This is a genomic window from Nocardioides turkmenicus (genome assembly GCF_011045035.1).
Classification (GTDB): domain Bacteria; phylum Actinomycetota; class Actinomycetes; order Propionibacteriales; family Nocardioidaceae; genus Nocardioides; species Nocardioides turkmenicus.
The window spans coordinates 1-229,544 of sequence record NZ_JAALAA010000007.1; the positions used below are offsets into that span (position 1 = coordinate 1).

The window sequence follows — 229,544 nt, forward strand, 5'->3', positions numbered from 1 at the left end:
GTGGAGGGGCGTACGCAGCTGGGGGGTGGCCCAGAGGGAGCGCGGCTTCTTCTTGGGTGCCTCGCCTGCCGATCCCATCGCGGCGAAGACGGCCACGATCGCGGCTACGTCTTCGGGGGTGGCGTTCTGGTCGATGACCTTGAGCAGGGGCTTCTGCTCGGCCGTCAGTTCTTCCGGCGCGGTCACAGCGGGATGTTCCCATGCTTCTTGGCGGGCAGGGTCTCGCGCTTGGTGCGCAGGAGACGCAGCGCGCGAGTGACCTCGGCGCGGGTCTCGTGGGGCGGGATGACCGCGTCGACGTAGCCACGCTCGGCGGCGATGTAGGGGTTGGCGAGGGTGGTCTCGTACTCGTCGATCAGCTCGGCGCGCTTGGCCTCGACGTCGCCGCCGGCGGCCTCGACCTCGGCCAGGGTGCGGCGGTGGACGATGTTGGCCGCGCCCTGCGCGCCCATGACCGCGATCTGGGCGGTGGGCCAGGCGAGGTTGATGTCGGCGCCGAGGTGCTTGGAGCCCATGACGTCGTAGGCGCCGCCGTAGGCCTTGCGGGTGATGATGGTGACGAGCGGGACGGTGGCCTCGGCGTAGGCGTAGATTAGCTTCGCGCCGCGGCGGATGATGCCGTTGTGCTCCTGGTCGGTGCCGGGCAGGAAGCCGGGCACGTCGACGAAGGTGATGACGGGGACGTTGAAGGCGTCGCAGGTGCGTACGAAGCGGGCGGCCTTCTCGGAGGCGTCGATGTCGAGGGTGCCGGCGAACTGCATCGGCTGGTTGGCCACGATGCCGACCGGGCGGCCCTCGATGCGGGCGTAGCCGATGATGATGTTGGGCGCCCACAGCGGCTGGACCTCGAGGAACTCCTCGTCGTCGACGATGTGCGAGATGACCTCGTGCATGTCGTAGGGCTGGTTGCCGCCGTCGGGGATGAAGGTGTCGAGCTCGCGGTCGAGGTCGGAGATCTCCAGGTCCGCGACCTCGTCATAGGCCGGCGGCTCCTCCATGTTGTTGGAGGGAAGGTAGGAGAGCAGCGCCTTGACGTACTCGATCGCGTCGGCCTCGTCGGAGCCCATGTAGTGGGCCACGCCGGACTTGGAGTTGTGGGCGAGCGCGCCGCCGAGCTCCTCCATGGTGATGTCCTCGCCGGTGACGGTCTTGATGACGTCGGGGCCGGTGATGAACATGCCGGAGGTCTTGTCGACCATGATCGTGAAATCGGTGACGGCCGGCGAGTAGACGTGGCCACCGGCGCAGTTGCCCATGATCAGGCTGATCTGCGGGATCACGCCGGAGGCGTGGACGTTGCGCTTGAAGATCTCGCCGTACAGACCCAGGGAGACGACACCCTCCTGGATGCGGGCGCCGGCGCCCTCGTTGATGCCGATCAGCGGGGAGCCGGTCTTGATCGCGAGGTCCATGATCTTGGTGATCTTCTCGCCGTAGACCTCACCCAGCGACCCACCGAAGACGGTGAAGTCCTGCGAGAAGACGCAGACCTGGCGGCCGTCGATGGTGCCGTAGCCGGTCACCACGCCGTCACCGAAGGGGCGGTTCTTCTCCAGGCCGAACGCCGTGGACCGGTGGCGGGCCAGCTCGTCGACCTCCTGGAAGGAGCCCTCGTCGAGCAGCATCTCGATACGCTCGCGGGCGGTCTGGCGACCCTTCGCGTGCTGCTTCTCGACAGCCTTCGCGGAGCCGGCGTGGACGGCCTCGTCGAGACGACGCTCCAGCTCGGCCAGCTTTCCGGCGGTGGTGTGCAGGTCGATCTCGGGCTGCGGGGTGGCTTCGGCGCTCACGGTGCTCCTTTGGACTTCGTGCGGTGCGGGGGCCAATCTAATGCCCGTGCCACCTTTCGCGATGCGACGCCCGTCACTTGACCCTTCCCGGCTCGATGCGCTACCGGGCGGCTGGCGGGTGGAGATCCTCGACTCGACGCCGTCGACGAACGCGGAGCTGGCCAGGCGGGCACGCGCGGGCGAGGAGCCGGGCCTGGTGATCACCACCGAGCACCAGACCGCCGGCCGCGGCCGGCTCGACCGGGGCTGGACGACGCCGGCGCGCTCGGCACTGACCGTCTCCGCGCTGCTGCGCCCATCGGCGTCGATCCCGGTGGAGCGGTGGCCCTGGCTGCCGTTGATGACCGGCGTCGCCGTCGCGTCCACACTGCGGAAGAAGGGGTACGCAGCGGGGCTGAAGTGGCCCAACGACGTGCTCATCGAGGGCCGCAAGGTGTGCGGCATCCTGATCGAGCGGATCGAGGCTCCCGAGGGAGCCGCCGCGGTGATCGGGTTCGGGCTCAACACCTCCCTGACCCGCGAGGAGCTGCCGATCGAGACCGCCACGTCGCTGGAGCTGGAGAGCGGCGCGCCCGTCGATCGCACCGAGATGCTGGCTGCGTTGCTGGAGGAGCTGCGGGCTGCGTACGAGATCTGGGGGTCGGAACCCGACGAGCTCGCACGCCGCTACCGCGAGCTGTCGGTGACAGTCGGGGAGCGGGTGCGGGCGGAGCTGCCGGGCGGGGACGTCTGGGAGGGCGTGGCCACCGAGATCGACGACTTCGGCCGGCTGGTCATCGAGACCGGCGAGGGGACACGGGTGGTCGGTGCGGGCGACGTGATTCACGCGCGGCTGCGCCCGAGGTCTTGACGGGCGGGCATGAAGCGCCGAGTGGCATGATCTGTTCGTGGCGAAATCGAAGCAGCCCGTCAACCTGACCTCGGCGGAGGTGGCCGAGAAGGCCGGCGTGAGCCTGGACCAGGCGAAACGCCTGTGGCGTGCTCTCGGGTTCCCGGAGATCGGTGACGACGAGGCGTTCTTCGACGAGGCCGACGTGCAGGCGCTGGCCAAGGCCAACGAGATCTCGGGCAACGGCCTGGTCAGCTTCGACCTGGTCGTCAACCTGACCCGCGGCATCGGACAGTCGATGGCGCGGCTCTCCGACTACGAGGTCTCCGCGCTGCTGCACCACGTCGAGACCCAGAACGAGGACGAGCGGTCGCCGTCCGAGCTGCTGAAGGCGACCGTCTCGGTCTCGGAGCAGTTCGAGAGCGCGTTCGAGGAGATGATGACCTTCGCCTGGCGCCGCCACATGCGCGCTGCGCTCGCGCGGGCCGAGGCGTCGGTCGCGGGGCCCGAGGAGCAGCTGGGCACGGTCTGGCAGACCGTCGGGTTCGCCGACATCGTCTCGTTCACCGCGCTGTCGAACACGCTCACCGAGGAGAAGATCGGCGACCTCGTCGAGCTCTTCGAGTCCCGGTGCGCCGACGTGGTGGCGACCTGGGGTGGCCGGATCATCAAGTCCCTGGGCGACTCGGTCCTCTTCGTCAACGACGATCCGCTGCAGGCCTACGGCACGGCCGAGGGGATCATCAACGTGATCGGGCGCGACCCGCGGATGCCCGACGTACGCGTCGGGCTGGCCTCCGGCAACGTCGTCTCGCGTCTCGGCGACGTCTTCGGGCCACCCGTGAACATGGCTGCGAGGCTGACCGCCGTCGCCCGCCGCAACCGGATCATCATCGACGAGGCGACCGCCGGGGCGATGCCGGAGGACGAGTTCGAGACCCGGCGACTGGCCGCTCGACCGGTGCGAGGCTTCGGGATCGTGGAGCCTGTCGCGGTCCGTCGTGTCTGAATCGTGACCTACCAGGGTGCTGCTGACCTGCGATTTCGCGGATTTGTTCACATTCCGTTGTAGTTAACAGTCGATCAACGCAGGGCGTTGATTGCTTTACCTGGTCATGCCTTCGTGGGCATGGTTGAGAACGTCATTCGGGGACGCACGTTTGTCATGCCCATTTCGTTGCACGTTGGCCTGAAAATGTCAGTGGCAATATCGTGCAATCCTTTGCCAAGGGCTCTTTACCTCCCTAGTGTCGGTTCCATGATCGAGGTACAGGAGATCAAGCTCGACCCGGAAACCCGGCGAGCATGGCGGAACGATGAGGAGCTGACGCTCTCTCGCAAGGAGTTCGACCTGGTTCATGCCCTGATCAAGAGGGCTGGCGACGTCGTCTCCCGCGACGAGTTGATGAGGGACGTGTGGAACGCGACCTTCTACACCTCGTCGAAGACCATCGACGTCCACCTTGGCTGGGTGCGTCGCAAGCTGGGCGACGACCCCCGGAAGCCCCATCTGATCACCACCCTGCGCGGCAAGGGGCTGCGCTTCGAGAAGGCCTGACCTTCTCGCAACCTGCCGGGAGCCGGATTTCGCGGATATCGTGAGGGGGATCCGCGAAATCGGCTCCGGCCCGGCAGTTTCCTTATCCTGTCCGTCGTGACCCTCGCACCGACACTTGCGATCATCGGCGGTGGCCAGCTGGCCCGCATGATGGCTCAGCCCGCAATCGCGCTCGGCCTCCCGCTCCGGCTTCTCGCCGAGGGTGAGGGCGTCTCGGCCGCCCAGGTCATCCCCGACCAGCTGGTCGGGGACTACCGCGACCTGGACACGTTGAGGAAGGCCACCGAGGGCTGCGAGGTGGTCACCTTCGACCACGAGCACGTCCCGACCGAGCACCTGCACGCCCTCGAGGCCGCCGGCGTCGCCGTCCGGCCCGGGCCCGACGCGCTCGTGCACGCCCAGGACAAGGGCGTCATGCGCGCCCGGCTGACCGAGCTCGGCATCCCGTGCCCGCGCAACGCCATCGTGTCGTCGGTAGAGGAGGTCGAGGAGTTCGGCTTCCCGTGCGTCCTCAAGACCACCCGCGGCGGCTACGACGGCAAGGGCGTCTGGGTCGTACGCGGCGTCGCCGATGTCGCCGAGCCGCTTCGCGTCGCCGAGGAGGCGGGTGTCCAGATCCTCGCCGAGGAGCTCGTCGACTTCCGCCGGGAGCTCTCCGCGATCGTCGCCCGTTCGCCGAGCGGTCAGGCTGCTGCGTACCCGGTCGTGCACACCTACCAGGAGAACGGTGTCTGCAAGGAGGTCATCGCCCCGGCGCCCGACCTCTCGCCCGAGCTCGCCGTCGAGGGCGAGCAGATCGCGCTGCGCATCGCGGGCGAGCTCGGTGTCACCGGTGTCCTCGCGGTCGAGATGTTCGAGACCGTCGACGGCCGCCTGCTGGTCAACGAGCTCGCCATGCGTCCTCACAACACCGGCCACTGGACCCAGGACGGCGCCGTCACCTCGCAGTTCGAGAACCATCTGCGCGCGGTCATGGACCTGCCGCTCGGCTCGCCCGCACCCCGCGCGAAGTGGTCGGTGATGGTCAACATCCTCGGCTCCTCCCGGCCGGATGTCGGCCGGCTCTACGACGGCTACCCGCACGCCATGGCCCGCGACCCGCACCTCCGCGTCCACCTCTACGGCAAGGAGATGCGTCCGGGGCGCAAGGTCGGCCACGTCAACGTCTACGGCGACGACCTCGACGACTGCCTCGAGCGCGCCCGCCACGCCGCCGACTGGTTCCAGGGCGACCTCGGCAACGACTCCGACTGACCGCCGAAGCGTCAGCCGCGTCGGCCGACGCGTCGCCCGCGTCGGCCGACATGGCACTCCGCTGCCAACTCGGCCGACCTGGGTGACGTCTCGGCCGACGTACCTGACGCCTCGGCAGGGTCAGACGCCGAGGCGCTGGCGCTCGGTGGCGACGACCTCGCGGGCGATCTCGGCGTCGGAGGCTTCGGCGGCGAGAGCGGCGACGGCGTCGTCGGGGTGCGAGGTCTCGTACGCCTCGGGGCTGCTGGCCGCGGTGGCGCTGACCCGGGCGAAGTCGTCGAAGAGCTCGGCCTTGGCGGCGAGGATGTCGTGGACGCGCTGGTCGACGCCGACCTCGGAGAGCAGGCGGTGGACCTGGACCGACTGGAGCTGGCCCATGCGGCGAGCGCGGGCGATGGCCTGCCACTCGATGGTCGGCTTGAGCTGAGGCTCGCAGATGACCACGACCGACGCCGACTGGATGTTGAGGCCGACGCCACCGGCGACGATCTGGGTGACCAGCACCGCGCCGTGGCCGGCTGCGGAGAACTCGTCGACCATCTGCTGGCGCTCCTCGGCGGGCACCGACCCGGTCAGGGGACCGAACACCTCGCCGGGCAGCAGCGTGACCAGGTCGTCGAGGACCTTCCTGAAGTGGGAGAACACGATCACGCGGCGGCCGTTCTCCTCGGCCTCGCCGACGATCTCGATCAGCCGCTCGACCTTCGCCGACGACGTGCCCTGGAGCATGGCGGCCTGGCGCATGGCCATGAAGTTGCCGTCGCGGACGCACTCGGCGTACGCCCTCTCGTCAGCCGGGGACAGCGGCAGCCAGTCCTCGACCTCGACGAGGTCGGGCAGCTCGGTGAGCACGTCCTCCTGGTTGCGGCGCAGGTAGACCGGGGCGACCTGCTTGCGGAACCGGTGGGGGTTGAACTCGTCGGCGGAGAGCAGCAGGTCGGGGCGGAGATAGGAGACGAGGTTGCGGAACTCGTCGATGCGGTTCTCCATCGGGGTGCCGGTGAGCAGGATGGCGCGCTCCGAGGCGTCCAGCGCCCGGCGTACGCGCTCGGTCCGCTGGGTGCGCGGCGACTTGATCATGTGAGCCTCGTCGACCACGACGCAGGCGACCTCGACCTGGTCGAGGAAGGGCTGGATCGTGTTGAGCGTCTCGTAGGTCGTCACCGCGACGCCACCCTGCTCGACCCAGATCTTGGCGGCCTTCGAGCGCCGGTTCCCGTGGAGCCGATGGGGGATCAGGGTCGTCTTCGAGTCGGTCTCGCGCACCCAGTTGGTGACCACCGCGGCCGGGCAGACGACGAGCGTGTGCGAGGCGCCCATCGCGTGCAGGTGGGCGAGCACGGCCAGCGACTGGAGCGTCTTGCCGAGCCCCATCTCGTCGCCGATGATCACCTTCATCTGCACCAGCGCGAAGCGGACGCCGAAGTGCTGGTAGCCGCGGAGCGAGGCGGTGAGGTTGTTCGTACGCAGCTCCTGCGCGCGCACCGCCTCGATGATCTCGGCCGACAGGTCGCCATGGATCTTGTCCTCGTCCTCGGTGAGGAAGCCGAGCTCGGAGAGCATCGCGTAGTAGTCGGCCGGGCGCTTCTCGAAGTCGTCCCACGGATCGGCCGGCCGGTTGCCCGGACGGATCCGGCGGGCCATCTCGGCACGGTGGGCGATCGATCGCAGCGCGCTCTGGAAGTCGTCGAGGCTCGCCGCGTTGGCGAGGATCAGGTGGAACCTCGCGCCGCTGTCGAGGGACCGGATCAGCGGCCGCAGCGACTGGACGAGGGCGAGCTCCGCCCCCGCGTCCTTCGTACGCCGCCCCGCCTCCCACTCCGCCAGCCGGGCGAGCAGCCTGGTGGCCGCCGGAGTGCGGCGGTCGTGGTCGATGGCGAGCGGCATCTCGTCGTAGGTGCGCTGCCACAGCGCCTGCGCCGCCTCCTGCATCCGCATCGCCGTGGCCGGCCCGACCCCGGGAAGTTCCCGCAGGTCAGACCGGGGATGGATGACCTCGTGGACGGTGCGGATCCCGGCCTCGAGGAGGGGCTCGATGCGTACGAGATCAGCGAGCTCGTCGACCGGAAGCGACCTGACCGCGGTGTCGGTGTCGGCGCTCCTGACCGCGTTGCCGGCCTCGGTCGCGGCCCGGCGAGCGGGCTCCTCGGAGCGCCTGGCCTCGTTGAGCGCCTCGGCCTCGTTGCGTAGGACCAGGATGCCCTTGCGCGGCGCCAGCGCCGCCTCCGAGCCCAGGCCGGAGAGAGCCTCGAGGAGGCCGACGCTCGGCAGCAGCGCCTCCCGGATCCGCACCCGGCGACGGCTCGGGAGCCGCCCCAGCCGGTCGAGCCGGGCCGGCGCCTGGATCTCGCTCGCCCGCTGGTGCAGGTCGAGGATCCGCCGGCCCGCCAGCTCCGCCTCCTCGCGTCGGCTGCCACGCACGAACAGCCGACGGGCGCCGGCCGCCTTCTTCGCCTGCGCGACGTCCTCGGCCGCGACGGCCAGCGACTCGACGAGCTCCTGGGTGGTCTCCTCGACGGGCTCGAGCGCGTGACGCCGGGCGATCGCGGCCAGTCGTGGCCCGTCGCTCCGGTCGAGCGCGAGGCTGCGCCAGGCCACCTGGGCCGCGCGTTTTAGCTCGGCCGCGCTCGCCCGGAAGTGGTCGACCGCCTCGGTCGCCTCCTGCTCGATCACGGCCCGCGCGGCGGTCGCCGACGCCGCTTGCCGCGACCAGGACGAGACCTGCCGCACGCGCGAGGGCAGCGCCTTGCGCTCCGCCTTGGTCAGCCCGGTGAACCGCTCGACCGAGGCGGTGCTCGGCGGCGTACCGATGACGACGTCGGTGCTCGTAGCTGGATCCATCTGCCTTTGTGGGGGTCGTAGGGGACGGCGGGCGGCGTCGGAAGACCCTAGCGGGCAGCACCGACATGCAGATGACGGACAGAGGTCGGACCGGTGACGCGGGGCAGGTCGGCGGCCGCATAGCCTGTCTCCATGAGCGCTCGCGTAGGCATCGTGATGGGATCCGACTCCGACTGGCCGACGATGAAGGCCGCGGCCGACCTTCTCGACGAGTTCGGGATCGAGTGGGAGGCCGACGTGAAGTCGGCCCACCGGATGCCGCAGGAGATGATCGACTACGGCCGCGACGCCGCCGGCCGCGGGCTCTCCGTGATCATCGCCGGTGCCGGCGGTGCCGCCGCGCTGCCCGGCATGCTCGCCTCTGTGACCCCACTGCCCGTCATCGGCGTCCCGGTGCCGCTGAAGTACCTCGACGGCATGGACTCGCTGATGTCGATCGTCCAGATGCCCGGCGGCATCCCGGTGGCGACGGTCGCCATCGGCAACGCCAAGAACGCGGGCATCCTCGCCGCCCGCATCCTCGGCGTCGCCGACCCCGAGCTGCAGCAGAAGCTGGTGGCGTACGAGAAGTCCCTCGCCGAGCTCGCCCGCGAGAAGGGCGAGGTCGTACGCCGCGCCACCTCCTGAGCCTCAGGGCAGGAGCGACAGGCCCTTGACGAGCTTGTCGATGACCCGGCGCGGGCCGAAGAGGCTGACCGCGCAGTAGGAGAGGTCGGCGCCGCGGCTGTTCCCGACGGCGAACAGGTAGTCGTCGTAGACCCGGGTGTGCTGCGCCTGGGTGGGCATGTCGACGACGGCGACGCCAGGCTGGGCGACCGCCTGACGCCGCAGGTCGGTGAGCCGCTGGGCCGGGGCGCCGAGCACCGTGCAGCCGATCCATGGCAGGCCGGGGTGGGTGGAGCCGTCGGCATCGGCCGCGTCCGCGCCGAGGAGTCCGGACGTACGCTGCGTGGTCGCGCCTGCGACGCAGACGGCCGCGTTCACGGCGCGACCGGCGGGGAGGTCATGGTCGACGACGACCACCCACTTGAACGGCACCTCGCGGGTGCTCAGGGACTGGTCGATCTCGTCCGGAGCGAACCCGATCCTCGCTGTCTCGACACCTGTGCTCATCACTCTGACTCCTGTCATTCGCCAACTGAACTCGCGACAAGTCTTGGGAATATCAGGCTGATTCGCAATCAAGCCGGTCATTGTCAGGAAGACTCGGTAATCTGGCGTGCATGGATGAAGTCGACCGCCAGATTCTGGCCGCCTGGACGATGGATGCACGGCGGAGCCTTCGGGACATCGCCGCCGAGGTCGGCGTCTCGGCGACCACCGTGCACGATCGCGCCCGGGCGATGCAGCGCCGCGGGCTCATCCGCGGTGCGTACCTCGATCTCGACCTGCGCCAGATCGACCGCGGCGTGCAGGCGCTCGTCGCGGTCCGTATCCGGCCGCCCTCGCGGGCCAACATCGAGGCCTTCCGCGACTGGGTCGGCGCGCTCCCGGAGGCGGTCGGGGTCTTCGTCACCTCCGGCCGGATGGACTTCATCGTCCACGTCGCGGTCCCCGACAACGACGCGCTCTACGCGTTCGTGATCGACCGGCTCACCTCACGTGCCGAGATCGCCGACGTCGAGACGTCGGTGATCTACGAGCACATGCGGACGATGACGTTCGAGCCGTAGCGCTACTGCTGCGACGTCCGTGCGCCCGCCTTGGCGCGCTCGAACCAGATCTTGCTGGGGCAGGTGTCCATCACCATCGGTACGCCGGCCGCGGTGGTGCGCTCGAAGGCCGACTCGTCGACCACGCCCATCTGGAACCAGACGCCGCCGGCGCCGATCGCCACGGCCTCGTCGGCGAACTGACCGGCCGCCTCGGAGCGGCGGAAGACGTCGACGACGTCGATCTTGCCGACGGCCGCGGCGGCCTCGGCCAGGGTCGCGTAGACCTTCTCGCCGAGCACCTCCTTGCCCTCGGCGGCGGCACCGGGGTGGATCGGGACGATCCGCTTGCCGTGCTGCTGGAGCTCCTGGGCGATCGAGTAGGCGGTGCGGTAGGGGTCGCCGGAGAGGCCGACGACGGCCCAGGTCTCCGAGTCGTCGAGAAGCGTGTCGATGGTGTCCTGGTCGAGCCATGCGGCGGTCATGTGGAGGGGAACAACAACATCGCCTCGACGATTCCGTGACCCGCCGACGTACTGGCGAGTAGCAATCAGGCATAGACTCCGGAACATGAGTGCCGAGTACCCGTTGTTCGCCCTCTCCGAGGAGCACCAGGAGATCCGCAAGGCCATCCGCGAGATCTGCGACGCCAAGATCGCTCCGGCCGCGGCTGCGGTCGACGAGGAGGCTCGCTATCCGCAGGAGGCTCACGACGCGCTGATCGAGACCGAGTTCTTCGCGCCGCACGTGCCCGAGGCGTACGGGGGTGTGGGTGCTGACGCGCTCGCGACCGTCCTGGTCATCGAGGAGATCGCCCGCGCGGACGTCTCGGCCTCGCTCATCCCGGCCGTGAACAAGCTGGGCTCGCTGCCGGTGCAGATCGGTGGCTCGGAGGAGCTGAAGAAGAAGTACCTCGGCAAGCTCGCCGCCGGTGAGGGCAACTTCTCCTACTGCCTCTCCGAGCCCGACGCCGGCTCGGACGCCGCCAACCAGAAGACCCGTGCGGTCCGCGACGGCGACTTCTGGGTGCTCAACGGCGTCAAGCGGTGGATCACCAACGCGGGTGTCTCGGAGTACTACACGGTCCTGGCGATGACCGACCCCGAGAAGCGCTCCAAGGGCATCTCCGCCTTCGTCGTCGAGAAGTCCGACGAGGGTGTCTCCTTCGGTGCCCCGGAGAAGAAGCTGGGGATCAAGGGCTCCCCGACGCGCGAGGTCTACTTCGACAACGTGCGCATCCCCGCCGACCGGCTCATCGGCGAGGAGGGCAAGGGCTTCACCTACGCCATGCAGACCCTCGACCACACCCGCATCACGATCGCCGCCCAGGCCGTAGGTGTCGCGCAGGGTGCGCTGGACTACGCGTTGGGCTACATCAAGGAGCGCAAGCAGTTCGGCAAGCCGATCGCGGAGTTCCAGGGCCTGGAGTTCATGGTCGCCGACATGGGCATGAAGATCGAGGCCGCCCGTCAGCTCACCTATGCCGCTGCCGGCCGCTCCGAGCGCGGCGACAAGGACCTCACCTTCTTCGGCGCCGCCGCGAAGGCGTTCGCCAGCGATGTCGCGATGCAGGTGACCACCGACGCCGTGCAGCTGCTCGGTGGCTACGGCTTCACCCGCGACTACCCGGTCGAGCGGATGATGCGGGATGCCAAGATCACCCAGATCTACGAGGGCACCAACCAGGTCCAGCGGATCGTGATGGCCCGCCAGCTCCTCGCCGGCATCCAGTCGACCCTGTGACCGGCTTCCGGCTCCGCGAGTGGGAGACGTCCGATGCGGCGCTCCTGCTCGCGGCGTACGGGGGCGCCGGGATGGCGACCGAGCGGCCGGCGGGTGTCTCCACCGTCGAGGATGCGGGGCGGTTGATCCGCGAGTGGGCTGAGGAGGCGGCGGCCGGCAAGGCGCACACCTTCGCGGTCGTCGACGCCTCCGAGATCCTGGGACAGATGAGGGTCACCATGCAGTCGTCGGTCCACAGCATCGGCTGGATCTCCTACTGGACCCTCGAGAAGCACCGCGGGCGAGGCGTCGGCAGCACCGGCCTGAAGCTCCTGGCGCGGTACTGCTTCGACGAGCTCGGCCTCTTCCGCCTCGAGACCGGTCACCGCGTCGACAACCCCGGATCGTGCCGTGTCGCCACGTCCGCCGGGTTCCTCGTCGAGGGCCGCGAACGCCAGAAGCTGCTCTACGACGGGGTCCGCTACGACACCGAGACCCACGCCCGGCTCGCGACCGATCCCGATCCTGCCTGACGCTCGAGAAGACGTACGCCTCGGCCTAGTCCTGGACACGGCCGCGGAGCTGCTTGGTCTGGCTGCGCTGTCGCTTCGCGTCGAGGCGGCGCTCCTTGGAGCCGCGGGTGGGCTTGGTGGGGCGCCGGGTGGGCGGTGGTGGGGCCAGGAGCTCGCGGATGCGCAGGGCGAGACGCTCGCGCGCGGCGACGCGGTTGCGGTGCTGGGAGCGCTGCTCGTGGGAGACGACGAGGATCGGGCCGGGCGAGCGGGCGAGGACGCGGGCGCGCTGCGACTCGTCGAGCGCCTCGGAGGCCGACGGGTCCCAGGTCAGCTCTACCCGCGAGTCGGTGGTGTTGACCGATTGCCCACCAGGGCCGGGCGAGCGGGAGAACCGCTCGACCAGCTCGGAGTCGGGGATGACCAGGCCCTCGGGCAGGCCAGGGCCTGGCGGCACCCGCATGTCCTTCATCTGGCTCCTCTCGCTCGACCCCCCATTCTCCTCCGCGCCGTCGGCAGCGCCCACAGGCCCGGTCGAGTCGCGCACCACGAGCTCCGCCGGTACCCGCTGCCGCCGTGGCCGTGCGCCGGGCTCTTTCAGCGCCAGCGTGAGGGCCCGGGCGCCCATCTCGGCCATCGGCAGGCGCACGGTGGTGAGTCCGGGGGAGAGGTCCTGGGCGACGGCGACGTCGTCGAAGCCGCTGACCGAGACCTGGCCCGGCACCGAGACCCCCGAGCTGCGCAGCTGGGAGAGGCAGCCGATGGCCATGTCGTCGTTGAGGGCGATGACGGCGGTCGTACGCGGGTGGTCGGCGAGCATCCGGCGGATGCACTCGCGCCCGCCCTCGCGGGTGAACGGACCCTCCAGGACGGGTACGTCACCGGCATCGAGCCCCGCCGCCGCGAGCGCGTCGCGCACTCCCTCGAGGCGGTCGGCCACCGTGGTCAGCTCGAGCGAGCCGGAGACGACCACGATGCGCCGGTGGCCGAGGCCGAGGATGTGCTCGGCGACGGCGCGGCCGCCGGGGCGGTTGTCGGGCAGCACGCTGTCGACGCCGAGGTGGTGGCGGCCGACGACCGCGACGCGACCGCCCGCCTCGGCGTAGCGCTGCACCTCGAGCCGCATCGGTGCCTCGACCGAGGCGTCCACGAAGCCCGATCCCGCGATCAGGATGGCGCCGACGCGGTTGGCCACCAGGCTGCGTACCTGCTCGACCTCGGCCTCCGGGTCGCGGCCGGTGTGGCAGATCTGGACGGTGCGGCCGTGCTCGGCGGCGAGGCTGAGCACGCCGCTGGCGATCTCGGAGAAGTAGGGGTCGCCGATCTCGTGGACGACGAGCCCGATGGTGGCGGTGGAGCCGCTGGCGAGCGAGCGGGCATGGAGGTTGGCGACATAGCCGAGCTCACGTGCCGCCTGCCGGACCTTCTCGGCGACCGAGTCGCTGACGCCGGGTGTTCCGGAGAGTGCGCGGGAAGCGGTTGCGATCGAGACGCCGGAGGCGTTGGCGACGTCGATCAGGCGGGGGGAGCGGGCGGAACGGTCCATCGATGCCCCTTGTCGTCAGGAATGTGACCCTTGCCACACTAAGCGGGAGTCGGTAACGTCATCGTAAACGCTTACGTAAGCGCTTTCGTAGAGGAGACCCGCAGATGCGCTTCACGACGATCCCCACCGCGAGCAAGCGGTCCAGAGCAACCCTGGCCGCCACGGCGGCCCTGGCTCTCGCCTCCACCCTCGCCGCCTGTGGCGCTGCCGAGGAAGGAGGCGGCGACGACGAGATCGTGATCGGCATCTCGCTGCCCCTGACCGGCGACTTCAGCGAGCCCGGCAAGGGCATCCAGCGTGGCTACGAGGCCTGGGCCGAGTACGTCAACGCCAACGGCGGCCTGCTGGGCCGCGACGTACGCCTGGAGATGCTCGACGACCAGTCCAGCGCCGAGCGCGTCGCGGCCGACTACGAGAAGCTGATCAACCAGGAGCAGGTCGACCTGGTCGTCGGGCCGTTCTCGACCCGCCTGGTGATCCCGGCCGCCCAGGTAGCCCAGGACTACGGCTACCTCTTCGTCGAGCCCGCCGGCGCGGCGCCGGAGGTCTTCGAGGAGGGCTTCGAGAACCTCTTCTACGCCGCGCCAGCCGTCGCCGACGACCACTACAAGCTGCTCGCCGAGCACATCCTGTCGATGCCCGAGAGCGAGCGGCCCAAGACCGCGGCGTACGCGTCCATGGATGACCCGTTCGCCCAGGGCACCGCCTACGGGCTCAAGGACGCGCTGGAGGAGGGTGGTGTGAAGACGGTCGTGGACGAGGTCTACCCGCCCAACACCACCGACTTCAGCAGCATCGCGGCCAAGGTCGCCGACAGCAAGGCCGACATCGTCGTGGGCGGTAGCCAGTACCAGGACGGCGTCAACTTGATCGTCGCGCTGCAGCAGCTCAACTACCAGCCGAAGCTGGCCGCGTTCTCGACCGCGCCGACCGAGACCGAGTTCGCCGAGGCGATCGGCGACAAGACACAGGGCATCATCGCGCCGACCGGCTACACCACGAAGGCCGACTACCCCGAGAACCAGGAGTTCGTGAAGTTCTACGAGGAGAAGCACGGGGAGGCACCCGGAGAGGACGAGGCCAACGCCTGGACCACCGGTCAGGTGGTCGCGGCGGCGGTCGAGGCCGTCGAGTGCGCAGAGCCCGACCCGGAGTGCCAGTCCCAGCTGATCGACTGGCTGCGCGAGAACGAGGTCGACACCGTCGTCGGTCCGCTCAGCTGGGACGACAAGGGCCGCCCGCAGAGCGCCCACATGATCCAGCAGTGGGTCGACGGCGAGATCAAGATCGTCCTGCCGAAGGACCAGGCCGAGGCCGAGTTCATCTTCCCGAAGCCGGCGTGGTGAGCCGATGTCACTGTCACTCCTCCTGCAGAGCCTGATCCTGGGGCTGCTGCTCGGAGGCCTCTATGCCCTGCTCGCCGCCGGCCTGACGCTCTACTTCGGCGTCATGCGGGTCGTGATGATCGCGCACTCCGCGTTCCTCATCCTGGCTGCGTACCTGGCCTGGTTCTTCACCAAGCAGACCGGGCTGGACCCGCTGCTGTCGCTGTTCATCACCGTGCCGCTCTTCTTCGCGGCGGGCTACGTGATGCAGCGGGCGCTGCTCTCGCGGCTGCGGCCGGCGACGCTGACGATGATGTCGGTGCTGCTGACCTTCGCGATCGCGCTGGTCATCGAGGGCGGCCTCGGCTACCTCTTCTCCGGCACCCAGCGACGGATTCAGCTCGGCTACTCAGGCGCCAGCCTGGAGCTGTGGGGCGCCCGGATCGCGGTGGTGAAGCTGATCGCCTTCGGGCTGGCCGCGATCTCGCTCCTGGCGCTCTTCCTGCTGCTCAAGAAGACCCGCTTCGGGCAGGCGCTGCGGGCCACGATCCAGCACCGCGAGGCCGCTCAGCTGCTCGGCATCGACACCGACCGGATCGCCGGCTTCGGCTTCGGGCTCGGGCTGGCGACCGCGGCGGTCGGCGGCACCGCGCTCGCGCTCGACGCCACGATCTATCCCTCGCTGCACTGGCACTGGATCGGGCCGCTGATGGCGATCATCGTGATCGGAGGCCTCGGCAGCATCCCCGGCGCCGCGATCGCGGCGATGATCCTCGGGGTCACCCAGGCGCTGCTGCAGATACCGATGGGCACCACCTGGGCGCAGACGGTCTTCTACGTCGCCCTCTTCGCCACCCTCATGTTCCGCCCCCAGGGTTTCTTCGGAGGTCGCCTTGCTCAGCGCTTCTAGCCACGGCCGTACGCCTGCCGCGATCAGGCTCGTCGCGGCCGTCGTCCTGCTCGGCCTGGTCCTCGCCTTCCCAGCGCTCGCCCCGGACCCGTTCATCCTGTCGGTGGGTGTGGTGATCGCCAGCTATGCCGCGCTCGCGGTGGCGTGGAACTTCGTCGGCGGGCTGACCGGCTACATCTCGCTGGGCCACGCCGCCTACTCGGGACTGGGCGGCTACGGCACCGCGCTGCTGATCACCGAGGCCGGGGTGAACCCGTGGGTCTCGATGGTGGTCGCGGCGCTGCTCGTGGGCGCGGCTGCGGTGCCGATCGGGATCGCGTCGCTGCGGGTCCGCGGCGCCTCGTTCGTGATCGTCTCGATCGCGCTGGTGCTCATCCTGCTGCTGGTCGCGCAGAGCTGGGCCGGTGTCACCGGCGGGTCCAACGGCCTGCGGGTGCCGCGGCCGTTCGGCACCGACGTACTCCGGCCCGAGCAGCACGAGCGGTTCTTCTACCTGTTCGTGGCGCTGACGCTCGTCGCTCTCGTGCTGTGGTGGCTGATCGACCGCTCCCGGCTCGGCACCGGGCTCAAGGCCATCCGCGAGGACGAGGACAAGGCGCAGGCGCTGGGTGTGCCGACCTTCGCCTACAAGCTGGTCGTCTTCGTCGTCTCCGCGTTCTTCACCGCGATGGCGGGCGGGATGTACGCCCTCTGGTTCGGGTCGCTCGACCCGATCTTCCAGTTCTCGATCCTGACCGGCTCCTACCTGGTGCTGATGTCGCTGCTCGGCGGCGTACGCAGCCTGCTCGGCCCGGTCGTCGGCGCGGTGATCGTGGGGTATGCCGTCGAGTTCTTCAAGAACCAGTACGGCGACACCCAGCTGCACCTGGTCGCGCTCGGACTCCTGCTCGCCCTGGTCGTGCTCTTCATGCCCGACGGGGTCATCCCGTGGCTGACCTCCCAGCTCGACCGGTTCCGTCCCGGCGGCACCTCGATCCGCGAGGTCGATGCCGCTCAGCTGGCCGAGGAGCGCAAGGCGCTCGAGGAGGCGAAGCGATGACCTTCTTGGAGACCAACGGACTGACCAAGGCCTTCGGTGGCGTACGTGCCGTGGACGAGGCGACGGTCAGCTTCCAGGAGGGCAGGATCAACGCCCTGATCGGCCCGAACGGGTCGGGCAAGACCACCTTCTTCAACTGCGTCACCGGGATGATCCGGCCCGACTCGGGGACGGTGACCTACCGGGGTCGCGACGTGACCGGTCACGCACCGCACCGGATCGCCCGGGCCGGGCTCGGGCGCAGCTTCCAGCTGTGCCGGGTCTTCCCGCGGATGACGGTGCTCGACAACGTGCTCGCCGGGGTCCGCTCGACCGGGCTGGCGCACCGGCTGCGCGGGGCGCACAACCCCGATGACATCGCCCGGGCCCGGGAGCTGCTGGCGAGGGTCGGTATCGAGCACCTCGAGCGCAGCGAGGCCCGCGACATCTCCTACGGTCAGCAGAAGCTGCTCGAGCTCGCCGGCGTGCTGATGGCCGAGCCCGACACGATCATGCTCGACGAGCCCGCCGGCGGCGTGAACCCGGCGCTGATCGGCCGGATCGCCACGCTCGTACGCGAGCTCAACGCCGAGGGCCGCACCTTCGTCATCGTCGAGCACAACATGGAGCTGGTGATGAGCCTCTCCGACCATGTCGTGGTCTTCGACCGCGGCCGTCCGATCGCCTCCGGTGCGCCGGCGGACGTGCAGAACGACCCCCGAGTCCTGGAGGCCTACCTTGGTGTCTGAACCTCTTCTCGAGCTGCGCGACATCGAGGCCGGCTACGGCCGGGCGGCGCTGGTCCTGCGCGGCCTCACGGTCACCGTTCCCGCAGGTCAGATCGTCTGTCTGGTCGGTCCCAACGGGGCCGGCAAGTCCACCGTGCTCAAGGTGGCCAGCGGCATGCTGACGCCACGCTCGGGGACCATCACCCTCGAGGGCGTCGACGTCACCCGCAACGGTCCGCAGCAGATGCTCCGTGCCGGCATGGCCCACGTCCTCCAGGGCCACTCGGTCTTCAAGGAGATGACCGTCGCCGAGAACGTCGGGCTGGGCGCCTACACGGTGCGCGACCAGGCGGCGGTGGCCGAGCGGACCGACTTCGTCAAGAGTCTCTTCCCCGTCGTCGCGGAGCGGTGGAACACCCTCGCCGGCGCGCTCTCGGGCGGTCAGCAGAAGCAGGTCGAGTTCGCCCGCTCGCTGATGGTGAGCCCGAAGGTCGTGCTGCTCGACGAGCCCAGCATGGGCCTGGACCCGAAGACCACCGCGACGGTGTTCGAGCAGGTCGTACGCATGCGCGACGCCGGTCTGGCGGTCCTGCTCGTCGAGCAGAACGCCCGGCGGGCCCTCGAGTCGGCAGACCTCGGCTGCGTACTCGATCTGGGGAAAGTCCACATCGCGGGGAAGGCTGCCGACCTGCTCGCCGACCCGCGGATGGCGGAGCTCTATCTCGGGGGAGCCGCAACGACCTCAACAGGGGCCACCGACGGTCCCGACTAGGGGAAGGGAAAGCACCATGAGATGGAACAGGAGATCGACGCTGAACCGAATGGTGGGGCGAGGCGTACGCGCCGGTGTGATCGCCCTCGCCGTCGCCCTGGCCGCTCCGCTCGCCGGAGCCCAGGCGCACGCACCCGACGGCCACGGACTTGCCGTGGTCAAGCCCAGGGCGAGCCTGGCCGACTGGGATCCGCTGACCGACCAGAAGTGGGCCTTCGAGGACGGCCAGGTGATCCTGACCGAGCCGGGGACGCCGCAGCCGGGCCCCAGGCGCCCGTTCGAGTACGCCATCGTGACCCAGGGCCCCGCGCTCGGGTCGCTCACCTATCGCGCCGAGGTGCGCATCGACGAGGCCGTCACGGTCACCAACCGCGACGTGATCCTGGTCTGGAACTACCAATCACCGACGCGCTTCTACTACGCCCACCTCTCGACCGACAACACCATCTACCCCCACAACGGCATCTTCGTGGTCAACGACGCCGACCGGCTGCGGATCGACCACCAGTGGAACGGCACTGTCGGCGCCGCGCCGTCGATCACCGACGCGGAATGGCATGACGTACGCCTCGACTACAACGCCCGGACGGGCGCGATCGCGGTCTATGTCGACGGCGCGGACGAGCCGCGGATGACCGCCACCGACACCAGCTTCGCCGGAGGCCGGTTCGGCTTCGGTTCCTTCGACAACTTCGGGCGCATCCGCGACGTCACGGTCGCGGGCGTGCGCCATCGCTGAACCCTCGGTTTAGGAGAGAACAACCCATGGGATCCTCACGTCTATGGGGTGGTCTCGCGGCCGGCGCCATGATCGCCGCGCTGCTCACCCCCACGCTCTCTGCCAGCCCCTTCAACGCAGCGAACGCCGCCATCCCCGGCAGCGAGCCTGTCCCCGACCCCATCCCCGAGCAGCCCGTACGCAGCAGCCTCGGTCTCGTGCTCGAGGAGGTCACCCAGCTTCCGAAGACCGAGCCCTACCCCACCCCTACCGACCAGCGCCTCGTACGTCACAACCGCATCAACTTCATCGGCGAGGTCCCCGACGGCTCGGGTCGGATGTACGTCCCCGACCTCAACGGACCGATGTATCTGCTCGAGAACGGGCAGCAGCACGAGTACCTGGACCTCCGGGACCACTTCGTCGACTTCTGGTCCGGTGCCGGACTGGGCAGCGGCGCAGGCTTCATCACGTTCCACCCCGACTTCGAGGAGAACGGGCTCTTCTACACCACCCACACCGAGCGCTTCGGCGGTTTCGCCAAGACCCCGACGTTCCCGTCCCAGACCAACCCCGGTTCCGGGCGGACCGTCAGCGTCGTGACCGAGTGGCACGCCACCGACCCGGCCGCGGACGTCTTCGCGGGAACCAGCCGTGAGGTGATGCGGATCGACTTCGCCGGCCAGATCCACGCCATCCAACAGATCGACTTCAACCCGACCGCCCAGCCGGGCGACGAGGACTACGGGCTGCTCTACATCGCCTCCGGCGACGGCGGCAACGGTGTCCGCAGCGACGACCCGCAGGACCTCGCCAACCCCTTCGGCAAGATCCTGCGGATCGACCCCCTCGCCCGCGACGGGCGCAACGGGGCGTACGGGGTCCCGGACAGCAACCCGTTCGTCGACCGGGAGGGCGCGATCGGTGAGATCTTCGCGTACGGCATGCGTGACCCGCACCGGTTCACCTGGGACGTCGAGACGGGCCGGCTGCTGCTCGGTCACATCGGCCAGCACGCGATCGAGGGCGTCTACGACGTCGAGGCCGGGGACAACCTGGGCTGGAGCGAGATCGAGGGCCGGCTGCTCTACGACAACACCGACGAGTGTGCCCTCTACACGGTGCCCGACGACTACGACATGTCTCGCTTCACGCTCCCGGTGGCCTCCTTCGACCACGACCCGCCCGCCAACTACTCCTGTACGTCCGACAGTGGCCACGCGGTCAGCGGCGGCGTCGTCTACCGCGGCCGGTTCGACGACCTGAAGGGCAAGTACGTCTTCGGCGACCTGGTCAACGGCGAGGTCTACTGGACCGACGCCCGGCAGATGAAGCGGGGAAGCAGCAAGGAGGCGACCCTGCACCAGATGCAGCTCTTCGACACCTCGGGGAAGCGGCTCTCGATGCAGGACTTCGTCGACCACCCGCGCGTCGACCTGCGCTTCGGCACCGACTCCCGCCGCAACCTCTACCTGCTGGCCAAGGCCAACGGGAAGGTCTGGAAGGTCGTGGACACGGTGCACCGGCCCTGGCCGAGCGAGGTCCTGCCGTCGCTGCGCGAGGACCTGGTCAGCTATTACGACTTCGAGCACCCCTTCGCCCCGGGGTCGCGCGAGGAGGACCAGGGCTTCTCGCGGACGCTGCTGAACCAGGTCAACGGCGGCAACGCGATGCAGCTGTCCGACTCGGCCTACCCGACCAGCAACAACGCCCTGCAGACACAGCAGCTGAACCCGGAGGTCAACGGCAACGACGACTGGAAGGCGGGGTCGTGGAACCAGAACGGGGTCGCGTCGCTGGCGCCGTTCGCCGGGGCCGAGGAGATCACCGTGGCCGGCTGGTTCAAGGTCGACATGGACGGGCCTGCGCTCAACTCGGTGACCGCCGACCCGACCGACCGGTTCAACGCCATCGGGCTGGCCGGGGTGCTGTCGGGCAACTCCGACGGCCACGGCGTACGCGCCCTGCTCGAGCTCATCAACGTCAACGGCACCCTGCGCCTGGTCGCGCTCGGGCGCCGGCTCGACGAGGGTGCCTCGCAGACCTTCGCGGCCTCGGCGGACTGGCAGACCCTGCTGCCGCGTGGGCAGTGGGTGCACCTGGCGGCGACGTTCGACTACACCACGGGGACGATGGCGCTCTACCGCAACGGCAGGGCCGTCGAGGGGTTCTACACCTCGGCCGGTGACCCGTGGAAGGTCGACGGCACCGGCACCTCGGACACGTTGCCGCGCGGCTACAAGGTCGGTGGCTCGTTCCCGCAGGACACCGTCGAGCGGAACCCGTGCGACTGCCGGATGGACTCGCTGATGTTCCTCGACCGGGCGATCACCCCGGACGAGGCGCGGGCCCAGTACCAGCGGTTCGTCAACAGCCGCTGACCTCGGTGGGGTCCACGGCTCCGGTTCATCGGACCGGGCCGTGGACCTCGCTGCGCAGCCGGGCCATGGTGGCGTCGAGGTCGGCGGCGGTGCGGGCGGCGGCGCCGAGCTCGTCGCGCAGGGTGGTGGGGACGGTGCCGTCGTACTTGTAGTAGATCGAGTGCTCGACGCTGGCCCAGAAGTCCATCGCGATGGTGCGGATCTGCAGCTCGACCGGTACGTCGACGGCGCGGTCGGAGAGGTAGACCGGCACCTTGATGATCAGGTGGAGGCTGCGGTAGCCGTTGGCCTTCGGCTCGGCGATGTAGTCCTCGACCTCGACCACGTCGACGTCGGACTGGCTGCCCAGCATCTCCATGATCCAGTAGACGTCGGAGACGAACGGGCACACCACCCGGATCCCGGCGATGTCGCGGATCTGCTGCTCGAGCGCCTCGAGGGTGAGCGGGCAACCGATCTTGCGGGCCTTGGCGAGCAGGCTGTCGGGCGACTTCAGCCGGGTGCGTACGTGCTCGATCGGGCTGTGGTCGTGGGTGTGCTCGAACTCCTCGCGAAGGATCGCGATCTTGGTCGAGACCTCGTCCATCGCGAACTTGTAGCGCATCCGGAACCTGGCCAGCTCGCGTGCCATCTCGTCGCCGCTTGCCTCGACGAGATCGACCAACCCGTTGATCGGGTTGTCGTCGACTGTTGTCATCGTCCCCTCCTGACAGAGTCATCTTTGCAGGCGCCGACAACACGGCGACGTGGTGCCCACCAGGAGGCCGGGGCGAGCGGCCCTGGCTGACCAGGCCTTCCGTCCCTCTCCTGGACACCGGCGTGCGACGGGCCGGGTGGGCCCGATACAGTGACACCCCTCGGGGGATATATACCCCTCGGGGGATAAGAGGTCTGTTCGGGCTACCACGACAAGGAACTCCCCCACATGCGCATTCTGCTGCTCGTCTCCGCGTTCAACGGTCTGACCCAGCGGGTCTGGTGCGATCTGAAAGAGGGCGGCCACGACGTCGGCGTCCTGCTGGCGCCGGTCCACGACGACGCGTCCCTGGTGGCGGCCGTCGAGGAGATCGGACCCGAGCTGATCCTGTGCCCGTTCCTCAAGCACCGGGTGCCGGAGGCGGTCTGGGGCAGCTACCCGACGGTCGTGATCCACCCGGGGCCGATCGGCGACCGAGGCCCGTCCTCGCTCGACCACGCCACGCTCGACGGGCGCTCCCGCTGGGGTGTCACGGCGCTGTCCGCCGTCGAGGAGATGGACGCCGGCCCGGTCTGGGCGACCGAGACGTTCCCGATGCCCGAGGTCCCGATCGCGAAGAGCGCGCTCTACAACGGGCCGGTGGCCGATGCGGCGATGGCGTGTGTCGCGGAGGTCCTCCGCATGGTCGCCGCGGGGGAGGCCCCGAAGCCGGCCGAGGAGTGGCCCGCAGAGGTCGCGGGCACCGGCGAGCTGCCGCTGCTGCGTCGCACCGCCTTCGAGATCGACTGGTCCGCGCCGGCGACCGAGATCGCCCGCCGGATCGCGGCGGCCGACGGCGCGCCGGGTGCCCCGGCGACCGTCGACGGCAAGACGTACTGCCTCTTCGACGCGGCGACGACCTCCGACCAGCACGGCGCCGAGCCCGGCACCGTGGTCGGTGTCGACACCGACGCGGTCGCGATCGCCACCGGCGAGGGCACGCTGTGGGTCGGCTACGCCGCGACGCTCGAGAAGAAGCGTGGCCCCAAGCTCCCGGCGGCCTGGGTGCTCGACACCCGCCACGCGCCCTACCGGGCGATGCCCGAGGCGCTGGCCGAGACGACCTACGAGCGCGACGGCGACATCGGCTACCTCACCCTGCGCTCCTACAGCGGCGCGATGCACACCCAGCAGTGCCGACGGATGACCGACGCGGTCCGCAAGGCGCTCATCGAGGACACCCGGGTCCTGGTCGTACGCGGCACCGAGCACGCCTTCTCCAACGGCATCCACCTCGGCGTGATCGAGGCGGCCCCGGACCCGGCGGCCGAGGCCTGGGACAACATCCGGGCCATCGACGAACTCTGCGTGGCGATCGCCGAGGCCGAGCAGCTGACCATCGCCGCGTTCACCGCCAACGCGGGTGCCGGCGGTGTGATGGCCGGGCTCTGTGCCGACATCACGGTCGCGCGGGCCGGTGTCGTGTTGAACCCCTACTACGACATGGGCATCTTCGGCTCCGAGCTGCACACCTGGGGCCTGCCGAGCCGGGTCGGGCCTGAGAAGGCCGACGAGCTGCTCGGCGCGAAGCTGCCGATCTCGGCGGCCGAGGCGGCTCGGATCGAGATGGTCAGCGAGCTCGGCCCGCGCGACGCGGCGGAGTTCGACGGCTGGCTGCGCGACCTGGCGCAGGGCTACGCCGACCCCGAGGCGTATGTCCCGGCCCTGGCGGCGCGCGAGTCGCGCCGGGCCTGCGCGATGCCGATGTCCTACTACCAGAGCATCGAGCTGGCCGAGATGGCCCGCGACATCTTCGACGACCGCTACGGGTTCGCGGCGAAGCGGAAGGCGTTCGTCACCAAGGCTGCGCCGACCGAGACGCCGTCGAAGATCCGGTTCTGACGATTGACAGACTAGAACGTGTTCCACCAACCTGGGGCGTGTGATCTGACTCACACGCCATCAGGAGGAGCACGTGACCCAGGCGCCCCCGCCGCCCGAGATGACCTTCCAGAAGTCGGGCCGCGACCTCGCGGCGATCGGCGCCAGGCTGGAGCAGTGGCTGACCACCGCGCTGCCGCCTGACGCCGATCCCGAGGTCGCCATCCTCGGCGGCATCGATGCCAACGGGATGTCCAGCGAGACCGTGCTGCTCGACGTCACCTCGACGGTGGACGGCTGGAGGCAGACGAAGGCGTACGTCCTCCGGGTGGCGCCCCGCCCCGAGGACATCCCGGTCTTCGCGACCTATGACCTGCAGGCGCAGTACGACGCGATGCGTCTCGCCGGCTCGCTGTCCTCCGTGCCGGTGCCGGAGGTCGGTCTCGCCGAGATGAGCGGCTCGGTCCTGGGGACGCCGTTCTTCCTGATGGAGCGGGTCGAGGGTGTCGTGCCGCCCGACGTGATGCCCTACAACTTCGGTGACAGCTGGCTCTTCGACGGCTCTGCCGCGGATCAGGCGGCGCTGCAGAAGCGGTCGGTCGAGGTGCTCGCCGGGCTCCACGGGATCCCCGACGCCGCCTCGCGGTTCGGCTTCCTCGACCCTGCGCTGGCGGGCCATGGCGGGGAGACGCTGATCGCCCGCAACCTGGCCAAGACCCGAGCCTGGTACGCCTTCGCCTCCTCCGCCGAGGAGTGGAGCGGCCGCTCGCCGCTGGTCGAGCGCGGTCTGGCCTGGCTCGAGGCCAACCTCCCCGACGACGTCGGCGAGCCGGTCCTGTGCTGGGGCGACGCGCGGATCGGCAACATCATCTACCGCGACTTCGCGCCGGTCGCCGTCCTCGACTGGGAGATGGTCACCCTCGGGCCGCGCGAGATGGACGTGACCTGGATGATCTTCGCCCACCGGATCTTCGAGGACCTGGCGGCGATGCTGGGCCTGCCGGGGATGCCGGACTTCCTCACCGCCGCCGAGGTTCGCGACGCTTATGTTGCGGCGACCGGGGTCGAGCTCGGTGACCTGACCTGGCACGAGATCCACGCGGCGGTGATGTGGGGCGTGATCTATCTGCGGATCGCTGCCCGGCAGATCCACTTCGGCGAGATCGAGGCGCCCGAGGATCCGGAGTCGGCGCTCTACCACCGGGCGATGTTCGAGGCGATGCTGGACGAGGTCGGCGCGTGAGCGGGACTCCTGGGGCGCATGGGGAGTATGTCGGGATCGGTCCGCTCGACGAGTACCCGATCCACCAGCTCCCGCGGCCCGTCGCCTGGGCGGGGAGCAGCGACCGCAACTTCTACGACCGTTGCTACCTCAACGCCCACGACCGCACCGGCGACCTCTTCCTCGTCACCGGGATGGGGTTCTACCCCAACCTCGGCACCAAGGACGCGTACGTCCTGCTCCGCCGTGGCGACGAGCAGACCGCCGTGCACCTGGGCGACGGCGCCGACCCGCGGGGCGGTGACCGGATGGAACAGCGGGTCGGGGCGTACCGGATCGAGGTCGTCGAGCCGCTGCGGAGACTGCGGCTGGTGATGGAGGAGACGCACGGGATCGCGCTGGACCTGCGGTGGAACGGCTCGTTCGACGTGGTGCAGGAGCAGCCGCACGTGATGCGCCAGGGCGCTTCGACCGTGCTCGACGCGCAGCGGTTCGCGCAGGTCGGGACCTGGGAGGGGGTGATCGAGGTCGACGGCGAGACGATCGTCGTCGACCCCGACCGCTGGGTCGGCACCCGGGACCGGTCGTGGGGGATCCGCCCCTCGGGAGAAGGGGCGCCGCCGGGCAGGCCGGCCGACCCCGGCTTCGAGGGGATGTGGTGGCTCTACCTGCCGTTGCGGTTCGAGGAGTTCGCCGTCGTGCTGATCGTCCAGGAGACCCCGGACGGCTACCGCACCCTCAACGACTGCACACGGGTGTTCGCCGATGGTCGGGTCGAGCAGCTCGGTTGGCCGCACGTACGGATCCACTACCGGGAGGGGACGCGGATCCCGGAGGGCGCGACGATCACCTGCACGACGCCGGCAGGGGAGCGGCTCGTGCTCGAGGTCTCCTCGCTGCTGGGGGTGCCGATCCACGTCGGCGGCGGCTACGGCGGGGATTCCGACTGGTCGCACGGGGTCTGGAGGGGCGCGGGGTTCAGCGAACGGCTGACCTACGACATGAAGGCGCCGGAGGTCGCCGGGCGGGTGCCGTTCGGGGTGATCGACCACGTCGGGCGGGCGGTCGCCCGCGGCCCTGGGGCCGATGGCGTCGAGGGCTGGGGGCTGTTCGAGCACGGGATCCTCGGCCGCCACGACCCCTCCGGCTTCACCGACTGGCTCGACCGCGTCTGACGCGGTCTCAGGATCCGAACAAGGATTTATGACTAAAATCTAGTGACTTACTCTGGTTTGAACGGACCGACCAGAGGAGAGCCATGATCCGCCCCACCCCACCGCGCCTGACCGCCATCGCCGCCGTGCTCACGACCGTGCTCCTGGGAATGTCGGCGTGCGGCGGCGCCGATGCGACCGATGCCTCCAAGCTCGCCGCCGACGCGGCGCTCCCCGACCAGGTCCCGGAGGGGACCGTGCTGCGCCTCGGGCTCCCGCCGATCGAGGTCGCGCTGAAGGCGTCCGGCCTGATCGACGAGGTCGAGGGCTACGAGATCGAGTGGGCCAACATCTCCGGTGGCCCGAAGAGCATCGAGGCGTTCCGTGCCGACGCCCTGGACGCGAGCTACGTCGCCGACATCCCGCCGTTGTTCGCCACCTGGACCGACACGCCGGTCAAGATCGTCGCGGTCACCGAGAACCCGGACCCGCTCGACAACCCGATCTACGAGCTCGGCATCGCACCGAAGTCGAAGGTCGAGACGCTGCATGACCTGAAGGGCAAGAAGATCGCCTACTCGCCCGGCCAGGCGCAGGGTGCCCTCATCCTCAAGACGCTCGAGGCGGCCGGGCTCACCCAGGACGACGTCGAGCTCGTCGAGATCCAGAGCGTCGACGACACCTACTCGAACGCGCTGGCGTCCAACCAGGTCGACGTCGCTCCGCTGGGTGGGACCCAGCTGGCCTCCTACATCGCCAAGTACGGCCGCGACGGCGCCACCTCGATCCGGACCGGCATCCGTGACGACTCGACGCTGATCTACGGCCCGGAGGAGACCTTCGAGGACGCCGGCAAGGCGGCCGCGTTCAAGGACTTCCTCAGGCTGTGGGTCAAGTCCGAGAAGTGGGTCGACGAGCACCCTGACGAGTGGATCCAGGCCTACTACGTCGACCACGAGGGGCTGACCTTCGAGGACGGCAAGAAGGTCTTCGAGACCTCCGGCCAGACCATCATCCCGGAGGGCTGGGACGAGTTCATCAAGCGCCACCAGGAGACCGCCGACATCCTCTCGAAGGAGCAGGACCACCCTGAGCTGGACGTCACCGAGCTCTACGACCGCCGCTACGAGAAGGTCATCGCCGACGCCGTGAAGGAGGGGCAGTGATGGCCACCACCGCCGTCGAGGCGCCGGTCGTCGGCGTCGTCTCCGAGAAGGTCACCGACGAGCGGGTCGTACGCCGCCGGCTCGGCCCCGGGCCGCGGATCCCCGGCACGCTGTGGATCGGGCCGGTCCTGCTCCTGGTGCTGTGGATCGTCGCCTCCGCGACGGGGGTGCTGGACCCCCGGACCCTGTCCGAGCCGTGGGTGGTGGTCGAGACCGCTCAGCGACTGATCGCCGACGGCCGGCTTCCCGAGGCGCTCGCCACCTCGGCCTACCGGGCCGCGCTCGGGCTGGTCATCGGGGTCGGCGTCGGGCTGGTGCTGGCCCTGGTCTCCGGGCTCAGCCGGGTCGGTGAGGCGCTGATCGACGGGCCGGTGCAGGTCAAGCGGGCCATCCCGAGCCTGGCGCTGATGCCGCTGCTGATCCTGTGGCTGGGGATCGGGGAACCGATGAAGGTGATCACGATCGCCCTCGGCGTACTCATCCCGATCTACATCCACACCCACAACGGGCTGCGCGGGATCGACAGCCGCTACGCCGAGCTGGCCGAGACGGTCAGCCTGCGGCGCGGTGCGTTCGTCCGGCACGTGGTGCTGCCGGGCGCGACGCCGGGGTTCCTGCTCGGGCTGCGGTTCGCGGTGCTCAACGCGCTGCTGTCCCTGGTGGTCGTCGAGCAGGTCAACGCGACCAGCGGCATCGGCCACATGATCACCCTCGCGTCGAGCTACGGCCAGACCGAGATCATCGTCGTCGGCCTGGTCGTCTACGCCCTGCTGGGCCTGGTCGCCGACGGCATCGTCCGCTTCATCGAGAGGAAGGCACTGGCATGGCGACGCACGCTGGAGAGTCACTGAAGGAGACCGCCGTACGTGTCGAGGGGCTGCACCGCAGCTTCTCCGAGGCAGGCGGCGTGCTCAACGGGCTCGACCTCACCATCGAGGCCGGGGAGTTCGTGGCGCTGATCGGGCGCTCGGGATCGGGGAAGTCCACGCTGCTGCGGGCGCTGGCCGGCCTCGACCGCGCGGTCGCGGGGTCCGGGGTCGTCGAGGTGCCCGAGCGGGTCTCGGTGGTCTTCCAGGACTCCCGGCTGCTGCCGTGGCGGCGGGTGCTGGACAACGTGATCCTGGGGCTGGGTGGCTCGGATGCGCGGACGCGTGGTTTCGAGGCACTCTCCGAGGTCGGTCTCGAGGGCCGCGACCAGGCCTGGCCGCACCACCTCTCCGGCGGCGAGCAGCAGCGCGCCGCGCTGGCGCGATCGCTGGTGCGGGACCCGCAGCTGCTCCTCGCCGACGAGCCGTTCGGTGCCCTGGACGCGCTGACGCGGATCAAGATGCACAAGCTGCTCAAGAAGCTGTACGCCGCCCACAACCCCGCGATCCTGCTGGTCACCCACGACGTCGACGAGGCGATCGCGCTCGCCGACCGGGTGATCGTGCTCGTCGACGGTGTCGTCGGCTCCGACATCCGGATCGATCTGGGGTCGAAGCGGAGCCCGGGCGACCCGCGGTTCGCCTCGCTGCGGGCTCAGCTGCTGGCCGAGCTCGGCGTGGTCGACTCGGCCGACTCGGCCGACTCGGCCGACTCGGTCGAGGAGGAGGTGGCCTGATGGGGGCGCGACAGCTCCACCTCAACCTGTTCCTGCTCGACACCGGCCACCACGAGGCGTCGTGGCGGCTGCCGGGCTCGGACCCGCACGCCAACCTCTCGCTCGCCGCGCACCAGCACCTGGCGCGGGTGGCGGAGGAGGCCAAGTTCGACTCGCTGTTCCTGGCCGACTCGCCGGCCATGTTCGGCGAGCCGGGGCGGCGGCCGTCGGCGCGGATCGAGCCGACCGTGCTGCTGTCCGCGCTGGCGGTCTCCACCCAGCGCATCGGCCTGATCGCGACGGCCTCGACGTCGTACAACGAGCCCTTCAATCTCGCCCGGCGGCTGGCCTCCGTCGACCACATCTCTAGCGGGCGCGCGGGGTGGAACATCGTCACCACCGCAGGGGACGCGGCGGCGCGCAACTTCGGGCTGGAGGGGCAGCCGCTGCACAAGACCCGCTACGAGCGAGCCTCGGAGTTCCTCGAGGTGGCCACGAAGCTGTGGGACAGCTGGGCCGACGACGCGATCGTGGCCGACAAGGACGCCGGGGTGCACGCGGTCGGCGACCGGATCCGGCCGATCTCCCATGTCGGGACGCACTTCTCGGTGGAGGGACCGCTCAACCTGGCCCGGCCGCCGCAGGGTCACCCGCTGCTGGTCCAGGCGGGCTCCTCCGACGACGGCAAGGAGTTCGCCGCCCGATGGGCCGAGGCCATCTTCACCGCCCAGCCGACCTTCGCGGAGAGCCAGGCGTTCTACGCCGACATCAAGCGCCGGGTCGTCGCGGCCGGGCGCGATCCCGACCACGTGCTCGTCCTGCCCGGGATCGTCCCGATCCTGGGCGAGACCGAAGCCGAGGCACGTGAGCTGGAGGCCGAGCTCGACCGGCTGATCGCCCCGGAGTACGCCGTCGCCCAGCTGGCCCAGCTCCTGCAGGTGGATCCCGCGCGGCTCCGTCTCGATGAGCAGCTGCCGGCCGACATCGCGACCGAGGACGAGATCGAGGGTGCCAAGAGTCGCTACACGCTCATCGTCGACTGGGCTCGGCGGGACCGGCTCACCGTGCGCGAGCTGATCGGGAAGCTCGGTGGTGGTCGCGGCCACCGCACGTTCGCCGGGACACCTCTCCAGGTGGCCGACACGATCCAGCACTACTTCGAGAACGGGGCTGCTGACGGGTTCAACATCATGCCCGCCGTCCTGCCCTCGGGGCTCGAGGCCTTCGCCTCCGCGGTCGTCCCGATCCTGCAGGAGCGAGGGCTGTTCCGGACCGAGTACTCGGGCACCACCCTCCGCGACCACTACGGTCTCCCGCGCCCGGCCAACCGGCTCGATGCGGTCGCCGAGGAGGTCGTCGCCTGACCAGACCTCGCCGACTCGGCGACTGGTCTGTTCGGGGTCAACGCACGACGTCGGGCGTCATCAGATCCTCGTTCTCGTCGACCCAGTCGGCCACCCGATCCTCGCGGACCGCGCGCCACAGGTCGCGGTCGCGGGAGGGGTCGAGGCGTACGACGGACTGGTCGCCCACCATGCCGGTGCCGTCGGTGGGGACGGTGAGGTAGCTGATGTCGTCGGTGCGGAGGTTGCGGAGGGAGGCGGCGAGCCTGGCCATCTGGGTGGTCGACCAGTCGTCGTCGACGGAGGCGTGCTTCGAGAAGAGCTCGAGGAGGTCGAGGACCTGGTCGGGGTTCTTGCGCAGCTCCTGGTTGAGCGTCTGCTTGAGGAGCGTGCGGAGGAAGGCCTGCTGACGGGCGACGCGGTCGAGGTCGCCGTCCTGGAGGCCGTAGCGCTGGCGTACGTAGAGCAGTGCCTGCTCGCCGTCGAGGTGGTGGCGGCCGGCTTCCCAGCGGACGCCCCGGGCCGAGTCGTAGACGGTCTTCGGGATGTCGATGTCGACGCCGCCGACGGCGTCGGTGAGTGCCTTGAAGCCGTCCCAGTCGATGACGGCGAGGTGGTCGATGCGTACGTCCGTCATCTGCTCGACGGTCTCGACGGTGAGGTTGGGGCCGCCGAAGGAGTAGGCCCAGTTGACCTTGCCCTTGCCGTGCCCGGGGATGTCGACCCAGGCGTCGCGGGGGATCGAGATGACCGAGGCGGAGCGGCGGTCGCAGTCGAGATGTACGAGCAGCATCGTGTCCGAGCGGGCCTGACCCGGCTCCCAGCCGGGTGCTTCGGCGCCGGTGGTGGGTGCGTCGGAGCGGGTGTCGGTGCCGAGGACGAGGATGTTCACCGCGTCCGCGGCCGACCCGGAGGTGGGTTTGGCGGGGCGGTCGGTGAGCCCGGCGAACGTGTCGGGCAGGCGCTGGATGTTTCCCTCCACCTTCGCTCGGAGCCACAGCGCCCCGGTCAGGCCTGCCGCGCAGAGCAGGAGGACGCACACCAGCAGCCCGATCAGGGGCTTGCGGGCACGGCGCCATCCGCGCACGGGGGTCTCACCCGAGGGGTCCGACTGCGGCGGCACGGGCGGGTGATCGAGGAGAGCCACCCGAGTATGTGACCCGGAAGGTCGCGACGGCGGGGTCCAGATGCTCGCCATTCCTCAATTTCAGGCACCGCTCGGTAACGGCTGGTAACCAAAAATAGGGAGGCAATACGTCGTGCGAGGTGTCTGAGTAAAGTCACTTTGCTGTACGGCGCTGATCGTGTCGGAGTTCGGGGTCTCCGCGTGTTTCCAGCCGCCTGGCTGTGTCTTGGGAGGGCGCAGTCTCGAGGATGACCAGGGGAGAGCTGTGTCGAAGTCAAGAGTCGGTTCGGACGAGCGAGCCCGGTTGCACGAGGCTGCCTCCGTGCTGGCCGGGATCCGGGCGGCGACCACGCTGCTCCACTCGCCGACCCGGACCGGCGAGATCGACGAGGAGCGGCGCGCCGCGATGGCGGCGATGGTGCAGAGCGAGCTGGAGCGGCTCGAGCGGATGGTCCGCCGGCATCAGGAGGCCGCGACGACGGCAGCAATGGAGCCGCGTGTCTACGACATGCGTGCCGAGGTGATCGACCTCGACGCGGTGGTGGCCACCATGGTTCTCGCCCACCAGGCCAAGGGCACGGTCGTCGAGTGGCGCCCCAGCCGGATGCTGGCCCTGGGCGACTCCGACCAGGTGACCGAGGCCCTCAACGTGCTCCTCGACAACGCCGCCGACCACGGCAGCGGATCGGTCCGGATCGAGGTGCGTGCCGCCGGACCAGGAGACACCTCGGTCGAGATCGCGGTGACCGATGACGGGCCCGGCGTCGCGCCGGAGCTGCGCCGCCGGATCTTCGCCCGAGGCGTCAGCCGCCCGGGATCCACGGGTCAGGGCATCGGCCTCCACGCCGCGCGCGACCTGATGGAGCGTCAGGGCGGCTACCTCGAGCTCGAGACCGGAGAGCACACCACCTTCGTCCTCGGCATCCCGATGCTCGGCTGTGCCGACGAATGGGCCGACGACCACGACAGACCGAGCCGCGGAGGCCGCAGTGGTGTCGCCGCGTAAACGGGTGAAGGTGGTCATCGTCGAGGACCACACCCTGTTCGCGGAGTCGCTCGAGCTGGCGCTGACCTTCGAGGGCTACGACGCCCACCGCGTCGACCTGCCCCAGGATCCGCACAGCGAACCGTCCTCGGAGGCCAAGCTCACCTCGCTGATCATGCGCTCCCAGCCGCGCATCGTGCTCCTCGACCTCGACCTGGGGAAGCACGGCTCGGGCACACGCCTCATCGCCCCGCTCGCCCGGACGGGGACCGACGTCGTCGTGGTGACGGGTTCGACCGACCAGGCCCGGTGGGGCCACGCCCTGCACGTCGGAGCCCGGACGGTGCTGCCCAAGACGGTGCCGCTGGGCGAGATCCTGGGCACCGTACGCAGACTCAACTACGGCCACAGCGTGCTCGACGTCGACGAGCGTGAGCGCCTGATCCGGGCCTGGGTGGGGCAGGAGCAGGACATCATCGAGACGCGTCGTCGGCTCGCGCAGCTCTCCCGGCGGGAGTCGCAGGTGCTCGAGCACCTGATGGACGGCCTCACCGTCGGTGAGATCGCCAAGCTCCGCGTCGTCTCCGAGGCGACCGTGCGTACGCAGGTGAAGTCGATCCTCGCCAAGCTCGGCGTCTCCTCGCAGATCGCCGCGGTCAGCCTCGCCCACAAGGCCGAGTGGCGGGCCGCCTGATCCGCGTCCCTCAGAGGGCGACCAGGCCGTCGTCGTCGCTCGCGCCGCGCAGGCGGTAGCGCCTGCCGGTCGTCGGGCACAGCCAAGTATCGCCCTCGGCGACCAGCGGCGTGCCCGCGTGACCGACCCAGCCGACCCGCCGCGCCGGGACCCCGACGACGAGCGCATGGTCGGGTACGTCACGGGTGACCACGGCGCCCGCCGCGACCATCGCCCAGGCCCCGATCGTTACCGGCGCGACGCAGACGGCGCGGGCGCCGATGCTGGCGCCGGTGCGTACGGTGACGCCGACGGCGTCCCAGTCGTCGCCGTCCTTGAGAGTCCCGTCGGGGTTGACGGCGCGGGGCAGGTAGTCGTTGGTGAACACGACCGCGGGCCCGACGAACGCACCGTCCTCGAGCACCGCCGGCTCGTAGACCAGCGCATGGTTCTGGATCTTGCAGCGGTCTCCCACCACGACCCCGGGACCGACGTACGCTCCCCGGCCGATGATGCACTCGCTGCCGACCCTGGCGTGCTCGCGCACCTGGGCCAGGTGCCAGACGAGGGTCCCGGCGCCGATCACGGCACGGTCGTCGACGTCGGCGCTGGGCTCGATCCTGGGCTCGATCCTGGGCTCGATCCTGGGTTCGGTCCTGGGTTCCGTCGTGGGTTCGGTCATCGGTTCCGTCCTTGGTTCGATCAGGGGAGGACCGCAGGCGAGGACGCCTCCGGGATCAGCACGCGCGGGGTCGCGGTGGCCGAGGTGTCGAGGGCCCAGACGTCGCTGACCGGTTCGTCCTCACGGGCCAGGCCGTAGAGGACGGTGTCGTCGTCGAGCCACTCGATCTGGTCGTCGATGCTGTGCGTCTCGCCGGTGAGCACGGTGCGCTCGCCCGTGGCGAGATCGAGGACGGCGGGCGTCCAGCGGGTCCCGTCATCGACCGCCTCCTTGAAGGCGATCCGGGTGCCGTCGGGGGAGAGCGAGGGGCACTCGACGTGGTCGGCGACCGTGGTCAGGGAGCGTGCGGCGAGGTCGCCCCGGGCGAGGTAGGTCCGTCCGCCGGTGGCGACGGTGGCGTAGAAGGTGCGGTCGTCGTCGGCGAAGGTGACGCCCCAGATGTTGCGGTCGACGGGGGCGACCCGGCGGCCGTCGATGACGAGCCTGAACTTCTCCAGGTTCCCGTAGCTCGCCCCGCCGATCCGGCGGATGACCGTGCGCGTCGAGAACCCGCTGACCATGTAGGAGTCGCCGTTGACGAACACCGTCGAGGAGACCAGCTTCCCGTCGGGCGAGATCCGCGTGCGGCTCGGCAGGCCGGGCAGGTCGATCCCGTCGACCTCGCGCCAGGCCTTGCCCGGGGACGAGGTGGCCAGGTCGGTCGCCCGGTAGCGGCTGACCACGCCGCGCTCGGTGGCCAGGCACGACACCGAGCCGGCCCGCGCGTGGACCCGGTCGCAGCTCAGGTCGGTCAGCGCCCGGGCCCCACCGGGGTCGGACAGGGACACCGCGCCGACGTGGCCGTAGTCGGCGTCGCGCCCGGTGTGCCGGAAGAGGATCCGGGGCCCCTGCTCGACCCGCGTCATGGAGGTGGTCGTCGCGTCGGTCGCCTTCGACGTACGCCGGTCGTTCTCGGCGATCGCCGAGAGGGCGTACGCCGTCATGCCCGCCGTGACGAGCACGACGACGGCACCGAAGACGGCCGTGCGCTGCTTGGCCCAGGCCGTCCTCACCGTGCCGCCCTCCGTAGCACGGCGAGGCCGGCCGGGATCGCGGTGACCAGCACCGCGCAGACGGCGAGCATCGCGACCCGGGGGCCGACGGCGTACCAGAGCAGGCCGAAGCCGGTGGCCGCCACGAGCCGGGCGAGCGCGACCGCGGTCTGGGCGGTGGCGATGCCGCTGGCGCGTACGGTCTCGGGGACCAGTTGTCCGGCCACGGCGGCCAGGGTGCCGTCGGTCGCGGCGTAGAAGACGCCGAGGAGGAGCACCGCGGCGCACGTCGTCCAGAGCGCGCCGGAGCCGGTCGCGGCGCACAGGTAGGCCGCCGCGAGCGGCAGGTGGCCGAGCACGAGGACCCGGACCCGTCCGACGCGGTCCGCGAGCCGGCCCATCGGCACGGCGAGAGCGAGGTAGGCGAGGTTGGTGCCGACGTAGAGGACCGGGAACCACTGCGCTGCGAAGCCGCCGGTCTCCAGCAGCGCCAGGTAGACGAAGCCGTCGCCGACGGTGAGCAGGGCGAGTACGCCGGACACGCCGGTCAGGCGGAGGAGGCCCGGGGTGAGGGCGGCGCGCCACGGCACCTTCGGGCGTGCGGCGCGGCCGGAGACGACCCGGCGGACGGCCCCGGTGCGGAACGGGACGAAGAAGGCCATCGTGGCCACCCCGAGGACGGCGAAGCCGAGCGAGACGACCAGGACGGTGTCGTAGCCGTCGGCGATCCGCCACAGGATCACGAAGGCGAGCAGCGGCCCGAGGGTCGCCCCGATCGTGTCCAGCGCCCGGTGGACGCCGAAGCTGCGGCCGAGGTGCGCGGGGTCGCTGGAGGCGGCGATCATCGCGTCACGCGGGGCGGTGCGTACGCCCTTGCCGACCCGGTCCAGCGAGATCGCCGCCGAGATCGTGCCGAAGCCGCCGGCGAAGATCAGCCCGAGCCGCGCGACGGCGCTCATCGCGTAGCCCGCCAGCGCCACCGGCTGCGGCCGGTCGGTGCGGTCGGCGGCCCAGCCGGCCGCGATCCGCACCAGCGAGGAGACGCCCTGGTAGAGCCCGTCGATGAGCCCGTACGCCACCGGCGAGAGCCCCACCACCGCGGTCAGGTAGAGCGGCAGGATGGCCGCGACCGACTCCGAGGAGATGTCGGTGAGCAGGCTGACGATGCCGAGGGTGACGACCGTGCGGGAGACCCGCCCGCCGGAACGCCGCGGCTCGGCACCGGTGCTGGTGGCGGGTCGGTCGCTGAGAGAGAGGTACACCGGCGCTCAGGTCTTCGTGCGGAGGACGGAGTAGAGGCTGAAGTCGACCGTGCGGCTGCCGGTGCGGGTGACCGTGACGCTGACCGACTCCTCGCCGCGCTGCAGCGACATCGCCGGAGCGTTCTCGACCGAGGTGGTGCCGACCTCCTCGAACCCGTGCTGCGCGAGGCGGGTCCGGTAATGGCGGAGTACGTCACAGGGTCGCCGGCAGCTCGCGGTCAGCGCCACCTGGAGCGCGCCCTTGCTGGGCGAGACGCTGGAGACGTCGACGGTGGTGCGTGCCGGCGCCGCGAGGGCGGTCGGGTAGCCGGCCACCAGGGCACCCTTGCGGACCGCCTGCTTCGGCAGCGGGTCCGAGACCAGCGCCGCCGCCTTGGTGCGCGGCTTCTCGGTGAGCCCCGGAAGACCCGACTCGGACGGGGTCGAGGCCGCCTCGGGCAGCGCCTCGGTCGCGGGCTCGGGGTCCGACTTCCGGCCCGGCCCCGAGCCCGATCCCGACCCTGAGGCGGAAGACCCGGGCTCGGTGCTCGCGTCGGCCCTCGGCGAGCCCGACCGGGACGCCGAGGCGCCCGTCAGGCTCCCGCCGTCCTCGCCGGACGAGGAGTCCGCGAAGCGGCCGGGCACCCAGAAGATCGTGACGCCGACGAGCACGCCGAGCAGCACGAGGAGGGCGAGGCGCTTGAGGTTCACGGGACCAGTCGACGCGCAGCGGAGCCGGGTCGCGAGCGTTGGCACGGCCGCGTACTCAATTTCAGGCAGCCTGCCCGACCGGCGGCGGTCCGTCGAGGCGAGGCGTGCGACGTTGCGGTGGCCGGGAACCGTCCCGGCCGTAGCATCCCGGGGGACGGGCCACGTTGAACACCGCCGACTTTCTTCTCGAGCTAGCGCCCGAGGAATCGATCGCGCTCGCCGAAGCGGGTCGCGAGTACTCCTTCGCGGAACTGCGAGCCAGCGTGTCCGTGCTCATCGGACGCCTCTCCGTGCTCGGACTGACTCCGGGCACACCGGTCGGGATCATGGCGCCCAACGGGCTGTTCTGGGTCTCGGCCTACCTCGCGGCGCTCCGGATGGGCCTGGTCGTGGTGCCGCTGGCGGTCACGCTTCCGACCGAGGAGGTCGTGGCCCGGGTGCGGTGGGTCGGTGCGGACGCCCTGCTGGTCGGACGCGCCCAGGCGGAGGCGCTGCGGCTGAGCCTGCCCCGGACCCTGCCGGTCGTCGTGGAGCGGAAGGAGCGGCTGGTCCCCAAGCCGCGATCGGCGCCGATCGAGCTGCCCGATGCGGTCGACGTCGACCCCGACCAGGACGCGCTCTACATGTTCACGTCCGGCACAACCGGCGACCCGCGCGCGGTGCGGCTCACCCATCGCAACATCCAGGCCAACACGACCTCGATCCTCGGCTACCTCGACATCACCTCGACGGACCGGATGCTGGTCGTGCTGCCCTTCACGTACGTCTTCGGGCTCTCGCTGCTGCACACCCATCTGCGCGCCGGCGCCGCGATGGTCATCCAGCCGACGTTCGTCTTCCCGCAGGCCGTGGTGGACCGGATGGTGTCCGCGCGCTGCACGGGTTTCGCCGGCGTACCGTCGACGTTCGGGATGCTGCTGCGCAACAGCACCTTCGGCTCGGTCGCGATCCCGTCGTTGCGGACGATCCAGCAGGCCGGCGGCCGGCTGGCGCCCGCGCTGGTCGAGCAGATGGCGCAGGCCCAGCCACAGGCGCGGGTCTTCGTGATGTACGGCGCGACCGAGGCCACCGCCCGGCTCTCCTACCTCCCGCCCGAGGAGCTCGCCCGGCGGCCGGGGTCGATCGGCCGCGGCATCCCGGGTGTGGACCTGCGGGTGCTCGACCGAGACGGGGTGCACGTCGCACCCGGTGAGGTCGGCGAGATCTGGGCCGGTGGCGCGAACGTCTCGCCCGGCTACCTCGACGACCCGGAGGCCACGGCCCGCAAGATGCCCGGCGGGATGCTGCGTACCGGGGATCTGGCGAAGGTCGACGAGGACGGCTACATCTACGTGGTCGACCGGGTCGAGGACTTCATCAAGTCGCGGGAGCATCGGATTTCGAGCCAGGACGTCGAGTCCGCGGCACTCGCCATCCCCGATGTCGTCGCGGCAGCTGCGGTCGGGCTTCCAGACGACACGGCAGGCGAGCGGGTCGAGCTGGTCGTGGTCCGTCGGCGCGGCTCAGGGCTGCTCGTCGCCGACGTCATGGCGCACTGTCGCGACCATCTTTCAAGGCACATGGTGCCCGAGGTCGTCCGCATCGTCGATGCGCTGCCGCTCGACGCGAACGGAAAGGTGATCAAGCGGGAGGTACGCGCCATGTGCCTGAGGTTGGCGGAAGGACTGTCCGGCGCGGTGGAGCGCATCGGCGCCACCGATGTCGACGACGACAGTGTCGGTGGCGTCAAGGTGAGCTGAGATGGCGGAGCGGACGGTCCCCGCATCGGTGAGGTTTCTGGCCGGCATCTGGGCAGCGGTCCTGGTCATCGTGATCGCAATGGCCGGGACGTGGCTGGTGAGGAGTCCAGGGGTGAACGAACCGATCGAGGTCGTGTGGCCATCCGAGGCCGAGCTGCGAGCTGTGGGAAAGACCAAGGTGTTCTTCGGGCACCAGTCGGTGGGGACGAACATCCTCGACGGGGTCGGGAGGATGTACGCCGGCGCCTCGCTGCCCGCACCGGTCTTCGCGGATTTCTCCGCCGTCGGGGAGGCGGAGGGCGCGACGTTCATACATGCCCATCTGGGGGTCAACGGTGATCCGCGCAGCAAGTTCGCGGCGTTCGCAGACGTGATGGACGGCCCGGCCGCGAGAGACGTTGACGTGGCGTTGATGAAGCTCTGCTACGCCGACATCACGGCGGCTAGCGATGTGCGCGCCGTTTTCGACGCGTATGTGTCGACGATGGCCGAGGTCGAAGAGGCCCACCCGGACGTACGTTTCCTCTACACGACCGCGCCGCTCACCGCCGACCGCAACTGGGAGTCGAAGATCAAGGCGGCGCTCGGGCACGACGACGGCATGGGGCCGGCAGACAATGTCGCCAGGGAGCGCTACAACGCGTTGATCCGGGAGAAGTACGCCTCGACCGGCCGTCTCGTCGACATCGCCGCCGTCGAATCGGCGGGTACCGAGGAACGTAGCCAGGACGGCAACGTCTACTACGTCCTCAACGAGAACCTGACGTTCGACCGTGGTCATCTCAACGAGGCGGGCTCGGAGGCGGTCGCCGCGGAACTCCTCACGATGGTCGCAGCCAACAGTTCGGTCGCACGGGATCACGACGACGGACGGTGACAAGCCGATGAGTCTGCAGGGGGTCGGGGTCGACGTCGCCGACATCAGGCGCTTCGCACGGCTCCTGGCGATGCGTGGGTCGGGGTTCGCGGTGCGGTGGTTCACCGACGCCGAGATCGCCCAGTGCATGGCCGCGGCGACCCCCGCCACGGCTTTCGCGATGCGGTACGCAGCCAAGGAGGCCGTCTGGAAGGCGCTCGGTCCGGCGAATGGTCCGGGCCGCTGCCGTGGCGGGGGATCACCGTGCTCGAGGACGCTCCCGGATCTCTGTCGGTCAGCCTCGCGGGCCCGGCGGCCGAGCTCGCGGCTCTCGCCGGCGTCACCGCGGTGCGTGTCGCGACCGTGCCCGGGCCCCGGATGGCCATCGCCACCGCCGTCGCCGACGGAGCCCCGGATGCGAGGTGAGCATGCCCGGCGGTGGGGTGGATCGAGTGATCTCTTCGTCTCGGTTGTCTGTCGCGGACTGTTCCTTCGGGGTTGGGGTGGGCCGCCGACCCTTTCCTTGAGGGTGTTCTCGCCGGCCCCCGGAGTAAAGGACGGCCTTCGGCCGCCGGCTTCGCCGGCCGCTTCGCGGTCCTTGACACCGGGGTCCGGCGAGAAAAGATTTGGCTGGCTATCGGGGCGGCGGCCCGGGTGTGACGCAGCAGAAGAGGGTCGTTCGCTGACCGCGAAAGTAGGAGTTGACCTGGGAAAATAGGTTCTCCCGGAGGTGGTTCCGGAGTAGAATAAGGACCATCACAGCACACCCCTTGAAGGCGGGAGAGCGATGAGTCTCGGGAGCGGGATCGACCACTGGGGAACCAACCCCAGCGACTCGATCGACGCTGCCCTGACGGCCATCGAATCCTCCGTCCAAGACCTGCTCGCCACCGACCCCGCCTATTGGCGGACCGGGCAGAAGAAAGACCTCCTCGAACGGCTCGAGAAGCTGCAGGCCCAACAGGCCGCGTTGAAGCTCCGAGTGCTCGCGTTGGCCGGTGATATCGCCGAGGAGACCGGGGCCAAGGACGCCTCGGGGTGGCTGCGGACCGAGCTGCTGGTCGACAAGGCGGTGGCCCGTGCCCAGGTCAAGCTGGCTGCTGGGGTCGCGAAGTACGACCTCGTGGCCGCTGGCCTGGCCGACGGTGTGGTCTCCTTGGACAAGGCCCGGGTGATCACCACGGCCCTCGACAAGATCGACAACGATCCGGTCGCCAGCGCCGAGGACCTGGTGCTGGCTGAGAAGCTCCTGATCGACTACGCCACCCAGTTGACCGCCAACGAACTCCGCATCATCGGCAAGCAGATCCTGCGCGAGATCGACCCCGCCCGGTTCGAGGACGCCGAAGCCAAAGCACTCCTCGCTGAGGAAGAACGCGCCCAGCAGAAGACCGCGTTGCGCGTGTGGGACAACCATGACGGCACCATCGGGTTCGACGGGGTCCTCCCGACCTCTGTGGGGATGCGGTTCAAGCGGCTGGTCGAGGCCTACGCCCAACCCCGCAAACAACAGCTCGCCGACAAGGGAGCCCCGCTGCCGCCGTGGGAACGGCTGATGGGCCAAGGCTTCGCCCGGCTCGTGGAGACCATCGACCCTGCATCCCTGCCCCGTCACGGTGGGGATGCGACCACCATCAACGTCGTGATCAGCCTCGAGGAGCTCCGCAATGACCTCGGTGCCGCGACCCTGGGCTATGACGAGACCAACGGCACCACGATCTCCGCTGCGGAGGCGCGGCGGATGGCGTGCAACGCGACCATCATCCCCTGGGTCCTCGGTGGCGACAGCGAAGTCCTCGACGCCGGCCGAGCCAGCAGGCTCTTCCAACCCATCCAACGCAAAGCACTCCGGCTACAGGCCAAGTGCTGCCAGGCCGAAGGCTGCGACATGCCACCGGAGTGGTGCGACTCCCACCACCTCAACCCCTGGGCTGCCGGCGGCAAGACCAACCTCAAAGACGGGGCATTGTTGTGTCCCCATCATCACCGCCTGGCGCACCACCCGGCGTACGTCCATGAACGACTACCGGATGGCACCATCAGGTTCACCCGCCGCCCCTGACCGGCCACCTCTTTCGATTCACACTCGCCGCTTCCCCGCTGGCCGGGACACTTCCCCACTGCGGTGAAGGTTCCCCGCGCTCCGGATCGTGGGGAAGCTCCGCGTGCGTGGGGAAATCTTCCGGCGAGTGCGGAACTCCTGCCCTGCGGCCACGAGCGTCACGGACCCTGGTCACTGGCCCGGATCCCAAGCCCGTACCCAACCTGAATCTCGCTGCGCCAAACCCCGCCGCCGACCCGATAGCCAGCCAAATTTCTCGGCGGCCACCAGCCCAAAGCGGCTTCAGTCCCCCGTAGAACCCTTTCGACGCCCCCGCCGGATCTCCATGTCGAGCGCGTCGAGGTGCTGGGTCCAGAAGCGGCGGAACTGGTTGAGCCAGGCGTCGACCTCGACCAGGGGACCGGTGTCGAGGGAGTAGATGCGGCGGGTGCCGTCGGGGCGTACGTTGGCGAAGCCGTGCTCGCGCAGGACCTTGAGCTGCATGGAGACCGCGGGCTGGCGGATGCCGAACTCGGCGGAGATGGTCTCGACGACCTCGCCGGAGGTGAGGTCGCCGGCGGACAGGAGCTCGAGGATGCGGCGGCGTACGGGGTCGCCGAGGACGTCGAAGGCGTGCAAGCCGGCTACTCCGGCATCGCCGTGTAGGCGGCGACGCAGCGCTCGCCGGCGGCGCGGGCCTGGTCGGGGTCGGTGCCGAAGGCGATGTCGGCCTCGACCCAGGCGGCGGCGGAGCCCTGGGTGTGCTCGATCATCGCGGGCAGCGCCTCGGGGGACATCGGGTCCATCTTCTCGGCCTCGGGCGCGGAGAGGTGGAGGGCGAGGCCGAGCAGCATCTGCTCCCAGCCGATGCCGACGGCGCTGGGGCCGAACTCCTTCCACTGCTCCGGCGGGACGGGGGCGGAGTGCTCGAGGCGGAGCAGCGTACGGCCGCCGGCGGCGGTCAGGGTCGCGTCGACCCACGACTTCATGTCGCCGTAGTCCCAGGTGATCGAGAGCAGCTTCGGGCGGTCGCAGGCGAGGATCTCGCCGCCGGCGTTGCCCTCGAGCTGGTAGCGGCCGCCGACCTCGAAGTCGCCGGTGACCGGCATCAGCCAGCGCGGGATGCGCTCCTTGGTGGTCAGGGCGTCCCAGACCTCGTCGGGGTCGGCGTCGTAGCTGCGCTCCACGACGAGCACGCGCAGCTCCTCGCCGCCGCGGGTCGTGGTGGTCAGCGCGCGGTTGACGGCGCCGAGGTGGTCGGCAGGGATGAAGGGTGGTGTGCTCATGCCTGCGACGTTATATTAAGATCTCTTGATATTCAACGGCACCTCGTCGACGAGCACGGGAGCGGCGTGGAAGTAGGCGGTCGTACGCCGCTTCTGCTCGATGTCGCGGTAGACGCGCTCGACCTGCTCGACGGTGAGCCCGGTGGCCTCGGCGACCGCGGCGGTCGGGACGCCGTTGTTGAGGCCGTAGAGGCACAGGTCCATCCGCTGGTAGGGCAGCGAGAAGTAGAACTCCTCCTGCGACTGCTCCAGCGAGTAGGTGTCGGTGGTGGAGGGGCGCGCCTGGATCTCCTCGGGCACGCCGAGGTGGGCGGCCATCGCGTAGACCTGCGACTTGTAGAGGTGCGCGATCGGCTTCAGGTCGGCGGCGCCGTCGCCGAGCTTCACGAAGAAGCCCTGGTCGTACTCGAGCCGGTTCGGGGTGCCGGCGACGGCGTAGTTGAGCCGGTCGGCGTGGAAGTACTCCAGCGCCTTGCGGGCCCGCTGCTTGAAGTTCGTCGCCGCCACGATCTCCAGGTATGCCTCGGTCGTGAGGCGGTGGGTGCTCTGGGTGCCGTTCGGGTCCTCGACCACCACGGAGAAGAGCCGGAACGCGTCGGAGTCGACCACGCTGGGCAGTACGATCTTCGACTTCCACCCCGGGCCGTACGCAGGGACGACCCGCCGGATCGCGTCGTCTCGCCGCTGGTAGGCGCCGAGACCGACCAGGACTGGGGAGATGTCCTCGAGCACCGAGTCGATCCCGAGGGAGTCGGTCAGCTTCGTGCTGAAGCCGATCGTGTCCTCCGACGACTCCTGCTCGGGCATGTGCAGGGCGAAGACCCGGTCCCGGCCGAGCGCCTTGACCGCGAGCGCGGCGACCACGCTGGAGTCGATCCCGCCGGAGACCCCGACCACGATGCCCTTGCGCTTGTTGGCCACCAGATAGCGGCGGATCGTGTCGCCGATCCGGATCGCCTCCGCCTCCTCGTCGAAGCGGAGCGTCTCCAATCCGTACGACGCTGCCGCGGCAGGAGGGGTCGTGGTCATGATGGTCCTCGTCATGCTGGGGTCCTTCCGGTGATCTCGAGGCTGGTGCGTTCGAGGCTGGTGCGTTCGAGGCTGGTGCGTTCGAGGTTGGGGTCGAAGACGGTGAGTGGTTCCGGCGGCGCAGCCGTCCGGTCAGCCGAGCCGGTGAGCAGCTCGCTGTGCAGCAGCTGGGTGGACAGGACGGCCACCAGGCGCATGTTGTCGGTGTTGCCGAGGCCGCGGCCCTGGGTGCGCCGGGCCTTCTCCAGCAGCCGCTGGACGAGCTCCGGCCGGAAGACCCGGGCGGCCTCCAGAGCGGAGACCGAGGTGACGTCGAAGACCCAGTCCGGGGTGCCGCCGGCGAAGAACGCCGCCGCGTCCGGCGCCCGGTAGGGCTGCTTGGGACGGCGCAGGATCTCCTCGGGGACGAGGTCGGCGAAGGCCCGCTTGAGCAGGTGTTTCTCGTCCATGCCGTGGATCTTGTGGTCCGCGGGAACGGCGGCGGCCAGCTCGGCGATGTTCGGGTCCAGGAACGGGAACCGGCCCTCGATGGAGTTGCCCATGAGCATCCGGTCGCCCTGCGAGGCCAGGATGTAGCCGGGCAGCAGGGTCGTCATCTCCAGCCACTGGGCTCGCGACAGCGGGTCCCAGCCTGCTTCCTCCGCGGGCATCGCGGCGACGACCTCGTCCGCCGGGCTCCGGTCGCAGGCCTCACGTATCTCGGCGGTCAGCATCGAACGGAGCACGGCCGTCGTATCCCAGCGGGGCCGATGCGAGATCGCTGGGTCGCCGGCGACGATGTTGCGGCCGAAGAAGCTCTTGGCGAAGGCGGGGGCCTGGTGGGGGGAGCGTTTCATCCATGGGTAGAGCTGCTCCACGGCCGCTTCCGCGGCCGCCGGGTCATGGGTCCACAGCTCCCGGATCCGCCCCTCGCGGAAGATGTCGTAGCCCCCGAGCACCTCGTCGCTGCCCTCGCCGGTGACCACCACCTTGAACCCTGACTCGCGCACCAGCCGGGAGAGCAGGAACATCGGTGCCGGGCCGGTACGCAGCAGCGGGCTCTCGGCGTGGCGCACGACGTCCGGGAAGACATCCGCGATGTCACGCTCGCGTACCACGACGTCCTGGTGCACCGTGCCGAGCTGCTTGGCCATCAGCGTCTGATAGCTGCCCTCGTCGAACTCGTCGTCGGCGAAACGCAGTGAGAAGGTGTGCAGCGGCACATCCGTGAACCCTGCGATCGCACCTGCGGTGACCGCCGAGTCGATCCCGCCGGATAGGTACGCCGCAACCGGCACGTCGCTGCGCTCGAAACGTAGCCGGGTGGCCGTCACCAGCCGCTCTCGCAGCGCATCGGCGTTGGCGGTCAGGTCTGTGCGCGGCTCGCTTCCGCGGGCCGGAAAGGTCGGCGCCCAGTAGCGGGTGCAACCGGTCGCGACACCGTCCCGGAAGGTCAGGTAGCTGCCGGGAGGCACCTGCTGGATCCCGCGGAACACCGTCTGCGGCGCGACCGCGGACCACAGCGTCAGCACCTGGTCGATCCCGGCAGGGTCGAGCTCGCGCGGCACGTCCGGGTCGGTGAAGAGCGCTTTCACCTCCGAGGCGAACAACAACCGGCCGCCGGAGTGGGTGTAGTAGAGGGGGCGCACGCCGAACCGGTCGCGGGACAGCACCAGATCGCCGCTCCGCCGGTCCCAGACCGCCAGCGCCCACTGGCCGTTGAACCGGTCGAAGCAGCCCGGTCCCCACTCCTCCCAGGCGTGCACGATCACCTCGGTGTCGTTGCGGGTGCGGAAGCGGTGCCCACGCGCCCGGAGGTCGGCTGCGAGCTCGACATGGTTGAAGATCTCACCGTTGAAGGTGACCCACACCTGCTCGTCCTCGCCGCACATCGGCTGCACGCCGCCGACGGTGTCCACGATCGCCAGCCGGGTGTGACCCAGTGCGACCCGCTCGTCACGGTAGTACCCGCTCCCATCGGGCCCGCGGTGGGCCAGGGCAGCCAGCATCCGGCGTACGAGATCGGGGTCAGGCGCCTCGCTCGCGGAGTGGACCCCGCAGATTCCGCACATGGCACTCCTCGGTAGATGTCCGCGCGTCTGATCGCCAAGGCTTGTCGGCCGCGACGGGACAGGGGGCCGCCGTCCGGGCGTTTATCACCCAATGTCGGCATGTTTCAGGCGTGTGACCTCGAAGCCCGACGTCACCTGCCAGAACAGTGGGCGTGCAAGGACGTGGTCGGCCGAGCCGACGCTGCGTAGGTGATCAAGGAGAGAACAGACGATGGCAGACGTACAGAGAACGATCGAGGCGTTCATCCTCGACAGCCTCCTGCTGGGTGACGAGGAGCGGCTGCCGGCGCCGACGGACTCGCTGGTCGAGTCCGGAGTGATCGACTCCACCGGGATCCTGGAGCTCATCGAGTTCCTCGAGGTCGAGTTCCAGATCAGTGTCACCGAGGCCGAGACCGTGCCGGCGAACCTCGACGGTGTCGCCAACCTGGTGGCGTACGTGGCCCGGAAGACAGCGGCCGACTCTCTTGCCGGGTAGGTCCGCCTTGTTGGTCAGACCTGGTCACGGCGGCCGGGAAGGCGGCGACTTCGCCGTCGACCTGGCCAAGATGTACACGATCAATCTCGGCACCCGACGTCCGACGCTGCTCGCCAGGCTCCGGTTCTGGCTGACCGACTACGAGCTGCGCTGCGTGGCCTGCTACCGCTTCGGACGCTGGGCGGGCCGGGTTCGCGAGACTCGTCCGCTGCTGGGGGTGCTCCTGCTGGGCATCTTCTGGTTCTGGAACCGGCACAACATGCGGATCCACCACGCGGACATCGGCCGGCGCGCCGACATCGGACCGGGACTGCTGGTCATGCACCGCTCAGGGATCATCATCGGACCGGCGGTGATCGGCGGAAACTGCGTGCTCCACCACAACGTCACGATCGGCCAGCGGATCGCCGCGGGGGACCATGGAGTCCCCACCCTCGGCGACGACGTCTGGATCGGCCCCGGTGCAGTGATCTCGGGTGCGATCACGGTCGGCGACGGCTGCACGATCTCCGCCGGCACGGTACTTTCCAAGGACGTGCCGGCACGCAGCCTCGTCGGCGGCAATCCCGGCCGGGTCATCGCTCGCGACTACGACAACGCCAACATGATCAACTTCGTGCTGCCGAGGCGGGCTGGGGATCCGCCGTCACCGATATTGGGTGATGAGTGAGACCGGCCGGTCATGGACCGGCGACGGGCGGCGATGCTCCGGGGCATGGAGCGTTCCCCGACAGCAGCGAGCGTCGTCGTGCCCGCGCACAACGAATCGGCTGGCCTGCGTGGAAACCTGACCGCGCTGCTCGACGGTGTCCCGACAGGCACCTTCGACGTGGTGGTGGTCTGCAACGGCTGCACCGACGACACCGCCACGGTGGCGCGGTCGGTCCCCGGTGTCCGCGTCATCGAGACCGAGTCCGCCTCGAAAGCGCTCGCGGTCGAGCTGGGCAACGCGGCCACCTCGATCTTCCCTCGGATCCACCTGGATGCGGACGTACGCCTCCCCGGTCCCGACGCGCTCCGCCTGGTCCGTGCCGTGGCAGAAGCAGGGGTGCACGCCGCCGGGCCGTCGCGGGACGTTCCGGTGGACTCCTCGTCATGGCCGGTCCGGGCCTACTACCGGGTGTGGGAGAACCTCCCGAACGTACGCAGCGGCCTCTTCGGCCGTGGTGCGTTCTGCCTGTCCGAGGAAGGACAGCGACGGGTGGATGCACAGACGAGGCTGATGAACGACGATCTGATGGTCTCCGAGGCATTCGCCCCGGAGGAGCGCCGGATCGTCTCGCATACGTCGGTGGTGGTGCGGCCGCCGGGCACGGCCGCCGACCTGATCCGTCGACGGACCCGGGTCGCAACCGGCAACCATCAGGCCGACCAGCACGCGGCCCGCCACGCATCGACATCACTCTCGGATCTCATCAAGCTCGGGCTGCGTCAGCCTTCGGTCGGCCTCCGGGTCCCGGTCTTCCTGACGATCACCGTCATCGCACGTCGGCTCGCCCGCAGAGCTGTCCGTGCGGGTGACTACACGACCTGGCTGCGCGACGAGAGCTCGCGAGCCTGACTTCCAGAAGGAGCACGTCTTCATGATGCGTCCCGCATCCGGGAGCCGCAGGCTCTTGGCCGCCGTTCTCGGAGCCGTCCTGATCCTCACGGGCCTCACGGCCACCACCACGACGACCGCGTACGCTGCCGGCGACCCCTGTGGGCCCGGCGGCAACAAGATCGCCTGTGAGAACTCCAAACCGGGCTCGCCGCCGAGCGTTTGGGACATCGACGGTGCGGGGCACGACTCGATCCAGGGGTTCGCGACCGACATCAGCGTCGACGTCGGAGACCCGATCGATTTCAAGATCGACACCGACGCCAGGGCGTACACGATCACCATCTACCGCACCGGGTGGTACGGAGGTGACGGGGCTCGGCGGATCGCGTCGGTCACGCCGTCTGCGACGCTGCCGCAGATCCAGCCCAACTGCACACGTGAGTCGGCCACCGAGATGACCGACTGCGGCAACTGGGCGGTCTCGGCGACCTGGCAGGTGCCAGCCGACGCCGTCTCGGGCGTGTATGTCGCGCGACTGCACCGCGCCGACACCGACGAAGGCAGCCACATCACCTTCATCGTCCGCGACGACGCCAGTCACTCCGACGTCGTCTTCCAGACCTCGGACACCACCTGGCAGGCGTACAACCTGTACGGGGGATCCAGCTTCTACCACGGCGGCCAGAACGGGAGGGCCTACAAGCTCAGCTACAACCGGCCCTTCGTGACCAGGCACAGCCCGGCCCGAGACTTCTACTTCGCCAACGAGTACCCGCTGGTGAGGTTCCTGGAGCGCAACGGGTACGACGTGAGCTACATGTCCGGTGTCGACACCGATCGTCGCGGCGAGCTGATCAAGAACCACAAGACGTTCCTCTCCGTCGGCCACGACGAGTACTGGAGTGGCCGCCAGCGGGCCAACGTGGAGGCTGCCCGTGACGCCGGGGTGAACCTGCAGTTCCTCAGCGGCAACGAGGTCTACTGGCGTACTCGTTACGAGTCCTCTCAGGTGGGTGCCGCCGGGACGAATGCGTACCGGACCCTGGTGACCTACAAGGAGGCCTGGGGTGCAGAGGACCCGGCCGACGAGTCCACCTCCACCTGGCGTGACCCGCGCTACGCGCCGAAGAGCAAGGGCGGCGGGCTGCCGGAGAACGCTCTGACCGGCACGGTGTTCATGTCCAACTGGACCGACAAGCCGTTGACCGTCACCCGCGAACAGGGCCGGCAGCGACTGTGGCGGAACACCGGACTGGGGCAGATGACAGGAGCCACCACCGAGCTGGCGCCACATACGGTGGGTTATGAGTCCGACGAAGATCAGGACAACGGATTCCGCCCGCCCGGGCTGATCCGGGCCTCCGAGACGACCGCGTTCGTCGACGGGCAGTACATGACCGACTTCGGCCGCAACGTCGGCAGCGGCACGACGACCCACTCGATCACTCTCTACCGGGCCAAGAGCGGGGCGCTGGTCTTCGGCGCCGGCACCGTGCAGTGGACCTGGGGCCTTGATGCGACCCATGACAGCGCCTACGACGACGACGCGACCAGTCCGGCGATGCAACAGGCCCAGGTGAACCTGCTCGCCGACATGGGCGCTCAGCCGACCACGCTGATGGCCGGCCTGCAGCAGGTCGCGGCGTCGACCGACACCACAGGTCCTTCCGTCACGATCAGCTCGCCCGCGGCGGGATCGGCTCAGGCCAACGGCGCCAAGGTGACGCTGACCGGCACGGCCACCGACTCCGGTGGAGGGATCGTGGCCGGCGTGGAGTACTCCACCGACGGGGGCACCAGCTGGCACCCCGGCAAGGGCACCTCGGCATGGACGGTCGAGTACATCCAGCACGGGGTCGGCAACACACCCGTCCAGGTTCGTGCCGTCGACGACAGCGCCAACATCGGCGCAATCGCGACGCGTTCGTTCAACGTCTCCTGTGGCTGCAGCATCTTCGGACAGACCGCGATCCCGACGACTTGGACCGCGGTCACCAGCCCGGCGACGCCGTCCGCCGACGACCCCAGCGCCGCCGAGCTCGGCCTGCGGTTCACCCCGCTCACCGACGGGTACGCAGCGGGTGTCCGCTTCTACAAGGGCTCCGGGAACACCGGCACCCACACGGGCTCGCTGTGGAGCACGAGCGGCGAGCGGCTGGCCCAGGTCACCTTCAGCAACGAGACCACCGGCGGCTGGCAGCAGGCGCTGTTCAGCAGCCCGGTGCCGCTGAGCGCGGGCACGACCTACATCGTCTCCTACACCGCCCCCAACGGCCACTATGCGGTGCAGCCGTGGGCCTTCGCCGCGCAAGGGTTGGAGGCGTACCCGCTCGAGATCGCCGGTGGCCACGGGGCCGCCCCCGCGGGGGTCTACGCCAACCCCGGGACCTTCCCGGCCAACTCGCACCAGAACTCCAACTACTACGTCGACGTGGTCTTCACGACCACCGACGACTCACCGCTGTCCGCGATCAGCCCGTGGCCGTTGGCGGACTCGTCCTCGGTCCCGCGTTCGACGACGATCAGCGCTCGCTTCTCCAAGCCGGTGGTGGCCTCCTCGGTCCAGGTCGCGGTCAAGGACGCCGCGGGCGCGTCGGTTCCCGGAACCACCAGCTATGACGCCACCACCAGGACCGTCACGTTCACGCCGACCAACCCGCTCGCCGGCTTCGTGAAGCACACCGTGACGCTGTCGGCCACCGACACCCAGGGGACGCCCCTGACCGGAGGGAAGTCCTGGTCGTTCACGACCGCGAAACCGCCGGCGACACCCGGAGTGTGCCCGTGCTCGATCTACAACGACGAGGACGTGCCGACGATCCTGGAGGACTCCGAACGCGCCTCGCTCACCTTGGGCGTGCGGTTCCGGCCGACGGTCACCGGAACCGTGACCGGGGTCAAGTTCTACAAGGCCGTGAACAACACCGGGCCCCACACCGGCACACTGTGGTCGAGCAGCGGTCAGGCGCTTGCCCAGGGCACCTTCACGGGTGAGAGCACCACAGGCTGGCAGACGCTCACCTTCACCCAGCCGGTCGCGGTTCAGGCGGGTGTGGACTACATCGCCTCCTACCACACCAACGGGTCCTACTCGGCGACGCCGAACGCGTTCGCCGCCTCGGACCTCTCCAAGGGACCGATCTCCGTCAGCTCGACCGCAGGCGCGTATGCCTACGGCGAGGGATTCCCGGGCAACTCCTCGGCGTCGAGCTACATGGTGGACCTGGTCTTCGAGAAGGGCGCACCGACGCTGAAGGTGACCGCCCAGAGTCCGGCGCCGGGTGCCGTCTCGGTGTCTCGGGGGACCAACATCACCGTCGGCTTCTCGGCTGAGATCGCGGACGGCTACCAGATGGACGTCTCCAGCCCGGGCGGGCCGATCGCGGGGTCGTCGTCGCTGAACCAGGCGCGCAACGAGATCACCTTCGACCCCACCGGTCCGCTTCCGTCGGATACGGACATCACGGTCAGCCTGACCGGGGTGACCTCCGCCGAGGGTGCGGCGCTGGGCCCGCAGAGCTGGACGTTCCGCACACGCGCACAGTCGGCGACGAGCCAGACGCTCTTCGGTGATCAGGTGCCGCAGCAACAAGCGGTGAGCGATGCCTCCCCGGTCGAGGTCGGCACCGCCTTCACCTCCGCGCGAAACGGCCAGGTGACCGCCATCCGGTTCTACAAGGGGCCTGGCAACAACGGCACTCATGTCGGGTCGCTGTGGTCCGCGGACGGCACCCGTCTCGCCTCGGTCACGTTCGTCGGCGAGACCGCCTCGGGCTGGCAGGAGGCGACGCTCGACCAGCCCGTCGCGGTGACGGCAGGAGCGACGTATGTCGTCTCCTACCTCGCTCCGCAGGGCCACTACGCGGCCACCGGTGGATTCTTCAACACTGCCTGGACCTCGGGTGACCTGACCGCGCCGGCGACCAACAACGGGCGCTATCTCTACGGTGCCGCGGGCGGCTTCCCCACGTTCACCTGGGGCGCGACGAACTACTTCGTCGACGTGGTCTTCGAGCCGTACGTCCCGACGATGAGCGTCACCGCGCGGGACCCGAGCCCGGGTGCGACCGGGGTGGCGACCTCGGTGAACCCGTCGATCACGTTCTCGGCGGCGGTCGCGAACGGCTGGAACATGTCGGTCACGGCCAACGGGTCCGCCGTGGCCGGGTCGGCGGCACTGAGCGGGGACGGACGCACACTGCGCTTCACCCCGACCTCGGCGTTGCCGTCCGCGGCGACGGTCTCGGTGACCGTCTCGGGCGTCGTGTCGACGGAGGGGGCGAGTCTGCCGACGCAGACGTGGTCGTTCACCACGGCCCTCCCGGAGGAGGTCTCGCTGTTCACCGGTGTGACACCACAGAACCCTTCGACTTCCGAGATCCTGCCCATCGAGCTCGGCACCGCGTTCAAGTCCTCGGTACCCGGCTCGGTGACGGCGATCCGGTTCTACAAGGGGAGCGGCAACACCGGCACCCACACGGGATCGCTGTGGAACTCCGCAGGCACCCGGATCGCCAGGGTGACCTTCACCAACGAGACCGCGACCGGTTGGCAGACCGCCACGCTGCCGACCCCGGTCGCGATCACCCCAGGGGCGACGTACGTGGTGTCCTACTACGCCCCGAACGGCCGTCATGCATCCACGCCGGCAGCGCTCACGCAGGACTGGCGGGCTGGCCCGCTGACGGCTCCGGGCGGAGCCAACGGCCGGTATCGGTACGGGATCGGAGGGGGATTCCCGAACCGGTCCTGGAACTCCACGAACTACTTCGTGGACGTGCGGTTCCGCCCGGCGTCACCGTAGGCCGGACGAGCGGTCCCTAATTGGGGGGATAGGTGGGGCGAGGCTCTTCGGAGCCCCGCCCCACGCCGATTTCATGGTCGACATGACAGATGGGGAACCGCTCGGCGTCGCAGTGGTCGGGGCCGGTTACTGGGGGCCGAACCTGGTCCGCAACTTCCGGAACGCACGGGAATGGACGCTGGTCGCGGTGGTCGACCTGGACCTCGCGAGGGCCCGGGAGGTGATCGGGGGAAGCACCGACGTGCTGGCCACCAACGACCTCGACGAGGTGCTCGCGCGCGACGACGTGGACGCGGTCGCGATCGCCACCCCGGCTCGGACCCACCGAGGGCTCGTCGAGCAGGCGCTGCGGGCCGGGAAGCACGTGCTCGTCGAGAAGCCGCTGGCCGACGACGTGGAGTCGGGCCGGAGCATGGTCGAGGCCGCGCGGGCCAACGATCTGGTGCTGATGGCCGACCACACCTACTGCTACACGCCGGTCGTGCAGAAGATCCGCGAGCTGGTCGAGGACGGCTCCCTCGGCGAGATCCTGTTCGTCGACTCGGTGCGGATCAACCTCGGCCTGGTGCAGCCCGACGTCGACGTCTTCTGGGACCTCGCCCCGCACGACCTCTCCATCCTCGACTTCGTCCTGCCCGGCGGCCTGCGCCCGACGGGGGTCGCGGCGCACGGCTCCGACCCGCTGGGTGCCGGGAAGGCGTGCGTGGGCTATCTGACCCTGCCGCTGGAGGGCGGGGCGATGGCCCACGTCCACGTCAACTGGCTCAGCCCCACCAAGATCAGGCAGATGGTGATCGGCGGGAGCCGGCGTACGTTGGTCTGGGACGACCTCAACCCGCAGCAGCGGCTCAGCGTCTTCGACCGCGGCGTCGACCTGGTCCAGCAGAGCGTGGACATCGCGGACCGCGCCGCGGCGACGATCTCCTACCGGCTTGGCGACACCTGGGCGCCCGCACTGCCGGAGTACGAGGCCCTGTCCCGGATGGTCGGCGAGTTCGCCGGTGCGATCAGGGAGGGCCGTACGCCGCGGACCGACGGGGCCGCCGGGCTCCGTGTCCTCTCCGTCCTGGAGGCGGCCCAGACCAGCCTCCGAGCCCGCGGCGCCCTCGTCGAGGTGGCCGCCGAGACACCGACCCTGGAGCTGATCCGATGACTACCCTGCAAGGCGCGAACGTGCTGGTCACCGGGGGTGCGGGCACCATCGCCTCCACCATCGTCGACCAGCTCCTCGACGAAGGGGTCGCGCATGTCGACGTGCTCGACAGCCTGATCCGGGGCCGCAAGGCCAACCTCGACGACGCGCTCGCCTCGGGCCGGGTCACGCTGGTCGAGGGCGACATCCGCGACCGCTCTCTCGTCCACGATCTGACGCACGGCAAGGACCTGGTCTTCCACCAAGCCGCCATCCGGATCACGCTCTGCGCCGAGGAGCCGCGGCTGGCCAACGAGGTGCTGGTCGACGGCACCTTCAACGTCGCCGAGGCGGCGGTCTCCGCAGAAGTGGACAAGCTGGTCTACGCGTCCTCGGCCTCGGTCTTCGGGCTCGCCGAGGAGTTCCCGACGCCCGAGGGGCACCACCACAACAACAACGACACCCTCTACGGCGCCGCGAAGTCCTACAACGAGGGGCTGGTGCGGTCCTTCCGGGCGATGCACGGGCTCGACTACGTCGGGCTGCGCTACTTCAACGTCTACGGTCCGCGGATGGACGTGCACGGCGCCTACACCGAGGTGCTGGTGCGGTGGATGGAGCGGATCGCCGACGGCAGGCCGCCGCTGATCTTCGGCGACGGCCGGCAGACGATGGACTTCGTCTGCGTCCCCGACATCGCCCGCGCCAACATCCTGGCGGCGGCCTCCGACGTCACCGAGGGCGTCTACAACATCGCCTCCGGCACCGAGACCTCGCTGCTCGAGCTGGCCGAGGCGCTGCTGCGGGTCATGGGCGCCTCCGGCCTGGAGGTCGAGCACGGGCCCGAGCGGGCGGTCAACGGGGTCACCCGCCGGCTCGCCTCGATCTCCGCGGCCCGCGAGGACCTGGGCTGGTCGCCGACGATCGGGCTCGACGAGGGGCTGCGCCAGCTGGTCGAGTGGTGGCGGCCGCTGCGGTCCGAGATCGCTGCCGGCCGGGCGCTTCAGGCTGGTGTCTCGTGAGCCGTGTCAACGTGATGCAGCCGTGGCTGGGCGACGAGGAGGTCGAGGCGGTCACCGAGGTGCTCCGGTCCGGCTGGGTCGCCCAGGGGCCGCGCGTGGCCGAGTTCGAGCGCCGCTTCGCGGCCTCGCAGCAGGCCGCCCACGCCGTCGCCACCTCGAGCTGCACCACGGCGCTGCACCTGGCGCTGGTCGTCGCCGGGGTACGTCCCGGGGACGACGTCGTCGTCCCGTCCTTCTCCTTCATCGCGACCGCCAACGCGGCGGTCTACGTCGGTGCGCGGCCGGTCTTCGCGGATGTCTCGGTGGAGACCGGGAACCTCACCGCGGCGACCGTGCGCGAGGCCCTCACGCCGCGGACGACCGCGGTGATCGTGGTCGACCAGGGCGGCGTGCCGGTCGACCTGGACGCGATCCGCGAGGTCTGCGACCCGCTCGGCATCGTGGTGATCGAGGACGCGGCCTGCGGCGCCGGGTCGACCTACCGCGGCCGCCCCGTGGGCGCCGGCGCCGAGATCGCGGCCTGGTCGTTCCACCCGCGCAAGATCCTCACCACCGGCGAGGGTGGGATGCTCACCTTCGCCCGCGAGGACCGGGCCGTGCGGGCGCGGAAGCTGCGCGAGCACGCGATGAGCGTCTCGGCCGCCGACCGGCACGCCAGCCTGGTCTCGCCGCCGGAGTCCTACGACGAGGTCGGCTTCAACTTCCGGATGACCGACCTGCAGGCCGCGGTCGGCATCGTGCAGCTGTCGCGGCTGCCCGAGGTCGTCGCCCGCCGCCGTGAGCTCGCCGCGGTCTACGCGAAGGCGGTCGCCGACATCGACGGGCTGCGCGCGGTCGCGGACCCGGCCTGGGGGACCTGCAACTTCCAGTCGTTCTGGATCGAGATCGGCTCGGCGTACGGGACGGACCGCGAGGATCTGCTGACCGCCCTGGCCGAGGCCGGCATCTCCGCGCGGCGCGGGATCATGGCGGCGCACCGGCAGCCTGCGTACGAGGCCTCGGGGGTGAGCCTCCCGGTCACCGAGCACCTCACCGACAACACGCTCATCCTGCCGCTCTTCCACCAGATCTCGGACTCGGAGCAGGCGCGGGTCATCGACGTACTCAGACAGGGGGGAGCACGCCGATGACCACGCTCGTTCTCGTCGCGGCCAGCGGGCTGGCGGGCGAGGTCGCCGCTGCTGCCAGCGGCTACGACCAGATCGTCGCGGTCGACGACGACCGCGAACGGTGGGGGACCGTCGTCGGCGGGGCCAAGGTGATCGGCCCGGTGGAGCTGGTCTCCGACTGCGGTGCCGACCTGGTCGTCTGCGCCGGATCGGGCCGGGTGCGCCGCCGCCTCGTCGGACGGCTGCTCGACTACGGGGTGACCCCCGAGCGGTTCGCGACCGTCATTCACCCCGACGCCTCGGTCGCCGTCGGGTGCGAGGTCGGAGCGGGCAGCATCCTGCTCGCCGGTGTCCGGCTGACATCGCAGGTGTCGGTCGGCCGGCACGTCGTGGCCATGCCCAACGCCGTGCTCACCCACGACGACATCGTCGGGGACTTCGCCACCCTGTGCGCCGGCGTCGCCCTGGGTGGGGAGGTCGTCGTCGCCGAGGCCGCCTACCTCGGGATGAACTCCTCGGTGCGCCAGCGCCTCACCGTCGGGACCGAGGCCGTCCTCGGCATGGGAGCCGTGCTCCTCGAGAACCTTCCCGCAGGCGGGACGTGGGCCGGGGTGCCCGCGCGACCGGTCAGGGTTCCGGTCTGATGCGCCGGTTCCATCGTCCCCGACCGCTGCGGACGCGGCCGTCGGTCAGCGTCGTGATTCCTTGCTACAACTACGGACACTATCTGCCTCAGGCGGTCGCGGGTGCCCTCGCCCAGGAGGGTGTCGACGTCGATGTGCTGATCGTCGACGACGCGTCCCCCGACGGCAGCGCCGACGTCGCACGTTCGCTGGCTGCTGCCGATCCGCGTGTGGACGTACTCGTCCACGAGCGGAACGCCGGGCACATCCAGACCTACAACGACGGTCTCTCCCGGGTGCACGGGGACTATGTCACGCTGGTCTCCGCGGACGACGTGCTGATGCCCGACGCACTCACCCGGGCCGTCGCACTGATGGAGCATCATCCCAGCGTCGGTCTGGTCTACGGGTATGCCCGATCGTTCACCGACGACCTCCCGGTCGGGCCGACGCGGACACGAAGCTGGTCGGTCTGGTCAGGAAGGGACTGGCTCGGCACCGCGGCACGGCAGGGTCGCTGTTTCCTGGTCAGCCCCGAGGCGGTGATGCGCCGCGAGGCGCTCGAGCAGACCGATGGCTACGACCCTCGGCTGCCCCACTCGGGTGACTTCGACATGTGGCTGCGTACCTCGGTGAACTGGGACGTCGGCCGTGTCGACGGTCCGATCCAGGCGGCGTACCGGGTGCACGACGCCAACATGCACCTCACCGAGTACGCCGGCTGGCTCACCGATCTGCGCGAGCGTCGCCGCACGTTCGACATCCTCTTCGACGAGCGCGCACCGGACGTCGCCGACGTTCAGAGCCTGCGGCAGGATGCGATGAAGGCTCTGGCCAAGGAGGCGGTACGTCGTGGGCGGGAGGTCGCCCACGGTGACTCGGAGTCCGTGCTCGACTACCTCCGGTTCGCCGCCGAGACACACCTGGCCATCAGGCACACCCGGGCTTGGAGCCGCGCCTGGGCCGAGGCCGTGGAGGGGAGAACGTCCGAGCCGGCGCCGTGGGCCCGCGCGACCGCAAAGGTCCGCCACCATCTGCGATGGCGGTTCGAACGCAGGTACGGCACATGACGACGGCCACCAATGACGGCCCGGTGGCCGGGCGGGTGAGCCGCGGCCTCGGCTGGGGCCTCGGCGGCACGATCGCGATGCGGGTCGGCAGTGTGCTCTTCGGGATCCTCGTCGCCCGGTTGGTCGCGCCGGAGGAGTTCGGCGTGTACGCGGTGGCGCTGACGGTCTGGACGATCCTGAGCACCCTGGCCGACCTCGGGCTCGGCGCCGACCTGGTCCGCGCAGCCGACATGGAGCCGCGGGCGCCCACGGTGGCCAGCATCGGGCTCGGGGTGAGCGTCTCCCTCGGCGTGACGATGGTGCTCGCCGCCGAGCCGATCGCGCTCGCCTTCGGCAGCCCGGAGTCGGTCGACGTGATCCGGCTGATGGCGGTGAGCATCGCCGTCTTCGGCTTCACGATCGTTCCCTCCGCCCGACTGACCAGGGCCTATCGCCAAGGTGCGCTCTTCGGCATCAACGCGCTCGGCCTGCTGGCCTCGGTGGTGGTATCCCTCGGTCTGATCCTGGGCGGCGTCGGCGCTGAGGCTCTCGCCTGTGGCCAGATCGCCTGCCAGAGCGTGATCGCCGTGGGTCTGTTCGTCGTCACGCGGACCGTGCCACGCCTGGGGTACGACCCAGCTCTGGCTCGGGAATCGCTCGTCTTCTGTCTGCCGCTGGCCGCCGCGAACCTGCTCTCCTGGTTGCTGCTGAGCCTCGACAACCTCATCGTGTCCCGGACCCTCGGCCCCGAGCAGCTCGGTCTCTACGTGCTCGCGTTCAACATCTCCTCCTGGCCGATGAGCGCGCTCGGAGCAGCCATCAGGGTCGTGGCCCTTCCTGCCTTCTCCCAGGCCTCCTCACCGGAGGTCCGCAACCGCGGCCTGGTGCTCTGCATCGCACCCTTGGTCACCGTCTCCACCCTGATCTCGCTCGGCCTCGCCGCGGCAGCCATCCCCCTGGTGACCCTGATCTACGGAGACCGGTGGGAGCCTGCCGCCGCCGCACTCACGGGTCTCGCGGTGTTCGGTGGCAGCCGGGTCCTCCTCGACCTGGTGGCCACCTTTCTCGTCGCCGCGGGTGAGACCCGCGCTGTTCTCGCGGTGCAGGTCGCGTGGGTGCTGGCGATGGTGCCGGCGATGGTCCTCGGCGTAACGCGTTGGGGCCTGGCCGGCGCCGGCTGGACCCACGTCGCGGTGGTCGTGGCCGTGGTGGTCCCGCTCTACCTGCGCGCGCTCGGGAAGGTGGGCATCCCACCAGGTGAGCTCCTCCGCCCGGTCGTGGTTCCGCTCGTCGCCGCTGTTCCTGCGGCCATCGCCTGCATCTGGTTCAACGGCCTCGGGAGCAACCGGCTCCTGACGCTGGTCGGGGTCGCCGCCCTGGTCCTCGCCCTCTACGGACTGCCGCTGCTGCGCTGGTGGCGTGCCCGATTCACCCAGCTTCGCCGGCTCGAGCCGGTCTCCGTCCCGGAAGGAACTCCGTCATGACCGCGAACCCACGCCCGAGCGTGCCCTTCGTCGACCTGCGGCCGCAGAACGTGGCCATCAACGACGAGGCGGTCGGCGCGTTCGCCGAGATCTGCGAGAGCGGTGCCTTCGTGCTCGGGCCGCAGGTCCGGCGCTTCGAGGAGGAGTACGCCGCCTTCGCCGGTGTCGAGCACTGCATCGGTGTCGGCAACGGCACCGATGCGCTCGTGCTCGCCCTGCGCGGCGCAGGCATCGGGGCCGGGGACGAGGTGATCGTGCCCGCCAACACCTTCGTCGCCACGGCAGAGGCCGTCGCGATCGTCGGAGCCGACCTGGTGCTCGCCGACTGCGACGAGGACTTCCTGATCGACCCCGTCGACGTCGCCCGTCGGGTCACCGGCCGCACCCGAGCGGTCATCGGAGTGGATCTCTACGGACAGGTGGCACCGTTCGAGCAGCTCCGTGAGGCGGTCGGTGGGGACGTACTCCTCGTCGAGGATGCCGCCCAGTCACAGGGAGCCAGTCGGAACGGCCGACCGGCGGGATCCTTCGGGGTCGCCGCGGGCACGAGCTTCTACCCGGGCAAGAACCTCGGCGCGTACGGCGACGCGGGAGCCGTGACCACCGGGTCGGCGGAGATCGCCGATCGGGTCCGGGCTCTACGCAACCACGGCGGCGTCGCGAAGTACGAGCACCTCGACGTCGGCACCAACTCCCGCCTGGACTCGGTCCAGGCGGCCGTCCTCTCGCTGAAGCTCGAGCGCCTCAAGGGCTGGAACGCCGAGCGCGACGAGGCCGCGCAGCGGTACGCCACCCTGCTCGCGGACCTGCCTGGGGTCGTCCTGCCGCGAGTCCTGCCGGGCAACCAGCATGTCTGGCACCTCTACGTCGCCCGGGTCGCCGACCGGGACCGGGTGCTGCGCGAGCTCCTGGACGCCGGGGTCGGTGCCGGGATCCACTACCCGGCACCGGTGCATCTGTGGCCCGCCTTCTCCTGGCTGGGACACGGCGCCGGGTCGTTCCCGGTCGCGGAGGCGCTCGCACAGGAGATCATCTCGCTGCCGATGTTCCCGGGCATCACCGGAGAGCAGCAGGAGATCGTCGCGGACGCACTGAGCCAGGCGGTACGCCGGTGAACGGCATCGGCGGCATCGCCGGGAAGCTCCGGCGCGAAGGGCCGCGCGGCGTGGTCCGTCGCGTCGTACGGCGTGCCTACCAGCATCTCGACGCGCACGCCCTCGACTTCGGGCTGCTGCCGGAGGACATCGCCGATTCCACACGTCTGGAACTGGGGCGCGTTGCTCCGGTGCCGGGCGGACGTCCCCTCGTGGTCGGCTGGCTCACCACGCCGCCGGCGGCCGGCTCAGGTGGTCACACCACGATGTTCCGGATGGTGGAGGCGCTGGAACAGGCCGGCCACCGCTGTGTCGTGCTGCTCTACGACCGGCACCATGGCTCGGCGACCGCGCAGGCCGAGGTGATCCGTGACTCCTGGCCAGGGGTCCGGGCCGAGGTCCGTTCGGTCGACGACGGGTTCGACGGCCTCGACGCATGCGTGGCGACCGGGTGGGAGTCGGCGCACGTGCTCGCCGTTCGGCCGACGAAGCCGCTGCACCGGCTCTACTTCATCCAGGACTACGAGCCGCTGTTCTCGCCTCGCGGGTCGGAGTACGAGCTGGCCGCCGACACCTACCGGTTCGGGTTCACCAACATCGCGCTGGGTGAGATGGTGCGCGGCCGGCTGCGCGACGACCTGGGTGTCGCCTCGGAGCTGGTGCCGTTCTCGTGCGACACCACCGTCTACTCGGCGCACAACCACGGGCCTCGCTCCGGCGTCGTCTTCTACGCCAAGCCGGGCCTGGCGCGCCGCGGCTACCGCCTCGGCAGCCTCGCGCTCGTGGAGTTCCACCGACGTCACCCCGACCAGGCCATTCACGTCTACGGCTCCGCCGTGCCGGACCTGGGGATCCCGGTGGTCCACCACGGCCGGCTCACCCCCGAGGAGCTGAACGGGCTCTACAACCGGTGCATCGCCGGTCTGGCGATGTCGTTCACCAACATCTCGCTGGTCGCCGAGGAGATGCTCGCGGCGGGCTGTGTGCCCGTGGTCAACTCCTCGCCCGACGCCCGTGCGGACCTGGACAACCCACACGTCGCCTGGGCCTCGCCGACACCGGGTGGCATCGCCGACGCGCTGTCCGATGCCGTCGCTGCGGCCGACATCCCGGCCCGGGCTGCGGCTGCCGCCGGGAGCGTACGCACGGACAACTGGGAAAGCACCCGTGAGGGCGTACGCAGGATCATCGAGCACACCGCCTACGGCGCTCCCGTGGATTGGGTACGCATGGCCGATGGCGCCGGCGCCGCCACCAGCCCTTCCTAGGGTTCTGCTCATGTCCTCCCCACCAGGTTTCGCGGCAGTCTCCGCAGCCGCCGGACACCGCCCGCCGGCCCTGGCCGCGGCCGCCACGTCCGTCGAGCCCGCCGCGCTCTGCGACGGCGCGCCGGCCGGGCTGCAGACGGCCACGTGGGGGACGGACGGTCCACTGGTCGAAGGCCGGACGCTGGTCCTCTCGCAGGAGCTGAGACGACGGAACCTGGTGATCGAGCCCGAGGACGTGGCCCGGATGCTCGCTCGCAGAGACAAGAACGCGCTCGCGGAGATGCTGCCCACCTTTGGTGCCGTGCACCATGCGGGGAGCGCCCTTCTCGCCACGACCGATGCGCTCGGGTTTCGCCATCTCTACTACCGCGTCGGCGACGGCTGGGCGGCGGTCTCGACATCGGCGCGGGTGCTGGCCGGGCTGGCGCCGACGTCCCTGGACCACGACGGCCTCGCCGTGCAGAGCCTGCTCGGCTGGCAGCTGCGCGGGCGCAGCCTGTTCGAGTCGGTGACGAAGGTGCCCGCCGGGCGGTCGGTCGAGATCCGCGACGGCCTGCTTCGCCTGGACGCCTTCACCGACGACCTCGGCGATCAGCAGGACGGACACCGCGTCGGTATCGCCGACGCGGTCGCGTCGATGAGCAGCATGCTCCGTGGCTACCTGAGCTCCTACCTCGACGACCACCCAGACGCGATCCTCCAGCTCACGGGCGGGCAGGACTCACGACTCCTCCTCTCGGCAATCGAGCCGCGACGCCGCCGCGGACTCAGAGTGGTGACCCTCGGGCGGCCCGATTCTCCTGATGTGCGGATCGCCGCCGACTTGGCGCGGCGCTACGGGATGAGGCACGAGATCATCAGCGTCGACGGCCTCGACACGCTGCAGCCCGAGGAGGCGTACGCACGATGCGCGGCCGCTGCCGGCGCGATCGAGCTCGGAGCGGATCCGCTGGCCTGGGCGGCCCTCGACTTCGCCGAGGCTCGGGCGACGCCGGGGCCCCGGATCTCCGGCCTCGGCGGAGAGGTGGCCCGCGGGTTCTACTATCTGGGCCGCGACGGCGACGGCCCGGTGACCGAGGCCCGGGCACGACGTCTCGCCGATTGGCGGATGTTCGTCAACGAGGCCGTCGAGCTCTCGGCGCTCCGGCCGGAGTTCCGGGAGCACGCGCGCGAGGTCGCCCATGCGGACGTGCTGACCACACTCGCCGACGGCGGTCGCCCATGGTTCGAGGCGACCGACGAGCTCTACCTCGGCCAACGGATGCAGCATTGGGCGGGGGCGACCGAGTCTCCGGTGAGCGCCCGCCGACGGATCGTCAACCCGATGCTGGATGACCGCTGGATCGCCAACTCACGGGCGCTCGTGCCCGCGGACAAGGCAGGCTCCAGGTTCCTCGCCCGGCTCCAGGTCGAGCTGGATGTCGATCTGGCCCGGCTCCCGCTCGAGGGCCGGCCCTCGCCGGCGACCTATGTCACCCCCGGATGGCGCAGCACGTGGCGACGAGGCGCGACGACGGTGGCCAAGGCCGGCCGTAAGCTCGGTCAGCGGGTCCGGCACCGCAGCCGGCCACCGGTCGGCGGCGAGATCCTCGCCGATGCGGTGGTGCGGCACTGGCGTACGTATCCGGACGCGCTCCTCGCTCTCGCGGGTGGACAGGTCGTCGAGCCGAGCTGGATCGATGACGTCGTAGCGGGCAGGCACCAGCCCGGGCCCAGCACGGTCGCGTTCATGCTCAACCTCTCCCTCGCGACCGATGCCGTGCGAGGGTCGGGGCTCACCGCTGCGAGATGAGCTCCCGCTCGGCGGCACGGCCCCGCTCGAGTGGCAGTGCCCGGCGCGCTGCCCGTGCCCGCGAGAGGCGCTCGACCCAGATCACCGCGACCACGGTGAGCGACCCTCCCAGCAGGGCGAGCCCGCCAGCCGTACGTCCCCGGCTGCCGCTGATCTCCTGGACGACGACGTCCTCGGGTGCCATCTCGGTGGACATCCGCGACGTCTCGCGGACACCCAGCTCGTCCTGACGGCGTTCGAGGATGCGGTCGAGGTCCTGGGCGATCCGGGCCGCCTCCTCCTCGACCCGACTTGCGTCGGGGTCCACGACCTGCACGTCGATCACCGGATGGTTGTAGACGGGAAGCCACTGGTTCCCGACGTTGCGCATCCGGACCCGGACGCCCTGGTCGAGACCCTCGCCATAGAGGGTCGTCTCCGTGGTGCTCATGTTGAGCGGATGTCGGCCTTGGTTGTACTCCTCCACCAGCAGGCCCGCCATCGGGACCATCCCGTAGGGGTCCTCGCGAAGCGTGTTCGGATTGACGGACTCCTTCGGGGGCAACAGCACCACCTCGAACTGGGTGAAGTAGACCGGTGGCCGGTCGAGCAGCACCAGCGCTCCGCCCAGCGTCATCAGCGCGCAGACCGCGACGACGTACCACCTGCGCAGCAGCAGGACGACGAGTTCGAGGGCTGTCACAGCCAACACCATGAGCCTCGCCGCCTGCCGGTCACCACGATCGTCGGTGTCGTACCTCGTCTTGGGTATGAGCGCGAGGGTGCGGCTCCCACGCGGCTGGAGGCCATGACGATTGCCATGGCTGGGCACGAGGGGTGCCGCCGGCCACTGTCGAGCGAAGGCGATCAGACATGGAACTCAGCGCGGTGTGGGGGGCCCTGGCGCGTCGTTGGTATCTCGTGATCGTCTCGCTGGGCCTGACCGTCGTCGCCGTGGTGGTGATGATGGGACGGGTTGGGCCGTCCTACACCGCCCAGGGCACGCTGCTCCTCTTCCCGCCCGAAGGCACCACGCGAGCGGGGGAGAGGGTCGAGGGCAACCCCTACCTCTCTCTCGGTGGGCTCAACCCTGCCCGCGACATCCTCATCCGCGCGATGACCTCCAAGTCGGCTCGGGCCGACGTTGCGAAGAGCCATCCCGGAGTGGGGTACGAGATGTACGCCGACATGGCCGTGAGCGGACCGATCATCGTGGTCGACGTGACCGGTCCGAGCGACGAAGCCACGGTGGGCGCCCTGAACACGCTGTTCGAGACCGTCCCGAGCGTGCTCAGCGACCTGCAGACCGATCTCGGGATCAAGCGCCGCGAATACATCACGGTTCAGCAGCTCACCATCGACGAGGACGCGCAGAAGGTCACGAAGGACCAGCTCCGCGCCGGGATCGTCGCCGGTGCGGGAGTCATGGTGGGCGGCCTGCTCGGTATCGGTCTGCTGGACGGACTGCTGCTGGCGCGTCGCCGTGGTGGTGGACGTCAGCGCGACGATGAGCTTCGGGATTCCGCTGCCATCGGCGGGGAGCGCGCCGAGCGCAGCAACGTCGAGCCCCTGGAGGGGCATGGCCGGTCGCTGCCCGTCCGGAACGGGTTCACCCAGGTCATGCCGCACGACGAACAGTCGTCCCGTGCGCAGCGCGGTTGAACCGACCGCAGGGGTACGCCGGTCGATCGATGCCGCGACCATCCTGACGGTCTACATCGTCGTGCTGCTCGCCATCCGGTCGGTGCTCGTCGTGCCGGCGCTGGGCACCGCCGGCGCACCGGCGACGATCGTCGCGATCGGCGCGTTCCTGTGGTGGGTCTGGTACCACGTCCAACGGGTCTACCGGATCGACCTCGGGCTGCAGCCGCTACGCGTCGCGATCCTGGGTCTCCTCCTGGCCGTGATGGCCTCGTACGTGCTGGCGATGTCCGGCCCCATGCCGGGCAACGAGCTGACGCCGGCCGACAGCGGACTGCTCAGGATGATCGGTCTGGCCGGTCTGGCGATGGTCGCGGCGGAGGGGATCTCGTCGCTCGACCGACTGCACGCGGTGGCACGCCGGCTGGTGATCGGCATCGGGTTGGTGGCGGTGCTGGGCCTGGCTCAGTTCGTGACCCGGCAGCCCCTGGTGGACCGGATCAGCATCCCCGGGCTCTCCGCACGCGGCATCGAGATCGGTCTGTACGAACGCAGCGGCATGCCGCGGCTGAGCGGAACCTCGACTCACCCGATCGAGTACGGCGTCATCCTGTCGATGGTGCTGCCGCTGGTGATCGTGTACGCCCTGCACGCACCCACCCGCCGCTGGCTCTACCGGGCCGTCCTGGCGGTGGTCGCGATCGCGATCTTCATGGTGATCTCGCGCTCCGCCATCCTCTGCACAGCGGTAGCCATCATCGTGCTCGCTCTCCGGTGGAGCTGGAGGATGCGTCTGGTCGCGCTCGGGTGCCTGTCGGCGATCTCGGGCGTGGTCTACCTGATGGTGCCGGGGATGCTCGGTGTGCTGACCGGCCTGTTCGTCGGCGCCGGTGACGATGCCAGCGTGGCGTCACGGACGGACGCGTACGGCGTGGCCTTCCAGTTCATCGCGCGTGACCCGTGGCTCGGTCGCGGGCCCGGGACGTTCCTGCCGCAGTACTGGATCCTCGACAACCAGTACCTGGGCCACACCATCGAGACCGGGCTGATCGGGATGGCCGCCCTGCTGGCGGTCATCCTGGTCGCCGCATTCACGGCTCGCTCCGCCCGGATGGCCGCGACCACCGACTTCGACCGTGAGCTCGCCCAGGGCCTGCTCGCCGCGATCCTAGCGGGCGCAACCGCGATGGCCTTCTACGACCTGTTCGCCTTCCCGCAGTCGTCGGGTTGCTTCATCCTGATGGTCGGGCTCGCCGGAGCCCTGCACCGACTCGTCCGCGTACGACGGACGGAGCCGTCAGCCGGGGTTCACGACTCCGCCGTCCGACCACACGTTTCCACGCCAGACGTTGCCGGGCGCTGAGGTGTCGAAGGACGCGATCGGGAACCAATACCCGCAGTTCGGCCGCGCCGCAGTGCGCTGGAAGACGTTGTCGATGAACCGGATGCGGTTGGCGTCGCCGTAGGCCTTGCCCTCCGACGACCCGCCGTAGGCGCACGTGCCGCCGGTCGTCACCAGGAACACGTTGCGCTCGATGAGGTTGTCCTCCACCGTGGCGAAGTCCCCGTATCCGGTCAGGCCGGCGGAGCAGCCCGCGTCGGGTGGGACGTCGGGAGCGTCGCAGGCGATCGTGTTGTGGCTGATGACACCGCCGGACCCCATGCGGATCCCGGACTCATGGGCGATGCCGCTCAGGTCGGTGAACTGGCCGTGCACGTAGGAGTCACGGACGGTGCAGTCGCGCCAGCAGTTGATCGAGCGGTTGCCGCCGGTCACCTCCACACGCACGGCGGTGAAGCCGACGTTGCCGATCCCGGTTCCGCCGCGGTTGCCGATCCGGACCTCGCTGTCGACGATCGTGAATCCCAGCCCATTGGACGCCTCGTCGTTGTACACGGTCCCGTTGATCACCGAGTTGCGGATCGTGACGTCGGCCGCCCGTACGTTCAGTGTGCAGTTCACGATCTTGCCGTCGATCACGGTGCCGGCCGCGGTGATGTTGCACGGTCCCGTGTACGGAGTCAGCCGCACACCCGTGGGCACACCGGTGGTGGCGGGGTTCGGGAACCCGTCGGGTATCGAGGCCGGCGGCTGAGGGCCGGCGGTCGCTTCCGGCGACGCCGATCCCGGGGGTGGTGCGGTGGGAGTCGCGGGAGCCGGGTCGGAGGTCGGTGAGGTCGGCGCCGGGGTCTGGGGCGTGGCGGAGGAACCGACCGAGGTCGTCGAGGAGGGGGTGTGCGGGGGAGACGACGGGCGGGCGGAGCCGGTCCGGCGCACCACGATGTCGACGGCGTAGCTGTTGGCTCCGAAGGACCGGGTGGGGAAGGAGCCGGGCCGGTACGAGTAGACACCGGCGTTGGGCGCGGCGGTGATCGGTCCCCTGGAGACGGGCCGGGTGAAGAAGCTCTGGTCGGTGGAATAGCGACCCTTGGGTGCGGTGTAGGAGACGACGTAGTCGCGGCCGGGCTCGAGGACCACCTTGTCGTCGAGTTCGGCCACCTGGAGGCCGCGCCGGGGCTCATCGGTGAATCGCGCCGTCGCGAGCTCGCGTCCCCGCCCGGACCACAAGGTGCCCGTGTGCGGTCCGGTGTTCGCGGCGCTCTTGTAGAACTGGACCGCGACGGCTTCGACCGGCTCGGTCACCCGGAACCGCAGCCCCAGCTCGACCGGACGGCGATCCGAGTCCGTCACGATCGCGGGGACCGCATCGTCAGGAAGCAGGCTGACCGCCTCCGCCTGGCTCTGCGAGATCGGCCAGATCACCCAGACGGCGATGGCTGCGACCGTGATCAGGACGCTGCTGACGAGGAGAGCCGGTCGTCGGGCAGGGCCTCGGCGGCGTGCCGGTCCGGAGTTTCGACGTGCCGAGATTTGCATGTGTTGCACCATTCGGGTGTAGACAGCGCCGTTTGCGATATCCGACCCTGCACAGATTCCGGCGGTCCGGGCATCCTCCAAAGTCGGTATCTCGGCCGGAGGGCTGGGCGGACACGTGCCGAGACCTCGCGCCACGCCTACCTGATACGGGGGATCCGGGTTCTGTGCGCCGTTCGACGGGTGGCTGGCCCGTGACGATTACGGGGTGAAGCTCGAGCTCCGATCCCGACTGGTGGACTCTCCCGCCTCCCTGGGCGCCAAGCTGCGGCTGCGGCGCTGGGAGAGGTTCACGACGCTCTTCCCCGACATCGCCGACATGAAGGTGCTCGATGTCGGCGGCACGACCGAGTCCTGGCTGCGGGCGCCGGTACGACCGGCGCACGTCGTCGTGCTCAACCTGACCGAGCCCGGGGCGGGTGACCAGGGCTGGGTGACGCCGGTGACCGGAGATGCCTGTGACGCGCGCGGTGTGTTGGAGAGCGCGGGGGCGCCGGTGGCGTACGACCTGGTGTTCTCCAACTCCCTGCTCGAGCACGTGGGGGGCCATGCCCAGCGGTCCAGGCTGGCCGAGCAGATCCGTCAGGCGGCGCCGCGGCACTGGGTCCAGACGCCCTACCGGTACTTCCCGATCGAGCCGCACTGGCTCTTCCCCGGGATGCAGTTCCTGCCGATGGCCCTCAGGGCCCGGGTCGCCGAGCGCTGGCCGTTGGTCCACACTCTTCCCGCATCGCGGGAAGAGGCGATGGCCGATGTCCAGTGGACCGAGCTGGTCGGGATGACGGAGATGCGCTCGTACTTCCCCGACTCCGACATCCTCAAGGAGAAGGTCCTCGGCCTGACCAAGTCGATGGTCGCGGTGCGAGCGCGATGAGGACCTCGCTCCACTCGATGTTGCGCGAGCACACCCGCGCGCGGCCGGACGCCCCGGCTCTCTCCTACAAGGGCATCACGCAGAGCTACGCGGAAGTCTGGGCCTCGGCCTGTGCGGTCGCCGCCGGGCTCGGTGACCTCGGCCTGGCCCGCGGGGACCGCTGCGCGATCTTCTTGGAGAAGCGACCCGAGACGGTCGCCTCGATCTTCGGGGCCACGGCCGCAGGCGGGGTCTTCGTGCCGGTCAACCCGCTGCTCAAGGGTGGCCAGGTCGCCCACATCCTCGACGACTGCTCGGTCAAGGTGCTCATCACCTCGCGCGAGAGGCTGGTCCTGCTCCGCGAGGAGCTGAAGGGGTGCGAGTCGCTCGAGCACATCGTCCTGGTCGGCACCGAGGTGCCCGACGACCTCCCGATCGACATCGCGGTGCACGCCTGGGCCGACCTGTTCGCAAGCGGCGCCTGCGCGCCTGCGGATACGACGATCGATCAGGACCTCGCTGCGATCCTCTACACCTCGGGCAGCACCGGCAAGCCGAAAGGCGTGGTGCTGAGCCACCGCAACCTCGTGGTCGGCGCCGAGAGCGTCAGCAGCTATCTCGGCAACGGGCCCGAGGACGTCATCCTCTCGGTGCTCCCGCTCAGCTTCGATGCGGGCCTCAGCCAGCTCACCACGGCCTTCGCGGTCGGCGCGCACGTTGTGCTGATGAACTATCTGCTCCCGAGCGAGGTTCCGGCGCTGTGCGCGGAGCACGGCGTGACCGGATTGACCTGCGTACCACCCCTGTGGCTGCAGCTGGCCGGTGTGGAGTGGCCGCCGGAGGCCCGAGCCCGCCTGCGCTACTTCGCGAACACCGGCGGACGGATGCCGCGGGCGACGCTGCAACGGCTCCGCGAGCACTTCCCGACGGCGCAGCCCTTCCTGATGTACGGACTGACCGAGTCGTTCCGCTCCACCTATCTCGACCCCACCGAGGTCGACCGTCGGCCGGACTCCATCGGCAAGGCCATCCCCAACGCCGAGGTTCTCGTCGTGCGCCCCGACGGGACACCGTGCGAGCCCGGGGAGGAGGGAGAGCTCGTCCATCGCGGCGCCTTGGTGGCCCAGGGCTACTGGGGCGATCCCAGGCGAACCGCCGAGCGGTTCCGGCCGCTGCCGCGGGAGCAGGCGTCGTGGCGTACGCCGGAGCTGTGCGTGTGGTCCGGAGACCGGGTCGTAGCCGACGAGGAGGGCTTCCTCTACTTCGTCGGGCGCTTGGACGACATGATCAAGACTTCCGGCTACCGGGTCAGCCCGACCGAGATCGAGGAGGTCGTCTACGACACCGGTCTGGTCCGCGACGCGGTGGCGCTCGGTCTGCCTGACGACAGGCTCGGGCAGAGGATCGTGCTGCTGGTGACCCCTCCCGCCGGCGAGGCGGAGATCGAGGTCGACCGGCTGCTGACCGCGCTGCGCCGCGCGATGCCTCCCTACATGGTCCCCTCGACCATCGACGTACGTCCCGAGCTTCCGCGGTCCCCGAACGGAAAGTTCGATCGCGTCCTGATCAGGACCGTGCTGGCGTCGTGACCGTCAGCGCAGCCTCTTGACGAGCCCCGCCGCCTGGCGTTCCACTCGCCTGGCGATGCCCTGGCCGCTCAGGATCTGGCTGCGCACGGTGTCGCCGTCGTCGTCCGCGGTGACGCTGAACCTCGGCTGCAGCCAGGCCCCGGCCACCGCGTGGGCGCGGTCGCTGGTGTGCACGTGCTGGTAGCCGAGGCGGCGCAGATGACGCAGCGTGGTGCGGTCGTAGCGGCCGAGCGGCAGCGCCGCCTCCTCCACCACCTCACCGGCCGCCATGGTGATCTGCTCGCGGGCCTCGATGAGCTCGCGGCGTACGCCTGCGGCGTCGAGGCCGCGCCAGCTGACGTGGTCCATGCCGTGGGTGCCGATCCGCATGCCGGCCACCCGGAGGAGGCGGATGTCGAGGCGGTCGACGCTCCCCCGCTTGCCGAGGCGGCCGGCGAGGACGAAGAAGGTCGCGGTCAGGCCGCGGTTCAGCAGGCCGGGCAGCCCGAGGACGACGTCGGAGTGGTTGCCGTCGTCGAAGCTGATCCGCACCTCGGGCCGGCCGGCGACGGCGTCGAGGATGTCCTCGTAGGCGTCGCGGCTGATCCAGTAGCGGTCCTCACCCGGCTCCAGCTCGCGCTCGGGTTCACCGATGCCGTGGAAGCAGATGTTGGTCACGTGGGCGGGCATGTCGTCCACGCTAGGGAGCCGGAGGCCGCCTACGGCCACCCCGTGCGAAGGCCTACCTCATACGGGGGATCTGCGGTCGGGAGGCGGCTCCGGCGGGTGTCTATGCCGTCGAGACTCGTGACGTGCCGCAGCCGATCCGCACCATCGCCGTCGTGGTGGTGACCTATAACAGCGCTCACCTGCTCGCCGATCTCGTCGGCTCCCTGCCGGGTGGGCTCACCGGTCTCGGGTGGCGGCTGGTGATCGCCGACAACGCCTCGGCCGACGACACCGTGACCGTCGCCCGTCGCCTCGCCCCGCAGGCCACGGTCGTCGAGACCGGGCGCAACGGCGGCTACGCCGCCGGGATCAACGCCGGCGTCGCCGCCGCGTTCGCCGGGGACCGCGATCTCGATGCGGTGCTGGTGCTCAATCCGGACGTACGTCTCGAGCCGGGCTGCGCCGCGGCGCTGGCACGCGAGATCGGGCCCGGTGTCGGTGTCGCCGTTCCGCACCTGGTCGACGCCGAGGGCCGGCTGATCGAGTCGATGCGCGGTGCGCCGAACCTGGTCAGGGCCTTCGCCGACGCCGTCGTGGGCGCCAACCGCGCCGGACGCGTGCGTTGGGCCGGGGAGATCGTGGCGTCGCCGGCCGAGTACGAACGAGCCCAGGACACCGACTGGGCCGAGGGCTCCACGCAGCTGATCAGCGCCGCCTGCTGGCGCGCGTGCGGACCGTGGGACGAGTCCTACTTCCTCTACTCCGAGGAGACCGAGTTCCACCTGCGCGCCCGCGACCGGGGCTTCCGGGTGCGGTACGTCCCCGCCGCCCGCGCCGTGCACCTCGGCGGCGAGTCCACCACCTCGCCCGGGCTGTGGGCGCTGCTGGTCGCCAACCGGGTGCGGCTCTTCACGGCCCGTCGCGGGCGGGTCCAGGGGGCGGCGTACTGGCTGATGGTGCTGGCCCGCGAGTGCAGCCGGGCGCTGCTGGGGAAGCGGACCTCGCGACGAGCGGTCCGCACGCTGGTCAGCCGCCGGCGGATGAGCGCCCCGCGCGGACCCGAGTGGGTGGCGAGCGCATGAAGGCGGTGCTCGCTCCGATCACGGCCGAGGATCTCCCGGCCGTCTCGTCGTTCCTGCACGAGCAGCTGAACCCGCGGGTGCGGGAGCTGGAGTGGACCCAGGCGCTGCGGGTGCCGTGGGACGTGCCCCAGCCCAACCACGGCTTCTTCCTCACCTCGGAGAAGCAGGTCGTCGGGGCCTACCTCGCCTACTACTCCGAGCGGACGGTCGGCGACGAGACGCTTCAGATCTGCAACCTGGGCGCCTGGTGCGTGCTCGACAGCCACCGGCATCAGGGGCTGCGGCTGCTGACCACGCTGCTCAAGCAGCCCGGCTACGAGTTCACCGACTTCTCGCCCTCGGGCAACGTGGTCGCGCTCAACCGGAAGCTCAAGTTCACCGACCTCGACACCACGACCTCGCTGGTGCCGGCGGTGGCGCTGCCGGGGCGCGGGGTGCGGGTGAGCAGTCGTCCCGACGTGCTCGACTCGGTGCTGCAGGGCGAGGAGCGGGACCTCTACGCGGACCATCGCGCCGCCGCCGCGGCCCGGCACGTGGTGCTGAGCACCGGCTCCGAGCACTGCTACGTCGTGGCCCGCAAGGACACCCGCAAGGGCGTACGTGCCTTCGCTTCGGTCCTCTACGCCAGCAACCCCGGGCTGCTCCGCCGGCACGCGCCGCGGCTGGCCTGGCACCTGCTGAGGCAGCACGGTGCCGCAGCGACCCTGATCGAGCACCGGGTGGCGGACGGTGCGCCGGCCGGAGGCCACCGACTGTCGCGGTCGCGGCCGAAGATGCTGCGCAGCGACGCCCTCGACCCGGCCCGGGTCGACTACCTGTACAGCGAGCTGACATGTCTGGAGTGGTGATGACCGACGCCGATGGACCGGCTGTAGGGGGCGTACCGGTGCGGCTGCTGGCGGAGCGGGTCGGCTCGACGCCGTTCTTCGCCTACGACCGGGACGCGATCGACGCCCGGGTGGCGTCGCTCCGGGCCGCTCTTCCCGACGATGTGCACCTGAGCTATGCGGTCAAGGCCAACCCGATGCCTGCCGTGGTGCAGCACCTGGCCCGGAGGCTCGACGCGCTCGACGTCGCCTCGGGGGCCGAGATGCGGGTGGCGCTCGACACCGGGATCGATCCAGGGTCGGTGAGCTTCGCGGGGCCCGGGAAGTCGGTCGCCGAGCTTACGTCGGCGGTGGCGGCGGGCGTCCTCGTCGAGATCGAGTCGCCGCTGGAGGCCGACCGTCTGGTCGAGGCCGCCGAGCGGCTCGGGCTTCGGCCGCGGGTCGCGGTTCGGGTCAACCCGGACTTCGAGGTCAAGGGCTCCGGGATGCGGATGGGCGGCGGCGCCCAGCAGTTCGGCGTCGACGCCGAGACGGTGCCGCTGCTGCTCAAGACGCTGCACGACCGCGACGTCGAGGTGGCCGGCTTCCACGTCTTCTCCGGCTCCCAGAACCTGCACGCCTCGATCCTGGCGGAGGCGCAGGAGCGCACGGTCGACCTCGTGCTGCGGCTCTCCGGCGACCTGCCGGAGCCGATGGCCTACCTCAACATCGGCGGCGGCTTCGGGATCCCGTACTACACCCAGGATCGGCCCCTCGACCTCGACCTCGTCGGTTCCCGGCTCGAGGAGCTGCTGGCCACCCGCGTACGTCCCGCGCTGCCGTCCGCGCAGGTCGTGATCGAGCTCGGCCGCTATTTCGTCGGCGAGGCCGGGGTGTATGTGACCCGGGTCGTCGACCGCAAGATCTCCCGCGGCACGACCTTCCTCGTCGTCGACGGCGGCATGCACCACCAGCTCGCCGCCTCCGGCAACTTCGGCCAGGTGATCCGCCGCAACTACCCGATCTCGGTCGCGGCAGCCCATGAGGCCGCGGAGGAGACCGTCCAGGTCGTCGGCTGCCTGTGCACGCCCCTGGACCTGCTCGGCGACAAGGTGAGCCTGCCGCGGGCCGAGGTGGGCGACCTGGTCGTGGTCCACCAGGCCGGCGCGTACGGCCTCACCGCCAGCCCCACCGCCTTCCTGAGCCACCCGGCGCCGCTCGAAGTGCTCGTCTGACGTCCCGTGAACCCGAACCCAAGGAGTCCCCGCTCATGACCATCGACACCACCGACGCGACCCTCGACCGGGTCGGCGAGGCGATCACCGACGTGATCGGCCCCGACCACAGCGCCGGCACGCTGACCGCCGACACGCTGCTCTTCGGCTCCCTGCCCGAGCTCGACTCGCTCGCCCTGGTCGAGCTGATCACCGTCCTCGAGGACCGCTTCGGCTTCGAGATGGACGAAGACGACATCAACGCCGAGGTGTTCGAGTCCGTCGGGTCACTGGCCGAGTATGTGCGGGGGCAGCTCCGCTAACCGCTGGTCGAGCCGCCGGAGCCGCGAGGCGGAGGCGTGTCGAGACCAACACGGTCTATTCGAGCGCAGAGGGGACTGTGTTGGTCTCGACACGCTCGCTGGTGCTCGCGGCTCGACCAGCGAGGAGCTGAGCCGCCGCCTGGTCGATCTTGCCGTTGCCGAGGCGGGGGAGCTGGGCGACGGGAAGGAGTACGTCGGGCACCGAGTCCGGCCGCAGCACCGTCGCCAGGCGGCGGCGGAGATCGTCGATGACAGGACGACCCTCGACGAGGCTGACCAGGTCGCCCGCGGGAGTGGCGGCGGTGAACGTGACCACGCCGAAGGCCTGCTTCACCTCGGCATCGAGGGCGTCCAGGTCGACGAAGCTCGCGCTGCGCTTGACCCGGCGGCCCGCGCGACCCAGGCAGAAGAGCTCCTCGCCGCGCCGGGCGCCGAGGTCTCCGGTGAGCACCCGCTCCGCCCCGTCCCAGCGCGGAAACTGCCCGCTCGGGGAACCGAACAGATAGCCCCCAGGCAGATGGGGCGACCCGATGGCGAGCATGTCACCTGCCCCCACCAGCGATGTACGCCACGCCCCGACCTCCCCGCGCCCGATGCCGACCGCACCGTGGACCGTCGCCAGCTCGTCACCGGCGTCGAACCGGGCGGCGCTGGCGAACCCGATCGTCTCGCTGGTGCCGTACGTGTTGACGACGGTCGGGACCCCGAGGTCGAAGACGCGCCGGGCGTCGGCGGCGGAGAGCCGGTCGCCGCCGGAGCCCCACACCCGCAGGCTCCGCGGAGCGGCGTCGACCCGCTCGGCGGCCGCCAGGTCGATGAACCGCGGAGCCAGCCGCAGGTGGGTCGCCCCGACGCGGGAGCAGAACCCGAGCGGTCGGAGCCGGTCCCCAAGAGACGAGGACACCTGGACCGATGCTCCGGCGGCCAGGGCGACCAGCAGGTTGGTCATCGCCAGGTCGTAGGAGAGATGCGAGACCTCGGCCCACACCGAGGCGTCGTCCAGGGAGAGCGCGGACGCGCCGTGCGGGACGAACGCGTCGATCCCGGCCCAGGCCGACAGCACCCCCTTGGGGCCACCGCCGGTGGAGCCCGAGGACATCGCGACGTACCCGGCCCCCATGCCCTCCCGCGCCGACGCTGAGGACGCGACCGCCCGGATCCCCGACCTGTCGAGCACGACGTCGGGATGCAGCGCCTGGACGAGAGCCCGGCGGTGATCCTCGGCCGCCGACGGGTCCACGAAGCAGACCGAGAGGTCACCGACGATCGCGGCCACCAGCGCGACGACCGCGTCGGTGGAGAGCGGCAGCGACATCGCGACCAGCGGCCGGGGCACACCCGCCGCCGCGACGAGCGCGAGGCGCAGCTCCTCGGCCGCCTCGACCAGCGCGTCCGGGCCGACCGAGGTGCGTCGATCGGCGATCACGGACCCCGACAGAGGTCGGGTGCGTGCGGAGAGGATGCGCTCGGCCAGCGGGTTCACAGCAGGCGACGCTAGGAGCCGCCGGACGCCGCGGCACCCGCCTCACCGTTCACGATCCCCGGATTCGGGGATATGGCGGGTGTCCCCGGTGAGCGTGTCGCCGCGCTCCTCAACGCTGCTCGTATGGTCGACGCAGCCCAGCAGAGAAACGGCGTGGCAAGGACGCACGTGCTGATCATCGTTCAGAACCTTCCCGTGCCGCTGGACCGACGGGTCTGGCTGGAGTGCCAGGCTCTGGTCGCGCGGGGCTACGAGGTCAGCGTGATCTGCCCGAAGGGCCCCGGCGACCCGGGACGTCAGCAGATCGGCGGCGTACGCATCTACAAGTACCGGCCCGCACCGCAGGCCCGCGGTGTGCTCGGCTACCTGCTCGAGTTCGTCTACTGCTGGATCCGCACGGCCCTGCTGGCCACCAAGGTCTGGCGCGACCGCCCCTTCGCGATCATCCAGGCCTGCAACCCGCCCGACACCTACTGGCTCCTGGCCCGCATCTGGAAGCGTCGCGGTGTCCGGTTCGTCTTCGACCAGCACGACCTCAACCCCGAGCTCTTCCTCTCCCGGTTCGGCACCCCGACGTCCCCGTCCGGCCGCGCCCAGCTGGCCGGGCTGCGCTGGCTCGAGAAGCAGACGTACGCCACCGCCGACCGGGTCATCTCGACCAACGAGTCCTACCGGAAGGTCGCGATCACCCGCGGCGGGATGGATCCCGCCGCCGTGACCGTGGTCCGCAGCGGACCGGACACCTCCGTGATGCGCCCGGTACGTCCCCAGGACCCCGCGCCCCAGGGCCGCCGGCACACCCTGGCCTACCTCGGGATCATGGGTCCCCAGGACGGTGTCGACACCGTGCTGGAGGTGATGGACGAGCTCGTCCACCGGCGCGGCCGCACCGACGTCGACGCCGTGCTGATGGGCTTCGGCGACTGCCTGGAGGACCTCAAGCGTCGCTGCACCGAGCTGGGCCTCGACGACGTGGTCACCTTCACCGGCCGGGCCGGCTCCGCGCTGATCGCCCAGCACCTCAGCGCCGCCACCATCGGCCTGTGCCCCGACCTGAAGACGCCGCTCAACGACGTCTCGACGATGAACAAGACGATGGAGTACATGGCCTACGCGCTGCCGTCGGTCTCCTTCGACCTGGTCGAGACCCGGGTCTCCGCCGAGGACGCCGCGCTCTTCGTCCCGTCGGGGGACGTGGCCGCGTTCACCGACGCGGTCGAGTCGCTGCTGGACGACCCCGAGCTCCGGGTCGAGCTGGCGTTGCGGGCACGGGAACGCGCGGCGAAGGTGCTCGACTGGGGACCGCAGTCGGCGGCGTACGTGCAGGTCTACGACTCGATGTGTGCGATCGAGGAGACACGGGCGGCGATCGAGGGGTTCGAGTACGTCGACCTGGACGACCCGGACGCGCTGCGGCAGTTCGTACTCACCCGCGGACCTGCGGTGACGTAACCGATTTGGGGTATATGACCCGGACTTCGGGACCGCTGTCCGCGCGGATCCTCTTGGATGGCTCCTTGTGCTGAAAATAGGGGCCATCGGCTCCTAGCAAACTAGGAGTCAACCCCACGTGACCCCCACTGTACGGATGCTCGGGACCCGTGGTGTGCCCGCTGCCCACGGCGGCTTCGAGACCGCGGTGGAGAACATCGGACTCGACCTGGTCGACCGCGGCTGGCGGGTGGTCGTCTACTGCCAGGACGACGAGCCGCACGCGGACCTGCGCATCGACTCGTGGAAGGGCATCGAACGGGTCCACGTGCCGGCCCGTCACGACGGTCCGCGCGGGACGATCGAGTTCGACGTCGGCGCGGTGCGGCATGCCGCCCGGGAGGCCGCTCAGGACGGCAGCGTCTGCGTGACGTTCGGCTACAACACCGGCGCGCTCAACTCGGTGCTGCGCTCCCGCCGCATCCCCAACATCATCAACATGGACGGCATCGAGTGGAAGCGGGCCCGATGGTCGGGCCCCGAGAAGGCCTTCTTGTGGACCCAGGAGCGGGCCGCCTGCTGGCTGGGTGACCACCTCATCGCCGACCACCCCGAGATCGCCCGCCACCTGGCGACGCGGGTGCCGGCCGAGAAGATCACCACGATCGCCTACGGCGCCCCGAGCGTCGTCGACGCGCCCGAGTGGGCGGTGCTCGACCACGGGCTGGAGCCGGGCGCCTACCTCACCCTGATCGCCCGCCCGGTGCCGGAGAACAGCATCCTGGAGGTCGTCCGCGCCTTCTCCAGCCGCCGCTGGGGCCGGCGGCTCGTGGTCCTGGGCGACTACGACCCGGCCGACGACTACCAGCGCGCGGTCCTCGAGGCGGCGAGCGACGAGGTCGTCTTCCTCGGCGCGATCTACGACACCGACATCGTCTCGGCCCTGCGCTTCCACTCGGTGGCGTACGTCCACGGGCACCAGGTCGGCGGCACCAACCCCTCCCTGGTCGAGGCGCTGGGCTGCGGCAACGCCGTGATCGCCCACGACAACCGCTACAACCGCTGGGTCGCCGACGGCGCGGCGCTCTACTTCTCCGACGAGGCCGGGGTCGTCACCGCGCTGGAGCGGGTCCTGTCCGAGCCGGAGCTCACCGCGTCGCTGTCCGCGGCCGCCCGCGCCCGGCATGCCGCAGAGTTCACCTGGAGCCGGATCACCGACCAGTACGAGGCGCTCATCCGCGCCCACCTGCGCTGACGTTCTCTAGACGTCGGTGGTGACGTCCGCCGCCCGGGGCGCTGCCTCGCGGGCGGCGTAGGCACGGTAGGTGAGGACGCAGGCGACGGTGAGGACCGCGGCGGTGGCCGCGCAGGCGGTGAAGAGGGTGTGCCACTCGTCGTGGTCGGCCGCCGGACCGGCGACGACGGCGGCGACCGAGCTGCCGATGAAGAGAGACGCGGCGAAGCAGGCCACGACGGTGCCGCGCGCCTCGGGGACGATCGAGGTGGCCCAGGTCTGCAGCGAGGTGTGCAGGAAGGCCCAGGTGACGCCGAGCATGACGACGATGCCGATGATCGTGGGCACCGAGACGCGCAGGGTCGCGGTGGCGTACCCCAGTGTCAGCGCGCTGCCGCCGATCCCCATCAGAGCCCAGCGCGGCAGCCGCCGCGTCAGCGCCTTGAGGACCTGGGAGGAGAGCAGGACCGCGACCCCGTACGCAGCAGCCGCGAGCCCCGCCCGCGCGGCGTCGACGCCCTGCGCCTGCAGCGCCGGGGCGAGAAGGGTGAGGACGCCGAGGACCAGGCCGCCCTCGACGAAGACGAGCACCCCGACCACCAGCACCCAGCGGTTGCTCAGCGCGGCCCGGAACGCGGCCCCGATCCCGCCGTTGGCTGCTCGCGGCGGCTCGGCGAGCGTCCTCAGGCCCCAGGCGCTGACCAAGGCCACGACTGCCGGGACCGCGAACACGACCCGCCACCCGGCGAGCTGCCCGGTGATCCCGGCCGCGGCCGCCGCCAGGGCGGTCCCGACCGCCATCGCCGCCATCAGGTCGGAGAGCGCGCGCTGCCGGTGGGCGGTGGAGACGGTGTCGCCGACGTACGTCAGTGACGTCGGCACGATGGCCCCGAAGAACGCTCCCGCGACGACCCGCACCACCACGAGGGTGACCAGGTTCGGTGCCGCCGCCGAGACCAGCCCGGCGATACCCGCCCCGACGAGAGCGCCCTGCATCAGCCGCACCCTGCCGAAGCGGTCCGAGAGCGCACCCCACAGCGGCTGGCTCAGCCCGTACGCCAGGTAGTAGCCGCTCGCGATCGCCACCGCCTGCCCCACGGAGACCCCGAAGGTCGTCGCGACCAGGACCAGGATCGGGCTCACCACGAACCGGTCGAAGCTGCTGACGAACGAGGCGACGGCGATCCAGAGGGGTGGGCGGTGCTTCTGGTCCGGGGGCACGTTTGTCAGGTTAGTAAAGGATGGTTGCCTGGGGGCTGGGTGGCCGGTGGCCGGAGTCAGGAGGACATGTGCAGCGTGGCGAGGTGTGGTGGGTGGAGTTCGACGAGCGGCGGCCGGTCGTGCTGCTGTCGGGAGACGACGGGTCCGGGATCGAGGTGATGCAGGTCGTCGCTCCGGCGGGTGTCGACCTCGCCGGTCTGGGCGTCGAGGTGGCCGTGGGGGAGGGGCTGCCCTGCGAAGGCGTGCTCCGGGTGGCCCTGCCGCGCCCGGGCTTCACCCCGTGCACGTGGCTGACCACCTTGTCCCGGGACGACCTGATCGAGCGGGCGGGCACCCTGTCCGCCGCGAAGCTCGGCGAGATCGACGAGGCCCTCCGGCTGGCCGGGCTCGGGTAGCGGAGACCGTCTCAGGGCAGCAGCGCGGCCCGGAACGCGGCGGCGTGGAGGGCGGCTGACTCGGGCCACTCCCGTGCGGAGAGATCCGGCCGCCCGGGAGGCGGCTCGGCGGCGACCGCCTTCAGCGCGCGCTCGAGATCCTCGATGGTGAGCGTGCCGTCGAAGAGATGGAGCCAGCCGTCGCCGACCTCCTCGGACAGCCGGCGGTTGACCTCGTTGTCGGGGGCGAGGACCGGGGTGTCGAGGGAGAGTGCGAGCAGCAGGGCGCCGGAGTTGTGCATCGCCTTGTAGGGCAGCACCACCAGGGCGGCGGCAGCGATCTCGGCGGCCAGGGTGGCGTCGTCGGCGTAGCTCAGCTCGGCGCTCACCCGGGGGTCGGCGGCCACCGCGGCGCGGACCCGGGCCTCGAGGGCGGGGTCGGTGGGGGAGCCGACGAGACGTACGTCCAGGTCTGCCCCGGGGCTGCCGGCGACCGCCTCGAGCAGGTGCTCGACGCCCTTGTAGGGCTTGATCAGGCCGAAGTAGAGGGCTCGTCGCGGGTTCGGGGTCGCCTCGAAGGCGGGTTCGACCCGGTCGAACCAGTCGCGGTAGTGCGCGTGGACGATCGTCGAGGTCGGCACCGCGAGCGGCGGAGCGGTCTGGTCGGTGAGCCGGATGACGTGCCTGGTGCGGCGCTCGAGGGCGTCCAGGAGCCGGTGGTCCCAGCGGCTCAGGCCGTCGGGGCGGGCGAGGTTGTGCCAGGTGCGTACGACCGGGGTCCGGGTCAGGTGCAGCCGGGCCACGAACGCGGTGACGAGCAGGCGGCGGGCGAGGCGGCGCAGCGGCGTACGCGCCGACATGAGCAGCTCGGGCCAGTGCACGTGGAAGACGTCGTAGTGGCCGGCGATGGCGCGCGCGAAGCCGAAGAGGAGCACGTCGGTGTCGTCGCGCCGGTCCAGGGTCTGGATCAGCTGGACGATGTAGGGGTTGGTCGTCGCACGCAGCTCTCGGACCGACTCCATGACCCGCACCGGCCGGTCGCGGCGCCCGTCGCGTAGCCCCTGCAGGACCGCGGAGAGGGGGCGCACCGGGTGCAGGAGCTGTCGGCGCCCGCCCCGCATCAGGATCTCGTACGCAGCCCCCACCGCCCCGCGGCGCCAGGCCCGCTCGCGCTCCTGGCTGAGCCAGGTGCGCGCGAAGAGGGCGCGGTTGCGGACGTTGAAGTAGTAGTAGGCCGGCGACTTGGCGCGGGAGCCCTCAGCACGCTGGGTGCCGCCGCCGGCATGGATCGCGGTAGCCCCGTCGACGACCGCGACCCGGCCGCCGAACGCCCGGACCCGGGCGCACAGGTCGACGTCCTCCCAGTAGAGGAAGTAGCGCTCGTCGAAGCCGGCCAACCGCTCCCAGAGCTCACGCGTGACCGCGAAGCAGGCGCCGGTGACCCACGGCAGCGTCTCGGCGTCGGGGTGCTCGGCGCGACGTCGCCAGGAGCGCATCGTCCCGGTGTCGAGGTCGAGGTCGAGGCCCGCGGAGGCGACCTCTCCGTCCGGGCCGAGCACGGTCGGCGCGGCGAGGAGGAGCGGCTCGGCCTCGACGGCTGCCAGGAGGCGTACGGCCGACTCGGCGTCGATCGTGGCATCCGGGTTGAGGAAGAGCAGCACCTCGGCGCCCTCGGCCAACGCCGTCGCGGCACCCAGGTTGCAGCCCGCGCCGAAGCCGGTGTTGGTGCCGGGGTAGACGCCGGTCCAGCCCTCGCGGTCGCAGAGAGCCCGGACCGCGGCCCGGTTGGCGTCGGTCGAGTGGTTGTCGACGACGACGATCCGGGCGGGCCGGAGCGCCGCAGCGACCTGAGTCGTGTGGCGCTCGAGCAGTGAAGGATCGCCGTAGCCGACCACGACCACGGCGAGGCGGGCGAGGTCGCTCATGCGAGGCCGCCGTCCAGCGCCCGCAGCTCACGCCACCACTTGCGCAGCGCGATGGCCAGGGCGGCCGCGTTGCAGGCGAAGACCAGCGCGTAGGTCCACGAGAAGACCATCCCGAAGCCGAGCAGCACGAACATCCAGCACTGCGCGCCGTAGTCCATCGGCAGCAGCGCCCACTTGCGCAGGGGGTGCTCGTGGACCGCCGACGAGGCCGGCCCTGGAGGCTCGGGAGCCGGGCGCAGGGTCGGCATCAGGATCAGCCCGAAGTACGTCACCACGGCGACCACCTCGAACCCGAGCGGCACCAGCAGCCAGCCGTCGGTGGCCGGACCGAAGCGGTGCCAGGAGACCAGCACCGCCAGATGCAGGCTCGCGGTCTTGAAGCAGTCGATGGTGTGGTCGAGCCACTCGCCCGAGCGCGACCCGCCGCCCCGCAGCCGCGCGAGCTGGCCGTCGGAGGAGTCGAGGACGTAGCCCGCGGCCAGCAGCACCGCGACCAGGAGCCCGGTCCACCAGCGCGGCTCGACCAGCGCGAGCACCGCCAGGCCCCCGGCCGAGAGCGTCGCGCTCAGCGCGGTCACCTGGTTGGGCGTCGCGCCGAGCGTGTGCGCGGCCGCGGCGACGACCCGGCCGGCGGGCCGGTTGACGAGCCGCGAGTAGGCCGCGGTGTTGAGCGAGGGCTTCTGCGCCCGTCCCAGGGCCTCCAGGTGCGTACGGAACCCGCCGGGGGCGCGTTCGGCGCCGGTCGCGGCCATGCTGGATCCTGCTTCGCTGTGACGTGGGGGAGTGACAGCGGGACCCTAGACGAGCACGCTTCGGCCGTGGCCGCTCGAGGCCTCCGCTCCCCAGATCTGGGTAGGACTTTGCCAGGACCTTCGGCCCGGGCCGTTCGGGTGGCCTACCTTTGCTCATCATGCGTTTGTTGGTCGCCCACCCGTCGCCGGACGTCTACGGCTCCGACCTGCAGCTGGTCGAGACGGTGCACGGGCTTCGTCGGGCGAGCCAACAGGTCACCGTCGTCGTACCCGAGCACGGCCCCCTGATCCCGCTGCTCCAAGCCGCCGGCGCGAGGGTCGAGGTGATGCCGTTCCCGGTGCTGCGCAAGGCCTACCTCAGCCCCGCCGGGCTCCTCCGGCTGGCCGCGGCGCTGATGGTCTTCTGGGTGCGCGCGGCGCGGCTGTGGCGGCGGGTCCGGCCGAGCCGGCTGCTCGTCAACACCGTGACCATCCCGTGGTGGATCCTCGTCGGGCGCGCGGCCCGCGTCCCCGTGGTGTGCCACGTGCACGAGGCCGAGGACGACCAGCCCAGGCCCGTACGCCTCGCCCTGACCGCTCCGCTCCTCCTGGCTACGCGCGTGGTGGCCAACTCGCGGGCGTCGCGCGATGTGCTGGCACGCGCGGTGAAGGTGCTGGGGCGGCGTACGACGGTCGTCTACAACGGTGTGCCGGGGCCGGAGTCCGTGGCGGCAGCACGCACCCGCACCCCGGACGGGCCGCTGCGGCTGGTCCTGGTCGGGCGGCTCTCGCCGCGCAAGGGGACCGACGTGGCCCTCGAAGCGCTCGCCGAGGTGCGCCGCGGCGGGATCGACGCGCGGCTGCGGGTGTGCGGGTCGGTGTTCACGGGGTATGAGTGGTTCGAGCGGGAGCTCCGCTCCCGGGCCGCCGACAGCGACCTCGCGGGCAGCGTCGAGTTCCTCGGCTACGTCGACGAGCCGGCCGGGGAGCTCGAGCAGGCCGACGTCGTGCTGGTGCCGTCCCGGGTCGAGCCCTTCGGCAACGTCGCGGTCGAGGCGCTGCTCGCCGAGCGGCCGCTGGTCGCGAGCCGGGTGCAGGGGCTGGCCGAGATCGTGACCGATGGTGAGACCGGCCTGCTCGTGACCCCTGGTGACGTGCACGAGCTGGCGGACGCCATCCGGCGGCTCGCCGCCGACCCCGCCCTCGCCGCCAAATTAGCGTCCGCCGGACGCAAAAACGCCGAGGAGCGCTTCGGCGTCGAGCGCTACCGCGACGAGATCGCCGCCGAGGTGCTCGGTTGAGTCAGCAGCTCGGTCGCAGCGCCGCCCGAGGCGGGATGGTGGTGCTCGCCGGCCAAGGCGTACGCATCCTGGTCCAGGTCGCCTCGGTCGCGGTGCTGTCCCGGATGCTCGGCCCCCGCGACTACGGCCTGGTGGCGATGGTCCTGGCGGTCATCGCGGTCGCCGAGATCTTCCGCGACCTCGGCCTCTCGACCGCCGCGGTCCAGGCCAAGGCGCTGACCCGCGAGCAGCAGACGAACCTGTGGTGGCTCAACGCCGCCCTCGGCGCCGGCCTCGCGGTCCTCGCCGTCGCGGCCGCCCCGCTCGTCGCCCTCCTCTACGACGAGCCGGCCCTCACGGGCCTGACCGCGGCGATGGCGGGGATGTTCGTGCTCAACGGCATGGCGGCGCAGTATCGCGCCGACCTCACCCGCCGGCTGCTCTTCGCCAGGCTCGCCGCCGCCACGACCCTGGCCCCGCTGCTGGCCCTCGGGATCGCGGCGTACGCAGCAGCCAACGGCGCCGGCTACTGGGCCCTCGTCGTCCAGCAGCTGGTCCAGGGCGCTGTCGGCCTGGTGGCCGTCGGTGTGTTCGCCGGCTGGCTCCCGGGTCGCCCGCGGCGCGGCGTGGAGATGGGTGAGTTCCTGCGTTTCGGCTGGTCGCTGGCGGGAACCCAGCTGATCAACTATGCCGCCAGCAACATCGACTCGGTGCTCATCGGCACCCGCCTGGGCGCCGACCAGCTCGGCTCCTACAACCGCGCCTGGCAGCTGCTGATGAACCCGCTGGTCCAGCTGCGCGGCCCCACCACGACCGTGGCGTTGCCGGTGCTGAGCCGGATCCGCGAGAACCCGGCGCTGACCCAGCGGTTCGTGCAGCGCGGCCAGGTCGCGCTGGGCTACAGCCTCGGCGCTGGGCTCGGCCTGGTAGCCGGCGCCGCCGCCCCGGTCTGCGCGCTCTTCCTCGGCCCGGGCTGGGACGTCGCCGGCGTCTTCGCCCTGCTCGCCTGCGCGGGCCTGTTCCAGACGCTGGCCTACGTCGGCTACTGGGTCTACCTCGCCCACGGCCTGACCACCGAGCTGCGCCACTACACGCTGGTCGCCTCGGTCCTGAAGGTCGTCTGCGTGCTCGTCGGCGTGCGCTACGGGATCACCGGGGTGGCGGCCGGGTACGCGACCGCCCACCTGCTCGAGTGGCCGCTGTCGCTGTGGTGGATCTCCCGCCGCACTCGGCTCCGCGTCGGCCCGCTCTACCTCGGTGCCGCCCGGATCCTGCTCGTGGCGGGCGCCGTCGCCGGTGCGGCGTACGCCACCGCCCAGGCCCTTCACGGGCAGCACCCCGGGGTGACGGTGCCGGTCTGCGTGGTCGCCGGCGGCGTGGCGTACGCGCTTCTGCTCGTTGTCCCGCCGATCCGCCGCGACGTGATGTCGCTGGTGGTGACGGTGCGGGGTGCTGTGGGGGACAGGTTCAGCCGCGGCTCGGCCTGACCGGCTGGCCGGTGTCGTCCCAGACGTTGCCGGAGTGAGAGACCTTCGTCGACGACGGGTGGATGATCGCGCAGCCGTCGATCCGCTGGTCGCTGAGGAACCGGTTGTCGCGGATCACGGTGCCACGGATCGGGCCCCGGCCCTTCTCGGCGATGTTGACCGTGCAGCCGCCGCCACCGAGGAGGTTGTCGCGGATCGTGACCCCGGAGACGTCGGCGATGCTCTGGGTGATCTGCACGCCGGCGTTGTAGGCGCCGGTGAACCGGTTGCCCGCGATCGTGATGTTGCTGCCGCCGATGATCTGGATCGAGTCGTCGTGGGAGGCGCCGCCGTCCTGGTACGGATCGTTCTCGAAGTGGTAGTTGTCGTGAAACCAGTTGTCGCGCACGGTCACGTTGCTGCCGGTGATGTGCACCTGGTCGGTGACGTGGTGGATCTCGGAGCCCTCGAGGGTGAAGTCGTGGCCGACCACCCCGTTGACGCCCGGTGCGGCGCCGGCGGCGTGCACCTCGACGTTGCTGACCAGCATCCCCGCGCCGTTGCCGTTGTTGTTGGAGATCCCCGCGGTCTCGGAGCCGGTCGGCACGATCACCCTGCTGTTGCGGATCGTCACGTTCGGCGCCTCGACGCTGATCCGGCCGTGCACCTCGAGGCCGTCGACCACCTGTCCGGGAGTCCTGACGACCAGGTCGCCACGGTGGACCCGCAGCTTCTTCTTCGGAGGTACGCCGGCACCCGGAGGAGGCGATCCCAGCGGCTCGCTCTCCCGTGGACCCTCGCCGGAAGGCCGGTCGCCGGACCGGTTGGCGCGGTCCGAGGGCCGCTTCTTCGGCGACGGGCTCGCCGAGGGCCTGACCGAGCTGGTCGAGGAGGCCGAGGGCGACGCGGACGAGGACGGGGACGGCTCCGGGGTCAGCGTCACCGGCCCGCCGAAGTCGTCGGGCGGAAGGTTGGCGTAGTTCCGCTCCGCACGCGGAGCAGGCTCCTCGGCGGGCCCCGACGTCAGCGCGTACGTCGAACCCAGCGCGACCACGGTCGCGACCGTGGAGATGCCGAGGAGGAGGACCCGGGACGGGACAGCCAAGAGACGTACGCCTTCCTGTGGACTCTGCATCCAACCGATGGTGCGGGAGTCTGCCCCCTGGACCACCCGGTTTGCGAGCGTTGGATGCATGTGCCCCCAGACATACCCGATTCAGGGGATCGGAGGTGCGTTTCGCGGGCGGAAGCCCGGGAATGTCCACGACACTGCCGTGTCGCGGCCGAGGTGGCCGCCTTGTGCAGGGATGGATGATGACGCGGATTCGACGCCAGTGGCGCCTGATCGCGGCCGGGGCGGTCGCAGCTGTTCTCGGGATGAGCAGCCTGGTCATGTCGGGAGGGGCGACGGCGGACACCGCTCCGGTCGACCCGGAGCTGCCGGAGACGGTCTCGGCCGACGTACTTCCGACGGTGCAGATCGACGGGGTCGCCTGGAAGCAGGTGATCGTCGGGGACACCGTCTACGTCGGCGGCAACTTCACCTCGGCTCGTCCGGCAGGCGCCGCGGCCGGCACGAACGAGACCCCGCGCGCCAACATGCTGGCCTACCGGCTCTCCACCGGTGAGCTGATCGACGGCTTCGCGCCGAGCTTCAACGGCCAGGTCAAGGACCTGGCGCTCTCGCCCGACAAGTCCCTGCTCTACGTCGCCGGCAGCTTCACCCAGGTCAACGGCGTCAACCGCTACCGCGGCGCGGCCATCAACCTGGCCACCGGCGCACTGACCAGCTTCCGGCCCATCTTCAACTCGACCACCAACGCGGTCGCCGCGACCGCCGACGCCGTCTACTACGGCGGGGTCTTCACCTCCGCCGACAACACCGCGCGTACGAAGGTGGCGGCCGTCGCGCCCACCGACACCGGCACTCAGTTGCTGCCGATGAACCCGACCGTCTCCAACGGCTCCGTGCAGGACATCGTGGTCTCGCCCGACGGCGCCGACATCGTGATCGGCGGCAACTTCACCCGGGTCAACGGCTCCTCCAACCCTGGCTACGGCCTGGCCCGGATCAAGGTCGCGACCGGCGCCTCGATGTCGCTCCCGGTCAACTCCGAGGTCCGCAACGGCGGCTCCAACTCTGCGATCCTCTCCCTGGAGAGCGACGGCACCAGCTTCTACGGCACCGGCTACCACTACGGCAGCGGCGGCAACCTCGAGGGCTCCTTCAAGTCCGACTGGGCCACCGGCAAGCTGACCTGGCTCGAGGACTGCCACGGCGACACCTACTCGATCTGGCCTACCGCCGAGGTCGCCTACCAGGCCAGCCACAAGCACTACTGCGGCAACTCCGGTGGCTTCCCGGAGACCAACCCGCGCAGCTTCCAGCACTCCACCGCGGTCACCCAGGACGTACGCGGCACCAACACCCGCGACATCTACAACTACCCTGACCACCCCGGCACGCCGCGGCCGGAGTTCCTGGAGTGGTACCCGAAGTGGACCCCGGGCACCTTCACCGGCGCCAACCAGGCCCCGTGGACCGTGACGGCCAACGACGACTACGTCGTCTACGGCGGTGAGTTCCTGAAGGTCGACGGGGTCGCCCAGCAGGGGCTGGTCCGCTTCGCGATCAAGACCATCGCGCCCAACAAGGTCGGCCCGGCCCTGTCCGGCGCGGACTTCGGGCTCACCGCGACCTCGCCCGCCGACGGCCAGGTCCGGCTGGCCTGGCCCGGCAACGCCGACCGGGACAACGCGACCGTGACCTACAAGGTCTACCGGGCATCGGCCGACGCTCCGATCCACACGACGGCGGTCACCGCGACGTTCTGGAAGCAGACCACGCAGAGCTTCCTCGACACCACGGCGCCGCCGGGCACCACCCAGAGCTACCGCGTCGTCGCCGAGGACGCCTTCGGCAACCAGTCGCCCACCGAGTGGGTCACCGTCGACGTCGCCGGCGTGCCGGTCCCGCCCGTCGAGGGCATCGTCGCCGCGGACACCTTCGGACGCGCCGAGACGAGCGGCTGGGGCATGGCCGAGACCGGCGGCGCCTGGACACGCACCACCGGCACCGCCGGCAGCTTCTCGGTCTCCGAGGGCCGTGGCCGGCACGCGATCGCTCCCGGCGCCACCACCGAGTCCCGGCTCCAGGAGGTCTCGGTGACCGATGTCGACGCGACCGTCAGCGTCGGAGTCTCCCGGCTCCCCGACGCCGGCTACGTCTGGTCGGTCCTCGGCGCCCGCGTCTCCGGCAGCGACCACTACGCCTCGCGGCTCCGGTACAACCCGGACGGCACCGTCGGCGTCCACCTCGTACGCAGCGGCACCCCGGTCGTCGGCACCAACGTCGTCCCGGGCCTGAGCGTCGCCGCCGGCGACCGGCTGATGGTCCGCCTCCAGGTCGCCGGCACCGCGCCGGCGACCGTGCGCACCAAGGTGTGGCCGGCCGGCTCGGCGGAGCCGTCGGGATGGACGTACGAGATGTCGGACTCGACCCCGGCCAACCAGGCCCCCGGTGGCGTGATGCTGCGCGGCTTCGGCTCCTCGACGATCGGAGCCACGCCGGTGGAGGTCGGCTACGACGATCTGAAGGTCATCGAGCCCTGAGGCATACCCCATCTTGGGGAGCAGACGCCCGGATCCCCCCACGGGCGTCCGAGTTGGGCTTGAATGCGACGTCTTCGAATCGATTTCTGTGTCCGACCCCGCCCGCGGAAGATCCCCCATGCTCAGTCAAGTCCCGCGTTCGAGGATGTACGTCGCGGCAGCCGTCGCTGCCGTCGTCCTCGTGAGCGTCGCGGTCGTGCTCATCGTGCGCAGCCCCTCCGGCCCGGCCACCGTCGGCTCGGACTCGACGGTCGCCGCCGCGCCCTCTCCGACGGCGACGCCGTCGGAGAAGAAGTCCACGTCCTCCTCCGACGAGGAGGAGACGGAGCCGGGGAAGCCCACGAACGGCAACCGTGCGGTCGGCCTGAAGGCCGAGGCGACCTCGGCCCCGGGCGTGACGGCGCGGCTGGCCAGGATCGACTCCGTCCAGGCCACCGCGAGCCTGCCCGGTGAGATCGGCGGTCCGGCGCTCGCCATCACCGTCAAGGTCAAGAACGAGACCGGCAAGAAGCTCGACCTGGGCCTCGGCGTGGTCAACGCCTACTACGGGCCCGAGCGCACCCCGGCGGTGAGCGTCGCCTCCGACGGCGAGGTGCCGTTCCCGGCCTCGGTCGCCGACGGCGAGTCCGCCAAGGGCGTCTACGTCTTCCAGATCCCCGAGGAAGCCCGCCCCGTCCGCGTCGAGCTCGATCTGGGCAACGGCGCCGACGTGGTGGTCTTCAAGGGCCGTCCCCAGCGATAACCGTCCCCACGATGAGAGATGTGATGAAGCCGATCCTGGCTGTGCTGGCGCTCGTGGCAACGAGCCTGACCCTGGCGACCTCCGCGACCCCCGCGTCCGCGGACACCGCGCCGACCGATCCTGACCTGCCGACGACGGTCTCGGCCGACGTACTTCCCACCGTGCAGATCAACGGCGTCGCCTGGAAGCAGGTCATCGTCGGTGACATCGTCTACGTGGGCGGCAACTTCACCTCGGCCCGTCCGGCGGGCGCCGCGGCCGGCACGAGCGAGTCAGCGCGGTCCCACATGCTGGCCTACCGGCTCTCGACCGGCGCCCTGATCACCGGCTTCGCGCCGAAGTTCAACGGCCAGGTCAAGGACATGGCGCTCTCGCCCGACAAGTCGACCCTCTACGTCGCCGGCAGCTTCACCCAGGTCGACGGCCTCAACCGCTACCGAGCCGCCGCGATCGACCTCGCGACCCGCAAGGTGACGAGCTTCCGGCCGATCTTCAACTCGACCACCAACGCGGTCGCGGCCACCTCCTCCGCCGTCTTCTACGGCGGCGTGTTCACCTCGGCCGACAACACCGCGCGTACGAAGGTGGCGGCGGTCAAGCCCACCGACACCGGCACCGGCCTGCTGCCGATGAACCCGAAGGTCGCCGGCGGCAGCGTCAACGACCTCGTGGTCTCCTCCGACGGCACCAAGATCGTCATCGGAGGGGCGTTCACCAGCGTCAACGGCTCCTCAAACCCCGGATACGGCCTGGCCCGGCTCGCGGTCTCCTCGGGCAGCTCGCTGGCGCTGCCGGTCAACTCCGAGATCCGCAACGGCGGCACCGAGGCGGCGATCCTCTCGCTGGAGTCCGACGGCACCAGCTTCTACGGCACCGGCTACGACTACGGCAGCGGCGGCAATTCCGAGGGCTCCTTCAAGGCCGACTGGGCCACCGGCAAGCTGACCTGGCTCGAGGACTGCCACGGCGACACCTACGCCGTCTGGCCGACCGCCAGCGTCGTCTACCAGGCCAGCCACAAGCACGGCTGCGACACCTCCGGCGGCTTCCCGGAGACCAAGCCGCGGGCCTGGTACCACTCCACCGCGACTACCCAGGACGTACGCGGCACCAACATCGCCGACGACAAGTACGGCTACCCCGACCACCCCGGCACCCCGCGCCCGGAGTTCCTGGAGTGGTATCCCAAGTGGACCAACGGCACGTTCACCAGCGCCAAGCAGTCGACCTGGACCGTGACTGCCAACGCCAAGTACGTCCTGTACGGCGGTGAGTTCCTGAAGGTCAACGGCGTCGCGCAGCAGGGCCTGGTCCGGTTCGCCGTCAAGGACATCGCCCCCAACAAGGTCGGCCCGACGCTCAAGGGCGCCAAGTGGGCCCTGACCGGCTCCTCACCCTCCGCGGGCAAGGCCACGCTGAAGTGGCCGGGCAACCCCGACAAGGACAACGCCACCGTCACCTACAAGCTCTACCGGGGGTCGATCGACTCCACGCCGATCAAGACCGTCAAGGTGACAGCTCCGTTCTGGAAGCACACCGCGATGACCTTCACCGACACCGGTCGCGCCAGCGGTTCGTCGCAGAAGTACAAGATCGAGGCCGTCGACCCGCTCGGCAACGTCTCGCGCTCCGACTGGGTGACGGTCACGATCAAGTGATCTGGGTCTGCATGCTCACCTACCGGCGCCCCGAGGGGTTGGCCGAGGCGGTCAGCATGCTCCGGGTCCAGCTCGACCTGGTCCCTGACGCGCGGCTGCTCGTCGTTGACAACGACGAGCAGCCCAGCGCGGCCTCCACGGTGGCCGAGGCGGCCGCCGGAGACGTACGCGTCGTCTATGTGCACGAGCCCACCCCCGGCATCGCCGCCGCCCGCAACCGGGCGCTGACCGAGGCCGGTCCCGACGCCGTCGTCGTGTTCATCGACGATGACGAGCAGCCGTCGGAGACGTGGCTGCCGACCCTGCTCGCCTGCAGGGAGGAAACCTCCGCCGCGGCTGTCGTCGGGCCGGTGGTCTCGCACGTCGACGGGACACTGGACCCGTGGATCGAGGCGGGCGGGTTCTTCCGGCGCCTGCGACACCCCACCGGCACCGTCGTCACCACCGCGGCGACCAACAACCTCCTGCTCGACATGGCTCAGGTCGGCGCACTCCGCTTCGACCTCGGCTTCGGCCTCTCCGGCGGCTCCGACACCGTCTTCACCCGCACCCTCTCCGCCGCCGGTGGGCGGATCGTGTGGTGCGACGAGGCGCCCGTGTACGACCTGGTGCCCGCCGACCGGGCAACACGCGAATGGGTGCGCGCCCGCGCCTCCCGCATCGGGAACTCCGACTCCCGTGTGCAGGTCTACCTCACCCCCGCCGGCCGGCGGCCGATCGCCCGGCTCCGTGCCACGGCCCGAGGCCTCGTACGTCTCCTCGGCGGCTCCGCCCGCCTCGCCATCGGCCGCCTCATCGGCTCACAGACCCACCACGCCCGCGGCACCCGGACGTACCTCCGCGGCCTCGGGATGCTCCGTGGCGCCTGGGGCTCCTACGTGACCGAGTACGCCCGCTGACCGCTCAGCGCACGTTTGGCCGTCCAGCGTGCGACGGGGAAGTCGAAGACGCCGCGGACGCGGCCGGTGACCGGCCGGTCCAGGGCGAGTGCGAGCAGGATCGAGGCGAGCGTCAGCAGGGGCACGGCCACCAGGCCGGCTCCCGGCGGCCAGTCGACGGCGCGGCCGGCGAGCAGGGCCGCGGCCGCGGTGATCGGGAAGGCGTGGACGACGTAGATCGGGAGCGTGCGGGTGCCGAGGTGGCGTACGAAACCGAGAGCCGGGATCCGGGCGATCAGCACCCCGAGCCCGCAACCCGCGGCGACCGCCAGCAGGCCCAGCATCGGCCGTACGAAGATGATCCGGTCGTCGGCGACGTAGAGGAAAAACCCCAGCACCACCACGTACGCCACCCCGACCCCGACCACGTGGACCAGCCGCATCCGCGGGACGACCGAGCGCACCCTGGGCGCGGCGCGGGAGGCCAGGACGAAGAAGAACCAGTAGCGGAAGGTCTTGTCCCACGGGACGTCGCCGGTGGAGACCAGCCCGGCGGCGAAGACCGCAGAGACGATCAGGGCGGTGCCGACGACGAGCCAGGCGGGGAGCCGACGGGTCAGCCAGCCGGCGAGGGTGAACAGGCACAGCGTGTAGAGGAACCAGAGGTAGACGTTGGGCTCGATCAGCGCGCGGGCAACCGCAGCAACGCCACCTGGCGGGGAGTGTGGCAGGAGCTCGCGGAAGGCGCCGAGCAACAGGCACCACAGGACGTAGAGGTAGATCAACGTCAGGCAGCGGGTGCGCAGGACCTCCCGCAGCGGTCGGGCGAGCAGCGCGGGCGCGAGGAGGCCGGCAAGGAAGAAGAACAGCGGCATCCGGAAGGTGTCGAGGGTGTAGGCCAGCCGCGACCACGGGCCGGCGAGGCCGACCAGGTCGAGGTTGATCACGGCATGGAAGAGCACCACCAGGATGATCGCCAGGCCGCGCGCGGAGTCGATCCAGGCTTCACGCACGCTGCGGTCCTCCGGCGAGATAGCGACGGCGGGCCCGCTGGCCATGACGACCCCGACGGCGCGGCAGCTGCGGCCGCGGCGCCGGTGTCGGCAGCGCCGGGTCGGCCTCCTTGCGCTGCAGCAGGAACACTCCCAGCGCGAGCGCGAGCGGCGGCAGCGAGCTGATGATCGGGCCGAAGAAGAGGTTCCAGCCGAGCTGCAGGGCGAGGAAGATGCCGAGCGCGGTGCCGGTGCGGTGGGACATGCTGCGGCCCAGATAGATGGTGGCGAGCCACAGCAGCCAGCCGGACAGGACCAACCCGGCGAGGCCGAACCAGATCCAGAGGTCGCCGATCAGCGAGTGCACCTCGATCCGGGTGCCGAACATGTAGTGCTCGACGTAGCCGTTGTCGGGGTCGTAGCCCAGGCGGGACATGCCCTGTTTCGCGGCCTGCATGTCGGTCGGCGTGGCCATGATGCCGGCGCCGTAGCCGAGGGGCTCGTGCAGCATCAGCGCCACCGTGGCTCCGATCTCCGGGCGGCCGCCGAGGATCAGCGATCCGGCTGCCTGGGTCTGCTCCTGGGTGCGTTCCTGTGCCGACTGGCCGAGGTAGCCCTCCAGCGCGGCCCCTTCCAGTGCCCGGTAGAGCCCGAGGCCGAGCGCGCCGACCAGCACCAGCGAGAGCAGTGCCGAGGTCGTCCGCTTCGCCGTCCGAGGCCGGTGCTGCCACAGCAGCAGCACGGCGGTCATGATCAGGAACGCGCTCATCGAGCGGGCTCCGGACAGCGCGGTGACCGCGGTGAGGAGCCCGAGGGCGGTCATGTCGGCCAGGAGCCGCTTGCGGGGACGCCGCCGGATGAGCAGGCAGGCACCGAGCAGCAACATCGTCGAGGGCATCGCGAACCCGAACCGCCACGGTTCTTCGGCGAAGCGCGAGCCCATCGTCGCGGTCGTGAACGAACCGAGCGCGTAGAGGCACACCACGACCCCCGGCGAGAGCACGCGCTGCCCCCACAGGAGGGCTCCGACGCACATCGCGGCCGAGACGACCGGTATCAGCTCGAACAGCACGCCGGCCTCGGTCGGCGGGTGGGTCGCCGAGCGCCAGGTGTTGAGCGCCAGCGCGGAGACGAGGCAGGCGAGCAGCAGTACGCCGCTCAGGACGGCTCCGCGGTAGCGGCCGGCCTCTCTGATCCACACCGGTGCCAGGACCGCACCCATCAGCCCGCCCACGGTCAGGCCACGGGCGAGAGTGAAGTCGGTCCCGGCCAGGAACGCCGCGGCTCCCGCCAGGAGCGCTGTCAGCACCTCCCAGCCGGAGCGCTCGGCGAGCTGAGTGCGCCCGGCGCGTCCGTTGCGGACCCGGACCGCCGTCGCGACGGCCATGCTCAGCTCCCGGCGGCGGGGTAGCCCTGCTGACGCGGTTCCCGGGGACGTACGAAACCGGAGAGGAGGCGGGCGAACCAGCCCTGCTCCGGCTGGCCGTAGTAGGTGTGCGCGGCCGTGTCGCGGACCTGGTTGGCGACGATGCCGAGGCAGCGGGCGTCGACGGTCTCGAGGCTGTCGATGGCCTCCAGCACCTGTGGCCGGTGGATGGTGCGGCAGTTGGCGACCACCAGGGCGCCGTCGGTCAGCCGGGACAGGATCGCGCCGTCGGCGACCGGAAGCAACGGCGGGGAGTCGAGGATGACCACGTCGTAGCCGGCACGTGCCTCCTCCAGGAGGTCGGCCATCCGCGGCGAGCCGATCAGCTGCGCGGGGTTGGGCGGGATCTCGCCCATGGTCAGCACGTGCAGGTTGGCGTCGCCCCAGACCTGGACGACGTCGTCGAGCTCGGCCTTCCCGATCAGCACCGTCGTCAGCCCGGCGGCACCCTCCAGGCCGCAGTAGTCGGCGACCGCGGGACGGCGCATGTCGGCGTCGACGAGCAGCACCCGCTGGCCCTGCTCGGCGATCGCCAGCGCCAGGTTGATCGACGTCGTCGACTTGCCTTCGCCACCGATCGAGGAGGTCACGACGATCGAGCGGACGGGGGAGGAGGCGTCGAGGTACTGCAGGTTGGTCTGCAGCCTCCGGTAGGCCTCCGCCGCGACGTTGTGGGGATCGATGGCGGTCACCGCGCCCCGCGAGCGTCGCTGGCCCCGGCGCCGGGGGATCGCCCCCAGGAGCCCGACGTCGGTGAGCTGCTCGATCTCGGCCGCGGTGCGGACCCGGGTGTCGAGGAGCGCGCGGACCACGGCGATCGCGACGCCGAGCCCGAAGCCGCCGGTGAAGCCGACCAGGGCGGCCAGCCGCGTACGCGGTGCGAACGCCTCCTCGGGCGGGTCGGCACGGGCGACCACGGTCACCTCGACGGCCGACTTCTTGTTGGAGCTGGGGGAGAGGTTGGTGATCGTGGTGGTGAGCTCGTCGGCGACCGAGTTGGCGAGGTCGGAGGCGCCGGTGCTGGTCGTCGCCACCGCGTCGATCTCGATGATCACGGTGTCGAGCGGGTTCTCCGCGGTGATCTGCTCGGCCAGCTTCTTGGGGGTCGTGTCCAGGTCGAGGTCGTAGATGACCTGGTCGAGCACCACCGGCATCGTCGCCAGCTTGGCGTAGGACTGGACGATGTCCTGGGTGAAGGTCGAGCCCTGGACCAGCTCCTGGGTCGTCGCGCCGCGGGCGATGGAGACGAAGACGGTGCTCTGCGCGCGGTACTGCGGCGGGCTCGCGTGCGCCTGCGCGAAGGCCGCGCTGGCACCGAGGATCGCCAGCACGGCGACGATGTACCAGCGCTTTCGCAGGGCAGCGACATAGTCGCGCAGGTCCAACAGGTCACTCCGTCCGATGTCTGTGCCGGGCTGCTCGTCCGTGACTCATCCGCCGTCAGGCAGGTCCACACGGGGCCATCGCACATCCTCACCCGAAATGGGGGATGACAGGGCCGGGTGTTCCGCCCGTTCCCCCAAATGGGGGATTGATCTCCGGTCGGTTCCTGGAGGCGTACGCCGACTGCGTAATGTCTGTCCGTCACGTTCGGGGGTTGGCTGCGTGGATGAGCGATTCCATGCTCCAGAATCGTTCGGCAAACTCGAAGGTAGGCAGGGATGGACACCGCGACGATCCTGGTCGTCTGCACCGGGAACGTACGACGATCCCCGGCGATCGAGGCGATGCTCCGTGAAGGCGTCGGCCAGATCGGCGGGCTCGCGCGCCACGGCATCAACGTGATCTCGGCCGGCAGCGAGGCGCTCGAGGGCTACGACATGGACCCGATGATCGCCTCCGAGGTCGCCCTCGCCGGCACCCGGCTGACCAGGCACCAGGCCTACCCCCTCGACGTCGCCGACATCGAGAGCGCCGACCTGATCATCACCGCCGAGCGCTCGCACCGCAGCGAGGTCGCCAAGCTGGTGCCGTCGGCGGTCAAGCGCACCTTCACGCTCGTCGAGATCGCCGCGCTCAGCGACCTGTTGGGGCGCACCGCCCTGGGCGGGCCGGCGGGTTCGGAGGCGGATGCGGCCACCCGGCTGCGTACGCTGGTCCAGCTCGCCCCGCTGCAGAAGGCCCGCCGGCGGGTCCGTCGTCCGTCCGACGACGACCTCGCCGACCTGAAGAAGCGGTCACCGCGCGAGGCGCGCCGGCTCGTCACCGAGGCGCGTGGCCACGTCGAGACGCTGCTGAAGGTGCTGGAGCCGAGCCTGTCCCTGGTCAGCAAGCCCCAGCGGCCTGCTCCGGCGATCCCCTCGCCCGCCGCCCCGGTCGAGTCGACCCAGCCGCGCTCGGTGCACTCCACCCGGTCGGCGGGTTGACCGCAGGCGGTTTGTCGCACTCGATTTTCATGGCGAAGTTAGGGTTGCCTACATGAACCGTCCCGCGAAGCCCGAGACCGTCCTCGTCGTCACCGCCACCCGGCGGCTGAGTCCGACGATGATCCGGGTGAGCTTCCGCTCCGAGGACCTCGGCGCCTTCTCGTCGAGCGTGTTCACCGACCGCTACGTGAAGCTCGCCATCCCGGCCGAGCACAGTCCGCATGAGAGCGGCGCGGTGATCCGCACCTACACCGCGCTCAACCCCTCGGTCGAGGACGGCACCCTCGACATCGACTTCGTCGTCCACGGCACCGAGGGGTACGCCGGTCCCTGGGCCGCCGCGGCCCAGCCCGGTGACACCCTCACCGCTCTCGGCCCGGGCGGCGCCTACGCGCCCGACCCGGAGGCCGACTGGCACCTGCTGGCCGGTGACGAGACCGCCCTGCCCGCGATCCGCGCCGCCCTGGCCGCGCTGCCCGCCGACGCCCGCGGCTACGCGATCATCGACGTACCGACCACCGGCCTCGAGCAGCCCCTCGACCACCCCGCGGGTGTCGAGGTGACCTGGCTGGTCACCGGCGGTCACGCCCACCACGCCGCCGAGGACGCGGAGGGTCACGAGCAGCCCCTCGTCACCGCCGTCCGCGCGCTGCCCTGGCTCGAGGGCCGCGTCCACGCCTTCGTCCACGGCGAGGCCGCCGTCACCATGCACGGCATCCGCCCCTACCTCCTCAAGGAGCGCGGCGTACCGAAGGCCGACCTCTCCATCTCCGGCTACTGGCGCCGCGGCCGCACCGAGGAGACCTTCCGCGAGTGGAAGCGCGAGCTCGCCGCCGTCGAGTCCGCCTGACCGCCGAGCCGGCGCGTCTGTCCTGCCCAAAGCGGTCGACCCGGCGCATCTGTCCCGCCGCAAAGGCTCGAGTCGGCGTGTCTGTCTCGCCGTAGAGGGTCGAGTCGGCGCGTCTGTCCCGCCGACGTTCTGAGACAGATGCGCCGACTCGACCCTGAATTGCGGGGCAGACGTGCCGAGTCGGCCGCTGATCTTGAGACAGATGCGCCGACTCGGCGGGGTTTCAGGTGCCGTTCTCAGAGAAGTGCTGGTAGTCCTTCAGCGAGTTCCAGTCGCCGCCCCACTCCCAGCCGATGTCGGCGAACGCCTGGACGACCACGTCGTCCGGGTGGATCATCCCCGGCGCTTTCCGGGAGCGGTCCAGGTACCAGCGGGCGAGCTCGGGGATGACGCGGTCGCCCTTGACGTACGGGTTCTGGAAGGTGTTGATGTCGATCGCCAGGCCGTAGGCGTGCTGGGAGAACGAGGTCTGGCCCACCGAGGGGCGGCAGACGAAGCCGCCGGTGCCGTTGCCGTCGCCGGTCGGCGGCGCATCCAGGGCCGCCTTCGTGGTGATGTCCATCTGCTCGATCGGGAACCTCGCCTCGTAGAGGCGCCGGAAGACCCCGACGACGTCCTCGGCGACCCGGGCGTTGATCAGCATCTCGCCGGTGTGGCGGGCGCCGTCGAAGCCCCAGAACGTCATGCGTACCCAGGCCAGCTCCTGCCGCGAGACCGGACACCCGGGCGCCCAGGTCGAGCGCGCGATCACGTCGTCCGGCGCGACGTCGACCTCGGCCGCGAAGCCGTCGCCGGGAAGCATCGGCAGCATGTCGGGCAGCGTCCACGCCCGGTTGCGCAGCTCCGGCGGCGTCGGCCCGGCGATCCCGTAGCCCTCCGCGTCCTCCTTCAGCACCCGGGTGCCGAGCCACGGCGGCGGCACCGACCCTGGCTTCGGGGCGGCCGGAGAAGACGAAGGTACGTCGCTGGGTGACGGTGTCGCCGAGGCCGTCGCCGACTCGGTCGACGGCGCAGGACTGGGTTCCGCGCCGGGCTCCCCGCCGCACCCAGCGAGCACGAGCGCGAGGGCCGCCAGCGCGGCGGCGTACGTCCCGGTTCTCACCGTTCCATTCAACCCGGTGGTCAAGCCGCTGCCGGCCAAGCGTTCATCGCGACCGTGGCCAATGCGCGCAGCTCGGCACGCGTCGCGCCGTCGATGGCCTGCACCGACATCCCCTGGATCACGGCGCCGACGAGGCGGGCGAGGGCGGCGGCGTCGGTCTCCGGGGGGAGCTCGCCGTCGTCGACTGCCCGCCGCAGCCGTTGCTCGATCGAGTCGAGCGTCTGCGCCCGCATCTTCGCCGGCCGGGTGGCGACCGCGCGCTGCGCGGCGCCCACGCCTAGAGCGGCCGTCGAGATCATGCAGCCCGGTGGCAGCCCGCCCTCGCTGAACCGGTCGGCCGCGTCGAGCAGAAACTCCGCGACGGCCTCGCGGGCCGGGCCGTCGGGTCGCAGCACGGCGCCGTGCTCGCTGGCGTAGCGCTCGAGCGCCGACTGGTAGAGCGCCTCCTTGGAGCCGAACGCCCCGTAGAGGCTCGGTGCCTTGAGCCCGGTCGCCGACTCGAGCGTCGTGACGCTCGTCCCTTCGTAACCGTGCTCCCAGAACGCCCGCATCGCAGCGTCGAGCACCGCGTCCTCGTCGAAGGAGCGCGGTCGTCCGCGGGAGGTCTTGCGCATTTCCATAACGATCCCTACATTATCTTCCGAGAGTTATTTTATCGATCGTTACAGAAATGGAGTGGGAGAGATGACCAGGAACGCACTCGTCACCGGAGCCTCGCGCGGGATCGGCCGCGCCATCGCCGTGCGTCTGGCCGCCGACGGCGTCGGCCTGCTGGGCATCCACTACGGCTCGAACCGCGCCGCCGCCGAGGAGACCGCCCGGCTCGTGGAGGCGGCCGGAGCCCGGGCGGTCCTGATCGAGGCCGACCTCGGGAAGGACGGGGCGCAGGCGGCCGCCGACATCGCGGAGGCCTGGGCCGAGGCGGCACTCGCAGCGGAGGACGGCTTCGACATCCTGGTCAACAACGCCGGCATCAACGGCAACCAGGAGCTCCACGAGCTCGAGCCCGACACCGCCCGCCGCGTCCTCGAGGTCAACCTGATCGCGCCGATGTTCCTGACGCAGGCGATCGTCGCGCGGATGCGCGAGGGCGGCCGGGTGATCAACGTGTCGACCGGATACACCCGGGTGGCGGCGCCGACCCATCTCGCGTACGCCGCCGCCAAGGCGGGCATCAACAACCTCACCCGGGCGCTGGCCGCGCCGGTCGCGGCGCGCGGAGCGACCGTCAACGCGGTCCTTCCCGGGGTGATCGAGACCGACATCAACGCCGACTGGATCAACCTGCCCGGACCGCGGGCGCAGGCCGAGCAGCTGTCGGTGTTCGGCCGGATCGGCACGGCCGAGGACGTCGCCGACGCCGTCGGGTTCCTCGCCTCGCCGCAGGCGCGCTGGGTCACCGGCGAGACGCTCGACGTGACCGGCGGCTCGGCGCTCTGAATCGGCTTGACTTCGAGCGTGCTCTAACCGGGACACTGAAGGCATGACGTCCCACGGACTCAGCATCGCCGAGGTGGCCGAGCGGACCGGCCTGACCGCACACACGCTGCGCTACTACGAACGCGACGGGCTGATGCTCGACGTCGGCCGCAACGGCTCGGGCCACCGCGCCTACACCGAGGACGACCTCGGCTGGATCACTCTCATCACCAGGCTGCGCTCGACCGGCATGCCGATCCGGGAGATCCGGCGCTACGCCGAGCTGGTCCGGTCCGGCGCGGGCAACGAGGCCGACCGGCTCGCCCTGCTGCGCGCACACCGCGACCGGGTGCGCGCGCAGCTCGCCGAGACGGCCCGCCATCTGGAGGCGATCGAGTTCAAGGTGGAGTACTACGAGGCGACGGTCGGCGGCTGTGATCCCGATGCCGAGCTCATCGCCCAGCAGCGTCGAGCCGAGCCCTCTGCTCCTCGCTGAGCTCCAGGTCCACGGCCGCCAGGCTCTCGTCGAGCTGGGCGACCGACGACGCCCCGACCAGCGGGATCACCGGGAGCGAGTCGCCGAGCATCCAGGCCAGCACCACCTGGTTGCGGGTCGCGCCGGTCTCCGCGGCGACCTCGTCGAGCACCTGGAGTCGCGCGGTGGTCCCAGGGTGGTCGTACGCACGATCGAGAGGCTTGGACGGATTCGTGTAGGCCCCGCTGAGCAGCGGTGTGTACGCCACCAGCGTCAGCCCCGGCGTCGCCCGCACGTAGGCGAGCAGGGAGGCGTCGGCCACGCCGATCTCACCGTCGACCGAGAGCCGTGGGTCGGGAATGTCCGTCCGCGGACGCAGGTAGGTGTGGTGATACTGCAGCACGCTCGGCCGCGCCGCCTCCGGGTTGACCGCCCGGGCCCGCTCGACCTGCCAGGACCAGTGGTTGCTCAGCCCGAACTGGCCGACGACACCGTCCTTCACGAGCGCGGCGAAGCCGGCGGCGTACTCCTCCAGCGGCACCCCGTTCATGTCCGGCACGTGCGCGTAGTAGAGGTCGAGCCGCTCGACGCCGAGTCGTTCGCGGGAGCGGTCGGCCTGCTCGCGTACGTTCTCGGGGGCCAGTCCCTCCCAGCGCCGGTTGCGCTGGTTCTCCCAGCCGTTCTCGACGCGCTCGACGACATCCGTCGGGCGCGCGCCGACCTTGGTGGCGATGACGAGCTCGTCGCCGATGCCACGGTCGCGGCGCCACTGACCGAGCGTGGTCTCGCTCTCGCCGCCCTGGGTGCCGTTGGCCCAGTAGGCGTAGTTGTTGGAGGTGTCGACGAAGGTGCCGCCGGCCTCGACGAAGCGGTCGAGGATGTCATAGGAGGTCGAGACGTCCGTGTCCGTGCCGAACCGCATCACGCCGAGCGCGAGCTTGCTGACGCGCCGGGAGCCGGCGCCTGATCCGATGGTCGTGTATCGCATACCGTCCACGCTCCGCCTTCGCGCGCGCTCGAAGTCAAACGTCTTTACGAGTGTCTCCTAGACTGGGTCCGCACCCCCTGTTCTTCCCGGCCGGGGGCTCTCGTGCATGCCCATCACCTTGGAGTCACCCGTGATCCTCGCCCCGCTCGCCGATCTCGTCCTGCGCGATGCCGCCCTGAGCGAGGTGATGGCGGAGGCCAAGGGCGGACGGATGCTGGCGCTCGACGTCACCGGGCCGGAGGCGCTGCGTCCGTTCGTCGTCACCGGTCTCGTACGCCAGGAGCGCACCGTCCTCGCGGTCACCGCGACCTCGCGCGAGGCCGAGGATCTGGTCAACGACCTGACCGACCTGCTCCCGCCCGACTCGGTCGCCTACTACCCGAGCTGGGAGACGTTGCCCCACGAGCGGCTCTCCCCTCGGTCGGACACGGTGGGGCGCCGTCTCGCCGTGCTCCGCCGCCTGCGTCACCCCGATGCCGACGGAGCCCACGGGCCGTTGAAGGTCGTCGTCGCGCCCGTCCGCAGCGTGCTGCAGCCGCAGGTCAAGGGCCTCGGCGACCTCGAGCCGGTGGAGCTGATCAAGGGCCAGGAGGCGAGCCTCGACGACGTGGTCGTGAAGCTCGCCGACGCCGCCTACTCCCGCGTCGACCTGGTCGAGAAGCGCGGTGAGTTCGCGGTCCGCGGTGGCATCGTCGACGTCTTCCCGCCGACCGAGGAGCACCCGGTACGCGTCGAGTTCTGGGGCGACGAGGTCGACTCGATCCGCCACTTCGCGGTCGCCGACCAGCGCGCCATCCCCGAGGAGCACGGCGGGGCCACCGAGCGCCTCTGGGCGCCGCCGTGCCGCGAGCTCCTGCTGACGCCCGAGGTCCGCGACCGTGCCCGAAAGCTGGGCGAGGACCACCCCACCCTGATCGAGCTCACCGACAAGATCGCCGCCGGCATCGCGGTCGAGGGCATGGAGTCGCTCGCGCCCGCGCTCGTCGACGACATGGAGCTGCTGCTCGACCTGATCCCCGACGACAGCCACGTGCTGCTCCTCGACCCCGAGCGGATCCGCAGCCGCGCCCACGACCTGGTCGCCACCGCCGAGGAGTTCCTCGGTGCCTCCTGGGCCGCCGCGGCCAGCGGGGGCGTCGCCCCGATCGACCTCTCCGCGGCCTCCTACCGCGACCTCGCCGACGTACGCGCCCACGCGATCGCGCAGGGCAAGCCGTGGTGGTCGGTCAGCCCCTTCGGGCTGGACGACGCAGACGCCGATCTCGCTGACCCGGACGTCGTCGGGGTGCCCGTCCGCAAGATCGCCTGGCAGCCCGCGAGGGCCTACCGCGGCGACACCGCTGCGGCGATGGCCGACATCGAGAAGTGGCGCGACGACAGCTGGCGCGTGGTCGTGGTCCAGCCCGCGCACGGCACGGCGCAGCGTACGGTCGAGGCACTGGGGGAGCGCGACATCCCGGCCCGCCTGGCGGAGGCCGGCGACGAGACCGCGAAGCCGGTCCACAAGACCGTCACCGTCATCCACGCCCGGCTGACCCACGGCTTCCTCGACGAGGCCAGCCAGCTGGTCGTGCTCACCGGCGAGGACATCTCCGGCCAGAAGTCGTCGACGCGCGACATGGTCAAGATGCCGGCGCGCCGCAAGAAGCAGATCGATCCGCTCGAGCTCAAGCCCGGCGACTACGTCGTCCACGAGCAGCACGGCGTCGGCCGGTTCATCGAGATGAAGCAGCGCGAGGTGCAGGGCGCGACCCGCGAATATCTGGTGCTGGAGTACGGCGCCTCCAAGCGGGGCGGCCCGCCCGACCGGCTCTACGTCCCCGCCGACGCCCTCGACCAGGTCACCAGATACGTCGGCGGCGAGCAGCCGAGCATGGACCGCCTCGGCGGTGCCGACTGGCAGAAGCGCAAGGCCCGAGCCCGCAAGGCGGTCAGGGAGATCGCCGCCGAGCTGATCAAGCTCTATGCCGCCCGGCAGGCGACCAAGGGCTTCCAGTACGGCCCCGACAACCCCTGGCAGCGCGAGCTCGAGGACGCCTTCCCGTTCCAGGAGACCGCCGACCAGCTCGCGGTCATCGACGAGGTCAAGCAGGACATGATGCGGCCGGTGCCGATGGACCGGCTGGTCTGCGGCGACGTCGGCTACGGCAAGACCGAGATCGCGGTGCGCGCGGCCTTCAAGGCGGTCCAGGACGGCAAGCAGGTCGCCGTGCTGGTGCCGACGACGCTGCTGGTCTCCCAGCACCTGTCGACCTTCATGGAGCGGATGTCGGGCTTCCCGGTCAACGTGCGCGGGCTGTCCCGCTTCCAGACCGACAAGGAGGCGGCCGAGGTCATGACGGGCCTCGCCGACGGCACCATCGACATCGTCGTCGGCACTCACCGGCTCCTCAACAAGGACGTACGCTTCAAGGACCTCGGCCTCATCATCATCGACGAGGAGCAGCGCTTCGGCGTCGAGCACAAGGAGGCGATGAAGCGCCTCCGGACCTCCGTCGACTTCCTGTCGATGTCCGCCACGCCGATCCCGAGGACCCTGGAGATGTCGATCACCGGCATCCGGGAGATGTCCACGATCACCACGCCGCCCGAGGAGCGACACCCGGTCCTGACGTACGTCGGTGCCTACGAGGACCGCCAGATCGTCGCCGCGGTGCGGCGTGAGCTGCTCCGCGAGGGCCAGGTCTTCTACATCCACAACCGGGTCAACTCGATCGAGAAGGCCGCCGCGCGGATCCGCGAGCTGGTGCCCGAGGCGCGGGTCGCGGTCGCTCACGGCCAGATGAACGAGAAGCAGCTCGAGCAGGTGATGGTCGACTTCTGGGAGAAGGAGTTCGACGTGCTGGTGTGCACCACGCTGGTCGAGTCGGGACTGGACGTCTCGAACGCCAACACGATGATCATCGAGCGTGCCGACACCCTCGGCCTCTCCCAGCTCCACCAGCTCCGCGGCCGCGTCGGCCGCTCCCGCGAGCGGGCCTACGCCTACTTCCTCTACCCCGGCGAGAAGCCGCTCACCGAGACCGCCCACGAGCGCCTCGCCACCCTTGCCCAGCACTCCGACCTCGGCGGTGGCATGGCGATCGCGATGAAGGACCTCGAGATCCGTGGTGCCGGCAACCTGCTCGGTGGCGAGCAGTCCGGCCACATCGCCGACGTCGGCTTCGACCTCTACGTACGCCTCGTCGGTGAGGCCGTCGCCGAGTTCAAGGCCGGCCCCGACGGTGCTGCCGAGGAGCTCAACGAGGTGAGGATCGAGCTCCCGGTGGATGCGCACCTCCCGCACGACTACATCCCGAGCGAGCGGCTACGCCTGGAGATCTACAAGCGGCTGGCGGAGGTGCGGTCCGACGAGGACGTCGAGTCGGTTGCCGCCGAGCTCCTCGACCGCTACGGCAAGCCGCCGGCGGAAGTGTCGTCCCTGCTCCAGGTCGCCCGCTTCCGCGCCCGCGCCCGCCAGGCCGGCGTCTCCGAGGTCACCCTGGCCGGCAAGAACGTACGTTTCCACCCGGTCACGCTGCCCGACTCCCGGGTCGTCCGCCTCAACCGGATGTACCCGAAGTCGCTGGTCAAGCCGCAGCTGGAGACCATCATGGTCCCGCGCCCGGTCTCCTCCGGCTTCCCGGCCAAGCCCCTCGACGGCCCCGAGCTCCTCGACTGGGCCCGGGTCGTCATCGACGCGATCATCGACCCGCTCACCTGAACAACGCGCATCTTTGTGAGGGTTCCGTTGCAACGTACGGCTGTAACGGAACCCTCACAGGCTGCAAATATGATGGTACCGTGGCATCGATTGCGGAGGTATTCCATGGAGATACACGCACTGCAAGACCTCATGTCGATGGTGGCGACCCGCCGTCGAGACCTGTCCTGGACCCAGGCCGAGCTCGCTACGCGTGCCGGTGTGTCACGTCGGTGGGTCTCGCTGTTCGAGTCGGGCCATGAAAAGGCGGAGGTCGGTCGCGTTCTTGCTGTGCTCGACGCGCTGGGGGTGAGGCTGGAGGCGGACACTGGAGACGGCACCGGCTCCACGCCCGTCGAGGACATGCCGGATCTGCGCGCCGCGCTCGATGACTACTACGCCGGCGACTCCTGATGGCCACCGAGCGGATCGTCCTCCTCGGCAACCGTGTTGCCGGCGTCCTCGAGCGGGCCGGCGGGAGTCTCACCTTCACCTACGACGCCGACTATCAACAAGATCGAGCCGCGACTCCGATCTCGGTCTCGATGCCCCTGGCCCGACGCCGTCACGGCGACGCCGAGGTCAATCCGTGGCTGTGGGGTCTATTGCCCGACAACACCCGCGTGCTCGATCGGTGGGCGCGTGAGTTCCAGGTCTCCGCGGGCAATCCGTTCTCGCTGCTGGCCAGCCCGGTCGGCGAGGACTGTCCTGGTGCGGTACGCATCGTCGCTCGTGATCGCGTCGACGACCTCCTGGGCGAGACCGACAACGAGGTCGATTGGCTCAGCGAGGCCGATGTGGCCCAGCGTATTCGCGATCTCCGGACCGACTCCGCGGCCTGGCTGGGCGCCGCCTCGTCAGGCCGTTTCAGCCTCGCTGGGGCGCAGCCGAAGACGGCCTTGCTGCACCGCGACGGCCGGTGGGGTGATCCGGCCGGCTCCGGGGCGACGACCCATATCCTGAAGCCTGCCATCGAGGGCATGGACGAGCACGACCTCAACGAACACCTGTGCCTTGCCGCGATGGGATACACCGGTCTCGGAGCCGTACGCACCCGCATCGTGCGGTTCGAAGACGTCTCGGCGATCGTGGTCGCCCGATATGACCGGCGGACGACGACGGATGGGCGGCTCGTACGCCTCCATCAGGAGGATCTTGCCCAGGCGCTCGGGTACTTCCCGACGGCCAAGTATCAGAACGAGGGCGGACCCGGACCGGCTGACGTCGCCCGCCTGATCCGGCGGCTGATGGCGCCGGCCCTTGCTCGTTCGGATATCGAGCGTTTCACGGGGGCGCTGGTCTGGAACTGGATCATCGCAGGGCCGGATGCTCACGCGAAGAACTATTCGGTGCTCCTCGCGGGGAGGCAGGTTGCGCTCGCGCCGTTCTATGACGTCGCTTCGGCGCTGCCGTATACGGATCTACATCCCCGCAAGCTTCGCCTGGCGATGAAGTTCGGATCCGGTTACCTCATGGACCCGCCCTCCCCGCCGTGGGAGCGCCTGGCCAAAGATGTAGGGCTCTCTGAGGATGAGGTACGCACCGTCGCCAGCCGCCTCCTCGATCTGGCCGTACCTGCGTTCGAGAAGGCGGCGGCGGATCCCGGGGTGGCGGAACTCGCGTCGGACCTGCCGCAACGTCTGGTGAGGCTGGTGGTGGAGCGGGTCCGGCGTTGTCGGCGCCTCGTGTGACGGGAGGATGCACATCGTCGTTACCCCTGTGACGTCTGAGGTGCCTCACCTGTCACGCCTTTAACGACCGTGTGCATCAGGGCAACTCTCGCTCCTCGTGACCTGGACCCGGCCGCGATGTCGGTGCTCAGATCTACGGTGGTCACATGAAGGAGAAGCGGGAGCCGTCGTGGCAGGTCCTGGCGGTCTTTCACAACGAGGACGACAGTCGAGACTTCGCTTACACGCTCGGACTGGCCGAGCGTGGGCTGCCTGAGGTGCACATGTGGGCGCGGCCGGACGCCGGAGAAGACCCTGGCCATGACTGGCGGTTCAGTCCCCACGATGCGGCTGTCATCCTCAACGAGCTTGCGTGGCGGCTGATCGATGGTCGTATCGCCCCGGGCGATACCTACAGCCGGCGGTTCGACGCCGGCATGGTGCAGGTGGCGTTCGAACTCGGCGACCCCGTGGAGGCAGCCAGTCTTGACGCATACCAGGCGGAGCCATCGAGCGTCATGCCATTGCGTTGGTCGCTCCATCGTGCGCCCGAGGGGGCGCTCGTGTCGATGGACGATGACGCGATCGACGTCGCTGAGTCCGAGTATGTCCGACTCAGCGCGGGCCCTCGGCGCTCATTCGATTCACCAGGTGAGATATGGACAGCGCCTACAGTGCCGTCCTGGGATCCGGGCCAACGGTGGGGACCGCGTACGCCGCTGGTGGCCGCTCATGCTGGCGTGATCTGCGCCTTCTCGCCAGAGGACATGATCGGGTTGGTGAACATCGCCTTTCCTCTGGAGGCGGCACGGTCGGCCGGTCACCCGCAGTTGGTGGCACGCGCGGCGGCCCGAAGCGTCGGCAGAAGTGCCGCACTCGACCGCCTGGCGCAGGACACGTCGACCCTCGTCGATGGACTCGGTCTCACGTGGGGCCGCAGCGCTTGGCCGGCTGCGCGTGACTGGTTGGACGGCGACGACAGCGACGACCGGTTCCCAGAGGGAGACCTTCGGCGGATGGTCAAGACGATCGTGACCAGCCATCTGTTGACGGTAGCGGTCGCGGACCAGCTCACCACGGACCAAGAGCTGACCGGGACGGGCCCGGTCGCGTTCGCTGCGACGATCGACGGCCTGCCGCCCGACGGGCGATGGCACGCTGCGCCGCACATCGTCGACCTCGTGGTCGGGTTGCTGGCCGACGTCGACGCGGCTGTTGCGGCGGCCCGTGCTTGGCGCCTGGTGGACAACGATCTGGTGATGGGAGCCCGTGGGGATCTCCAGATCGCCGCCATCCATGGTCCATCGATGTTTCCCGACCTGTCGGTCGCGCTTCCGCCGTCATTGCTGGATGACGTACGTCAGGCGACGCTCGCTCACCGTGTGACAGGGGCGGTCGTGCAGTCCTGGCTCAGTGTCCTTGCGACGGTGCTGACGCACCGAGCACACCTTCGGGACGAGACGGTCGCTGCGGTCGTCGAGGTGGGGTCGGTGATGCCGGGCCTCGCAGTCACCCTGAACACGCCTGTCGCCGTCTGAGTTGGAGGGTCCACGGGGTTTCGTATCCACAAAATGGAGGTTATTATCCATTTTGTGAGAAGTCAGGCTCCGGTGCTCGCGCCTCTGTTCCGGTCGGAGGCGCAGGCGCTGCTGCTCTCGGAGCTGCTGCTCCCGGGGGAGGAGATGAGCATGACCGACCTCGCCGAGCGGGCCGGGCTGCCCTATCCGACGGTCCATCGCGAGGTCGCGCGGCTGCTCGATGCCGGCCTGCTCGTCGACCGCCGCGTCGGTCGGACCCGGCTGGTGAAGGGCAACGAGCAGAGCCCGCTGCTCGCGCCGACGCGGGAGATCCTGCTGACCGTCACCGGACCGGCCGTGCTGCTCCAGGAGGCCCTCGACGGTCTCGACGGGATCGAGCGTGCCTTCATCTTCGGGTCGTTCGCGGCCCGCGCGAAGGGGGAGCCGGGGCCGCCGCCGAACGACATCGACCTGATGGTGATCGGCACCCCCGACGTACGTGCCGTCTACGAGGTCTGCCGCGAGGTCTCCGACAGCGTCGGGCGCATCGTCAACCCCACGATCCTGAGTCCGGAGGAGGCCGAGGAGCAGACCGGGTTCCTCGAGGAGGTCCGGGCCAACCCGGTGATCGAGATCTACGGAGGAGGACCGGATGCCCCTGCCGCTGACCCCGGCGCAGCAGAAGGCGGTTGACGCGCTCGTACGCTCCGGCGCGCTGCGCGCCGTGAGGCCGGACGAGAAGAAGGCCCGTGCCTTCCTCGCCGGTGCGGAGTCGGCGCTCGCCGACGTACCCCACGTCACCCGCACCGAGAACCGCTACAACCTCGCCTACAAGGCCGCCCACGACGTCGGCGAGGCGATGCTGGCGGGATACGGCTACAAGACGACGTACGGCGCGGGCGGGCACGTGAAGGTCGGCAGGTTCCTGGCCGCGGTCTTCGACACCCCACCGCCGCGCGACGCGGCCGCCCACTATGACGTGATGCGCCTGGACCGCAACGCCAACAACTACCTCGGCAAGCCGGTCACCGTCGCCGCCGCCGACGTGGCCGCCGAGGCGGCGCAGACGCTCTATGACGCGGCGGTGAAGCGGCTCGCGACGTGAGCGCGTCAGCGCTGGCCGTCGGCCGCCCGGCGCAGCGCCTCGAGGGTGGTGTCGGGGCCGGCGTTGAAGGCGAAGCGGGCCTTGGGCGCGAGCTCGTGGACCAGGTTGACGATCGCCTCGAAGAGCTCGGTGTGGGCTGGGATCGCCCTGATTCCACCGCCGATCATGACGATGTCCCACGCCTGCTGCTCGAGCGCTGCGCGCACCTGCGAGATCGCGTCGGCGAGCTCGGTGCCGATCTCGCAGGCGAGCGCGTCGTAGCCGGCGTCGGCGACCTGCGCGTTGCCGACGGCGATCCGCTCCTTCAGCGTGGCCAGATCGATCGGTGCGTCGGAGAGATCGACAGCCTCGGGCGCCAGCCCGATCATGAGGACTCGGTTCATGCCCACGACGCTACCCAGCCCTCCCAGGCGCAAGAATGAACCTGTGACCGGCGAGCCAGAGGTGCGCTACGCGCAGACCAGCGACGACATCGCGATCGCGTATCAGGTCGTCGGGAGCGGGCCGGTGGTGATCTGGATGCCGTCGCTCAGCAACATCCGGGCGCAGTGGCGGGTGCCGGCGCTGCGGATGGCCTACGAGCGGCTGAGTCAGGACCTGACGCTCGTGCTCTACGACGGCCGCGGCACCGGCTCCTCCGACCGCCGGCCCGGCGACCTCGGGCTCGATGCGCACCTCCGTGACCTGGAGGCGGTCATCGAGGCCGTCGGTGCCGACCGGGTCAACCTGCTCGGCTACTACCACGCGGTCGCGACCGCGGTCGCGTACGCCGCCACCGACCCGCAGCGCGTCGACCGGATGCTCCTCTTCGGCGGAGCGGCGCGGATGCGCGACGCGATGAGCCCGGCGCAGACGCAGGCGCTGCTCTCGCTGGTCGAGCAGGACTGGGACCTCTTCGCCGACGCCGCCGCGACGGCCTGGCTGGGCTGGGGCTCCGGCGAGAACGCCGGCCGGGTGGCCGAGGCGTTCCGCACCGCGACGACCCCGGCGGTCGCCCGTGACTGGTTCGCCGAGGCCGCCCGGTTGGACGTCAGCGACCTGCTCGGTCAGGTCGTCGCACCGACGCTCGTGCTGCACCGCCAGGCCGCCGGCCAGATCCCGGTCGAGGTGTCCCGTCGCCTGGCCGAGGGGCTCCGCAACGGGACGCTGGTCGAGCTCGAGGGCACCACGCCGACGCTCTTCGTCGAGGGCGGCGCGCGCGACCTCGCCATGGTCAGCCGCTGGTTCCTGACCGGCGAGGTGTGTCGTGACTCTGCGTCGGCGCCGGCCCCAACGGCCCTGACGGCGCTGACCACGCGCGAGCAGGACGTGCTGAGGCTGATCGCCACGGGACGTACGAACGCCTCGGTCGCACGCGACCTCGGCATCACCGAGCACACAGTCGAGCGGCACGCGGCCAACCTCTACCGCAAGCTCGGGGTACGCAGCCGGGCCGAGGCCACCGCGTGGGCGATCCGCAACGGAGCGGACTGACGGGAACCCGTCACTCCGGCTGATCACTGTCCGGGAAGCGGCGAGCCCGCGTGCCCGGGACAGTGGGGACATGACGACGACGATCACCCCCAGCAACGACTCCTGGCGGATGGCGAGGGCGACCGCCCCGGTGATGCGTACCCTGGCCGGACACCGCCTGTTCCCGCTCTGGGCCGTGGTGCACCACCGCGGCCGCAAGACCGGACGCGCGCTGAGCCTGCCGGTCGCCCTGCTGCACACCGAGGACGAGTTCGTGATCACGCTGCCGTGGGGACCGGGCACCAACTGGGTGCGCAACGTGCTGGCTGCCGGCGGGTGCACGATCACCTGGAAGGGGCGCGACCACGCCGCCACCGAACCGCGGATCCTCGGCCGTGACGAGGCGCGCCCCTACTACGACGGATTCTCCTGGTGGATGGTGGAGAAGGTCTTCAAGGCCGACAGCTTCCTGCTGCTGCGGCGCTGAGAGTCCATACTGCGGCGCCGTTGCTCCGTGACGTACGCCTGTGTCTGGCAGGATCGACGCATGACCATGGAGGCGTTCGGCGAGCAGTCCTTCCCTGAGGAGCCCTTCGGCAACGAGTGGGACACCGAGCCGGGGTGGCTCTCCGAGGAGGAGCTGGGCGAGACCCGCGGGCGGGTGCCCATCCTCTATGTGGAGGCGGTGCCCGTGCGGGTCGATCCAGACGGCCGGGTCACCGAGGTGGGGCTGCTGCTGCGGGGCTCGCCCACGACCGGGACGATCACGCGGTCGCTGGTCTCCGGCCGGGTGCTGCACGGCGAGCGGATCCGCGACGCGCTGATGCGCAACCTGGAGAAGGACCTCGGTCCGGTCGCGTTCCCGACCCTGCCGCTGACCACGGTCCCGGTGACCGTGGCCGAATACTTCCCGTGGCCCGGGGAGCGCTACCAGGACCCACGCCAGCACGCGGTCTCGCTGGTCTACGTCATCCCGGTGACGGGCGAGTGCGAGCCGCGCCAGGACGCCCTGGAGCTGTCCTGGATGACGCCGGCCGAGGCCGCCTCCGACGCGGTCGTGGGTGACATGGAGGGCGGCCGCGGCGCGCTGCTGCGCCAGTGCCTGAGCGCGTTCGGAGCGCTGGATTGAGCGAGCGGACGTACGCATCGGGGGAGGGGCTCGTCGAGTTCCTCGACCTGATGCGGCTGATGCGTGAGCGGTGCGTGTGGAAGTCGTCGCAGACCCATTCGTCGTTGGCGAAGTATCTGCGCGAGGAGTCCGACGAGGTGCTCGAGGCGATCTCCGAGGAGGACCCGGAGCACCTCAAGGAGGAGCTCGGCGACCTGCTCCTGCAGGTCTACTTCCACGCCGCGATCGCGGAGGAGGCCGGTGAGTTCACCATGGACGACGTCGTCGCAGGTCTCACCGAGAAGATGAAGCGCCGCAACCCGCACGTCTTCGGCCCGGAGGCCGAGTCCGGTCGTCGCTACACCCTCGACGAGGTCGAGCGGCTCTGGTCGGCGGCCAAGGCGGCCGAGAAGGGCCGACCCGGCCCGAGCTGACGAGAGCCGACTCGGGGCGGGTTTCTCAGGCCCACTTGACCGCGGTCTCCTCGGCGACGCGAGGGAGGCGGTCGAACCACGGGTTCTCGCCCGGGTGGCCGATGTTGACGATCATCTTGGTGGTCCAGTTGCCCTCGGGGAAGAACTCCTTGTCGACGCCCGCGGTGTCGTAGCCCGCGATCGGGCCGGCGGCGAGACCGGCCGCGCGCACGGCGAGGATGAACGCGCCCGCCTGCAGGCCGGCGGACCAGCCGCCCGCGCCGTGGCGCGCGGTCTCGTCGGACTCGAAGTAGTCCTTCATCTCCGGGCGGATCGGGAAGACGGTGGGGATCTCCTCGTGCCAGTTGTTGTCGTAGGCGACGATCGCCGTCGCCGGCGCGGCCTTGGTCTTCTCGAAGTTGCCCTCGGCGATGTGGGGCAGGAGGCGCTCCTTGCCCTCGGCCGTGCGCACGAACACGACCCGCAGCGGCTGGGTGTTGGCCATCGTCGGGGTCCAGCGGGTGAGCTCCCAGATGTCGGCCAGCTCCTCGTCGGTGACGGGCGTCTCGGCGAAGGTGTTGGACGTGCGGGCGCCGGTGAAGACGATCTCGCGGCCGCGGGGGTCCAGCTTCTCGAGGGCAGGGATCTCAAGCACGGTGGTGTCGGTCATGTCGCTCTGAACTCCGGGGTTGCTAGGGATATTCCGGTTACTTCGAAAATAGTAGTTCCTCGCGATTCGGGCAATCCCTGTACCCTGGGGTCCATGTCCGCGACGAAACCCGTGCACGACCCCCAGGTGTGCAACGCAGCGCTCGTGCGGGCCTTCGACTTTCTCGGCAAGCGCTGGAACGGCCTGATCCTCGGTAGCCTGACCCAGGGCCCGCTCGGCTTCGCCGAGCTCAAGCGAGCGGTGACCGGCATCAGTGACTCGATGCTCTCCGAGCGCCTCAGTGAGCTGGCCGGCCTCGGCCTCCTCGCCCGCGAGGTCGACCCCGGTCCGCCGGTGGCGGTCCGCTACGCGCTCACCGGGGCCGGTGACGCGCTCGCGCCGACCCTCAACGCGCTGACCGAATGGGCCGGCACGCACCTCCCGGCCGGCCGCTGCTCCGAGGACTGACCGGTCCACGAACGACTCCGGCCCGCCACCGAACGGTGACGGGCCGGCGTGCTGACGATCCTCAGCGCTTGAACGCCCTGCCGAGGTCGAGGAAGACGGTCTCCCCGGTGGCGTCGTCGAGGCCGTCGTTGTCGGTCACCGCGTAGGCGTGCCCGTCCGCGCCGACGGTGAAGCCCTCGAGCTTCTCCTGGGTCCAGCCGTGGGTGCTCTCCAGCGCGGGCAGCAGGTCGTACGCCAGGCGCTTGCGCAGCGGCTTCACGGGGCTGAGCCCGGTGGTGCCCGTCCGGGGCACGTCCACGGTGTAGACCCGCTTGATCGCCGCCGTCGTGCCGTTCTGCTTGTCGCGCTCGATGACGGCGAGGGTGTCGCCGTCGACGGCGGTGATCTCGGAGAGGCCGATCCAGTCCCCGGCGACCGAGGTCGACTCCAGGCCGTAGCCGAACCACGCCCACTCGCCCGTGGCCGGGGTGTAGCGACCGATGCGGGCGGTGCTCGCGCCGTCCACACCGGGCTTCTTCGCGGTCGAGTCGGCCCACAGCGGGCGCTGCAGCGCGATGTACACCTGCTCGGAGGCGCGCTTTCCGGTTACCGTGACGCCCTCGAGGCCCCACTTGCCGACCTTCTCGGCGATCTCCGCAGGCAGCGGGACCGTCTCGGCGATCCGGCCGGCGCGGTCGAGGCGGAGCAGGGCGTTCCCGGCGCCGGTCGCACCCTCGTTCGCCACCCAGAAGCCGCCGCCACGGCGGGCGGCCAGACCCTCGATGTCGAGATCCTCGGCGACCTCGCCGGAGGCGTTCGTGACCTCGAGGACGTCGCGGATCACCTCAGGCGACCGGCGGACGTCCACCGTGTAGATGCGGCCGGTGGCGTAGGCGGCGTCGCTGGCCGCGTAGAGCTTGCCGGGCTCACCGGGGACCTTCGAGAGCGCGCCGAGCGCGCCCCAGCCGATCGGCTTGCTGTCCTGGGAGGCCGACTCGACCGTCGGGAAGGACGACGACTGCTTCCGCCCGAAGCCGTAGAGCGAGACCGAGGCCCGCACCAGGTCCTCGGCCGAGTCCTCCTCGGAGGAGATCGCCAGCAGGTTGCGCGAGGGGATCGGCAGCAGCCCCTCCGGCCCGTTGGTCGCGGGCAGCACCTGCGTGAACTTCGGGGACGACGGCGTACGCATGTCGTAGACGGCCACGAAGTTGCTGCGCTCCGAGCCCACGAAGGCGTACGGGACGCCGCCGAAGGTGTCGAAGGCCAAGCCCTCGGGCTCGGCGCCCTTCTTGGCGGCGCGGCCGTCGTTGTGCAGGCCGTATTTGGTGGCGAGGTCCTCGAAAGAGGATCCGGCGTCCCAGACGACCTCGCCGGTCGCGGCGCGGAAGACGGTCCAGCCACGGGTGCCGCCCTTCCAGTCACCCTCGTTCGCCGTCGCGACGAGCCCGGGTCCGACCCACTGGATCGAGTCGGGCTCGCGCGGCGCGTCGATGGTGTCGACCGGGTTGAAGCGGCCGTCCTTGGTCACGTCCACGCCCTCGACGACCGCGTTCCCGGCGCTCCACGCCGTCTCGACGGTCGCGGACGGCAGGTCGATGATCGCGACGCCGTTGTTCTCCTGCAGGGTCAGCGCGAGCTGGTTGTCGGCGTTGATGTCGACGTACTCCGGCTCGGCGTCCTCCGGCGTGTCCAGCCCCTTCAGCGCCGACGCGGGCAGCGTCACGTCGGTGATCGACCACGCGTCCGGCGCGCCGTCGAGACGGACGATCATGACCGAGCCGGCTGGCGCCTGGGGCAGGTCGCCCTCCTCGCCACCGGCAGGGGTGGCGGCCTCGTTGCGCTGGTTCTCCATCGCGATCGCGGCGTACGTCCCGTCCGGGCTGACCGCGATCGAGTCCGGCTGGCCGCCGAGATCGTACGAGGCCACCTCCTCGTGCGGCGCGGCCAGCGAGATCACGTCGATCCGACCGGCACGGGTGCCGACGGCGGGCTCCTCGTCCTCCCACTCGGTGTCCTCGAGGCCGGGGTAGGGCGACTCGTCGACGACCACGAGGGCGTAGTCGCCCACGATCGAGACCGACGTCGGCGAGCCGCCCTTGCCGCCGGAGACGTCGTGGCTGCCGAGCCCCTCAGGAGCGGAGGGGTCGGTGATGTCCAGGAAGCCGATCCGGCCGCCGGCCGCGTCGGTGTAGGCGAGTGTCTTCCCGTCCTCGGAGACCGCGGAGATCTCGGCGACGGTCGCGTCGGCTGGGTCGACCCCGGCGGGCACGTTCTGGAAGACCGGATACGTCGCGAGCCGGCTGAACTCGCCGTGCCGGCCGGGTCCCGCGGCGGCGGTGCCACCGAGGACGGTCATCATCGAGACGCCCAGGCCCCCGATGGCCAAGGCGCCGACACCGGCCAGCGCGAGACGGTTGTGCAGGAGTTGCATGTCGGGGTTCCTCTCGGAAAATCATTTACCGGGACGAACGATCTCGGCGGCACCGCGCGCCGAGGCGTCACGTACGTTTCGACCAGCCGACTCCCCGATGAACAGCAGGTGGGCAACCCTCGTCGCACCCCTACTGTCCGGTTAACGTTCCAATCGCCAGGCCCATCCGGCCGAGTAATAGGCTGACGGGCGACACCACCCCAGTGTTTCCATCCAGTCCTGACCCAGGAGTAGTTCAGTGGCATCGATCGACGCCGTAGGAGCCCGCGAGATCCTCGATTCGCGAGGCAACCCGACCGTGGAAGTTGAGGTCGTCCTCGACGACGGCACCTTCGCCCGCGCCCAGGTCCCCAGTGGCGCCTCGACCGGAGCCTTCGAGGCCGTCGAGCTGCGCGACGGTGGCGAGCGCTACGGCGGCAAGGGCGTGCAGAACGCCGTCACCGCCGTCGTGGAGACCCTCGCCCCCGCGATCGAGGGCTTCGACGCCGACGACCAGCGCGCCATCGACCAGGCGATGATCGACGCCGACGCGACCCCCAACAAGGCCAAGGCCGGCGCCAACGCGATCCTCGGCGTATCGCTCGCCGTCGCGAAGGCCGCCGCCGACTCGGCGGGCCTCTCCCTGTTCCGCTACGTCGGCGGCCCCAACGCCCACGTGCTGCCGGTCCCGATGCTCAACATCCTCAACGGTGGGTCCCACGCGGACTCCAACGTGGACATCCAGGAGTTCATGATCGCGCCGATCGGCGCGCCGACCTTCGCCGAGGCGCTGCGCATGGGCGCCGAGGTCTACCACGCCCTCAAGTCCGTGCTGAAGGCGAAGGGCCTGGCCACCGGCCTCGGCGACGAGGGTGGCTTCGCGCCCAACCTCGAGTCCAACCGGGCCGCCCTCGACCTGATCGCCGAGGCCATCGGCAAGGCCGGCTACGAGCTCGGCAAGGACGTCGTGCTCGCGCTCGACGTCGCCGCCTCCGAGTTCTACCAGGACGGGGCGTACCTCTTCGAGGGCGCCAAGAAGACCGCCGAGGAGATGACCGCCTACTACGAGGAGCTCGTCGCCGCCTACCCGATCGTCTCCATCGAGGACCCGCTCGACGAGGAGGACTGGGACGGCTGGAAGGCGATCACCGACGCGATCGGCGACAAGACCCAGCTCGTCGGCGACGACCTGTTCGTCACCAACGTCGAGCGTCTCGCGCGCGGGATCGAGGGTGGCCAGGGCAACGCGCTGCTGGTCAAGGTCAACCAGATCGGCACCCTCACCGAGACCCTCGACGCGGTCGACATGGCCCACCGTGCCGGCTTCAAGACGATGATGTCCCACCGCTCCGGCGAGACCGAGGACACCACGATCGCCGACCTCGCCGTCGCCGTCGGCTCCGGCCAGATCAAGACCGGTGCCCCGGCCCGCTCCGAGCGCGTCGCGAAGTACAACCAGCTCCTCCGCATCGAGGACGAGCTCGGCGAGGCCGCCCGCTACGCCGGCGCCTCCGCCTTCCCGCGCTACCAGGCCTGACCGCCACCCGGCGCGTCTGTCCCGTCTCCCAGTGCCGAGTCGGCGCAAATGTCCCGCCGCTGCGGGGCAGATGCGCCGACTCGGCGTCATTTGGCGGGGCAGTAGCGCCGACTCGGCACGGCTCGGCGGGACAGATGCGCCGACTCGCTGGCCTCGGATGGGAGGATGAGTGACGTGGCGACGCAGGGACCTGGTCAGAGCAAGCGCGTTCAGCGACCCCGAGGCCCACAGGGTCCGGGGCGACGGCCGCGTGCCCCGCTCCCGGTCCGGCCGCCGTCGGGTGGCGGCATCGAGGCGCTGCGCAAGCGGCTGCGCCGACCCAAGCTGACCGGCCGGGCGATGATGATCATGGTGGTGGCCGCCGTGCTGGTGATCTCGTACGCCTCCTCGCTGCGCGCCTACATCCAGCAGCGCCACGACATCAACGCGCTCCAGACCGAGATCGCCCAGCGCAAGGAGCACATCAAGCAGCTCGAGGAGCAGACCCGTCGCTGGGAGGACCCCGCCTACGTCCAGCAGCAGGCCCGGGAGCGGTTCGGGTTCGTGATGCCGGGGGAGACGGCGTACGTCGCCCTCGACGAGAACGGGGAGCGCATCCAGACCGAGCCGGAGCTCACCGACCCCAAGTCGGTGGGCAGTGCCGAGCAGCCGGAGGCGTGGTGGGACGATGCGTGGGGTTCCGTGCTGCTGGCCGGAGACCCGCCGGAGCAGACTGGAGAAGGGCCGGAGTCGGAGATCGACCCGCCCAAGCAGAAGAAAGACTGAAGACATGGCCATCGATCCCAAGGACGTGGCCGCGATCGCGGCACAGCTGGGACGCGAGCCACGGGGGATCCACGAGGTCGGGCACCGCTGCCCGTGCTCGTTGCCCGATGTGGTGACGACCGAGCCGCGGCTGCCCAACGGCACCCCGTTCCCCACGACCTTCTATCTCACCTGCCCGCGCGCCGCCTCGAAGATCGGCACTCTCGAGGGCACCCACGTGATGAAGGACATGGAGGCGCGGCTTGCCGAGGACGAGGAGCTCGCCGCCGCCTACGCCAAGGCCCACGAGGCCTATCTCGAGGCCCGCTACCAGCTCGGCGACCCGCCCGAGATCCACGGCATCTCCGCAGGTGGCATGCCCAATCGCGTCAAGTGCCTGCACGTACTCGCCGGCCAGGCGCTGGCCCAGGGCCCTGGCGTCAACCCGCTCGGCGACGAGGTGCTCGAGCGCCTCGGTGAGTGGTGGAAGTCCGGCCCGTGCGTGGATCTCGAGCTGGAGGACGAGGAGCAGTGACTCTGTGACGCAACGGGTCGCTGCGATCGACTGCGGCACCAACACGATCAAGCTCCTGATCGCCACGGTCACCGCCGACGGCCTGACCGAGGACGTACGCGAGGCCCGCATGGTCCGCCTAGGCCAGGGTGTCGACCGCACCGGTGTGCTCGCCGACGAGGCCCTGGAGCGGGCCTTCGGCGCCATCGACGAGTACGCGGCGCTGATCCACGAGCACGGCGTCGAGAAGGTGCGCTTCGTGGCCACCTCGGCCACCCGCGACGCCGCCAACGCGGCGACGTTCACGGACGGCGTACGCGACCGGCTCGGGGTCACGCCCGAGGTCGTCACCGGGGCGGAGGAGGCGGCGCTCTCCTTCGGCGGCGCGGCCCGCAACCTCCGCGGCATCCCCGAGCCGCCGGTGCTGGTCATCGACATCGGTGGCGGTTCGACCGAGCTGATCCTCGGGGACGGCCCGACGATGGGGGTCAGCGAGTCGGACAGCATGGACATCGGGTCGGTCAGGCTCCACGAGCGTCACCTGCGCTCCGACCCGCCGACGCGGGAGGAGATCGAGGCCTGCGTACGCGACATCGACGCCCACCTCGACGCCTGCCCCGTCGACCCGGCGAACGCCCGGACGGTGGTCGCGGTCGGCGGCACCATGATCCAGCTGGCCATGGGGCTGCTCGAGCTGGAAGCGTACGACCGCGATGCCACCGACCACGCCGAGGTCTCGCCCGACGACGTCTACCGGCTCGTCGACCGGCTGCTGGCGATGACGGTCGACGAGCGGCTGGCGCTGCCCTGGATGCATCCGGGCCGCGCCGACGTGATCGCCGCCGGCGGAGTGATCCTCAGCCGGATCCTGAGGCGCTCGATCGTCGACTCTCTGCTCGTCTCCGAGTCCGACATCCTCGACGGAATCGCATGGTCCGTTAGAGACTAGGCATGTCGGGGGACTTGATCTTTGTGTTTGGCGCCTAGGTTTGGGTTCACCGGCGTACACCCATCAAACAGAACCAAAGCTGTCTCTCGGAAGGTCAAGAAGTGAAAAAGCTCATCCTGCTTGCCATCGCTGCCGCTGGTGTCGGCGTGCTGGTCAAGAACAAGTCTGAGCAGCTGAAGGCCGGCGCGAACAAGGTCACCAGCGATCCGCGCGTCCAGTCGGCCCTCGCGACCGCCTCGGAGAAGGCGGCGCCCCTGAAGGAGAAGGCTGCTCCTTATGCCGAGGCCGCCATGGCCAAGGCGAGTCCCTATGCCGCCACCGTGAAGGAGAAGGCGGGGCCCTACGCGGAGCAGGCCAAGGAGAAGGTCTCGGCCGCGGCCGGGGTCGCCTCCGAGAAGCTGCACCGGAACGGCTCCGTCCCGGAGTCCACCTCGGAGACCGCTGCGGCGGCCGCTCCGGAGCCCGCTGCCGACCCGGTCGTCCCGGAGGCCCCGGCGGCTCCGGCCGCTCCGGAGTCGACCGACTCGTCGTCGACCAGCGAGTACGGCGGCTACCCGCCCGCTCCGCCGGCGCCGTCGGCCCCGCAGGCCGGTGTCACCGGTGACCCGCTCACCGACCCGATCGCTCCCGCCGACCCCTACGCCACCGAGGTCCCGGCCCCGCCGGCCGGGCCCGACCAGGCATCCGACCAGGGGTCCGACCAGGCCTCTTACGACGACCTGGGCGAGGGCGACACCGTGGTCAAGCCGACCCCGGAGGGCACTCCGGAGTTCGCTCCCGAGCCGGTTGACCCCACGGAGGAGCAGAAGACCGACAAGTGGTTCCGCGGCTGATCCGCGAGCCCTCGACGTCCAGCTGAGTCACCCGCGGTCCGCCATCGGCGGGCCGCGGGTGACAATGGTCTGGTGACCATCCACGCCATCACCGTCCTGGGACACGACCGCCCGGGGATCATCGCCGACACCACCGCCCGTCTCGCCGGACTCGGACTCAACCTCGAGGACTCGACGATGACCCGGCTGCGAGGTCACTTCGCGATGACGCTGCTGTGCGCGGGAGAGGCCACCACCGAGGCCATCCAGGCCGATCTCGAGCCGATCGCGTCCGACGGCTCCCTGACCGTCACCGTCTACGAGCTTCCGGAGGAGCAGGCTCCGGCCGCTGCCGGCCAGCTCTTCGTGCTCTCCGTCCACGGCGGCGACCGTCCCGGCATCGTCTCCACGGTGACCGCCGAGATCGCCGCCGTCGGCGGCAACATCACCGACCTGACCACCCGTCTCTCCGGCGACCTCTACGTCGTCGTCGCCGAGCTCGAGCTCCCGGCCGACGCCGACGTCGCCGTGCTCGAGGCGTCGGTCAAGCGGGTCACCCAGGAGCTCGGCGTCGACGCCACCTTGCGGCCGATCGAGGCCGACGACCTGTGAGCGAGCGTCAGCGAGTGAACCATCCGATCAACACGCGGCCGCGTCCGTATCCTTGCGCTCGCGCGACGGAGGTGGTCGCGTGAGCATCAACGAACGTGTCTTGTCCTGGACCGAGGCGGAACTGGGAGTCGAGGGCAGGGTCCTCGACGTCGTACGCGCCCCCGCCCACGTCCTCTCCGTCCCCGGCAAGGACGTCGACCCCGCTGCCCCCGAGACCGTCCAGCTCGCCGCCGACCTGATCGCCACCATGCGGGTCTCGCCCGGCTGCGTCGGTCTGGCGGCCGACCAGGTCGGCGTCTCGGCCCGGATCTTCTGCGTCGACGTCTCCACCCACGTCAAGACCAGGACCCACCACGGGACGTACGTCCTGTGCAACGCCGAGGTCGTCGAGGCCAGCCGCAACGAGAAGGCCCGTGAGGGCTGCATGTCCGTCCCCGACCTGACCGGTGACGTGAAGCGGGCCTCCCGACTGAAGGTACGCGGCCAGCTCCCGGTCACCGGCGAGACCGTCGAGATCGTCACCGACGCCTTCGAGGCCCGCTGCCTGCAGCACGAGATCGACCACACCAACGGTCTGCTCTTCATCGACAGGGTCGCGGGCGCTCACGCGCTCCACCAGCGCCAGACGTACTTATGACGCTAAGGTCTGGCTGTTCGCCCCGGTGTCCCAACTGGCAGAGGATGACGACTTAAAATCGTCCAGTTGTGGGTTCGAGTCCCACCCGGGGCACGAAAGCCCGAGCCTTGTCGGCGATCAGGCCGCTGCCGAGGAGCACGTGACCGACCATGATCGGATAGATCACGCCGCGTTCGAACAGGCCGATGTTCCACATCCACCCGGTGAAGACGTCGGCCATGAAGACGGGGAACGTGACCAGGCCGACGATGCCGAGCACGACGCTCGCGATCGACCGGCCACGGCTCAGGCCGATCCGGGTGCCGTTGGCGCCGACGACGATCGCCATGGTGTTCCCGGCGAGCATCACGCTCTGGGCACCGAAGGTGTGGAACGCGATGAGTCCGTTCTCGACATTCGCGTTCGATCCTTGGAATATCCCGACGAGGGCGACGCCGACACCGGCGATCGTCGCCAGGACCGCCACGATGATCGGGCGTGCTCCCTTGCGTACGTCGAAGACCAGGAACGTGCCGAGGATGAGCAGGACGCCGTATATCACCCAGCCGGCGTTCATGACAGCCCCGAGCGGCGAGTTCCCGACCTGCCCGAACGCCGTCTGCGCGGGGCCCGTCAGGCCGAGATGACTGACCCAGTTGTACAGCGGCGAGTACGGCGGGTCCTGCCAGGCAGCCGCGGTGATGAGCTCGGCGACCCAGGACAGGAGCGGGCCGATCAGCAGCAGCACGGCTCCGGTACGGCCTGCTGCTCCGGAGCGGACGATCGAGGTCATGACAGCGCCATCCCGGGTACGCGCTGGCGGATCGCTTCCAGCTCGGCTTCGTCCGAGATGCCCTGCCAGTCGTACCGCGGGGTGTAGGGCGCCTCCAGAGCCCGCACCTCGTCGTCGGTGAGGTCGACGTCGAGCGACGCCACGGCGTCGTCGATCTGCTGGATCGAGCCGGCGCCGACCAGTGGGGCGGTCACGACCGGTTGACGGCGCAGCCAGGCGAGCGCGATCTGGGCGCGGCTGACTCCGTGGGCGTCGGCGACCCGGCCGACCGCATCGATGATCGCGCGGTTCGAGGCCTCCTGCTCCGGGGAGTAGAGCATGTCGGCGTAGGCGCCGTCGGTCTCCGACCGCGCGGTCGAACGGGCGTCGTGCCAGGCGCGGGCGAGGCGTCCGCGGGCGAGCGGCGACCAGACGATCGTGCCGACCCCGTTGTCCAGGGCGAGCGGGATCATCTCGCGCTCCTCTTCGCGGGCGAGCAGGTTGTAGTGATCCTGCATCGACACGAAGCGGGCCCAGCCGTTGACCTTCTGCAGGTGCAGCGCCTTCGCGAACTCCCACGCGTGCATCGAGGACGCGCCGAGGTAGCGCACCTTGCCCGCCTTCACGAGGTCGTGGAGCGCTTCGAGGGTCTCTTCCCACGGCGTCGAGTGGTCGTTGCGGTGGATCTGGTAGAGGTCGATGTAGTCGGTTCCCAGTCGCCGGAGCGAGTGGTCGACCTCGGTCATGATCGCCTTGCGCGACAGTCCCCGACCGTTGGGACCCAGACGCATCGGATGCCGCAGCTTCGTGGCGATCACCACCGCATCGCGGTCCGCGAAGTCCTTCAGTGCGCGCCCGAGGATCTCTTCGCTGGACCCGTTGGAATACATGTTCGCGGTGTCGAAGAAGTTGATCCCGGAGTCCAGCGCGTGCTTGATGAGCGGGCGGGCCTCGTCCTCGCCCTTCGACCAGACCGGGTGGCCGCGATCCGGCTCGCCATAGGTCATCGCGCCGATCGCGATCGGTGACACCTCCAGGCCGGTGGTGCCGAGCTTGATGTACTGCATGGTGCTCCTCTAAGGTATGTGGAGAGTTCTCCATATACAGTAGTGGAGAGTTCTCCACATAGCAAGAGGAGACGTCCATGGTTCGTTCCGACGCCCGGGAGAACCGGGCTCGCATCCTCGCGGCCGCCCGCGAGGCGTTCACCGAGGACGGCGCCACGTCGATGAACCAGGTCGCGCAGCGTGCCGGCGTGGGCGCCGGCACCCTCTACCGCAACTTCCCGACGCGAGAGGCGCTGGTCCTCGCGGTCTACCAGGACGAGGTCGCTCGGATCATCGAGACCGCGCCTAGGCTGCTGGCCGAGATGGAGCCGCTGGAGGCGCTGCGTCACTGGACCAACGATCTCGTCGAGGCGATGCGAAGGAAGCACGGCCTCGGCGATGCCCTCAGCCCGAGCGCGCACCAGGCGATCACCGAGCAGACCTATGGGCCCGTGGTCGCGGCGATCCGCGAGCTGTTCGCTGCCGGCAAGAAGGACGGCAGCATCCGCCAGGACGCCGAGCCGGCCGACTTCCTCCAGCTCACCGGCGCGCTCTGGCGCGCTGCTCCGGGCCCGGAAGACCGCTCGCCGCACATGCTCGCGCTCATCCTCGACGGACTCCGCGCGCAACGTCCGCGCTAGTCGCACTCCTCCGTCCCCGGAACCTCAGGGTCGTCCCGGACGTTGAGTGAGACACAGGGCCGGTACGCTGGCCACAGGGATCCGCCACCGTGGCGGAACCTTTCAAGTCGCTTTCGAGGAGTGACCCCCAGATGCAGAGCAACAACCCGGTGTTCCGTAGGGCAGAGGGCTTCGGGCAGCCGTCGCACAACGCCTACGGCAACGCGACCTACGGCGGCAGCGGCGCTCCGTACGCCGGCTACGGGCAGGACCCGAGCCAGTGGTCGACCGGCGCCCCCCAGGCTCCCACCACGGGCGCCCCCATGACGATCGACTCGGTGGTGCAGAAGGGCGCGATCACGCTCGGCGTCGTCTTCCTCGCCGCCATCGCGACGTGGGTCCTGACCCCTGACATCAGCTCGACCGCCAACCTCGCGCCGCTCTACCTGGCCGCGACCCTCGGTGCCGGTGCGGCGTTCATCCTGTCCCTGGTCAACTCGTTCAAGCGAGTGGTCAGCCCGGCGCTGGTTCTCGCCTTCGCCCTGGCCGAGGGCATCGCCCTGGGCGCGCTGAGCAAGACCTTCGACGCCATGATCGGTGGCGGCATCGTCGTCCAGGCCGTGATCGGCACCTTCGCGGCGTTCGCGGGCACGCTGGCTGCGTACAAGTTCTTCAACATCAAGGTCGGTGCGAAGTTCCGCACCTTCGTGATCGCCGCCATGTTCGGCATGGTGGGGCTGAGCCTGATGGAGCTCGTGCTCGGCATGTTCGGTGCCAGCTTCGGCCTCTTCGGTCTCGGCACGCTCGGCATGATCACTGCCATCGCCGGCCTCGCGCTCGGTGTCTTCATGCTGATCCTCGACTTCGACCAGATCGAGCAGGGCATCCGCGCCCAGCTTCCTGAGCGTGAGTCGTGGCGGGCCGTCTTCGGTCTTACCGTCAGCCTGGTGTGGATCTACACCAACCTGCTCCGCCTCCTGGCGATCTTCCAGCAGGATTGATCGAGACCTGAGTCGCTGACAAGCAACAACCGCCCCGTGCCTACAAGGCGCGGGGCGGTTTGTTTCGCTGGTCGAGCCGGATTCGTGAGGAACGAACGAATCCGTGTCGAGACCAACACGGTGAATCGAGCGCCGAGGGGACTGTGTTGGTCTCGACACCGGCTCGCTGGCGCTCGCCGGGCTCGACCAGCGGTGGGCGGGACCGGCTCGACCAGCGGGGTCAGCGAGCTCGGTTGATCTCCGCGAGCGGGGGAGTCTCGGCGGGGCGCTCGCCGCGACGGGGCTCGCGGTGCTCGTTCTCGAAGGAGCGGGCGCGGGCCCAGTTGCGGCCGAAGCGGCCACGGGGGCGCGGGGCCGGGTCGATCTCGGTGCCTGGCCGGATGACGGCGCGCAGCGAGGCGGCGGCGAGCGGCATCACGTGCTTGCCGTTGTAGGTCTCCAGGATGGCGTTCTCGTCGCCGACCAGGCCCAGCACGGAGAGCGTCGGCGGGACCAGCACCTCGCCGAGGGCGTGATAGCCGGCGGCGGAGGGGTGGAACAGGTCGGCGCCGAACCAGAACGCCGGGGTGGCCTTGAAAGCCGGGCCGAGGACGTCACCCAGCGACACCGTGTGGCCACCGGCGCGGATGACGTGGAAGATCTGCCCGGCGGCGATGCGGATCGACCAGGCCCGCATGATCGACCGCAGCGGAGGCAGGATCGGGGTGGCCGTGCTGAGGTCGGGGACGGTGCCGACGAGCACCTTGACCCCCGCCTCCTGGAGCCGGATGACGGCCTGGGCGAGGTGGCTCACCGCGACCCGCGGGCGCACTCGGCGGATCACGTCGTTGGAGCCGACCAGGATCACCGCGATGTCGGCGTCGGCGGCGATCGCCTTCTCGACCTGCGGGTGCAGGTCGGAGGACTTCGCGCCGATCTCGGAGAGGTCGTGCAGGCGCACCGGCCGGTGTGCCTTCTCGGAGACTCCGGAGGCGAGGACGGCGCCAGGCGTGTCCTCGACCTCGGTCATCCCGTAGCCCGCGGCGCTCGAGTCGCCGAGCAGCGCGATGTTGATGGGGCGCCCCGGCTGACGTGCTCCGTACCACCCCGTCGGGGAGGGTGCCACCGGCATCTTGACCTGGTGGGTCGCCCGGACGGCAAGCGCTGCTTCCGCGACGAGGACCCCGGCGAACGCGGCCGTCGCGGCCAGAACACCCCCGCCGGCGTACGCGGTCTTGCGTGCCAGACTCTTCTTCGCCACGGGGAACACTCTAAAGTCTCAAGCCCATTACCGGGCACTCAGTATCGGGATATAGGGGATCTCACCTAGTGGACATACGCTGTGGCCATGGAGTACGTGGACTCGCTTCTCGACCTTATCGGCAACACTCCGCTCGTCCGTCTCGAGCGTGCGCTGGACGGCGCCGGAGCCTCGAAACCGGGGGAGGGGCCGCTGGTTCTGGCCAAGGTGGAATACCTCAACCCGGGTGGTTCGGTGAAGGACCGCATCGCCACCCGGATGATCGAGGCGGCCGAGGCCTCCGGTGAACTGAAGCCCGGCGGGACGATCGTCGAGCCCACCTCCGGCAACACCGGTGTCGGCCTGGCGATGGTGGCCCAGCAGAAGGGCTACAAGTGCATCTTCGTCTGCCCCGACAAGGTCAGCGAGGACAAGCGCAACGTGCTGAAGGCCTACGGCGCCGAGGTGGTCGTCGCGCCCACGGCCGTGCCGCCCGAGCACCCCGACTCCTACTACAACGTCTCCGACCGGCTCGCCTCGCAGCCCGGCGCCTGGAAGCCGAACCAGTACGCCAACCCCAACAACCCGCGCTCCCACTACGAGGAGACCGGCCCCGAGATCTGGCGCCAGACCGAGGGCAAGATCACCCACTTCGTGGCCGGCGTCGGCACGGGCGGCACGATCTCCGGGATCGGCCGCTACCTCAAGGAGCAGAACCCCGACGTCCAGATCATCGGCGCCGACCCCGCCGGCAGCGTCTACTCCGGTGGATCCGGTCGCCCCTACCTGGTCGAGGGCGTCGGTGAGGACTTCTGGCCGGACACCTACGACCGCAGCGTCGCCGACCGGATCATCGAGGTCTCCGACGCCGACTCCTTCGCCTACACCCGCCGGCTCGCCCGCGAGGAGCAGCTGCTCGTCGGCGGCAGCGCCGGCATGGCTGCGTACGCTGCCAAGCAGCTCGCCGCGGAGCTGGCCGGCACGCCCGAGGGCGAGAACGCCGTGATCGTCGTGCTGCTGCCCGACTCCGGGCGCGGCTACCTGACCAAGGTGTTCAACGACGAATGGCTGGCCCAGTACGGCTTCGCAATCGGCGAGGCGGCCAAGCAGACCGTCGGCGACGTGCTGCGCGGCAAGTCCGGCCGGCTGCCCGACCTGGTCCACACCCACCCCGGCGAGACGATCGCCGAGGCGGTGCACATCCTGCAGGAGTACGGCGTCTCGCAGATGCCCGTCGTGCGTGCCGAGCCGCCGATCGTGGCCGCCGAGGTCGCCGGCTCGGTCTCGGAGCGCACCCTGCTGGAGGCGCTGTTCACCGGCAAGGCCAAGCTCACCGACTCGGTCGAGGAACACATGTCCCCGCCGCTGCCCTCGATCGGCTCCGGTGCGGACGCCCACGACGCCGCCCACACCCTGGGCGACTCCGACGCGCTGCTGGTGCACGAGGACGGCAAGCCGGTCGGTGTGCTCACCCGCCAGGACCTGCTCTTCTTCCTGACCAGCTCCTGAGGCGACGGTCACCCTCCCCCTGGCGGGGGAGGGTGACGTACGCCATGATGCGGGGTCATGATCGCGTACCCCCACATGCGCCGGTCGGCCCTGGCCGCGGCTTCTCTGCTCACGCTGTTCTCGCTGACCGCCTGCGGCGGTGGTCAGGACAGCAACGAGAACAGCGACCGTCCCAGCATCGCCGACATCGAGGGTCAGATCACCAAGAGCAGCGGTGACCAGGTGACCGAGGACCAGTCGGCGTGCCTGGCGAAGACCTACTACGAGTCGGACCTCTCCGACGAGGCGGTGCGGCTGCTGGTGGAGGCCGAGGACGTCTCCAAGATCAGCCCGGAGGACCTCTCGGAGGCCGACCAGAAGGCGAGCAAGGAGCTCTACGACCCGTTGGTGAAGTGCCTGTCGCCGGAGGGATCGCGGGAGTAGTCGCCGTCCGGCGCCGGCCGGAGCCAGGTGGTGGCCACCCGAGCGAGGTCCTCGCGGCCGGAGACCCCGGTCTTGCGGCTGATGTTGTGCAGGTGGGTCTCGACGGTGCGGGTGCTCATCTCGAGATCCGCGGCCAGGGACGCGGTCGTGGGGCCGTCGGGCAGCAGCCGGAGCACCTCGCTCTCCCGCGCGGACAGCCCGATGTGGGTCGCCGCGCGGCGGAACAGACCGGCTCGGTTGCCGGAGATCTCCGAGCGCTCCCACGCGATGTCGAGGGTGTCGGCGGCTTCGGCGAGGTCGCCCGCCTCGCGCTGCAGGATCGCCAGCGTGATGGCCGCCCTGGTCACGAAGACGAGGGCCCCGGCGTCGGCGAGGGTCACGATCGCCTCGCGGAGGGCGTCGATGTTGCCGGCGGCGGTCGCGGCTGCGTACGCGCCCATGCCGTGCAGCAGCGGGCTCTCGGTGCCGGTCGCGAGGCTCGCGGCGCGGGTGATGTGCTTGTTCTCGTTGGCGCCGCGCTCGACCGCCTCGACGGCGAGGAAGACGCCGCCCGTCACGTAGCCGGCGTCGAGCCGCTGGCCGACGAGCTCGCACAGCTCCTTGAGGCTGGGCATCCGGCCGCTGGGCGGCGCCATGATGCTGGCCACCATGCCGGGCCACGGGCCGAAGGCCACCTTCGCGCCACCGATCTGGGAGGCCAGGCTGCGGGCGTACTCCGGCCGCCCCTGCGCCATCGCGATCTCCGCGCCGAGGGTCAGGATGCCGGTGTGGGCGACGTCGCGGTAGGCGGCGACGCTCGAGGAGGAGAGGCTCTGGAACGCTGCCTGGCTCGCCTCGGTCAGCCGGCCCGCGATGCTCAGGCCGAGTACGCAGAGATAGGCGTGGGCCTGAATCAGCATCGCGTCGCCGCTCTCGTTGGCCCGCTGCAGCTGGTCGCGGGCGAAGTCGATGCCGCGTTCCAGATCGCCGCCGAGCACGTCGGCCAGCCCGACGAGGAAGGCGTGCAGCCCGGCAGGGTGAAGGTGCTGTGGCTGCTGGCTCTCCAGCAGGTTGCGCGCCTGCTCGACCATCCCGGCCGCGAGGAGGCGCTCGGCGGCGACGACGCCGAGCAGCTCCGCGCCGGTCGCGTCGCGCGGGTCGGGCTCGACCGACGGCAGCTCGGGGACGTACTCGGTCTGGAACTGCAGGTGGGCTCGGGCGCCTTCGAGCGTCGCGGCGAAGGTGGGCAGTCGGGTGAGGCCGTCGTCGAGCACGGCCTTGGCGGCCTTCAGGTCGCCCAGCTCGACCGCCTTCCAGGTGGCGAACCAGGCCAGCATCCAGGCCGACTCCTGGGTGTCGGCCAGCGGGGTGCGCCGCTCGACCTCGTCGATCTGGTCACGCGGCGCGGCGGTGTTGCGGAGCGCGACGAGCAGCGGCAGCGCGGTCTCGGCCGACGGCGTCTCGGTCCAGGCGCGGCGGGCGCGGGCGACCTCGTCGGCCATCTGCCGCTGGGTGCGCTGGTGGAGCAGGGCGGCGTCGGCGCCCCGCGGGCGGTGGGTGGCGTAGTCGAGGAGCCGCTGGTCGGCGGCGAGGTGGTTGCGCGCGATCACCAGCCCGAACGCCGAGCCCTCGGTGATCAGGTAGTCGCCGATGAGGGGAGGGTAGAGGCCGACGACGCCGCTGCCCGGTCCGTCCTCGCTGTGGCGCGCCAGCCCGTGGGCGAAGAGGGCGTCGAGCACGGTGCGTTCGAGCAGCTTCTCGGCCTCGTCCAGCGGCACCGGTCCCGTCACCGCGAGCGCGGTCGCGCCGTCCCAGGCGTCCTGGTCGAGCCCGGCGACCAGCGGCTCGACCGCCGAGGCCAGCTCAGGAGCCCAGCCCGTACGCCGCGGCAGCCGCCACAGCCCGTCGAGCTGCTCCAGCACCCCTGTCCGTGGCCCGACGGTGGCGATGGCCCGGACCAGGCCGACCAGCCCGCCGGTCGCCATCGCGATCCGAGCCAGAGACCCGGCCTCGACCGGAGCCCCGAGGATCTCCCGGCACACCTCGTGCACCTGGTCGACCTCGAGCGCGGGGGCACGCACCTGGACCGACGGGGCGATCCCGACCATCAGCGTGTTCTCGGCGACCGGGTGCTGGTGGCGGCTGCTGGTCACGGCGAGGAGACGTCGCTGGCGGTGGATGTTGCGCAGGGCGCCGACCGAGTAGGTGTCGAGCGCGTCGGCGTCGTCGATCACCAGGACGGTGCCGCTGCTGACCTGCTTGCTCAGTGCCGTGGTCATCTCGCCGATGGTCCTGCGGGGCCCGGCCGGCGTCGCGGTGCCGATGCCGGCCGCGGTCAGCGCGGCGAACGGCTCGTTCTGCCAGGCACGATGGCCGCTGACGTGGAGCACCGGGACGCCCTCGTCCTCGAGGCGGTCGGCGACCAGGGCGCAGATCTCGCTGCGTCCCGATCCCCGGGGGCCGACGAGGTGCACGCTCAGACCCGCGCCGACGTAGTCGGCGACCTCGTCCACCACGCGCGCGAGGACGCCTTCGCGATCGGACATGGCCACCCCCAGCCTCAAGGTACAGCCAAATGCATACCGGATTTTCTGTGGGAGCGCTGTATCGCCCGCGTATTGGGTCAACTGATACGCAGGTTACCTGTTTACAGTACGTAAACAGTCCGCCCGCGACCGCAACCTCAGGCCGCGGATGATGAGATAGTGATCTCACGGGCTGAGGTTCACCTCGGCCTGCACCACTGAGTGACCACCAGGTCGCCGCATCAGCTCCCCCATCTGTTGCGGCCCTGGTGGCACGAGGGCCAGAGCCCGGCCGTCCCGGACTCGAGGTCGCGATCATCCCCCCGCGGTCGTGACCTCGAGCCCAGGGCGGCCGGGATGGTTTTCGAGACGGCGTCGCGCCGCCGTCGTGGGGTGGCTCACAAGGAACGGCCCCTCACGGGAGGTGGTGCTGAGGTGCGTGTTACGCCAGTGACATAGTGACCGACGTGGACAGCGTCCTGGAGTTAGCCAGGTGGCAGTTCGGCATCGTGACCGTCTACCACTTCCTGTTCGTCCCGCTCACGGTGGGACTCACCATGCTCGTCGCCGTGCTGGAGACGATCTGGCTGCGTACGAAGAACCCTGAGTGGCTTCGGCTGACCAAGTTCTTCGCGAAGCTCTTCCTGATCAACTTCGCGCTCGGTGTGGTCACCGGGATCGTGCAGGAGTTCCAGTTCGGGATGACCTGGTCGGACTACTCCCGCTTCGTGGGAGACGTCTTCGGGGCTCCGCTGGCGATCGAGGCGCTGCTCGCCTTCTTCCTGGAGTCGACCTTCCTCGGACTGTGGATCTTCGGCTGGGACAAGCTGCCGCGTGCGCTGCACAACGCGTGCATGTGGATCGTCCACCTCGGCACGCTCGCCTCGTCCTGGTTCATCCTCGCCGCCAACTCCTGGATGCAGCACCCGGTCGGCTACAAGTTCAACGAGGTCACCGGCCGCGCCGAGCTCACCGACTTCTGGGCGGTGATGTTCAACAAGGTGCAGCTGGGCACGTTCCCGCACGTCATCCTCGCGGCGTACCTGACCGCCGCCGCCTTCATGCTCGGCATCCTCGGCTGGCTCTACATGCGCCGCCCGGGGACCGACGGGTCCGAACGGCCGATGTATCGGCGCGGGATGGTGCTCGCGGCCTGGGTGATGGTCTTCTCCGGCGTCGGGGTGGCGGTCTCAGGTGACGTCCAGGGCAAGATCATGACCGAGGTGCAGCCGATGAAGATGGCGGCCGCGGAGGCGCTGTGGGAGACCTCGGACTCGTGCGCGCCGTTCTCGATCCTGACCATCGGCACCCGCGACGGGAAGCACGAGAAGTGGGCTCTCGAGGTGCCCTGCGTGCTCTCCTTCCTCGGCACCGGCACCTTCGACGGCAAGGTCGAGGGCATCTACGACCTGCAGGAGAAGTACCGCTCGACGTATGGAGCGACGCCGGGGGAGACCTACTACTCGCCCGGTGACTACACCCCCAACATCCCGGTCACCTACTGGACGTTCCGCTGGATGATGGGCCTCGGCGTGGTCGGCGGTCTCGTCGGGCTGGCGGTGCTGTGGCTGACCCGTCGGGGACGTACGCCGACAGGGTTCGTCGGGCGGGTCCTGCCGGCGCTGGCCATCTCCGCGCCGGTGATGGTGCTGCTGGGCAACTCGATGGGCTGGATCTTCACCGAGATGGGGCGCCAGCCGTGGGTCGTCTTCGGCGTGCTGACCACCGCCAACGGCGTCTCGCCGGGCGTCGAGCCGTGGGAGGTGTGGATGTCGCTGCTCGGGTTCACCGCGCTCTACGCAGTGCTCGCCGTCATCGAGGTGGGCCTGTTGATCAAGTACGTGAAGAAGGCTCCGGACCCGTTCGTGGAGCCCCCCTCACCGTCCCTGCGCGGCTCCGAGAAGGATGCCGACGAGCCGATGAACTTCGCGTACTGAGGAGCCTGCGATGGAACTCACGACAATCTGGTTCTGCCTCATCGCCGTGCTGTGGATCGGCTACTTCGTCCTCGAGGGCTTCGACTTCGGCGTCGGCATGCTGCTTCCCGTCCTGGCTCGCGACGACCGCGAGCGGCGCGTCATGATCAACACGATCGGCCCGGTCTGGGACGGCAACGAGGTCTGGCTGCTGACCGCGGGTGGAGCGACGTTCGCCGCGTTCCCGGAGTGGTACGCGACGTTGTTCTCCGGCTTCTACCTGCCGCTCTTCCTCATCCTGATCGCGCTGATCGTGCGTGGGGTGGCGTTCGAGTACCGCCACCAGCGGCCCTCGGCCACCTGGGCCGGCTGGTGGGACCGCGCGGTGATCTTCGGGTCCTACGTCCCGGCGTTCCTGTGGGGTGTGGCCTTCGCCAACATCGTGCGCGGGGTGCCGATCGACGCCGACTTCGAGTTCACCGGCACGGTCATGACCCTGCTCAACCCCTACGGTCTCCTCGGTGGGCTGGTCACGCTCTCGCTGTTCGTGACCCACGGTGCCATGTTCATCGCCCTTAAGACCGACGGTGACATCCGCGGCCGGGCTGGCGCGCTGGCGCTTCGCGTCGGGGCCGTGGCGGCGGTGCTCGCCGTCGTGTTCCTGGTCTGGACCCAGGCGCTCACCGGCAACCTGGCGACCGCGGTGATCTTCGTGGTGGCGGCGCTCGCGCTCGTGGGCGGGCTCGGGGCTGCGTACGTCGGTCGTGAGGGGTTCGCCTTCGCCGGCACCTTCCTCGCGATCGGGCTGGCCGTGGCCGGGCTGTTCGTCGGGCTCTTCCCCGACGTGATGCCGTCGACCACCGACGTCGCGAACTCGCTGACCACGACCAACGCCTCGGCGACGCCCTACACGCTGAAGCTGATGACCGTCGCCGCGGCCGTGTTCACGCCGCTCGTGGTGGGTTATCAGGCCTGGACGTACTGGATCTTCCGCAAGCGGATCTCCATCCACCACATCCCCGCCGCGCACTGAGTGATCCAGCACCGATGAGACCGAACGACCCCCGACTGCAAGCTCAGCTGACGGTGGCCCGGCGGCCGCTGGCGGCGGTGGTCGCGGCGGGGGTGGTCGGGGCGGTGCTGCTGATCATCCAGACGTACGCCGTCACCGGGCTGCTCATCTCCGCGATCCGTGACACCGGGTCGGTGAGCGGGTGGGCGCTGGCGGTCGTGGCCGTCTTCGCCGGGCGTGCGCTCGTCGGAGTGGTCTCCGACGTGGCCGGCGCGCGGGCGGCCGGTGTCGTGGGAGCGGACCTGCGCCGTCGGGTGGTCGGGGCGATCCTGCGCGGGCACGCGGGTCGCTCGGGTTCCTTGTCGGCGCTGGCCACGCGTGGGGTCTCGGCCGCCGAGCCGTATCTGACGCGTTACGTACCGGCGTTGGTGCTCGCCTGCGTGCTGCCGGTCATGGTGCTCGCGGTGATCGCCTGGACCGACCCGCTCAGCGGTCTCATCGTGGGGCTCACGCTGCCGCTCATCCCGATCTTCGGGGTGCTCGTGGGGCTCGCCACGCGCGACCAGGCGGCCAGCCAGTGGCGGGCGATGGCGGCCTTGGCCGGCCACTTCCTCGACGTGATGAAGGGCCTACCGACGCTGGTCGCCTTCGGCCGGGCCCGCGCCCAGTCGCGCGTCATCGCCTCGATCACCGACAGCTACCGCCGTCGCACCCTCGAGACCCTGAAGATCGCCTTCGCCTCCTCGGCCGTGCTCGAGCTCGTCGCGACCATCTCGGTCGCGCTGGTCGCCGTGATCATCGGGGTCCGGCTCGCCGCCGGCTCGGTCGACCTGCAGACGGCGCTCGTCGTCCTGCTGCTGGCTCCCGAGGCCTACTGGCCGCTGCGTCGGGTGGGGACGGAGTTCCACGCCGCCGCCGAGGGCACCGCCACGCTCGAGGCGACAGCGGACTGTGTTGGTCTCGACACGCCTCCGCCTAGCGGCTCCGGCGGCTCGACCAGCATTCGCCGGTCGAGCCCGGCGAGCGCCAGCGAGCCGGTGTCGAGACCAACACAGTCGCTCCGCGTCGACGGTGTCACCGTCACCTACCCCGAGCGCGAGCATCCCGCGCTGGCGCCGGTCTCGGCGACGGTTCCGGAGCGGGGGATCACCGCGATCGTCGGCCCGAGCGGCTGCGGGAAGTCGACGCTGCTGACGATCGTCGCGGGCCTCCACGAGACGTACGCAGGTGCCGTCGAGCTCGACGGACAGACCCCGACGGCGGGGGACGAGTGGCGGCAGCAGTTCGCCTACCTTCCCCAGCGCCCGGTGTTCGTCAACGGGACGATCGCCGACAACCTCCGCCTGGGATCGCCGGAAGCGAGCGACAGCGAGCTCTGGCAGGTGCTGAAGCGGGTCGCTCTCGCCGACCGGATCGCCGAGCTCCCCGGCGGGCTCGGCGCCGACCTGGCCGAGGACGGCCGCTCGCTCTCGGCGGGCGAGCGGGCCCGGCTGGCGCTGGCTCGCGTCGTACTCTCCGACCGCCCCTGGGTCCTCCTCGACGAGCCGACCGCTCACCTCGACCCCGACACCGAGCGGATCATCGCCGACACGGTCACCGACCTCGCCCGCGACCGCGCCGTCGTCCTCGTCGCCCACCGCCAGGCTCTGATCGACATCGCCGACCAGGTCATCACCCTCTCCGCCGAAACCGTAGAAGTGGCGGCCGAGACTGCAGAAACGGTGGCCGAGTCGGCAGAAATGGCGGACGAAAGTGGAGTCTCGTCGCCCACAACTGCCGATTCGCCCGCCACAACTCCCGATTCGGCTGCCAAAAGTGAGGATTCGGCGCGGGTGGCGCTGTGGGGATCGGCGGTGGTCGGCGGGCTGAGCTGGGCGTCGGGGGTGGCGCTGACGGCGCTGGCGGGATGGCTGATCATCAAGGCGTCCTACCACCCGGTGATCATGACGCTGGTGGCGGCGATGGTGGGGGTGCGTACGTTCGGGATCGCGCGGCCGGTGCTGCGCTACCTGGAGCGGCTGTGGTCCCACGACAGCGCGCTGCGGCTGCTGGCCAGGCGGCGGGTGGAGATCTACGACGCGCTGGTGCCGCTGGTGCCCGGTGCTCTCCCGGGCAGAAGGGGAGATGTGCTGGCGAGCGTCGTCGACGACGTCGATGCCGTGCTCGACGAGGAGCTGCGGGTGCGGCTGCCGGTCCGGGAGTACGCCGTCGTGGCGGCTCTCGCGGTCCTGGCCACCGCCCTCATCGACCCGCTCGCGGCGGCCTTCACCGCGGCCACGGTGGTGGCGGCGGGGGCTGCCTTCGGCATCGCGTACGCAGGAGCAGCACGCGCCGAGCACCTCTCGGTCACGGTGCGGGCGAGAGTGTCCGAGCAGGTGGTCGAGGCGACCCAGACCGCGACGGAGCGCCGGATGTGGCAGGCCGGCGAGCCGGTGCTGCGCAGGCTCGACGACCTCGCGCGAACAGCCACTAGGGCGACCGTCACCGCAGCCGGAGCCGCCTCGGCGGCCAAGGCGCTCGTGCTGCTCACGGCTGGTGCGGCGGTCGCGGCGACCGCCACCTCCACCACCGTCGGCGACGGCCCGATGCTCGCTCTCCTCACCCTCGTCCCGCTCGCGCTGGCCGAGCCCGCCACCACGCTCGCCGACGCCGGCGCGGCGAAGGCCCGCACCCGGGCCGCGCAGCGGCGTCTCGACGACCTCACCAGCCGAAAACCAGCGGTCCAAGCCCCTGAGCAACCGCTGGAGCCGACCGACGACACCACGATCGCGATCACCGGCGTCACGGCTCGCCCCGGCGACGGCCACGCGGTCCAGGTGCCCGACCTGCACGTCGAGCCGGGCGCGAGGATCGGCATCGTCGGCCCCTCCGGCTCGGGCAAGAGCACCCTGGCCGCGCTGCTGCTGCGCTTCCTCGACCCGGACACCGGCACGATCACGCTCGGCGGCCGGCCGACGAGCGACCTCGATCCTCAGGACGTACGGAAGATCGTCGGGATCGTCGACGACGACCCGCACGTCTTCGCCTCCAACCTCGTCGAGAACGTCCGCCTGGCGCGGCCCGCCGCCACCGATGACGAGGTCGAGAAAGCGCTCCGGCGCGCGCATCTCGGCGACTGGCTCGACGCTCTTCCTGCCGGGATGCAGACCAGGCTCGGCGACGGCGCCGCCCAGGTCTCGGGTGGCGAGCGGGCCAGGCTCGCGGTGGCGAGATCGCTGCTGGCAGGGCACAAAGTCCTGGTTTTGGATGAACCTTTGGCTCATCTGGACACCTCGACCGCCGAGTCGCTGGCGCGTGAGGTGCTCGCGCGGGAGGATGGCTCGGCGGTCGGCGCAGAGCCTGGCACGGAGCCCGACACGGCGCATGGTCCGCATGGCGGCACGAAAACCGTGCTGTGGATGACTCACACATCGACCGGACTGGGGCTGACCGATACCGTGGTCTCCCTTCAACGAATGGGGGAAGTGAGACGGTGTTGACCGAGACGAGGACGATCCGGGTCTACCTGCTCGACGACCACGAGGTCGTCCGTCAGGGGTTGACGACGCTGCTCGACAGCCATGACGACATCGCCGTCGTCGGCCAGGGCGGCACCACCGCCCAGGCGCGCGATGACATCGACCGTCTCCAGCCGGACGTCTGCGTGCTCGACGCCCGCCTCCCCGACGGCTCCGGGATCGAGGTCTGCCGCGAGGTCCGAGCAGCCTACCCGGACATGCTCGCGCTCATCCTGACCTCCTATGACGACGACGAGGCGCTCTTCTCGGCGATCATGGCCGGGGCGAAGGGCTACGTCCTCAAGGACATCCGCGGCAACGACCTGGTCGAGGCGATCCGCACAGTCTCCGGCGGCGGCTCGCTGCTCGACCCGCTGATGACCGCGAAGGTCATGGAGAAGATGCGCAACCCCGACGGTGAGTCGCCGCAGATGCAGGCGCTCACGCCTCAGGAGAAGCGCCTGCTCGCGCTCATCGGCGAGGGTCTGACCAACCGCGAGATCGCCGGCCGCATGTTCCTGGCCGAGAAGACGGTCAAGAACTACGTCTCCAGCATCCTCGCCAAGCTCGGCGTGCAGCGGCGTACGCAGGCTGCGCTGATGGCCAAGGAGCTCCTCCACCCCCGCAAGGGGAACTGAGCCGGGCTCAGACCCCGGCAGTGATCGGCACCTGCCACACGAGCTCGGTGCCGCTGGGCGAGCGCGGGCCGATCTCGAGCTGACCGCCGAGCTGCACCGCGCGACAGCGGGCGTTCTTCAGCCCGCTCTCCTCGGCCTCCTCGGGGACACCGCTGCCGTCGTCACGCACGACCAGCTTGATCTCGCCGTCCTGGAGGGTGAGCTCGATCTGGGCGCTGTGGGCCTGGGCGTGCCGGGCGAGGTTGGAGACCGCCTCGCGCAGCACCGGCAGCAGGTGGTTGCGGACCGTGTCGGGCACCGCGGTGTCGACCGGCCCGGTGATCTTGATCTCCGGAGTGAAGTCCATGACACCCGCGTACTCCCGGACGACCTCGCGCACCTGTGCCCGCAGCGAGGAGGTGTCGTGGTTGCTGAGGTCGAAGATGGAGCCGCGTACGTCCTTGATGGTCTGGTCCAGCGCGTCGACCTGCTCCGAGAGCCGCTGGGGCAGGTCGTCGACCCGCTGCGGGTTGCGGCCCAGGGTCTCGAGCTGGAGGCCGATCGCGAAGAGGCGCTGGATGACCACGTCGTGCAGGTCGCGGGCGATCCGGTCGCGGTCGGTGATGACGGCGAGATCGGCCCGGTCCTCGACCGCGCGGATGCGGTCCAGGGCGAGGGCGGCCTGGCCGGCGAAGCCGAAGAAGAGCTCGCGCTCGTGCTCGTCGCGGGCGGCGCTGGCCTTGTCGTAGATCGCCAGCAGCGCGCCCCGGCCGGCGAGCGAGGAGCGCACCGGAGCGACCACGACATGGAGGTCGTCCACCTCCAGGTCGAGCGGCTCGACGATGCGGCGGTCGATCAGCAGCGGAACCTTCTCGGTCACCGCCCGGACACGCTCCTCCTGGCCCGGCACCGCGGCGACACCGGAGACGAGACCGTGCTCGATGCGGGTGCCGGCGCCGACGCCGATCGCCCGCATGAGCGGCAGCGCGGTCTCGCACATCCGCTCCAGGGCGACCGTGTGGTCCAGCGGCGGGGTCAGCGCCCGGTTGAGCTCGGCGCTCGCCTCGAGCCACTTGCGGCGCTGCTCGCTGAGCTCGAGCTCGCGTACCTTGTCGATCTGGGCGCCCGCGGCACGGGCAAGAGCCACGACGAGCTGCTCGTCGTGGCTGGTGAACTCGGCGCCGCCGACCTTCTCGGACAGGAGCAGGTGACCGAAGTCGTGGTCCTTGATCCGCAGCGGCACCTCGATGAACTTGCGCTTGCCGGGATCGCCCGTACGCAGCGCATGACTGCCGCCGCCCTCGGATGCCCGGGGCGCGACCAGCCGGAGCGCCTCGGGAGCGCTGACGTCCTCGGCCGGGGTCGTGGTGTCGACGTCGGCCCGCGCGCGCCGGCCGCGGCTCTTGCCCACGACCTGCAGCGTCGGCTCCTCCTGGTAGCCGTAGGTGATCAGGTCCTGCAGCTCACCGTCGTCATCGAGGACGCCGAGAGCGCCGTAGCCGGCTCCGGTGAGCTCGCACGCGGACCGGGTGATCCGCTCCAGCATGGCGCTCAGGTCGAGCTCGCTCGACATCGCGATGACCGCGTCCAGGAGCGAGCGCGCCGATGGTTCCAGACCGGTCAGGTCCTCGGTCGCGTCGGTGGTCACTCGTCAGAGTCTGTCGTGCCGGACCGGGTGGCGTCCACATATCGGCAACAGTTTCTCCACTGTCTGCCTCAAACTCACGCGAATGCGTGCGTTTGGTCATTCGCCGGAGATGTCGCCGTCGACGTAGAGCCACCGTCCGGCACGCACCTCGAACCGGCTGTGCTCGGCGAGCACGCCGTCGCCCGACGGGGTGCTGTAGGACGCCCGGAACGCCACCCAGCCATGGGTGTCGTCATCGAGGCCGGTGCCCTCGATCTCCAGCCCCGTCCACGTCATCCGTGGATCCGGTGCGGCCACGCCCAGATCGTCCGGGCGGGTCCCCGGATGCCAGGTGCGGAAGATGTAGTCCCAGTCCCCGAGGGCGTACGCCGCATAGCGGCTGCGCATCAGCTCCTCCGGCGTCTCGGCCAGGGCACCGCCGCGGTGCAGCCGGTGGCAGCACAGCGCGTAGCGCTGCCCGCTGCCGCACGGGCACTGCTGTTGCAGGGGCGGTCCGGCGGAGGTGCGGCCGAAGGGGGACGACATGATCCCATTGTGTACGAGTTCGGGTGGATTCCAGTCGTGGGCCCGCAGTGGCCCGACTATTGTGTGGGGGTGGCTCTCAGGCGTGAACGGCTCGGGACGGTGGGGGTGCTTCGGTGACGGATGTGACCATCTGTCTGCTGGGCCCTCTGGTCGTCACGCGTTCAGGCGAGCCCGTGGAGATTCCGGGACGACGCCCGCGCACCCTCCTGGCGCTGCTGGCCCTGGAGGCCGGCACCCCGGTCTCCGCCGACGTGCTCGCCGACCGGATCTGGGGCGAGGAGCTCCCCGACAACCCGCGTGGCAGCCTGCACACCTACATCGGGCGGCTGCGCCGCGTGCTCGGCAAGGAGGTCGTACGCCGAGCCGCCGGGGGCTACATCCTCGACCTGCCCCGCTCCTCGGTCGACGCGCTCGCCTTCGTCGACCTGCTCGACGCCGCCGAGGGGCCGGAGACCTACGAACGGCTCGAGGAGGCCATCGCGCTGTGGCGCGCCGAGCCGTTCGACGAGTCCGCGGGCGAGTCGCTCGCCGAGCGCACCCGTCCGTGGCTGGTCGACCGCTACCTCGCCGCGCTGGAGCGCCGCGCCGAGCTCGACATCGCCGCCGGCCGGGCCGCGAAGGCGGTCGCCGACGTGCGCCGGGTGGTCGGCGACCATCCGCTGCGCGAGTCGCTGTGGGTGGTGCTCCTGGACGCGCTCGAGTCGGCGGGACGTACGGCCGAGGCGCTGGAGGCCTACGAGGAGGTCCGGGCGCGGCTGGCCGACGAGCTCGGCGCTGATCCCGGCGCGGAGCTGCGCTCGACGTTCACCCGGCTGCTGGCCGGTTCCTCGCCGGCCGCGCCGGAGGCCGAGCCGCCGCTGGGTCAGGCGACGGTGCCCGCGCAGCGCGTCTCCGAGGAGGACATGGTCCCTCGGCAGCTCCCGGCCGACATCCCCAGCTTCTCCGGGCGCACCGCCGAGCTCCGGCTGCTCGACGCGGTGACCATCTCGCACGACGCGGGCTGGCCGAGCGTGGTCGCGGTGCACGGCATCGGTGCGGTGGGCAAGACCGCGCTCGCGGTGCACTGGGCGCGGAGCCGGACCGAGCACTTCCCCGACGGTCAGCTCTTCATCGACCTTCGCGGCTTCGGGCCGGGCGAGCCGCTGTCGCACGCGCAGGCGCTCACGACCCTGCTGATCGGGCTCGGCGTCGACGTCGCCTCGGTCCCGGCCGAGGTGGACGCGGCATCGGCACTGCTGCGTACGACCCTCGCGCAGCGGCGCATGCTCCTCGTCCTCGACAACGCCCGCGACTCGGCCCACGTGCGGCCGCTGCTGCCGGGCGGTGACTCGCTGGTGCTGGTGACCAGCCGCAGCCAGCTGCGTGGCCTGGCCGCCCGTGAGGGTGCTCGCCGGCTCGCGCTGGACACGCTCGCCCCGGAGGAGTCGGCCGCCTTCCTCAAGCAGCGGCTCATCGACCGGGCGGCGGACGACGCGGACGTACGTGCGCTGGCGGAGAGGTGTGGACACCTGCCGCTGGCGCTCGCTGTCGCGGCCGAGCGCTGCAGCCGCTACCCCGACCTCTCCCTGAGCGACCTGGTCGCCGAGCTCGACGGCGAGACCAGCCGGCTGGCCGCTCTGGAGGCGCCGCTCGATCCGATCTCCGACCTGCGGGCGGTCTTCTCCTGGTCCTACGACTCCCTCGACGAGGAGTCGCGGCGCGCCTTCCGGCTCCTCGGCCTCCGCCCGGGTCACGAGATCGGGATGCCGGCGATGGCGGCGCTCTTCGGCGTCGACACCGGCGCCGCGCGGCGCCTGGTCGACAAGCTGGTCGACGCCAGCCTGGTCCGCGAGCATCGCCCGGGCCGCTTCGTGCTCCACGACCTGATCCGCGACTACGCGTTGGAGATGGGCTCCGAGGAGGAGTCGGGCGAGGCGCTGCTGCGGCTGGTGAGCTGGTACACCCACTCCCTCGTCGCCGCCTCCGAGGCCGACGGCCGGTCGTTCCGGCTGATGAGCCTCGACCCGGTCGTCGACGGGGTGACGCCGCTGAGCTTCGCGACCTCGCAGCAGGCCCGCGCCTGGGGCGACCGGGAGTGGATCACCATGGGCAGCGCCGTACGCCTCGCGGTGCGTGCCGGGCTGCTGGGTCCCGCCTACCAGCTGGTCAACAAGATGTTCAGCCTCTCGATGCGGCACCCACCCGCCGAGACCTTGCCGCTCCAGGAGCTCGGCCTCGACGCCGCGCTGCGCGCCGGTGAGCACGTCGACGCGGCCTACATCCGCAACCAGGCCGGGATCAGCCGGGCGCGGGCGGGTGACCTGACCCGGGCGATCACGGACTTCCGGGGCGCGGCCGCGGTGTTCCGCGAGGCCGGGACCGCCGCCGGTCTGGAGATGGCGCTGTCCAACTGCGGCCAGGCGCTGAGCATGATCGGCTCCCTCGACGAGGCGGTCGCCGTGCTCGAGGAGGCCCACGCCGTCGCGGACGCGGCCGGGATGGACGACCGTGCCCGCGGCAGCCTGATCGGGCTCGCAGAGGTCTATGTCCGGATGGAGCGCTACGAGGACGCCCTGCGGCTGATCGAGGAGGAGATCGGCCACGGGCCGGTCGACGTCGACTCCTCGGCCTCGCCGCGGATGACCATGATCGACGCCCTGATCGGCCTGGGCCGCTACGACGAGGCCGAGACCCAGCTGCGCCTGGAGCTCGCCCACCACCTCGAGGAGCGCAACCGCTGGGCGGAGGCCAACGCTCTCGTACGCCGCGCCCTGATCGAGCGCGACACCGGCCGTGCCGCCGAGGCCCGTGCGACCCTCCACGAGGTCATCGCGATCCTCGACGACGTGGGGGAGCTCGACCGCACCGCCCTCACCCGCGAGCGGGTCGAGGAGCTGCTCGCCGGCGTGGAGTCCTCGGTATCCGCGGGTCGGGACGTCGACGCCGCGGAGGCTCAGGGGTTGGGCGGCGGCGTAGCGTTGCGTCCGTGACTGCCGCACCCACGATCAGCACCCTCGGCCAGCTGCGCGCCAGCGGCCACGCGTTCAAGTCGCTCCGTGAGGAGATCCGCGACAACCTGCTGGCGAAGCTGGCAGCCGGAGAGGACCCCTGGCCCGGGCTGCACGGGCTGGAGGACACCGTCATCCCCCAGCTCGAGCGTGCCCTGATCGCCGGTCACGACATCGTCCTGCTGGGCGAGCGTGGCCAGGGCAAGACCAGGCTGCTGCGTACGTTGGTGGGGTTGCTCGACGAGTGGACCCCGGTCATCGAGGGCTCCGAGCTCGGCGAGCACCCCTACGAGCCGGTCTCGGTTGGTTCCCAGCGTCTGGCGGCGACCGCCGGTGACGCGTTGCCGGTCGCGTGGAAGCACCGCTCCGAGCGCTACTCGGAGAAGCTCGCCACCCCCGACACGAGCGTGGCCGACCTGATCGGCGACGTCGACCCGATGAAGGTCGCCGAGGGGCGCTCGCTGGGTGACCCGGAGACGATCCATTTCGGCCTGATCCCGCGCTCCCACCGCGGCATCGTCGCGATCAACGAGCTGCCCGACCTCGCCGAGCGGATCCAGGTGGCGATGCTCAACGTGATGGAGGAGCGCGACATCCAGATCCGCGGCTACGTGCTGCGGCTGCCCCTGGATCTCCTGGTGGTGGCCTCCGCCAACCCGGAGGACTACACCAACCGCGGCCGGATCATCACGCCGCTCAAGGACCGTTTCGGCGCCGAGATCCGCACCCACTACCCGCGCGAGCTCGCCGCGGAGATGGCGGTGATCCGGCAGGAGGCCGCGCTGGTCGCCGACGTGCCGGACCACCTTCTCGAGATCCTCGCCGTCTTCACCCGCCACCTGCGGGCATCCTCTGCGGTCGACCAGCGTTCCGGGGTCTCCGCGCGCTTCTCGATCGCCGGCGCCGAGACCGTCGCCGCGTCGGCGCTCCACCGTGCCACCGTGGCGGGGGAGCCCGATGCGGTCGCTCGTCTCGTCGACATCGAGACGGCCGTCGAGGTGCTCTCCGGCAAGATCGAGTTCGAGTCCGGCGAGGAGGGCCGCGAGGCCGACATCCTCACCCACCTGCTGCGTACGGCCATCGCCGAGACCGTCCGCAAGACCTTCCGCGGCCTCGACTTCGCGCTGCTCATCGACGCCATCGAGGACGGCCGGATGGTCACCACCGGCACCAGGGTCTCCGCCCGCGACTTCCTGGAGGGCCTCCCGGTCCTGGGCGAGTCGGATCTCTACGACCAGATCGGCGACCGCGTCTACGAGGCCACCGGCGGTCCCAAGAACGACGGCCAGCTCGCCAGCGCGGTCGAGCTGGCCCTGGAGGGCTTGTTCCTGGCGAGGAAGATCGGCAAGGACACGGCGGACGGAGAGACGATCTACGGCTGAGGAGGCCGTCAGCCGGGGGTAACACGTCGTTCGCAGGACTACTCGCCCTATCAGAACGACCGGATAGACCTACGAACAGCGTGTTACACGCGTTGAGGAGCACCACGATGAGCCGCTACAAGAAGTACGCCGGGGGTGACCCGCTCGCTCCGCCGGTCGACATCGCCGAGGCGCTGGACGCGATCGGCGAGGACGTCATGTCCGGCTACTCGCCAGAGCGCGCGATGCGGGAGTTCCTGCGGCGCGGGGGACAGGACCAGCGCGGTCTCGACGACCTTGCCCGGCAGGTCGCCGAGCGGCGCCGGGAGCTGCTGCAGCGTCACAACCTCGACGGCACGCTCGAGCAGGTGCGCGAGCTGCTGGACAGGGCCGTCCTGGAGGAGCGCAAGCAGCTCGCCCGCGACGTCACCATGGACGACGGTGACCGCGCCTTCCGGGAGATGCAGATCGACAACCTCTCGCCCAATACCGCCGCCGCGGTGAGCGAGCTCTCCTCCTACGACTGGACCTCGCGCGAGGCCCGCGAGGCCTACGACGAGATCAAGGACCTGCTCGGGCGGGAGATCCTCGACCAGCGGTTCGCCGGGATGAAGCAGGCGCTCGAAGGTGCCACCGACGAGGACCGCGAGGCGATCGCGGAGATGCTCCGCGACCTCAACGCGCTGCTCGACAAGCACAACCGCGGCGAGGACACCGACTCGGACTTCGACGAGTTCATGGCCAAGCACGGCCAGTACCTCCCCGAGAACCCGCAGAACATCGACGAGCTGCTCGACACCCTCGCGCAGCGCTCGGCGGCCGCGCAGCGGATGCTCAACTCGATGTCGCCCGAGCAACGGCGCGAGCTGATGGAGCTCTCGGCGCAGGCGTTCGGCTCGCCCGCGCTGATGGACCAGCTGGCGCAGCTCGACGCCAACCTGCAGGCGGCCCGCCCTGGCGAGGACTGGTACGGCGCCGAGGAGTTCGGTGGCGGCGAGGGGCTCGGCCTCGGCGACGGCACCGGGGTGCTGCAGGACATCGCCGAGCTCGACCAGCTCTCCGAGCAGCTCCAGCAGTCCTACGCGGGTTCGCGTCTCGATGACATCGACTTGGACGCGCTCTCGAGGCAGCTCGGTGACCAGGCCGCCGTCGACGCGCGCACCCTGCAGGAGCTCGAGCAGGCGCTGCGCGACTCCGGTCAGCTCGAGCGCGGCTCCGACGGCGACCTCCGGCTCACCCCGAAGGCGATGCGGCAGCTCGGGAGGTCGCTGCTGCGCGACGTCGCCCAGCGGCTCTCCGGGCGGCAGGGCGAACGCGACCTGCAGCGCGCCGGGGCGGCCGGCGATCTCTCGGGCTCGTCGCGGCCCTGGGCCTTCGGCGACACGGAGCCCTGGGACGTACCTCGCACCGTCACCAACGCCATCATCCGGGAAGTCGGTGAGGGGCGTTCGGGCCCCGGCGTGCGGCTGACCGTCGATGATATCGAGGTGCAGGAGACGGAAGCCCGTACGCAGGCAGCGGTCGCCCTCCTGGTCGACACCAGCTTCTCGATGGCGATGGACGGCCGGTGGGTGCCGATGAAGCGCACCGCGCTCGCGCTGCACACTCTGATCAAGAGCCGGTTCCGCAACGACGACCTGCAGCTGATCTCGTTCGGCCGCTACGCCCAGACGATGGAGATCGAGAAGCTGACCGCCCTCGACGCGATCTGGGACAAGGGCACCAACCTGCACCACGCGCTGCTGCTGGCCAACCGCCACTTCCGCAAGCACCCGAGCGCCCAGCCGGTGCTGCTGATAGTGACCGACGGCGAGCCCACCGCCCACCTGGAGCCGGGCGGAGACGTCTGGTTCTCCTACCCGCCCCACCCGGTGACGATCGCCAGGTCCGTGGACGAGCTGGAGAACGCCCGTCGCCTGGGCGCCCAGACCACGTTCTTCCGCCTCGGCGACGACCCCGGCCTGGCCCGGTTCATCGACTCGATGGCCCGCCGCGTCGAGGGGCGCGTCGTCGCGCCCGAGCTGGACGACCTCGGCGCGGCCGTGGTCGGGTCGTATCTGGGGGACAGGACGGCGCGGCGTACGTCGAACTCCTACGGGGGATATCCCGATGCGTTCGGCGGGCGCGGCTGGTGGGCCGGCTGAATGCTCACCGAGTTAACTCGGTGAGCATCCGGGCGCGTAGCCTGCGCTCGTGCCCGAGGAGACGCTGAACGTACTTGCCCTTCTCGCTCTCGCGGCCCTGGCCGCCGGATACGTGGACGCGGTGGTCGGGGGAGGCGGCCTGATCCAGCTCCCGGCGCTGCTGTTGTTCATGCCCGGCGCTGCGCCGGTGCAGATCCTGGCGACCAACAAGCTGGCCTCGGTCTTCGGCACCTCGATCAGCGCGGCGACCTACTACCGACGCGTGGGGCCCGATCCGAAGACGTTCATTCCGCTCATGATCCTGGCGTTCGTCGGGTCAGCGTTGGGGGCGGGGGTGGCGTCGTACCTGCCTGAGAAGGTCTTCGAGCCGATCGTGCTGGTCGCGCTGATCCTGGTGGGGGCGTGGGTGTTGTTCAAGCCGTCGCTCGGGGAGGCGACCGCGCTGAAGTTCGACGATCACCGGCACGTGATCGGCGCGATGGTGGTCGGGTTCGCGGTCGGCTTCTACGACGGTGCCCTCGGCCCCGGGACCGGGAGCTTCCTGGTGATCGGGCTGGTCGGCCTGCTCGGCTACTCCTTCCTGGAGGCGAGCGCGAAGGCGAAGATGGCCAACGTCGCCACCAACCTGGCCGCTCTCGTCGTCTTCGTCCCGCAGGGCGCGGTGCTGTGGAAGACCGGCCTGGTGATGGGCGTGTGCAACCTGATCGGCGGCTACCTCGGAGCGCGGACGGCGGTGGCGAAGGGCGCCGGTTTCGTACGCGTCTTCTTCATCGTCGTGGTCGCGGGGTTCATCATCCGCATCGGCGGCAGCGTTCTCGGGGTCTGGTGATGCACTACCTGACCATCGCCCGCGACGGCCACGCCGAGATCGAGGAGAAGCGGTCCCGGTTCCTGTGCACGCTCGTCGGGGTCGAGAACGAGGAAGACGCGCGGGCGGTCGTCGAGCGGCTGCGCAAGCAGCACTGGGATGCCCGGCACACCTGCTCGGCGTTCCGGATCGGCCCGCCACCTCAGCCGGTCGAGCGCTCCAACGACGACGGCGAGCCGGCTGGCACCGCGGGTGCCCCGATGCTCGAGGTGCTCCGCGGCGCCGGGGTGTCGGACACGGTCGCCGTGGTGACCCGCTGGTTCGGCGGGACGCTGCTCGGCGCGGGTGGCCTCGTCCGGGCCTACTCCGACGCCGTCCGGGCCGCGCTGGACGAGGTCGGGACGCTGCGGCGAGAGCTGGTCCGGGAGTATGCGATCGAGGTTCCGTACGACGCCGCCGGCCGCCTCGAGACCGACCTGCGATCCTCCGGGGTGACCGTCCTCGACACCGCCTACGGTGCCGCCGTGACCCTGCGGATCGGGGCTCCTCCGGCGGAGGAGAAACGCCTCCAGACGCTGGTCGCGGAGCTCACCGCCGGCGGCTCCGTTCTGGTGCCCGGTGTGGACCACTGGGTCGACCGGTAGGCCTGTTTGGGAGAATGGGCCAGGTGAGCGACCATAGCGAGACGCCCGTGGAACTCCCTGCCGGATGGACGACGAAGGTCCCCGACCTCGACGATCTGCCCGCACTGCTGAGGCTCCGAGCAGCCGACAAGACCCCGTTCGAGGGGTCCGGAAAGGTCGACGCCGACGCCATCACCGGCGAGATCGCGGGCCCCGCTTCCTGGACCCGTCAGCAGCTCGTCGCGGTCGACCCGGACGGCGACATCCGGGCCTGGGCGATCGCCCACGACCGTGCGGCCGGACGTACGCTCGTCTACCTCTACGTCGACCGCACCATCACCCAGGCCGCCGAGGTCGCGGCCGGGCTCTACGCCTGGCTCGAGGAGCAGGCCCGGGCGATGGCCGAGCTGCGTGGCATCACCGAGTCCCACCTGGACGCCAGCCCGTTCGCCGACGACACCGTGCAGCGCGAGTGGCTCGCGGCGGCGGGGTTCACCAACATGCGCACCTGGCTGCACATGAGCCGGCCGGTCCTGCCCGACGAGACGGTGCCTCCCCTGCGCGAAGGGGTGACCATCCGGCCGGTCGAGACCCACGAGAACGGCATGCCCGTCGCGGCCGACCTGCAGACGGTCCACCAGACCCTGGAGGAGTCCTTCCAGGACCACTTCAACTCCTACCGGGAGAGCTTCCCGGAGTTCGTGCAGCGCCTTCGCGAGGATCCGGGTCACCGCTGGGACCACTGGTGGCTCGCCTATGTCGACACACCGGAGGGCGAGCTGCCCGCCGGCTCGCTGGTCGCCTCGGTGCTGCCCGCCAACGCGGCCGGGGTCGAGGGGACGTACGTCGAATACATCGGCGTCAACCGCAACGCCCGCGGTCGCGGGGTGGCCAAGGGGCTGCTTCACGCCGTGATCGGCGATGCGATCGAGCGCGGCCGTGACCGGGTCTCGCTCGAGGTCGACGCCGACAGCCCCACCGGGGCCGACGGGCTCTACAAGTCGATGGGCTGGGTGACCGACTACGTCACCGAGTCCTGGCACAAGGACGTCACTGTCTAGGCACCCACGTCGGGGAGCTTGAGGTCGAGGGTCGGTGCCTCGGTGCCGCCGTCGACCTCGAGCAGCTTCCCGGTGACGAACTGCCCGGCCCGCGAGGTCAGGTAGACCACCGCGGCGGCGATGTCCTCGGCCTCCCCGATCCGGCCGAGCGGGGTCTTCGCCTCGATCTCGCCGCGCATCGTCTCGTCGCCCGCCACGAACTCGAGCGCGCTGGTCAGCACCGACCCGACGAAGATCCCGTTCACCCGGATCCTCGGCGCCAGGTCGGTCGCGGCGAGCCGGGTCCAGTGCGCCAGCGCGGCTTTCGCGGTGCCGTAGGCGAGATAGCCGCGCCCGGCGGTCCGTCCCATCATCGAGCTGATCGACACCACCGACTGCTGCCCGTCCGGGCTCTTCACCAGGTACGGCACCGCCGCCCGCGTCAGCGCGTGCGCCGTCGTCACGTTGAAGTGGAAGGCCTCCTCGAGATAGCCCTCGTCGGTGTCGAGGAAGGTGTTGGGGATCGTCCCGCCGACGTTGTTGACCACGATGTCGAGGCGCCCGAACTCCGCGTACGCCTGCTCCGCCAGCCCCGCCGTCACCGCCGTGTCCGCCAGGTCCGCCGGCACCACGAGCGCCCGCCGCCCCGCCGCCTCGACCCTCTCTGCGACCGCCTCAAGCTGGCGCTCGGTCCGCGACGCGATCACCACGTCCGCACCGGCCTCCGCCAGCGCCACTGCCGTCGCCGCGCCGATCCCGCGCCCCGCCCCGGTCACCACGGCCACATGGTCGGTCAGTGTGAATCGATCAAGAATGCTCATGTTTTCTCCTCAGTCATGCCGAATCTGTAGAAGTGGCGGGCCGAATCTGTAGAAGTGGAGGCCGAGACCGCAGTTATGGGCGCCGAGTCGGCCGTTGTGGCGATCGCCAGAACCGCCGACTCGCTCGCCATATCTGCAGTTTCGGCCCGCCAGAACTGCAGTTTCGGCGCCCACAACCACCTATTCGGTGGATACGAGGCCGCGGCCGGTGATCAGCGGGAGATCGAGAGGGGAGACGAGGCCGGGGGAGGCGGCGACGACGGCGGGGATGGCGTTGACGAGGCGCTGGGCGGTGACGATCATCCCGGAGACGTTGTGGTCGCCGTGCTCGCCGTGGTGGCTGAACTCGACGGTCATCGATGGCTCTCCGGTGATCTCGACGCGGTAGCAGCCGTCACCCGTCGCGGGGGCCGGCCAGTCGGGATCGGACCCGGCGTCGGTGCGGGTCACGTGCTCCAGGGTGATGCGAGGGATGCCGTCGACGGTGCCGGTGATGGTGAAACGTACGGAGCCCTGGGTGCCTTCGGCGATGTCCACCGACACCGTCGAGGTGTCCTTGGCCGCCGGACGGCGCTCGACACTCTCCACCAGCGGCTCGTCCAGGGTCACCCCGAGACCGGCGGCGAGCACCCGGACGACCGGGCCCCAGGCGGTGCTCAAGACGCCCGGCTCCCACAGGAACGGCTTGTCCTCCAGCGAGCCGCCGAAGCCGAAGAGGTCCTTCATAACCACGGGCTGGTAGTACGTCGAGTAGTCGGCGATCTCCGACACCTTGATGTGGTCGATCCGCTGCGACAGCGACGTCATCGCGAGCGGCAGGACGTCGTTGGCGAAGCCGGGGTCGATGCCGTTGACGTGCAGCGAGGCGCCGCCCTCGCGCCCGGCCGCATGGATGCGCTCGATCATCTCGTCCGGCAGCGTCCCCTGCGGATGGACGAGGATGACCGGTCCGGAGGAGACGACGTTGACGCCGTCACGGATCAGTTCGGTGAGGTCCGAGATCGCCTCGAACACCCGGTCGTCGGTCATCGCCGCATGGACGACGCAGTCCGGGGCGAGCGCGAGCAGCTCGTCACGCGACGTGGTGGCGACGACCCCCAGCGTCCGCCCCAGGCCTGCCAGCTCCCCGGCGTCGATCCCGGCCTTCGCCGGCGTCGACGTCCAGACCCCGACCAGCTCCAGGTCGGGATGGGCATCGACTCCCGCGATGGCATGACGTCCCACCGTCCCGGTGGACCAGACGACGACTCTGAGAGGCTGAGGCATGAGCCAAATCTAGAACGCGTTTCAGTCTTGGGAAAGTGGTTCGCCGAGGAAACTGCGGGCCATTACGTTGGCGCCCATGACCGAGGCACTCTTCGAGGACACGCGCCATCCGACCGGCGCCCCGTTCGTCGCGGACGAGTCGACGACCCTGCGCTCGTTCCTCGACTTCTACCGCGCGACCCTGCTCCGGCAGACGGCGGGCCTCGACCACGAGCAGCTCAACCGCCCGTTCCCGCCCACGAGCATGACCCTGGCCGGGATCCTCAAACACATGGCGTATGTGGAGGACGTCTGGTTCGGCGTACGCCTGGCCGGCAACGCCGTGGTCTCGCCGTTCGACACGGCTCCCTGGGACGACGACCCGGACTGGGACTTCAACAGCGCTGCCGCGGACGACCCCGAGGAGCTGCGTACCCTGCTCCGCCACGCGATCGCGCGCTCCGACGAGCTCACCGGCGCCGCCGGGTCTCTCGACCACATCGCGGCCGGCAGGAGCCGCGACGGTCAGGAGATCAGCCTGCGCTGGATCCTGGTCCACATGATCGAGGAGTACGCCCGCCACTGCGGCCACGCCGACCTCATGCGCGAGGCCATCGACGGAAAGACGGACATCTGATGCAGATCCGTGAAGCGACGGCCGAGGACTGGCCGCAGATCTACCCCTTCTGGTCCGAGATCGTGGAGGCGGGGGAGACCTACGCCTATCCACTGGGGGCCACCTCGGACGAGGCCCGAGAGATGTGGATGTACGACCACGTCGTCGTCGCGGTCGAGGGCGATGGCCCGGACGAGAAGATCCTGGGCAGCGCCAAGATGGGCCCCAACCGCCCGGGCCGCGGCAGCCACATCGGCACCGCCTCGTTCATGGTCTCCTCGGACGCCCGCGGCAAGGGCGTCGGCCGCGCCCTCGGCGACTACTGCGTGCAGTGGCACAAGGACAACGGCTTCCACGGCATCCAGTTCAACGCCGTCGTGGAGACCAACACCACCGCCGTACGTCTGTGGAAGTCGCTCGGCTTCCAGATCATCGGGACCGTCCCGGACGCGTTCGACTCGAGGTCGCATGGCCGGGTCGGCCTCCACGTGATGTACCTGCCGCTGACCTGAGGTCAGGCGGTCGCGGGGAAGGGGATGCCCGTGTTCGCGTGGCAGCGGTAGCCGTTGGGCACGCGGTCGAGGTACTGCTGGTGCGCCGGCTCGGCGGCGTAGAAGGTCGGCACCTCGCGGATCTCGGTGGTGATCTCACCGTACCCACGTCGAGCGATCTCGGCGCCGTAGATCTTGGTCAGCTCCTCGGCGGTCTCCCGCTGCGCGTCGGAGACGTAGTAGAGCGCCGAGCGGTACTGGGTGCCGACATCGTTGCCCTGCCGCATCCCCTGCGTCGGGTCGTGGACCTCGAAGAACTTCTTGACCAGGTCGGCGTAGGACACCACCGTCGGGTCGAAGACGACGCGGACCGCCTCGGTGTGGTTGGTCTGACCGCTGCAGACCTCCTCGTACGTCGGGTTGGCGGTCGTGCCGCCCTGATACCCGACAGCCGTCGTGTAGACCCCCGGCGTCTGCCAGAAGATCTCCTCCGCACCCCAGAAACAGCCGAGACCGAAGTACGCCACCTCGGCCCCCTCCGGGGCGGTCCCGTCCTCGGGGGAGGCGAGCAGGGGAGTGCCGAGGACCCGGTGCTTGGCGGGCAGCTCGAAGAGCGCCTGGTCGCGCCCGACGAGGGTGCGGTCCTCGGGGAAGAGCTGAGTCGGTCGGCCGAACATGAGTGCCTCCAGAAAGTCAGGGTTGCTACCAGTGTCCAACACAGTTCGATGCGCGAACGTTCCCGGATGGTCCGCGGGGCGGGATCGGACGTAGGCTCGGCGTGTGAGCGAGCAGCAGCATCTCGGCAAGGCCGGTTTCGAGACCAAGGCGATCCACGCGGGCTACGAGCCCGACCCGACGACGGGTGCGGTGATCCCGCCGATCTACGCCACCACGACCTACAAGCAGGACGGCGTCGGCGGCCTGCGGAACGGCTATGAGTACAGCCGCTCCGCCAACCCGACCCGCACCGCGCTCGAGGGTGCGCTGGCGGCGGTCGAGGAGGGCGAGAAGGGCTTCGCCTTCGCCTCCGGTCTGGCCGCCGAGGACACCCTGATCCGCAGCCTGATGCGGCCCGGCGACCACATGGTCATCCCCGACGACGCCTACGGCGGCACCCACCGCCTGATCGACAAGGTCGAGAGCCAGTGGGGGATCGCGCACACGCCTGCCCAGGTGGCCGACGTCGACGCCGTCGCGGCCGCGATCCAGCCGGGCAAGACCAAGGTGGTCTGGGTCGAGACGCCCACCAACCCGCTGCTCAACATCGCCGACATCTCCGCGCTGGCCACCGTCGCCCACGAGGCCGGCGCCCGGCTGGTGGTCGACAACACCTTCGCCAGCCCCTACCTGCAGCAGCCGCTCACCCTCGGCGCCGACGTGGTGGTGCACTCCACGACGAAGTACGTCGGTGGTCACTCCGACGTCGTCGGCGGCGCGGTGATCGTCCGCGACCTCGAGATCGCCGAGAAGATCGGCTACCTCCAGAACGCCGCCGGCGCGATCGCCGACCCGTTCGGCGCCTGGCTGACCCTGCGCGGCCTCAAGACCCTGGGCGTACGCATGGACCGCCACTGCGACAACGCCGAGCGCGTCGCCGACTTCCTGACCTCCCACCCGAAGGTCGGCGAGGTCATCTACCCCGGCCTGGAGACCCACCCCGGCCACACGGTCGCCCAGAAGCAGATGAAGCGCTTCGGCGGCATGGTGTCCTTCCGGGTGACCGGCGGCGAGGCGCAGGCGCTCGCGGTCTGCGAGCGCACCAAGATCTTCACCCTCGGCGAGTCGCTCGGCGGTGTCGAGAGCCTGATCGAGCACCCGGGCAAGATGACCCACGCGTCCGTCGCGGGCACCGACCTGGAGGTGCCGGCCGACCTGGTGCGGCTCTCCGTCGGGATCGAGTACGCCGAGGACCTCGTCGCCGATCTCGAGCAGGCCCTTGACCAGAGCTGAAGCGCCACAGACCGCCGTCTGCGTCGACTTCGGCTCCACCTGGACCAAGGCTCTCCACGTCGACCTCGCCTCGGGCGAGGTCCTCGGCTCCGCGAGCGCGCCGACGTCGCTGCACGAGGTGATGGAGGCGTACGACACCTGCCTGGCGGCCCTCACCGGGAAGGACCCGCGGGCGGCGACGGCCGAGATCCTGGCCTGCTCGTCGGCGGGCGGCGGTCTCCGGATCGCCGTCGTCGGCAACGAGGAGCTGGTGACCGCAGAGGCCGGGCGACGCGTGGCGCTGTCCAGCGGCGGCAAGGTCGTCGCGGTGATCGCGACCGCGGATCGCGACGCCGAGAGCGACCTGGCGGCCGATCTCGGCTCCGCTAGCCCGGATCTGGTGCTGCTCACCGGTGGCACCGACGGCGGTAACCGGGACGCCATCGTCTCCGCCGCTCGCCAGCTGGCGGAGGCCGGCTGGCGTGGCCCGGTCGTCGTCGCCGGCAACCGCGACGCCAACCCGGAGATCGACCGGATCCTCGCCGATGTTCCCCATGTGACCTGCGAAAACGTCGTCCCGAAGATCGGTGTGCTGGCGCCCGAGAGCGCCCGGGCGGCGGTCCGGGAGATGTTCCTCGAGCACGTGATCGGCGGCAAGCACCTCAGCAGCCGCGACGACTTCCGGCGGATCGTGCAGGGCGCGACCCCCGACGTCGTCCTCCAGGGTGTCGAGACGCTGGCCGAGGTGCTCGGCGAGGACGTGGTCGTCGTCGACGTCGGTGGTGCCACGACCGACGTGCACAGCGTCGTACGTCCCGACCCCGAGGCCGAGCACGTCCGTGAGGAGGTCGTCGCGGTCACGCCGGTGACCCGAACCGTCGAGGGCGACCTCGGGATGCGCTGGTCGGCGCCGACGACGCTCGACGCCGCCGACCACGGCGACCCGTCCCTGGCCGAGTCCGACCTCAGCGGCGAGGTCGACTACCGGCGCAACCATCCCGGCTGGCTGCCGCGCACCGAGCAGGACAAGGACATCGACGAGCTTCTCGCCAGGATCGCTGTCTGCACGGCCCTGCAACGGCACGCGGGACGGTCCCGGGTCGTGCTGTCCCCCAGCGGCAAGGTCATCGAGCGCACCGGCACCGATCTGCGCCGGGTCGGCGTCGTGGTCGGCTCCGGCGGCGTACTCCGGCACGGGCGGAAGAACATCGAGGACCGCGTCATGCGCTGGTCGGCGCGCGGCGGGTGGCAGCTGCCCGAGGCGCCGCTGCGTACGGTCGACAGCGACTACGTGCTCGCCGCGGTGGGCCTGCTCGCGCGGTCGCACCCGGCCGCGGCACGCCACCTCGCGACCCACCTCACACCCTCCCGGTAGCCTCTGTCAGGTGACGGATCAGGGGGATGCACCCAGCGGCGAGAAGACGACCGCGAAGGCGAGTTTCGAGCGGATGACGGGTGCGTTCAGACGCAACCGCGAGGCGCGTGAGGCCCATCGCCTGGCCCAGCGTCAGGCACAGGAGGAGGCCGACGCCCGGGAGTCCGCGGAGGTGGCCAAGGAGGCCGCCGCGGAGGCCCGCGAGTCGGCCGAGAACTTCGCGCTGCGCCTCGTCAACCAGTTCGAGCGCCTGCGCGAGGAGCGCCAGGAGCAACTGGCCGCCCCCGAGCCGGTGACCGCACCGACCTCGGCCAGCCGGACGAACGTCCCCTACGGCGTCGAGATGGCGGCCCAGTGGGGCTGGCGGTTCCTGGTCATCGTCGCGGCCGGCTACCTGATCGTCCGCGCGCTCGGCTTCCTCAGCATCGTCGTGGTCCCGGTGGTCATCGCCCTGTTGATCGCCGCGCTCGTCTCGCCGGTCGTCAACGGGCTGGCCCGGGTCGGTCTGAAGCGGAGCATCTCGGCCCTCTTCGTGGTGATCGGCGTGCTCGCGGCCGTGATCGCCATGCTGAGCTTCGCCGGCACCCAGGTCGCCAACGGCTTCACCGACCTGGCCGGGCAGACCGTCAAGGCGCTCGACGAGATTCGCAACTGGCTCATCAACGGGCCGTTCCACGCGAGCGAGACCCAGATCGACACCTGGCTCAACACGGTGCAGACCACCGTGGAGGACTGGGCGGCGGCGTACGCCTCCAACCCGTTCTCCCGGGTCAGCGAGGTCGGCGGGGTCGCGCTGGACGTCTTCGCCGGCCTGTTCATCGTGCTCTTCTCGACCTACTTCTTCTGCGCCGAGGGCGAGCGGATCTGGGGCTGGCTGGTCCGCCTCGCGCCGCGGGCAGCCCGCAGCCGGATGGACAGCTCGGGCCGGGTCGCCTGGGTCTCGCTGACCCAGTTCACCCGCGCCACGGTCATCGTGGCCGCGGTCGACGCGGTCGGCATCATGATCATCGCCGCGGCCCTGCAGGTGCCGTTCGTGGTGGCGATCGGCGTGCTGGTCTTCCTGAGCTCGTTCGTGCCGCTGATCGGCGCCACCGTCGCGGGCGCGGTCGCCGTGCTCGTCGCGCTGGTGTCCCAGGGGCCGGTGACGGCCCTGCTGATGCTCGGTGGCGTGATCCTCGTCCAGCAGCTCGAGGCACACGGCCTGCAGCCGTTCCTGCTCGGCCGCTGGGTCCGGGTCCACCCCCTCGGGGTCATCCTCGCGGTCGCCACGGGCATCGTGCTCGGCGGCGTCGCCGGAGCGCTGGTGGCGGTGCCGCTGGTGGCCGCGCTCAACGCGGTGGCCAACCACCTGACCGCGGTCCCGGCCACCGAGGCGGCAACGGCGCCGACGTCGCCGCCGCCACCCGTGCCGGCCAACGGGCCGACCTCCCCACCCCCATCGAGTCCTGGAGCAGGCGGTGCCTGAGATGCATGCTCAGCCGACGTACGACGACATCCTCGAGGCCCGCGAGCTGCTGCGCGACCACATCACCGAGACGCCCGTCCAAGGCGCTCGCTGGCTCACCGACATCGTCGGCGACACGGTCGTCCTCAAGTGCGAGAACCTGCAGCGTACGGGCTCCTTCAAGGCCCGCGGGGCCTTCGTACGCATCGCCCGGCTGCCCGAGGAGCAGCGCAAGAACGGGGTGGTGGCCGCGAGCGCGGGCAACCACGCCCAGGGCGTCGCGCTGGCCGCGACCACCCTCGGCATCCCGTCGACCGTGTTCATGCCCGAGGGCGCGCCGATCCCGAAGGAGAAGGCCACCCGCGCCTACGGCGCGGACGTGATCTTCGAGGGCCAGTACGTCGACCAGTGCCTCGACGCCGCGATGGCCTTCGCCGAGCGCACCGGTGCCGTGATGATCCACCCCTTCGACCACCCCGACGTCGTCGCCGGCCAGGGCACGATCGGCCTCGAGATCCTCGAGCAGGCGCCGGACGTGAAGACGGTCGTCATCCCGCTCGGCGGTGGTGGCCTCCTCGCCGGGGCGGCGCTCGCGATCAAGGCGAAGCACCCCGACGTGAAGGTGATCGGCGTGCAGGCCGAGACCGCCGCCGCCTACCCGGTCTCGCTGCGAGAGGGCCGCCCGATCCGGCTCGACAAGATGCCGACGATGGCCGACGGCATCGCGGTCGGGCTGCCGGGGGAGACCAACTTCCCGATGATCCAGTCCTACGTCGACGAGATCCGCACCGTCTCCGAGGAGTCGATCTCGAGCGCGCTGCTGGCGCTCGCCGAGCGGGCCAAGCTGGTCGTCGAGCCTGCCGGCGCCGTCGGCGTGGCCGCCCTGATGGATGCGCCCGAGGCCTTCGAGGGCCCGGTCGTGGTGGTGCTCTCCGGGGGCAACATCGACCCGCTCCTGCTCGGCAAGGTGATCCAGCACGGCATGACGCTGGCCGGGCGCTATCTCCCGGTCGCGGTGACCATCCCCGACCAGCCGGGGGCGCTGGCCACCCTGCTGTCGGTGATCGGCGACACCGGTGCCAACGTCATGGAGGTCGTGCACTCGCGCACCAACCCCGGCCTGAGACTCGCCGAGGTGGTCGTGCAGCTCCAGCTCGAGACCCGCGGTCAGACCCATGCCGAACGCGTCCTCGAACAGCTGCGCAGCGAGGGCTATCCGGCCATCAGCCCCTGACGTTCCGGGGAACGGTCCCGAAGGCAGATTGCGCAACGTTTCGGTCGCGAACTGTCTCCGGGTGTGGTTGCCTTGTTAAACTGAACGTTCTGACTATCTCCCGCCAGAACGTTTCGCTGGGTGAGCTACGCCCGCACAGCAGGGAGAAAAGGCGCCGGTTGATGGGGGTTGACCGGCGCCCCTTACCTATTCACTACCCATCAGGAGTAACTCGCTATGACTCAGTCGACCGAGACCACGGCTGCCACGATCTGGCTCAGCAAGGGTGCATTCGACAAGCTCACCGCGGAGTTGGAATACCTGAAGGGCCCCCGGCGCCAGGAGATCCTCGCCGAGATCGCCTCTGCCCGCGACGAAGGTGACCTCAAGGAGAACGGCGGCTACCACGCCGCTCGTGAGGAGCAGGGCAAGCTCGAGGGTCAGATCCAGCAGCTCGAGGCGCTGCTGCGCAAGGCGGACACCACGGTCCCCGAGGACGACGACGTCGTCTCGGTCGGCAAGCTGGTCACGTTCAAGTTCGAGGGCGATGACGACGACGAGGCCGAGACCCGCCTCATCGCCTCCATCGAGATGAAGGAGTACGCCGGCGGTCTCGAGATCTCCTCGGCCGCCTCGCCCATCGGCGCCGCCCTCATCGGCGCGCGCGTCGGTGACACGGTGACCTACGAGGGTCCGCGCGGGCCGCTCAAGGTCGAGATCATGAAGACCGAGGTCTTCACCGGCTGAGCCAACGGGTGGCTGCGCGGTCACTCGACCGTGCAGTCACCCCACTCAACCCGCAGCGCACGGCGCTCGGTCGGGACGGTGATCGTCTGGCGTCCTTCGCCGGCGGTGAACTCGAGGTGGCCGACCTTCTCCTCCTGGTCGTCCTCGGCCTCGACGGTGCAGACCGGCTTCGCGTCCTTGTCGTGGAGGCGTACGACGAAGGTCACCTCGACCTCGTTCTCGCTGACCGCGTGCCACTTCTCCAGCCCGGAGGAGACCTCGGGGTTCATGGCGTGCCACAGCGCCCAGCCGAACCAGCCGACGATGGCGACCACGGCGACGATCAGGGCGATCATGAGTACGCCGGGACGTCGGCGCGGGCCACGGCCGTAGCGGGTCGCGATGCGGGTTTCTTCGGCTGACGGCGTGCTCACGGAAAACATGGTCCCACCTCGGCGAAGGAGACCGCACATCCGTCCTCACCGCCTACCACGCAAGTTGTCCGCGGAGTGGGAGCGGGTAACCGAACCGTGAGACACGGCGTGGTTAGGATTGAACCCATGCCAGAGCAGCTCCAGCAGGCGTTCCGCCTGATGCACGTGCACGCGCACCCCGACGACGAGTCGAGCAAGGGCGCCGGGATCACCGCGAAGTATGTCGCCGAGGGCGTCGACGTCCATGTCGCGACGTGTACGGGTGGAGAGCGCGGCGACATCCTCAACCCGAAGATGGAGCGCCCGGGGATCCTGGAGAACATCCACGAGATCCGCCGCGAGGAGATGCATCGCGCCCGCGACATCCTGGGCATCAAGCAGGACTGGCTCGGCTTCGTCGACTCCGGCTGGGTCGAGGAGTTCATGCTGGTCAAGGAGATGGAGGCCAAGGACTGGTCGCTGCTGCCCGAGGGCTGCTTCGGCCGCACGCCGCTCGAGGTGAGCACGCGCCGGCTCGTCGAGATCATCCGCTCCTTCCGGCCGCACGTGGTCACCACGTACGACGAGAACGGCGGCTATCCGCACCCAGACCACATCATGTGCCACCGGGTCTCGGTGGAGGCGTTCCGCGCGGCGGGCGACCCCGACCTGTTCCCGGACGCGGGTGAGCCGTGGCAGCCGTTGAAGCTCTACTACAGCCACACCTTCAACTACCCGCGCATGGTCGCGCTCCACGAGGCGATGTTGAGCCACGGGCTCAGCTCGCCCTACGAGGAGCGGCTCGAGGAGTGGAAGCCCGACCCGGGCTGGGACGAGCGCGTCACCACGAGGGTCGAGTGCGCCGACTTCTTCGGCGTACGCGACCAGGCGCTGCTCGCGCACGCCACCCAGATCGACCCCGACGGCCCCTGGTTCGCCGTGCCGCGGGAGATCGAGAAGGAGGCGTGGCCGACCGAGGACTACGAGCTGGTGACCTCCTACGTGCCCGTGCCCGAGGCGGAGAAGCGCGAGGAGACCGACCTGTTCGCCGGTCTCGACGTGGCCACCGCCGACGACGAGGGCAAGGCCGCGGTCGGGCGTGAGATCAGCTTCGGCAAGGTCATCACCGCCTGAGGCGTTCTCAGGTGAAGGTGAGACAATGTCCCCATGTCCGGCCTTCCGATGACGACTCTTGCGACGACGCAGTCGTTCCACACCTCCCAGCCTGCTCCTGAGCCCGACCCGCCGAAGGACGAGGACGTCGTCGCGGGCTGGACCGCCTTCGGCATCTTCATCGCGCTCTGCGTCGCCGTCGCGGTGATCGCGTGGAGCATGCTGCGTCAGTTCAAGAAGGTCGAGAAGGCCAAGGTCGAGGGTGTCTTCGGCGAGGAGGCCCAGGCCGAGGCCATCGCCAAGCAGGCCGCCAAGGACGAGATCAAGAAGCTCAAGCGCTAGCTTCCGCGGAGCGGCGGCGTCGCACCAGCCACCACCCGCCGGCTCCGATCAACGCGATCCCGCCGAGCGTCCCGCCCAGCTGGAGCAGGGCGGACAGGCCAGTCGCGGCGGCCTGCGACCGGTCGAGAGCCCAGTCGTGCGACCGGGTCTCGCCTGCGTACGCCGCCTTCTGCCCGTTCGGGCCCGAGGCCAGGGTCTGGTACGCCGGGTGCAGATCGGTCAGCATGTCGATCTCGATCGTCGTGGCCGCTGCCGGTGACGGGCAGTCGAAGGTGACCGTGGTGCCGTCGGCGATGAGGTCGTCGCCCACCGACACCGACCCCTCACAGCCTTCGGCCCGGACGTGGTCGAGCACGTAGTCGGCGTAGGCCTCCGAGCGTGCCAGCGCCTTCTCGTCGCCGGGCTCGTAGAGGACGACGCCGTCGAGCGTCATCCGGTCCGGCGGCAGCGCCCCGACCTGCACGGCGAGGTAGGCGATGTCGTCGGTCGCTCCGAACCGCCAGGTCACCTCGGGAGCGCCCGTGGTCCCGGCGATCGTCGCGGTCTGCGGGGCTCCGAACGGATGAGCGGAGGCGGGTACGGCCGCGGTGGCCGCCAGCACGAAGCCGGCGACCACCGCGAGCACCCGGGGAAGACGAGCCACTAGCGCTGCTTGACCGTCAGCGTGAAGCTGGTCGTCGCAGGCTCGTGTGTCGAGTCACCCGGGTAGACCACCTGCACCCGGTGACGTCCCGGCGGCGGGAGCACGTCCACGTCACACTCGGCCGCCCCGCGACGCGCCGGCGCCTCGCACAGCACGTCCTCGCCGATGAGGAACTGCACCGTGCCGGTGGCGCTGCGCGGCGCGATCGAGGTACGCAGCGTCAGATCCCGTCCGAACCGGACCGTGACGTCCTTCGCGGTGAGCGTGACCGGGGTCAGCTCGGGCGCCTCGACCTCCTCCACGACGACCGCGCGCGAGGCGACGGCCTGGTTGCCGTTGGCGTCGGTGACCGTGTAGGTCAGCGGGTAGGCACCCGCCTTGGTCGTGTCGACGCTCCCGGAGACCTGGATCGCCGAGGTGAGGTCGCCGTCGGTGTTGTCGGTCGCGCTGACGCCCTCGAGCGGGTCGAACACCGCGCCCACCTCGATGGTCGTCGAGGCCGGGACGGTCAGCACCGGCGGTGTGGTGTCGGTGCCGGCCGCGGTGGCCAGGAAGACGCCGCCGAACTGGTCGATCGAGCCGAGCGTCTGGGCGCCGCTGGTGCGAGAGGTCGAGGTCCAGGCGTACACCTCGCCCTCGGTCAGCCCGCTCCACTCCACGGTCGCCGGCCAGCCGGACCGCGCGGTGTCCTCGCCGATCACGGTGTCGGTCGGGGTGACCACCGTCAGCGCGTCGGTCGTGAAGGACGTACGCCGGGTGGAGAGGTCCACCGGGAGCGTCAGGTTGTCCTCGGCGCCGTTGTAGCGGTGGCGGTCGTCGTACTCCGTCGCCCCGAAGTCGTCCAGGTGCGGGGAGTAGGTGTCGATCGACATCTCCGAGCGCTCGGTGTCGAACTGCAGCAGGCGGAGGTAGGAGGCGCCGAACTGCAGCAGGTCGGTCGACTTGTGGTCGACCGTCCCGTCCTTGTTGAGGTCGATGTTGCCCGACGCGTCGACGGAGTCGGGGAAGAGCTCACCGGCGGTCACCTTGTAGAACTGGTAGTCCGCGAGCAGCTCGACCACGTCGTGCGACACGGTGGCGCCGATGCCGCGCTTGAGGTTGGTGCCGACGCCGTGCTCGTGGCCGGCGAGGACCAGGAACACGTTGGGGTTGGCCTCGACGACCTGGTCGAAGAGCCGCGACCCGTCGGTGGAGAAGTTGGCCCCGCGGCCGTCAGGTGCCGACGAGGGCGCCAGGTAGGCGTGGGTGCTCAGGATCCCGTTGCGGTCGGGGAAGCGGGCGAAGACGTCGCTGGCCCAGGCCGCCTCCTCGGGGGTGACGCCGTAGGAGAGGCCGACCGCGACGAAGTCGAGCCCGCCGGCCGAGAACAGCACGTAGTTGTTCTGGTTGTCCGTGCCCGGCGTGACCACGTTGCCGGCCTCGTCGGTCACCTCGTCCCAGGCGTGGTAGGACGCGCCCTCGGGCCATCCCTGCGAGGCCTGGTAGTAGCGCGACGGGCTGAAGTAGCGGCTGAACCGCGACTGCGCGCCGGTCTCGCGGCCGCCCTGGTTGTCGTGGTTGCCCGCGACCACCTGGTTGACGACGCCGGCCTCGTCGAGGATGCCCTGCGCCTGCGAGGTGAACTCGAACTCGCGGGTGACCTGCTCGTCGAGCCCCGGGTAGAGCAGCTTGCCGTCGGCGCCGGTCGCCAGCGGGTCCTTGGTGTCGTTCTCGGTCACGTCACCGGTGTGCGAGGTGAACGCGATCTTGCGCAGGTCGGCGTTGTCGCGGATCCACTCGGTCTCGGCGCGGTAGGCGCGCTGCCACACCGCCTGCTCCTCGACGAGCTGTACGTCCGAGGGCTCCTCGATCCCGTTGAAGTTCTCGTACGTCCCGCCGGCCGCACCCTCGGCGATGTACTGGGTGTCGGTGAAGTGGGCGAAGGAGAAGTCGTAGTCCTCGGGCTTCTCGAAGCGGTCCTTGTCGGCGGAGGCCGACTCGTCGCGCGGCGAGAGGTCGTCGGCGAACGGGTCGATGCCGGTCACCAGGACGTGCACGGTGCCGTTGTCGACGTGGGCCGCCAGCGCCCGGCCCTGCAGCGTGGTGTCACCGTCGGCGATGCCACGGGCGGAGGCGAGCTCGTCCCAGCGGTTCTCGACGGTGTTCCACACCCGCAGCGAGACCGATCGGGCCGGGTCGGCCGTACCGGTCCACACCACGTGGCGACGCGAGTCGGAGGCGGGGACGGTGACGTCGTAGCGCTGGAACGGGATCAGCCGGCTCGAGGCGCTGTCGACCGTCTTCCCGTCGGGCGCCTGACGCCCGGCGATCGTCTCCGGCGAGGAGTAGTCGAACTCGAGCGCGCTCGGGAGCACCGGCACGACGCCCTGGAAGCCGCCGTCGGCCACCGAGGCCGAGGCCGCCTTGAAGGTGGTGGTGACGTCGGAGCCGTCGGGGCTGTTGGCGATCGCGGACAGCGTCACCGTGCCCTCGCCCTGGCCGGTGTCGGTGCCGCCGCCGCTCGGGATGGCGTCGGAGGTGAAGGTCGAGGTGTGCGCGACCGGTCGCCCGAAGACGTCCTTCGCGGTGATCTCGATGGTGTGCTCGCCGGCGGCCAGCCCCGCGCCGATCTCCTGGCCCGGCCGGATCGGCTCGCCGTCGAGCGTGTAGGTCCAGCCCGAGGCGTTGCCCTGGTTGGTGATGTCCACGGCGAACTCGGTCGGCGTGGTGATGTGCGCGCCGGCCGCCGGGGTGGTGCCGTTGACGACCACGCCGGCGTCGCGGACGTCACCGAGCGCGGCCACGTTGAGGGCGTACGCCTCGTCGGCGGTGAGCACGTCGGTGAAGATCCGGGCGCTGCGGACGGTGACCGGCGACCAGAACTGGTTGACCGAGTCCGCGCCGACGTAGAAGGAGTTGAGGGCGTTGCCGCCGGGACGGGTCAGCGGAGCAGGTGCCGCGATCGAGGCGGCGAGCTGGCCGTCGACGTACAGGCGGGCGGTCGAGCCGTCCCAGGTGCCGACGGCGTGGTACCAGCGACCGGACTCGATCTGCACCTGGGCGTTGCGGTAGGCGCCACCGGCATGGACGGCGAAGGTCAGCTTGCCGCTGTAGACGACGATCGAGTAGCCGCCGCCCTCCTTCTCCGAGCAGATCGAGTGCTCGGTGCCGTTCGGGAAGGTGCCGTTGTCCTTGAAGGTGCACTCGATGGAGACCTGCTCGTCGATCAGATCCCACGCCGAGGAGCCCATCGCATAGGCGTACGCGTCGTTGGAGCCGTCGAACGAGGCGACCTTGGCGTCGAGCGCGGTGTCGTCGGAGATCACCGGCTCACCGACCGTGGTCACGGCCCGCCCGGTGTCGTCGGCGGGGGTGCCGTCGTCGAAGTCGACGTCGAGGACGTCGGCGGCCGGCACCGGGGGAGCGGTGTCGTAGGCACCCGCCAGTGCCGCGGCCTCGGCGTCGGTCACCGCACGGGCGAAGAGCGCGGCGCCGGCGAAGGACGAGGGCGGAGCGGGCTGGCCGATGCCGGTCGGCGCCGAGTCGGCGCCGACGACGAAGCGGCGCGAGGTGGCCGCCGGGGCCTGCAGCGTGCCGGTGGCAGCGGTCGAGCCGGCCTTGGTGCCGTTGACGTACAGGCTCAGCGTCTGGCCGTCCCAGACCGAGAGCACGTGATACCAGCGGTTGGCCGTGATCGGGGTCAGCACCGACTTGTAGCCGCCGCCGATGTGGGCCATCGTGCCGAGGTTGGAGCCGGTCACGTAGACCGAGTAGCCGCCCGCCTCCTTGTTGGAGCACAGGTCCTTCTCGTTGCTGGTCGGCAGCGGTGCCTCGACCCGGAAGACGCACTCGATGGTGAAGCCCTGCTGGAGATCGGCCCAGGGGTCGTGCTCGACCGAGACCGCGTCGTCGGTGCCGTCGACGGTCATGATGTCGGTCGGCGTCTCGGCCAGCGTGTCGTCGGTGCCGTACGTCGGTGCACCCCAGGTGCGCGGCTCGAGGGACCGGGCGCGCTCGTGCGGCGCGCCACCCTCGAAGTCGATGTCGAGCACGTCGGCCGCCGGGGCGTCCACGGTCGCCGGGGCGGCCGGCGGCGGCCCGGTCAGCGGTGCGCCCACCGCGGTGTAGGTGGCGGCACTGGCAGGGGTGACGGCATCGCCCGGAAGGGCGGCGACGACGCCCCCGGCGAGGGCCAGACCCGCGACGGCGGCGAGAAGCCGGCGTCTCGGTCTGGCGAAGCGGGCACTCGGTACGGCGAACACGATGCTCCTTCGGGTCATGCGGCAAGCTGCGTCTGGCAGGTGGGGGTGCGGCATCGCCCGAGGTGCCGAACAGCCGGAGTGCCCGGCCAGTCTGAGAGCATCCTGAGATCGGATGAACGCGGCCGAGCGCCGCTGTCGACGCCCGTCTGTCGGCTTGGTAAACGATTGCCGCAGCCGTATCCGCCGGCGGATCCCTGTGCCATCGTTTGCGCCTGACATGGACGATTTCTTCAGCGGCGACTGGGTCGGGGCGGCGGCCCTGGTCGAGCGGGTGCAGGGCTACCTCGACGAGCCCGGCATCGCCGCGGCCGCGTTCGTGCTCGCCTTCGCCGCCGGCGCCGCCCACGCGATCGCGCCGGGCCACGGCAAGACCCTCGCGGCTGCGTACCTGATCGGGGCCGATGGCCGCGTGCGCGACGCTGCCTGGCTCGGTGGCTCGGTCGCGGTGATGCACACCTTCTCGGTGCTGGTCATCGCGGTCGCCTGGGCGTTCTTCTCGCTCTCCGACCTCGTACGTCTGGAGAACCTCACCGCGGGCCTGCAGATCGTCGCCGGGGTGCTGGTCGTCGCCACCGGGCTCTGGCTGCTGCGCCGGCACTGGCGGGCGGCCCGCACGGGTGCGGGCCACGGGCACTCCCACGTGCACTCCGGGGAGCACGGCCACGGTCACCACGACGGCGTACGCCGCCCCGGCATCGTCCTGCTCGGCGTCTCCGGCGGCCTGACGCCGTCGCCCGGCGCCTTCCTCGTCCTGGTGACCGGCCTGTTCGCCGGCCGAGCGGCGTTCGCGCTGCTCCTGGTGATCACCTTCGGCCTGGGCATGGCGACGATCCTGTTCGGCGTCGGCCTGCTGGCCCTGGCCGGGAACAACCTCGTCATCCGGGTCGCCGAGTCCCAGGCGTACCTGCAGGTCGCGGCGAAGGTCCCTCCGATCCTGGCGGCGCTCGGCGTGACGGTCCTCGGCGCCGGGCTCACCGCCGTCGGGGTCGGCTCGCTCGGCTGAGCCGGCCCCGGGCCCAGGTCAGAGCGTCGGGGCGATCGAGGGCAGCAGGTCCTGGAACGTACGCCCGTTGCCGATCTCGCCCAGCGCGGTCATCGTCCAGCCGCCGTCGTGGCGGCTGACCTTCGCCATGATCTCCGCGGTGTGCGGACCGGTCTGGCTCACGTCGAACCGGGCGACCTCGGTGCGGGTGTTCTCGTCGACGAGCCGGCAGAAGGCGTTCTGGATCTGGGCGAAGCTCTGCCCGGTGAAGGAGTTGATCGTGAACACGATCTGGGCGACCTCGGTAGGCACCCGGTCGAGGTGGACGATGATCGACTCGTCGTCGCCCTCGCCGGCACCGGTGCGGTTGTCGCCGGTGTGGACGACGGCGCCGTTGCGCGACTTCAGCTGCCGGAACCAGGCCTGGTCGACGTGGGCGCCGGTCGTGTCATAGAGGATCGCGGAGGCGTCCATGTCGACGTCGGCGCCGCGGAACCCGCCGAAGAGGCCCTTCCGGACCGCGTCCCAGCCGAGCGCGATCCGCACGTGGGTCATGCTGCTGCCGTCACCTGTGGTGAGCGCGACCGACTGTCCCCGAGCGAGCGAGACGGACAAACTGATCCTCCGATGGCTGGGCCGACGCGGGCCGGAGCGGGCGGGACACGGTCAGCCTAGTCAATCGTGACCGTCACCGGATCGGTTCCGTCCGCCTCGACCAGGATCCGGTGGTGCTCGCGCTCGCCGACGACCCGGCCACCCTCGACGGCGACGTCCGCCCCGGAGGGATAGTGGAGCGGGCTGACGTAGATCTCGGTCGGCTCGTCGATGCTCGCGTCCGGCTCGTAGGTGTAGCTGAAGGCGCCGGTCTCGGGGTCGAAGGAGAGGTCGACCGGCGTGCCGGCCGTGGCCTGCGGATAGGTCCGGACGAGCGTACGCAGCTTCTCCTGCTTCACCGTCGACAGGTCCGCGTCGTCGGCGAACATGCCCTGGCGCCCGTCGGCGGTGGTCGGGTCGTCCCAGTGCTTGTAGGCCCAGTGCATCCACGAGGTGAAGTGGTCGTCGGCCGAGGCGGTGTCGATGGCCAGCAGCTCGGTGTTGTCGGTCGCGCCGAACTCCGACATCAGGTTGGTCGCGCCCATCGTCTCGGCCTGCTCGAGCGCCTTGGTGTTGTGGGTCTCGTCGTAGTCCTTGCACCCGCTGACCCCGATCGGGATGCCCTGGGAGTCGAGGTAGCCGAACGGGCAGTAGCTGTGCCAGGAGTAGCCGACCTGGTCGTCGTTCGCCGGCCCGAAGCTGGAGTTGGGGACCTGGTTGGCCAGCAGCTGTGACTCGTACCAGACGATCCCGTCGGGATCGGACTCGCGGATCGCCGCCGTCGCCCTCTCGTACGCAGGCTGGAACTCGTCGCGGTAGGAGCTCTTGCAGCCGGTGATCGGGCAGGAGAGCCACTCCTGGCCCGCCCACGGCTCGTTGATGAGGTCGTAGCCCATCGAGTAGGGCTGGTCGCCCCAGCGCTCCGCGACCGCGCCCCAGGCCGCGGCCCAGCCGTCCTGGACGCCGTCCTTGTTGGCCCAGAAGTCGTCGTAGACCGTGGCCAGCTCAGGGGTGAGGTAGGTCGCCGGGAAGGAGATCTTGACCGGCGGGTGCAGGTTGTAGGGCCACGGCCGTTTCGCCGCCCAGTCGGGCACACCCTCACCGCCGTACGTCTCGTGCCACATGTCCTGATGGAAGTCGTACTGCATCCAGATGCCCTGGTCGGCCAGGAGGTCGATCACCCGCTGCCAGTCGTCCAGGTAGCCCTCGTCGACCTTCCCGGGGGCGTCCGGGGTCACGCCCGCCCACAGGGTGCCGATCCGGGCGCCGTTGAACCCGTGCTCGGCCAGCCATTCCGCGTCGGCGGCGGTGAATCCCTCGGGGGAGTCGGGCGGGACGTACGGGTCGTGCTTCCAGACCAGGTTCTGCCCGTGCACGAGCACGATCCGGCCGTGCTGGTCGACCAGCCAGCGGCCCTCGCGGGACAGCCGAGGCGTCTCCTTTGCGGGTTCGGCGGGGTCGGCGGGGTCGGCGGCGGCCGGTCCGACCGGGCTCAGCAGCGACGTCCCGAACGCGAGCACAGCCGCCGCGGCGGCAACGATTCCGAAGCTTCCCGAGCGAGGTGACATGGCCGGAACCTAGTGCTTCGCGCCGCCACCAGCAAGAACACGTTCTCATTCTGGACCTCTGGGTGGCCGGTACGAGACCAACGGTGGACACGAAGCCCCCCGTGCGGTTGAGTCAGGTGCGGAACATTGGGGGAGAATGTCACCTGTGAGAGACGAAGCGAGCGGCTGGTCAGGCACCTGGGTGGCCGAACGTCTGGGCGTGCGTCTGCGGACCACCGACGCACCGAGCGGGATGATGATCACCGATCTGGTCGGCCTGGCGGTGCGACGCAACCCGCGCCGGGCACAGCTCCTCGTCTCCTCTGTCCTCGGCAAGCATGTGCCGACCGACCCCCGCCTGGTGACCGACGCCGGGCTGCGCCTTGCTGCCAAGGCACGTGCCGCGGTCACGGGTGACGCGGTGGTGCTCGGCTACGCCGAGACCGCGACCGCGCTCGGCCACCTCGTCGCCGACGGGCTCGGAGCGCCCTACCTCCACTCGACCCGGCGGGTCGTCGACGGCCTGGAGTCCGTCGCCGACTTCTTCGAGGAGCACTCGCACGCGGCCGCCCACCGGCTGCTCCCCGCCGACCCGGCGTTCCTCGCCCGCGGCGAGACCCTGGTGCTGGTCGACGACGAGGTCATCACCGGCAAGACCATCGTCAGCACGATCCGCGCGCTGCACAAGAAGTTCCCGCACAAGCACTACGTCGTGGCCACCCTCGTCGACCTCCGCTCGGAGGCCGACCGTGGCCGGATGGAACGCTCGGTCAAGCGGTTGCGCGCCACCTTGGACGTCGTCTCTCTCGCGAGCGGTGAGATCGAGCTGCCCGAGGACCTGGCCGACAACGGCAACCGGCTCATCGACACCGTCGAGAACCTCCGTCAGGTGGCCGGCGTCGACCCGGCCCGGCGCCCGCGCGGCGAGGTCGTCCAGGTCGTCGCGACCTGGCCGCGGGCGGTCCCCGAAGGTGGCCGCCACGGCTTCGCGTCGAGCGCCGCCGGCTCCTATGAGTCTGCCGTCACGGTGACTGCCGCCGCCATCGCGGGTCGCATCCCCGACGGCCCGGTGCACGTCCTGGGCACCGAGGAGCTGATGTACGCACCTCTGCGGATCGCCTCCGCGCTGGCCGACCGGCGCGCGGCCGAGGGCCGGCGCCACGAGATCACCTTCTCGACGACCACCCGGTCACCGGTGCTCGACGTCGACGACCCGGGCTACGCGATCCGCACCGCACTCACCTTCCCCGCCCACGACGATCCCGCCGACGGTGACGGCCCGCGCTACGCCTACAACCTGCGTGAGGGGTCGTTCGAGGCGATCGTGCTCGTGGTCGACGAGCCCGCCGACACCCCCGCCCTGCACGAGGAGGGGGGCCTGGTCGACCAGCTCTCCCGGATGGCTCCACGGGTCGTGGTCGTGACCATCCCGGCGTTCACGCCCGAGCCGCGTCACGACCAGCCGGCGCGCCAGCTGCCGTCCCCGCTCCACGGGCCGGCGTTCGGCTCCTACGAGCGGGACGACGTCGCCTGGCTGCTCACCGACCTCTCCTCGGAGGAAACGGAGACATCTGCCGGGGAGAGCGAGCAGGAGCATCCCGAGCTCTTCGACGAGGCGCTGAGCGCGTCGGCCCAGCGGGTGGCGTACGCCGTCGGTCTGGTCACCGAGCACGTGCTGGCGCGACGCGGGCAGGAGGCGGTGCTGGTCTCGCTGGCGCCGGCCGGCACCCCGATCGGGGTGCTGATGCGGCGCTGGGCGCAGCGGGTGCACGGGCTCGACCTGCCCCACTACGCGATCTCGCTGATCCACGGGCGCGGCATCGACCAGACCGCGCTCGCCTACCTGGCGGCTCACCACGACCCGGCTCGGGTGATGTTCGTGGACGGCTGGACCGGCACCGGCGCGGTCACCCGCGAGCTGGCAGCGGCCGTCGAGAAGGCCAACTCCACCCTGGACGCCCACCTGTCCTCGCCGTTCTCCCCGGAGCTGGCGGCGCTCGCCGACCCGGGCCGGAGCGTGGCGATCCACGGCACCCGGGAGGACTACCTGATCCCGTCGGCCTGCCTCGGTCCGACGGTCTCGGGTCTGGTCTCCCGCCCCGTCATCGACGACGACCGGGTCGGCCCCAACGACTTCCACGGTGCGGTGTCCCGCGCCGACCTGGCCGCCTCCGACCTGTCCAAGAAGTTCGTCGACACCGTCGCGGCCCGGTTCCCGATCGTACGCACCAAGGTGATGCTCGACCTCGAGGCTCATCTCGGTGGCGATCACACGCCCACCTGGGCGGGCTGGGACGCGGTCGAGGATGCTGCCGAGCGGTTCGGGAACGGCGACGTCGGCCTCGTGGTGGCCGGTGTCGGTGACACCCTGCGCCTGCTGCTGCACGGCGAGCCCGCTACGATCCTGGTCAACCCGGCACGCGATGCCGACCTGGGGCTGGTCAGGCGGCTCGCGCAGGAACGTGGGGTGCCGCTGGAGCGGGTCTCCGACATGCCCTACTCCTGCATCGGCCTGCTGCGCGCCTGATGCCGGTGCGCACGTCCCAGGACCTGGTCGTCGTCGGCAGCATCAACGTCGACCTGACCGCTGTCGTCGAGCGGCTGCCCGCCGCCGGCGAGACGGTCGCCGGCGGACGGTTGCGCCGCGATGTCGGCGGCAAGGGTGCCAACCAGGCGGTCGCGGCGAGCAGGCTGGGAGCGCGGGTGCGGATGGTCGGCGCCGTCGGCGAGGACGCGGACGGCACCTGGGCGTTCGAGACCATCCGCGCCGCCGGGGTCGACGTCGAGGGCGTACGCACGGTCGACGCGCCGACCGGCACCGCGCTGATCGCCGTCGACTCGGCTGGGGAGAACCAGATCGTGGTGTGCGGGGGTGCCAACGCCCTGGTCGATGCCGGCGGGGTCACCGTCGCGCCGGACGAGGCCGTGCTGATGCAGCTCGAGCTGTCCCTGGACGTCGTCCGGGGAGTGGCCGCACGGGCCGCCGGGTTCGTCGTGGTCAACGCGGCCCCGGCGCGGCCGCTCCCCGCGGACCTCGTCGAGCGGGTCGACCTGTTCATCGTCAACGAGCCCGAGTACGCCGCGATGCCCGAGCTGCGCGCGGCCCGGCGGGTCGCGGTCACCTACGGTGCCTCCGGGGCGGCCATGATCGTCGGCGGCGCGGAGTCCGCGCGGGTGCCCGCCGCGCCCGCGCCCGAGGTGGTCAGCACCGTCGGCGCGGGCGACGCCTTCTCCGCGGCACTCACCCTCGCGATCCTCTCGGGTGCGTCGGACGAGCAGGCGCTGCGTACGGCCTGCGCGGTCGGCGCCGCCGCGGTCGCCCACCCCAGCGCCCAGCCGCCGCTCGACCGGCTGGAGACGTACGCCTAGCGCAGTTGCTTGCGGAAGAAGTGGGTGGCGTGCGGGTTGTCGTTGTAGCGGTCGATGCGCTCGTAGCCGGCCCGTTCGTACATCCCGATCGCCTCGGTGAGGACGTCGCGGGTGTCGAGGCGTACGACCTGGTGGCCCAGGCGCAGCGCCTCGGCCTCGAGGTGGCGCAGCAGGCGTGAGCCGAGACCGGCACCGCGCCAAGCGGGGTCGACCCACATCCGCTTGATCTCGGCGGTGCGTTCGTCGCGATGTCCTGAGCTTGTCGAAGGGAACTCGCGCACTCCGCCGGAGGCGACCGGGGCGCCGTCGCTGGCGGCGACGAAGAAGGTGCCGTGGGGCGGCCGGAGGGAGGGATCGTCGCCGAAGCCCTCGTCGCCGACGGTGAAGCCGAACCGCTCGCCGATCTCGGCGAAGTAGTGGCCCATCGCCTCCTGCGCCATCGGGTCGCGCGGGTCGACCGGCTCGATCGTGATCGTGGCCGCCCGCACCAGCAGGTCGGCGGTCGCCAGCGCCTCGTTGAGACGGTCGCGCTGCCGCTGCGTCAGCGGGTCGAGCAGCAGATGCGCGCGCTCCTCCGAGCGCCGCTCGAGGTCGTCCCACTGCTTGAGGCCGTCCTCGGTGAGCACCACGAGCCGGCGCCGGCCATCGGCCGGGTCTCGCTCCGTCGCGACGAAGCCCTTGCTCTCCAGGCTCCGCAGCATCCGGCTGACGTAGCCGGAGTCCAGGCCGCCGAGGCGGGTGCGCAGGTCCTGGACCGTCTCGGCGCCGAGGCCGATCTCGTAGAGGATCCGCGCCGTGCCGTAGGGGAGACCGCTGCCGAGGAAGGACTCTTCGAGTGCTCCCACGCGGCGGACGTAGCTCATGTTGAACTTGCGCATCACCGAGGTGTCCACTGTCATGTATCTGACTTTAGTCAGGTATTTCCGGGAGCCCAAGAGAATTTCGTGGAAATGACAAACGGCCCGTCCTCTCGGACGGGCCGTTCCCATGGGGTGAGCGACGGGGCTTGAACCCGCGACCCTCGCGACCACAACGCGATGCTCTACCAGCTGAGCTACGCCCACCATCGGCTCTGACAGCGCATGTCCGAGCCAGCAGAAAGCATAGGGGAATCAGGCCGGATCTGTGGAATCGGCGACCTCGGCCGGATCGATCAGGCCGGTGATCGAGGCGCCGTGGCGGGCGGCGATCTCCTTGGCGGTGTCGGAGTCGGGGCCGGGCATCGGCACGAAGACGGCCTCGCGGTAGTAGCGAAGCTCCTCGATCGACTCCTGGATGTCGGCGAGCGCGCGGTGGTTGCCGCGCTTCGGGGGTGCCGAGAAGTAGGCCCGCGGGAACCAGCGGCGGGAGAGCTCCTTGATCGAGGAGACGTCGACGTTGCGGTAGTGCAGGAACCCCTCCAGCTCGGGCATGTCGCGAGCCAGGAAGTTGCGGTCGGTGGCCACCGTGTTGCCGCCCAGCGGCGGCCGGGAGTCCTTGCCGCAGTGCTCCCAGACGTACGCCAGGACCTGCTCCTCCGCCTCGCGCATCGTCACACCGTTCACGAGCTCGACCAGCAGGCCGGACTTGGTGTGCATGTCGCGTACGAAATCGTCCATCTGCTCCAGCGCCTCGGCCGGGGGTTTGATGATGATGTCGACCCCGTCGCCGAGCACGTTGAGATCGAAGTCGGTGACGAGGGCCGCCACCTCGATGAGCGCGTCGTTCTCGAGGGACAGCCCGGTCATCTCGCAGTCGATCCAGACCAGACGTTCGTTCAGTGAAGCCACGCAGAGCACCATAACGCCGCTGGTCAACGGCTTCGCGGAGGGATAGGAGACGATGTGATAACGGTTCCCATGGCGTGGTTTCAGCCTGCGCTCAGGAGACCGGCCTATGTTGGGCCCCATGAGCACGGATTCAACCAGCAGCCCCTCGCGCAAGGAGAAGCGTGAGGCGCGTGCTGCCAAGGCCGCCGCGGAGCTGGAGGCTCTGCGCAAGAAGCAGGCCCGCAAGTCGATCCTCACGGTCGTCGCCGTCGTCGCCGCCATCGCGGTGATCATCGGCGGCCTGGTCTGGTTCAGCCTGAACCGGTCCGAGGGCGACAAGGTCACCGCGGTCGAGGCCGGCAGCAGCGAGCACGGTCTGGTCATCGGTCCCGACGACGCGCCCCACAAGGTCGTCATCTACGAGGACTTCCTGTGCCCCTACTGCGCCGAGTTCGAGAACGCGTCCCGTGAGGACCTCGCCGAGCTCGCCGCCGAGGGCAAGGTGCAGGTCGACTACCGCCCGTTCGTGCTCCTCGACCAGATCGGTCCCTACTCCGAGCTCGCCACCTCGGCCTTCGCGGTCGTCCAGGAGGAGGCCGGCGACGAGGTCGCCAAGAAGTTCCACGACCTGCTCTTCGAGAACCAGCCCAGCGAGTCCGGACCGTTCCCCGAGGCTGGCGACCTCGTCGACCTCGCCGTCGAGGCGGGCGCCGAGGAGTCCGCGGTCAAGGAGGGCATCGAGAACCTCGACGGCAAGGCCTGGGCCGATGCCGCCACTGCGGCCGCTACCGCGGACGGTGTCCAAGGGACTCCTACCATCCTGCTCGACGGCGAGCAGTTCCTGGAGGGCAACACCATGGAGGAGATCGCCGCGAACCTGGTCGAGCAGATCTCCTGATGCTTCCGGCCGGATCCGCGTTGCCCAGGGTTCGGCTGCCGTTTCGGTAGGCACCTTACGGTTCGGCGACAGCCAATGGCGGCTGGCCGAAAGACCCCTACGCGAAGGTGCTCGAGATGGCGTACGCGACGACCGAACAGGGCCATCGGATCTATGTGAAGCCGACCGATCCGCGGGCTCTCGGCCTGATCGCCAACAAGGGCCGGATCATCCGTGGCTCGCTGGAGCTGTGGCAGGTGGCGCTGGGGCTGCATGCCTGGCAGACCGTGATCGACATCGGCGTGAACTACGGCGAGATGCTCGTCGGGGTGGACATCCCGGCCGATGCGGAGCTGATCGGGTTCGAGCCGAACACGTCGCTGCACAAGGTCCTGCGCAAGACCCTCGCCGCCCGTGGGGTGTCGATCGACCTGCGCTCGCAGGCAGTCTCCGACCGGCCCGGCACCGCGCGGTTCGCGGTCGACCGGACCTGGTCGGGGACGTCGTCGCTCTACGACGAGCGCCACGACGGCTCGGCCCGCTGGCAGCTCCGTGACGTCGAGGTCACCACGCTCGATGAGGTGCTCGGCGGCTCCGGGCGGTCGTTCTGCGTGAAGGTGGACGTCGAGGGCTTCGAGCGCGAGGTGGTCGACGGTGCGGCCAGGTCGCTGGAGAGCACGGAGCACTGGGCGCTGATGCTCGAGATCGAGCACATGGACCGTGGCTACCTGGCCGAGCTGGCCCGGACCCGCGACGTGTTCGTCAAGGAGAAGGACTCGGGCGCGCTGCGACGGGTGCCCGGCGAGCGCATCGCCGTCGAGGAGATGCTCGACGACCCCACCCTGCACCGCCAGGATTGCCTCGTGCTGAGTCCTGCTCTCCTCCGCTGATCAGCGATAGCGTGGTCCCATGACCGAGATCCAGATCGTCGAGCAGTTCCTGGCCGCGCTCGAGACAGGTGAGGTCGACGCGGCGCTGGCGCTGTGCGCCGACGACGTGACCTATCAGAACGTGCCTCTTCCGCCGGCGCGCGGGCTGTCCGAGGTCGGGCACCAGCTGCGGATCATGGGGAAGTACACCACCGGCTTCGAGGTCAGGATGATCAACATCGCGGCCAACGGCCCGGTGGTGCTCACCGAGCGCATCGACGTGCTCAGCCGCGGCTCGGTCTCCGCCGAGTTCTGGGTCTGCGGCACCTTCGAGGTACGCGACGGCAAGATCGTGCTCTGGCGCGACTACTTCGACTGGACCACGTTCGTCGCGGCCGGCATCAAGGGCGTCGGCCAGGCCGCTTTCGGCGCGATCCGGAAGGCCGTCGGGCGCTGAGCCGTTGTGCGCACCGCACGAGGTGCGTCGTGCGCTGTTCTTGTGACGCGAGTCACAGGCGAGCCCTACGCTCGGGGACATGCCTCGTGCGTCAGCCGCTCTCCTCGCCCTGCTTCTGACCGCCTCCGCCCTGGTCGCCTCGACCGGCCCGGCGCTCGCCGACCCCGAGCCACCCGGTGACCAGCCGCTTCCGGGCTACACGATCAGCAACCCTCCGGTGGCGCCGATCGTCGTCGGGGGCGAGCAGACCACGGTGCGTCAGGGCGTGCACGAGCACGCTGCGTACATCCTCGAGGTGCCGGCGAACTGGAACGGCGAGCTCGTGATGTGGGCCCACGGCTACCGCGGGCTCAGCTACACGCTGACACCCGAGACACCCGGGTTCGGCCTGCGGCGTACGTTCCTGGAGCAGGGCTACGCCTGGGCGGCGTCGAGCTACTCGACCAACGGCTACGACGTGGGCGCGGGGGTGCGCTCGACACGGGATCTGGCGACGTACGCCTCGGAGCTGCTGCCCCGCCGGGCGACCCGCACCTACGTGACCGGGGTGTCGATGGGCGGGCACGTGATCGGGCGCTCGCTGGAGCAGTATCCGGGCTTCTACGACGGTGCGATGCCGATGTGTGGGCAGCTGGGGGACGTGGAGCTCTTCGACTTCTTCGTCGACTACAACCTCGGCGCCCAGGCGCTCGCCGGGCATGACGCCTACCCCTACGACGAGGACTATCAGAGCGTCGACGTCCCGGTGATCAAGGAGCGGCTCGGGCTCAACGGCACGCTGACCCCGGAGGGCGAGCAGCTGCGCGCGATGACCATCGAGCGCAGCGGTGGCCCGCGGCCGGGCGCCGCCGCGGCCTTCGGGCAGTGGAAGGACTTCCTGTTCACGCTGCCCTCGGTCGACGACGGCGGCACGCTGGCCTTCAACATCGCCCGGGTCGCGACCAACCGGGACACCGTCTACACGCCGAGCTCGCCGGTCGACCTCGACGCCGAGATCGAGCGGATCGACCCCGTCGACCCCGCCGGCCGCTACAGCCACCGGCTCAACGCACCCTCGCGGATCTCCGGCCGACCCACCGCGCCGGTGATGAGCCTGCACAACCTCGGCGACATGTTCGTGCCGTTCTCGCTGGAGCAGATCTATCTGCGGGAGGTGAAGCGTCACCACCGCGACGGCCTGGTCGTGCAGCGGGCGATCCGGTCGGCCGGGCACTGCGAGTTCAGCCCGGCCGAGGCCTCCGCCGCGTGGGGCGACCTCGTCGACTGGGTGGAGCAGGGCGACCGCCCGGCGGGCGACGACGTGCTAGACCGCGCGGCGGTCGCCGCTCCCGACTATGGCTGCGCGTTCACCGATCCCGCGGCGTACGGAACGGGGTCGCGTGGTCTCTACGCGCGCTGCCCCTGACCGACGTCCGGCCGAGATCAGCGGACGACGTCGTAGACGAGCTTGAGGATGCCGTTGGCGTAGGTCTCCGAATCGACCAGCTTCAGCATCTGCTTGTCCTTGTCGGTGTCGCTCCACATCGACTTCCCGGCACCGAGGACGACGGGGAAGACGAGCAGGTGGTAGCGGTCGATCAGGCCGGCGTCGGAGAGGTTGCGGGCGAGCTCGGCGCTGCCCGCGATCAGGATCGGGCCGCCGTCGCCCTGCTTGAGCTCCGCGACCTCGTCCAGCGACCTCAGGATGGTCTGCGGACCCCAGCCCTCGACCAGGGCGTCGTCGCCGAGCGAGGTCGAGACGACGTACTTCGGGATCTCCTTCACGACCGCGAAGTCCTCGATGTCGGGCCAGATCGGGGCGAAGGCCTCGTAGCTGCGGCGACCGAACATCATCGCGCCGGCCTCCTCCATCTCGCTGCCCTTGATCGCGTAGGCCTCGGGCAGGAACTCGATGTCCTGGAACGTCCAGCCGCCGCTGCGGTGCTGCTCGGACGGGATGCCGCCGCCAGGGGAGTCGACGACCCCGTCGAGGGACACGAACGCGGAGTAGATGAGAGTGCGCATGCGCCTGATCCTGCCGCGCGGGCTCGGACGCCGCCAGAGATTTCGGGGCGCTACCGTGAATGCATGACGGCTCGACGACGTGCCCAGGAGTTCTGCGAGGCGTACGGCCTCTCCATGCCGATCCTTCAGGCGCCGATGGCGGGTGCTTGTCCGCCCGCGGCGGCGGCCGCGGTGGCCGACGCGGGCGGGATGGGGGCGGCGGGGGTGGTGCTCGACTCGCCGTCGCGGATCGCGGAGTGGGTGGACGAGTTCCGCTCGATGTCGGCCGGTCCGTTCCAGCTGAACGTCTGGATCCCCGACCCGCTCGACGACGATCCGGCCAAGGTGTCGGCCGCCGAGGAGTTCCTCAACAGGTTCGGTACGCCGGGTCCCGAGCAGCCGCCGGCGCCGTCGTTCGAGGAGCAGTGCGAGGCGATGCTCGCCGCCCGGCCGACGGTCGTCTCTTCGATCATGGGGCTCTTCTCGCCGGACTATGTCGACCGGCTGCACGCGGCCGGGATCGCCTGGTTCGCGTGCGCGACGACCCTGGCCGAGGCACGGGCCGCCCAGGAGGCCGGTGCCGACGCCATCGTCGCCCAGGGGCTCGAGGCCGGCGGGCATCGCGGCGTCTTCGCGGCGGAGACGGCGGAGCGTACGGCGGTCGGGCTGTTCGCGCTGCTGCCACACATCGTCGACGGGGTGGACGTGCCCGTCATCGCCACCGGCGGGATCGCCGACGGGCGTGGTGTCGCCGCGGCGCTGACCCTCGGCGCGAGCGCCGTGCAGGTCGGCAGCGCGCTGCTGCGGTCGCCGGAGACCGGGATCGCCGAGGCGTGGGCGGCGTCGCTGGACGGGCTCGAGCCGGAGGACACGGTCGCGACGCGGGCCTACTCAGGCCGCCTCGGCCGCGCTGCCCCGACGCCCTACGTGCGTTCCTGGCAGGCCCCGGACGCGCCCTCGCCCGCGCCCTACCCGCACCAGCGCCGACTGGTCGGCAGGTGGCGCAAGGGCACGCCCGACGCGGCCGCGGCGGTGGCCCTGGACCGCGCCAACCACTGGGCCGGCCAGGCCGCCGGCCGCGCCGTCGCCGAGCCCGCGGCCGACATCGTCACCCGGATGTGGAGCGAGGCCCGGAGTCTCCTTCCCGATGCGGAGTAGGTCGGCGGTGTAGAACGGAAGGCATGAGCCCAACCTGTTCCCAGCGCCTGCTCGCGGACGGCTTCGGCCGGATCGCGGAGAACCTCCCCGCGATCGTCGACGGCCTCTCGGTCGACGACCTGCTGTGGCGGCCGTACGACAGGGCCAACTCGATCGCCTGGACCCTGTGGCACATCGGCCGGATGGAGGACGCCCAGATCGCGCCGCTCGCCGGCACCGACGAGGTGTGGGCACGGGACGGCTGGGTGGAGAGGTTCGGTCTGCCCTATCGACCGCGTGCGATGGGATACGGGCAGACCGCCGAGGAGGTCGGCGCGTTCCGGCTCGAGGACCCGACGCTGCTGACCGGCTACTACGAGGCCGTCCACGCGGCCACCCTCGACCTGGTCGAGTCGCTGAGCGAGGAGGACCTCGCCCGCGTCATCGACGAGCGCTGGGACCCGCCGGTCACCACCGCCGTACGCCTGGTCAGCATCGTCGACGACGCCGCCCAGCACATCGGCCAGGCGGCGTACGTCAAGGGGCTGCTGGGTCTCCGCTAGAGCACCGCGGCGATGGCCTCGTCGACCGAGAGGTCGCCGGAGACCAGCTCCCACTGCTTGCCGACGGTGGCAGGGTCGTCGATCACCGCCGCGATGACCGCGGCCACGTCGGCGCGCGGGATCGTGTCGCGCTCGAGCTTCGGCGCCAGCTTCACCCGCCCGGTCGCGGGCTCGTCGGTGAGGCCGCCGGGACGCAGAATGGTCCACTCGAGGTCGCTGTCGCGCAGGGCGATGTCGGCGTCGCGCTTGGCCTCGACGTAGGCCGTCCAGACCTCGCCGGCGTCGGCCGGGACCGGCTCGTCGACGCTGATCGCCGAGACCTGCACGAAGCGCTTGATACCGGCCGCCTCGGCGCCCGCGATCGACTTGGTCGCCCCCTCCAGGTCGACGGTGCGCTTGCGTTCCTTGTTGCCGTCGGGGCCGCCGCCGGCGGTGAAGACCACCGCGTCGCAGCCGGCGAAGGCGGCGGCGAACGCATCGGCGTCCTGGTTCTCGATGTCGAGCAGGCCGACCTCGGCCCCGAGGCCTTCGAGCTCTGCTCGGTAGCTCTCGCTGCGTACGAGCGCGAGCGGGATGTGGCCCGCGGCGGCGAGGATGGGATGGAGGTGCAGGGCGACCTTGCCGTGGCCGCCGACGATGGCGATGCGCATGTCCTCACCCTAGGCACACGAGCCCACTGACATTTGTCACCGCCTGGTCCGGACGATCACCTCTGCCGGCCGACCCGCTGCGGGCGCGAGTCTGGAGACACCACCCAGGGTGGGTGGTGGAGACGGAGACTCGCATGACAACCATGGCGAACGAGGTCCAGCAGCGGACCCGGGTCGGGTGGCCACGGATCGTAGGGACGGCTTCGGCCGCAGCGGTGGCGGCGACGGTCGTCTGGCTGCTGTGGAGCGCGGCCGGAGGCGTGGACCTCGAGGTGAAGTCGGGGGAGGGGGCGCAGAGGATCGGGATCGGCGCGGTCATCATCAGCAGCCTGGTGATCGGGCTTGCCGGTGGCGCGCTGCTGCGGTGGTGGCAGGGCCGCTCCGAGAGAGGGACCAGGCGATGGACGGTGCTCGCCGTCGGGATCGCCGTGGTCTCCCTGATCACGCCGACCAGCGCACTCACCGTGGCCGCCGGACTCGGGCTGGTGAGTCTGCACGGCGTCGTAGCCGTTGTGGTCATCACCGGTCTGCGGCGACGGTAAAGTGACGAGCGTGTCCGGCCTGAAGTGTCACCTTCAGCGCCACGGCGTGGTGCTGGTCTGGCTGCCGGTGCTGCTGCTCTTCCCGCTGCTCAACCTCTCCGGCGACGTGTTGCCTGCCATGGGCCAGATCGTCCTGGTGCTGGCCATCGGCGCGGCCGCGGCCGCCCTCGTGGTGACCGGCCGCGTCCCCGTCCTGCTGCCGGTCCTGGTCGTGCTGATCGTGCTGGCCGCGCTGCAGGGCGAGGGCTGGCAGACGGTGTGGGGAGTGCTGGCCATCGTCGCGCCGGCGGTGCTGCGCGGATGGCGCCTGCTGGTCGCGATCGCCGCGGCCACGGTCGGCGTCACGGTCTCGATCGCGGTGATCGAGGGCGTGGGCGACACCTATCTGCTCAGCGTTGGCGGCACGCTCCTCAGCGGCGTCACCACCACCTCCTTCCTGCGCCTGATCGAGGCGGTCGAGCAGCTCCGCCGCACCAGGGAGGAGCTGGCCCGCGTGGCCGTCGCCGAGGAGCGCGCTCGGATGTCCCGCGACCTCCACGACCTGCTCGGCCACACGTTGAGCGTGATGGTCGTCAAGGCTGAGGCCGTACGCCGTCTGGCGGCTCGTGACCCCGAGGCGGCCGCCGCGCACGCGGCCGACATCGAGGAGGTCGGGAGGGCGGCCCTGGCCGACGTCCGGGTCGCCGTCGACCAGATGAAGACGCTCTCGCTGGCCGACGAGCTCGACGGCGCTCGCCGTGCCCTCGACGCCGCCGGGATCCGTACGTCGGTGACCGTTGCTCCACCCGAGGTGCCTGACATCGCCGGCCAGGCGCTCGCCTGGGTCGTGCGCGAGGGCGCCACGAACGTGCTGCGTCACTCCGGAGCCGCCACGTGCCGTTTCGAGCTCACCGAGGGCGGCGGCGAGTTCCGGCTGGCCGTGGTCGACGACGGGGGCGGCGGTCCGGTGGGAGCGAGCGGGGCCGGGGAGAGGTCCGGCGGGCTCGAGGGGCTGCGGCAGCGGTTGCTCGCTGTCGACGGTCGACTCGACGTACAGCCTGGTGAGGACGGGTTCAGGCTCGAGGCACGGGTGCCGGCGTCGTGATCCGGATCCTGCTCGCCGAGGATCAGGCGATGATGCGCGGCGCGCTCGCCGTGCTGCTCGGGCTCGAGGACGACCTCGAGGTGGTCGCCCAGGTGGGGGCCGGCACCGACATCGTGCCGGCGGCGCTCGAGACGCACCCCGACGTGGCGCTGCTCGACATCGAGCTGCCGGGCATCAGCGGGCTCCAGGCCGCGCGGGAGCTGGCCGAGCGGCTCCCGGGGTGCAAGGTGATGATCTTGACGACGTTCTCGCGGCCCGGCTACGTGCGCGAGGCGATGGCTGCGGGCGCGGCCGGCTTCCTGGTGAAGGACGGGCCGGTCGAGGAGCTAGCCGACGCGATCCGCCGGGTGCTGCGCGGCGAGACGGTCCTCGACCCCGACCTGGCCGCGGCGACCCTGCGAGCGGCGCCGAACCCGCTGACCGCCCGTGAGCGCGACGTGCTGGCGGCTTCCGAGGACGGGTCGAGCATCGCCGACATCGCCGGAAGGCTCTTCCTCTCGCCGAGCACCGTTCGCAACTACCTCTCGGCTGCGATCGGCAAGACCGGCAGCCGCAACAAGACCGAGGCCGCCCTCGCGGCTCGCCGCAACGGCTGGCTGGGCTGATCTCGTCGGGCTGATCTCTCCTGGGGGCTCGTTCTGTCTTGCCATCCCTGGAGCAGGGGGATGCTCATCGCGGGGTGAACGAAAATTCATTCACGCCGGCTAGACGAATAAAGATTCGTTCACCCGGCGACGGGTGAATGAACGTTCGTTCGCGCCGCGGCGGCAAACGAATTTTCCTTCACCTCCGCGCGAGCTCGCCCCGGAGCGGCCCTAGCCAGTGGCGATCGGGGCTGGCGCCAGCGACCCGAGCGCGTGCACGAGCGGCGCGAGCTCGGGGATCTCGGCGGCCTCGTCCAGTGCCGTACGCAGCACCTCGTCGTGTAGCGGACGGGCCTTGTTCAGCAGCGCCCGTCCCGCGGGCGTGAGCTCGGTGTAGATCCCGCGGCGGTCGTCGGCACACAGGATCCGGGTGAGGAGGTTGCGGTTCTCCAGGCGCGTGACCAGGCGGGTCGTGGCCGATGCGGAGAGCGCCGCGGCGCGGGCGAGCTGCTGCATGCGCATGTGCCAGCCGTCCTGCCGGCTGAGCGCGTCGAGGACGGTGAACTCGACGACCGACAGCCCGTGCTCCCGCTGCAGCGCCTTCTCCAGCGCGGCCTCGATCAGTCCGTGCACTGCGGCCAGCGTGCGCCAGCCCTGAGCGCGGATCTCGACGGCGTCATCAGCGATTCCCATGGGTCCTCCTTCGTGGACACCTCCAGCATACCCGATTTGCGCGGATAGTGCGCGCGTGCAACTATAAATACGACGCGTGTGCAACTACTGCGCACGCCGACTATCGACAGACGCAACCCGTCCACGTTCAGGAGTCATCCATGCCCGTCGCACTGCTAGCCCTCGCGATCGGAGGGTTCGGCATCGGCCTCACCGAGTTCGTCATCATGGGCCTGCTGCCCGAGGTCTCCACCGACTTCGCGGTCAGCGAGACCACCGCCGGCTACCTCATCTCCGGCTATGCCCTCAGCGTCGCGATCGGCGCGATCGCCCTGACCCTCGCGCTCACCCGCGTGCCCCGGAAGTTCGCCCTGCTGGGCCTGATGGTGCTGTTCATCATCGGCAACCTGATCTCGGCGATCTCACCCGACTACGCCACGATGATGGCCGGTCGGATCATCGCCGCCCTGTGCCACGGCGCCTTCTTCGGCATCGGGTCCGTCGTCGCCGCGCAGCTGGTCGCCCCGGACCGCAAGGCCAGCGCGATCGCGTTCATGTTCGGCGGCCTCACCCTGGCCAACGTCCTCGGCGTGCCGCTCGGCACGATGCTCGGCCAGGCCGCCGGCTGGCGTTCGACCTTCTGGGCCATCACCGCCATCGGCATCATCGCCTTCATCGGCATCGCCCTCCTGGTCCCGGCCCACACCGGCCGCAACGAGGAGGCCACCCCGGCCGTACGCACCGAGCTGGCCGCCTTCGCCAGCCCCCAGGTCTGGCTCTCGATCGCCCTGACCGTGCTCGGCTACGGCGGCATGTTCGGCGGGTTCACCTACATCGCCTTCACCCTGACCGAGGTCAGCGGCTTCTCCGCCGGCGCGGTGCCGTGGCTGCTGGTCCTCTTCGGCGTCGGCCTCTTCTTCGGCAACATCGTCGGCGGCCGGGCCGCTGACCGCGACCTGGTCCGCACCCTCGGCGTGCTCCTGGCGGCGCTGACCATCGTGCTCGCCGTCTTCGCCCTCGTCGCCACCAGCCAGATCCTGACCGTCGTGGCCCTGGTTCTGATGGGCGCCGTCGGCTTCGGGACGGTGCCGGCGCTGCAGATGCGGGTGATGGGCTACGCCGACCAGGCACCCACCCTCGCCTCCGGAGCCAACATCGCCGCCTTCAACGTCGGCAACGCGCTCGGCGCCTGGATCGGTGGCGTCACCCTCGCCGCCGGGCTGGGTTACACCTCACCGCTGTGGGCAGGCGCCGGGGTCACCGCGCTCGGCCTCCTCGTGCTGCTGGTCGCCGTCCGTGCGCCCGGAGGCGAGCGGCGTACGTCCGTTCCTGTTCCTGCCTGAACCCCGACTCCCTAGAGAAGAGAATTCACATGACCATCCCGACCATCACCCTCAACAACGGCGTCGAGATGCCGCAGCTCGGCTTCGGCGTCTTCCAGGTGCCGAACGACGAGACCGAAGCGGCCGTGACCGCGGCGCTCGAAGCCGGCTACCGCAGCATCGACACCGCAGCGGTCTACGGCAACGAGGCAGGCGTCGGCCGTGCGCTCGCGAAGTCCGGGATCGCCCGCGAGGAGCTCTTCATCACCACGAAGCTCTGGAACGCCGACCACGAGCAGCCGGTCGCGGCGTACGAGAAGAGCCTCGACCTCCTCGGCCTCGACCACGTCGACCTCTACCTGATCCACTGGCCCACGCCGGCCCGCGACCTGTACGTCGGCGCCTGGCAAGGCCTCGAGGAGCTGTACGCCGCGGGCCGGACCCGCGCGATCGGCGTCTCGAACTTCCTGCCCGAGCACCTCGACCGGATCGTGGCGCTCGGCGGCACGGTGCCGGCCGTCAACCAGATCGAGCTGCACCCGGCGCTGCAGCAGCGCGCGACGGCCGCCGCCGACGAGCGGCTCGGGGTCGCGACCGAGGCGTGGAGCCCGCTCGCCCAGGGCGCCATGCTCGAGAACCCGGCGATCACCGCGATCGCCGACCGGCTCGGACGTACCGCCGCCCAGGTGATCCTGCGCTGGCACCTCCAGCAGGGCCGGATCGTGATCCCCAAGTCGGTGACCCCGTCGCGGATCGCGCAGAACATCGACGTGTTCGGCTTCGAGCTCACCGACGCCGACCTCGCCGCGATCGACGCCCTGGAGAGCGACGGCCGCACCGGCCCGGACCCGGCGGAGTTCAACGCCGCCTGACGTCCGCGGCGTCCGGAGCCGTCCGGGTGCAGGTGTTATCGATCGGTGATCGGCCCAGGGGGTGGTGTCCGTCCTGGTTGGGGGCATGCTTGGCTCATGCGATTGACCGAGCACGAGCTCACCGTGGCCCTGACCGGGACGGCGAAGACCGTCCTGGGCTCCGGGCGGAAGTTCCGCAAGGGCGGTGCCGACATCGACAAGGTCTGGGACGAGACCGACCGGTTCCAGCGGTTCAAGCTCCTGGACAGCATCGGCACCCAGATCTTCCCGGTGCTCACCGACCTCCCGGACGTCGACGTCCCGGTCGGTGGGCGCCCGTCGTTCCCGGAGGAGCAGATCCGTGAGTCCGTCGAGCGTCACATCGGTGACGACGTCGGTCGGCTCCGTCGGGCGGTCACGGTCAAGGCGCGCGTCGCGCTCGTCCAGGCCGCCCTCGCCCACCTGCCGCCCCGGGCGGAGGACGACCTGCGTCTGGACGGGTGACGGCGGCAGCGCTCCGCAGGGCGTGAGCCCCGCGGAGCGCTGCGGCTCACTGCGCGTACTGTCGGCTCATTTCACCGTGAAGCGCAGCTCCTCGGTGTGACGACGGCCGTGCACGTCGGTGGCGGTGACGGTGGCGACATGCTCCCCGGTTGCGAGGTCGGCGGGCAGCGGGAAGCGCCACAGGTGCATCAGGTGGTCCACCAGACCCCCTCCGTGGGGCAGCGTCTCCAGATTGGCGGCCGGGTCCGACCACTCGGCGCCGCTACGGATCGCCTCGCCCTTCATCGGCTGGGTGCGCTCGGCCTCGACAGGTGCGCGGCCGTCGAGGGAGACCTTGACGCTGGAGCCGGTCGAGCCCATCCAGAAGTTGGTGGTCAGCCAGGTGGAGCCGAGCTCGTCACGGGCGGCGACCGTCGGGTCGCTGAGGACCGGCGCCTTTCCGACGTTGCGCCTGTTGGCCTCGAACCAGGCGCGGTAGCGCGGAGTGTTGAGGCCGAGACTCATCTGGTCGCTGCCGTCGGTGCCGCGGACGGCGTACCGCTCGGTCACGCGGCGGCCGCGGATGTCGAGCGTGAGGACGCCCGGCGGGGTGCCGTCGCGCATGATGGCGGTCGGGTAGCCGTCCTCGAGCACGCGACCGGCGTACCAATGGCCCGACATCGCACCGACGGTGAGATGGGTGAAGGGCAGGCCCTCGGCGGGATCGAGCACATCGGCCCAGCCTGCGACGAAGTCGCCCTTGCGGAGGTTCTCCGACATGTGGGTGTGGCCGGAAACGGCGACGACCTCGCGGTCCTCGAGGATCTCGTAGATCTCGGCGAGTCGCTTGGTGCGGTGCGAGGGGCTGTACCAATACTCCAGCAGCGGGCTGTGCGACCCGACGACGATCACCTTGTGCTTCGGCACGGCGGCGATGTCGCGACGGAGCCACTCGAGCTGGGTGGCGTCCAGGCTGTAGCCGTAGGAACGGGACGGCGGCGGGTTGATCGGGTAGTCGATCGAGTTGAGTGCGACGACGTGGGCGTTGCCGACGTCGTAGGAGTAGTAGGCAGGGCCGAGCTTCGCGCGGAAGGTGTCGAAGCTGTGCGCGCGGTTCGGGGTGTCGAAGTCGAGGTCGTGGTTGCCGGGCAGGAAGCGAGCCGGGCCGTTGAGCAACGACGTCAGCTCGCGCGTCTGAGGGAACAGGGAGAGGTCGTCGCCCACGATGTCCCCGACGAAGAGGGCTCCGCAGCCGGTGTAGTCGTCGCGCTCGGCGAGGTCGTCGAAGGTGCCATTGCGGGCGTACCCCACCTCTTTGGCGTTGTACGTCTGCGGGTCGGCGCCGATGACACAGCCCTGCGCGGCAGACTCGGTCAGCGCGCTCCTCACGACCGGGAAGTTGACCTGGTCGGGCAGGTCGCCGGTGGGCGCGATGCCGCCGTACTTGAGCGGGGGAGAGCCTGCGGGCAGGTGGGTGTAGTGGAACTGAGCGACGTTGTCCTCGTCGACCGGCACCTGGTAGCCGCGTGGCTGGGTGACGAAGGCGGTCATGTTGTCGTACGCAGGCAGCTCATAGCGGCCTCGGGCGTCGGTCGTGGCCACGTCGCGGCCGTTGGAGACCGTCACACCGGCGAGCCCGCGCTCGGTCGGATCCTGCACCGAGTCACGGTCGACGTCGTCGAAGACGCTGCCGTCGAGGATCCCCTGATCCTCGTCCGGACCGGGGACGACCTGGATGCCGCCACGGTAGGCGGTCTGGTCCCAGACGGTGTCGGCGGTTGCCGCGGTGGTAGCGGCCGATGTCGTGCCGTATGCCGGTGTGCTGGCGCCGATGGCAGCCAACCCGCTGGCTGAGAGCGGAAGCGCGAGCGAGAGCGCTACGAGCCGACGGGCCGGCCCGCTGTATGGGGGTGAAGACGACACAGGACCCTCCTGGTGGTGGCTTCGCCGGCCCTGGCGGCCGGCCAAGCCATGACTCTCGGGGGTCCGGATGAACCGGGTCCGTCATGTCGCGAACCGCGTCGCGACGGGAAGGCGTATTCCCTCGTCACCCGTCCTGGGACAGGCGGTTGGCGACGTTGTCGCTGAGGTGCTCCAGGGAGTCCTTGAGGGTGGTGAACTCCTCGGTCTGCAGCGCCATCACCTCGGCGATGGTGTCCGGGACGCCTTCGGCGCGGCTGCGCAGGTCGGTGCCCGCATCGGTCAGCCGCAGCCGGACGCTGCGCTGGTCCTCGGGCCGCCTCTCGCGGGTGATCAGCCCGGCGGCCTCCAGTCGCTTGACCAGCGGCGTGACGGTGCCGTAGTCGAGACCGAGCCGTTCACCGAGCTCACCCATGGTGACAGGGGAGCTCTCCCACAGCACGAGCATGGCGACGTACTGCGAATAGGTCAGGCCCAGGGCGTCGAGGATCGGTCGGTAGGCCGCGGTCACGAGCCGCTGCGCGGTGTAGAGCGAAAAGCACAGCTGCTCGCTCAGCTCGAGGCCGTGGCGAGTCTCTGTCATGTGTTCACCCTACAACCCTTGCGCGCAAGCCTTTTAACGGAAAACCTTGCGCGCAAGGTAAGTGCTGAGTAGATTCCTTGTGTACAAGGTATTTTCCTCGAAGGAGTGAACGACATAGCCAAGCCCCCGTCCCGCGCCCGCCGGCGCATCGCGTTCCTGCTCTTCGACGGTGTCAAGACGCTCGACTACGTCGGCCCCGCCGAGGTCTTCGTCGAGGCCAACCAGGCCGTCGACGGCTACGACATCGTGCTGCTCTCGCCCGATGGGCAGGACGTGGCGACCTCCCTCGGCAACCGGATCTCGGTGCACGGCGCGGCCAGCGACGCGGGCGAGTTCGACACCGTGATCGTGCCGGGTAGCGAGCTGCCACCGCACGAGTTCGTACGGCCCACGCTGACCGAGGCGGCGGCATCGCTGGCGTCGCGTGCCCGGCGGGTGGTCTCGATCTGCAGCGGCGCGTTCGTGCTGGCCGAGATCGGGCTGCTCGACGGCCGGCGCGCGACGACGCACTGGAAGTTCGCGCCGGAGCTCCGGCGGCTGTATCCGAGCGTACGTGTGGAGCCCGACGCCATCTTCGTACGCGACGGGGACGTCCTGACCTCGGCCGGTGTCGCGGCGGGCATCGATCTGGCCCTCGCCCTGGTCGAGGACGACCACGGCGCGGACGTCGCGCGGCAGGTCGCCCAGCTTCTCCTCGTCTACCTGCAGCGCTCCGGGGGCCAGTCGCAGTACTCGGTCCCGCTCCGTGCCCGGGCGAAGCCGGCCTCGATCGTCCGACGGGCGACCGATCTGGTCGACGCCGATCCCACCCGCACCTGGACCGTGACCGACCTGGCCCGCCTGGTCTCGACCAGCCCGCGCCACCTGGCCCGGCGCTTCCGTGAGGAGCTCGGCCAGTCGCCGTCGGAGTACGTCACCGCGGTGCGCTTCGACCTCGCCCGGATGCGCCTGGAAGCTGGTGCCAGCGTGACCGAGACGGCGGTGCAGTCGGGATACGGCAGCCCGGAGGCGCTGCGGCGTACGTTCGTCACGCGGCTCGGCATCTCGCCGTCGCAGTATCAGCGCCGGTTCCGGTCCTCGCTTCCCGCCGAGTGCACGCGAGGTATGGGTCAGGCCGAGTTCGAGCTGGCCGACTGAGCGGTCGTCAGTCGAGCAGCGGCAGCACGTCGGCGATCGAGGCGACCACGCGGGTCGGCCGGAACGGGAAGGTCTCGACCTGCTCGGGCCTGGTCGACCCGGTCTCGACGAGGATGGTGCGCATCCCGGCCTCGAGGCCGCTGATGATGTCGGTGTCCATCCGGTCGCCGATCATCACCGTGGTCTCGGAGTGGGCCTCGAGCTGGTTGAGGGCGCTGCGCATCATCAGCGGGTTGGGCTTGCCGATGAAGTAGGGCGCCCGGTTGGTCGCGGCGCTGATCAGCGCGGCCACGGAGCCGGTCGCGGGGAGGGTGCCCTGCGGGCTCGGCCCGCTCGGGTCGGGGTTGGTCGCGATGAACCGGGCGCCGCCCTCGATCAGCCGGATTGCCCTGGTGATCGCCTCGAACGAGTAGGTGCGGGTCTCGCCGAGCACGACGTAGTCGGGGTCGGTCTCCGTCATCACGTAGCCGATCTCGTGGAGCGCGGTCGTCAGCCCGGCCTCGCCCACGACGTACGCGGAGCCGTCCGGCCGCTGGTCGGCGAGGAACTGCGCGGTCGCCAGGGCCGAGGTCCAGATCGACTTCTCGGGGACGTCGAGGCCGGAGCGGAGCAGCCGTACGCGCAGGTCGCGCGGGGTGTAGATCGAGTTGTTGGTCAGCACCATGAACGGCACCGACAGCTCGGTGAGCTTCTTCAGGAACTCGGCCGCGCCGGGGATGGGCTCCTCCTCGCGCACCAGGACACCGTCCATGTCGGTCAGCCACGTGTTGATGGGGCGCTCGTCGATCACGGGGACATCCTCGCCCACGGATCGCTAGATTGGCGAGATGGAGTTCATCGACGGCGAGCCGGTTCTGGACCGGCCGTCGGTGGCCGAAGCCGAAGCCTTCTTCGAGACAGCCACCGCCGACACCCGAGCCGTCTGGCTGCGGCTGACCCGGAAGGGCGTCGAGCCCTCCTCGCTCACCTCCGACGAGCTCGTCGACGTCGGCCTCTGCTTCGGCTGGATCTCGGCAGTACGCCGCCGAGGCGATGAGGAGACCTACCTGCAGCGCTACACCCGCCGGCGCCCGGGATCGAGGTGGTCCCGGCTCAACATCTCCAAGGTCGAGCGCCTCACCGCCGAGGGCCGGATGCGCCCCGACGGGCTGGCCGAGGTCCGGGCGGCACAGGCCGACGGGCGCTGGGACAACCCCTGGACCTGACCGGCCGCCCTCGATCGGGACGACGTGCGGTCGGACCTGTCCGGATTCGTGGGGTATCGGGCAGATACGGCGGGGCGGACGGGGGTGCCGAGCGCCGAGGATCGAGGTGGCGCGCCGGGGTCGCGACAGCTCCGGCGATTGGAGCGGTGGACCGGCGCCTGACCACGAGGACTCCCACCATGCCTACCTTCACCACCTCCGACGGCACCGAGATCTACTACACCGACTGGGGCACCGGGAAGCCGGTCGTGCTCAGCCACGGCTGGCCGCTCAGCTCGGACGCCTGGGCCGTCGAGTCCAAGCTCCTCGCCGACGCCGGATACCGGGCGATCGCGCACGACCGTCGCGGTCACGGCCGCTCGACCAACACCGACCTCGGCCACGACATGGACACCTACGCCCGTGACCTCGCCGAGCTCGTCGAGCACCTCGACCTCACCGAGCTCGTCGTGATCGGGCACTCGACCGGCGGTGGCGAGGTCGTCCGCTACGCCGCCCAGCACGGCAAGGGCCGCGTCCGCAAGGTCGTCACCGTCGGCGCCGTGCCGCCGATCATGGTCAAGTCGGAGACCAACCCCGAGGGCACGCCGATCGATGTCTTCGACGGCATCCGCGCCGGTGTGCTCGCCGACCGCTCGCAGTTCTACAAGGACCTCGCGGTGCCCTTCTACGGCTTCAACCGGGAGGACGCCAAGGTCTCCCAGGGCCTCATCGACGACTTCCAGCGCCAGGGGATGCTGGCCGGGCTGGCCGCTGCGTACAACTGCGTCAAGGTCTTCTCTGAGACCGACTTCACCGAGGACCTGAAGGCGCTCGACGTGCCGACCCTGATCGCGCACGGGTCGGACGACCAGATCGTGCCGATCGCGGCCGCCGCCGAGAAGGCGGTCAAGCTGGTCGCCGACGGCACGCTGAAGGTCTACGAGGGCGCTCCGCACGGCATCGCGGGGGACTACCAGAAGGCCCTGATCGCCGACATCCTCGAGTTCATCGCCGACTGAGGCTCGGGAATAGCCCGGCGCCGCCCGCGCGCTGGGGCAGGTGTGAACCAGGACAGTCCGGCATGGGAGATGACGTTCGCCTATCAGGACGTGCTGTCCGCCGGCTCCGCCGGTGAGGACGTACGCTCCGCGACCTGGTTGCTCGTCGACGACGGCACCGTCGTGCTGACCGCCGCCGGGCAGTCGCACCTCCTCCGCGCGGGCGACGCGGCTCTGGTCGGGGGACAGGTCAGCCACCGGCTGGCGACCTACGACGGCGCCGCGCTCACGCTGGCCGATCTGAGGGCGGTCGCGGTGGGCTATCCGCTCTCCAACCCGCTGGTCGTCCGCGACTTCGTCGGCCGGCACGGCGGGGTGGCCGAGCTGCTCCGCCGGTGCCCGCTGGCGGGGCCGTGTCGTCCGTCGGCGCTGTTCGCGTCGGGGTACGCCTCGCTGCTCGGCGCCGCGATGACCGCCTCCTGGCTCGAGGACACCGGGCGTGGAACCAGTGGTCCCGCGCCGGCCGTGGACACGGCCGTGGCGCAGGTGATGAACGCGCTTATCGCGGATCCGGGGCGGGCCTGGTCGGTCGAGTCGATGGCCGAGTCGGTGCATCTGTCCAGGTCGGCGCTGGGGGAGCGGTTCCGCCGCAGCCTGGGGCAGAGCCCGAGCGAGGCGCTGCGGGACGTACGGATGCGCGCGGCCCGCCACCTGCTGGCCGGCGGTGACCGTCCGGTCGAGCAGGTGGCGTACGCCGTGGGCTACGGGTCGGGCGCGGCGTTCAGCCGCGCCTTCACCGCCACCCACGGGATCGGTCCCCAGGCGTGGCGCGAGGATCGTTCAGGAGCGCGGGACACGGAGCGAGCCGAATCCCGCCGCGGCCACGGCCGCCCCGATCGCGCCGATCAGGAGCACCCGGCTGACGCCGTACTCGTCGAGGACCGCGCCTCCTAGTGCCGCTCCCAGCGTGATCGCCACCTGGAAGGCGGTGACCTGGAGCGCCAGCGCCGACTCGGTGCGCTCGGGCTCGACCCGGGTGACCCAGAGCTGCGTGCCGACCGGCACCATGTTGAACCCGAACCCCCACACGAGCATCGCCAGCGCCATCACCGGCGTGCTCTCGGCGAGCACCGTCAGCACCAGCCCGCCGGCGAGCAGGAGCGGCGCCACGGTCACGACCGCGCGCAGGTGGTGGGAGAACCGTCCGGCGGCGAGATTGCCGAAGAGCCCGCCGAGGCCCCACAGCGCCAGCATCCACATGCCTGCACCCGGGGAGGTCTCGGCGATGGCGAGCCGGATGAACGGGTACGCCAGGAAGTTCCCGAGCACCGCCACGACGAGCACCGCCACACCGGCCACGAGGCGGGGGTTGCGGAGCGCCTGCCGCATCATGGTCAGCCCCGCCGAGGGGTGGGCCGGCACCGGCGGCAGTGCTCGCGCCAGCGCCGCGGCGGAGATCAAGGCGAGCACGGTCGACGCCACGAACCCCCAGCGCCAGCCGGGTCCGTCGGCGAGCAGCGACCCGAGCGGGAGCCCGACGATCGTGGCCACCGTGACGCCCAGCGCGATCGAGGTCGAGATGACGTGGTCACGGCCGGGGGAGGCGTACGTCCCGACGGCGAAGGCGAAGGACCAGTAGCCGGCGATCGCCGCGCCGAGCACGAGCCGGCCGAGGAGCAGGACGAGGAACCCCGGCGCGATCGCGACCGCCAGGTTGGCGACCGCGGCGGCGACGAGGAGGCCGACCAGCAACGTACGCCGGTCCATCCGCGGCAGGATCATGGCGATGCTCGGCGCGGTCGCGGCCCCGGCGATCGCGGTCGCCGCCACCGCGAGCCCGGCGGTCCCCTCGCTGATCCCGAGGTCGCGCGCCATCGTCGGGAGCACGCCTGCGGGCAGGAACTCGCTCGAGACCAGGATCGCGATCCCGGAGGCGAGCGCGACCACCGGCGCAATTTGGCTGGAGGACGTGGTCGGCGAAGCGGTCGGGGAGGCAGTCGAATCTGGCGAAGTCGTTGTCACCCTTCGATCGTCGCCGCGATCCGAGCGCCCGCGTTGATCGTCCGTCGTCCGTCCTTGACCGAATGACCGGTCGACCCGTGCGGGTGGTCGATCAGTCGACGACGCCGAGGGCGACGAGCAGGACGAGCGCGAAGGTGTTGCCGTCGACGCCGTTCGTCACCATCGGCGAGCACCTCGCCAGGCGAGCAGCCAGCCGGCCTCCATCGCGGCGTCGATCAGGTAGGTCCAGCGGATCCGTCCCTGGGGGACGTACACGAGGTCGATCGCCAGCAAGGTGAGTGCGGTGCCCTGCCCGATCCGGCGAGCAGCGACCGGCTCGCCGGATCGGGCGGCAGCGATCTGCGCGGCGCCGTTGGTACAGAGCAGGCCGGCGACGGTGTACTCGAGCCAGCGCTCCCGCTTCGGCCCGAACACCCACTCGAAGCTACGCAGGCTCACCAGCGGCCACAGCCCACCGACAACGTTGAACACACCCTGGGCGACCGCGAGCCCGGCCGGGGCGTCGGTGGTGGATGACGGCTGCATGGTGTGGCGGTACCCAGCCGCAGCGCGCGCCATGTCCTGGCGCCGTGGTCCTGCGCGTGTGAGGCTGATCATCGGCTCCCCGGCGAGAAGTTCCCGGAATGGAGGCGACAGCGGTAGTAGCGTGAGTCGTATGACCGTTCCTCCTGTGGTCAGACAGGAACAGCTCATCGATGAGATCGCCCTCCACCTCGCCGACGAGGTCGAGGGCGACTGGTCCACGTTGGTCTTCAACCACCGCAACCTGTCGATGTTCTTCACCGGACGCATCGACGTGCACCGCCCGGACGGCAGCCTCGCCTACGCGCGCCCGCCCGACACGATCCTCGCGCTGACCGATGAGCTCAGGCGGGTGATGTACGAACCGGGCAAGGGCGCCTGGTTCTCCGCCCGCTGGACCATCGCGGGCGGCGAGGGCGAGCAGAAGGCGAACCCGACCAAGATCGTGTTCAACTACGACGACGAGCCCGTGTGGCACTGGCCCGCCCATCCCGGGCTGTACGCGCTCGACCTGGAGACCTTCCCTCGGGACGAGGAGCGCGTCCCCGCCTGGCTCCGCCAGAAGGTCAACGGAGCTCGCCGGACGTTGTAGGAAACGGCCATCCTGAACGGAGGACACCGGCTCAGTCCCGGTTGTCGCCGTGCGGAGTCCACTAGGAAATCGACAAGGAATCCAGCAGAAGCCTGTCGGACTCGAGCGGTCACAGGAGCGGCGCGTGATGAAAGGGTCTGCAGCGTGCCACAGGTCTCTCGAATTGCCATCGTCAATCGCGGCGAAGCCGCCATGCGTCTGATCCACGCCGTACGCGACCTCAACGCGCGGGACACATCGGTGGGGTCGATCCGCACCATCGCGCTGCACACCGACGTCGACGCCGGGGCGGCGTTCGTACGTGAGGCCGACGAGGCCCATCTGCTCGGCGCGGCCGCGGACCGTCCCTACCTCGATCTCGCCGTCCTCGAGCAGGCTCTGGTCGCCACCGGGGCCGACGCCGCCTGGGTGGGCTGGGGCTTCGTCGCCGAGGACCCGGCCTTCGCGGAGCTCTGCGACCGGCTGGGGGTCACCTTCATCGGTCCCAGCGCCGAGGCGATGCGGAAGCTGGGCGACAAGATCGGCTCGAAGCTGATCGCCGAGGAGGTCGGTGTCCCGGTCGCTCCCTGGAGCCGCGGCGGTGTGGACGACCTCGAGTCCGCGCTGGCCAGCGCCGAGGAGATCGGCTACCCGCTCATGCTCAAGGCCACCGCCGGCGGCGGCGGTCGCGGCATCCGCAAGGTCACCTCCAGCGCCGAGCTCGCCGATGCCTACCAGCGCACCCGGGACGAGGCGGAGCGGGCGTTCGGCAGCGGTGTCGTGTTCCTCGAGAAGCTGGTCACCGACGCCCGCCACGTCGAGGTCCAGGTGATCGCCGACGGCCAGGGCACCGCCTGGGCGATCGGCATACGCGACTGCTCGGTGCAGCGGAAGAACCAGAAGGTCATCGAGGAGTCGTCCTCGCCGCTGCTGACCGACGAGCAGGCGGACGACCTCAAGGCGTCGGCCGAGCGCCTCGCCAACGCCGTGGGCTACGCCGGCGCCGGCACCGTCGAGTTCCTCTACCACCCGGGTGAGAAGTCGTTCGCGTTCCTCGAGGTCAACACCCGACTCCAGGTCGAGCACCCCATCACCGAGGTCGTCACCGGCACCGACCTGGTCGCGCTGCAGATCCAGGTCGCCTCCGGTGAGCCGCTGACCGGCGACCGGCCGGTCGAGCGCGGCCACGCGGTCGAGGCCCGGCTCAACGCCGAGGACCCGGACCGCGACTTCGCGCCCGCTCCGGGCCGGATCAGCCGGCTCGAGTTCCCCGCCGGGCCCGGCATCCGGGTCGACACCGGCGTGGCCGAGGGCGACACCATCCCGGCCGACTTCGACTCGATGATCGCCAAGGTGATCGCCTGGGGCGCCGACCGCGACCAGGCTCTGGCGCGGCTGCGACGGGCGATGGGCGAGACCACCGTCATCATCGACGGTGGCGCGACCAACAAGAGCTTCATCCTCGAGCTCCTCGACCAGCCCGAGGTCACCACCGGCAGCCCGGCCTGGGCCGACACCGGGTGGATCGACCGGGTGCGCGGCGAGGGCCGGCTGCAGGCCGCCAGGCACGCCGGCGTCGCGCTCGTCGCCGCCGCGATCGAGGGGTACGACGAGGCCGAGCGGAGCGAGATCGCCCGCATGCTCCAGACCGCCCAGGGTGGCCGGCCTCAGATCCAGCACGACCCCGCCCGCACCATCGAGCTCAAGCTGCGCGGGGCGACGTACGCCCTGACCGTGCGGCAGTCCGGACCCGCCCGCTACCAAGTCACCATCACTGCCGGAGGTGAGCGGCGCACCCTCACCGCCACCCTCGACCGGATCGACGAGGTGCACAGCCGGCTCACCGTCGACGGCCACCGCTACCGGCTGGTGACCGCCACCCACGGCCCCGTCCATCTGGTCGAGGTCGACGACGTGATGCACCGGGTCAGCCGCGACGAGGGCGGCATGCTGCGGTCGCCCGCGCCCGCGCTCGTCGTCTCCACCCCGCTCGCTGTCGGCGACGAGGTGGAAGCAGGCCATCCGGTGCTGGTGCTCGAGTCGATGAAGATGGAGACCGCGCTGACCGCGCCGTTCACCGGCCGGGTCAAGGAGCTCCTGGTCCGGGTCGGGAGCCAGGTCGAGGCCGCGGCGCCGCTGCTGCGCCTCGAGCCGACCGGCGACGGCGACGGCGCGCAGACGAGTGCTGCCCGCCTGGCCGACCTGGATCTGCCGGCGCCCACAGGGGACGACCGCAGCGACCGCGCGCTGGCCGACCTGAGCAGCCTGCTGCTCGGCTACGACATCGACGAGGACCAGCGCCCGGCACTGCTCGCCGCCCACCTGGCCTCCCGCCCCGCCGGTGCCACCGCGCACACCCTCCGCGCCGAGATGGACCTGCTGGCGCTGTTCACCGACTTCGCCGAGCTCAGCCGCAACCGCCCGGCCGGTGACGAGCCGTCGACCGAGCTGCGCGTGCACAGCTCACGGGAGTACTTCCACACCTATCTGCGCAGCCTCGACCCCGACCGGGGTGCCCTCCCGGACCACTTCCGCGAGAAGCTGCAACGCGTCCTCGCGCACTACGGGGTCACCGACCTCGAACGTACGCCGGAGCTCGAGCGTGCGGTGTTCCGCATCTTCCTCGCCCAGCAGCATCCCGCCGACGTCGACATCGCGATCGGTGTGCTGCAGCGCTGGCTCGGCGACCCGCCTCCGGCCACGGAGGATGCCGCCGCCGTCCGTGCTCTGCTCGAGCGGATCGTGCGCGCCACGCAGCTCCGGTTCGCCGTCGTCGGCGACCTGGCCCGCTCGGTCCGGTTCGGCTGGTTCGACCAGCCGCTGGTCGACGACGAGCGCCGCGCGGTGCTCGAGGGCGTACCGGCCGAGGTCGCCGCCCTCACCGACCCGGACGCTCCCGACCGGGCCGCCCGCATCGACGCGCTGGCGGCCGTCCCCGAACCACTCGTCGGCTTCCTCCGGGACCGGCTGGTCGACGGGCTTCCCGAGCGTGAGCCGCTGCTGGAGGTGCTGATCCGGCGCCACTACCGCGACCACCACCTGCACGACCTGACCGTGACCGGCGACCACGGCGGCCGCCAGGTGGCGTACGCCGAGTACGCCACCGACGAGAAGGGCGCGACCCGGGTCGTGTCCACGATCGGCGACGTGACCGAGCTCGCCCACCCCGACGGCCCGCTCGCCACCGCCATCACCTCGGCGATGACCTCCGACCATGATGACGTCGTCGAGATCTACCTGCGCTGGGCCGATGCGCCCACCGACCCGGACCGCGCCTCGGCCGACCTGGCCGGGATGCTCGAAGGGCAGGAGTTCGCCCGCCGCGCCCGCCGTGTCACGGTCGCGGTCTGCCACCCGGCACCACAGCAGGTCGACTACTTCACCTTCCGCTACGAGGGGGACGGCTCCGCTCAGCTCGCCGAGGACGGGCTGCTCCGGGGCATGCACCCGATGGTCGGTCGCCGGCTCAACCTGTGGCGCCTCAGCGAGTTCGACGTCACCAGGCTGCCCGCGCCCGACGATGTCCTGCTCTACGAGTGCGTCGCCCGGGCGAACCCGGCCGACCGCCGGCTCGTCGCGGCCGCCCAGGCCCGCCAACTCGCCGTGGTCCGCGACGACGAGGGCCGCGTGATCGCGCTGCCGCACGTCGAGCGCGCCGTGGAGAACTGCCTCGAGGCGATCCGCCGCGTACGCACCGCCCGGGGCCGCGAGGGCACCAAGCTCGACGTCAACCACGTCTGGGTGACGGTGTGGCCGGTCGTCGAGGCAGACCTCGACCAGATCACCGCGCTCCAGAGCAAGATCACTCCGCTCAGCGAGGGCACGGGGATCGAGGAGGTTCTCGCCGAGGGTCGCGTGGCATCGCCGGACGGCGGCGAGCCGACCCGGCTGGCGATCCGCTTCCACGCCCAGCCGGGTGCGGGGGTGGTGGCAGACGTCATCGAACCGCCCACCGAGCCGCTCACCCCGCTGGACGAGTACGCCGCCAAGGTGCTCCGCGCCCGACGCCGCGGTCTCGTCTACCCCTATGAGCTCCAGCGCGCTCTCGCCGGCGGCGGCACGGTCGTCGAGCACGACCTCGACGACTCGGGCAAACTCGCACCGGTCGACCGCGCTCCCGGGCTCAACAGTGCCGGCATCATCGTCGCCGTCGTCACCACCCCGACCCCTCTCCATCCCGAGGGGATCACCCGGGTCGTGCTCTGCGGCGACCCGCTCAAGTCGCTCGGTGCGCTCTCGGAGCCCGAGTGCGCCCGGGTGATCGCGGCCATCGACCTCGCCGAGCGGATGGGTGTCCCGGTCGAGTGGTTCGCGGTCTCGGCCGGTGCCCGGATCTCGATGGAGAGCGGCACCGAGAACATGGACTGGGTCGCCGCCGCGCTGCGCCGGATCGTCCAGTTCACCCAGGACGGCGGCGAGATCAACATCGTCGTCGCCGGGATCAACGTCGGCGCCCAGCCCTACTGGAACGCCGAGGCGACGATGCTGATGCACACCAAGGGCATCCTCGTGATGACCCCGGACAGCGCCATGGTGCTCACCGGCAAGCAGTCGCTCGACTTCTCCGGCGGTGTGTCCGCCGAGGACAACCACGGCATCGGCGGCTACGACCGGGTGATGGGCCCGAACGGGCAGGCGCAGTACTGGGTGCCCGACCTGGCTGGTGCGTTCCGGGTGCTCATGGCGCACTACGAGCACACCTACGTGGCCCCTGGTGAGACCGGGCCGCGCCGTGCGCCGACGACCGACCCGAGCGACCGCGACGTGTCGTCCTTCCCGCACGCGGGTGACTTCGCCACGGTCGGCGAGATCTTCTCGGCCGAGCACAACCCCGACCGCAAGCGACCCTTCGACATCCGCACCGTGATGCGGGCGCTGGCCGACGCCGACCACGAGATGCTCGAACGCTGGGCCGGCATGGCCGACGCCGACACCGCCGTGGTCGTCGACACCCGGATCGGCGGCTATCCGGTCAGCCTAGTCGGCATCGAGTCCAAGCCGGTGCCGCGCGCCGGCTTCCCTCCCACCGACGGCCCGGACACCTACACCGCGGGCACGCTGTTCCCGCGGTCGTCGAAGAAGGTCGCGCGCGCGATCAACGCGGCCTCGGGCAACCGGCCGCTGGTGGTGCTCGCCAACCTGTCCGGCTTCGACGGCTCACCGGAGTCGATGCGCAACCTGCAGCTCGAGTACGGCGCCGAGATCGGCCGCGCGGTCGTCAACTTCCAGGGCCCGATCGTCTTCTGCGTCATCTCCCGCTACCACGGCGGCGCGTTCGTGGTCTTCTCGAAGCACCTGAACCCGTCGATGACGGTGCTCGCCATCGAGGGCTCCTACGCCTCGGTGCTCGGTGGGGCGCCCGCCGCTGCCGTCGTGTTCGCCGCCGAGGTCTCCAAGCGGGCCGCCGCGGACCCGCGGGTCGCCGTGCTCGAGGAGCGCATCGACCATGCCGAGGACGGGGAGCGCGGCGCGCTCGTCGTCGAGCTGGCCGAGCTCCGCGCTCAGCTGCGGGCGGACAAGATCGCCGAGGTCGCGGCCGAGTTCGACGACGTACACAACATCCACCGCGCAGTGGAGGTCGGCTCGGTCGACGAGGTCATCGCCGCCAGCGACCTGCGGCCCAAGGTGATCGATGTCATCGAGAGGTCGTGGGGCAAGGAGTGACCTAGGAGCTCGCGTTCCTTCGCCCGGGTCACAAGGCCTGATCAGAGCCATGTTCTTGGCCTACACAGAAGGTCAAGAACATGGCTCAATCCCATTTGTCTTGCTCTTGGCTCCGGTCTCGGGACCGCCGGCGTGGACATGAACGACCTCGGAGGGCATCGGCATGAGAGGGACGACGCTCTGCGCCAATGCGAGGGAGCGTGATGGCCGGCCGATCACGCACTTTCCGGCGGGCATACGCCACCCACCGCGACAAGCGCAGAGAAGTTATGCAAGGCCTCGTCGTGGACCATAGGAGTTCGCGAGCCCGAACCTGGGCACATGAAGTTGCTAGCCGGCTCGTGAGGAATTGCCCGGAGATGACCCAACGTCTACTGGACGGGCTCTGCGGGGAGCTCTCCGAGCACTAGTCTGAGTTCCTTGGCCAGCGAGGCCAGTGATATTCCGAACATTGCACGTCCTGAAGCCATGAGGTCCAGCAGTTCGTCGTCTCGGTTTGCCTCGTATACGGACTGCCCATCGCTCATCAGAGTGATGTCCGTCCACCGGGGACACGGATGCTTGCGGAGATGCAGGATCGCGATTCGAATCTGCTGCAGACTCACCCCTGCGTCCAAGAGCTTCTTGGTCAGGGCCAAAAGGAGGATGTCCTCGAAGGAGTACAGTCGCTGCGTCCCAGATCCCTTCACGACGTTGATCGAGGGCTCTACAAGGCCGGTCCGTGCCCAATAGTCGAGTTGACGGTAACTGATGCCTGCGGCATTGCATGCTGTGGGGCCGCGATATCCGACGTCGCCCGGGGGAGGGGTCGCCTCTTTCACGAGGTCTAGGTCTGAGAGGCTCGATCCAGGTACCTCTCGTGGCGGGAGTTCCAAATCTCGCGTCCGACGGAGTTGGAGCAACACCTGGTCGACGTCTGAGCCGGCCTCCTGCGACCTTTCGACCGCTTCGATGGCCGCCTCAAGCCCTTCGACCACGCCGCCTTCGCGCCCGGCGTTGTATGCCTGATCGGGGGATAGGACGCATCGATCTTCGTCTCCGCGACCTCCAGGCGTAGAGGGATTCGCTTCATGAGCGCGAGCACCAGCAATAGTGCTCCCAGGGCGATCATGGTGGCGCAGGGCGCTCCGGACTTCTCGTTGAAGGTGCCGACGATGCCCGAGGTGAGAAGGATGACCGCAAACACCCAGCATGCTGCGATTCCCCGAGAGGTGAGCGGTAGCGATGTGATGCGCGGCTCGCCGGGCGGGAGTAGATCCTGAGGGGCCTCGTCCGTCATGCGACCACTCTTTCATCTAGATGGACGCCTTGAGGCTGAAGGAGCGTACTCGAGATATCCCTAGCTGGTGACCTACGCGGCCGCGGTACCGCGCGTCTGCAACTCCAGGCCGACCCGATTGTGATGGGTGTATCTGGCTCGTGGCGTGGCGAAGGATTGCCGGCGGGGGCAGGCCACCGGGGCGCTGACGGACGCCGATCCGAGGAAGTTGAACTGCGAGTGCTGAACTCAGCCTGACCCTGCGATGACTGCAATGTTGACCAGAAGGTCCGCTGTAACCAGCGCAAAGGCGGTAACGCCCCTGACTGCCCATCGACTACGGCTCATGCCAACCACCTTCTTCCTCTCGTCTTTGGCGTCTGAGACGCCCCTTGCTGCTACGAGCGAAGCCAGGATGTGAAGCACTACAGCTAGTGTGACGAACACCAGGGCCAGAACCGGGCAAGCCCGGCTCAATCCAGCAGGAGCGATTCTTACACAGCACACGCGTGCCCGTCTGGCGAACGGGAGCAGTCGACCTACCAGTGTCCGCTGGCGGCGGAGTGACGCAGTCCGAGGTGGGGCCTTCCTGCGGAGCGACGCAATGTTCGGCCGGTTTCCGGTAAACCTAGGCGGGTCGGCCCGCGGGCTTGAGAAGCGGGACCATCCGCCTTGGGCAGCGCGTTTTCACTTCACAGATCGAAGCCCGGAGGTACTGTCGTGGGGCCGGTGAAGATTTAGGAGGAAGTGTGCCCACATATCCCTATATCTCTGGACAGGGTGCCGTCGTTCAGACCTTCACTCGGCTCCGCTCCGGAGTGCCGCCTCGGGTGGACGCCGGGTACCTGCAGCGCGCCAACATTGCGCCTGCGAACGAGTCGTACATCATCTCGATCATCCGTTTCCTTGGACTGATCGACGAGGACGGCACTCCGGTGCCGGATAACACCCAGTTTCTCTACGGCCACGACGAGGCGTTCAAAGCGGGGATCGAAGACCGGCTCCGCGCTACCTACTCGCAGTTGTTCGGCGAGATGGGCGACGCGGCTCTGGAGGCTGACAAGGGCGTACTGACTCACTGGTTCCGGATGATCGACAAGAGTTCGGAGGTCGTCGGACAGCGTCAGGCGGCGACCTTCCAGACACTGGCCGCCCTCGCCGGGCACGGTGACCTCCCGACCGTCAGGACCAACACCACCAAGAAAACGGCGGCCGCGCCCAACGGCACAATCAAGAAAAACACCGCCAAGAAGACGGCCGTCAAGAAGACCCCCGATGTGCCGGGCGGCGACGGCGGCGGTCAGATTAAGGGCCAAGACGCCCAAGGGGTCGGGCTCACAGTACGCATCGAGGTCAATCTTCCGCCGGGCGGCGACGCCGACACCTACGACTCGATCTTCGCGAGCATCAAGAAGCACCTGATGTCGTGAATTACCTGCTGGACCGCTTTGAACGCATCGTGAGGTCCGTTGGCGAGGTGCAGGCCGCCCAGGTTGTCGAGACCAAGGTGACCGATAGCGCCGGCATTACGGACAACGTCGCCGTCGGACTCACGACTGCGGAGGCTGCGCACCCGTTCGAGACGCGGAACATCCATCCGGACCTCCCGCCGCGGGTGCGGAACCTCTTCGACGACGGGCACTGGGAGGAATCGGTCTTCAGCGCCTTCAAATTCATCGAGAACGAAGTCAAGCGAATCAGCGGGCTCGCGGGTAAGACCGGTTACGCCCTCATGATGGATGCCTTCAACGAAGCGAGTCCCGACGTCCGACTGAACGCACTCTCGACGGAGTCTCAGGTGGACGAGCAGAAGGGCTTCAAGTTCATCTTTGCGGGTGCCGCGACGGGCATCCGCAACCCGCGGGGCCACGAGGTTGAGATGGGCGACACCCCCGACGATGCCCTGGACTACCTGGCGCTCGCATCCCTGCTCCTCCGGCGGCTCGACGTTGCCGGGCTCCGCGGGCCGTAGGCCACGCCGACCGGGCCAATGTTTTCGTCGCTCGCGGGCTCGGCCGCTCGTGAACGATGAAGACGATGTCTATCGGGTCTATCGGTGCCGCTTCAGGCAACGTTCTGGGCGGAGTCTCGCACTGGGATCGAATATGTGGCGATCACGCGCTCCCGAGCGACGAGGCATTTGCCGGGTTCGTTGAAGGCTCCGAAGTCGGCGTTCACGAGTGATCAGGAATGGATGATGGACTCGCATGGCAGACTGAGCCGATGCCATCGACTGCGCTTGACGATGCCCTTGTTCTGTGGGACTTCCATCAACTTCCCGATGAGCCTCGTCCAACCGATGTGGCAATCGCGCTGGGTAGCCATGACATCGGAGTGGCAGAGCACGCTGCGGACCTCTTCCGTGCCGGTCGATTCCCGCTGATCGTCTTCACCGGGGCGAACGCGCCGACGACGGTGAAGGACTTCCCGCGGGGCGAAGCGGTCCACTTCGCCGAGCGTGCCGAGGAGTTGGGGGTGCCGCGCAGCGCGATCCTCGTAGAACCCCGTGCGACCAACACCGGCGAGAATCTGACCTATACCCGCGAGCTTCTCGCCGAGCAAGAGATCAGGGTGACGAGCGCAACCCTGATCAGCCGTCCGTACCAGCAGCGGCGGGCATACGCGACAGCTCAGAAGCTGTGGCCAGAGCTGGATGTCGTGTGCTCGGCTCGCAGCCAGGAGCTGGGCGCGTACATCGCGTCGATCGGCAGCGAGAAGCGAGTGCTGGACATGCTGGTCGGTGACACCCAGCGCCTGTGGGTGTACGCAGAGAAGGGGTTCGCGGCACCGCAGCTGGTCGACGACAGGACGATGGCCGCGTACAAGCGCCTGGTCGCGGCCGGGTACACGAGTCGCCTGGTGGCCCAGTCGGTCTGACGGATCCGGCGTCGACCCTCAGGCCACGCCTACGCGCTCGGCGAGTTCGACGAGGCGCAGCGGTGGCTTGCCGCGCTGGGTGCGGATCCAGGTCTGCACGAGATGGCGGCTGAGGTAGTGGTATCGGACTTGCTCCGGGGCCGCCTGCTCGGCTTCGAGGATCGTGGCGGGGGCGTCGTCGCGTTGGTTGGCGTTGCTGTAGGCGCGGGATAGCTCGAGCGCGTGCCGAACTCGACGTTCGGTGGGGACGCCACTCGTATCGAGCGTGGGACCCAGCGAGAGCGCGACCTGCAGATCACCGAGTTCCATGGATGTCGAGACTCGGTGGATGGCGACGTTGGTGGGCCCGAACGCGGTCCACATCAGGTTGTGATCGCTGCCCAAGCGTTTCGCTGCTCTGGTGGCGCCGTCGAGGAAGTCTCTGACTGTGGTTCGGTCGTCGGCTCGTGCGGCTGCCATCGATCCGGCGAGGAGCGCCGTGCCGTAGACCGAGGTGAGTGTGCGTCCAGCGCTGGCCATGTAGGGGTCGAGGAACGCGATGGCGTCGTGGGTTAGGCGCGCGGCCTCAGTGTATTCGCCGGCGGATTGGAGCGAGTGTGAGAGTGATCGTAGGAGCGATCCGATCACGAGAGGGTTCTCGCTGAGCTGTGCCGCTTCCATGCCTCTGTTCGAGGCGGTCCAGGCGAGGTCGGTCTCGCCGAGCTTGGTGAGCAAGGTCGCAGCGAGGTGGTACGCGAGCGCAAGCCTGCCGGACGCAATGCGGCTGTCGTCGCCGTCGTACGCCGCGACCGCACTCTTAGCGTCCGGAATGAGGGCGGCGAGTTGGGCTGTGACGTGCCCAAACCGAGCCGCTTGGTAGGCGCTCCAGGCATCGTCCAGCCGCGCGACGAGCTCTTCTAGGGTTGTCGGGTCCGTGGTCGGCGCGCTGCGGAACCCGGTGCCTGGGCGGTAGTCCATGAGGACGGACCTGAGCGCTGGCACGGTGTGCTGCCCGCTGTCTTCGGTCCACGCCAAAAGGGACGGTTCGGCGATCAGGTCTGCGAGGGTGATGTCGAGGGCGTCGGCGATGAGCCGAAGCACCGAGAGCCGATCCAGGTCGATGCGGCCGTTCTCGATCTTGCTCAGCCAGTCCGCCGTGCGCCCGACACGGCCGGCGAGAACGTCTTGTGAGAGACCACGACGTCGCCGGTACCAGGCGATGCGCTCGCCCACGGTGAACTGCGTCGTCATCCCTCGCACGGGAATGAGCCTGCCACCCGAAGGGTGCGGTTGTCTCGCATGCGGTCGGGGCCGGCGCAACGACCCCGGAAATTCCTTCCGGGTCGGAATTTCCTGCGGGGTCGGAAGGCCGAGCGGTCAATAGCGTCAAGGGGACCCGGCGTCGAGGCTCCTCGGCGCTGGGTCACCCAACCGGACGACCTCGGGAGTAATGAAGATGGCGCCTGCAATCGAGACCACCGACCCGCCAACCGACGTGCTGATGTACGTGTATCGAACCCGCGCAGGCGCATTCTGGCATCTGGCGCGGCCCAGCCTGATTGGACGCGCAAGCTACGTCTTCACGCGCTGTGGGCGTCGCCTGGGCCGATGGAACCTCATGCCAGCGCGGCGACGGGCAGAAGTCAGAGATGACGCGCTATGCCCTGCGTGCCGTCGAAAGGGGGCCAGCTGATGCGGTCGCAACATCCCTCAGCGGCGGCGTACGACCGTTGGATCGCGCCACGGCCAAGCCTGGTGATCATGCAGCCGACCACGCTGTGCAACCTGGACTGCAGCTATTGCTATCTGCCCGAGCGGATGCGACGCCGTGAGATGAATGTCGAGATGGCTGCGGCGGTCGCGAGCAGCATCGCGGACCAGCCGGTGGACGACGTGGTCGAGGTGTGTTGGCACGGAGGAGAGCCATTGGCGACGGATCGTGACCACATGATCGGGTTATGGAAGCAGTTCGAAGCGCTGCGTCATGCCGGGAGAGTGGTCCACAGCCTGCAGACGAACGCCACCCTCATCAACGATTCCTGGTGCAAGCTGATCACCGCGTACGACGTGAAAGTCGGCATCAGCCTTGACGGGCCGATGCACCTCAACCGAGAGCGAGTTGATCGCGCTGGGCGTCAGTCTTTCGACCGCGCTATGGCAGGGATTGAGCGGCTTCGTGCCCATGGGATCGACTTCTCGATGATCGCTGTTGTCGACCCGAGTCGCGCGGCGGCGGCTGAGGTGCTCGACTTCGCGACGGAACTCGGTGCCTCTGCGGTCGGGATCAACATGGAAGAGCGGGAAGGGATCAACCTCGATCGGCCACTTCCTACGACCACTACCGCACGGGAGTTCTGGGCCGACGCAATCGCGTGGTCGCTCGAGCACCCGGATACGGAGGTGCGCGAACTCGAGCGGATCGCGAGCTACCTCCGGCTCATCCGCATGGGTGACCGCGACTGGTGGGAGTCGCATCGGTTCGATCCGCTGCCCACCGTGACGTTCAACGGAGACGTCGTGTTGCTATCCCCGGAACTCGCCGGGATCAAAGACGGGAACTACGGCGACTTCATCGCCGGCAACGTTCGCCACCAGAGCATCGGCGAGATTCTCGCCTCGGCGAACCGTCTGCGATACGTCGCCGAGTTCCTTGACGGTCTCAATAGATGCTCTGCCACCTGCGGGTTCTTCGACTTCTGCCGGGGTGCTCAGGCGGGAAATCGGTACTTCGAGAACGGCCGCTTCGACACGACCGAGACCAACTACTGCCGGGTGAGCAGGCAAGAACTCGTTAAAGCCCTCGTCGAGACAACGCCGAACTAGGAGAGAACGAACATGGAGACTTCCTTTCAGACCATGCCGGATCCAGGCACGGAGCTCGCGAGCCTCCTGCGCACCGGGCATCCGATCCTTGATATCGCGACGCATGAGACAGCACCGTCGCCGACGGCATTCGACAATCGAAAGTCCTGGGACAACTGGGCCAAGACCGGGCCCAAACGCTTCGACAACCGGCCGACCTGGGACAACTGGAAGAAGAGGTAGATGCCTACCCCGACTCGCGCGCACATAGGGTGAAGGCCCATGGAGACGTTCACGATCCGCGATACACGCGTAACGCTACCGGCCCTCGACGAACGTGATCTGCAGGCGGCCTCCACCCTTGAGACAGTCGATGACCCGATCACCTATTTCTCCTACCGCGATCAGGCCCTTCGTCTCCTGGAGATCGTCGACTCGCGCCTCCACGACGGGCTGATTCAGGAGGTGACGACCGAGCGGACGCACATCGCCGACGTACGCCTATCGTCGATCGAGTTCGCCGACTGCGAGCTGGCCTCGCTCGTCATCGTCGACAGCAGACTCACACGCGTCAAGTTCAAAAACTGCCGCCTCCTCGGCGCCAGGTTCAGCGAGGTCACGATGGAGGACGTCGTGTTCGAACGGTGCCGCCTCGACTATGCGACCTTCACTCACGTCGTCGCGAAGGGCGCCGTCGCGTTCGTCGGATGTTCGCTGACCGAGGCCGAGTTCGACGGCAGCGACCTCAGCCGAGCTGCGTTCACCGAGAACAGGCTGGCGCAGACCGCGTTCGGCCCCGGCACCTACCGCGATACGGACCTTCGCGAGAACGACCTCTCTGCGATCTCTGGGGTGGTCAACTTACGCCAGGCGCTCCTCGACCGTCACCAGTTGGCTGACCTCACCGGTGCCCTGGCTCACGACCTCGATCTCACTTTCGCGGACGACCTCGAGTAGCCCGCTTCGGCGGACGCACGAAGTGCTTGAAGGCTCGACCCCGCGAGTCGTCAGTGCCCCTGCAGGCTTCGCCGGGTGACCGCACGAATTCCTTGAACCTGACCGGCGCACCACCGTCGCCCCACGCCACGATGGCCTCGGCCAGGGGATCAGAATCCCTTGTCGCGGAACACGTCGGAGAGCGGGTCCGCCTTGAAGTAGGTGGTCTTGATCTTCAGCCACTCACCACTGAGGACCATGTCCTTCAGGACACCGTCGATCTGCTCCTTGCGCGGGTCGCCGGAGCGGACGACGAAGCCGATCGGGGCGTCCTCGACCTGGTAGACGATCGGCTCCTCCAGGGCGATGGGCGCTGCCTTGATGATCGACTGAGCGTACGGAGCCCCGTGGAAGAACGCGTCCGCCTCGCCTCGCCCGATCGCATCGACGGCGGCGCCGACGTTCGGGGCCCTGACGATCTCGACCTCGTGGTACTTGTCGCGGAGGTAGGACTCCTGGATCGCACCACCGATGACCACGATCCTCTTCCCGTCGACGTCGCGGCGCTTCTGGATGGTCGACCCCGCGGGCGTGAGGAAGGCGACGTACGTCGAGAAGTAGGGAGCGCTGAAGTCGAACTCCCGCTCGAGGTCCGAGGTCCTGGTCACCTGGGCCCCGATCATGTCGATCTTTCCTTCGCGCAGGGCCGGGAAGAGCTCGTTGAAGTCCATCGCCACGAACTCGGGCGTGAGCCCCATGTCCTCGGCGACGCTGCGGGCCATCTCGTAGTCGAAGCCCTTGGTCGTGTCGCCGCTCTTGTAGTAGACCGGCTCGGTGCTCTCGACGCCGATCCGGAGAGTGTCGCCACCGGCCGTGGCGCTCGCCTTGTCGGTGGCGCGTGGCGCGGGTTCGGAGATGTGTCCGCTGAAGATGATGGTGGCCAGAAGGGTCAGTGCGCAGGCGACGATGAACTTGATCCGGTTCATGTGGGGGTCCTGTTGCTCGTACGATGGCACCAGCCCGGCATTCTCGACACCGAGGACCGAAACGCATCGCCCCCGATGTGGCTGATTCGTTGCCAAATCCAATCGTCATCATCGCGCCACGTCCATGGGTCTTTAGTCCCGGCAACCGCTCGCATCCGGGCTCTGACCGTGAGAAGTGAGTCAGATCACGTGCTCGGTCCGTCATGCGGAATTTCGCTCAACCAATACGATGGAAACGGACAATGAACGCCTGATGTCGCGATGGTCGATCGACTCACTCCGCGACCTGGAACGACCGCATCTCGTCCTTCGTCGGGTACGACTACGCCTCCGCGACCAGGTGCACGATGACCAGGTCGTCGGCCTCCAGCAGGGGCGCGATGATGCCGACCTCGTCGAGCAGTCGGCCGCTCATCACCGTGCCGCCGTCGTACCAGGCGGGTCGCGGGCGGTCCTTGGGTGACACCGCGAGAGGCACGGGCAACACCCGGTACGCTGTCTCCGCGGTCAGGCCGGGGAACCGGATGCGGCCGGCCGGCTGGCCCAGGGTGAGGTCGAGCGCCGACAGGCGGAACAGGGCCTCGCGCCCGTCATGGGCGACCACGCCGTCCAGCTGAAGGCCGTCGTCGAGGGTGTCCGCCCGTACGACGCGGCCGGAGTGGAGCAGCCCACGGAACCGTTTGTGGAGCGCGATCCAGGCCCGGAGTTCCTCGCGCTCGTCGTCCGGCATGGTGGTGAGGTCCCGCTCGATGCCGAGGTGGCCCCACATCGCGGTGCCGGCACGGAAGCGCAGGGTGTGCTGGCGTCCGGTGGTGTGGTCGGAGCTCGATCCGACGTGGGTGCCCATCAGCTCGGGCGGGAGGGTCAGCCCGGTCCAGCGGACCAGACGGTGTCCTTCGTGGGCGTCGATGCAGTCGGAGACCCAGGCCCGGTCGGTCCGCTCGAGGACTCCCAGGTCGAGGCGCCCGCCACCGCCGCAGCAGGACTCGATCTCGAGGCCGGGATGCTCGGTGCGGAGTGCGTCCATCAGGCGATAGGCCGCGAGCGTCTGCAGGTGGACCGCGGGCCTGTGGTCCCGGCCGCGGCCCGCGCCGGTCAGCGGCCGGTTGTGATCCCACTTGATGTAGGCGATGTCGTAGCGGTCCACCAGCGTCGAGATCTGACCGAACACGTGGTCCCAGGCGTCGTGGTTGGAGAGGTCGAGGACGTGCTGGTTGCGCGAGCTGATGCCGGGGCCGGCGTGGGTGCCGAGGATCCACTCGGGATGCTCCCGGGCCACGTCGGAGTCGAGGCTGACCATCTCGGGCTCGAACCACAGCCCGAACTCCATGCCCAGGCCCTGCACGGTCTTCACCAGAGGGGTGAGGCCGTCCGGGAACACGTCCTCGTCCACCACCCAGTCGCCCAGCGAGCTCGTCGCGTCGCGTCGCCCCTTGAACCAGCCGTCGTCCAGGACGTAGCGCTCGACGCCGAGCTCCGCAGCGCGCTCGGCGAGCTCGATCAGCTTGTCCATGTCCCGGTCGAAGTAGACGGCCTCCCAGGTGTTGAGGAGCACCGGTCGCTCGCGCCGCGGGTGGGTCGGGCGCGCCCGCAGGTGCTCGTGGAAGCGACCGGAGAAGGCATCGAGCCCCTCGCCCCACGAGGCGTAGAGCCAGGGTGAGGCATAGGTCTCGTCGTGGCCCAGCACCATCTCGCCGGGCATGAGCAGCTCGCCTCCGCGCAGCAGCTTCCAGCCGGTGAAGGAGTTCTCGGCGCAGAGCACCTGGTTTCCGCTCCAGCCGAGGTGGACACCCCACACCCGACCGGCACGGAAGCCGAACCCGGACCTGCCGGCGCACAGCACGGTGGTCGAGTCGTGGCCGGGGCGGCCACCCCAGGCCTCGCGTACGTGCTGTCCCTGGGTGAACGCGTGGCGCTGCGGGGTGCGCTCGTGGGCGTGCCGCCCTGCCATGCCCAGGAGCTCGTCGGCCTCGGCCGGCACCGGCAGGGCCGGCTCGAGCAGTGTCACCTCGTACGGCGTCTCCGCCAGGTTCCGTACGCTGGCACGCAGGCGCAGCAGACCGTTCCCGAACAGCTCGATCTCGGTGGACACCTCGACGCCGGCCGGCCGGTCCAGCGCGACGCTGGTGAGCCGGGTGCAGTCGGTCGACTCGGAGACGGTGTGGTCCACCGAGTCGAAGGTGAGCGCCCAGGCCTGCCCCGCTCGGCTGCCCAGCAGACCCGGACGACCGACCCAGCCACTGGTCTGCTGCGGCAGCACGGAGGCCCACGAGTGCTGGTAGATCGGCCCGTCGAGGCTCGGCATCTCCAGCGAGCGGAGGAGGTCGGGCAGGTGCTCCTCCGTGGTCTCGCCGAGATCCGGTCCCCAGTGGAGGATGCACGGGAGCCCGGTGGAGTCCAGCCGGACGACCAGGCTCGTGTCGCCCCGACGAAGGTGCACGCCGCGGGCGTGGCGGGTCGTGCCGATCATCGGACGGCGCGGGTGAGCACGGCCACCCCGGAGCCCGCCAGTTCGACGCCGTCGGCGCTCGAGGAGAACATCGGCTCGCCGAGGTCGCCCAGATCGCCGAGGTCGACCACGTCGTCGGTCCGGTTGACCAGGAACCAGTACTCCCTCTCGCCGTCCGTGCGGATGGCGAGCTCCACCCGGCCGCGAAGCGCCTCGGGCAGCTCGCTCTCCACGCCCGCGGCCTGCAGCAGCCGGCCCAGCAGCGGCTCGAGACCGTCCGCGCCCAACCGAGTGGAGACGTAGGTCGCCGAGCCGGGGCCGACCGCCCGTCGGGTCACGGCCGGACGGCCCGCCTGCAGACCCGTCTTGTACGTCGCGAGGACCTGCCTGTCGGGAGCCGTCGCGGTGATCCGGTCGGTCCACAGCGTCCCGGTGCTGCCGTCGTCGAGAACGACCTCGTCCCCGTCCAGGAGCGGCCCGAACTCCTCGATGCGGATGCCGAGCAGATCGCGCAGCGCACCCGGATGGCCACCCGGCAGCACGTGGTTGTTCTCGTCCACGACGCCGGAGAAGTACGTCGTGATCAGGTGGCCACCACGGTCGACGAACTCCCTCAGCCGGTCGGCCGTCGCGGACGGCATCACGTGCAGCACCGGCGCCACGACCACGTCGTAGCCGTCGAGCGGCGCGCCGGCGGGAATGACGTCGGCCCGGACCCCGAGCCCGAGGAACGCGGCGTACCAGTCGAGCGCCTCCGCCCGATGGCTCACCGAGGAGCTCGGGTTGGCATCCAGGTCGAGGGTCCACGACGACTCGATGTCGAAGAGGATCGCGGCGCGGGCCTGCCGTCGTCGCGACCCGACGACGGGGGCGAGCTGCTCGAGGTGTCCGCCCAGCCGGACCACCGTCCGGTAGACGTCGCTGTCCTCGCCGGCATGGGGAACCATCGCCGAGTGGTACTTCTCCGCGCCGGCCAAGGACTGCCGCCACTGGAAGAAGCAGACGGCGTCCGCGCCGTGCGCCACGTGGGTGAGCGAGTCGCGCACCAGCGCGCCCTCCGCCTTGGGCGGATTGATCGCGCGCCAGTTGACCGCGCTGGTCGAGTGCTCCATCAGGAACCACGGCTCACCGCCGGCGATCCCGCCGGTCAGGTTGGCCGAGAACGACAGCTCGTCACGAGCGCGGTCGTCGACCAGGACGTAGTGGTCGTTGGAGACGAAGTCGACCTCGGCCGCCCAGTCGGCGTAGTCGATCCCGTTGAAGTGCGACATGACCATGAAGTTCGTGGTCACCGGCACGTCGGGGGTCAGCCGGTCGAGGATCTCTCGCTCGGCGCGGAGGTGGTCCTTCAGGGCGTCGGAGGAGAACCTCTTGAAGTCGAGCTGGTGCGTCGGGTTGGGAATCGTGGGCGTCAGCCGCGGCGGCAGGATCTGGCTCCAGTCGCTGTAGCGCTGCGACCAGAACGCGGTGCCCCAGGCGTGGTTGAGCCCGTCGAGGTCGCCGTACCTCTGCGACAGCCAGGCGCGGAACGCCACCGCGGCGTCGTCGGAGTAGTCGTAGAGGTTGTGGCAACCGAGCTCGTTGGAGACGTGCCAGGCGGCGAGCGCGGGGTGGTGGGCGTACCGGCTCGCCATCATCTCGACGACCGCCAGGGCGTGCTGTCGGAACACGGGTGACGTCGGCCGCCAGTGCTGCCGGGCGCCCGGCCACATCGTCTCGCCGGTGCGTGTGACCGGGAGGACCTCCGGGTGCGCGGCGCTCAGCCAGGGCGGCGGCGAAGCGGTCGCGGTGGCGAGGTCGACGGCGATGCCGTGGGCGTGCAGGAGATCCATCACCTCGTCGAGCCACGCGAAGTCCCAGGTGTCCGCGGTCGGCTGCAGGCGAGCCCAGGAGAAGATCCCGAGGGAGACGACGTTGACCCCGGCCTGACGCATCAGCCGGACGTCCTCGTCCCAGACCTCCCGCTCCCACTGGTCGGGGTTGTAGTCGGCGCCGAAGCCGAGCGGTCCGCGAGCGCTCTCGGTCGTGAGCGATTCGGGCCACCGCACCCAGCGCTGGCGTCGCCGGCTCATGCGGTCGTCCTGCGGGGCGCGGCGGTGCTGGCCCGGACCACCAGCCTGGGCGGCACCAGGACCTCCTGGTGCTCGTGCTCGCCGGACTGGATCTCCCGGATCAGGGCATCGACCGCCCCCCGGCCGACCTCGGCGAACGACTGGTGGACGGTGGTCAGTGGCGGCCAGAAGTACGCCGCCTCCTCCATGTCGTCGAAGCCGACGACGCTGACGTCCTCGGGGACCCGGCGACCGCGCTCGTGCAGGGCTCTCAGGAGCCCTAGGGCCATCTGGTCGTTCGCGGTGAACACCGCGGTCACCTCCTCGTTGTCGGCCAGCCGGAGGCCGGCCTCGTAGCCGGCCCTGGTCGACCAGTCGCCCGACAGCACCGGCGGGACCACTCGGCCATGGGCCTCGAGCGTCCCCTGCCACGACGCCCGGCGGCGCCGCGCGGAGTAGGACAGCTCGGGCCCGGCGACGTGCCAGACCGTCTCGTGCCCGAGCTCAAGCAGGTGCTCGGTGGCCAGCCGCGCACCATGGGCCTGGTCGTTGTCGACGATCGGGTAGTCGTACTGTGCGCTGGAGTCGACCACGACCACCGGAAGTCCTTCCGGCACGGCGACACCGTCGAGCCGGTGGGTCTCCACCAGGATGATGATGCCGTCCACAGCCTGCTCGCCGAGCTGGTCGAACGCCGCCCGCACGGCCTCCTGGGTGGCGTCGAGCACGGGCAGCAGGTTGATGGCGTACCCGGTCTCCGTGGCGGCGGCCGCGATCGCGTCGAGGGTGTGGGTGGTGCCGACGCTGGAGAGCTCGAACGCGATCACGCCGATGCTCTGGAACCGTCCGCTGCGCAGCGCCCGGGCGGCGCGGTTGGGCCGGTAGCCGACCTCGCGCATCGCGGACAGCACCCGCTCCCGGGTGGCCGGATCGACATAGCGGGCGCCGTTCGCGACCCGCGAGACCGTCTGCCCCGAGACACCGGCGATCCGTGCGACGTCGGCCTGCGAGGCCCCTCGTCGTGGCACTGGTGTCCCGGCCGTGCTGTCTGTCGCCATGGGCCGAATAATCCTTCCGCCAACCTGTTGACGTCAACATGTGTCGTGCGTCACTGTACCTGTTGACGTTAACAGGCCGCCATCGAGAGGCGGTGAAGGGAGGCGGGACCGGTGTCCCAGGGCGTGACCCAGTTGGAGAGAAGCCGGGAGGGCCGTGGTGCTGCGCGACCACCCGTGCCCGGTCGCCGGTGGTCGCGCAGCGACACGAAGGGGTGGATCTTCGTCGGTCCGTTCCTGGCGGTCTTCGCGCTGACCTTCCTGGCGCCGATCGGCTACGCCGCCTATCTCAGTCTCTTCCGCGCGCAGGCGTTCTTCGGCACCACGGAGTTCGTCGGTCTGGACAACTACGTCGACGTGTTCACCGACGACAAGTTCTGGGACGGCTCGTTCCGGGTCCTGCTGTTCCTCGTCGTACAGGTGCCGATCATGCTGGGCCTCGCCCTGGTGGCCGCGCTGGCCATCGACAGCGCCCGGCTCTACGCCACGAGCTTCTTCCGGCTCGTGATCTTCCTGCCGTACGCCGTTCCCGGCGTCGTGGCCGTCCTGATGTGGGGCTTCATGTACGGCACCAACTTCGGGCTGGCCGCCGACCTCAACGACCTGTTCGGAACCTCGATCGCGCCGCTGAGCAGCAACTGGATGCTCGCCTCGATCGCCAACATCGTGACCTGGGAGTTCGTGGGCTACAACATGCTGATCTTCTACTCCGCGCTGCGCACGGTGCCCGGCGAGATCTACGAGGCCGCCGCGCTCGACGGCGCCGGGGCGCTGCGGACCGTGCTCTCGATCAAGATCCCCGCTCTGCGCGGGGCCATCCTGATCGCCACGATCTTCTCGATCATCGGGACCTTCCAGCTCTTCAACGAGCCGAACATCCTGCGCACGCTGGAACCCAACGTCATCACGACCTACTACACACCGAACCTCTACGCCTACAACCTGTCCTTCGGCGGGCAGCAGTACAACTACTCGGCGACGGTCGCGATCGTGATGGGCCTGCTGACCGCGGTGATCGCGTACGCCGTCCAGCTCCGCGGCTCGCGAGAGGCGATGAAGTGATGCGCCGGGTGAGCGCGTCGCCGCTGACGCCGCGACGATCGCCGCTGCTGACCGTGCTGATGGCGCTGTTCCTCGTCTACACCCTGGTGCCGCTGGCGTGGCTGATCCTGAGCGCCACCAAGACGCAGGACGACCTGTTCTCGAGCCCGGGACTGTGGGTCGGCGACGAGTTCGCGTTCTTCAGCAACGTACGCGACACGCTGAGCTATCGCGACGGCATCTTCCTGCGCTGGCTGGTGAACACCCTTCTCTACGTCGTGGTGGGAGCCGGCGGCGCGACCCTGCTGGCCACCGCGGCCGGCTACGGCCTGGCCAAGTACAAGTTCCCCGGACGCCGCGCGGTCTTCGCCGTCATCATCGGCGCCGTGGCCGTGCCCGGCACCGCCCTGGCCGTGCCGACGTTCCTGATGTTCTCGAACATGGGGCTCACCAACACGGTCTGGGCGATCATCATCCCCTCGCTGATCAGCCCGTTCGGCCTGTACCTGATGTGGGTCTACGCCGCGGACGCCGTACCGGACGAGCTGATCGAGGCGGCGCGCATCGACGGCGCCGGCGAGATCCGGATCTTCTTCACGGTCACGGTGCGCCTGCTCGCTCCCGGCATCGTCACGGTGCTGCTGTTCGCCGTGGTCTCGACGTGGAACAACTACTTCCTGCCGCTGATCATGCTGAGCGAGCCGAAGCTCTACCCGCTCACGGTGGGCCTCACCCAGTGGAGCGCCCAGGCGACGGGCGCCAACGCGCAGCCCGTCTACAACCTGGTGGTCACCGGATCCCTGCTGACCATCGTCCCGCTCGTCATCGCCTTCATCCTCCTCCAGCGGTTCTGGCAGTCCGGCCTGAGCGCGGGAAGCGTCAAACAGTGAAATGAAAGGAACGACATGTTGATCATCAGTGGGCGCAGAGCCCGCCGCCGGATCGCCCTTGTCGCGGCAGCCCTCACGGCCGCCTCCGTGCTCGCCGGCTGCGGCTCGGAGGACGCGGGCGGCAGCGGAGGCGAAGGCACGGCCGCAGACCTCGACGCCGCCCTCGAGGAGGGTGGCACCATCACCTACTGGACGTGGACCCCGTCCGCCGAGGCCCAGGTCGCGGCGTTCGAGGACCAGTACCCGAACGTCGACGTGAAGCTGGTCAACGCCGGCACCGGCAACGACCACTACACGAAGCTGCAGAACGCGATCAAGGCCGGCTCCGGCGGCCCCGACGTGGCACAGGTCGAGTACAAGGCGCTGCCGCAGTTCGCGCTGCCGGGGGAGCTGGTCGACCTGCGCCAGTACGGGTTCGACGAGTTCGAGTCGGACTACACGCCGTCGACCTGGGCGTCGGTGCAGGCCGGGGACGGCCTCTACGGCCTTCCCCAGGACTCCGGTCCGATGGCGCTCTTCTACAACCAGGAGGTCTTCGACGAGCACAAGCTCGAGGTGCCGACCACCTGGGACGAGTACGTCGAGGCTGCCCGGACCATCAAGAAGGAGAACCCGTCGCAGTGCATCACCAACGACAGCGGTGACGCCGGCTTCACCACCAGCATGATCTGGCAGGCCGGTGGCACGCCGTTCGAGTCCGACGGCGAGAGCGTCACGATCGACCTGCAGGACGAGGGCACGCTGAAGTGGACGGGCGTGTGGAACCAGCTCGTCGAGAACGAGCTCGTCTGCAGCATCCCCGGCTGGACCGAGGAGTGGTACAAGGCGCTCGGTGACGGCACCATCGCCAGCATCGCGCTCGGCGCGTGGGCGCCGGGCGTCTTCGAGCAGTCGGTGCTGGAGGGCGCGGGCAAGTGGCGGGCCGCTCCGATGCCGACGTACGACGGAAAGCCGGCGACCGCCGAGAACGGCGGCAGCACCCAGTCGGTGCTGAAGCAGAGCAAGAACCCCGCGCTGGCAGCGGCCTTCGTACGCTGGCTCAACCATGACGAGGGCGTCGAGCCGTTCCTGGAGAGCGGTGGCTTCCCGGCCACGGTCGCGGACCTTGAAGACCCGGCGTTCGTCGACAAGAAGCTCGACTACTTCGGTGGCCAGCAGGTCAACCAGGTGCTCACCGAGGCGGCCACCCAGGTGGTCGAGGGCTGGCAGTACCTGCCCTACCAGCTGTACGCAGACACGATCTACGGCGACACCGTCGGCAAGTCCTACCAGACCCACTCCGCCCTCGAAGGCGGTCTGGAGGCTTGGCAGGAGGCGCTCGTGAAGTACGGCGACGAGCAGGGCTTCAGCGTCAACTGACGCCCGAGGGATCCACGACCGACGGAACGGACAGCCGCCGCACATCGCGGAGCGGCGGCTGTCCGTTGCCCACGAGAGGCAGGTATGCCCGAGTTCACGATCGGCGAGTCCGACTTCCTTCTCGACGGTGAGCCGTTCCGGATCCTCTCCGGTGCGCTGCACTACTTCCGGGTCCACCCCGACCACTGGGCGGACCGGATCGAGAAAGCCCGGCTGATGGGCCTCAACACCATCGAGACCTACGTGCCGTGGAACGCCCACAGCCCCCGGCCTGGCGTCTTCGACACCGACGGCATCCTCGACCTGCCGCGGTTCCTCCGCCTGGTGGGGGAGGCAGGCATGTACGCGATCGTGCGTCCGGGGCCGTTCATCTGCGCGGAGTGGGACAACGGCGGGCTGCCACCCTGGCTGTTCCGGGAGCCGGGCGTCGGGATCCGCCGCCACGAGCCGCGCTTCCTCGGCGAGGTCGAGAAGTACCTCCACCAGGTCTCGGCGCTCGTACGCCCGCACCAGGTCGACCAGGGCGGACCCGTGCTGTTGGTCCAGGTGGAGAACGAGTACGGCGCGTATGGCGACGACCGGGACTACCTCCGTGCCCTCGTGGAGATGATCCGTGGAGCCGGCATCGGCGTGCCGCTGGTCACCGTGGACCAGCCCGTCGATGCCATGCTCGCCGCCGGCGGAATCGACGGCGTGCTGCGTACCAGCTCCTTCGGGTCGGACAGCGTGAACCGCTTGCGTACCCTCCGCGACCACCAGCCGACCGGGCCGCTGATGTGCATGGAGTTCTGGGACGGCTGGTTCGACCACTGGGGAGGCATCCACCACGCCACCGGCGTCGAACAGGCCGCCGCGGAGCTCGACGCCTTGCTCGCGGCCGGCGCCTCGGTCAACGTCTACATGTTCCACGGCGGCACGAACTTCGGCCTGACCAGCGGTGCCAACGACAAGGGGACCTACCGGCCGACGGTGACGTCGTACGACTACGACGCGCCCCTGGACGAGGCCGGGAACCCGACGGCGAAGTACTTCGCGTTCCGCGAGGTCATCTCCCGTCATGCGCCGGTTCCGGCCGAGGTCCCGGCCTTGGCCGGTCCCGCGCCCGAGCAGACGGTGGAACTGGGCGAGCCGGTCCGGCTGCTCGACGACCCGGCGCGCTGGGGCACCTGGAGCAGCTGGGAGTCGCTGCCGGTCCTGGACGAGCTGGAGACGGACACTCGTCTGGCCGTCTACCGGACCGAGCTGCCGGGCGACGGCCCGGGGGTCCTCACCCTCGGCGAGGTCCGCGACCGCGCCGCCGTCCTCCTCGACGGCGCTCCCGTCGGCATCCTCGAGCGGGAGCACCACGAGCGGGCGATCGCGCTCCCGCGTGGGCGCGGCCGGCTGGAGCTGGTCGTCGAGGACCAGGGCCGGGTCAACTACGGCGCCCGCATCGGCGAGCACAAGGGGTTGGTCGGGCCGGCTCTGCTCGATGGGGTGCCGCTCACTGGTTGGGAGGTCCTGGCAATCGACCTCGACCGGCTGCCACGCCTGTGGGAGACAGGCTCCTCCGACGGCGGTGGCGCCGGGGTCGGGCCCACCGCGTGGCGCGCGCACTTCTCGGCCGAGCCCGACGTCGACCTCTTCCTCGACACCACCGCCTGGGGCAAGGGCATCGCCTGGGTCAACGGCTTCTGCCTGGGCCGCTACTGGCGACGCGGGCCGCAGCACACCCTCTTCGTGCCCGGCCCGGTGATCCGGCCCGGTCACAACGAGCTCGTCGTCCTCGAGCTCGACGTCCTCGCCGATCCGACGGCCCGGTTCGTCGCCGGCCCGTGCCTGGGGCCGCTCGAGGACTGAGCCCCGCTTGGTCCTGCGGGATCATGGACCCATGAACCGACTTGGCGCCGCGACGAGCCCGTATCTCCAGCAACACAAGGACAATCCCGTCGACTGGTGGGAGTGGTCGCCCGAGGCGTTCGAGGAGGCGAGGAGGCGATACATTCCTGTCATTCTCTCCATCGGCTATGCCGCCTGTCACTGGTGCCACGTGACACTCTCGCCCCGCATGGCGAGGCCTGCTGACGTCGATTTACGCTCCGTGACGTGCCGATTCGTGCCGCTCGATGCCACCTCGGCTGCCCTGTACGGCGAAATTCCTGACCCAAATTCGTGTCCCGATCGCCACCTATGGCGTCGATCGAGTCGCAGACACCAGTGCTGGCTCCGGGTTGGTGGCACGGTAGGCACCATGGACCGACAGGAAGCCTGGGAGGCCGCCCAGACGTACACGTGGGAGCAGGACATGAGGCGGGGAGACTGGGCGACGCAGCGCACCGCAAAGATGCCCGAACCTCCCTGGCCGAGCCCGGAGAACCCCATACTCGAGGCGCTCCTTCAGGATGCTCGCAAGAACGTCGCCGACGGCATGTCGGTCGACCTCGCGATGCTCCAGCTTGCGACGCACTGCTGGTTCGAGGGCGGCATCGAGGGCTACGACCGAGGACAGGGCGACGCGAGGTCCGAGACAGCGCCGTAGCCAACCACCGTCCATGGAATCGCCGCGGGTGATCTCATCGCGACGATGGCGCATTGTGGTGACAGAACGGTTGAATCGCCAACGCAGGTGTCCAGCCCCCGCTATGTTTCCAGACGTGACTGATGCCGCGCCGAAGCAGAAGGAGCGGTACAGCCGGGCGTGGGTCATTGCGGCTGCGGCAGGGGCGAACTTCACATACGAGATCGTTGCAGACGACGAGCGCGGCGTTGATATGACTGTGACGTCGGATCTTCATGTACTTGACTTTCAGCTAAAGGCGACGAGCCATCCGGAGATCCAGGGTGGTTGTCTTGTGCATGACTTGGATGTCAGGACCTACAACCTTCTGCGTGCCAAGCAGCGCTCGGGGTACGGCGTGCTTGCCCTCATCGTCGTTGATGGCGAGCCAGAGCAATGGGTCTCTCTTGACGAGCACCGCACGGTACTTACCCGCTGTGCGTACTTCCTCCCGCTTCATGGGGCTCCGGAAACCCCAAATGACGTGACCGTGAGACTGAAGGTGCCCCTGGAGAACCGCCTGACCATCGAGGCAATGCGGCGATTGATGGCAGACTCAGCGGCAAGGTGGTCGTCATGACCGACGGGTACGCCGCCGAGGTCGCCGGCGGCGCTACGCCGACCGACGTGACGGCATGGCTTCGCTGGCGAGGATGGCGCCAGACTGGACGGTTGGGGGACGTTGCTTCCCGGTGGAAATCGGATCGTCACACGGTCGTTGTCCCCCTTCTGGTAGAGGCTCCCGACTTCGGACTGCGGTGGGCGGAGATGCTCCGTTCCCTGAGTGCGGCAGCGGGAACGGACGAGGCCGGAGTCGTGCTGGCGATCACGAAGTCCGGCTCCGACATCACGGAGTTGCGTGCGGTCGGCGCCCGGTCGATTGACGACTCGATGCCCCTCCACGATGCCCAGACGCTTATAGCCGAGGCGCATCGAGCGCTCCTTGCCTCGGCTAATGCTGCGATCCAGCCGAGGAGCTATTTCGGCCACAGCATTCCCGAACGCGCGCGGGACTACTCCCGCCAGGTTCGGATGGGCCAGACGAGGCGCGGCAGCTACATCATCCCAATCATCAGTCGGATTCCGATCCTCGCGGCAGAAGACGCGGACGATGAGCCACTGTTCGCGGGAGACTTCTCGCTGCCGTTCGCGCGGCTCGCGATGCTGCGTTTCGCCCAGGGCCTGACCACCCTGGGGGAGATGGCGTACGGCGAGAGCGTGCCCGGGCGGCGCGAGATGAACGAGGCGGTAGACGCCGGGGTCTCGTACGAACTGTGCGATGCCGTGGCCAAGACACTTCGCACGGAGAGCATCGACGAGCTTGATGTCTCGTTCACATGGGCCGAGAGGCTTCCTGCTCCGGGCGCACCAGCCCGGGTAGGGATTGAGCAGGAGGCCGTTCCTGTGATCCAGCGGATGTCGGAGTACTTGAAGGGCGAACGCATCGTCGGCACACAGACGATCGTTGGGTATGTAAAGGCCCTGCTTCGCGGCGAGGACGACGAGAACGGCAAGGTGACGGTCCGCGCAGTCGACAACGACAAGGCCCGCGACATCACGATGAGACTGGATCCGGACTCGTACGACGTTGCCGTCCATGCGAACAACGAGCGCAAACTTGTTTCTGTCACGGGAGAGTTGGAGCGGGATCCAGGCGGTACCCCAAGGTTCCTCAGCGTGGCCGAGGTGCGTCTGTTGGAGCCGCCGGACCCGGGGCTGCCCATTGAGTAGCAAAGTTGGCGAGGGGGCCTCAAGAACTCTGCATTTCCACCCTGGCGGTCTTCACGCCCCTCATGTGGTTGAAATCGAAACTTTCCCGTGGTGGCAGTTTCTCTGGAGAGCGTTGGTGAGCCAGGTGAGGAAGGAACCTCGGAGGAGGTGGTCAGGCCGACGGCTGTGACGGTACTGGTACCGCTGGTGTGGTCGGATCGGAGGCCTGCGAGGATGGGGCCTATGCCCGCCCTTCAGACTGCGGACGAGATCGAGGCGATCTTGGCCCGTCTTCATGGACGATCGATCGGCGCCCTTCAGGTTCTTGGAATCAATTCGCTGAAGTCGGTCGATCCGATGCCGGATGCGCTCACCGGTGCTGTGGTCATCTCCTCGCAAGTCTCTGGGCGACTCCTGCGGTTGACGACCGATGGGTTCGAAGTGAACGTCGACCTTCAGCGAACTGGCCGCGTCGTCTGGCTCAAGGTGGCGAAGCCGTACGACATGGCTGCAGGAACGGCCCGGCCAACCGTGCGCCTCATACTGGAGGACGGGGATGGCCTCGATCTAACTGAGCCGGCCAAGACCAAACGGATCACAGTCAGGATCCTGCGTCGCGCTCGCTAAGACGGTCGAGGGTCGGTGGCTTGTTTTCAGGGTGCTCCAGCAGCTACCCTGAGCGCTCAATGCACAGGAACGAGGGATGAGCATGAGACGCCGACATGAGCAGTCCGCCGATCTCGTAGTGCCAGCGAACTTCATCCGTGCTGTTCGTGAGTCGGGGTACCTGAGTATCTCAACTGCCTTGGCCGAACTAGTGGACAATTCCCTCCAGGCTGGCGCCGCCAACGTTGCCATAGATGTCAGAATGAGCGGCCAAGAAGGTCTCCCTGAGATCAGTGTGGTGGATGATGGCGATGGAATGTCACCGAGCGATCTTGAGGCCTGCCTCCGATTTGGTGGGTCGTCTCGCTTCGATGCGCGGCAGTCGTTCGGACGGTTCGGGATGGGACTTCCGGCAGCGAGCCTGAGTCAAGCGAGGCGCGCCGAGGTGACATCGTGGCAGGGCGGCAACCCGAAGTACCGAGTGACACTCGATGTCGATGAGGTTGCGACTGGTGCCGAGCCCGCCCTTGTTGCGGCGCAGGTGGGACCAAGTTCAACGGTGGCGGGAACCTGCGTTAGATGGCTTCAGTGTGATCGGATCGAATATCGCCGTCTCGCGTGGTTGGAGAGGGCTCTGCGACGTGATCTGGGTCGAATGTACCGACGTTTCCTGGGAGATGGTCTGCGTCTGACAATCAATGACACCATCGTTCCACCGGTCGACCCGCTGCTTCTCGAAAGCAGGGTGGACGGAGCCAGCGCTGCCCTAGCCTTCGAACCGCTCCGCTACGAGTTGGAGACCGAAAGTGGTGACACATCGATCGTCATCGTGCGGTTCAGCGTGTTGCCTGTGCACCGCTGGCATCAACTCAACAATGTCACAAAGCGGCGAGCTGGCATCGTCGGAGGTGGCGGTGTTTCCGTTCTACGGGCGGGACGCGAGATTGCTAATGGCTGGCATCTCATGGGCGGCAAGCGTCGGGAGAACTACGACGATTGGTGGCGCTGCGAGATCGAGTTCGACCCGATCCTCGATGAGCACTTCGGCATAACGATCAACAAGCAGGGTATCCGGCCGTCCGCGGCTCTTCGCGAGGCAATCGAGCCGGAGCTTGAGTCCATCGCCCGGCTGTTGAACGCACGAGTTCGTCGAGCCTTCGAGGATGTGAAGTTCCAGGCCGCTGCAGAGAAATCCTGCCGCATCGCGGCGGCTGCTGATCCAGATCTGCCGTTGATCCCATCTCGGGGGGGCAGCGGGTCTCTCCGATACCAGATCGCCTCCGAGGCGCTGCCGATGACTGTGATGTTTAAGTCGCACCTAGCACGCCGGACACTCGATCTCACGATTAACGCTGATCACCCAGCCTTTGTGGCGCTGTACCAACCGCTGCAAGGAATCGAGGGCGACGCAGCGGCGAACCTGCGGACGTCGATCGAACTCCTCCTGTTGTCCTTTGCCCGGAGCGCGGCGCAGTTGGAGCGCGACGGCCATCATGTCGACGACCTACTTGAAACGTGGAGCGCCACGTATGGACGGATGTTGCAGAAGTCATGACCGATGACGCGAGGTATATCCCGCTGGTGTTGCCAGCGGGGGCGACGACCAATGAGCGGCGGGGGTTCATCCGTCTGTGCACCCTGCTATCCCGAGCGCAGCTCGATCCCCGGGTCGCCGTCGATCACGACTTCTGGATCACCGCAGCTGACCTGGGCGACCTCTACAACAAGCCGCGACTGGCAGCTGCATCACACACGTTGATCGATCTCGTCGACCAGGGCTGGATCATTCAGGTCGACAGGCTTGGTGCGTTACTGAGTCCTCCTAGCGTGCACATCGATCGTGAGGCGGAGAAGGCGCGCATCCGGCGCCAAGAGCATATCCGGCGTGACGCCCAGCTTCGTCAGCCCAGCGTGCGGCGCTTCGTCGCGAGCATGGAACGCTCGCACCAACACGGTGGTCGCCTCGTGTCGATCTTCAATCTGATGCGAGACGGGCGTGAGCTCGCGGATGCGCTGACAAGCGCGGGCGATGCGTCGGAGGCCATCCAGCCGTACGTGCAGATCGTTGACAGTTCCCTCAAGTGCGAATTGACCGGCTTCAACCTGCATGACATCTGGCGGTATTTCCGCCACACCTGGTCCAACGCATACTCAACGGTCCCCGGTCGATCGATGCCGATCTTGATCCGGGACGCCGCCACTGAGTTTCACTCCGTGATCGGGCTGGCCGCGATCTCCAGCCCGGTCGTGCAGATCGCCGAGCGTGACACCTGGATGGGCTGGGACACCAAGCAGTTCGTCGCCGACGCGCAGGCTGCACCAACTGACAAGATTGCCCGCTGGCTCGCCAGGCGGATCAAGATGCAGCGGCTGGAGATCTACGTCGATGACCTGCTCCGCGATGGCGTGCTCCAGCCGAACGACCTCAAGAGCCCGACGCCGGATGTCGCGGCTCGCCTGCGAGCCGATGCGGAACGTCATCGAGCGAAGCACCACCGCGGTGGCCCAGTCCGCGCGGTACGCAATATCGAGACGGACGCCTGGGCTGAGCGTGCTGAAACGCCGCTGTTCCGGTCAAAGCGCTCTGCGCTGCTCGCGGAGACCCTTGAGATCCAAGGCCTGCTTGGCGCCTACCTCGGAGCCAACCCGTCGGCCTCCAGGCTGCGGGAAGCGCTCGCCGATCCCAAGGCCAGGACGCAGATCGGCCGGATCGCTCGGCGAGCGCGTGGTGAACGGGTCGGTACTGTGATTGCTGATCTCACCGTCTGCGGCGCGGTCGCTCCGTACAACGCTCTGGCGGCTGGCAAACTGGTCGGCGCATTGGCTGTATCGCCGACCGTCCTGGCTGCATACCGGGCCAAGTACGCACGGCCGAGTGAGATTGCCTCCGCGATGGCGGGGCGCCCGATCACACGCGAGGCTCGGCTCTCGTTTGTGGGGACGACTTCGCTGTATGGAACGGGATCCAGCCAGTACAACCGACTGTTCTGGCCGGCTTCGGCCATGGGCGGTCCGGAGAACCAGCGAATGGGGTTCCATGAGCTTGGCCGCTCTAGATCGTTCGGGACGTCCCACTTCTCCGATGCGACAGTCGAAGCGTTGGTCAGGCTCTCGGAGCAGACCGGAGGCCTCACTCGCGTCAACAGTCTGTTCGGTGAGGGCGTGAGTCCACGTCTTCGCAAGGTGCGCCTTGGCCTCGCGGCGCTCGGATGGCCCACCAACGAACTGCTCAAGCACGGGCGGGAGCGAATCCTGTACGGGGTGCCGCTCGTCGAGAACGTGCGCGACTACTCTCTCGGTATTGACACGGAGCCCGACTACCTGCTCGATCCTGAGCCCACCGACGCTGGCGAGTCTGTCGCTCGATGGTGGCTGGAACGATGGGCGGTGAGACGCGCGGCTCAGGAGCACGTGGTGGCGACCATGAGAAGCCACCGGCTAGTGCGCCCCGTCCGACACGGTGCTCGCGTTCCCCTGCCGGTATCCGACGCCGATGAGCAACCGCCCTTCGCTGCGGATCACCAGGCGCAGGCGTAGTTACGAGAACACCGGGTACCACTCCGACGTGCTCACCATCGAGATGACGAGCCGGTCATCCTTGTCCGGGTCGATGGTTCGGCGAACGCCGAGCAGCAGGATTCGGGCGCCCTGCGGGAACGGCACATTCGTCTCCACGGTTCGCACCAAGACCTCGGCGGCCGAGTTGGTGGCCTCGAGATACCAGCTTCGGGTTCCGTGCGGGCGAAGGGCGCGTCCTTCGAAGTCGAACCACTCCTCCGTGCTGGCTCTGAGACGGCAGGCGGGATGGTCGGCCAGTAGACGTCACAAAGGTGCTTGACCTGGCAGAACTGGCAGCCCTCTGGACTGGGGGTTGCCATCGGAGACGCTGTCTCAGTGTTGGCATTGGCTGCGGCGACCCGGGTGACGGTTGAGCTTTCCAAGGCGCTCAACCCCGCTTGGTCGAGCGGCTCCACGGCACGCGTGCGTGATGGGTAGGCAACTTCGAGCCTGGTTGCTGGTCGACCCTCAGGGTTGGTCTGGTCATCGAGATGCCAGAGCAGCGCGTAGAGCCGAACCTGATTGTCATGATCGGCGTCTTCCTCGCCCGTCTTGAAGTCGATAACCGTGACATCAGCATCGTCTATCACCAACAGGTCGATGCGCCCGGTCAGCCGCAACGCGTCTGAGCAGACTTCACGCTCGGCATGGATGCCAGGGGTCGCAGGCAACCGCTGCGACTTCGGCTTGCCCGACGCTGATCCGTCTCCCGTCGATGCACCTTTGACCAGCAGGCAATGCGCCTAGTCCAAGGAAGACCGTGACCTGGTCACCGGCCTGTGGCGTGCGGCGGATCAACTCCTCCCGCACCCGCTCGATCCGATCAAGGCCGACCCTAGGATTGTCGGCGAACCGAGCCAACTGGTGCTCGATCTCCTTCACGACGATCCCACGCCAGCCGCCCTGGTCACCGAGGACACTGATGACGGCGCCCGGAGTGGCGGACTCAATGCCGGCGTCGGCCAGCGCCTGCGCCAGGCGCTCGACGACGCCGTGGACGACGTTCCCGAAGATCGCCGCGATTACCGGCAACGACGGATAACCCCGGCGACCCCAGAGGTCCGGGTAGGTCGCACGCGAGAGCATCCAGCGGCGAGGGCAGACCTCCATCTCCTTGAGCGACGAGTAGCTCCAAAGCGCGGGCGTCGTCGGCCAATGACCCCAGATGCCCGGCACGTCAGTGTCGAACGGGCGCCCTCCGTCGTCACCGCACAAACTCCCGCACCTCACGCGACGCGCTTGGCAGGTTCCGAGCGATGATCAGGTCGTCGACCAGCTTGACCCGCTCGAATGTCTCCTGATGGACCCGGTGCAGTTCGAGTGTCGGGGCGACATCAGGCGTCAGCGGTCCATGGATTCCGATAAGTGCCCGCTGGCCGCTCGGCTTGGTAGCGAGAATCGGGACGGCGACCTTGCCGATGCCCTCGACGCTCACCGTGGCGTTGCGCTCGAACTCGACGCCGTCGATGCCAGACTGAACCAGATCCTCGTAAAGCCGGTCTGCGGAACGGTCGAGACGCTGCTGCGACAGCGTCGGGAGGGTTCCGTCGATCAGGTAGCGCAGAAGACTGGCGCCGACGTGACGGTCGAACTGGGTGTGTTCGAAACGGTTGCGGAAGCTCCGCAGACACCGGTAACAGGACTCCTCGCAGTCGGCCGGGCACTCTTCGAGCCGCTCGAGGGCGAGCCTGAAGAGGTCAGGACCGAGCTTGCCGGCCTGCTCGGTGAAGCCCGCCCCGCCGGCGAGCGTGTCGTACAGGTAGATCTCTGCTTCGCGCCCGTGACCGCCCAGTGGCGACAGCGCCGGCCGGAACTCCGCTTGCAACTCGCTCGCTTCGATCTCCAGCGCCTTGGTCGCGGCGATGGTGAGCGCCTCCGCGACGGTGCGCAAGGCCACCTGCGAGGACAGGTACGACGGTCGCAGAGTCACAGGATCGGAGACCGCCAGCCGAATGAGGAGTACATCTGAGTAAAAGTCCGTCCCGAGCACCAAGCCACGCGAAGCGCGGCCGCCCGGGCACATCGCATCCTTCGGGTCCGTCGGGAATGGCTTCGGGTGCGTCCCCGCGAGGAGGGGCGTCGGCATCGCTGTCGGTTCGATGAGACCGCACCAGGTGCAGTACGTGTATCCCTCGTTTCGCGGTCCGGTGTTCGAGACCAACAGGGGCCGACGTCCAAAGTTCTGGTGAACCCGCTCGGTCACCTTCTCCCACAACGAATCATCCTCCGGCCCGCTGGCAATGAGCTTCGCTCGAGTCGCGTACGAAATCGCCGGGGCGTCGTCTGGGCTCGTGCCAGGCGGCTCTGAGATCGGGTGCGC

At 69.9% G+C, this 229,544-nt stretch carries 206 protein-coding genes, 2 tRNA genes and 3 pseudogenes (1 of these 211 running past the window's edge); 143 read left to right on the plus strand and 68 right to left on the minus strand.

The window, feature by feature from the left end:
• A partial coding sequence (locus G5C66_RS09565) for an acyl-CoA carboxylase epsilon subunit (RefSeq protein ID WP_206443909.1) occupies positions 1-186 on the minus strand: 186 nt, incomplete at its 3' end.
• On the minus strand, positions 183-1,790 hold the full coding sequence (locus G5C66_RS09570) for a carboxyl transferase domain-containing protein (RefSeq protein WP_165110738.1): 1,608 nt from the start codon (positions 1,788-1,790) through the stop codon (positions 183-185). The genes G5C66_RS09565 and G5C66_RS09570, both read right to left, overlap by 4 nt.
• Before the next feature lie 118 nt (positions 1,791-1,908).
• Between G5C66_RS09570 and G5C66_RS09575 the strand changes: the two genes are divergently transcribed.
• From G5C66_RS09575 to G5C66_RS09590, 4 genes are all read left to right on the plus strand, one after another.
• Positions 1,909-2,640: a biotin--[acetyl-CoA-carboxylase] ligase gene (locus G5C66_RS09575; RefSeq protein WP_338144124.1), complete on the plus strand. Its 732-nt coding sequence runs from the start codon at positions 1,909-1,911 to the stop codon at positions 2,638-2,640.
• 37 nt (positions 2,641-2,677) lie between these two features.
• On the plus strand, positions 2,678-3,628 hold the full coding sequence (locus G5C66_RS09580) for an adenylate/guanylate cyclase domain-containing protein (protein ID WP_165110740.1): 951 nt from the start codon (positions 2,678-2,680) through the stop codon (positions 3,626-3,628).
• A gap of 249 nt (positions 3,629-3,877) precedes the next feature.
• Entirely contained in the window at positions 3,878-4,177 is a 300-nt protein-coding gene (locus G5C66_RS09585; RefSeq protein ID WP_040757211.1) for a winged helix-turn-helix domain-containing protein, read from the plus strand.
• A gap of 96 nt (positions 4,178-4,273) precedes the next feature.
• Positions 4,274-5,431: a 5-(carboxyamino)imidazole ribonucleotide synthase gene (locus tag G5C66_RS09590; protein WP_165110741.1), complete on the plus strand. Its 1,158-nt coding sequence runs from the start codon at positions 4,274-4,276 to the stop codon at positions 5,429-5,431.
• A 120-nt stretch (positions 5,432-5,551) separates the two neighbouring features.
• On the opposite strand, the gene G5C66_RS09595 is transcribed toward G5C66_RS09590, so the two are convergent.
• Complete coding sequence (locus tag G5C66_RS09595; protein WP_165110742.1) at positions 5,552-8,272, minus strand: SNF2-related protein; 2,721 nt, start codon at positions 8,270-8,272, stop codon at positions 5,552-5,554.
• A gap of 132 nt (positions 8,273-8,404) precedes the next feature.
• On the opposite strand from G5C66_RS09595, the gene purE reads away from it, so the two are divergent.
• A complete protein-coding gene (purE, locus tag G5C66_RS09600) occupies positions 8,405-8,899 on the plus strand; it encodes a 5-(carboxyamino)imidazole ribonucleotide mutase (RefSeq protein WP_165110743.1) in 495 nt (164 codons plus the stop codon).
• 3 nt (positions 8,900-8,902) lie between these two features.
• Here the strand turns inward: purE and G5C66_RS09605 are convergent, their stop codons facing one another.
• Positions 8,903-9,385 (minus strand): DUF2000 domain-containing protein, encoded by a 483-nt coding sequence (locus tag G5C66_RS09605; protein ID WP_165110744.1) that lies wholly within the window; start codon positions 9,383-9,385, stop codon positions 8,903-8,905.
• A gap of 110 nt (positions 9,386-9,495) precedes the next feature.
• Here G5C66_RS09605 and G5C66_RS09610 point away from each other — a divergent pair, with 110 nt between their 5' ends.
• A complete protein-coding gene (locus G5C66_RS09610) occupies positions 9,496-9,945 on the plus strand; it encodes an Lrp/AsnC family transcriptional regulator (RefSeq protein WP_165110745.1) in 450 nt (149 codons plus the stop codon).
• A 2-nt stretch (positions 9,946-9,947) separates the two neighbouring features.
• Here the strand turns inward: G5C66_RS09610 and G5C66_RS09615 are convergent, their stop codons facing one another.
• Positions 9,948-10,409 (minus strand): CoA-binding protein, encoded by a 462-nt coding sequence (locus tag G5C66_RS09615; RefSeq protein ID WP_165110746.1) that lies wholly within the window; start codon positions 10,407-10,409, stop codon positions 9,948-9,950.
• Positions 10,410-10,494: 85 nt separating this feature from the next.
• On the opposite strand from G5C66_RS09615, the gene G5C66_RS09620 reads away from it, so the two are divergent.
• Positions 10,495-11,667, plus strand: coding sequence for an acyl-CoA dehydrogenase family protein (locus G5C66_RS09620; protein ID WP_165110747.1), 1,173 nt, complete (start codon positions 10,495-10,497; stop codon positions 11,665-11,667).
• Positions 11,664-12,179, plus strand: a complete 516-nt coding sequence (locus tag G5C66_RS09625) for a GNAT family N-acetyltransferase (protein ID WP_165110748.1) — start codon at positions 11,664-11,666, stop codon at positions 12,177-12,179. Before G5C66_RS09620 ends, G5C66_RS09625 begins: the two co-directional genes overlap by 4 nt.
• 25 nt (positions 12,180-12,204) lie before the next feature.
• Here G5C66_RS09625 and arfB read toward each other — a convergent pair whose 3' ends face one another.
• Positions 12,205-13,704, minus strand: coding sequence for an alternative ribosome rescue aminoacyl-tRNA hydrolase ArfB (gene arfB, locus G5C66_RS09635; protein WP_241248387.1), 1,500 nt, complete (start codon positions 13,702-13,704; stop codon positions 12,205-12,207).
• Between the two features lie 104 nt (positions 13,705-13,808).
• Here arfB and G5C66_RS09640 point away from each other — a divergent pair, with 104 nt between their 5' ends.
• The 7 genes from G5C66_RS09640 to G5C66_RS09670 are packed head-to-tail and all read left to right on the plus strand — an operon-like array spanning position 13,809 to position 21,556.
• Positions 13,809-15,050 (plus strand): amino acid ABC transporter substrate-binding protein, encoded by a 1,242-nt coding sequence (locus G5C66_RS09640; RefSeq protein ID WP_206443910.1) that lies wholly within the window; start codon positions 13,809-13,811, stop codon positions 15,048-15,050.
• A gap of 4 nt (positions 15,051-15,054) precedes the next feature.
• Positions 15,055-15,939, plus strand: a complete 885-nt coding sequence (locus G5C66_RS09645) for a branched-chain amino acid ABC transporter permease (RefSeq protein WP_165110749.1) — start codon at positions 15,055-15,057, stop codon at positions 15,937-15,939.
• Complete coding sequence (locus G5C66_RS09650; RefSeq protein ID WP_206443911.1) at positions 15,923-16,978, plus strand: branched-chain amino acid ABC transporter permease; 1,056 nt, start codon at positions 15,923-15,925, stop codon at positions 16,976-16,978. Before G5C66_RS09645 ends, G5C66_RS09650 begins: the two co-directional genes overlap by 17 nt.
• Positions 16,975-17,706, plus strand: coding sequence for an ABC transporter ATP-binding protein (locus tag G5C66_RS09655; RefSeq protein ID WP_165110750.1), 732 nt, complete (start codon positions 16,975-16,977; stop codon positions 17,704-17,706). The genes G5C66_RS09650 and G5C66_RS09655 overlap by 4 nt, the downstream gene beginning before the upstream one ends.
• On the plus strand, positions 17,699-18,457 hold the full coding sequence (locus G5C66_RS09660; protein WP_338144125.1) for an ABC transporter ATP-binding protein: 759 nt from the start codon (positions 17,699-17,701) through the stop codon (positions 18,455-18,457). The genes G5C66_RS09655 and G5C66_RS09660 overlap by 8 nt, the downstream gene beginning before the upstream one ends.
• Before the next feature lie 49 nt (positions 18,458-18,506).
• On the plus strand, positions 18,507-19,196 hold the full coding sequence (locus tag G5C66_RS09665) for a hypothetical protein (protein WP_165110752.1): 690 nt from the start codon (positions 18,507-18,509) through the stop codon (positions 19,194-19,196).
• A 26-nt stretch (positions 19,197-19,222) separates the two neighbouring features.
• Positions 19,223-21,556 carry a PQQ-dependent sugar dehydrogenase gene (locus G5C66_RS09670; protein ID WP_165110753.1) on the plus strand — a complete coding sequence of 778 codons (2,334 nt, stop codon included), beginning with the start codon at positions 19,223-19,225 and terminating at the stop codon, positions 21,554-21,556.
• 25 nt (positions 21,557-21,581) lie between these two features.
• Here the strand turns inward: G5C66_RS09670 and G5C66_RS09675 are convergent, their stop codons facing one another.
• Positions 21,582-22,253 carry a GTP pyrophosphokinase gene (locus tag G5C66_RS09675; RefSeq protein ID WP_165110754.1) on the minus strand — a complete coding sequence of 224 codons (672 nt, stop codon included), beginning with the start codon at positions 22,251-22,253 and terminating at the stop codon, positions 21,582-21,584.
• A gap of 228 nt (positions 22,254-22,481) precedes the next feature.
• Here G5C66_RS09675 and G5C66_RS09680 point away from each other — a divergent pair, with 228 nt between their 5' ends.
• The 7 genes from G5C66_RS09680 (at position 22,482) to G5C66_RS09710 (ending at position 30,601) form a co-directional block, all read left to right on the plus strand.
• Positions 22,482-24,134, plus strand: a complete 1,653-nt coding sequence (locus G5C66_RS09680) for an enoyl-CoA hydratase-related protein (protein ID WP_165110755.1) — start codon at positions 22,482-22,484, stop codon at positions 24,132-24,134.
• Between the two features lie 73 nt (positions 24,135-24,207).
• On the plus strand, positions 24,208-25,356 hold the full coding sequence (locus G5C66_RS09685) for a phosphotransferase family protein (protein WP_338144126.1): 1,149 nt from the start codon (positions 24,208-24,210) through the stop codon (positions 25,354-25,356).
• Positions 25,353-26,510, plus strand: coding sequence for an Rv3169 family protein (locus G5C66_RS09690; protein ID WP_165110756.1), 1,158 nt, complete (start codon positions 25,353-25,355; stop codon positions 26,508-26,510). The genes G5C66_RS09685 and G5C66_RS09690 overlap by 4 nt, the downstream gene beginning before the upstream one ends.
• Before the next feature lie 83 nt (positions 26,511-26,593).
• Positions 26,594-27,655 (plus strand): ABC transporter substrate-binding protein, encoded by a 1,062-nt coding sequence (locus G5C66_RS09695; RefSeq protein WP_165110757.1) that lies wholly within the window; start codon positions 26,594-26,596, stop codon positions 27,653-27,655.
• The gene (locus G5C66_RS09700) at positions 27,655-28,506 is read left to right on the plus strand and encodes an ABC transporter permease (RefSeq protein WP_165110758.1); all 852 of its coding nucleotides are present in this window, start codon (positions 27,655-27,657) and stop codon (positions 28,504-28,506) included. Before G5C66_RS09695 ends, G5C66_RS09700 begins: the two co-directional genes overlap by 1 nt.
• Complete coding sequence (locus G5C66_RS09705; protein WP_165110759.1) at positions 28,479-29,258, plus strand: ABC transporter ATP-binding protein; 780 nt, start codon at positions 28,479-28,481, stop codon at positions 29,256-29,258. The genes G5C66_RS09700 and G5C66_RS09705 overlap by 28 nt, the downstream gene beginning before the upstream one ends.
• Complete coding sequence (locus G5C66_RS09710; RefSeq protein WP_165110760.1) at positions 29,258-30,601, plus strand: LLM class flavin-dependent oxidoreductase; 1,344 nt, start codon at positions 29,258-29,260, stop codon at positions 30,599-30,601. The genes G5C66_RS09705 and G5C66_RS09710 overlap by 1 nt, the downstream gene beginning before the upstream one ends.
• 37 nt (positions 30,602-30,638) lie before the next feature.
• Here the strand turns inward: G5C66_RS09710 and G5C66_RS26450 are convergent, their stop codons facing one another.
• Positions 30,639-31,727 carry an LCP family glycopolymer transferase gene (locus G5C66_RS26450; RefSeq protein ID WP_165110761.1) on the minus strand — a complete coding sequence of 363 codons (1,089 nt, stop codon included), beginning with the start codon at positions 31,725-31,727 and terminating at the stop codon, positions 30,639-30,641.
• A 244-nt stretch (positions 31,728-31,971) separates the two neighbouring features.
• Here G5C66_RS26450 and G5C66_RS26760 point away from each other — a divergent pair, with 244 nt between their 5' ends.
• Positions 31,972-32,712, plus strand: a complete 741-nt coding sequence (locus G5C66_RS26760) for an ATP-binding protein (protein WP_165110762.1) — start codon at positions 31,972-31,974, stop codon at positions 32,710-32,712.
• Entirely contained in the window at positions 32,699-33,385 is a 687-nt protein-coding gene (locus tag G5C66_RS26765; protein WP_338144127.1) for a LuxR C-terminal-related transcriptional regulator, read from the plus strand. The genes G5C66_RS26760 and G5C66_RS26765 overlap by 14 nt, the downstream gene beginning before the upstream one ends.
• A gap of 10 nt (positions 33,386-33,395) precedes the next feature.
• On the opposite strand, the gene G5C66_RS09730 is transcribed toward G5C66_RS26765, so the two are convergent.
• From G5C66_RS09730 to G5C66_RS09745, 4 genes are read right to left on the minus strand one after another with little or no spacing between them, the layout of a single operon-like run.
• Positions 33,396-34,046 carry an acyltransferase gene (locus G5C66_RS09730; protein ID WP_206443912.1) on the minus strand — a complete coding sequence of 217 codons (651 nt, stop codon included), beginning with the start codon at positions 34,044-34,046 and terminating at the stop codon, positions 33,396-33,398.
• A gap of 20 nt (positions 34,047-34,066) precedes the next feature.
• Complete coding sequence (locus G5C66_RS09735) at positions 34,067-35,098, minus strand: TolB-like translocation protein (protein ID WP_165110763.1); 1,032 nt, start codon at positions 35,096-35,098, stop codon at positions 34,067-34,069.
• Entirely contained in the window at positions 35,095-36,339 is a 1,245-nt protein-coding gene (locus G5C66_RS09740) for an MFS transporter (protein ID WP_165110764.1), read from the minus strand. The genes G5C66_RS09735 and G5C66_RS09740 overlap by 4 nt, the downstream gene beginning before the upstream one ends.
• Positions 36,340-36,345: 6 nt before the next feature.
• Positions 36,346-37,029 carry a hypothetical protein gene (locus G5C66_RS09745; protein WP_165110765.1) on the minus strand — a complete coding sequence of 228 codons (684 nt, stop codon included), beginning with the start codon at positions 37,027-37,029 and terminating at the stop codon, positions 36,346-36,348.
• A gap of 164 nt (positions 37,030-37,193) precedes the next feature.
• Here G5C66_RS09745 and G5C66_RS09750 point away from each other — a divergent pair, with 164 nt between their 5' ends.
• The 5 genes and pseudogenes from G5C66_RS09750 (at position 37,194) to G5C66_RS09765 (ending at position 41,686) form a co-directional block, all read left to right on the plus strand.
• Positions 37,194-38,768: a class I adenylate-forming enzyme family protein gene (locus G5C66_RS09750; RefSeq protein WP_241248388.1), complete on the plus strand. Its 1,575-nt coding sequence runs from the start codon at positions 37,194-37,196 to the stop codon at positions 38,766-38,768.
• A gap of 1 nt (position 38,769) precedes the next feature.
• Positions 38,770-39,645 carry a hypothetical protein gene (locus G5C66_RS09755; protein ID WP_165110766.1) on the plus strand — a complete coding sequence of 292 codons (876 nt, stop codon included), beginning with the start codon at positions 38,770-38,772 and terminating at the stop codon, positions 39,643-39,645.
• Between the two features lie 7 nt (positions 39,646-39,652).
• A pseudogene (locus tag G5C66_RS27075) lies at positions 39,653-39,844 on the plus strand (4'-phosphopantetheinyl transferase superfamily protein); the annotation flags it as partial.
• A gap of 44 nt (positions 39,845-39,888) precedes the next feature.
• Complete coding sequence (locus tag G5C66_RS25910) at positions 39,889-40,050, plus strand: hypothetical protein (protein WP_241248389.1); 162 nt, start codon at positions 39,889-39,891, stop codon at positions 40,048-40,050.
• A 361-nt stretch (positions 40,051-40,411) separates the two neighbouring features.
• Positions 40,412-41,686 (plus strand): HNH endonuclease signature motif containing protein, encoded by a 1,275-nt coding sequence (locus tag G5C66_RS09765; RefSeq protein ID WP_165110768.1) that lies wholly within the window; start codon positions 40,412-40,414, stop codon positions 41,684-41,686.
• A 282-nt stretch (positions 41,687-41,968) separates the two neighbouring features.
• Here the strand turns inward: G5C66_RS09765 and G5C66_RS09770 are convergent, their stop codons facing one another.
• The 4 genes from G5C66_RS09770 to asnB are packed head-to-tail and all read right to left on the minus strand — an operon-like array spanning position 41,969 to position 46,031.
• Positions 41,969-42,304, minus strand: coding sequence for an ArsR/SmtB family transcription factor (locus G5C66_RS09770; RefSeq protein WP_165110769.1), 336 nt, complete (start codon positions 42,302-42,304; stop codon positions 41,969-41,971).
• Between the two features lie 5 nt (positions 42,305-42,309).
• Positions 42,310-42,951 (minus strand): SRPBCC family protein, encoded by a 642-nt coding sequence (locus tag G5C66_RS09775; RefSeq protein WP_165110770.1) that lies wholly within the window; start codon positions 42,949-42,951, stop codon positions 42,310-42,312.
• Positions 42,952-42,966: 15 nt separating this feature from the next.
• Complete coding sequence (gene nadE, locus G5C66_RS09780; RefSeq protein ID WP_241248390.1) at positions 42,967-43,995, minus strand: NAD(+) synthase; 1,029 nt, start codon at positions 43,993-43,995, stop codon at positions 42,967-42,969.
• Positions 43,992-46,031, minus strand: a complete 2,040-nt coding sequence (gene asnB / locus G5C66_RS09785; RefSeq protein WP_165110771.1) for an asparagine synthase (glutamine-hydrolyzing) — start codon at positions 46,029-46,031, stop codon at positions 43,992-43,994. The genes nadE and asnB overlap by 4 nt, the downstream gene beginning before the upstream one ends.
• A 211-nt stretch (positions 46,032-46,242) precedes the next feature.
• Here asnB and G5C66_RS09790 point away from each other — a divergent pair, with 211 nt between their 5' ends.
• The 13 genes from G5C66_RS09790 (at position 46,243) to G5C66_RS09850 (ending at position 63,429) form a co-directional block, all read left to right on the plus strand.
• Entirely contained in the window at positions 46,243-46,509 is a 267-nt protein-coding gene (locus tag G5C66_RS09790; RefSeq protein ID WP_165110772.1) for an acyl carrier protein, read from the plus strand.
• A 10-nt stretch (positions 46,510-46,519) separates the two neighbouring features.
• The gene (locus G5C66_RS09795) at positions 46,520-47,179 is read left to right on the plus strand and encodes a serine O-acetyltransferase (RefSeq protein ID WP_241248391.1); all 660 of its coding nucleotides are present in this window, start codon (positions 46,520-46,522) and stop codon (positions 47,177-47,179) included.
• Between the two features lie 45 nt (positions 47,180-47,224).
• The gene (locus tag G5C66_RS09800; protein ID WP_165110773.1) at positions 47,225-48,070 is read left to right on the plus strand and encodes a glycosyltransferase family 2 protein; all 846 of its coding nucleotides are present in this window, start codon (positions 47,225-47,227) and stop codon (positions 48,068-48,070) included.
• Between the two features lie 22 nt (positions 48,071-48,092).
• Positions 48,093-52,856 carry a DUF4082 domain-containing protein gene (locus tag G5C66_RS09805; RefSeq protein ID WP_241248392.1) on the plus strand — a complete coding sequence of 1,588 codons (4,764 nt, stop codon included), beginning with the start codon at positions 48,093-48,095 and terminating at the stop codon, positions 52,854-52,856.
• 82 nt (positions 52,857-52,938) lie between these two features.
• Positions 52,939-54,009, plus strand: a complete 1,071-nt coding sequence (locus tag G5C66_RS09810; RefSeq protein ID WP_241248393.1) for a Gfo/Idh/MocA family protein — start codon at positions 52,939-52,941, stop codon at positions 54,007-54,009.
• Complete coding sequence (locus G5C66_RS09815) at positions 54,006-55,010, plus strand: NAD-dependent epimerase/dehydratase family protein (protein ID WP_165110775.1); 1,005 nt, start codon at positions 54,006-54,008, stop codon at positions 55,008-55,010. The genes G5C66_RS09810 and G5C66_RS09815 overlap by 4 nt, the downstream gene beginning before the upstream one ends.
• Complete coding sequence (locus G5C66_RS09820) at positions 55,007-56,140, plus strand: DegT/DnrJ/EryC1/StrS family aminotransferase (RefSeq protein WP_338144128.1); 1,134 nt, start codon at positions 55,007-55,009, stop codon at positions 56,138-56,140. Before G5C66_RS09815 ends, G5C66_RS09820 begins: the two co-directional genes overlap by 4 nt.
• A complete protein-coding gene (locus tag G5C66_RS09825) occupies positions 56,137-56,763 on the plus strand; it encodes an LbetaH domain-containing protein (RefSeq protein ID WP_165110776.1) in 627 nt (208 codons plus the stop codon). Before G5C66_RS09820 ends, G5C66_RS09825 begins: the two co-directional genes overlap by 4 nt.
• Positions 56,763-57,812 (plus strand): glycosyltransferase family 2 protein, encoded by a 1,050-nt coding sequence (locus G5C66_RS09830; RefSeq protein WP_165110777.1) that lies wholly within the window; start codon positions 56,763-56,765, stop codon positions 57,810-57,812. The genes G5C66_RS09825 and G5C66_RS09830 overlap by 1 nt, the downstream gene beginning before the upstream one ends.
• Positions 57,809-59,275 carry an oligosaccharide flippase family protein gene (locus G5C66_RS09835; protein ID WP_165110778.1) on the plus strand — a complete coding sequence of 489 codons (1,467 nt, stop codon included), beginning with the start codon at positions 57,809-57,811 and terminating at the stop codon, positions 59,273-59,275. Before G5C66_RS09830 ends, G5C66_RS09835 begins: the two co-directional genes overlap by 4 nt.
• Complete coding sequence (locus tag G5C66_RS09840) at positions 59,272-60,390, plus strand: DegT/DnrJ/EryC1/StrS family aminotransferase (RefSeq protein WP_165110779.1); 1,119 nt, start codon at positions 59,272-59,274, stop codon at positions 60,388-60,390. The genes G5C66_RS09835 and G5C66_RS09840 overlap by 4 nt, the downstream gene beginning before the upstream one ends.
• The gene (locus G5C66_RS09845; RefSeq protein WP_206443913.1) at positions 60,387-61,637 is read left to right on the plus strand and encodes a rhamnosyltransferase WsaF family glycosyltransferase; all 1,251 of its coding nucleotides are present in this window, start codon (positions 60,387-60,389) and stop codon (positions 61,635-61,637) included. Before G5C66_RS09840 ends, G5C66_RS09845 begins: the two co-directional genes overlap by 4 nt.
• Before the next feature lie 10 nt (positions 61,638-61,647).
• Positions 61,648-63,429: a hypothetical protein gene (locus G5C66_RS09850; protein WP_165110780.1), complete on the plus strand. Its 1,782-nt coding sequence runs from the start codon at positions 61,648-61,650 to the stop codon at positions 63,427-63,429.
• Here G5C66_RS09850 and G5C66_RS09855 read toward each other — a convergent pair.
• Entirely contained in the window at positions 63,413-64,111 is a 699-nt protein-coding gene (locus G5C66_RS09855) for a hypothetical protein (protein ID WP_165110781.1), read from the minus strand. The two genes, G5C66_RS09850 and G5C66_RS09855, sit on opposite strands and share 17 nt — an antisense overlap.
• Before the next feature lie 170 nt (positions 64,112-64,281).
• Between G5C66_RS09855 and G5C66_RS09860 the strand changes: the two genes are divergently transcribed.
• Positions 64,282-65,070: a hypothetical protein gene (locus tag G5C66_RS09860; RefSeq protein WP_165110782.1), complete on the plus strand. Its 789-nt coding sequence runs from the start codon at positions 64,282-64,284 to the stop codon at positions 65,068-65,070.
• Positions 65,054-66,412 (plus strand): O-antigen ligase family protein, encoded by a 1,359-nt coding sequence (locus tag G5C66_RS09865; RefSeq protein ID WP_165110783.1) that lies wholly within the window; start codon positions 65,054-65,056, stop codon positions 66,410-66,412. The genes G5C66_RS09860 and G5C66_RS09865 overlap by 17 nt, the downstream gene beginning before the upstream one ends.
• Here the strand turns inward: G5C66_RS09865 and G5C66_RS09870 are convergent.
• Complete coding sequence (locus tag G5C66_RS09870; protein ID WP_165110784.1) at positions 66,347-67,927, minus strand: DUF4082 domain-containing protein; 1,581 nt, start codon at positions 67,925-67,927, stop codon at positions 66,347-66,349. The genes G5C66_RS09865 and G5C66_RS09870 overlap by 66 nt on opposite strands.
• A 205-nt stretch (positions 67,928-68,132) precedes the next feature.
• Between G5C66_RS09870 and G5C66_RS09875 the strand changes: the two genes are divergently transcribed.
• The gene (locus G5C66_RS09875) at positions 68,133-68,798 is read left to right on the plus strand and encodes a methyltransferase type 11 (RefSeq protein ID WP_165110785.1); all 666 of its coding nucleotides are present in this window, start codon (positions 68,133-68,135) and stop codon (positions 68,796-68,798) included.
• Complete coding sequence (locus tag G5C66_RS09880; protein WP_165110786.1) at positions 68,795-70,366, plus strand: acyl-CoA ligase (AMP-forming), exosortase A system-associated; 1,572 nt, start codon at positions 68,795-68,797, stop codon at positions 70,364-70,366. The genes G5C66_RS09875 and G5C66_RS09880 overlap by 4 nt, the downstream gene beginning before the upstream one ends.
• Positions 70,367-70,369: 3 nt before the next feature.
• On the opposite strand, the gene G5C66_RS09885 is transcribed toward G5C66_RS09880, so the two are convergent.
• Positions 70,370-71,035, minus strand: coding sequence for a polysaccharide deacetylase family protein (locus G5C66_RS09885; RefSeq protein ID WP_206443914.1), 666 nt, complete (start codon positions 71,033-71,035; stop codon positions 70,370-70,372).
• Positions 71,036-71,157: 122 nt separating this feature from the next.
• Between G5C66_RS09885 and G5C66_RS09890 the strand changes: the two genes are divergently transcribed.
• Genes G5C66_RS09890 through G5C66_RS09905 form a run of 4 tightly spaced genes read left to right on the plus strand, consistent with a single transcriptional unit; the run spans position 71,158 to position 74,439 of the window.
• The gene (locus G5C66_RS09890) at positions 71,158-72,096 is read left to right on the plus strand and encodes a glycosyltransferase (protein ID WP_165110788.1); all 939 of its coding nucleotides are present in this window, start codon (positions 71,158-71,160) and stop codon (positions 72,094-72,096) included.
• Positions 72,093-72,944: a GNAT family N-acetyltransferase gene (locus tag G5C66_RS09895; RefSeq protein ID WP_165110789.1), complete on the plus strand. Its 852-nt coding sequence runs from the start codon at positions 72,093-72,095 to the stop codon at positions 72,942-72,944. Before G5C66_RS09890 ends, G5C66_RS09895 begins: the two co-directional genes overlap by 4 nt.
• Positions 72,944-74,137, plus strand: coding sequence for a pyridoxal-dependent decarboxylase, exosortase A system-associated (locus tag G5C66_RS09900; protein WP_206443915.1), 1,194 nt, complete (start codon positions 72,944-72,946; stop codon positions 74,135-74,137). The genes G5C66_RS09895 and G5C66_RS09900 overlap by 1 nt, the downstream gene beginning before the upstream one ends.
• Positions 74,138-74,172: 35 nt before the next feature.
• Positions 74,173-74,439, plus strand: a complete 267-nt coding sequence (locus G5C66_RS09905) for an acyl carrier protein (RefSeq protein WP_165110791.1) — start codon at positions 74,173-74,175, stop codon at positions 74,437-74,439.
• A gap of 55 nt (positions 74,440-74,494) precedes the next feature.
• Here the strand turns inward: G5C66_RS09905 and G5C66_RS09910 are convergent, their stop codons facing one another.
• Entirely contained in the window at positions 74,495-75,922 is a 1,428-nt protein-coding gene (locus G5C66_RS09910; protein WP_165110792.1) for an AMP-binding protein, read from the minus strand.
• A 168-nt stretch (positions 75,923-76,090) separates the two neighbouring features.
• Here G5C66_RS09910 and G5C66_RS09915 point away from each other — a divergent pair, with 168 nt between their 5' ends.
• Both G5C66_RS09915 and G5C66_RS09920 read left to right on the plus strand, forming a co-directional pair.
• Positions 76,091-77,374 (plus strand): glycosyltransferase family 4 protein, encoded by a 1,284-nt coding sequence (locus G5C66_RS09915; protein WP_338144129.1) that lies wholly within the window; start codon positions 76,091-76,093, stop codon positions 77,372-77,374.
• A gap of 118 nt (positions 77,375-77,492) precedes the next feature.
• Positions 77,493-78,608: a DUF1972 domain-containing protein gene (locus tag G5C66_RS09920; RefSeq protein ID WP_165110794.1), complete on the plus strand. Its 1,116-nt coding sequence runs from the start codon at positions 77,493-77,495 to the stop codon at positions 78,606-78,608.
• A gap of 6 nt (positions 78,609-78,614) precedes the next feature.
• On the opposite strand, the gene G5C66_RS09925 is transcribed toward G5C66_RS09920, so the two are convergent.
• Complete coding sequence (locus tag G5C66_RS09925) at positions 78,615-79,808, minus strand: MFS transporter (protein WP_338144130.1); 1,194 nt, start codon at positions 79,806-79,808, stop codon at positions 78,615-78,617.
• A 68-nt stretch (positions 79,809-79,876) separates the two neighbouring features.
• Here G5C66_RS09925 and G5C66_RS09930 point away from each other — a divergent pair, with 68 nt between their 5' ends.
• Positions 79,877-80,203: a type II toxin-antitoxin system PemK/MazF family toxin gene (locus tag G5C66_RS09930; protein WP_165110795.1), complete on the plus strand. Its 327-nt coding sequence runs from the start codon at positions 79,877-79,879 to the stop codon at positions 80,201-80,203.
• Positions 80,204-80,214: 11 nt separating this feature from the next.
• Here the strand turns inward: G5C66_RS09930 and G5C66_RS09935 are convergent, their stop codons facing one another.
• Together G5C66_RS09935 and G5C66_RS09940 are read right to left on the minus strand one after the other, a co-directional pair.
• Entirely contained in the window at positions 80,215-82,107 is a 1,893-nt protein-coding gene (locus G5C66_RS09935) for a glycosyltransferase (protein WP_165110796.1), read from the minus strand.
• Positions 82,104-82,859: a CDP-alcohol phosphatidyltransferase family protein gene (locus G5C66_RS09940; RefSeq protein WP_165110797.1), complete on the minus strand. Its 756-nt coding sequence runs from the start codon at positions 82,857-82,859 to the stop codon at positions 82,104-82,106. The genes G5C66_RS09935 and G5C66_RS09940 overlap by 4 nt, the downstream gene beginning before the upstream one ends.
• Before the next feature lie 158 nt (positions 82,860-83,017).
• Between G5C66_RS09940 and G5C66_RS09945 the strand changes: the two genes are divergently transcribed.
• Together G5C66_RS09945 and G5C66_RS09950 are read left to right on the plus strand one after the other, a co-directional pair.
• On the plus strand, positions 83,018-84,139 hold the full coding sequence (locus G5C66_RS09945) for a glycosyltransferase family 4 protein (RefSeq protein ID WP_206443918.1): 1,122 nt from the start codon (positions 83,018-83,020) through the stop codon (positions 84,137-84,139).
• Positions 84,136-85,605: a lipopolysaccharide biosynthesis protein gene (locus G5C66_RS09950; RefSeq protein WP_241248394.1), complete on the plus strand. Its 1,470-nt coding sequence runs from the start codon at positions 84,136-84,138 to the stop codon at positions 85,603-85,605. Before G5C66_RS09945 ends, G5C66_RS09950 begins: the two co-directional genes overlap by 4 nt.
• Here the strand turns inward: G5C66_RS09950 and G5C66_RS09955 are convergent.
• Positions 85,586-86,719, minus strand: coding sequence for a right-handed parallel beta-helix repeat-containing protein (locus G5C66_RS09955; RefSeq protein ID WP_165110798.1), 1,134 nt, complete (start codon positions 86,717-86,719; stop codon positions 85,586-85,588). The genes G5C66_RS09950 and G5C66_RS09955 overlap by 20 nt on opposite strands.
• A gap of 179 nt (positions 86,720-86,898) precedes the next feature.
• Between G5C66_RS09955 and G5C66_RS09960 the strand changes: the two genes are divergently transcribed.
• The 4 genes from G5C66_RS09960 (at position 86,899) to G5C66_RS09975 (ending at position 92,495) form a co-directional block, all read left to right on the plus strand.
• Positions 86,899-89,196 carry a phage tail protein gene (locus G5C66_RS09960; RefSeq protein ID WP_165110799.1) on the plus strand — a complete coding sequence of 766 codons (2,298 nt, stop codon included), beginning with the start codon at positions 86,899-86,901 and terminating at the stop codon, positions 89,194-89,196.
• Positions 89,197-89,314: 118 nt separating this feature from the next.
• Positions 89,315-89,938, plus strand: coding sequence for a hypothetical protein (locus G5C66_RS09965; RefSeq protein WP_165110800.1), 624 nt, complete (start codon positions 89,315-89,317; stop codon positions 89,936-89,938).
• Positions 89,939-89,949: 11 nt separating this feature from the next.
• Positions 89,950-91,596, plus strand: a complete 1,647-nt coding sequence (locus G5C66_RS09970; RefSeq protein ID WP_165110801.1) for a hypothetical protein — start codon at positions 89,950-89,952, stop codon at positions 91,594-91,596.
• A gap of 11 nt (positions 91,597-91,607) precedes the next feature.
• A complete protein-coding gene (locus tag G5C66_RS09975) occupies positions 91,608-92,495 on the plus strand; it encodes a glycosyltransferase family 2 protein (RefSeq protein ID WP_165110802.1) in 888 nt (295 codons plus the stop codon).
• Here the strand turns inward: G5C66_RS09975 and G5C66_RS09980 are convergent.
• Genes G5C66_RS09980 through G5C66_RS09990 form a run of 3 tightly spaced genes read right to left on the minus strand, consistent with a single transcriptional unit; the run spans position 92,471 to position 96,277 of the window.
• The gene (locus G5C66_RS09980) at positions 92,471-93,487 is read right to left on the minus strand and encodes an acyltransferase family protein (protein ID WP_165110803.1); all 1,017 of its coding nucleotides are present in this window, start codon (positions 93,485-93,487) and stop codon (positions 92,471-92,473) included. The genes G5C66_RS09975 and G5C66_RS09980 overlap by 25 nt on opposite strands.
• Positions 93,480-94,853 carry an O-antigen ligase family protein gene (locus G5C66_RS09985; RefSeq protein ID WP_165110804.1) on the minus strand — a complete coding sequence of 458 codons (1,374 nt, stop codon included), beginning with the start codon at positions 94,851-94,853 and terminating at the stop codon, positions 93,480-93,482. Before G5C66_RS09985 ends, G5C66_RS09980 begins: the two co-directional genes overlap by 8 nt.
• A 2-nt stretch (positions 94,854-94,855) precedes the next feature.
• Positions 94,856-96,277 (minus strand): tyrosine-protein kinase domain-containing protein, encoded by a 1,422-nt coding sequence (locus tag G5C66_RS09990; protein ID WP_165110805.1) that lies wholly within the window; start codon positions 96,275-96,277, stop codon positions 94,856-94,858.
• 276 nt (positions 96,278-96,553) lie between these two features.
• Between G5C66_RS09990 and G5C66_RS09995 the strand changes: the two genes are divergently transcribed.
• Positions 96,554-97,258 carry an arsenate reductase/protein-tyrosine-phosphatase family protein gene (locus tag G5C66_RS09995; protein ID WP_165110806.1) on the plus strand — a complete coding sequence of 235 codons (705 nt, stop codon included), beginning with the start codon at positions 96,554-96,556 and terminating at the stop codon, positions 97,256-97,258.
• Between the two features lie 52 nt (positions 97,259-97,310).
• A complete protein-coding gene (locus tag G5C66_RS10000) occupies positions 97,311-98,108 on the plus strand; it encodes a siderophore-interacting protein (RefSeq protein WP_165110807.1) in 798 nt (265 codons plus the stop codon).
• Positions 98,109-98,331: 223 nt separating this feature from the next.
• Here the strand turns inward: G5C66_RS10000 and G5C66_RS10005 are convergent, their stop codons facing one another.
• Together G5C66_RS10005 and G5C66_RS10010 are read right to left on the minus strand one after the other, a co-directional pair.
• Positions 98,332-99,210, minus strand: a complete 879-nt coding sequence (locus G5C66_RS10005) for a M15 family metallopeptidase (protein WP_165110808.1) — start codon at positions 99,208-99,210, stop codon at positions 98,332-98,334.
• 20 nt (positions 99,211-99,230) lie between these two features.
• Positions 99,231-99,824, minus strand: coding sequence for a TetR/AcrR family transcriptional regulator (locus G5C66_RS10010; protein WP_165110809.1), 594 nt, complete (start codon positions 99,822-99,824; stop codon positions 99,231-99,233).
• Positions 99,825-99,894: 70 nt separating this feature from the next.
• On the opposite strand from G5C66_RS10010, the gene G5C66_RS10015 reads away from it, so the two are divergent.
• Together G5C66_RS10015 and G5C66_RS10020 are read left to right on the plus strand one after the other, a co-directional pair.
• Complete coding sequence (locus tag G5C66_RS10015; protein WP_165110810.1) at positions 99,895-100,650, plus strand: SDR family NAD(P)-dependent oxidoreductase; 756 nt, start codon at positions 99,895-99,897, stop codon at positions 100,648-100,650.
• Between the two features lie 43 nt (positions 100,651-100,693).
• The gene (locus tag G5C66_RS10020) at positions 100,694-101,125 is read left to right on the plus strand and encodes a MerR family transcriptional regulator (protein ID WP_165110811.1); all 432 of its coding nucleotides are present in this window, start codon (positions 100,694-100,696) and stop codon (positions 101,123-101,125) included.
• Here G5C66_RS10020 and G5C66_RS10025 read toward each other — a convergent pair.
• On the minus strand, positions 101,082-102,092 hold the full coding sequence (locus G5C66_RS10025; protein ID WP_165110812.1) for an aldo/keto reductase: 1,011 nt from the start codon (positions 102,090-102,092) through the stop codon (positions 101,082-101,084). The two genes, G5C66_RS10020 and G5C66_RS10025, sit on opposite strands and share 44 nt — an antisense overlap.
• A gap of 106 nt (positions 102,093-102,198) precedes the next feature.
• On the opposite strand from G5C66_RS10025, the gene mfd reads away from it, so the two are divergent.
• The 6 genes from mfd (at position 102,199) to G5C66_RS10055 (ending at position 110,066) form a co-directional block, all read left to right on the plus strand.
• Positions 102,199-105,795 carry a transcription-repair coupling factor gene (gene mfd / locus G5C66_RS10030; RefSeq protein ID WP_206443920.1) on the plus strand — a complete coding sequence of 1,199 codons (3,597 nt, stop codon included), beginning with the start codon at positions 102,199-102,201 and terminating at the stop codon, positions 105,793-105,795.
• A 105-nt stretch (positions 105,796-105,900) separates the two neighbouring features.
• Positions 105,901-106,188 (plus strand): helix-turn-helix domain-containing protein, encoded by a 288-nt coding sequence (locus G5C66_RS10035; protein WP_165110813.1) that lies wholly within the window; start codon positions 105,901-105,903, stop codon positions 106,186-106,188.
• Complete coding sequence (locus G5C66_RS10040) at positions 106,188-107,465, plus strand: type II toxin-antitoxin system HipA family toxin (RefSeq protein ID WP_165110814.1); 1,278 nt, start codon at positions 106,188-106,190, stop codon at positions 107,463-107,465. The genes G5C66_RS10035 and G5C66_RS10040 overlap by 1 nt, the downstream gene beginning before the upstream one ends.
• Before the next feature lie 146 nt (positions 107,466-107,611).
• Positions 107,612-108,982: a DUF4262 domain-containing protein gene (locus G5C66_RS10045; RefSeq protein WP_165110815.1), complete on the plus strand. Its 1,371-nt coding sequence runs from the start codon at positions 107,612-107,614 to the stop codon at positions 108,980-108,982.
• Between the two features lie 72 nt (positions 108,983-109,054).
• Entirely contained in the window at positions 109,055-109,654 is a 600-nt protein-coding gene (locus tag G5C66_RS10050; RefSeq protein WP_206443921.1) for a MarR family transcriptional regulator, read from the plus strand.
• Positions 109,614-110,066, plus strand: a complete 453-nt coding sequence (locus G5C66_RS10055) for a hypothetical protein (protein WP_165110817.1) — start codon at positions 109,614-109,616, stop codon at positions 110,064-110,066. Before G5C66_RS10050 ends, G5C66_RS10055 begins: the two co-directional genes overlap by 41 nt.
• Positions 110,067-110,071: 5 nt before the next feature.
• On the opposite strand, the gene G5C66_RS10060 is transcribed toward G5C66_RS10055, so the two are convergent.
• Positions 110,072-110,449 (minus strand): hypothetical protein, encoded by a 378-nt coding sequence (locus G5C66_RS10060; protein WP_165110818.1) that lies wholly within the window; start codon positions 110,447-110,449, stop codon positions 110,072-110,074.
• 43 nt (positions 110,450-110,492) lie between these two features.
• Between G5C66_RS10060 and G5C66_RS10065 the strand changes: the two genes are divergently transcribed.
• The 4 genes from G5C66_RS10065 to G5C66_RS10080 all read left to right on the plus strand — a co-directional run bounded on the left by G5C66_RS10065 (position 110,493) and on the right by G5C66_RS10080 (position 113,060).
• On the plus strand, positions 110,493-111,539 hold the full coding sequence (locus tag G5C66_RS10065) for an alpha/beta fold hydrolase (protein WP_206443922.1): 1,047 nt from the start codon (positions 110,493-110,495) through the stop codon (positions 111,537-111,539).
• A 70-nt stretch (positions 111,540-111,609) separates the two neighbouring features.
• Positions 111,610-112,005, plus strand: coding sequence for a PNPOx family protein (locus G5C66_RS10070; protein WP_165110820.1), 396 nt, complete (start codon positions 111,610-111,612; stop codon positions 112,003-112,005).
• A 60-nt stretch (positions 112,006-112,065) separates the two neighbouring features.
• Positions 112,066-112,647, plus strand: a complete 582-nt coding sequence (locus G5C66_RS10075) for an NUDIX hydrolase family protein (RefSeq protein ID WP_141803230.1) — start codon at positions 112,066-112,068, stop codon at positions 112,645-112,647.
• The gene (locus G5C66_RS10080; protein ID WP_206443923.1) at positions 112,644-113,060 is read left to right on the plus strand and encodes a MazG nucleotide pyrophosphohydrolase domain-containing protein; all 417 of its coding nucleotides are present in this window, start codon (positions 112,644-112,646) and stop codon (positions 113,058-113,060) included. The genes G5C66_RS10075 and G5C66_RS10080 overlap by 4 nt, the downstream gene beginning before the upstream one ends.
• A 25-nt stretch (positions 113,061-113,085) precedes the next feature.
• Here the strand turns inward: G5C66_RS10080 and G5C66_RS10085 are convergent, their stop codons facing one another.
• A complete protein-coding gene (locus tag G5C66_RS10085) occupies positions 113,086-113,709 on the minus strand; it encodes a malonic semialdehyde reductase (protein ID WP_165110821.1) in 624 nt (207 codons plus the stop codon).
• 93 nt (positions 113,710-113,802) lie between these two features.
• Here G5C66_RS10085 and G5C66_RS10090 point away from each other — a divergent pair, with 93 nt between their 5' ends.
• A complete protein-coding gene (locus G5C66_RS10090) occupies positions 113,803-114,156 on the plus strand; it encodes a winged helix-turn-helix transcriptional regulator (RefSeq protein WP_165110822.1) in 354 nt (117 codons plus the stop codon).
• Between the two features lie 61 nt (positions 114,157-114,217).
• On the opposite strand, the gene G5C66_RS10095 is transcribed toward G5C66_RS10090, so the two are convergent.
• Positions 114,218-116,566, minus strand: coding sequence for an esterase-like activity of phytase family protein (locus tag G5C66_RS10095; RefSeq protein ID WP_165110823.1), 2,349 nt, complete (start codon positions 116,564-116,566; stop codon positions 114,218-114,220).
• 238 nt (positions 116,567-116,804) lie between these two features.
• On the opposite strand from G5C66_RS10095, the gene eno reads away from it, so the two are divergent.
• The 8 genes from eno to G5C66_RS10135 all read left to right on the plus strand — a co-directional run bounded on the left by eno (position 116,805) and on the right by G5C66_RS10135 (position 122,443).
• Positions 116,805-118,082 carry a phosphopyruvate hydratase gene (gene eno / locus G5C66_RS10100; protein ID WP_165110824.1) on the plus strand — a complete coding sequence of 426 codons (1,278 nt, stop codon included), beginning with the start codon at positions 116,805-116,807 and terminating at the stop codon, positions 118,080-118,082.
• 174 nt (positions 118,083-118,256) lie between these two features.
• On the plus strand, positions 118,257-118,847 hold the full coding sequence (locus G5C66_RS10105) for an FtsB family cell division protein (protein ID WP_338144131.1): 591 nt from the start codon (positions 118,257-118,259) through the stop codon (positions 118,845-118,847).
• A 4-nt stretch (positions 118,848-118,851) separates the two neighbouring features.
• A complete protein-coding gene (locus G5C66_RS10110; RefSeq protein WP_165110825.1) occupies positions 118,852-119,361 on the plus strand; it encodes a DUF501 domain-containing protein in 510 nt (169 codons plus the stop codon).
• Between the two features lie 4 nt (positions 119,362-119,365).
• Positions 119,366-120,289: a Ppx/GppA phosphatase family protein gene (locus tag G5C66_RS10115; RefSeq protein ID WP_165110826.1), complete on the plus strand. Its 924-nt coding sequence runs from the start codon at positions 119,366-119,368 to the stop codon at positions 120,287-120,289.
• Positions 120,290-120,390: 101 nt separating this feature from the next.
• Positions 120,391-121,122, plus strand: coding sequence for a hypothetical protein (locus G5C66_RS10120; RefSeq protein ID WP_165110827.1), 732 nt, complete (start codon positions 120,391-120,393; stop codon positions 121,120-121,122).
• Positions 121,123-121,194: 72 nt separating this feature from the next.
• Positions 121,195-121,713 (plus strand): ACT domain-containing protein, encoded by a 519-nt coding sequence (locus G5C66_RS10125; protein ID WP_165110828.1) that lies wholly within the window; start codon positions 121,195-121,197, stop codon positions 121,711-121,713.
• Positions 121,714-121,792: 79 nt separating this feature from the next.
• On the plus strand, positions 121,793-122,350 hold the full coding sequence (gene def, locus G5C66_RS10130) for a peptide deformylase (RefSeq protein WP_165110829.1): 558 nt from the start codon (positions 121,793-121,795) through the stop codon (positions 122,348-122,350).
• A 19-nt stretch (positions 122,351-122,369) separates the two neighbouring features.
• A tRNA-Leu gene (locus G5C66_RS10135) sits at positions 122,370-122,443 on the plus strand.
• Here the strand turns inward: G5C66_RS10135 and G5C66_RS27080 are convergent.
• Together G5C66_RS27080 and G5C66_RS10145 are read right to left on the minus strand one after the other, a co-directional pair.
• A complete protein-coding gene (locus tag G5C66_RS27080) occupies positions 122,403-123,122 on the minus strand; it encodes a DUF998 domain-containing protein (protein ID WP_165110937.1) in 720 nt (239 codons plus the stop codon). The two genes, G5C66_RS10135 and G5C66_RS27080, sit on opposite strands and share 41 nt — an antisense overlap.
• Positions 123,119-124,168 carry an aldo/keto reductase gene (locus G5C66_RS10145; protein WP_165110830.1) on the minus strand — a complete coding sequence of 350 codons (1,050 nt, stop codon included), beginning with the start codon at positions 124,166-124,168 and terminating at the stop codon, positions 123,119-123,121. The genes G5C66_RS27080 and G5C66_RS10145 overlap by 4 nt, the downstream gene beginning before the upstream one ends.
• 77 nt (positions 124,169-124,245) lie before the next feature.
• Between G5C66_RS10145 and G5C66_RS10150 the strand changes: the two genes are divergently transcribed.
• Both G5C66_RS10150 and G5C66_RS10155 read left to right on the plus strand, forming a co-directional pair.
• A complete protein-coding gene (locus G5C66_RS10150) occupies positions 124,246-124,788 on the plus strand; it encodes a TetR/AcrR family transcriptional regulator (RefSeq protein WP_165110831.1) in 543 nt (180 codons plus the stop codon).
• A gap of 131 nt (positions 124,789-124,919) precedes the next feature.
• A complete protein-coding gene (locus tag G5C66_RS10155; protein WP_165110832.1) occupies positions 124,920-125,768 on the plus strand; it encodes a Bax inhibitor-1/YccA family protein in 849 nt (282 codons plus the stop codon).
• Positions 125,769-125,988: 220 nt separating this feature from the next.
• On the opposite strand, the gene G5C66_RS10160 is transcribed toward G5C66_RS10155, so the two are convergent.
• Entirely contained in the window at positions 125,989-127,008 is a 1,020-nt protein-coding gene (locus G5C66_RS10160) for an SGNH/GDSL hydrolase family protein (protein ID WP_328532236.1), read from the minus strand.
• Between the two features lie 87 nt (positions 127,009-127,095).
• Between G5C66_RS10160 and G5C66_RS10165 the strand changes: the two genes are divergently transcribed.
• Both G5C66_RS10165 and G5C66_RS10170 read left to right on the plus strand, forming a co-directional pair.
• On the plus strand, positions 127,096-128,496 hold the full coding sequence (locus tag G5C66_RS10165) for a cystathionine beta-synthase (protein ID WP_165110834.1): 1,401 nt from the start codon (positions 127,096-127,098) through the stop codon (positions 128,494-128,496).
• A gap of 57 nt (positions 128,497-128,553) precedes the next feature.
• Complete coding sequence (locus tag G5C66_RS10170; RefSeq protein WP_165110835.1) at positions 128,554-128,919, plus strand: hypothetical protein; 366 nt, start codon at positions 128,554-128,556, stop codon at positions 128,917-128,919.
• Here G5C66_RS10170 and G5C66_RS10175 read toward each other — a convergent pair.
• Positions 128,871-131,444 (minus strand): LuxR C-terminal-related transcriptional regulator, encoded by a 2,574-nt coding sequence (locus tag G5C66_RS10175; protein ID WP_165110836.1) that lies wholly within the window; start codon positions 131,442-131,444, stop codon positions 128,871-128,873. The two genes, G5C66_RS10170 and G5C66_RS10175, sit on opposite strands and share 49 nt — an antisense overlap.
• Positions 131,445-131,890: 446 nt before the next feature.
• Here G5C66_RS10175 and G5C66_RS10180 point away from each other — a divergent pair, with 446 nt between their 5' ends.
• The 4 genes from G5C66_RS10180 to G5C66_RS10195 are packed head-to-tail and all read left to right on the plus strand — an operon-like array spanning position 131,891 to position 138,486.
• Positions 131,891-133,360, plus strand: coding sequence for a cytochrome ubiquinol oxidase subunit I (locus G5C66_RS10180; RefSeq protein WP_165110837.1), 1,470 nt, complete (start codon positions 131,891-131,893; stop codon positions 133,358-133,360).
• A 10-nt stretch (positions 133,361-133,370) separates the two neighbouring features.
• On the plus strand, positions 133,371-134,372 hold the full coding sequence (gene cydB / locus G5C66_RS10185) for a cytochrome d ubiquinol oxidase subunit II (protein ID WP_165110838.1): 1,002 nt from the start codon (positions 133,371-133,373) through the stop codon (positions 134,370-134,372).
• A gap of 14 nt (positions 134,373-134,386) precedes the next feature.
• A complete protein-coding gene (cydD, locus tag G5C66_RS10190) occupies positions 134,387-137,830 on the plus strand; it encodes a thiol reductant ABC exporter subunit CydD (protein ID WP_165110839.1) in 3,444 nt (1,147 codons plus the stop codon).
• A complete protein-coding gene (locus G5C66_RS10195) occupies positions 137,824-138,486 on the plus strand; it encodes a response regulator (RefSeq protein WP_165110840.1) in 663 nt (220 codons plus the stop codon). The genes cydD and G5C66_RS10195 overlap by 7 nt, the downstream gene beginning before the upstream one ends.
• A 7-nt stretch (positions 138,487-138,493) precedes the next feature.
• On the opposite strand, the gene G5C66_RS10200 is transcribed toward G5C66_RS10195, so the two are convergent.
• A complete protein-coding gene (locus tag G5C66_RS10200; protein WP_165110841.1) occupies positions 138,494-140,113 on the minus strand; it encodes a histidine kinase in 1,620 nt (539 codons plus the stop codon).
• A 96-nt stretch (positions 140,114-140,209) separates the two neighbouring features.
• Positions 140,210-140,638: a YchJ family protein gene (locus G5C66_RS10205; protein ID WP_165110842.1), complete on the minus strand. Its 429-nt coding sequence runs from the start codon at positions 140,636-140,638 to the stop codon at positions 140,210-140,212.
• 173 nt (positions 140,639-140,811) lie between these two features.
• Between G5C66_RS10205 and G5C66_RS10210 the strand changes: the two genes are divergently transcribed.
• The 6 genes from G5C66_RS10210 to G5C66_RS26770 all read left to right on the plus strand — a co-directional run bounded on the left by G5C66_RS10210 (position 140,812) and on the right by G5C66_RS26770 (position 149,622).
• A complete protein-coding gene (locus G5C66_RS10210) occupies positions 140,812-143,607 on the plus strand; it encodes a BTAD domain-containing putative transcriptional regulator (RefSeq protein WP_165110843.1) in 2,796 nt (931 codons plus the stop codon).
• Positions 143,604-145,007 carry an AAA family ATPase gene (locus G5C66_RS10215; protein ID WP_165110844.1) on the plus strand — a complete coding sequence of 468 codons (1,404 nt, stop codon included), beginning with the start codon at positions 143,604-143,606 and terminating at the stop codon, positions 145,005-145,007. Before G5C66_RS10210 ends, G5C66_RS10215 begins: the two co-directional genes overlap by 4 nt.
• Positions 145,008-145,114: 107 nt before the next feature.
• Positions 145,115-147,130, plus strand: a complete 2,016-nt coding sequence (locus G5C66_RS10220; protein WP_165110845.1) for a vWA domain-containing protein — start codon at positions 145,115-145,117, stop codon at positions 147,128-147,130.
• A gap of 49 nt (positions 147,131-147,179) precedes the next feature.
• Positions 147,180-147,959 carry a TSUP family transporter gene (locus G5C66_RS10225; RefSeq protein WP_165110846.1) on the plus strand — a complete coding sequence of 260 codons (780 nt, stop codon included), beginning with the start codon at positions 147,180-147,182 and terminating at the stop codon, positions 147,957-147,959.
• Positions 147,959-148,582: a YigZ family protein gene (locus G5C66_RS10230; RefSeq protein WP_165110847.1), complete on the plus strand. Its 624-nt coding sequence runs from the start codon at positions 147,959-147,961 to the stop codon at positions 148,580-148,582. The genes G5C66_RS10225 and G5C66_RS10230 overlap by 1 nt, the downstream gene beginning before the upstream one ends.
• A gap of 23 nt (positions 148,583-148,605) precedes the next feature.
• Complete coding sequence (locus G5C66_RS26770) at positions 148,606-149,622, plus strand: GNAT family N-acetyltransferase (protein WP_338144132.1); 1,017 nt, start codon at positions 148,606-148,608, stop codon at positions 149,620-149,622.
• Here the strand turns inward: G5C66_RS26770 and G5C66_RS10240 are convergent.
• Both G5C66_RS10240 and G5C66_RS10245 read right to left on the minus strand, forming a co-directional pair.
• On the minus strand, positions 149,619-150,422 hold the full coding sequence (locus G5C66_RS10240) for an SDR family oxidoreductase (RefSeq protein WP_165110849.1): 804 nt from the start codon (positions 150,420-150,422) through the stop codon (positions 149,619-149,621). The two genes, G5C66_RS26770 and G5C66_RS10240, sit on opposite strands and share 4 nt — an antisense overlap.
• Positions 150,423-150,602: 180 nt before the next feature.
• Positions 150,603-151,688, minus strand: coding sequence for an NAD(P)H-dependent amine dehydrogenase family protein (locus G5C66_RS10245; RefSeq protein ID WP_165110850.1), 1,086 nt, complete (start codon positions 151,686-151,688; stop codon positions 150,603-150,605).
• 76 nt (positions 151,689-151,764) lie between these two features.
• Between G5C66_RS10245 and G5C66_RS10250 the strand changes: the two genes are divergently transcribed.
• Together G5C66_RS10250 and G5C66_RS10255 are read left to right on the plus strand one after the other, a co-directional pair.
• Positions 151,765-152,304 carry a DinB family protein gene (locus tag G5C66_RS10250; RefSeq protein WP_165110851.1) on the plus strand — a complete coding sequence of 180 codons (540 nt, stop codon included), beginning with the start codon at positions 151,765-151,767 and terminating at the stop codon, positions 152,302-152,304.
• Positions 152,304-152,795 (plus strand): GNAT family N-acetyltransferase, encoded by a 492-nt coding sequence (locus G5C66_RS10255; protein WP_165110852.1) that lies wholly within the window; start codon positions 152,304-152,306, stop codon positions 152,793-152,795. The genes G5C66_RS10250 and G5C66_RS10255 overlap by 1 nt, the downstream gene beginning before the upstream one ends.
• Before the next feature lie 2 nt (positions 152,796-152,797).
• On the opposite strand, the gene msrA is transcribed toward G5C66_RS10255, so the two are convergent.
• Positions 152,798-153,451 (minus strand): peptide-methionine (S)-S-oxide reductase MsrA, encoded by a 654-nt coding sequence (gene msrA, locus G5C66_RS10260; RefSeq protein ID WP_165110853.1) that lies wholly within the window; start codon positions 153,449-153,451, stop codon positions 152,798-152,800.
• A gap of 103 nt (positions 153,452-153,554) precedes the next feature.
• On the opposite strand from msrA, the gene G5C66_RS10265 reads away from it, so the two are divergent.
• From G5C66_RS10265 to greA, 5 genes are all read left to right on the plus strand, one after another.
• Positions 153,555-154,724, plus strand: coding sequence for a cystathionine gamma-synthase (locus G5C66_RS10265; protein WP_165110854.1), 1,170 nt, complete (start codon positions 153,555-153,557; stop codon positions 154,722-154,724).
• Positions 154,711-156,078, plus strand: coding sequence for a glutamate mutase L (locus G5C66_RS10270; RefSeq protein WP_165110855.1), 1,368 nt, complete (start codon positions 154,711-154,713; stop codon positions 156,076-156,078). Before G5C66_RS10265 ends, G5C66_RS10270 begins: the two co-directional genes overlap by 14 nt.
• Before the next feature lie 10 nt (positions 156,079-156,088).
• The gene (locus G5C66_RS10275; RefSeq protein WP_338144133.1) at positions 156,089-157,543 is read left to right on the plus strand and encodes an AI-2E family transporter; all 1,455 of its coding nucleotides are present in this window, start codon (positions 156,089-156,091) and stop codon (positions 157,541-157,543) included.
• A 1-nt stretch (position 157,544) separates the two neighbouring features.
• On the plus strand, positions 157,545-158,756 hold the full coding sequence (gene ilvA, locus G5C66_RS10280; RefSeq protein ID WP_165110938.1) for a threonine ammonia-lyase: 1,212 nt from the start codon (positions 157,545-157,547) through the stop codon (positions 158,754-158,756).
• Positions 158,757-158,972: 216 nt separating this feature from the next.
• Positions 158,973-159,482 carry a transcription elongation factor GreA gene (gene greA / locus G5C66_RS10285; protein WP_165110856.1) on the plus strand — a complete coding sequence of 170 codons (510 nt, stop codon included), beginning with the start codon at positions 158,973-158,975 and terminating at the stop codon, positions 159,480-159,482.
• 20 nt (positions 159,483-159,502) lie between these two features.
• Here greA and G5C66_RS10290 read toward each other — a convergent pair whose 3' ends face one another.
• Positions 159,503-159,895, minus strand: coding sequence for a DUF4307 domain-containing protein (locus G5C66_RS10290; RefSeq protein ID WP_165110857.1), 393 nt, complete (start codon positions 159,893-159,895; stop codon positions 159,503-159,505).
• A 126-nt stretch (positions 159,896-160,021) separates the two neighbouring features.
• On the opposite strand from G5C66_RS10290, the gene mca reads away from it, so the two are divergent.
• On the plus strand, positions 160,022-161,008 hold the full coding sequence (mca, locus tag G5C66_RS10295) for a mycothiol conjugate amidase Mca (protein ID WP_165110858.1): 987 nt from the start codon (positions 160,022-160,024) through the stop codon (positions 161,006-161,008).
• A gap of 33 nt (positions 161,009-161,041) precedes the next feature.
• Complete coding sequence (locus G5C66_RS10300) at positions 161,042-161,329, plus strand: hypothetical protein (protein ID WP_165110859.1); 288 nt, start codon at positions 161,042-161,044, stop codon at positions 161,327-161,329.
• Here G5C66_RS10300 and G5C66_RS10305 read toward each other — a convergent pair.
• Positions 161,319-161,972, minus strand: coding sequence for a hypothetical protein (locus G5C66_RS10305; protein WP_165110860.1), 654 nt, complete (start codon positions 161,970-161,972; stop codon positions 161,319-161,321). The genes G5C66_RS10300 and G5C66_RS10305 overlap by 11 nt on opposite strands.
• Positions 161,972-166,231 (minus strand): LamG-like jellyroll fold domain-containing protein, encoded by a 4,260-nt coding sequence (locus tag G5C66_RS10310; RefSeq protein ID WP_165110861.1) that lies wholly within the window; start codon positions 166,229-166,231, stop codon positions 161,972-161,974. Before G5C66_RS10310 ends, G5C66_RS10305 begins: the two co-directional genes overlap by 1 nt.
• Before the next feature lie 199 nt (positions 166,232-166,430).
• Here G5C66_RS10310 and G5C66_RS10315 point away from each other — a divergent pair, with 199 nt between their 5' ends.
• Entirely contained in the window at positions 166,431-167,216 is a 786-nt protein-coding gene (locus tag G5C66_RS10315; RefSeq protein WP_206443925.1) for a HoxN/HupN/NixA family nickel/cobalt transporter, read from the plus strand.
• Between the two features lie 18 nt (positions 167,217-167,234).
• Here G5C66_RS10315 and G5C66_RS10320 read toward each other — a convergent pair whose 3' ends face one another.
• Positions 167,235-167,810 (minus strand): TerD family protein, encoded by a 576-nt coding sequence (locus tag G5C66_RS10320; RefSeq protein WP_165110863.1) that lies wholly within the window; start codon positions 167,808-167,810, stop codon positions 167,235-167,237.
• A gap of 56 nt (positions 167,811-167,866) precedes the next feature.
• Complete coding sequence (locus G5C66_RS10325) at positions 167,867-169,357, minus strand: cellulase family glycosylhydrolase (protein WP_165110864.1); 1,491 nt, start codon at positions 169,355-169,357, stop codon at positions 167,867-167,869.
• 145 nt (positions 169,358-169,502) lie between these two features.
• On the opposite strand from G5C66_RS10325, the gene G5C66_RS10330 reads away from it, so the two are divergent.
• Both G5C66_RS10330 and G5C66_RS10335 read left to right on the plus strand, forming a co-directional pair.
• Positions 169,503-171,863, plus strand: a complete 2,361-nt coding sequence (locus tag G5C66_RS10330) for a phosphoribosyltransferase domain-containing protein (RefSeq protein WP_338144134.1) — start codon at positions 169,503-169,505, stop codon at positions 171,861-171,863.
• Between the two features lie 5 nt (positions 171,864-171,868).
• Entirely contained in the window at positions 171,869-172,705 is an 837-nt protein-coding gene (locus G5C66_RS10335) for a PfkB family carbohydrate kinase (protein WP_165110866.1), read from the plus strand.
• Here the strand turns inward: G5C66_RS10335 and G5C66_RS10340 are convergent.
• From G5C66_RS10340 to orn, 3 genes are all read right to left on the minus strand, one after another.
• Positions 172,702-173,604: a bifunctional helix-turn-helix transcriptional regulator/GNAT family N-acetyltransferase gene (locus G5C66_RS10340; protein ID WP_165110867.1), complete on the minus strand. Its 903-nt coding sequence runs from the start codon at positions 173,602-173,604 to the stop codon at positions 172,702-172,704. The genes G5C66_RS10335 and G5C66_RS10340 overlap by 4 nt on opposite strands.
• A gap of 89 nt (positions 173,605-173,693) precedes the next feature.
• Positions 173,694-173,769: transfer RNA gene (locus G5C66_RS10345), tRNA-His, on the minus strand.
• 48 nt (positions 173,770-173,817) lie between these two features.
• Positions 173,818-174,486, minus strand: a complete 669-nt coding sequence (gene orn / locus G5C66_RS10350; RefSeq protein WP_206443952.1) for an oligoribonuclease — start codon at positions 174,484-174,486, stop codon at positions 173,818-173,820.
• Positions 174,487-174,592: 106 nt separating this feature from the next.
• On the opposite strand from orn, the gene G5C66_RS10355 reads away from it, so the two are divergent.
• From G5C66_RS10355 to G5C66_RS10370, 4 genes are all read left to right on the plus strand, one after another.
• A complete protein-coding gene (locus G5C66_RS10355) occupies positions 174,593-175,351 on the plus strand; it encodes a DsbA family protein (RefSeq protein ID WP_165110868.1) in 759 nt (252 codons plus the stop codon).
• 116 nt (positions 175,352-175,467) lie between these two features.
• The gene (locus G5C66_RS10360; protein WP_165110869.1) at positions 175,468-176,220 is read left to right on the plus strand and encodes an FkbM family methyltransferase; all 753 of its coding nucleotides are present in this window, start codon (positions 175,468-175,470) and stop codon (positions 176,218-176,220) included.
• A gap of 19 nt (positions 176,221-176,239) precedes the next feature.
• Positions 176,240-176,656 carry a limonene-1,2-epoxide hydrolase family protein gene (locus tag G5C66_RS10365; protein ID WP_165110870.1) on the plus strand — a complete coding sequence of 139 codons (417 nt, stop codon included), beginning with the start codon at positions 176,240-176,242 and terminating at the stop codon, positions 176,654-176,656.
• 79 nt (positions 176,657-176,735) lie between these two features.
• Positions 176,736-178,061: an alpha/beta hydrolase gene (locus G5C66_RS10370; protein WP_165110871.1), complete on the plus strand. Its 1,326-nt coding sequence runs from the start codon at positions 176,736-176,738 to the stop codon at positions 178,059-178,061.
• 17 nt (positions 178,062-178,078) lie between these two features.
• Here G5C66_RS10370 and G5C66_RS10375 read toward each other — a convergent pair whose 3' ends face one another.
• Positions 178,079-178,660 (minus strand): dihydrofolate reductase family protein, encoded by a 582-nt coding sequence (locus G5C66_RS10375; RefSeq protein WP_165110872.1) that lies wholly within the window; start codon positions 178,658-178,660, stop codon positions 178,079-178,081.
• Between the two features lie 63 nt (positions 178,661-178,723).
• Here G5C66_RS10375 and G5C66_RS10380 point away from each other — a divergent pair, with 63 nt between their 5' ends.
• The gene (locus G5C66_RS10380) at positions 178,724-179,797 is read left to right on the plus strand and encodes an NAD(P)H-dependent flavin oxidoreductase (RefSeq protein WP_165110873.1); all 1,074 of its coding nucleotides are present in this window, start codon (positions 178,724-178,726) and stop codon (positions 179,795-179,797) included.
• Positions 179,798-179,820: 23 nt separating this feature from the next.
• Positions 179,821-180,339, plus strand: a complete 519-nt coding sequence (locus tag G5C66_RS10385; RefSeq protein WP_165110874.1) for a mycothiol transferase — start codon at positions 179,821-179,823, stop codon at positions 180,337-180,339.
• Here the strand turns inward: G5C66_RS10385 and G5C66_RS10390 are convergent.
• Positions 180,336-180,989 (minus strand): SDR family oxidoreductase, encoded by a 654-nt coding sequence (locus tag G5C66_RS10390; RefSeq protein ID WP_165110875.1) that lies wholly within the window; start codon positions 180,987-180,989, stop codon positions 180,336-180,338. The genes G5C66_RS10385 and G5C66_RS10390 overlap by 4 nt on opposite strands.
• Before the next feature lie 134 nt (positions 180,990-181,123).
• Between G5C66_RS10390 and G5C66_RS10395 the strand changes: the two genes are divergently transcribed.
• Genes G5C66_RS10395 through G5C66_RS10405 form a run of 3 tightly spaced genes read left to right on the plus strand, consistent with a single transcriptional unit; the run spans position 181,124 to position 183,220 of the window.
• Positions 181,124-181,531 carry a DUF6069 family protein gene (locus G5C66_RS10395; RefSeq protein ID WP_165110876.1) on the plus strand — a complete coding sequence of 136 codons (408 nt, stop codon included), beginning with the start codon at positions 181,124-181,126 and terminating at the stop codon, positions 181,529-181,531.
• 10 nt (positions 181,532-181,541) lie between these two features.
• A complete protein-coding gene (locus G5C66_RS10400; protein WP_165110877.1) occupies positions 181,542-182,615 on the plus strand; it encodes a histidine kinase in 1,074 nt (357 codons plus the stop codon).
• Positions 182,612-183,220, plus strand: a complete 609-nt coding sequence (locus G5C66_RS10405) for a response regulator (protein WP_165110878.1) — start codon at positions 182,612-182,614, stop codon at positions 183,218-183,220. The genes G5C66_RS10400 and G5C66_RS10405 overlap by 4 nt, the downstream gene beginning before the upstream one ends.
• A 210-nt stretch (positions 183,221-183,430) precedes the next feature.
• Here the strand turns inward: G5C66_RS10405 and G5C66_RS10410 are convergent, their stop codons facing one another.
• Positions 183,431-183,892 carry a MarR family winged helix-turn-helix transcriptional regulator gene (locus G5C66_RS10410; protein ID WP_165110879.1) on the minus strand — a complete coding sequence of 154 codons (462 nt, stop codon included), beginning with the start codon at positions 183,890-183,892 and terminating at the stop codon, positions 183,431-183,433.
• 140 nt (positions 183,893-184,032) lie between these two features.
• Here G5C66_RS10410 and G5C66_RS10415 point away from each other — a divergent pair, with 140 nt between their 5' ends.
• The 3 genes from G5C66_RS10415 (at position 184,033) to G5C66_RS10425 (ending at position 186,548) form a co-directional block, all read left to right on the plus strand.
• Entirely contained in the window at positions 184,033-185,214 is a 1,182-nt protein-coding gene (locus tag G5C66_RS10415; RefSeq protein WP_165110880.1) for an MFS transporter, read from the plus strand.
• 29 nt (positions 185,215-185,243) lie between these two features.
• Positions 185,244-186,065 carry an aldo/keto reductase gene (locus G5C66_RS10420; RefSeq protein WP_165110881.1) on the plus strand — a complete coding sequence of 274 codons (822 nt, stop codon included), beginning with the start codon at positions 185,244-185,246 and terminating at the stop codon, positions 186,063-186,065.
• Between the two features lie 96 nt (positions 186,066-186,161).
• Positions 186,162-186,548: a hypothetical protein gene (locus tag G5C66_RS10425; RefSeq protein ID WP_165110882.1), complete on the plus strand. Its 387-nt coding sequence runs from the start codon at positions 186,162-186,164 to the stop codon at positions 186,546-186,548.
• A gap of 66 nt (positions 186,549-186,614) precedes the next feature.
• Here G5C66_RS10425 and G5C66_RS10430 read toward each other — a convergent pair whose 3' ends face one another.
• Both G5C66_RS10430 and G5C66_RS10435 read right to left on the minus strand, forming a co-directional pair.
• On the minus strand, positions 186,615-188,450 hold the full coding sequence (locus G5C66_RS10430; RefSeq protein ID WP_206443927.1) for a calcineurin-like phosphoesterase C-terminal domain-containing protein: 1,836 nt from the start codon (positions 188,448-188,450) through the stop codon (positions 186,615-186,617).
• 124 nt (positions 188,451-188,574) lie between these two features.
• Positions 188,575-189,030, minus strand: coding sequence for a MarR family winged helix-turn-helix transcriptional regulator (locus G5C66_RS10435; RefSeq protein WP_165110883.1), 456 nt, complete (start codon positions 189,028-189,030; stop codon positions 188,575-188,577).
• Positions 189,031-189,135: 105 nt separating this feature from the next.
• On the opposite strand from G5C66_RS10435, the gene G5C66_RS26775 reads away from it, so the two are divergent.
• Complete coding sequence (locus G5C66_RS26775; protein ID WP_338144135.1) at positions 189,136-190,167, plus strand: GlxA family transcriptional regulator; 1,032 nt, start codon at positions 189,136-189,138, stop codon at positions 190,165-190,167.
• Positions 190,168-190,174: 7 nt separating this feature from the next.
• Here the strand turns inward: G5C66_RS26775 and G5C66_RS10445 are convergent, their stop codons facing one another.
• Positions 190,175-190,918: an HAD-IIA family hydrolase gene (locus tag G5C66_RS10445; RefSeq protein ID WP_165110943.1), complete on the minus strand. Its 744-nt coding sequence runs from the start codon at positions 190,916-190,918 to the stop codon at positions 190,175-190,177.
• 76 nt (positions 190,919-190,994) lie between these two features.
• Here G5C66_RS10445 and G5C66_RS10450 point away from each other — a divergent pair, with 76 nt between their 5' ends.
• The 3 genes from G5C66_RS10450 to G5C66_RS26780 all read left to right on the plus strand — a co-directional run bounded on the left by G5C66_RS10450 (position 190,995) and on the right by G5C66_RS26780 (position 193,306).
• Positions 190,995-191,372 carry a YdeI/OmpD-associated family protein gene (locus tag G5C66_RS10450; RefSeq protein ID WP_165110884.1) on the plus strand — a complete coding sequence of 126 codons (378 nt, stop codon included), beginning with the start codon at positions 190,995-190,997 and terminating at the stop codon, positions 191,370-191,372.
• Positions 191,373-191,551: 179 nt separating this feature from the next.
• Positions 191,552-192,373: an alpha/beta fold hydrolase gene (locus G5C66_RS10455; RefSeq protein ID WP_165110885.1), complete on the plus strand. Its 822-nt coding sequence runs from the start codon at positions 191,552-191,554 to the stop codon at positions 192,371-192,373.
• Between the two features lie 42 nt (positions 192,374-192,415).
• Positions 192,416-193,306: a helix-turn-helix domain-containing protein gene (locus G5C66_RS26780; RefSeq protein ID WP_165110886.1), complete on the plus strand. Its 891-nt coding sequence runs from the start codon at positions 192,416-192,418 to the stop codon at positions 193,304-193,306.
• On the opposite strand, the gene G5C66_RS10465 is transcribed toward G5C66_RS26780, so the two are convergent.
• On the minus strand, positions 193,193-194,299 hold the full coding sequence (locus tag G5C66_RS10465) for an MFS transporter (RefSeq protein ID WP_206443928.1): 1,107 nt from the start codon (positions 194,297-194,299) through the stop codon (positions 193,193-193,195). The genes G5C66_RS26780 and G5C66_RS10465 overlap by 114 nt on opposite strands.
• A gap of 231 nt (positions 194,300-194,530) precedes the next feature.
• Positions 194,531-194,899, minus strand: coding sequence for a hypothetical protein (locus tag G5C66_RS10470; RefSeq protein WP_165110887.1), 369 nt, complete (start codon positions 194,897-194,899; stop codon positions 194,531-194,533).
• A 130-nt stretch (positions 194,900-195,029) separates the two neighbouring features.
• Here G5C66_RS10470 and G5C66_RS10475 point away from each other — a divergent pair, with 130 nt between their 5' ends.
• Positions 195,030-195,488: an agglutinin cell wall attachment protein gene (locus G5C66_RS10475; RefSeq protein ID WP_165110888.1), complete on the plus strand. Its 459-nt coding sequence runs from the start codon at positions 195,030-195,032 to the stop codon at positions 195,486-195,488.
• A 144-nt stretch (positions 195,489-195,632) separates the two neighbouring features.
• A complete protein-coding gene (locus G5C66_RS10480) occupies positions 195,633-201,131 on the plus strand; it encodes an ATP-binding protein (protein ID WP_165110889.1) in 5,499 nt (1,832 codons plus the stop codon).
• A gap of 371 nt (positions 201,132-201,502) precedes the next feature.
• On the opposite strand, the gene G5C66_RS25930 is transcribed toward G5C66_RS10480, so the two are convergent.
• On the minus strand, positions 201,503-202,108 hold the full coding sequence (locus G5C66_RS25930) for a MerR family transcriptional regulator (RefSeq protein WP_338144136.1): 606 nt from the start codon (positions 202,106-202,108) through the stop codon (positions 201,503-201,505).
• 1,030 nt (positions 202,109-203,138) lie between these two features.
• On the opposite strand from G5C66_RS25930, the gene G5C66_RS10490 reads away from it, so the two are divergent.
• The 3 genes from G5C66_RS10490 (at position 203,139) to G5C66_RS10500 (ending at position 205,266) form a co-directional block, all read left to right on the plus strand.
• Positions 203,139-203,819, plus strand: coding sequence for a DUF5343 domain-containing protein (locus tag G5C66_RS10490; protein ID WP_165110891.1), 681 nt, complete (start codon positions 203,139-203,141; stop codon positions 203,817-203,819).
• Positions 203,816-204,361: a TIGR02391 family protein gene (locus tag G5C66_RS10495; RefSeq protein ID WP_206443930.1), complete on the plus strand. Its 546-nt coding sequence runs from the start codon at positions 203,816-203,818 to the stop codon at positions 204,359-204,361. Before G5C66_RS10490 ends, G5C66_RS10495 begins: the two co-directional genes overlap by 4 nt.
• A 251-nt stretch (positions 204,362-204,612) precedes the next feature.
• A complete protein-coding gene (locus G5C66_RS10500) occupies positions 204,613-205,266 on the plus strand; it encodes a YdcF family protein (RefSeq protein ID WP_206443931.1) in 654 nt (217 codons plus the stop codon).
• Between the two features lie 18 nt (positions 205,267-205,284).
• On the opposite strand, the gene G5C66_RS10505 is transcribed toward G5C66_RS10500, so the two are convergent.
• Positions 205,285-206,496, minus strand: a complete 1,212-nt coding sequence (locus G5C66_RS10505) for a helix-turn-helix domain-containing protein (protein ID WP_165110893.1) — start codon at positions 206,494-206,496, stop codon at positions 205,285-205,287.
• Positions 206,497-206,937: 441 nt separating this feature from the next.
• Here G5C66_RS10505 and amcB point away from each other — a divergent pair, with 441 nt between their 5' ends.
• Genes amcB through G5C66_RS10520 form a run of 3 tightly spaced genes read left to right on the plus strand, consistent with a single transcriptional unit; the run spans position 206,938 to position 209,004 of the window.
• On the plus strand, positions 206,938-208,068 hold the full coding sequence (amcB, locus tag G5C66_RS10510; RefSeq protein ID WP_165110894.1) for a cyclophane-forming radical SAM peptide maturase AmcB: 1,131 nt from the start codon (positions 206,938-206,940) through the stop codon (positions 208,066-208,068).
• A 12-nt stretch (positions 208,069-208,080) separates the two neighbouring features.
• Complete coding sequence (gene amcA / locus G5C66_RS10515; protein WP_165110895.1) at positions 208,081-208,290, plus strand: multiple cyclophane-containing RiPP AmcA; 210 nt, start codon at positions 208,081-208,083, stop codon at positions 208,288-208,290.
• A gap of 39 nt (positions 208,291-208,329) precedes the next feature.
• The gene (locus G5C66_RS10520) at positions 208,330-209,004 is read left to right on the plus strand and encodes a pentapeptide repeat-containing protein (RefSeq protein ID WP_165110896.1); all 675 of its coding nucleotides are present in this window, start codon (positions 208,330-208,332) and stop codon (positions 209,002-209,004) included.
• Between the two features lie 149 nt (positions 209,005-209,153).
• On the opposite strand, the gene G5C66_RS10525 is transcribed toward G5C66_RS10520, so the two are convergent.
• From G5C66_RS10525 to G5C66_RS10540, 4 genes are all read right to left on the minus strand, one after another.
• Positions 209,154-209,969 (minus strand): substrate-binding periplasmic protein, encoded by an 816-nt coding sequence (locus G5C66_RS10525; RefSeq protein WP_165110897.1) that lies wholly within the window; start codon positions 209,967-209,969, stop codon positions 209,154-209,156.
• A gap of 322 nt (positions 209,970-210,291) precedes the next feature.
• Positions 210,292-212,439 (minus strand): alpha-galactosidase, encoded by a 2,148-nt coding sequence (locus G5C66_RS10530; protein ID WP_165110898.1) that lies wholly within the window; start codon positions 212,437-212,439, stop codon positions 210,292-210,294.
• Positions 212,436-214,490, minus strand: coding sequence for a beta-galactosidase (locus G5C66_RS10535; RefSeq protein WP_165110899.1), 2,055 nt, complete (start codon positions 214,488-214,490; stop codon positions 212,436-212,438). The genes G5C66_RS10530 and G5C66_RS10535 overlap by 4 nt, the downstream gene beginning before the upstream one ends.
• Entirely contained in the window at positions 214,487-215,527 is a 1,041-nt protein-coding gene (locus tag G5C66_RS10540) for a LacI family DNA-binding transcriptional regulator (protein WP_165110900.1), read from the minus strand. The genes G5C66_RS10535 and G5C66_RS10540 overlap by 4 nt, the downstream gene beginning before the upstream one ends.
• A 111-nt stretch (positions 215,528-215,638) precedes the next feature.
• On the opposite strand from G5C66_RS10540, the gene G5C66_RS10545 reads away from it, so the two are divergent.
• The 11 genes and pseudogenes from G5C66_RS10545 (at position 215,639) to G5C66_RS10595 (ending at position 227,203) form a co-directional block, all read left to right on the plus strand.
• The gene (locus tag G5C66_RS10545) at positions 215,639-216,586 is read left to right on the plus strand and encodes a carbohydrate ABC transporter permease (protein WP_338144137.1); all 948 of its coding nucleotides are present in this window, start codon (positions 215,639-215,641) and stop codon (positions 216,584-216,586) included.
• A complete protein-coding gene (locus G5C66_RS10550) occupies positions 216,586-217,455 on the plus strand; it encodes a carbohydrate ABC transporter permease (RefSeq protein ID WP_165110901.1) in 870 nt (289 codons plus the stop codon). The genes G5C66_RS10545 and G5C66_RS10550 overlap by 1 nt, the downstream gene beginning before the upstream one ends.
• 15 nt (positions 217,456-217,470) lie before the next feature.
• Positions 217,471-218,814 carry an ABC transporter substrate-binding protein gene (locus tag G5C66_RS10555; RefSeq protein WP_165110902.1) on the plus strand — a complete coding sequence of 448 codons (1,344 nt, stop codon included), beginning with the start codon at positions 217,471-217,473 and terminating at the stop codon, positions 218,812-218,814.
• Positions 218,815-218,898: 84 nt separating this feature from the next.
• Positions 218,899-220,653, plus strand: coding sequence for a glycoside hydrolase family 35 protein (locus G5C66_RS10560; protein WP_165110903.1), 1,755 nt, complete (start codon positions 218,899-218,901; stop codon positions 220,651-220,653).
• A 31-nt stretch (positions 220,654-220,684) separates the two neighbouring features.
• Positions 220,685-220,837, plus strand: a pseudogene (locus tag G5C66_RS25935) (DUF255 domain-containing protein); the annotation flags it as partial.
• Positions 220,838-221,044: 207 nt separating this feature from the next.
• Positions 221,045-221,332, plus strand: coding sequence for a hypothetical protein (locus G5C66_RS25940; protein ID WP_165110737.1), 288 nt, complete (start codon positions 221,045-221,047; stop codon positions 221,330-221,332).
• A 115-nt stretch (positions 221,333-221,447) separates the two neighbouring features.
• Complete coding sequence (locus G5C66_RS10575) at positions 221,448-221,930, plus strand: DUF4365 domain-containing protein (RefSeq protein WP_165110904.1); 483 nt, start codon at positions 221,448-221,450, stop codon at positions 221,928-221,930.
• On the plus strand, positions 221,927-223,081 hold the full coding sequence (locus G5C66_RS10580) for a hypothetical protein (RefSeq protein WP_165110905.1): 1,155 nt from the start codon (positions 221,927-221,929) through the stop codon (positions 223,079-223,081). The genes G5C66_RS10575 and G5C66_RS10580 overlap by 4 nt, the downstream gene beginning before the upstream one ends.
• 222 nt (positions 223,082-223,303) lie before the next feature.
• Positions 223,304-223,687 (plus strand): hypothetical protein, encoded by a 384-nt coding sequence (locus G5C66_RS10585; RefSeq protein WP_165110906.1) that lies wholly within the window; start codon positions 223,304-223,306, stop codon positions 223,685-223,687.
• 76 nt (positions 223,688-223,763) lie between these two features.
• Positions 223,764-225,221 (plus strand): ATP-binding protein, encoded by a 1,458-nt coding sequence (locus G5C66_RS10590; protein ID WP_206443934.1) that lies wholly within the window; start codon positions 223,764-223,766, stop codon positions 225,219-225,221.
• Positions 225,218-227,203, plus strand: a complete 1,986-nt coding sequence (locus G5C66_RS10595) for a Druantia anti-phage system protein DruA (protein ID WP_165110907.1) — start codon at positions 225,218-225,220, stop codon at positions 227,201-227,203. Before G5C66_RS10590 ends, G5C66_RS10595 begins: the two co-directional genes overlap by 4 nt.
• Here G5C66_RS10595 and G5C66_RS25945 read toward each other — a convergent pair whose 3' ends face one another.
• The 4 genes and pseudogenes from G5C66_RS25945 to G5C66_RS10610 all read right to left on the minus strand — a co-directional run.
• A complete protein-coding gene (locus G5C66_RS25945; RefSeq protein ID WP_241248399.1) occupies positions 227,204-227,341 on the minus strand; it encodes a hypothetical protein in 138 nt (45 codons plus the stop codon). It abuts the gene before it with no gap.
• 206 nt (positions 227,342-227,547) lie between these two features.
• A pseudogene (locus G5C66_RS27085) lies at positions 227,548-227,814 on the minus strand (PD-(D/E)XK nuclease family protein); the annotation flags it as partial.
• Positions 227,815-227,860: 46 nt separating this feature from the next.
• Positions 227,861-228,400, minus strand: a complete 540-nt coding sequence (locus G5C66_RS10605; protein ID WP_165110909.1) for a PD-(D/E)XK nuclease family protein — start codon at positions 228,398-228,400, stop codon at positions 227,861-227,863.
• 28 nt (positions 228,401-228,428) lie between these two features.
• A protein-coding gene (locus G5C66_RS10610; protein ID WP_165110910.1) for a DEAD/DEAH box helicase crosses the window boundary here: on the minus strand, positions 228,429-229,544 show its 3' end. 4,491 nt of this gene lie beyond the right edge of the window; the window shows 1,116 of its 5,607 coding nt (coding positions 4,492-5,607); its start codon lies off the right edge, out of view — the gene reads right to left on this strand; it ends in the stop codon at positions 228,429-228,431.

Bases quoted from the DNA above. Each gene is read 5' to 3' on its own strand.
- G5C66_RS10245 (WP_165110850.1), bottom strand. From the start codon at position 151,688: ATGCCTCAGCCTCTCAGAGTCGTCGTCTGGTCCACCGGGACGGTGGGA.
- G5C66_RS10300 (WP_165110859.1), top strand. From the start codon at position 161,042: ATGTCCGGCCTTCCGATGACGACTCTTGCGACGACGCAGTCGTTCCAC.
- G5C66_RS27080 (WP_165110937.1), bottom strand. From the start codon at position 123,122: ATGACCTCGATCGTCCGCTCCGGAGCAGCAGGCCGTACCGGAGCCGTG.
- G5C66_RS10520 (WP_165110896.1), top strand. From the start codon at position 208,330: ATGGAGACGTTCACGATCCGCGATACACGCGTAACGCTACCGGCCCTC.
- G5C66_RS10500 (WP_206443931.1), top strand. From the start codon at position 204,613: ATGCCATCGACTGCGCTTGACGATGCCCTTGTTCTGTGGGACTTCCAT.
- G5C66_RS09670 (WP_165110753.1), top strand. From the start codon at position 19,223: ATGGGATCCTCACGTCTATGGGGTGGTCTCGCGGCCGGCGCCATGATC.
- G5C66_RS10325 (WP_165110864.1), bottom strand. From the start codon at position 169,357: ATGTCACCTCGCTCGGGAAGCTTCGGAATCGTTGCCGCCGCGGCGGCT.
- G5C66_RS10590 (WP_206443934.1), top strand. From the start codon at position 223,764: ATGAGCATGAGACGCCGACATGAGCAGTCCGCCGATCTCGTAGTGCCA.
- G5C66_RS10165 (WP_165110834.1), top strand. From the start codon at position 127,096: ATGGAGTACGTGGACTCGCTTCTCGACCTTATCGGCAACACTCCGCTC.
- G5C66_RS10505 (WP_165110893.1), bottom strand. From the start codon at position 206,496: ATGACGACGCAGTTCACCGTGGGCGAGCGCATCGCCTGGTACCGGCGA.
- G5C66_RS10450 (WP_165110884.1), top strand. From the start codon at position 190,995: ATGGAGTTCATCGACGGCGAGCCGGTTCTGGACCGGCCGTCGGTGGCC.
- G5C66_RS09700 (WP_165110758.1), top strand. From the start codon at position 27,655: ATGGCCACCACCGCCGTCGAGGCGCCGGTCGTCGGCGTCGTCTCCGAG.
- G5C66_RS10355 (WP_165110868.1), top strand. From the start codon at position 174,593: ATGAGCACGGATTCAACCAGCAGCCCCTCGCGCAAGGAGAAGCGTGAG.
- G5C66_RS10360 (WP_165110869.1), top strand. From the start codon at position 175,468: ATGGCGTACGCGACGACCGAACAGGGCCATCGGATCTATGTGAAGCCG.
- G5C66_RS09755 (WP_165110766.1), top strand. From the start codon at position 38,770: ATGGCGGAGCGGACGGTCCCCGCATCGGTGAGGTTTCTGGCCGGCATC.
- G5C66_RS09885 (WP_206443914.1), bottom strand. From the start codon at position 71,035: ATGCCCGCCCACGTGACCAACATCTGCTTCCACGGCATCGGTGAACCC.
- amcB (WP_165110894.1), top strand. From the start codon at position 206,938: ATGCGGTCGCAACATCCCTCAGCGGCGGCGTACGACCGTTGGATCGCG.
- G5C66_RS10045 (WP_165110815.1), top strand. From the start codon at position 107,612: ATGAAGGAGAAGCGGGAGCCGTCGTGGCAGGTCCTGGCGGTCTTTCAC.
- G5C66_RS09965 (WP_165110800.1), top strand. From the start codon at position 89,315: ATGCTCAGTCAAGTCCCGCGTTCGAGGATGTACGTCGCGGCAGCCGTC.
- G5C66_RS10145 (WP_165110830.1), bottom strand. From the start codon at position 124,168: ATGCAGTACATCAAGCTCGGCACCACCGGCCTGGAGGTGTCACCGATC.
- G5C66_RS09695 (WP_165110757.1), top strand. From the start codon at position 26,594: ATGATCCGCCCCACCCCACCGCGCCTGACCGCCATCGCCGCCGTGCTC.
- G5C66_RS09765 (WP_165110768.1), top strand. From the start codon at position 40,412: ATGAGTCTCGGGAGCGGGATCGACCACTGGGGAACCAACCCCAGCGAC.
- G5C66_RS09665 (WP_165110752.1), top strand. From the start codon at position 18,507: ATGGTGGGGCGAGGCGTACGCGCCGGTGTGATCGCCCTCGCCGTCGCC.
- G5C66_RS10595 (WP_165110907.1), top strand. From the start codon at position 225,218: ATGACCGATGACGCGAGGTATATCCCGCTGGTGTTGCCAGCGGGGGCG.
- G5C66_RS10170 (WP_165110835.1), top strand. From the start codon at position 128,554: ATGATCGCGTACCCCCACATGCGCCGGTCGGCCCTGGCCGCGGCTTCT.
- G5C66_RS10310 (WP_165110861.1), bottom strand. From the start codon at position 166,231: ATGACCCGAAGGAGCATCGTGTTCGCCGTACCGAGTGCCCGCTTCGCC.
- G5C66_RS09675 (WP_165110754.1), bottom strand. From the start codon at position 22,253: ATGACAACAGTCGACGACAACCCGATCAACGGGTTGGTCGATCTCGTC.
- G5C66_RS10085 (WP_165110821.1), bottom strand. From the start codon at position 113,709: ATGACCGACACCACCGTGCTTGAGATCCCTGCCCTCGAGAAGCTGGAC.
- amcA (WP_165110895.1), top strand. From the start codon at position 208,081: ATGGAGACTTCCTTTCAGACCATGCCGGATCCAGGCACGGAGCTCGCG.
- G5C66_RS09815 (WP_165110775.1), top strand. From the start codon at position 54,006: ATGACTACCCTGCAAGGCGCGAACGTGCTGGTCACCGGGGGTGCGGGC.
- G5C66_RS10530 (WP_165110898.1), bottom strand. From the start codon at position 212,439: ATGATCGGCACGACCCGCCACGCCCGCGGCGTGCACCTTCGTCGGGGC.
- G5C66_RS09945 (WP_206443918.1), top strand. From the start codon at position 83,018: ATGCGTTTGTTGGTCGCCCACCCGTCGCCGGACGTCTACGGCTCCGAC.
- cydD (WP_165110839.1), top strand. From the start codon at position 134,387: ATGAGACCGAACGACCCCCGACTGCAAGCTCAGCTGACGGTGGCCCGG.
- G5C66_RS10425 (WP_165110882.1), top strand. From the start codon at position 186,162: ATGCGATTGACCGAGCACGAGCTCACCGTGGCCCTGACCGGGACGGCG.
- G5C66_RS09730 (WP_206443912.1), bottom strand. From the start codon at position 34,046: ATGACCGAACCCACGACGGAACCCAGGACCGAACCCAGGATCGAGCCC.
- arfB (WP_241248387.1), bottom strand. From the start codon at position 13,704: ATGGACCGTTCCGCCCGCTCCCCCCGCCTGATCGACGTCGCCAACGCC.
- G5C66_RS09615 (WP_165110746.1), bottom strand. From the start codon at position 10,409: ATGACCGCCGCATGGCTCGACCAGGACACCATCGACACGCTTCTCGAC.
- G5C66_RS10445 (WP_165110943.1), bottom strand. From the start codon at position 190,918: ATGGACGGTGTCCTGGTGCGCGAGGAGGAGCCCATCCCCGGCGCGGCC.
- G5C66_RS09620 (WP_165110747.1), top strand. From the start codon at position 10,495: ATGAGTGCCGAGTACCCGTTGTTCGCCCTCTCCGAGGAGCACCAGGAG.
- G5C66_RS09710 (WP_165110760.1), top strand. From the start codon at position 29,258: ATGGGGGCGCGACAGCTCCACCTCAACCTGTTCCTGCTCGACACCGGC.
- G5C66_RS10580 (WP_165110905.1), top strand. From the start codon at position 221,927: ATGACCGACGGGTACGCCGCCGAGGTCGCCGGCGGCGCTACGCCGACC.
- asnB (WP_165110771.1), bottom strand. From the start codon at position 46,031: ATGTGCGGAATCTGCGGGGTCCACTCCGCGAGCGAGGCGCCTGACCCC.
- G5C66_RS10415 (WP_165110880.1), top strand. From the start codon at position 184,033: ATGCCCGTCGCACTGCTAGCCCTCGCGATCGGAGGGTTCGGCATCGGC.
- G5C66_RS09595 (WP_165110742.1), bottom strand. From the start codon at position 8,272: ATGGATCCAGCTACGAGCACCGACGTCGTCATCGGTACGCCGCCGAGC.
- G5C66_RS09805 (WP_241248392.1), top strand. From the start codon at position 48,093: ATGATGCGTCCCGCATCCGGGAGCCGCAGGCTCTTGGCCGCCGTTCTC.
- G5C66_RS10585 (WP_165110906.1), top strand. From the start codon at position 223,304: ATGCCCGCCCTTCAGACTGCGGACGAGATCGAGGCGATCTTGGCCCGT.
- G5C66_RS10015 (WP_165110810.1), top strand. From the start codon at position 99,895: ATGACCAGGAACGCACTCGTCACCGGAGCCTCGCGCGGGATCGGCCGC.
- G5C66_RS10240 (WP_165110849.1), bottom strand. From the start codon at position 150,422: ATGAGCATTCTTGATCGATTCACACTGACCGACCATGTGGCCGTGGTG.
- G5C66_RS10090 (WP_165110822.1), top strand. From the start codon at position 113,803: ATGTCCGCGACGAAACCCGTGCACGACCCCCAGGTGTGCAACGCAGCG.
- G5C66_RS10220 (WP_165110845.1), top strand. From the start codon at position 145,115: ATGAGCCGCTACAAGAAGTACGCCGGGGGTGACCCGCTCGCTCCGCCG.
- G5C66_RS09995 (WP_165110806.1), top strand. From the start codon at position 96,554: ATGGACACCGCGACGATCCTGGTCGTCTGCACCGGGAACGTACGACGA.
- G5C66_RS10535 (WP_165110899.1), bottom strand. From the start codon at position 214,490: ATGAGCCGGCGACGCCAGCGCTGGGTGCGGTGGCCCGAATCGCTCACG.
- G5C66_RS09985 (WP_165110804.1), bottom strand. From the start codon at position 94,853: ATGGCCGTCGCGACGGCGGTCCGGGTCCGCAACGGACGCGCCGGGCGC.
- G5C66_RS09960 (WP_165110799.1), top strand. From the start codon at position 86,899: ATGACGCGGATTCGACGCCAGTGGCGCCTGATCGCGGCCGGGGCGGTC.
- G5C66_RS09605 (WP_165110744.1), bottom strand. From the start codon at position 9,385: ATGAGCACAGGTGTCGAGACAGCGAGGATCGGGTTCGCTCCGGACGAG.
- G5C66_RS10475 (WP_165110888.1), top strand. From the start codon at position 195,030: ATGACCGTTCCTCCTGTGGTCAGACAGGAACAGCTCATCGATGAGATC.
- G5C66_RS09860 (WP_165110782.1), top strand. From the start codon at position 64,282: ATGGAACTCAGCGCGGTGTGGGGGGCCCTGGCGCGTCGTTGGTATCTC.
- G5C66_RS09835 (WP_165110778.1), top strand. From the start codon at position 57,809: ATGACGACGGCCACCAATGACGGCCCGGTGGCCGGGCGGGTGAGCCGC.
- G5C66_RS09975 (WP_165110802.1), top strand. From the start codon at position 91,608: ATGCTCACCTACCGGCGCCCCGAGGGGTTGGCCGAGGCGGTCAGCATG.
- G5C66_RS09935 (WP_165110796.1), bottom strand. From the start codon at position 82,107: ATGAGCGACCTCGCCCGCCTCGCCGTGGTCGTGGTCGGCTACGGCGAT.
- G5C66_RS10035 (WP_165110813.1), top strand. From the start codon at position 105,901: ATGGAGATACACGCACTGCAAGACCTCATGTCGATGGTGGCGACCCGC.
- G5C66_RS09895 (WP_165110789.1), top strand. From the start codon at position 72,093: ATGAAGGCGGTGCTCGCTCCGATCACGGCCGAGGATCTCCCGGCCGTC.
- G5C66_RS10040 (WP_165110814.1), top strand. From the start codon at position 106,188: ATGGCCACCGAGCGGATCGTCCTCCTCGGCAACCGTGTTGCCGGCGTC.
- G5C66_RS09900 (WP_206443915.1), top strand. From the start codon at position 72,944: ATGACCGACGCCGATGGACCGGCTGTAGGGGGCGTACCGGTGCGGCTG.
- G5C66_RS09585 (WP_040757211.1), top strand. From the start codon at position 3,878: ATGATCGAGGTACAGGAGATCAAGCTCGACCCGGAAACCCGGCGAGCA.
- G5C66_RS10070 (WP_165110820.1), top strand. From the start codon at position 111,610: ATGACGACGACGATCACCCCCAGCAACGACTCCTGGCGGATGGCGAGG.
- msrA (WP_165110853.1), bottom strand. From the start codon at position 153,451: ATGTTCGGCCGACCGACTCAGCTCTTCCCCGAGGACCGCACCCTCGTC.
- G5C66_RS10250 (WP_165110851.1), top strand. From the start codon at position 151,765: ATGACCGAGGCACTCTTCGAGGACACGCGCCATCCGACCGGCGCCCCG.
- G5C66_RS10550 (WP_165110901.1), top strand. From the start codon at position 216,586: ATGCGCCGGGTGAGCGCGTCGCCGCTGACGCCGCGACGATCGCCGCTG.
- G5C66_RS09880 (WP_165110786.1), top strand. From the start codon at position 68,795: ATGAGGACCTCGCTCCACTCGATGTTGCGCGAGCACACCCGCGCGCGG.
- mca (WP_165110858.1), top strand. From the start codon at position 160,022: ATGCCAGAGCAGCTCCAGCAGGCGTTCCGCCTGATGCACGTGCACGCG.
- G5C66_RS10075 (WP_141803230.1), top strand. From the start codon at position 112,066: ATGACCATGGAGGCGTTCGGCGAGCAGTCCTTCCCTGAGGAGCCCTTC.
- G5C66_RS10375 (WP_165110872.1), bottom strand. From the start codon at position 178,660: ATGCGCACTCTCATCTACTCCGCGTTCGTGTCCCTCGACGGGGTCGTC.
- G5C66_RS10560 (WP_165110903.1), top strand. From the start codon at position 218,899: ATGCCCGAGTTCACGATCGGCGAGTCCGACTTCCTTCTCGACGGTGAG.
- G5C66_RS10370 (WP_165110871.1), top strand. From the start codon at position 176,736: ATGCCTCGTGCGTCAGCCGCTCTCCTCGCCCTGCTTCTGACCGCCTCC.
- G5C66_RS10555 (WP_165110902.1), top strand. From the start codon at position 217,471: ATGTTGATCATCAGTGGGCGCAGAGCCCGCCGCCGGATCGCCCTTGTC.
- G5C66_RS10020 (WP_165110811.1), top strand. From the start codon at position 100,694: ATGACGTCCCACGGACTCAGCATCGCCGAGGTGGCCGAGCGGACCGGC.
- G5C66_RS10410 (WP_165110879.1), bottom strand. From the start codon at position 183,892: ATGGGAATCGCTGATGACGCCGTCGAGATCCGCGCTCAGGGCTGGCGC.
- G5C66_RS10095 (WP_165110823.1), bottom strand. From the start codon at position 116,566: ATGCAACTCCTGCACAACCGTCTCGCGCTGGCCGGTGTCGGCGCCTTG.
- G5C66_RS09955 (WP_165110798.1), bottom strand. From the start codon at position 86,719: ATGCAGAGTCCACAGGAAGGCGTACGTCTCTTGGCTGTCCCGTCCCGG.
- G5C66_RS10420 (WP_165110881.1), top strand. From the start codon at position 185,244: ATGACCATCCCGACCATCACCCTCAACAACGGCGTCGAGATGCCGCAG.
- G5C66_RS10395 (WP_165110876.1), top strand. From the start codon at position 181,124: ATGACAACCATGGCGAACGAGGTCCAGCAGCGGACCCGGGTCGGGTGG.
- G5C66_RS10340 (WP_165110867.1), bottom strand. From the start codon at position 173,604: ATGACAGTGGACACCTCGGTGATGCGCAAGTTCAACATGAGCTACGTC.
- G5C66_RS09825 (WP_165110776.1), top strand. From the start codon at position 56,137: ATGACCACGCTCGTTCTCGTCGCGGCCAGCGGGCTGGCGGGCGAGGTC.
- G5C66_RS10060 (WP_165110818.1), bottom strand. From the start codon at position 110,449: ATGAACCGAGTCCTCATGATCGGGCTGGCGCCCGAGGCTGTCGATCTC.
- G5C66_RS09870 (WP_165110784.1), bottom strand. From the start codon at position 67,927: ATGCAAATCTCGGCACGTCGAAACTCCGGACCGGCACGCCGCCGAGGC.
- G5C66_RS09640 (WP_206443910.1), top strand. From the start codon at position 13,809: ATGCGCTTCACGACGATCCCCACCGCGAGCAAGCGGTCCAGAGCAACC.
- G5C66_RS09645 (WP_165110749.1), top strand. From the start codon at position 15,055: ATGTCACTGTCACTCCTCCTGCAGAGCCTGATCCTGGGGCTGCTGCTC.
- ilvA (WP_165110938.1), top strand. From the start codon at position 157,545: ATGCATGCTCAGCCGACGTACGACGACATCCTCGAGGCCCGCGAGCTG.
- G5C66_RS10380 (WP_165110873.1), top strand. From the start codon at position 178,724: ATGACGGCTCGACGACGTGCCCAGGAGTTCTGCGAGGCGTACGGCCTC.
- G5C66_RS09680 (WP_165110755.1), top strand. From the start codon at position 22,482: ATGCGCATTCTGCTGCTCGTCTCCGCGTTCAACGGTCTGACCCAGCGG.
- G5C66_RS10230 (WP_165110847.1), top strand. From the start codon at position 147,959: ATGCACTACCTGACCATCGCCCGCGACGGCCACGCCGAGATCGAGGAG.
- G5C66_RS09970 (WP_165110801.1), top strand. From the start codon at position 89,950: ATGAGAGATGTGATGAAGCCGATCCTGGCTGTGCTGGCGCTCGTGGCA.
- nadE (WP_241248390.1), bottom strand. From the start codon at position 43,995: ATGACGAGGACCATCATGACCACGACCCCTCCTGCCGCGGCAGCGTCG.
- G5C66_RS25940 (WP_165110737.1), top strand. From the start codon at position 221,045: ATGGACCGACAGGAAGCCTGGGAGGCCGCCCAGACGTACACGTGGGAG.
- G5C66_RS09810 (WP_241248393.1), top strand. From the start codon at position 52,939: ATGACAGATGGGGAACCGCTCGGCGTCGCAGTGGTCGGGGCCGGTTAC.
- G5C66_RS10175 (WP_165110836.1), bottom strand. From the start codon at position 131,444: ATGTCCGATCGCGAAGGCGTCCTCGCGCGCGTGGTGGACGAGGTCGCC.
- G5C66_RS10205 (WP_165110842.1), bottom strand. From the start codon at position 140,638: ATGTCGTCCCCCTTCGGCCGCACCTCCGCCGGACCGCCCCTGCAACAG.
- G5C66_RS09850 (WP_165110780.1), top strand. From the start codon at position 61,648: ATGTCCTCCCCACCAGGTTTCGCGGCAGTCTCCGCAGCCGCCGGACAC.
- G5C66_RS10010 (WP_165110809.1), bottom strand. From the start codon at position 99,824: ATGCGCAAGACCTCCCGCGGACGACCGCGCTCCTTCGACGAGGACGCG.
- cydB (WP_165110838.1), top strand. From the start codon at position 133,371: ATGGAACTCACGACAATCTGGTTCTGCCTCATCGCCGTGCTGTGGATC.
- G5C66_RS10525 (WP_165110897.1), bottom strand. From the start codon at position 209,969: ATGAACCGGATCAAGTTCATCGTCGCCTGCGCACTGACCCTTCTGGCC.
- G5C66_RS09840 (WP_165110779.1), top strand. From the start codon at position 59,272: ATGACCGCGAACCCACGCCCGAGCGTGCCCTTCGTCGACCTGCGGCCG.
- G5C66_RS10540 (WP_165110900.1), bottom strand. From the start codon at position 215,527: ATGGCGACAGACAGCACGGCCGGGACACCAGTGCCACGACGAGGGGCC.
- G5C66_RS09800 (WP_165110773.1), top strand. From the start codon at position 47,225: ATGGAGCGTTCCCCGACAGCAGCGAGCGTCGTCGTGCCCGCGCACAAC.
- G5C66_RS09610 (WP_165110745.1), top strand. From the start codon at position 9,496: ATGGATGAAGTCGACCGCCAGATTCTGGCCGCCTGGACGATGGATGCA.
- G5C66_RS09940 (WP_165110797.1), bottom strand. From the start codon at position 82,859: ATGGCCGCGACCGGCGCCGAACGCGCCCCCGGCGGGTTCCGTACGCAC.
- G5C66_RS10385 (WP_165110874.1), top strand. From the start codon at position 179,821: ATGAGCCCAACCTGTTCCCAGCGCCTGCTCGCGGACGGCTTCGGCCGG.
- G5C66_RS10390 (WP_165110875.1), bottom strand. From the start codon at position 180,989: ATGCGCATCGCCATCGTCGGCGGCCACGGCAAGGTCGCCCTGCACCTC.
- G5C66_RS09830 (WP_165110777.1), top strand. From the start codon at position 56,763: ATGCGCCGGTTCCATCGTCCCCGACCGCTGCGGACGCGGCCGTCGGTC.
- G5C66_RS10150 (WP_165110831.1), top strand. From the start codon at position 124,246: ATGGTTCGTTCCGACGCCCGGGAGAACCGGGCTCGCATCCTCGCGGCC.
- G5C66_RS09655 (WP_165110750.1), top strand. From the start codon at position 16,975: ATGACCTTCTTGGAGACCAACGGACTGACCAAGGCCTTCGGTGGCGTA.
- G5C66_RS09905 (WP_165110791.1), top strand. From the start codon at position 74,173: ATGACCATCGACACCACCGACGCGACCCTCGACCGGGTCGGCGAGGCG.
- G5C66_RS10435 (WP_165110883.1), bottom strand. From the start codon at position 189,030: ATGACAGAGACTCGCCACGGCCTCGAGCTGAGCGAGCAGCTGTGCTTT.
- G5C66_RS10155 (WP_165110832.1), top strand. From the start codon at position 124,920: ATGCAGAGCAACAACCCGGTGTTCCGTAGGGCAGAGGGCTTCGGGCAG.
- G5C66_RS10315 (WP_206443925.1), top strand. From the start codon at position 166,431: ATGGACGATTTCTTCAGCGGCGACTGGGTCGGGGCGGCGGCCCTGGTC.
- G5C66_RS10255 (WP_165110852.1), top strand. From the start codon at position 152,304: ATGCAGATCCGTGAAGCGACGGCCGAGGACTGGCCGCAGATCTACCCC.
- G5C66_RS10455 (WP_165110885.1), top strand. From the start codon at position 191,552: ATGCCTACCTTCACCACCTCCGACGGCACCGAGATCTACTACACCGAC.
- G5C66_RS10000 (WP_165110807.1), top strand. From the start codon at position 97,311: ATGAACCGTCCCGCGAAGCCCGAGACCGTCCTCGTCGTCACCGCCACC.
- G5C66_RS10025 (WP_165110812.1), bottom strand. From the start codon at position 102,092: ATGCGATACACGACCATCGGATCAGGCGCCGGCTCCCGGCGCGTCAGC.
- purE (WP_165110743.1), top strand. From the start codon at position 8,405: ATGAGCGCTCGCGTAGGCATCGTGATGGGATCCGACTCCGACTGGCCG.
- G5C66_RS10055 (WP_165110817.1), top strand. From the start codon at position 109,614: ATGCCCCTGCCGCTGACCCCGGCGCAGCAGAAGGCGGTTGACGCGCTC.
- orn (WP_206443952.1), bottom strand. From the start codon at position 174,486: ATGGTGCTCTGCGTGGCTTCACTGAACGAACGTCTGGTCTGGATCGAC.
- G5C66_RS09775 (WP_165110770.1), bottom strand. From the start codon at position 42,951: ATGAGCACACCACCCTTCATCCCTGCCGACCACCTCGGCGCCGTCAAC.
- greA (WP_165110856.1), top strand. From the start codon at position 158,973: ATGACTCAGTCGACCGAGACCACGGCTGCCACGATCTGGCTCAGCAAG.
- G5C66_RS10365 (WP_165110870.1), top strand. From the start codon at position 176,240: ATGACCGAGATCCAGATCGTCGAGCAGTTCCTGGCCGCGCTCGAGACA.
- G5C66_RS10110 (WP_165110825.1), top strand. From the start codon at position 118,852: ATGGCCATCGATCCCAAGGACGTGGCCGCGATCGCGGCACAGCTGGGA.
- G5C66_RS09705 (WP_165110759.1), top strand. From the start codon at position 28,479: ATGGCGACGCACGCTGGAGAGTCACTGAAGGAGACCGCCGTACGTGTC.
- G5C66_RS09790 (WP_165110772.1), top strand. From the start codon at position 46,243: ATGGCAGACGTACAGAGAACGATCGAGGCGTTCATCCTCGACAGCCTC.
- mfd (WP_206443920.1), top strand. From the start codon at position 102,199: ATGCCCATCACCTTGGAGTCACCCGTGATCCTCGCCCCGCTCGCCGAT.
- G5C66_RS10470 (WP_165110887.1), bottom strand. From the start codon at position 194,899: ATGCAGCCGTCATCCACCACCGACGCCCCGGCCGGGCTCGCGGTCGCC.